Source organism: Jeotgalibacillus campisalis (assembly GCF_000829515.1).
GTDB classification, from domain to species: Bacteria; Bacillota; Bacilli; order Bacillales; family Jeotgalibacillaceae; genus Jeotgalibacillus; species Jeotgalibacillus campisalis.
Map to the genome: position 1 here is coordinate 230685 of NZ_JXRR01000022.1, position 177446 is coordinate 408130.

The 177446-nt window shown below is 39.8% G+C and carries 188 protein-coding genes, 3 pseudogenes and 1 other annotated feature (1 of these 192 only partly in view); of the genes and pseudogenes, 39 read left to right on the forward strand and 152 right to left on the reverse strand.

The genetic code is table 11. The features are described from left to right. Window positions 1–417: the 5' portion of a 2OG-Fe(II) oxygenase gene (locus KR50_RS16945; protein ID WP_041061837.1), read on the reverse strand. Its footprint begins 258 nt before the window's first position; only the first 417 of its 675 coding nucleotides appear in the window; the start codon lies at window positions 415–417; the stop codon falls past the left edge of the window. A 909-nt stretch (window positions 418–1326) separates the two neighbouring features. Between KR50_RS16945 and KR50_RS16950 the strand changes: the two genes are divergently transcribed. The 3 genes from KR50_RS16950 to KR50_RS16960 are packed head-to-tail and all read left to right on the forward strand — an operon-like array spanning window position 1327 to window position 4297. Then, window positions 1327–2088 (forward strand): hypothetical protein, encoded by a 762-nt coding sequence (locus KR50_RS16950; protein ID WP_041061422.1) that lies wholly within the window; start codon window positions 1327–1329, stop codon window positions 2086–2088. Next, a complete protein-coding gene (locus tag KR50_RS16955; protein ID WP_041061423.1) occupies window positions 2085–3323 on the forward strand; it encodes a glycosyltransferase in 1239 nt (412 codons plus the stop codon). Before KR50_RS16950 ends, KR50_RS16955 begins: the two co-directional genes overlap by 4 nt. Before the next feature lie 59 nt (window positions 3324–3382). After that, window positions 3383–4297, forward strand: a complete 915-nt coding sequence (locus KR50_RS16960) for a hypothetical protein (RefSeq protein WP_041061425.1) — start codon at window positions 3383–3385, stop codon at window positions 4295–4297. A gap of 407 nt (window positions 4298–4704) precedes the next feature. On the opposite strand, the gene KR50_RS16965 is transcribed toward KR50_RS16960, so the two are convergent. After that, a complete protein-coding gene (locus tag KR50_RS16965) occupies window positions 4705–5319 on the reverse strand; it encodes a TetR/AcrR family transcriptional regulator (RefSeq protein ID WP_041061427.1) in 615 nt (204 codons plus the stop codon). Between the two features lie 177 nt (window positions 5320–5496). On the opposite strand from KR50_RS16965, the gene KR50_RS16970 reads away from it, so the two are divergent. Together KR50_RS16970 and KR50_RS16975 are read left to right on the forward strand one after the other, a co-directional pair. Then, window positions 5497–6228: an ABC transporter ATP-binding protein gene (locus KR50_RS16970; RefSeq protein ID WP_041061430.1), complete on the forward strand. Its 732-nt coding sequence runs from the start codon at window positions 5497–5499 to the stop codon at window positions 6226–6228. Continuing rightward, complete coding sequence (locus KR50_RS16975) at window positions 6225–7253, forward strand: ABC transporter permease (protein WP_041061432.1); 1029 nt, start codon at window positions 6225–6227, stop codon at window positions 7251–7253. Before KR50_RS16970 ends, KR50_RS16975 begins: the two co-directional genes overlap by 4 nt. A 50-nt stretch (window positions 7254–7303) precedes the next feature. On the opposite strand, the gene KR50_RS16980 is transcribed toward KR50_RS16975, so the two are convergent. From KR50_RS16980 to KR50_RS16995, 4 genes are read right to left on the reverse strand one after another with little or no spacing between them, the layout of a single operon-like run. Then, window positions 7304–10045, reverse strand: coding sequence for a dynamin family protein (locus KR50_RS16980; RefSeq protein WP_041061435.1), 2742 nt, complete (start codon window positions 10043–10045; stop codon window positions 7304–7306). Window positions 10046–10048: 3 nt separating this feature from the next. Next, window positions 10049–10306, reverse strand: a complete 258-nt coding sequence (locus tag KR50_RS16985) for a hypothetical protein (protein WP_041061437.1) — start codon at window positions 10304–10306, stop codon at window positions 10049–10051. A gap of 22 nt (window positions 10307–10328) precedes the next feature. Then, complete coding sequence (locus KR50_RS16990) at window positions 10329–12074, reverse strand: dynamin family protein (RefSeq protein WP_041061441.1); 1746 nt, start codon at window positions 12072–12074, stop codon at window positions 10329–10331. Then, on the reverse strand, window positions 12055–13950 hold the full coding sequence (locus KR50_RS16995) for a dynamin family protein (protein ID WP_041061444.1): 1896 nt from the start codon (window positions 13948–13950) through the stop codon (window positions 12055–12057). Before KR50_RS16995 ends, KR50_RS16990 begins: the two co-directional genes overlap by 20 nt. A gap of 417 nt (window positions 13951–14367) precedes the next feature. On the opposite strand from KR50_RS16995, the gene KR50_RS17000 reads away from it, so the two are divergent. Beyond that, window positions 14368–16008, forward strand: a complete 1641-nt coding sequence (locus tag KR50_RS17000; RefSeq protein ID WP_041061839.1) for an L-lactate permease — start codon at window positions 14368–14370, stop codon at window positions 16006–16008. Window positions 16009–16207: 199 nt separating this feature from the next. After that, on the forward strand, window positions 16208–17749 hold the full coding sequence (locus KR50_RS17005) for a hypothetical protein (protein WP_041061446.1): 1542 nt from the start codon (window positions 16208–16210) through the stop codon (window positions 17747–17749). Between the two features lie 116 nt (window positions 17750–17865). Here the strand turns inward: KR50_RS17005 and KR50_RS17010 are convergent, their stop codons facing one another. Genes KR50_RS17010 through KR50_RS17030 form a run of 5 tightly spaced genes read right to left on the reverse strand, consistent with a single transcriptional unit; the run spans window position 17866 to window position 22884 of the window. Next, entirely contained in the window at window positions 17866–18918 is a 1053-nt protein-coding gene (locus KR50_RS17010; RefSeq protein WP_041061448.1) for a BtaManbiosPhlase, read from the reverse strand. Then, window positions 18915–19862, reverse strand: a complete 948-nt coding sequence (locus KR50_RS17015) for an MTP-1 family protein (protein WP_041061450.1) — start codon at window positions 19860–19862, stop codon at window positions 18915–18917. Before KR50_RS17015 ends, KR50_RS17010 begins: the two co-directional genes overlap by 4 nt. A 22-nt stretch (window positions 19863–19884) precedes the next feature. Further along, window positions 19885–20712 carry a carbohydrate ABC transporter permease gene (locus tag KR50_RS17020; RefSeq protein ID WP_041061453.1) on the reverse strand — a complete coding sequence of 276 codons (828 nt, stop codon included), beginning with the start codon at window positions 20710–20712 and terminating at the stop codon, window positions 19885–19887. Next, on the reverse strand, window positions 20699–21577 hold the full coding sequence (locus KR50_RS17025) for a carbohydrate ABC transporter permease (protein ID WP_041061841.1): 879 nt from the start codon (window positions 21575–21577) through the stop codon (window positions 20699–20701). Before KR50_RS17025 ends, KR50_RS17020 begins: the two co-directional genes overlap by 14 nt. After that, window positions 21577–22884, reverse strand: coding sequence for an ABC transporter substrate-binding protein (locus tag KR50_RS17030; RefSeq protein ID WP_041061843.1), 1308 nt, complete (start codon window positions 22882–22884; stop codon window positions 21577–21579). Before KR50_RS17030 ends, KR50_RS17025 begins: the two co-directional genes overlap by 1 nt. Window positions 22885–23232: 348 nt before the next feature. Between KR50_RS17030 and KR50_RS17035 the strand changes: the two genes are divergently transcribed. Beyond that, window positions 23233–24255 (forward strand): LacI family DNA-binding transcriptional regulator, encoded by a 1023-nt coding sequence (locus KR50_RS17035; protein WP_041061457.1) that lies wholly within the window; start codon window positions 23233–23235, stop codon window positions 24253–24255. A 121-nt stretch (window positions 24256–24376) separates the two neighbouring features. Here the strand turns inward: KR50_RS17035 and KR50_RS17040 are convergent, their stop codons facing one another. Together KR50_RS17040 and KR50_RS18835 are read right to left on the reverse strand one after the other, a co-directional pair. Then, on the reverse strand, window positions 24377–24985 hold the full coding sequence (locus tag KR50_RS17040; RefSeq protein ID WP_041061458.1) for an REP-associated tyrosine transposase: 609 nt from the start codon (window positions 24983–24985) through the stop codon (window positions 24377–24379). Then, window positions 24985–25116: a hypothetical protein gene (locus KR50_RS18835; protein ID WP_269746108.1), complete on the reverse strand. Its 132-nt coding sequence runs from the start codon at window positions 25114–25116 to the stop codon at window positions 24985–24987. Before KR50_RS18835 ends, KR50_RS17040 begins: the two co-directional genes overlap by 1 nt. A gap of 312 nt (window positions 25117–25428) precedes the next feature. Here KR50_RS18835 and KR50_RS17045 point away from each other — a divergent pair, with 312 nt between their 5' ends. The 5 genes from KR50_RS17045 to KR50_RS17065 all read left to right on the forward strand — a co-directional run bounded on the left by KR50_RS17045 (window position 25429) and on the right by KR50_RS17065 (window position 30056). Continuing rightward, on the forward strand, window positions 25429–26067 hold the full coding sequence (locus KR50_RS17045; protein ID WP_041061460.1) for a GntR family transcriptional regulator: 639 nt from the start codon (window positions 25429–25431) through the stop codon (window positions 26065–26067). 360 nt (window positions 26068–26427) lie between these two features. Continuing rightward, complete coding sequence (locus KR50_RS17050; RefSeq protein ID WP_041061462.1) at window positions 26428–27438, forward strand: TRAP transporter substrate-binding protein; 1011 nt, start codon at window positions 26428–26430, stop codon at window positions 27436–27438. 65 nt (window positions 27439–27503) lie between these two features. Then, window positions 27504–27977, forward strand: coding sequence for a TRAP transporter small permease (locus tag KR50_RS17055; protein ID WP_041061464.1), 474 nt, complete (start codon window positions 27504–27506; stop codon window positions 27975–27977). Beyond that, window positions 27974–29254, forward strand: a complete 1281-nt coding sequence (locus KR50_RS17060; protein ID WP_041061466.1) for a TRAP transporter large permease — start codon at window positions 27974–27976, stop codon at window positions 29252–29254. Before KR50_RS17055 ends, KR50_RS17060 begins: the two co-directional genes overlap by 4 nt. A 40-nt stretch (window positions 29255–29294) precedes the next feature. Beyond that, window positions 29295–30056: an SDR family oxidoreductase gene (locus KR50_RS17065; protein WP_041061467.1), complete on the forward strand. Its 762-nt coding sequence runs from the start codon at window positions 29295–29297 to the stop codon at window positions 30054–30056. Window positions 30057–30357: 301 nt separating this feature from the next. On the opposite strand, the gene rfbB is transcribed toward KR50_RS17065, so the two are convergent. The 15 genes from rfbB to KR50_RS17135 form a co-directional block, all read right to left on the reverse strand. Continuing rightward, on the reverse strand, window positions 30358–31389 hold the full coding sequence (gene rfbB, locus KR50_RS17070) for a dTDP-glucose 4,6-dehydratase (protein WP_041061468.1): 1032 nt from the start codon (window positions 31387–31389) through the stop codon (window positions 30358–30360). Between the two features lies 1 nt (window position 31390). Continuing rightward, window positions 31391–32245, reverse strand: coding sequence for a dTDP-4-dehydrorhamnose reductase (gene rfbD / locus KR50_RS17075; protein WP_041061469.1), 855 nt, complete (start codon window positions 32243–32245; stop codon window positions 31391–31393). 7 nt (window positions 32246–32252) lie between these two features. Continuing rightward, window positions 32253–32813: a dTDP-4-dehydrorhamnose 3,5-epimerase gene (gene rfbC, locus KR50_RS17080; protein WP_041061471.1), complete on the reverse strand. Its 561-nt coding sequence runs from the start codon at window positions 32811–32813 to the stop codon at window positions 32253–32255. A 16-nt stretch (window positions 32814–32829) separates the two neighbouring features. After that, entirely contained in the window at window positions 32830–33708 is an 879-nt protein-coding gene (rfbA, locus tag KR50_RS17085) for a glucose-1-phosphate thymidylyltransferase RfbA (RefSeq protein WP_041061473.1), read from the reverse strand. Between the two features lie 301 nt (window positions 33709–34009). Then, window positions 34010–35284, reverse strand: coding sequence for a nucleotide sugar dehydrogenase (locus KR50_RS17090; protein WP_041061475.1), 1275 nt, complete (start codon window positions 35282–35284; stop codon window positions 34010–34012). A gap of 62 nt (window positions 35285–35346) precedes the next feature. Then, window positions 35347–36504, reverse strand: a complete 1158-nt coding sequence (gene cps2T / locus KR50_RS17095; RefSeq protein ID WP_041061477.1) for a beta 1-4 rhamnosyltransferase Cps2T — start codon at window positions 36502–36504, stop codon at window positions 35347–35349. A gap of 10 nt (window positions 36505–36514) precedes the next feature. Further along, window positions 36515–37714 carry a glycosyltransferase gene (locus tag KR50_RS17100; protein ID WP_041061478.1) on the reverse strand — a complete coding sequence of 400 codons (1200 nt, stop codon included), beginning with the start codon at window positions 37712–37714 and terminating at the stop codon, window positions 36515–36517. After that, entirely contained in the window at window positions 37671–39023 is a 1353-nt protein-coding gene (locus tag KR50_RS17105; RefSeq protein ID WP_041061481.1) for an O-antigen ligase family protein, read from the reverse strand. The genes KR50_RS17100 and KR50_RS17105 overlap by 44 nt, the downstream gene beginning before the upstream one ends. A 7-nt stretch (window positions 39024–39030) precedes the next feature. Further along, window positions 39031–40203 carry a glycosyltransferase gene (locus tag KR50_RS17110; RefSeq protein ID WP_041061484.1) on the reverse strand — a complete coding sequence of 391 codons (1173 nt, stop codon included), beginning with the start codon at window positions 40201–40203 and terminating at the stop codon, window positions 39031–39033. Further along, window positions 40203–42167, reverse strand: coding sequence for a heparinase II/III family protein (locus tag KR50_RS17115; RefSeq protein WP_041061487.1), 1965 nt, complete (start codon window positions 42165–42167; stop codon window positions 40203–40205). Before KR50_RS17115 ends, KR50_RS17110 begins: the two co-directional genes overlap by 1 nt. Continuing rightward, on the reverse strand, window positions 42164–43387 hold the full coding sequence (locus KR50_RS17120) for a lipopolysaccharide biosynthesis protein (protein WP_156969555.1): 1224 nt from the start codon (window positions 43385–43387) through the stop codon (window positions 42164–42166). The genes KR50_RS17115 and KR50_RS17120 overlap by 4 nt, the downstream gene beginning before the upstream one ends. An 84-nt stretch (window positions 43388–43471) precedes the next feature. Next, window positions 43472–44146, reverse strand: a complete 675-nt coding sequence (locus tag KR50_RS17125) for a sugar transferase (protein WP_052477190.1) — start codon at window positions 44144–44146, stop codon at window positions 43472–43474. 15 nt (window positions 44147–44161) lie between these two features. Then, window positions 44162–45046: a UTP--glucose-1-phosphate uridylyltransferase GalU gene (galU, locus tag KR50_RS17130; protein WP_041061492.1), complete on the reverse strand. Its 885-nt coding sequence runs from the start codon at window positions 45044–45046 to the stop codon at window positions 44162–44164. Between the two features lie 498 nt (window positions 45047–45544). Next, window positions 45545–45685 (reverse strand): hypothetical protein, encoded by a 141-nt coding sequence (locus KR50_RS18590; protein ID WP_156969556.1) that lies wholly within the window; start codon window positions 45683–45685, stop codon window positions 45545–45547. Between the two features lie 138 nt (window positions 45686–45823). Beyond that, complete coding sequence (locus tag KR50_RS17135; RefSeq protein WP_052477191.1) at window positions 45824–46672, reverse strand: STAS domain-containing protein; 849 nt, start codon at window positions 46670–46672, stop codon at window positions 45824–45826. A gap of 322 nt (window positions 46673–46994) precedes the next feature. On the opposite strand from KR50_RS17135, the gene KR50_RS18595 reads away from it, so the two are divergent. Both KR50_RS18595 and KR50_RS17140 read left to right on the forward strand, forming a co-directional pair. Beyond that, window positions 46995–47141 carry a hypothetical protein gene (locus KR50_RS18595; RefSeq protein ID WP_156969557.1) on the forward strand — a complete coding sequence of 49 codons (147 nt, stop codon included), beginning with the start codon at window positions 46995–46997 and terminating at the stop codon, window positions 47139–47141. Between the two features lie 58 nt (window positions 47142–47199). Then, window positions 47200–47400, forward strand: a complete 201-nt coding sequence (locus KR50_RS17140) for a hypothetical protein (RefSeq protein WP_041061493.1) — start codon at window positions 47200–47202, stop codon at window positions 47398–47400. A 53-nt stretch (window positions 47401–47453) separates the two neighbouring features. Here the strand turns inward: KR50_RS17140 and KR50_RS17145 are convergent, their stop codons facing one another. Together KR50_RS17145 and KR50_RS17150 are read right to left on the reverse strand one after the other, a co-directional pair. Then, entirely contained in the window at window positions 47454–47960 is a 507-nt protein-coding gene (locus KR50_RS17145; protein ID WP_041061495.1) for a hypothetical protein, read from the reverse strand. An 81-nt stretch (window positions 47961–48041) separates the two neighbouring features. After that, complete coding sequence (locus tag KR50_RS17150) at window positions 48042–48278, reverse strand: hypothetical protein (protein WP_041061498.1); 237 nt, start codon at window positions 48276–48278, stop codon at window positions 48042–48044. 230 nt (window positions 48279–48508) lie between these two features. Here KR50_RS17150 and KR50_RS17155 point away from each other — a divergent pair, with 230 nt between their 5' ends. Beyond that, window positions 48509–49411, forward strand: coding sequence for a hypothetical protein (locus tag KR50_RS17155; protein WP_041061500.1), 903 nt, complete (start codon window positions 48509–48511; stop codon window positions 49409–49411). Window positions 49412–49448: 37 nt separating this feature from the next. Here the strand turns inward: KR50_RS17155 and KR50_RS17160 are convergent, their stop codons facing one another. The 3 genes from KR50_RS17160 to KR50_RS17165 all read right to left on the reverse strand — a co-directional run bounded on the left by KR50_RS17160 (window position 49449) and on the right by KR50_RS17165 (window position 52704). Next, the gene (locus KR50_RS17160) at window positions 49449–51857 is read right to left on the reverse strand and encodes a penicillin acylase family protein (protein WP_052477192.1); all 2409 of its coding nucleotides are present in this window, start codon (window positions 51855–51857) and stop codon (window positions 49449–49451) included. 108 nt (window positions 51858–51965) lie between these two features. Continuing rightward, a complete protein-coding gene (locus KR50_RS18600; protein ID WP_156969558.1) occupies window positions 51966–52109 on the reverse strand; it encodes a hypothetical protein in 144 nt (47 codons plus the stop codon). Between the two features lie 409 nt (window positions 52110–52518). Beyond that, on the reverse strand, window positions 52519–52704 hold the full coding sequence (locus tag KR50_RS17165) for a hypothetical protein (protein ID WP_041061501.1): 186 nt from the start codon (window positions 52702–52704) through the stop codon (window positions 52519–52521). Between the two features lie 536 nt (window positions 52705–53240). Here KR50_RS17165 and KR50_RS17170 point away from each other — a divergent pair. From KR50_RS17170 to KR50_RS17180, 3 genes are all read left to right on the forward strand, one after another. Further along, entirely contained in the window at window positions 53241–53906 is a 666-nt protein-coding gene (locus KR50_RS17170; RefSeq protein ID WP_041061502.1) for a hypothetical protein, read from the forward strand. A gap of 14 nt (window positions 53907–53920) precedes the next feature. Beyond that, window positions 53921–55207 (forward strand): efflux RND transporter periplasmic adaptor subunit, encoded by a 1287-nt coding sequence (locus tag KR50_RS17175; protein WP_041061503.1) that lies wholly within the window; start codon window positions 53921–53923, stop codon window positions 55205–55207. A 93-nt stretch (window positions 55208–55300) separates the two neighbouring features. After that, entirely contained in the window at window positions 55301–55750 is a 450-nt protein-coding gene (locus KR50_RS17180) for an NUDIX domain-containing protein (protein WP_041061504.1), read from the forward strand. A 51-nt stretch (window positions 55751–55801) separates the two neighbouring features. Here KR50_RS17180 and KR50_RS17185 read toward each other — a convergent pair whose 3' ends face one another. The 3 genes from KR50_RS17185 to KR50_RS17195 are packed head-to-tail and all read right to left on the reverse strand — an operon-like array spanning window position 55802 to window position 57310. Further along, the gene (locus KR50_RS17185) at window positions 55802–56536 is read right to left on the reverse strand and encodes a class I SAM-dependent methyltransferase (protein WP_041061506.1); all 735 of its coding nucleotides are present in this window, start codon (window positions 56534–56536) and stop codon (window positions 55802–55804) included. 22 nt (window positions 56537–56558) lie between these two features. Further along, on the reverse strand, window positions 56559–56906 hold the full coding sequence (locus KR50_RS17190; RefSeq protein WP_041061508.1) for a DUF3147 family protein: 348 nt from the start codon (window positions 56904–56906) through the stop codon (window positions 56559–56561). Next, on the reverse strand, window positions 56891–57310 hold the full coding sequence (locus KR50_RS17195) for a MarR family winged helix-turn-helix transcriptional regulator (protein ID WP_041061511.1): 420 nt from the start codon (window positions 57308–57310) through the stop codon (window positions 56891–56893). Before KR50_RS17195 ends, KR50_RS17190 begins: the two co-directional genes overlap by 16 nt. 635 nt (window positions 57311–57945) lie before the next feature. Between KR50_RS17195 and KR50_RS17205 the strand changes: the two genes are divergently transcribed. Both KR50_RS17205 and KR50_RS17210 read left to right on the forward strand, forming a co-directional pair. Next, on the forward strand, window positions 57946–58794 hold the full coding sequence (locus KR50_RS17205) for an alpha/beta fold hydrolase (protein ID WP_041061518.1): 849 nt from the start codon (window positions 57946–57948) through the stop codon (window positions 58792–58794). 59 nt (window positions 58795–58853) lie between these two features. Further along, window positions 58854–59429 (forward strand): DUF6434 domain-containing protein, encoded by a 576-nt coding sequence (locus KR50_RS17210; protein ID WP_041061521.1) that lies wholly within the window; start codon window positions 58854–58856, stop codon window positions 59427–59429. 203 nt (window positions 59430–59632) lie between these two features. On the opposite strand, the gene KR50_RS17215 is transcribed toward KR50_RS17210, so the two are convergent. Continuing rightward, window positions 59633–59962: a DUF3889 domain-containing protein gene (locus tag KR50_RS17215; RefSeq protein WP_041061853.1), complete on the reverse strand. Its 330-nt coding sequence runs from the start codon at window positions 59960–59962 to the stop codon at window positions 59633–59635. Between the two features lie 254 nt (window positions 59963–60216). Here KR50_RS17215 and KR50_RS17220 point away from each other — a divergent pair, with 254 nt between their 5' ends. Continuing rightward, window positions 60217–60720, forward strand: a complete 504-nt coding sequence (locus tag KR50_RS17220) for a hypothetical protein (RefSeq protein WP_041061524.1) — start codon at window positions 60217–60219, stop codon at window positions 60718–60720. Between the two features lie 190 nt (window positions 60721–60910). On the opposite strand, the gene KR50_RS17225 is transcribed toward KR50_RS17220, so the two are convergent. From KR50_RS17225 to KR50_RS17255, 7 genes are all read right to left on the reverse strand, one after another. Further along, window positions 60911–61564, reverse strand: coding sequence for an SDR family oxidoreductase (locus KR50_RS17225; protein ID WP_041061527.1), 654 nt, complete (start codon window positions 61562–61564; stop codon window positions 60911–60913). A gap of 159 nt (window positions 61565–61723) precedes the next feature. Then, a complete protein-coding gene (locus KR50_RS17230) occupies window positions 61724–61930 on the reverse strand; it encodes a hypothetical protein (RefSeq protein WP_041061530.1) in 207 nt (68 codons plus the stop codon). 135 nt (window positions 61931–62065) lie between these two features. Next, window positions 62066–62467, reverse strand: coding sequence for a type VII toxin-antitoxin system HepT family RNase toxin (hepT, locus tag KR50_RS17235; protein ID WP_041061533.1), 402 nt, complete (start codon window positions 62465–62467; stop codon window positions 62066–62068). Between the two features lie 63 nt (window positions 62468–62530). Beyond that, the gene (locus KR50_RS17240) at window positions 62531–63232 is read right to left on the reverse strand and encodes a class I SAM-dependent methyltransferase (protein ID WP_041061537.1); all 702 of its coding nucleotides are present in this window, start codon (window positions 63230–63232) and stop codon (window positions 62531–62533) included. Window positions 63233–63489: 257 nt separating this feature from the next. Then, window positions 63490–63714, reverse strand: coding sequence for a hypothetical protein (locus tag KR50_RS17245; RefSeq protein ID WP_041061539.1), 225 nt, complete (start codon window positions 63712–63714; stop codon window positions 63490–63492). Between the two features lie 213 nt (window positions 63715–63927). Continuing rightward, window positions 63928–64710 carry an SMI1/KNR4 family protein gene (locus tag KR50_RS18360; RefSeq protein WP_084215655.1) on the reverse strand — a complete coding sequence of 261 codons (783 nt, stop codon included), beginning with the start codon at window positions 64708–64710 and terminating at the stop codon, window positions 63928–63930. A 290-nt stretch (window positions 64711–65000) separates the two neighbouring features. Further along, the gene (locus KR50_RS17255) at window positions 65001–65306 is read right to left on the reverse strand and encodes a hypothetical protein (RefSeq protein WP_041061541.1); all 306 of its coding nucleotides are present in this window, start codon (window positions 65304–65306) and stop codon (window positions 65001–65003) included. 230 nt (window positions 65307–65536) lie between these two features. On the opposite strand from KR50_RS17255, the gene KR50_RS17260 reads away from it, so the two are divergent. Both KR50_RS17260 and KR50_RS17265 read left to right on the forward strand, forming a co-directional pair. Continuing rightward, entirely contained in the window at window positions 65537–66073 is a 537-nt protein-coding gene (locus tag KR50_RS17260) for a TetR/AcrR family transcriptional regulator (protein WP_041061542.1), read from the forward strand. Between the two features lie 76 nt (window positions 66074–66149). Beyond that, a complete protein-coding gene (locus KR50_RS17265) occupies window positions 66150–67301 on the forward strand; it encodes an MFS transporter (RefSeq protein ID WP_052477193.1) in 1152 nt (383 codons plus the stop codon). A 73-nt stretch (window positions 67302–67374) separates the two neighbouring features. Here KR50_RS17265 and KR50_RS17270 read toward each other — a convergent pair whose 3' ends face one another. The 6 genes and pseudogenes from KR50_RS17270 to KR50_RS17295 all read right to left on the reverse strand — a co-directional run bounded on the left by KR50_RS17270 (window position 67375) and on the right by KR50_RS17295 (window position 71875). Continuing rightward, complete coding sequence (locus KR50_RS17270; protein WP_041061544.1) at window positions 67375–68070, reverse strand: phosphatase PAP2 family protein; 696 nt, start codon at window positions 68068–68070, stop codon at window positions 67375–67377. Between the two features lie 376 nt (window positions 68071–68446). Next, entirely contained in the window at window positions 68447–69694 is a 1248-nt protein-coding gene (locus tag KR50_RS17275; protein ID WP_041061546.1) for a DUF4153 domain-containing protein, read from the reverse strand. A gap of 38 nt (window positions 69695–69732) precedes the next feature. After that, window positions 69733–69948: a helix-turn-helix domain-containing protein gene (locus KR50_RS17280; RefSeq protein WP_041061549.1), complete on the reverse strand. Its 216-nt coding sequence runs from the start codon at window positions 69946–69948 to the stop codon at window positions 69733–69735. Between the two features lie 11 nt (window positions 69949–69959). Continuing rightward, window positions 69960–70442 (reverse strand): DUF2975 domain-containing protein, encoded by a 483-nt coding sequence (locus KR50_RS17285; protein ID WP_041061552.1) that lies wholly within the window; start codon window positions 70440–70442, stop codon window positions 69960–69962. Window positions 70443–70940: 498 nt separating this feature from the next. After that, on the reverse strand, window positions 70941–71237 hold the full coding sequence (locus tag KR50_RS17290; protein WP_041061554.1) for a hypothetical protein: 297 nt from the start codon (window positions 71235–71237) through the stop codon (window positions 70941–70943). A 200-nt stretch (window positions 71238–71437) separates the two neighbouring features. After that, window positions 71438–71875, reverse strand: a pseudogene (locus tag KR50_RS17295) (NUDIX hydrolase). 1120 nt (window positions 71876–72995) lie between these two features. On the opposite strand from KR50_RS17295, the gene KR50_RS17305 reads away from it, so the two are divergent. Genes KR50_RS17305 through KR50_RS17315 form a run of 3 tightly spaced genes read left to right on the forward strand, consistent with a single transcriptional unit; the run spans window position 72996 to window position 75312 of the window. After that, window positions 72996–73436 carry a hypothetical protein gene (locus KR50_RS17305; protein WP_041061558.1) on the forward strand — a complete coding sequence of 147 codons (441 nt, stop codon included), beginning with the start codon at window positions 72996–72998 and terminating at the stop codon, window positions 73434–73436. Then, complete coding sequence (locus KR50_RS17310) at window positions 73433–74653, forward strand: ABC transporter permease family protein (protein ID WP_041061560.1); 1221 nt, start codon at window positions 73433–73435, stop codon at window positions 74651–74653. Before KR50_RS17305 ends, KR50_RS17310 begins: the two co-directional genes overlap by 4 nt. Then, on the forward strand, window positions 74650–75312 hold the full coding sequence (locus KR50_RS17315) for an ABC transporter ATP-binding protein (protein ID WP_041061563.1): 663 nt from the start codon (window positions 74650–74652) through the stop codon (window positions 75310–75312). The genes KR50_RS17310 and KR50_RS17315 overlap by 4 nt, the downstream gene beginning before the upstream one ends. 476 nt (window positions 75313–75788) lie before the next feature. On the opposite strand, the gene KR50_RS17320 is transcribed toward KR50_RS17315, so the two are convergent. The 24 genes from KR50_RS17320 to KR50_RS17425 form a co-directional block, all read right to left on the reverse strand. Continuing rightward, window positions 75789–76250 (reverse strand): GNAT family N-acetyltransferase, encoded by a 462-nt coding sequence (locus KR50_RS17320; RefSeq protein ID WP_041061566.1) that lies wholly within the window; start codon window positions 76248–76250, stop codon window positions 75789–75791. A 73-nt stretch (window positions 76251–76323) separates the two neighbouring features. Further along, the gene (locus KR50_RS17325) at window positions 76324–76818 is read right to left on the reverse strand and encodes a GNAT family N-acetyltransferase (protein WP_041061569.1); all 495 of its coding nucleotides are present in this window, start codon (window positions 76816–76818) and stop codon (window positions 76324–76326) included. A gap of 30 nt (window positions 76819–76848) precedes the next feature. After that, window positions 76849–77304, reverse strand: a complete 456-nt coding sequence (locus KR50_RS17330; RefSeq protein ID WP_041061572.1) for an NUDIX hydrolase — start codon at window positions 77302–77304, stop codon at window positions 76849–76851. Window positions 77305–77432: 128 nt separating this feature from the next. Next, the gene (locus KR50_RS17335; RefSeq protein WP_041061574.1) at window positions 77433–77861 is read right to left on the reverse strand and encodes a hypothetical protein; all 429 of its coding nucleotides are present in this window, start codon (window positions 77859–77861) and stop codon (window positions 77433–77435) included. A gap of 45 nt (window positions 77862–77906) precedes the next feature. Beyond that, window positions 77907–78050: a hypothetical protein gene (locus KR50_RS18605; RefSeq protein ID WP_156969559.1), complete on the reverse strand. Its 144-nt coding sequence runs from the start codon at window positions 78048–78050 to the stop codon at window positions 77907–77909. Between the two features lie 250 nt (window positions 78051–78300). Further along, window positions 78301–79119 carry an alpha/beta fold hydrolase gene (locus tag KR50_RS17340; protein WP_232304305.1) on the reverse strand — a complete coding sequence of 273 codons (819 nt, stop codon included), beginning with the start codon at window positions 79117–79119 and terminating at the stop codon, window positions 78301–78303. A gap of 236 nt (window positions 79120–79355) precedes the next feature. Then, the gene (locus tag KR50_RS18840) at window positions 79356–79487 is read right to left on the reverse strand and encodes a hypothetical protein (RefSeq protein WP_269746111.1); all 132 of its coding nucleotides are present in this window, start codon (window positions 79485–79487) and stop codon (window positions 79356–79358) included. 149 nt (window positions 79488–79636) lie between these two features. Further along, the gene (locus tag KR50_RS17345; RefSeq protein ID WP_041061579.1) at window positions 79637–80014 is read right to left on the reverse strand and encodes a VOC family protein; all 378 of its coding nucleotides are present in this window, start codon (window positions 80012–80014) and stop codon (window positions 79637–79639) included. Between the two features lie 133 nt (window positions 80015–80147). Next, complete coding sequence (locus tag KR50_RS17350; protein ID WP_041061581.1) at window positions 80148–81155, reverse strand: LacI family DNA-binding transcriptional regulator; 1008 nt, start codon at window positions 81153–81155, stop codon at window positions 80148–80150. A gap of 41 nt (window positions 81156–81196) precedes the next feature. Beyond that, window positions 81197–83131 carry a beta-galactosidase gene (locus KR50_RS17355; protein WP_041061859.1) on the reverse strand — a complete coding sequence of 645 codons (1935 nt, stop codon included), beginning with the start codon at window positions 83129–83131 and terminating at the stop codon, window positions 81197–81199. A gap of 142 nt (window positions 83132–83273) precedes the next feature. After that, the gene (locus tag KR50_RS17360; RefSeq protein ID WP_041061583.1) at window positions 83274–85520 is read right to left on the reverse strand and encodes an alpha-galactosidase; all 2247 of its coding nucleotides are present in this window, start codon (window positions 85518–85520) and stop codon (window positions 83274–83276) included. Between the two features lie 12 nt (window positions 85521–85532). After that, window positions 85533–86357: a carbohydrate ABC transporter permease gene (locus KR50_RS17365; RefSeq protein ID WP_232304306.1), complete on the reverse strand. Its 825-nt coding sequence runs from the start codon at window positions 86355–86357 to the stop codon at window positions 85533–85535. Next, window positions 86354–87208, reverse strand: coding sequence for a carbohydrate ABC transporter permease (locus tag KR50_RS17370; RefSeq protein WP_041061585.1), 855 nt, complete (start codon window positions 87206–87208; stop codon window positions 86354–86356). Before KR50_RS17370 ends, KR50_RS17365 begins: the two co-directional genes overlap by 4 nt. Window positions 87209–87418: 210 nt before the next feature. Beyond that, window positions 87419–88717, reverse strand: coding sequence for an ABC transporter substrate-binding protein (locus KR50_RS17375; RefSeq protein WP_041061587.1), 1299 nt, complete (start codon window positions 88715–88717; stop codon window positions 87419–87421). Between the two features lie 454 nt (window positions 88718–89171). Then, entirely contained in the window at window positions 89172–90680 is a 1509-nt protein-coding gene (locus tag KR50_RS17380; protein ID WP_041061589.1) for a cryptochrome/deoxyribodipyrimidine photo-lyase family protein, read from the reverse strand. A gap of 166 nt (window positions 90681–90846) precedes the next feature. Further along, window positions 90847–91413 carry a DUF2812 domain-containing protein gene (locus KR50_RS17385; protein WP_041061592.1) on the reverse strand — a complete coding sequence of 189 codons (567 nt, stop codon included), beginning with the start codon at window positions 91411–91413 and terminating at the stop codon, window positions 90847–90849. A 1-nt stretch (window position 91414) separates the two neighbouring features. After that, window positions 91415–91717 (reverse strand): PadR family transcriptional regulator, encoded by a 303-nt coding sequence (locus tag KR50_RS17390; protein WP_041061595.1) that lies wholly within the window; start codon window positions 91715–91717, stop codon window positions 91415–91417. 299 nt (window positions 91718–92016) lie between these two features. After that, on the reverse strand, window positions 92017–92553 hold the full coding sequence (locus tag KR50_RS17395; RefSeq protein WP_041061598.1) for a hypothetical protein: 537 nt from the start codon (window positions 92551–92553) through the stop codon (window positions 92017–92019). A gap of 406 nt (window positions 92554–92959) precedes the next feature. Continuing rightward, the gene (locus KR50_RS17400) at window positions 92960–93160 is read right to left on the reverse strand and encodes a hypothetical protein (RefSeq protein WP_041061601.1); all 201 of its coding nucleotides are present in this window, start codon (window positions 93158–93160) and stop codon (window positions 92960–92962) included. 248 nt (window positions 93161–93408) lie between these two features. Next, a complete protein-coding gene (locus tag KR50_RS17405) occupies window positions 93409–93819 on the reverse strand; it encodes a hypothetical protein (protein ID WP_041061603.1) in 411 nt (136 codons plus the stop codon). A 90-nt stretch (window positions 93820–93909) separates the two neighbouring features. Then, window positions 93910–94416, reverse strand: coding sequence for a hypothetical protein (locus KR50_RS17410; RefSeq protein ID WP_052477194.1), 507 nt, complete (start codon window positions 94414–94416; stop codon window positions 93910–93912). A 346-nt stretch (window positions 94417–94762) separates the two neighbouring features. After that, the gene (locus KR50_RS17415; RefSeq protein WP_041061606.1) at window positions 94763–95536 is read right to left on the reverse strand and encodes a Cof-type HAD-IIB family hydrolase; all 774 of its coding nucleotides are present in this window, start codon (window positions 95534–95536) and stop codon (window positions 94763–94765) included. A gap of 316 nt (window positions 95537–95852) precedes the next feature. Beyond that, on the reverse strand, window positions 95853–96305 hold the full coding sequence (locus KR50_RS17420) for a hypothetical protein (protein WP_041061609.1): 453 nt from the start codon (window positions 96303–96305) through the stop codon (window positions 95853–95855). A gap of 261 nt (window positions 96306–96566) precedes the next feature. After that, window positions 96567–97790, reverse strand: a complete 1224-nt coding sequence (locus tag KR50_RS17425) for a dicarboxylate/amino acid:cation symporter (RefSeq protein WP_041061612.1) — start codon at window positions 97788–97790, stop codon at window positions 96567–96569. Window positions 97791–98028: 238 nt separating this feature from the next. Here KR50_RS17425 and cls point away from each other — a divergent pair, with 238 nt between their 5' ends. The 3 genes and pseudogenes from cls (at window position 98029) to KR50_RS17435 (ending at window position 100349) form a co-directional block, all read left to right on the forward strand. Beyond that, window positions 98029–99486 carry a cardiolipin synthase gene (cls, locus tag KR50_RS17430; protein ID WP_052477195.1) on the forward strand — a complete coding sequence of 486 codons (1458 nt, stop codon included), beginning with the start codon at window positions 98029–98031 and terminating at the stop codon, window positions 99484–99486. Between the two features lie 45 nt (window positions 99487–99531). Next, window positions 99532–99603, forward strand: a pseudogene (locus KR50_RS18915) (DUF1272 domain-containing protein); the annotation flags it as partial. A gap of 188 nt (window positions 99604–99791) precedes the next feature. Beyond that, window positions 99792–100349, forward strand: coding sequence for an isochorismatase family protein (locus KR50_RS17435; RefSeq protein ID WP_041061866.1), 558 nt, complete (start codon window positions 99792–99794; stop codon window positions 100347–100349). A gap of 94 nt (window positions 100350–100443) precedes the next feature. Here KR50_RS17435 and KR50_RS17440 read toward each other — a convergent pair whose 3' ends face one another. The 8 genes from KR50_RS17440 to KR50_RS17475 form a co-directional block, all read right to left on the reverse strand. Next, window positions 100444–100992 (reverse strand): DUF7010 family protein, encoded by a 549-nt coding sequence (locus KR50_RS17440; protein WP_041061615.1) that lies wholly within the window; start codon window positions 100990–100992, stop codon window positions 100444–100446. 392 nt (window positions 100993–101384) lie between these two features. Further along, window positions 101385–101627, reverse strand: a complete 243-nt coding sequence (locus KR50_RS17445; protein ID WP_041061617.1) for a hypothetical protein — start codon at window positions 101625–101627, stop codon at window positions 101385–101387. 63 nt (window positions 101628–101690) lie between these two features. After that, a complete protein-coding gene (locus KR50_RS17450) occupies window positions 101691–102503 on the reverse strand; it encodes a lipid II flippase Amj family protein (protein ID WP_041061619.1) in 813 nt (270 codons plus the stop codon). A gap of 143 nt (window positions 102504–102646) precedes the next feature. Further along, on the reverse strand, window positions 102647–103069 hold the full coding sequence (locus tag KR50_RS17455; protein WP_041061622.1) for a GNAT family N-acetyltransferase: 423 nt from the start codon (window positions 103067–103069) through the stop codon (window positions 102647–102649). Between the two features lie 70 nt (window positions 103070–103139). Further along, window positions 103140–103394 carry a hypothetical protein gene (locus KR50_RS18105; protein ID WP_052477196.1) on the reverse strand — a complete coding sequence of 85 codons (255 nt, stop codon included), beginning with the start codon at window positions 103392–103394 and terminating at the stop codon, window positions 103140–103142. A 29-nt stretch (window positions 103395–103423) separates the two neighbouring features. Next, window positions 103424–103723, reverse strand: coding sequence for a hypothetical protein (locus tag KR50_RS17465; protein ID WP_041061625.1), 300 nt, complete (start codon window positions 103721–103723; stop codon window positions 103424–103426). 76 nt (window positions 103724–103799) lie between these two features. Further along, entirely contained in the window at window positions 103800–104105 is a 306-nt protein-coding gene (locus KR50_RS17470) for a hypothetical protein (protein ID WP_041061628.1), read from the reverse strand. Between the two features lie 136 nt (window positions 104106–104241). Continuing rightward, the gene (locus KR50_RS17475) at window positions 104242–104997 is read right to left on the reverse strand and encodes a class I SAM-dependent methyltransferase (protein WP_041061631.1); all 756 of its coding nucleotides are present in this window, start codon (window positions 104995–104997) and stop codon (window positions 104242–104244) included. Between the two features lie 261 nt (window positions 104998–105258). Between KR50_RS17475 and KR50_RS17480 the strand changes: the two genes are divergently transcribed. Beyond that, window positions 105259–106107, forward strand: a complete 849-nt coding sequence (locus tag KR50_RS17480) for an MBL fold metallo-hydrolase (RefSeq protein WP_041061634.1) — start codon at window positions 105259–105261, stop codon at window positions 106105–106107. 326 nt (window positions 106108–106433) lie between these two features. Here KR50_RS17480 and KR50_RS17485 read toward each other — a convergent pair whose 3' ends face one another. The 8 genes and pseudogenes from KR50_RS17485 to KR50_RS17520 all read right to left on the reverse strand — a co-directional run bounded on the left by KR50_RS17485 (window position 106434) and on the right by KR50_RS17520 (window position 111277). After that, the gene (locus KR50_RS17485) at window positions 106434–107099 is read right to left on the reverse strand and encodes a DNA alkylation repair protein (protein WP_041061636.1); all 666 of its coding nucleotides are present in this window, start codon (window positions 107097–107099) and stop codon (window positions 106434–106436) included. A 211-nt stretch (window positions 107100–107310) separates the two neighbouring features. Further along, window positions 107311–107631 (reverse strand): annotated as a pseudogene (locus KR50_RS17490) (SAM-dependent methyltransferase); the annotation flags it as partial. 346 nt (window positions 107632–107977) lie between these two features. Continuing rightward, window positions 107978–108541, reverse strand: a complete 564-nt coding sequence (locus KR50_RS17495; protein ID WP_041061639.1) for a GNAT family N-acetyltransferase — start codon at window positions 108539–108541, stop codon at window positions 107978–107980. A 154-nt stretch (window positions 108542–108695) separates the two neighbouring features. Then, window positions 108696–109154 (reverse strand): VOC family protein, encoded by a 459-nt coding sequence (locus KR50_RS17500; RefSeq protein WP_041061641.1) that lies wholly within the window; start codon window positions 109152–109154, stop codon window positions 108696–108698. Between the two features lie 220 nt (window positions 109155–109374). Then, window positions 109375–110001 carry a hypothetical protein gene (locus KR50_RS17505; RefSeq protein ID WP_232304307.1) on the reverse strand — a complete coding sequence of 209 codons (627 nt, stop codon included), beginning with the start codon at window positions 109999–110001 and terminating at the stop codon, window positions 109375–109377. A 61-nt stretch (window positions 110002–110062) separates the two neighbouring features. After that, the gene (locus KR50_RS17510) at window positions 110063–110302 is read right to left on the reverse strand and encodes a hypothetical protein (RefSeq protein WP_041061645.1); all 240 of its coding nucleotides are present in this window, start codon (window positions 110300–110302) and stop codon (window positions 110063–110065) included. 137 nt (window positions 110303–110439) lie between these two features. Further along, window positions 110440–110625: a hypothetical protein gene (locus KR50_RS17515; RefSeq protein ID WP_041061647.1), complete on the reverse strand. Its 186-nt coding sequence runs from the start codon at window positions 110623–110625 to the stop codon at window positions 110440–110442. 184 nt (window positions 110626–110809) lie between these two features. Then, on the reverse strand, window positions 110810–111277 hold the full coding sequence (locus KR50_RS17520) for a hypothetical protein (protein WP_041061649.1): 468 nt from the start codon (window positions 111275–111277) through the stop codon (window positions 110810–110812). Between the two features lie 514 nt (window positions 111278–111791). Between KR50_RS17520 and KR50_RS17530 the strand changes: the two genes are divergently transcribed. Further along, window positions 111792–112058 carry a TetR-like C-terminal domain-containing protein gene (locus KR50_RS17530; RefSeq protein WP_269746119.1) on the forward strand — a complete coding sequence of 89 codons (267 nt, stop codon included), beginning with the start codon at window positions 111792–111794 and terminating at the stop codon, window positions 112056–112058. A gap of 60 nt (window positions 112059–112118) precedes the next feature. Here the strand turns inward: KR50_RS17530 and KR50_RS17535 are convergent, their stop codons facing one another. The 7 genes from KR50_RS17535 to KR50_RS18845 all read right to left on the reverse strand — a co-directional run bounded on the left by KR50_RS17535 (window position 112119) and on the right by KR50_RS18845 (window position 120109). After that, window positions 112119–112349 carry a hypothetical protein gene (locus KR50_RS17535; RefSeq protein ID WP_041061653.1) on the reverse strand — a complete coding sequence of 77 codons (231 nt, stop codon included), beginning with the start codon at window positions 112347–112349 and terminating at the stop codon, window positions 112119–112121. A 260-nt stretch (window positions 112350–112609) separates the two neighbouring features. Further along, window positions 112610–113143, reverse strand: coding sequence for a putative glycolipid-binding domain-containing protein (locus tag KR50_RS17540; RefSeq protein WP_041061655.1), 534 nt, complete (start codon window positions 113141–113143; stop codon window positions 112610–112612). A 14-nt stretch (window positions 113144–113157) separates the two neighbouring features. After that, the gene (locus tag KR50_RS17545; protein ID WP_041061658.1) at window positions 113158–113625 is read right to left on the reverse strand and encodes an NUDIX hydrolase; all 468 of its coding nucleotides are present in this window, start codon (window positions 113623–113625) and stop codon (window positions 113158–113160) included. 444 nt (window positions 113626–114069) lie between these two features. After that, the gene (gene ileS, locus KR50_RS17550) at window positions 114070–117159 is read right to left on the reverse strand and encodes an isoleucine--tRNA ligase (RefSeq protein ID WP_041061660.1); all 3090 of its coding nucleotides are present in this window, start codon (window positions 117157–117159) and stop codon (window positions 114070–114072) included. An 85-nt stretch (window positions 117160–117244) separates the two neighbouring features. Then, window positions 117245–117468, reverse strand: a binding site (T-box leader). Between the two features lie 96 nt (window positions 117469–117564). Then, on the reverse strand, window positions 117565–118521 hold the full coding sequence (locus KR50_RS17555) for a GGDEF domain-containing protein (protein ID WP_041061662.1): 957 nt from the start codon (window positions 118519–118521) through the stop codon (window positions 117565–117567). Between the two features lie 38 nt (window positions 118522–118559). Continuing rightward, window positions 118560–119435 carry an EAL domain-containing protein gene (locus KR50_RS17560; RefSeq protein WP_041061663.1) on the reverse strand — a complete coding sequence of 292 codons (876 nt, stop codon included), beginning with the start codon at window positions 119433–119435 and terminating at the stop codon, window positions 118560–118562. A gap of 551 nt (window positions 119436–119986) precedes the next feature. Then, the gene (locus KR50_RS18845; protein ID WP_269746114.1) at window positions 119987–120109 is read right to left on the reverse strand and encodes a hypothetical protein; all 123 of its coding nucleotides are present in this window, start codon (window positions 120107–120109) and stop codon (window positions 119987–119989) included. Window positions 120110–120351: 242 nt separating this feature from the next. Here KR50_RS18845 and KR50_RS17565 point away from each other — a divergent pair, with 242 nt between their 5' ends. Continuing rightward, the gene (locus KR50_RS17565; RefSeq protein ID WP_041061664.1) at window positions 120352–120843 is read left to right on the forward strand and encodes a hypothetical protein; all 492 of its coding nucleotides are present in this window, start codon (window positions 120352–120354) and stop codon (window positions 120841–120843) included. A gap of 139 nt (window positions 120844–120982) precedes the next feature. Here KR50_RS17565 and KR50_RS17570 read toward each other — a convergent pair whose 3' ends face one another. The 8 genes from KR50_RS17570 to KR50_RS17605 all read right to left on the reverse strand — a co-directional run bounded on the left by KR50_RS17570 (window position 120983) and on the right by KR50_RS17605 (window position 127662). After that, on the reverse strand, window positions 120983–121564 hold the full coding sequence (locus KR50_RS17570) for a histidine phosphatase family protein (RefSeq protein ID WP_041061666.1): 582 nt from the start codon (window positions 121562–121564) through the stop codon (window positions 120983–120985). 135 nt (window positions 121565–121699) lie between these two features. Further along, on the reverse strand, window positions 121700–122791 hold the full coding sequence (locus KR50_RS17575; protein ID WP_041061667.1) for a hypothetical protein: 1092 nt from the start codon (window positions 122789–122791) through the stop codon (window positions 121700–121702). Between the two features lie 231 nt (window positions 122792–123022). After that, a complete protein-coding gene (locus tag KR50_RS17580) occupies window positions 123023–123667 on the reverse strand; it encodes a hypothetical protein (protein WP_052477198.1) in 645 nt (214 codons plus the stop codon). A 93-nt stretch (window positions 123668–123760) separates the two neighbouring features. Further along, window positions 123761–124291 carry a GrpB family protein gene (locus tag KR50_RS17585; protein WP_041061668.1) on the reverse strand — a complete coding sequence of 177 codons (531 nt, stop codon included), beginning with the start codon at window positions 124289–124291 and terminating at the stop codon, window positions 123761–123763. 133 nt (window positions 124292–124424) lie between these two features. Continuing rightward, the gene (locus KR50_RS17590) at window positions 124425–124952 is read right to left on the reverse strand and encodes a PepSY domain-containing protein (RefSeq protein WP_041061669.1); all 528 of its coding nucleotides are present in this window, start codon (window positions 124950–124952) and stop codon (window positions 124425–124427) included. Window positions 124953–125047: 95 nt separating this feature from the next. Continuing rightward, window positions 125048–125587, reverse strand: a complete 540-nt coding sequence (locus KR50_RS18110) for a PepSY domain-containing protein (RefSeq protein ID WP_052477199.1) — start codon at window positions 125585–125587, stop codon at window positions 125048–125050. Window positions 125588–125617: 30 nt separating this feature from the next. Next, window positions 125618–126970, reverse strand: a complete 1353-nt coding sequence (locus KR50_RS17600; RefSeq protein ID WP_041061670.1) for a sensor histidine kinase — start codon at window positions 126968–126970, stop codon at window positions 125618–125620. Beyond that, window positions 126967–127662 carry a response regulator transcription factor gene (locus KR50_RS17605; protein ID WP_041061881.1) on the reverse strand — a complete coding sequence of 232 codons (696 nt, stop codon included), beginning with the start codon at window positions 127660–127662 and terminating at the stop codon, window positions 126967–126969. Before KR50_RS17605 ends, KR50_RS17600 begins: the two co-directional genes overlap by 4 nt. Window positions 127663–128021: 359 nt before the next feature. Here KR50_RS17605 and KR50_RS17610 point away from each other — a divergent pair, with 359 nt between their 5' ends. Together KR50_RS17610 and KR50_RS17615 are read left to right on the forward strand one after the other, a co-directional pair. Further along, the gene (locus KR50_RS17610; protein ID WP_041061671.1) at window positions 128022–128339 is read left to right on the forward strand and encodes a hypothetical protein; all 318 of its coding nucleotides are present in this window, start codon (window positions 128022–128024) and stop codon (window positions 128337–128339) included. A gap of 63 nt (window positions 128340–128402) precedes the next feature. Further along, complete coding sequence (locus tag KR50_RS17615) at window positions 128403–128714, forward strand: TIGR04104 family putative zinc finger protein (protein ID WP_041061672.1); 312 nt, start codon at window positions 128403–128405, stop codon at window positions 128712–128714. Between the two features lie 56 nt (window positions 128715–128770). Here the strand turns inward: KR50_RS17615 and nadD are convergent, their stop codons facing one another. The 5 genes from nadD to KR50_RS17640 form a co-directional block, all read right to left on the reverse strand. Next, window positions 128771–129388, reverse strand: a complete 618-nt coding sequence (nadD, locus tag KR50_RS17620; RefSeq protein WP_041061673.1) for a nicotinate (nicotinamide) nucleotide adenylyltransferase — start codon at window positions 129386–129388, stop codon at window positions 128771–128773. 3 nt (window positions 129389–129391) lie between these two features. Then, the gene (locus tag KR50_RS17625) at window positions 129392–130510 is read right to left on the reverse strand and encodes a nicotinate phosphoribosyltransferase (RefSeq protein ID WP_041061674.1); all 1119 of its coding nucleotides are present in this window, start codon (window positions 130508–130510) and stop codon (window positions 129392–129394) included. A gap of 98 nt (window positions 130511–130608) precedes the next feature. Continuing rightward, complete coding sequence (locus KR50_RS17630) at window positions 130609–131166, reverse strand: cysteine hydrolase family protein (protein WP_041061676.1); 558 nt, start codon at window positions 131164–131166, stop codon at window positions 130609–130611. A 62-nt stretch (window positions 131167–131228) separates the two neighbouring features. Continuing rightward, window positions 131229–132020, reverse strand: coding sequence for an NUDIX domain-containing protein (locus KR50_RS17635; protein ID WP_041061678.1), 792 nt, complete (start codon window positions 132018–132020; stop codon window positions 131229–131231). Window positions 132021–132296: 276 nt separating this feature from the next. Then, the gene (locus KR50_RS17640; protein WP_041061679.1) at window positions 132297–132824 is read right to left on the reverse strand and encodes a GNAT family N-acetyltransferase; all 528 of its coding nucleotides are present in this window, start codon (window positions 132822–132824) and stop codon (window positions 132297–132299) included. A gap of 450 nt (window positions 132825–133274) precedes the next feature. Here KR50_RS17640 and KR50_RS17645 point away from each other — a divergent pair, with 450 nt between their 5' ends. Together KR50_RS17645 and KR50_RS17650 are read left to right on the forward strand one after the other, a co-directional pair. After that, the gene (locus KR50_RS17645) at window positions 133275–134840 is read left to right on the forward strand and encodes an SWIM zinc finger family protein (protein ID WP_041061681.1); all 1566 of its coding nucleotides are present in this window, start codon (window positions 133275–133277) and stop codon (window positions 134838–134840) included. Continuing rightward, window positions 134827–137658 (forward strand): DEAD/DEAH box helicase, encoded by a 2832-nt coding sequence (locus KR50_RS17650; RefSeq protein WP_041061683.1) that lies wholly within the window; start codon window positions 134827–134829, stop codon window positions 137656–137658. Before KR50_RS17645 ends, KR50_RS17650 begins: the two co-directional genes overlap by 14 nt. A 150-nt stretch (window positions 137659–137808) precedes the next feature. On the opposite strand, the gene KR50_RS17655 is transcribed toward KR50_RS17650, so the two are convergent. Then, complete coding sequence (locus KR50_RS17655) at window positions 137809–138204, reverse strand: single-stranded DNA-binding protein (RefSeq protein ID WP_052477200.1); 396 nt, start codon at window positions 138202–138204, stop codon at window positions 137809–137811. Window positions 138205–138442: 238 nt separating this feature from the next. Between KR50_RS17655 and KR50_RS17660 the strand changes: the two genes are divergently transcribed. Next, the gene (locus tag KR50_RS17660; RefSeq protein WP_041061686.1) at window positions 138443–138871 is read left to right on the forward strand and encodes a YwpF family protein; all 429 of its coding nucleotides are present in this window, start codon (window positions 138443–138445) and stop codon (window positions 138869–138871) included. Window positions 138872–138957: 86 nt separating this feature from the next. On the opposite strand, the gene KR50_RS17665 is transcribed toward KR50_RS17660, so the two are convergent. The 8 genes from KR50_RS17665 to KR50_RS17700 all read right to left on the reverse strand — a co-directional run bounded on the left by KR50_RS17665 (window position 138958) and on the right by KR50_RS17700 (window position 144515). Continuing rightward, window positions 138958–139269 carry a hypothetical protein gene (locus KR50_RS17665; RefSeq protein ID WP_041061688.1) on the reverse strand — a complete coding sequence of 104 codons (312 nt, stop codon included), beginning with the start codon at window positions 139267–139269 and terminating at the stop codon, window positions 138958–138960. 142 nt (window positions 139270–139411) lie between these two features. After that, window positions 139412–139834: a 3-hydroxyacyl-ACP dehydratase FabZ gene (gene fabZ, locus KR50_RS17670; RefSeq protein WP_041061690.1), complete on the reverse strand. Its 423-nt coding sequence runs from the start codon at window positions 139832–139834 to the stop codon at window positions 139412–139414. A 33-nt stretch (window positions 139835–139867) separates the two neighbouring features. Continuing rightward, window positions 139868–140140 carry a DNA-directed RNA polymerase subunit beta gene (locus KR50_RS17675; protein ID WP_041061692.1) on the reverse strand — a complete coding sequence of 91 codons (273 nt, stop codon included), beginning with the start codon at window positions 140138–140140 and terminating at the stop codon, window positions 139868–139870. A gap of 13 nt (window positions 140141–140153) precedes the next feature. Beyond that, complete coding sequence (locus KR50_RS17680) at window positions 140154–140990, reverse strand: flagellar hook-basal body protein (protein ID WP_041061694.1); 837 nt, start codon at window positions 140988–140990, stop codon at window positions 140154–140156. A gap of 23 nt (window positions 140991–141013) precedes the next feature. Beyond that, the gene (locus tag KR50_RS17685; RefSeq protein ID WP_041061696.1) at window positions 141014–141853 is read right to left on the reverse strand and encodes a flagellar hook-basal body protein; all 840 of its coding nucleotides are present in this window, start codon (window positions 141851–141853) and stop codon (window positions 141014–141016) included. 299 nt (window positions 141854–142152) lie between these two features. Then, window positions 142153–143154 (reverse strand): rod shape-determining protein, encoded by a 1002-nt coding sequence (gene mreB / locus KR50_RS17690; protein ID WP_041061699.1) that lies wholly within the window; start codon window positions 143152–143154, stop codon window positions 142153–142155. Window positions 143155–143362: 208 nt separating this feature from the next. After that, window positions 143363–143608 carry a sporulation transcriptional regulator SpoIIID gene (gene spoIIID, locus KR50_RS17695; protein WP_041061701.1) on the reverse strand — a complete coding sequence of 82 codons (246 nt, stop codon included), beginning with the start codon at window positions 143606–143608 and terminating at the stop codon, window positions 143363–143365. 226 nt (window positions 143609–143834) lie between these two features. Continuing rightward, window positions 143835–144515: a M23 family metallopeptidase gene (locus KR50_RS17700; protein ID WP_052477201.1), complete on the reverse strand. Its 681-nt coding sequence runs from the start codon at window positions 144513–144515 to the stop codon at window positions 143835–143837. 129 nt (window positions 144516–144644) lie between these two features. On the opposite strand from KR50_RS17700, the gene KR50_RS17705 reads away from it, so the two are divergent. Next, complete coding sequence (locus KR50_RS17705; RefSeq protein ID WP_041061704.1) at window positions 144645–145097, forward strand: VanZ family protein; 453 nt, start codon at window positions 144645–144647, stop codon at window positions 145095–145097. A gap of 18 nt (window positions 145098–145115) precedes the next feature. On the opposite strand, the gene spoIID is transcribed toward KR50_RS17705, so the two are convergent. The 33 genes from spoIID to KR50_RS17870 all read right to left on the reverse strand — a co-directional run bounded on the left by spoIID (window position 145116) and on the right by KR50_RS17870 (window position 177004). Continuing rightward, window positions 145116–146132: a stage II sporulation protein D gene (gene spoIID / locus KR50_RS17710; RefSeq protein WP_041061706.1), complete on the reverse strand. Its 1017-nt coding sequence runs from the start codon at window positions 146130–146132 to the stop codon at window positions 145116–145118. 240 nt (window positions 146133–146372) lie between these two features. Then, on the reverse strand, window positions 146373–147674 hold the full coding sequence (gene murA, locus KR50_RS17715) for a UDP-N-acetylglucosamine 1-carboxyvinyltransferase (RefSeq protein WP_041061708.1): 1302 nt from the start codon (window positions 147672–147674) through the stop codon (window positions 146373–146375). A gap of 499 nt (window positions 147675–148173) precedes the next feature. Beyond that, window positions 148174–148404, reverse strand: coding sequence for a DUF1146 family protein (locus tag KR50_RS17720; protein WP_041061710.1), 231 nt, complete (start codon window positions 148402–148404; stop codon window positions 148174–148176). A 232-nt stretch (window positions 148405–148636) separates the two neighbouring features. Next, window positions 148637–149041: a F0F1 ATP synthase subunit epsilon gene (locus KR50_RS17725; RefSeq protein ID WP_041061712.1), complete on the reverse strand. Its 405-nt coding sequence runs from the start codon at window positions 149039–149041 to the stop codon at window positions 148637–148639. 22 nt (window positions 149042–149063) lie between these two features. Then, window positions 149064–150473 carry a F0F1 ATP synthase subunit beta gene (gene atpD / locus KR50_RS17730; RefSeq protein ID WP_041061714.1) on the reverse strand — a complete coding sequence of 470 codons (1410 nt, stop codon included), beginning with the start codon at window positions 150471–150473 and terminating at the stop codon, window positions 149064–149066. 287 nt (window positions 150474–150760) lie between these two features. Beyond that, the gene (gene atpG / locus KR50_RS17735; protein WP_041061716.1) at window positions 150761–151621 is read right to left on the reverse strand and encodes an ATP synthase F1 subunit gamma; all 861 of its coding nucleotides are present in this window, start codon (window positions 151619–151621) and stop codon (window positions 150761–150763) included. A gap of 91 nt (window positions 151622–151712) precedes the next feature. Further along, complete coding sequence (gene atpA / locus KR50_RS17740) at window positions 151713–153221, reverse strand: F0F1 ATP synthase subunit alpha (protein WP_041061717.1); 1509 nt, start codon at window positions 153219–153221, stop codon at window positions 151713–151715. Between the two features lie 26 nt (window positions 153222–153247). Then, on the reverse strand, window positions 153248–153784 hold the full coding sequence (locus KR50_RS17745) for a F0F1 ATP synthase subunit delta (RefSeq protein WP_041061719.1): 537 nt from the start codon (window positions 153782–153784) through the stop codon (window positions 153248–153250). Continuing rightward, window positions 153781–154302 (reverse strand): F0F1 ATP synthase subunit B, encoded by a 522-nt coding sequence (gene atpF, locus KR50_RS17750; RefSeq protein ID WP_041061721.1) that lies wholly within the window; start codon window positions 154300–154302, stop codon window positions 153781–153783. Before atpF ends, KR50_RS17745 begins: the two co-directional genes overlap by 4 nt. 220 nt (window positions 154303–154522) lie before the next feature. Next, window positions 154523–154735, reverse strand: a complete 213-nt coding sequence (gene atpE, locus KR50_RS17755) for a F0F1 ATP synthase subunit C (protein WP_041061890.1) — start codon at window positions 154733–154735, stop codon at window positions 154523–154525. A gap of 90 nt (window positions 154736–154825) precedes the next feature. Next, the gene (gene atpB, locus KR50_RS17760; protein WP_041061724.1) at window positions 154826–155539 is read right to left on the reverse strand and encodes a F0F1 ATP synthase subunit A; all 714 of its coding nucleotides are present in this window, start codon (window positions 155537–155539) and stop codon (window positions 154826–154828) included. 5 nt (window positions 155540–155544) lie between these two features. Continuing rightward, complete coding sequence (locus KR50_RS17765) at window positions 155545–155934, reverse strand: ATP synthase subunit I (RefSeq protein WP_041061727.1); 390 nt, start codon at window positions 155932–155934, stop codon at window positions 155545–155547. A 4-nt stretch (window positions 155935–155938) separates the two neighbouring features. Then, entirely contained in the window at window positions 155939–156157 is a 219-nt protein-coding gene (locus KR50_RS17770) for an AtpZ/AtpI family protein (protein WP_041061730.1), read from the reverse strand. Window positions 156158–156564: 407 nt separating this feature from the next. Next, window positions 156565–157716 carry a non-hydrolyzing UDP-N-acetylglucosamine 2-epimerase gene (wecB, locus tag KR50_RS17775; protein WP_041061732.1) on the reverse strand — a complete coding sequence of 384 codons (1152 nt, stop codon included), beginning with the start codon at window positions 157714–157716 and terminating at the stop codon, window positions 156565–156567. Window positions 157717–157787: 71 nt separating this feature from the next. Beyond that, window positions 157788–158417, reverse strand: a complete 630-nt coding sequence (upp, locus tag KR50_RS17780) for a uracil phosphoribosyltransferase (RefSeq protein ID WP_041061735.1) — start codon at window positions 158415–158417, stop codon at window positions 157788–157790. Between the two features lie 204 nt (window positions 158418–158621). Beyond that, window positions 158622–159857, reverse strand: a complete 1236-nt coding sequence (glyA, locus tag KR50_RS17785; RefSeq protein WP_041061737.1) for a serine hydroxymethyltransferase — start codon at window positions 159855–159857, stop codon at window positions 158622–158624. A gap of 228 nt (window positions 159858–160085) precedes the next feature. Continuing rightward, window positions 160086–160613, reverse strand: coding sequence for a TIGR01440 family protein (locus tag KR50_RS17790; protein WP_041061739.1), 528 nt, complete (start codon window positions 160611–160613; stop codon window positions 160086–160088). An 18-nt stretch (window positions 160614–160631) separates the two neighbouring features. After that, on the reverse strand, window positions 160632–161075 hold the full coding sequence (gene rpiB / locus KR50_RS17795; protein WP_041061742.1) for a ribose 5-phosphate isomerase B: 444 nt from the start codon (window positions 161073–161075) through the stop codon (window positions 160632–160634). Window positions 161076–161094: 19 nt separating this feature from the next. Beyond that, complete coding sequence (locus KR50_RS17800; protein ID WP_041061745.1) at window positions 161095–161544, reverse strand: low molecular weight protein arginine phosphatase; 450 nt, start codon at window positions 161542–161544, stop codon at window positions 161095–161097. A gap of 231 nt (window positions 161545–161775) precedes the next feature. Further along, complete coding sequence (locus KR50_RS17805; RefSeq protein ID WP_156969562.1) at window positions 161776–162087, reverse strand: hypothetical protein; 312 nt, start codon at window positions 162085–162087, stop codon at window positions 161776–161778. A 29-nt stretch (window positions 162088–162116) separates the two neighbouring features. Next, window positions 162117–163142: a LacI family DNA-binding transcriptional regulator gene (locus KR50_RS17810; RefSeq protein ID WP_041061748.1), complete on the reverse strand. Its 1026-nt coding sequence runs from the start codon at window positions 163140–163142 to the stop codon at window positions 162117–162119. A 567-nt stretch (window positions 163143–163709) separates the two neighbouring features. Beyond that, window positions 163710–164237, reverse strand: coding sequence for a GNAT family N-acetyltransferase (locus KR50_RS17815; protein ID WP_041061750.1), 528 nt, complete (start codon window positions 164235–164237; stop codon window positions 163710–163712). Window positions 164238–164298: 61 nt separating this feature from the next. Continuing rightward, window positions 164299–165813, reverse strand: a complete 1515-nt coding sequence (gene galT / locus KR50_RS17820; protein ID WP_041061753.1) for a UDP-glucose--hexose-1-phosphate uridylyltransferase — start codon at window positions 165811–165813, stop codon at window positions 164299–164301. A gap of 21 nt (window positions 165814–165834) precedes the next feature. Further along, window positions 165835–166833, reverse strand: coding sequence for a UDP-glucose 4-epimerase GalE (gene galE, locus KR50_RS17825; RefSeq protein ID WP_041061755.1), 999 nt, complete (start codon window positions 166831–166833; stop codon window positions 165835–165837). Between the two features lie 54 nt (window positions 166834–166887). Then, window positions 166888–167928, reverse strand: coding sequence for an aldose epimerase family protein (locus KR50_RS17830; protein ID WP_052477203.1), 1041 nt, complete (start codon window positions 167926–167928; stop codon window positions 166888–166890). A 31-nt stretch (window positions 167929–167959) separates the two neighbouring features. After that, window positions 167960–169147, reverse strand: coding sequence for a galactokinase (locus KR50_RS17835; protein WP_041061758.1), 1188 nt, complete (start codon window positions 169145–169147; stop codon window positions 167960–167962). A 517-nt stretch (window positions 169148–169664) separates the two neighbouring features. Next, on the reverse strand, window positions 169665–170045 hold the full coding sequence (locus tag KR50_RS17840; RefSeq protein WP_041061761.1) for a nuclear transport factor 2 family protein: 381 nt from the start codon (window positions 170043–170045) through the stop codon (window positions 169665–169667). 152 nt (window positions 170046–170197) lie between these two features. Next, a complete protein-coding gene (locus KR50_RS17845; RefSeq protein ID WP_041061764.1) occupies window positions 170198–170716 on the reverse strand; it encodes a manganese efflux pump MntP in 519 nt (172 codons plus the stop codon). A 165-nt stretch (window positions 170717–170881) separates the two neighbouring features. After that, the gene (locus KR50_RS17850) at window positions 170882–171946 is read right to left on the reverse strand and encodes an L-threonylcarbamoyladenylate synthase (RefSeq protein ID WP_041061766.1); all 1065 of its coding nucleotides are present in this window, start codon (window positions 171944–171946) and stop codon (window positions 170882–170884) included. A 212-nt stretch (window positions 171947–172158) separates the two neighbouring features. Then, on the reverse strand, window positions 172159–172767 hold the full coding sequence (locus tag KR50_RS17855) for a stage II sporulation protein R (protein WP_041061769.1): 609 nt from the start codon (window positions 172765–172767) through the stop codon (window positions 172159–172161). Between the two features lie 54 nt (window positions 172768–172821). Then, window positions 172822–173694, reverse strand: a complete 873-nt coding sequence (prmC, locus tag KR50_RS17860) for a peptide chain release factor N(5)-glutamine methyltransferase (RefSeq protein WP_041061771.1) — start codon at window positions 173692–173694, stop codon at window positions 172822–172824. After that, window positions 173678–174760, reverse strand: a complete 1083-nt coding sequence (prfA, locus tag KR50_RS17865) for a peptide chain release factor 1 (protein ID WP_041061773.1) — start codon at window positions 174758–174760, stop codon at window positions 173678–173680. The genes prmC and prfA overlap by 17 nt, the downstream gene beginning before the upstream one ends. Window positions 174761–174931: 171 nt before the next feature. Continuing rightward, on the reverse strand, window positions 174932–177004 hold the full coding sequence (locus KR50_RS17870) for a beta-galactosidase (protein ID WP_041061776.1): 2073 nt from the start codon (window positions 177002–177004) through the stop codon (window positions 174932–174934). Between the last annotated feature and the right edge of the window lie 442 nt (window positions 177005–177446).

Below are 177446 nucleotides of genomic sequence, written 5' to 3' on the forward strand. Positions count from 1 at the left end.
AAAGAAGTCATGGTGCGCTTTGTACTCTTGTCCAGGCGTATAGTTTAATATTTGCAATCCCTCTGCGTGCTCGACAGGGATATTCATAATCTTGCTAAAACGCTTTTCAAGCGTACCTATCACATCATTTTCTGACTCCTCAAAGAACATGCCACTGCTCGTTCTCATTTGATTGACCACACGCTCGCTGCTAATCTTCGAACGTTTCAATCGCTCACCCGATAACCGAATCAACTGATTGCATTCCTCATGGCTCAGCACATTTTCCACCAGTACAACTAAAGGCCACATATGCAGCTTCGTAAACGGGATGGTTGTATCCCCAACAGTAATAACAGACCCAACGGAATCAAAAAGATGCTGTTCTGAAGCTTTTTCAGGTTCGGTACGACTTCCATTTGATGCGATTTCTGACATGTGTTTATCTTCATTTTCTTTTACCAGTGTTCCAACATATTTACAACGCTGCTCTTCCGTTTTGGTTGAGTAATGGCTAAACGTTCTTTTCATATACTTTCCCCGTTCTTTTCTAATTTTTAGAATATTACCTTTATTCTACCATTCATTTTAAAAAGAAATAGAACGAATGCTCAAAAAGTAGAAATAAAAAGGGGGAAAATTCAAAAGCAGAATTCAAGCATTTTTTGTCTTTAGCAAGTAATGCCCACAAAAAAGAGTTCTGCAAAAACATCCCTTTGCAGAACCCTATTCTATATTTTATTAGGCTTTAATTATTATCTTTTTCACATGATCCCATCCAAGTTCAAGTTGAATATAATTCAGTAGTTTGGATGAGTTTATCTCAAGCCAAAGCGGATTGTTTCCACTATAGAGATGAATAGTCCAGGTTTCGTAATTCTTTCCATTTCTTCGTTCACTATATTCAACTTTGCATAATGCTTTACAGTGGTAAATATGATTGATAATCCTAGATAAAACAGTTTCAATATAATCACTTCCAACACATTCAAAAAGCAGCATATTCTTAGGTGAGTTCAATGGTGATACAATTGTACGATAATCAACTTCATTAATTCCTTTTATACTATTACATTGCTGATGATCTCGTTGATAGATGAAAGATCAATTAATTGTGAGGCCATAATATCTAAATCGTACATATTGCGCACGTTAAAATTAACAAAATCAGGTTTTCCTTAGTACTTTAGCCTCGATTTTTTGGTACTAACATTTAAAATTTGAATCTTATTCATAACCTGCTAAAATTAGTTCAATGTGAGGTGAAAAAGTTGATTTAAATACTCTGATATAGTTAATATGATATAGTTCGTTGTTGTTTAAAAATATTTAATTAGGAGAAATTTTATGAAAAAGAACCTAGTCATGTGTATTTTAATATTATTGATTTTCGTCAATGGCTATGCCATTGTATTCTTGGATTTACCATTTTCTTTATTACTTCTTATAATTACAGGGGTTTCAATGCTTGTAATGACTGTACTTCATGATCGATTTATATTTCTATATGCAATCATCCTTATTCTATTATATGGTGCTTTTTTAACCGCCTATGCCTTTATTAATAGTCTCCCCTCCGAAACTCAATTACTCCTTATTTACAATCATCTATTGTTTACAAGCTTTACTTTAGCTTTTTGGATTTTGTTAAATTTCATTAAAACCATTGGCTATGAGAATGATCAATTAAACCATCAAATTCAGTTACTGCAAAAATACAATGGTCAAACAAATATTCTCACGGTTAGTGAATTTACTGATCAGGCAACTTGGGCGCTTAAATCAAGTGAACGTCATAATGAAGAGGCGTGGCTGATAGAAATTAAAATTAGTTATGAAAACAAACGAGCACAGAAAAATTTGCAAGAATCCTTTGAAAAAATCGCATTGGAAACCATTCGAGAAAAATTCGACTTGGTGACTAGTATCGATCGATCCATTTATTTTCTACTAAAAGAAACCAATGAAAAGGGCGTAGATGTTGTTCTCGAACGATATCAACAAAATTTAAAAGGTGAATTGAATTTTGTCAATCCAATTTTTAAAGTAAGAAAGGAAAAAGTGGAAGATATGAGTCACCTGTCTAAATTGATGGAGGCAACTACATGACTTGGGTTATTATGATTATCATGGCATTTTTCTGGATTTTATTAATCTTTTATTCTGTTGTTACGATTGCAGGAGTTTGGTATCGAATCAAGTACAAAGAGCCTAAAAAATTAGCGGTTTATCCTAGCGTAGCTGTCTTAATACCTGCTCACAACGAAGGAATTGTTATCGAAGAAACTTTAAGGGCTATGGCCAGGTTAACCTATAAAGGGAAATTAGATATCTATTTATTGGATGATAATTCGAAAGATGAAACGGCTAATATTGCGAAAGAATTCGCCAAGGTGTTTTCACGTATCCACTACATTTCTGTACCAAAAGGTACACCCACAGGGAAATCACGAGTATTAAACTATGGACTAAGTATTTCACAGTCAGATTACTTTATTGTCTACGATGCAGACAATGAGCCAGAACCAAATGCTTTGGAAAAGTTAGTTGAAGTAGCTGAAGGCACAAAAAATGCTGCTGGTGCTGTAGGGTACGTAAAAACAAAAAATGCAGATGCGAATTCCCTAACACGTATGATTGGCCTTGAATTTCAAGTATTTCAGCTGCTAATGCAATGCGGCCGATGGGCACTGTTTAAGCTCGGATCTCTTGCAGGAACAAATATGTTATTGAAAAGATCCGTATTAGAGGAACTTGGAGGCTATGATGTGTATGCCCTGGCAGAAGATGCGGAGTTGACTGTTAGACTCACTGCTGCAGGCTATCTATTGCCAGTTGTCCCTAGCTCTTGGACGTGGGAACAAGAGCCTGAAAAAGTTGGAACCTTTATTAAACAAAGAACGCGCTGGTTAACTGGAAATATTTATTTACTGGAGAAATCTATATTTGATCTATCACATTGGAGGGGAAGGACCTTTGTATTAAGTCTTCAACATGTGCTTACTTACTTAGTCTTTGTATTACTCCTATTGTTTTCAGATGTCTTTTTTATTATGAGTATAGCTGGATATGAATTACCAAATACAGAAGCGCCATTACTAATATTATGGTTTATGAGTTATATAGTTTATACAGGACAGTTATTAAGCGCACTTGTTATAGATCGAAATGTTACTTTAAAGAATGTAATTTTTATTTTTATTATGTATTTCACTTATGCCCAACTATTTATTATTCTACTAATTCGCAGCTCTTCTGTTTATGTATGGAGCCGTTTGCGAGGAAAAACAATTGCTTGGGATAAAACGCGAAGATTCAAAGTCCAGAAGGAAGAACTACCTTGATGAGAAACTTTACGCTTATTTTACTAGTGATAAGTTTGTTAACCTTAGGAGGGTGTATGTTGTTTTCTACAGATCCGACACTACAAGTGGTAAAAGAACAATATACAAATCAAGAAGGATTAATTCATGCGTATCCACTCCAACAAGATTCTGAGTATTTGTCGGAAAGCATTGGATTGTATATGGAATATTTGGTGTTAGTGAAAGATGAAGAAAGATTTTCTGAACAGTATGAAATTCTAATGAACAATTATCAGATTCAGCAAGGGGACTTGATCTTTATACAGTGGGTATTAAAAATGAATACCAAAGCAAATGCGCTAATTGACGATGTACGAATTATTTCTGCATTGCACGATGCAAGTACATTATTTGAAGAGCCAAAATATGCTGAATCGGCAAATCAGCTAACTTTAGCAATTACTAGTAACCAGAAGTCAAACGGTTATACTGTTGATTTCTATGATTGGTCACTCAACATGCCTGCGAAAAGGATTACTTTAAGCTATCTAACAAATGAATTTTTTCAGTCAACGACTGATACCGACAACATGAAAGATTTATTAAAAAACCTAGATGATACGACTGTTTTTTTCCCGGAATACTTCGACGTGACAAAAAGAAAGTATAGAGAAAGTGAAGAAGTTCATATGATTGATCAACTTTTGATTGCAATTAATAGAGAAAACATTGGTTATCCTTCGGAAATTTTCAAAACGTGGTGCTTGAATGAATGGAAACATGAGGGCAAAATCTATGGAAGGTATGATAGACAAACAAAAACTGCTTCAGTTACTTATGAATCATTGGCTGTCTACTACTATCTAAACACCTATTTTCAGAAAATAAACGAACCAGATTTAGCAAAAGAAGTCTTAGAGCATGCTGAGTTATTAGCTTCAGAAAGCACGATAGGAGAGGCACATTTTTTTGATTATATTCATTTTCAATTGATGAAGAAGAACATGGAATAAAGTTAAAGCTTAACCTAATGTTTTACGAGATAATTTTTATCTTGTCGGCTCATTGCTAGTGAAAAAGGCTATACGGGAAAATTTCAGTACTTTCAATAATAGGTACATCTGACTTTAATTATCTAAGTAATTCTTCGCTCTCTATAAGTAAGAACAATTAATGTAAGAAAGAAGTCTGAAGATGCAATTACATCTTCAGGCTTTTATTGATGCAACTTTTCATGGCAAATCACCGTCTACCGAAATTAAGGTTTTAGGGCTTTGTATTTTGAGTTTCTTCTATATCCATGACAGAATCTGCAAAACCACGTCCGCAATAAATGTTGAACTGCCTTTTTGTCTCTTGAATTGTTGCGCATCCTTGAACATTCGACAAATTTCGGGTGGTGACAGGCACCTACCTATACCTACCTCCTCACCCCCGCCGCAAAAAAAGGACCATTCGCGGTCATGGTAAAGATAATACGCGCGATTTCTTCCGGTGATTCCGCTCGATCGTTTTTCAGCCATTCTTGCAGCACGCCTATATGGGCGGATGCGATGTAGGTGACGAGGTAGTCTACCGGCACTAGCAGGTTCTCTTGTTTGAAGATGGTTTCGTTGCTTTTAAATAAGGCGTCTCCCATGAATGTTTTTAGCTTTGTTTGAAACGATAGATCGCCTTTTGGTCCGAGTAAGGCTTTCATTAGGCTTCTGTTCCGCTGGATAAATTCGAAAAATGGAACAAGGATCGCTAAAGGCATGACATCGGGTTTGTTCTTTTCTAAATCTGCCAGGATGGATGGCAGTTTTTTAATGATTTTTTCCTTCATTTCTTTCATCAGTTCTTCCTCACATTTGGTCATTAAATCGTATTTGTCCTGATAATGACTGTAAAACGTTCCACGGTTGATGTTGGCGCTCGTTGTGATGTCTTTTACAGTTATGGCCTCAAAGCCTTTTTCTTCGATTAATGCGATCAATGCATGTTTAATGGATTCTCTTGTCCGAACGACACGAAGATCCGAATGTGAATCAGTCATAACAGTCCCCTCCCGAAATTTTACTCAACACATGTAGCCATCGTGTTGGTTAAACGACACTTCCTGCTCTTTTGATGATTGTACTGCCCTTTACCTCATCATATAGTGTAAGTAAGCAATAAAACAACACGTTGTTGATTATACTAACGCATAAACGAAATTTTAGGAGGTACTGCGATGGATATTCATGTGTCCAATATCAATAAAAGCTTTGATCAGCATCCCGTCATAAAAGATGTAACATTCACGATTCCATCAGGAGAGATCTGCTGTTTGCTTGGTCCTTCGGGTTCTGGGAAAACAACGCTTATTCGTCTGATGATCGGCGCTATTACGGCTGAAGAAGGTACGATTCATTATGGGGATGTTCAAATTCCAAATCTAAGTGTGTTAAAAAATGTAGGGCTCATGCCGCAGAATGAAGCCTTGTATGACGATCTTTCCGGGGAAGCGAATTTGTACTTTTTTGGTGGACTTTATGACATTGGCAAACGCGATCTTAAGGAGCGTATTGAAGAAGTGCTTGCGATCGTGGATTTAACAGAGCATCGAAAAAAATTGGTGAAGAACTTTTCCGGCGGGATGAAAAAGAGACTTTCTCTCGCAGCGGCCATTTTACACTCGCCGAAAATCCTGTTTCTTGATGAACCAACCGTGGGAATTGATCCTGTGCTGCGCCGAAGCATTTGGGAACAATTTCGTATGATCAAAAATTCCGGGACGACGATTATTGTATCAACACATGTGATGGACGAAGTAACCGAGTGTGATCAGGCAGCTCTGATTTATAATGGCCGCTTGATTGACTATAATACCGTGCCCCATTTACTCGAAAAAACAGAAAATGGACGAGTTGAGGAGTTATTTTTGATGGCGTCAACCCAAGCAAAAGGCGGTGAAGATTCATGATGCATCTAGCCAAGCGTGTGATTCGGCAGACGATTAATGACAAACGAAGCCTGATGATGATCTTAGTGGCTCCACTCCTGATCCTTACGCTCGTATATCTTTTACTAGGTGACTCAGATTATGTGCCAACCGTTGGAATTGAAAAAGAAGCACTTCCTGATCCACTTATAACGGCTCTGGAAGAACAGGATGTAAAGCTCAAAAACCTCACAAGTGACGAAGTTAAAGAGGCAAAAAGCTATTTAAACGATCATGAAAATGTCGACGCGATCTTGAGTTTCTCACAAGATGAAAAGATGGAAATCACCTTGTATGAACCCTCCACTAAAGGAGCAAATGCAGCAAGTGAAATCCAGGAAGCCATGACTTCCTTAAATCCTTCTGCAGGTATTGAAATGGCTTATGTCTACGGAGACCAGGATCAATCCACTTTTGACTCACTCGGCTATGTATTTCTTGCCCTCTTCTCGTTCTTTTTAGTCTTCATCATTTCAGGAATGGCACTGGTGAGAGAACGAAGCGGAGGAACATTGGAACGACTGTTGATGACACCGATTAAACGCTCGGAGGTTATCCTTGGTTATACGATCGGCTATGGCGTGTTTGCGATCGTTCAAGCTATACTCATCGTTCTTTATTCCATTTACGTTCTTCAATTAAGTTCTGCAGGGAATATTGGATGGATTCTGCTCACCATGGTGCTGCTCGCAGGAACCGCAGTCCTGTTCGGCGCCACGATTTCCGTCTTTGCCAGCTCAGAATTGCAGGTCGTCCAGATGATTCCCTTTACCATCATCCCGCAAGTCTTTTTCTCTGGGCTCATTCCCTTAGACCTGATTCCCTATGGTCTCGGCAATCTGAGTTACATTATGCCGATTTATTATGGGGCAGCTGCGATTAAAGGAGTGATGGTGTATGGAGATGGTTTTCTGGAAATATGGCCGTATATACTTGGACTATTCATTTTTGCTTTTGTTTTGTTCTTGATTAATACACAGGCACTAAAGAAATTCAGGAAGCTATAGGTTAAATGAAAGCCAGCACTCTTTTATATGAGGGCTGGCTGTTTAAATAATTACTTCTTCATCTTACTATTCAAAAGTGCACCTTCTCTAAATACCTCGAACATTTTAATTTTTTCTTCAATATCTTTTTTTTCTTTTTGAAAATGCTTGAGTTCGAGTGCTTTACTATTTTTTTGGTTTTTGAGAGATAATAAATGATTTGTGATTTTTTGATCACCTATATCAAACACTGTGTATTTTAATTCTTGGGTGAAATCTATTTCTGCTTCATGATAAGCTGAAAAAAATTGCGATTGAAGATTTGTCAAAATGTTAGGTGTAGCGGAATCATCAATTTCTTTAATCATGCGGTTGTAATGAAATTTATTTCGATGATCTTTCAGAAGATCAGGTAAGTGTAGATTCAAAAATTCCGTCAACTGAGATTTAAGATAGATAGACTCCTCATAGGATTGACCTTGGATTCTTAAACATTCACTGTGAATTTCTGAAAATAAGGATGCTGTATCAATGTGAACTGTGATAACTTCACCTATTATTCGGGTTAAATCTTTATTTAATTTTCCACTTTTTCGTTCAATTCTTTTAAGAAGCGCATGCGTTTCAGCGGTAATTGAAGAAGTGGACTGAAAGATTAATGATTTCAACGCTCCGTTAGAATACACTGTGATTGCTTGGTTTATTTCACGGTTAAATATTTCATAATTATTATTTAGACTGTTTTCCGGCATCAAAGTCTTTTTACACTCTTCAATCATCTGAGGTACATCTTTCCACATAAGTGTAGTAAGAGAATTTATCCCGTCCTTTATAGATTCTTGAAAATCTAAAGTAATCTCATTTTGAAAATCCAACCACTCATCTTGAACTTGTTTAACTTCATTTTCTTTTTTTATTATTGCACGAAGATCATTAACAATACCCTGCTCATATTGAGGTAAGCTTTGGTTTTTTAAAGATGCAATAGTCTCTTCAAATACTTGTATGACTGAATTCATACGCGTTTGAACAAACTTTTTATCCTTCTTTAGGGTAGGTAAAACTTTTTCGAATCCCTTTCTAAATTCCATAGAGTTTTCCTTAGATGAAAATGGAATCATTATTGCCTTTGGAAATACCTTATTTATTTTTCTTTTTACATCCTCCATAACATCTTCTCGTTCTTCCTCATCATCGACTGCATCAATTTTATTTAAAACAAAGTGAATAGGCACGTGAGGAGCAGCTTCGGAGATTTGAAGTAATTTATCTCGTTCCGTTCTTGTAAATGGATGTCTAGTGCTAAGAACAAATACTAGACTATCTGCTAAATGAAGATAGTTAAGGACAGGATTTTCCTTGTCTTCCTTATCATTGAATCCTGGAGAATCAATTAAAGTTACTTTATGTTTTTCAAGAAATTCATTTTCCATTTTAAGATGAAAAAGAGCGTTGGAGTGTTTTCCATCCTTTTCATTTTCGATCGTGGTTGCTTTTTTAAACGAGCTTAATGAAGAATATTCATTCATTTTATTTTTCTCATAGGAACGTATGAATGATTCATAACCATTTTGAATGACAATCGCCCCTGAAGTTGTAGGTAAAACATCTACTGATAGAATCTCATCTTTTAAAACTGTATTAATAAAAGAGGACTTCCCATTGTTAAATGATCCCGCTACAAGCAGATGCATCTGCTCCAAATTAGCGGAAAATGCATGCTTGAAACGAAGGATTTCGGGAAAATTGAATTTACTATCGTTAATCCAAGCGAAAAAACCATCGATAATCCTTTTTGAGAAAAGGTGGTCATGGATTTCCTTATTAGTGGGCTGTGCTTTCAGATCGAACGAATGTTCAAATCGATTTTCCCAAGCTTTAAGATAGTTATACAAGACGGAGCGATCTTCTTCTATAGATTTATACCAACATGTAAGAATATAACGAATAGAGTTCTTAGTCTTTGTAATATCTTGGTCGTGTTCGAGCAAATAGTTTAATGCATTGCTTAACCACATGCGTCGATTCTTCCAAAAAGTCATATCAAATTTCATTAATGCCTGTCCTAAAACAAGAGTCCATTCAAAGTAACCATTTGTTTTCCGATACGCCCCCTCTATAAGGGTTACGAGTTCATCAAATTCTTCCCACTTTATACTAATTAAATATTTGAGTAGTGTATTTAACTTTTGGGGTGAGAAGCCCTTGAGTTGACCTTTATTTATTGCTGCCGAAAGTCGATTTAACCATATAATTCGGCTATCATGAGTGTCTGAAGAACAAATGCTATCGATGATCAACTGAATTATTAGACCAGGAGTCTGTAATGCTTCATTATTAAAAAAAGTAAAAGCTTGTTCTTTAATATTTTTGTAATGAGGATTTATTGATAAAGCACGCTGCATACTCCATAATGCTTTAAGTTTATCTTGTTTTTTTTGATAATGGTAAAAGTTTGTTATGTTGGTTTCCAATAAAAGCGTTTGATCCTTAACGGTTAACAAGATATCTTGAAGAAGAGCTTCTGCTTCTTGTTGCTGATTTAATAGTAAGTGTGCATCTGCACAGTTTTTCTTTGCCCATTCACCTAAAGAATTACCCTGAACCTGCTTCCATTTAAAAAGAGAAGTCTCATAGTCTCCTTGAGAAAAATAATACTCTCCTTGCATATATCGATATGTGTTTAATTCAGACTCATTAGTAGCATTTAGGAGCAACTTGCTTAGCCCTGATACTGTAGCTTCTTTCGCCAAAGAAGTACACGAAAAATAGTTTTTTTCCGCAAGTTTTTCTGGTTGAATTTTGTATACCATTTCTTACCCCAATATTAACGGATCCATTTTATATTCGTGGACATGTCTTAAAGGATCATCATGATGAATTATACTTTGAAGCCCGGTTGGCCCCTGATAAGACAAATTGTTTTCTACTATTCCATCTGGAGCTGTACGGGTATGAGATTGCACATCAACTACTTCAAGATTTGGTACTAATTTGTCTGGTCCTTCATAGGACAGATTGTTTTGTTCTATACCATCTGGGGCTGATCTAAAGTGTTGACCTACTTCTACCAAATGATTTCCTCCTGTATAAAGATCACTCATTATTATCGTTCCTTCCATTTATAAGATTTAACACTGGTATTGGATCTGGCAAGGTATGTAATACTTCTCTATCGGCATCAAAGTGAGTTTTCTTTTTAGAATAATAATCACTTGCCGTTCTTTTCATAGTTAATATTTGCTCGCTAGCAATTTGCTCAGATGTAGTTTCCACATATATTTTTAATCCTTCATCGATTTTCATTATCAGATCATGGATAGACTTTTCAACTTCAGGAGTCAATTTTAATTTTGCAGCTTGTAATTTCCGTTTGCCAATCAAGTCGTTTATAAACGGTAGCCCCGCAAGAGACAATACAGGTAACAGTAAAAACATACCAGATGCTAGAAATAGTGCTGCTGCCCCGCCAGCAAGCAAACCAGATTCAAAATATGCTTTTGAATTAACTTTGCTCTTAGCTAAATCATTCATAGCACCTTGATATTGAAACACAGTAAAGCGTGTTGACAAATCTGTTGATATATTTGAAAACTTATGTCGAATGGATTTTGTTACTTGATCATCAAGTTGCTTTAATAGAGTGGATACATTGGCAGAATTAGCATTCACCCAAGCATTTATTTTTCTTTTGATTTGGAGCGGAAGAGTTTTCTCTATATATCCTGCAAAATCCCCTTGATGAAAAGAATCAATATCTTCCAGTGTTTCTTCGATTAACCGATCTTGAAAATGAAACAGAGACTTTCTCGTTATCATCAATATTTCATCTTGTTTTTTAGTGACGTAACGCTTAATTTCATTACTATTTCCCTCTATACCATCAAGAAATTTCTCCATTGTTTTTTTCTCTTGTTCTATTTTTTCATTAGAAAGTAATTTAAGGCGGTCTAGTTCTTTTGCTTCAACCAGAATACCTTCTTTCAGTTGTTGAAGTTGATTTTGATAGAACTTAAGCTTGCTCTTAGCAAGTGTCCCTTTTGATGACCTCTCATCAAGAATATGCATTAAATATTTAAATGAAGGTTCACTAGGATCCTCTTTTGCTTCTAATGAGGATACGAAAAAGACGTTAAGTTGTTTATCAGTTAGAACATTTTTGAGTTTTCTTCTTACATCTGACTCAATGTCTTCTAATTCTTCTTCATCTACTCGATCACGAAAGTTTAATACAAAAATAATTTCACCATTTTTTAATTTTAATACGACATCTTTTAAAAATTGCATTTCTGATTTACTTAAGGCAGCCGAGGCATTAATTACAAACAAAATTATATCTGACATTGGAATGTAGTGATGTGTAATATCAAGTTCATGATCGTTCAAATCCCCTACGCCTGGCGTATCCACTAGAGTGACCATTTTATTATTAAATGGGAGTTCCGTTTCAAGTGTGATTTTAGCTACTTCTTGGTTATAATTTTCTCCTGAAAAAGTGTAACTTCTTAACTCTTCAATGGGGATTGTTCCAACCGATTGGTCTATAGCGTCAAACAGGAAAGCTTCACTTCCAGTACCATTACGAATTTCGTTAACTGCAGCTGTTGATGGTAAAACATCTTCTGGCAAGATTGATCTTTGTAAAATCGCATTAATCAGTGTAGATTTTCCTCTTTTAAACTCTCCTAGAACAGAGATAATAACTTCATTACTATCTAGATTATTTCGGATGTCTATTAAAGGCTTTAAATAAGAAGAATTCGGCATAGTGGTCTCTAATGCATCAATTAATTTATTGCAATAACTATTCAATTCGTTTAAGTCAGTTGCTTTCTGAAACATAAGCTAAACTCCTTCCTCTTGATTGCAAAAAATCTTTTTCAATTTTAGCAAAGCTTTTTTGTACGTTTTCTATGCGTTTCTTTTTATTTAGAAATTCTGTTTTCTTTTCGAGAATCTTTTCTCTATCAAGTTCTTTAATTTTCTTAATACTAGCTAATTCCTCTTTTAATAGTAGTGTTTTTGCATTAGCTTCTTTTTCATACACTGATACAGTTTCCTCTACAAACGTGGTCCATTGATTAATAAAATCCAATTTTGCTTTTTCTCTTGTACTTCTAAAGTTAGCTTTAAATTGCTGATTGATTTTTTCTAGTTTTCTTCTTTTTATGCCTTCTGAGATACTTTCAATAATAGAAAAACTAAAAAAACTAGCTATTGCAAGCGGAACTAGGAGAAATGGAACAAGTACAATACCGATTCCTGCTGTAAACGCGACACCAGTGGATAAGGCAATCAGTTCAAAAGAATCATCAAAATCCTTACGTATATCGGATAACGACAGAGTTATGTTAAATTTTTTATTAATTTCATTATTAATTTCTTGAGATTCTTTTTCCAATCGTTGATAAGCATTCATCAAATGTTTAGTAGCAATTTCATGCTGCTTAACTTCCATTTTTTCTTCGAAATTTTTCCCCAATTTAATCATTTGTCCTGACAGCATCTTCTGTATCTTATCTTCATTAATTTCGCCTGCATAATGCAAAATTTTCTCAGATAACATTTCTTCTAAATCAAATAAGTTTTTTGAAAATGCTTGCGTTAATTCAGTTTGTTCTCCTAACAACTCAGATCTTAATCCATCTCTTGCATGATTTATTGACTTAATAAACAGATCAACTTTTGGCATTAATTCGTCAATTGATTTTTGAATATCAGCTGTATTCATTTCACACGCTGCCACTTTGATTCCCAAAGTATGAATTAGTTCCTTCGCGATCTTCTGCCCCCGTTTAACAGGCTTTAATAATTTTGCGAAGCCTCGATCATTTTCTAGAAATTCTCCAATGCTCTCTTCAAGCTTTGTAAGTCCTGTAGAATTTATAATGTGTTGATTTTCATTATTTTTCCTTGCTTGCAAAGCTTCTTTACTCGAAATCATAAAAACTTTTGGATTTTTTATAAGATCGGCCAGATTCGTTTCAATGTGTTGTCTTACTCTCTGGACGTCATGTTCACCGTCTAATACATCCTTAAAATTAACAGCTATAAAAACTTTTGAAATATCTTTATTTAATACTTTATATTTTAAAAAGGTTTTCTCAGACTCCGACAATGGCATTTCTGCTGATAAGAGCAACACCACTGCATCAGATCTAGGAATAAAATGATATGTCAAATCTTCCCGGCTCTTATCTAAATCGTTAACCCCTGGAGTATCATAAATTTCTACCCCAGCTTTAAATAAAGAATTTGGATAGCCAATTTCAGCATGCTTGATCCTATTAATTTCATTCATCTTTTGTTGATGTTCCTGAACAGAATCGGCATCACTTTCATCTGGTTCTCTTGGAACATTTAATTCTTTCAGCTGTAATACTGAAATCTGACGAGGGGATTCTCCATCATGAAAGACTAACTTTACATTTGGCTCCTCATTATATGTAATTTTATTCAAAATAGCGGTAGTTGGACGGACAAGTGATGGCAACACTTTCTCTCCCAACAAAGCATTGATAAATGTTGATTTTCCTCTAGAAAACTCACCAACCACTGTAATTAAAAAAGAATTATCAGCTAATTCTTCCTTAACATCTAAAGACCTTTTCTTTAAAGAATCCTGATTTATCTCCTCAGCTATCATGGAAAAAACATCAAGACCGCCATAAACCTCTTCACGCAACCGATCAAATTCATTAAACCTAATTAAAGACATTAAATCCTCACTCCATCTATGACTTTTAGATCAATATAATTTACATATTATTAGTTAATTGTAGTATTAAAGTAATATAAATGGAAGAGTAATCAATATTTAATTAAGAATCTAATAAGCATTTAATTACATAAATGTATTTTTCGGAAAGTGTTTTAAAACTAAAAGCTACTCCTATCATTTGAAGGTCCTATCCATTCAGAGAGGCAGACCTACCTTATGTTCTAATTTTTTATTAGGAAATTATTTAATAAAAGTAGATTATTATTCCTTGTAACATATACATTATGTGAAATATTTCACAAATAACTCTCCCTTTCTTCTCATCTACCTGCTATACTAAAAGAAAACGAACAAAATATTCCATTTTCATCTGCAATCATGCTTTTCATTCCAAGTAGTCAGGATGATGTGACGATGACAGCCTTGCAATTTATCACGGCGTTGACACCGATTTTGTCTGTGTTCATTTTTCTTGTGATTTTGCGTTTACCTGCGACAAAAGCCATGCCAATCAGTTTGCTTGTGACGGCTTTGCTTGCTTATTTTGTCTGGGAGATGCCTTCTGTTCAGATTTTTGCGGCTTCCATTGAGGGGATAATCATTGCTGTTTCGATTCTATGGATTGTGTTTGGTGCGGTGCTTTTGCTTAATACGCTTTCGAAAAGTGGTGCGCTTGATGCGATTCGTGAGGGATTTACGGTGATCTCAGCGGATCGAAGAGTTCAGTTGATTATTATTGCCTGGCTGTTTGGATCGTTTATAGAAGGGGCTGCAGGCTTTGGAACGCCTGCTGCGATTGCAGCTCCGCTTTTAGTGGCGCTTGGCTTCCCTCCTCTCGCGGCTGTGTCCCTTGCATTGATTGCAGACAGTTCGGCGGTTTCATTTGGCGCGGTTGGGACGCCCGTGATTGTCGGGGTTCAGCAGGGATTAAATGAAGGAAGCGCGCTTGCTCCTGGTGTCGAAAGTGAATTAGGAGACTTGTCGATCACACAGTACCTCCAGGAAATCGCCAGTACAGCCGTTTTTATGGACTTATTTATCGGGACGTTTATTCCGGTGTTATTAGTGTGCATGCTGACACGCTTTTTCGGTGAAAACCGTTCATGGAAAGAAGGTCTCAACATTTTCCCGTTTGCCCTTTTTGCGGGATTAAGTTTTACCCTCCCAGCTTTTGTTGTTGCGACCTTTTTAGGACCTGAATTTTCTTCGATTATTGGCGGACTTGTTGGACTTATGATTGTCGTCCCCGCTGCTAAAAAGGGATTTCTGTTGCCCACTAATGCATGGGATTTCGGCACGAATTCGGCTGAACCGATTGTAAAAGAAAAGATCTCAACCAACGTGATGCCCCTTTGGCTCGCATGGATCCCCTACTTGCTCGTCGCCGTCTTCCTCGTCCTAACGAGAATTGACGTACTTCCTTTAAAAGACTGGCTGCGTTCAGTTCGAGTTGGTTGGGGATCAATTTTAGGAACGGAAATCAGTACCTTTTTTGAACCGTTTTACTTACCCGGGACCATCTTCTTCGTGGTGATCGTCATCACCATTTTTCTTCATAAAATGAGTGGCAGCCGTGTGAAAGAAACGTTTATGGTTTCAGCTAAAACAATGGCAGGAAGCATCATCGCCCTCGGAGCAGCGGTGCCTATGGTTCGAATCTTTATAAATTCCGGCGTTAATCAAGCAGAGCTGCTCAGCATGCCAATGGAGCTAGCCGTTACAGTGTCCGCTACAGTCGGTGAACAATGGCCGCTCGTCGCGCCGGTCATTGGAGCACTCGGCTCCTTTATTTCAGGCAGCGCCACCTTCAGCAATATGATGTTCTCCCTCTTTCAATTCAGCATCGCCGATCAAATTGGAGCGGATCCAAAAGTCATTCTCGCGCTGCAAGTTCTTGGAGCTAACGCCGGCAACATGATCTGTGTTCTAAACGTCGTCGCTGCCGCTTCTGTTGTGAACCTTGTTGGGAAAGAAGGCACCATCATTCGAATGACACTGGTGCCGATGTTCCTTTATGTGGTGATGGCGGGGGTGATTGGGTTTTTGTTTTTGTGAAAATGCATTTATGCAATTTAAAAAAGAGTGGTGGCTCCACTCTTTTTTTGATTAACTTACCTATCTGAAGACGAAACAATCGACAAATTTCGGGTGGTGACAGGCACCTGCCTTCATCTTGACATGAATCATATTTTAAATTCACCACATAAATGATATGATAAAAAACATGACGATATTCGGAGGTATTTGTAATTTAATGAAAAATATATCTACAATACTACTAGTTATTCTCGTGTTAATCACTGCTTCTTACATTATTTTCACTAACATAGAATCATCTCAGCAAACAGATTCTTCTTTCCCTGAGTTAGCTTTGGATAGTGGAGAGATTAAACAAATAGATACAAAGACAGATACTAGGTACGGAATTGAGGACGTTACGTACCTTTACGACTTAACAAAAAATAATGAGGTAATCGGTGAACTGACGCTGGTTCAAAGAATTTTCTCAACAGGGGATAAAATGTATTTTGCTGAGATAAATTCTAACGCTGAAGTCTCGCTCAATATAAGTCTTACGGAAGACCCGGAAGAATTGACGTATGAGACGTTAGATAAAACGGTAGAGGAAGTATACCCCTTCAGAAAAGATAGAACGTTAACTGACCCCCTAACGAACAAACTTACCTATCTTGAAACTCGGGACCATTCCTTTTTGCTTGGCAGTCAAATCAGTTTTCAGGATATAAGTGAGGTAGAGCCGTCAGATGGTTCAATGAGTCATGTTTTAGAATTGCTGACGGCAGATCATTCCATTGCGACTGATGATGAACTATCCATCAAGTTAAAAACCGATGAAAAAGCCCATACATGGTGGATGGTAAGTGAAGATGAATTATTTAAGAATCCGGACGATTTTGAAGAGGCCTATAACATTGGGATAGATGAATTCCGCTGGATCACCAAAGATATGCTTTACTCACACGGGTTGAATTCAATCTTCCCATCAAGTGAGGACGCATTTGTCAATTCTCTGGTCAGACAAAGCGGAAGAGCCTCTTCCATAAAACTCATGAATGAACCTGATCACAGGTTTTGGATCAATATTAACGAACATCAGTTTAAGTCCCTTGAACTAAGACGTCATGAGGATGGGATGTGGCATACAAACTACACTAGTACATGGTTAAACAGAGCGTACGATTTCGGAGCAGATTATATTGATTCAAGACATAATGATAATGTTTTCCGAAGCCAGTTAAGAAGAGCAAAATACTTAGGGTATAAAGAGTACGCTGACAATTGGAACGTTTACGCAGATTTCTTAGTAAAACGTGCTGATGATGGAAGCATTTTGAATACCTCTACTGGATATTTTTTAATTGATTACTATGAAGATGACGTTGATCAATTGACGCATGTCTCTTTAAACCATGCATTAAGTTTAATGAATTATTTAATAGCAAGTTATCAGGCAACTGGAAACGAGGAGCTTTTACCGACCATCAAAGCTCATCAGAATGCATTGGAAGAAACTGCAGACGAATGGATAAACGACGAGGGGTATTTAAATTATCAATTAAATTTGGATGGATCTTACAGCGGGGTTGATTATAATCTCGTTACCTATTACGACCTTTTATATTCAGTCGAGTTAATTGAAGAAATATTCCCTGAGGATCAAACCGAACACCTTGAACAATTAATCAGTGCGAAAGAAGAGCAACTGATTGAGAACGATTTATTTAAATACACGGATCCTTCTAAAATCGAAAATTATATGGGTCTGATTGAATAAAAATACCCCAGATCTTTCGGATCTGGGGTATTTTTGTGTTATATAAGTATCAGAATATGGTTTGTCAGGTATCTTCCTTATGCTTTCGACAAATTTCGGGTGGTGACAGGCACCTATCACACAAGCGAAGCAAGAATCTCTTTAAGACTCAACTCCGCACATGCCATCGAGGTGTCCGCCACGCCATAGTACATTTTGATAACATCTCCCTCGACCACAGTACCGCATGAGAAGACGACGTTGCCAAAGAATCCTTCTACTTCATAGGACGCTTCCGGTTCTAGAATCGGGGTTTTTGAGCGCGCAATCACTTGTGAAGGATCCTGTAAATCAAGCAGCACAGCACCCATGCAGTAACGGTTTTCCTTTGATGCACCGTGATAAAGCTCAAGCCAGCCATGATCGGTTTTGATGGGAACAGCCCCGCCGCCAATCCGGCCATCATCCCACATGCCGTCGCGCAATCCGATTAAATGCTTATGGTTGCCCCAGTATAGCAGATTATCTGATTCCGCAATCCAGATTTCCGGATCTCCCTTGCTTTTTGGAACGGGACGGTGAAGAGCATAATATTTCCCGTTTATTTTTTCAGGAAAAATCAACACATCCTTGTTTTCCGGACAGAAAATCATGCCGTGATGTTCATACGATTCAAAATCAGTAGTCGATACCAGCACCTCTCCAACTCCTGAAGGGGAGATTGCACTAAAATAGATATAATATGTTTCCCCCATTTGAGTAATACGGGGATCTTCAATGCCGTAAGTTTCAAGATTCGTAGATGGATAGATAAACGGATCATCGTCAATCGTAAAGTGGCGTCCGTCTTTACTTCTTGCAATGCGCAAGTAAGAGAGCGATGTTAAATAGCTGAACTGATCCTTCCCCTGCTCCACAATGATACGCGGATCGGAGAAATCATAGGCTGGATCACTTAGTTCAAACTCATGTATCTTCAGCTGCTTCGTTTCAGGATCAAAAACGGGTGACTTGACCTTTTCAGAATTTGTTGAAATCGGACGCTCAGCCACCCTCAACAGCATAATGACCTCATCTTTATACGTGGCAATGCCCGCATTAAATGTACCGATTACTTCAAAATCCTCCCTGTGGGGTTTAACATCTGATGGTGTGACGAGCGGGTTTTCTTCATAGCGATAGACGTTCATATAATCCTATCCTTTCTCTCATATGGTAGAAACGGGTCAGGAATCAAAATCTGTTGGGCTTCAGCATCACTCGTACCAACGAATAGCTGAGCGGAGCCGTTAGTTAAACGAACAAGACCTCCGCTAAATACTACATCCACCAAATCAGGACGTTTTGCAGCTCCTTCTAAAAAGTTGCTTCGAGCAGCGATCAGTTCAATTTCAGTTGTTTGGTTCGTTTGCGGATCCAGACAGAAAATCATGGGATAATAGTGCCTGTTCCCCTCTTCATCAAAGCTTGCAATATGACCAAGGACGCCTAATAATCCATTAGACAGAACATGAACCTCGTTGGCTCCGCCCCACTCGCCTTCAGCAAACTGTCCTTCTAACAGAGGGGCTTCTTCGATCACTTTATGCGTTAATTCATCAAGAGAAGAAATCACGGTAAAACCGATTTTCCCTCTTCCCCCTTTGTCTCCCTGCGGTCTCGTCAGTACGCCAATTGCGCCTTCCTTCAACTCAACCAGTCTCAGGTCCTTCATGCCGTCTGGTCCGCTGGCAAATGCCTTCAGCTCATCAACAGACGTTCCTTTATAAAAAACAGTCCGCCAGCCAAGAGCATTTTCAAGCGTTGGATGCGGAAACGTTTCAACACCGCCAAGCACGAGCTCACCTGCTATTCTTGTCCAAAAAGGATCCTGCAACTTTAATACAGATGCGTTCTTTCGCGGGACCCATTCACCATCGCGCTCCACAAAAAAATAGACCTCTGATTCTTCACTGTCACGCGCTTCCACCCTGCCGGCAATAACGGATTCCCCCGCGTCTTCAAACGGTGCAGCAATATTATACAAATCCCTATTTTCAACTCCGCTGAACAGGAGTTTTTTCGGATGGGTGGGCTGCTCTTTTTTCCTGAATTCCTCTAAAAGAACAGCACATGTTTTAACGGTTGTACTCATTGACTTTCCCTCCAAACTCTCATTATTTTAAGGTAAACTGCATGCCTTCTTTAAACTGCTTTGCAAAGCATAAGAACAAGATGATGATCGGCACAGTTAAAATGACAGATGCAGCGTACAAAGGACCCGGATAACCGCCATAAGGGCCAAACATTTGAGACAGAAGCACATTAAGTGTCAGCATATGATCACTTCGCACAACAATCATATCCCACAGTAATTCCGTCCACCGCTCCATAAATAGGAACAGGAAAATGACCGTAGTAATGGATTTGGACATCGGCAGCACAATTTTGAGCAGGATTTGCAAATTATTCGCTCCGTCCAGCCGTGCAGACTCAATAAATGTATCCGGAATCGCTCTGAAAAAGTTCGTATACATAAACACTGCCCAAAGGCTCAACGCTTTTGGCAAAATCATCGCAAGGTATGAATCATACATTCCGACATTTTGAACAATTAAAAAAGTCGGTATTAATAAAATGATCGCTGGGAAGAACATTTGAAATAACACTGCATTATTGATAAAATCGCGGCCTTTAAACTTCATTTTAGCCAGCGCAAAGGCCACCATGGCTCCGGATACCATCATTAATGCCGTTGAAGCACTTGAAACGATCACACTATTAAAGAAAGACCGGATCCAGGGCCGTGACATCCCCCCTTCTCCTCCTGTAAACAGCCACTCATAAGATCTGAATGAAAAACTGCTCGGGATGATGCTTTTATCCACCTGATCCCAGGAAGCGAATGAATTTAACACCATATATAAATACGGGAACACCATGACGCTGAGCAAGGCGAATGCGATAATGTAGCGAAATACCAGCCCTTTACTAGACCCAACCATTTCGTTTCCCCCAAGCCTCAAGTATTTTTCGAATCATTATAATTGCAACAAAGGTGACAATAGATGCAATGATCGCAACAGCTGAAGCATAGCCTGCATTCAAGTTCGTAAATGCCTGATTAAAAATCTCCATCTGCCACGTATTCGTTGCATAGTTAGGACCTCCGCCAGTTAATTGATACACCTCGGTGAAAATCCCAAAGGATACGCCAATGGAAAGGATCAAGGTGGTAAATAAAGCAGGATATAAAAGAGGCAGCGTGATTCGGAAGAACCGCTGTGCGGCAGACACTCCATCAATGGCTGCAGCCTCGTAAATTTCTTTATTAATACCTTCAAATCCGGCAGTCAAGATTAACGCATAGTAGCCCGTGAATTTCCAGGCAATAATGGCTGCAACCACGAGTAAGGCTGACAGCGGCGAGTTTAACCAGTCAATATCCAGTCCGAAGCTTTCACGCAAAACGACATTGATCGAGCTGTTGTAAGAAAGCAGACCCTTTACAATAAGAGACGATACAACCCCAGAAGCTAAATAGGGCAAGAAAAAACCAATTAAAAATAACCCTTTAAATCTTGGCAGTCCATGAACGACAAGCGCTACAATCAATGAAGAAACGATAACCATTGGAACAAAGGCACCCATAAATTTAAACGTAACAAAGAAGGCAGCCTGCACACCCGGGTTTTGAACGGCTTCTATAAAGTTATCAAATGCAATAAACTCGTAAACTGGGGCAATAAGATTCCAGTCTGTCAGCGCTAAATAAAAGGACCAGATAAGCGGAATAATGAAAAAGATGACCCCGTAAAAAAGGTATGGACTGGCAAATAGCCAGCCCGTCCCATTAAACCTTTTTTTCATCATTTATTCAGCTCCTCTTCTATGGCGCGTTTCATTTCTTCCCAGCCATCTTCCGGAGAAGTAGTCCCTTCTACAACAGGATTTACAGCCATACTGCCAATATGAGTTTGAAGCTCATTGTATTTCGCATTATCAATAGAAGGAATTGCATTTGGAATGGCGTCTGCGTATGGTTTTAATTCTGGGTTTTCCTCAAAGAACGCTGTAAATGCTTCATTGCTTGATAAATCATCACGAGCCGGCGGCAGCTTGGTTGTTTCAAGCCACGTTAAGTCATTTTCAGGGTCCGAGTAAACAAAGTTCATAAATTCCATCGCTGCTGCTCGCTCTTCTTCAGTTGCTGAAGCATAGACAACAATTCCTTTTGTATCTGCAAATGTATTCACATTTTCCGTGCTCACATCATCCGGAACTGGAGGCAGTGCAAGATCAAAGGTTTCTCCGTAAACCATTTCAGGAAATTTCTCTTCCCAGTAGCTGAACGTCCAAGGACCAATATCAGTGAAAACCCCAAGCCCGCTTTCAAAAGGATCCGTGGCCTGCTTTGTTAACAAGACATCTCTTTCCCGAAGATCAGCCAATAATTGAAGCACTCCAACTCCCGCTGCATCATCAGCTACAAATTGATCTCCTTCAATAAAGTTGTTGCCGCCAGATGCTGCATCATAGAGCATGAAGAAATCAAACCATCTTTTCCAGGCTGTTGGATCAGCAAGATCTGGTTTAGCCCAGATGTATTTATCAGGGAATTTTACTTTTAATTTATCCGCTGCCTCAAGCATCTCACTGTACGTTTTCGGCACTTCTTCCACACCAGCCTCTTTCAGTACATCAATTCTCCAGCCAAACAGCATAGGATTTGAATAAATCGGCATGACGTATTGATTATCATCTGCGAACTTCCAGGTTTTAATGGTCTCTTCCATGCTTCGATTTTGCAGAAGCTCCTCAAAACCCTCGATTTCGTTTAAAGGGACTAATGCTTTACTTTCAGCTAATTGAGCGGCAAACCCTCGATTTATATTTTCTGACATGGTTGGAGCACTTTTTCCGGCAATGGCTGTCTGGATTCCAGCTTCAGAGGTTGGACTTTCTTTCATTGGACTCACTTCAACCTTGATATCTTCATTTTCTTTTTCAAATGCTTCCGCCATTTCCTCCCAGTACACTTGCTGAGTAGGATTTGGAGCTGCCCAAAATTCAATTGTTGTCGTACCATCTTCGGAACCAGAATCTCCTCCCGTTGAACAACCTGCTAAAGCAGCGGCAAGTATTGATGTTGATAGAAACAGAGATGATTTTTTCATTTTCAATTTCGTATCCCCCTTATGTTTTTTTGCATAACCCCATATGACAGCGCTATCATTTTTACCCTTTAAAAACTCATGTCCTATACTTTCCTATCAAACTAGGATACTTGCTGAAAGATGAACATTACAAACATTACTTTTTATATCTGTAACGTTATTAATTAGATTACAAATGAATTATCACATTACTATTAAATAAAGTCAATCAAATTTTCTGAAATTTTATTAGGGATTGATTTACTATTTTAAACTTATCGGCTATATTTATATTTGTAACGTTACAAAATTATTTGTCCTTATACTTAGACAATCCGAACACCACGTGGAAAGGTTGATCAATAACTAATGTCCAAAAAAATTACGATGCAGGATATAGCCAATCATTTAAATATATCCAAAAACTCTGTTTCACAGGCACTCTCCGGCAAGGCAGGTGTGAGCGAGCCCACCCGCCAGCTGGTTCATAAAGCCGCTGAAGAGCTAGGCTATCAATATAAAACGACTAAAAACACACCTGGTAATCTAAAGAACATCGGTCTTATTGCCTCTGATTTTGCCTTTTCTCAAAAACGATTTTTTGGAGAAATTTATTTAAGCACGGAAAAAGAAGCAATTAACCGAGGGATGAACCTATTTATTCATTCCATCAGTGCACATGCAAGAGAAAATCTCATTCTGCCTCCATTTATTCAAAAGAACGAGGTAGAGGGCGTACTGATTCTTTCTCATATCAGTAATGAGTATATTAATAAAATTATTGCCACTGGGATTCCAACCGTTATGATCGACCATCACCATCCACTCATTCAGGCAGATGCGATCCTGACCAATAATCGATTTGGCGCCTACAAGGCGGTCAAGCACCTGATTGATCTTGGTCATCAGTCCATCGCCTTTGTCGGAAATATTGAGATCTCTCCAAGCTATCAGGAACGGTGGGAAGGATATCTACTGGCTTTAAGAGAAAACGGCCTTGAGGCAGATCCTGAGGTAATGTTTCTTCATGCGAAGGAAGAGGAGGAAGATATTAATCAGCTCATCAGCCAGTCCAATAAACAGCCCACCGCCTGGTTTTGTGTGAATGACGGCTTAGGCTTCTTAGTTCTTTCCAAGCTGCAAAAGGACGGCTTAAAAATACCCGAACAAGCCTCCATCAGCAGCTTCGATAACGGCCAGCTGTCCCAAATTTCAACTCCAAAAATCACCACGATGGGCATCGATCTTGCACTCTACGGAAAAAAAGCCGTTGAGCAGCTAGTCTGGCGAATCGATCATCCTGATGAGCCCCTATTTGAGCTTTTACTTCCTACCGTTTTGATTGAGCGAGAGTCTACAGCGAAACCAATAAAAGAGCAGATGCTCAAATAGTAAGAGCCATGATCTGTTATTGTGAAATACTTAATGCTGTTCTTCATACAATCTAAATTAGAGCCTCAGGGTTTCTCCAGAGGCTCTAATTTATTCTCTGGCAACATTCTGTATCTACCATTTAATCTACCGTAAAGAAAATTCCCTCCTCTTTTTCTGCACTATTTATTTCCCTCCCCTTCTCCTCCACCGACAAACAATACAACGCGCGCCTTTCCCTGTCCGTTCCTGCATAGTAGTTTAAGAGAAGATCTGTATTCATAAAATCCGGTTTAGGCATGGTTGAGTATTTATAATAGGAGTAGCTGCTCCACGGGTAGTGCTCACATTTTTTGACCATGTTTGCTGCGACGGGATTTAGATGTATGTAGCGGCTAACTTTAAGCATGCCTACATTGCCTTCAACTAACTGATCATAAAAGCGTTTTTCGAAGACATGACCCGTTAATCGATAGCGGGTGTTGTAGTAGTTGGCATATCGTTTGTTTACCAGTGACATGATTTTTGAAATGGAACAGTCAGGATCCAGCGATCGAAGGAGAAGGTGGAAATGGTTGGTCATAAGACAGTAGGAGGCGATTTCAAAGGGGTACTTTTGATGAAGTTGGGTTAAGATGTGGAAAAAAGCTTCAAAGTCCTGCGGGTTAAGAAACAGTGGATCCCGCCGATTACCTCTACTAACAATATGGTAGTAGCAATGCGGCAGCCACGTTCGTTTTTTTCGCGCCATTAGTTTTTACCGACCAATTGCTGCAGGGTCACCATGCATTTATATGAATCTTCTATGATAGGTACTACCTCATTCTGCAGAATGTAGTCTTCCAAACTACTTAATTCACTTCCTAAAATTTTGATCGTCAAAAGCAATACCTCCTATTCAATTAGGGTAAGATGAAATGAAGAAATACAGAGAAGAAAATACAACCGGAGTGACTAGTGAGAGGGATTCACTAAGCCTATTGTACTACATTTTCCAAGTGAAATCTTTTACTATAATAGAATTGGTGGCGGGTGGCATCTTTCGATGCTTTATGCATTCGACAAAATTCGGGTGGTGACAGGCACCCTTGCAAATTCGGGTGGTGACAGGCACCCTTGCAACTCTAGATTATATACAATACAATTCATTATATATATCCCAAAAAATTCAATTGTCATAAAGGACTGTATGATATGTCAAAAACGAAAAAAGTAAATACGCTTGTTTCTCTCAAGGAAGATGTGAAGGAGAAGCTTCGAGAGGATATTATTATGTCTAAGCTTAAGCCTGGCGACCGGATTGTGGAAACAGAGGTGGCGAAAAGACTGGGCATCTCCCAGGTGCCGGTAAGAGAGGCACTTAGAGGCCTGGAGGAAGAAGGGCTTATTACAACGATTAAGTATAGAGGCGCTTTTGTTACTGAAATCAATGATGTGGAAATGTATCATATGTTTTCATTACGAGCGAAGATTGAGACAGATGCCATTGAATTGATTCTTCCTCAGCTGACCAAAAGACATTTTGGTGAGTTATACGATATTGTGGACAAAATGAAAGTCGCCGAAAAAGATTATGCGGTTCAATCGCAGCTGGATATGGAGTTTCATCGGACCATTCTTGAGTGGGCGAATATTGACGTGTTTTTACGCATTTGGGGAATGTTAACGAATCATATTCGAAGATATATCACCCTATTGAATCCTGAAGTTCATATCCTTCCAGAGGAAGTGCATCAATACCATATGACCCTTGTGGAAACGCTGGAGGAAAAAGATGTAGAGAAAGCGAAAGTCGTTTTCGAAGAACATATTATGAAAATGGTTGCTAAATAAATGAGAAACAAGAAGCCTGGGACAAATTTGTCTCAGGTTTTTTTGACCGCTTCAATGCCCGAACGGATGCTGGAACCGCCCTCTTCCCTCCCCTCACCCCTTACGGATGAAAGATTTATCCTAATGAATAAATTTTTTGTTATCTTTTAACCTCTTGACGCGCCCTGATAGATTATATATAATTATCAATATTATATATAATATAGTTTCAAAGTAATTGTTGAGCAACGGGTTTTGTGCAGGGAAGAAATTTTTTTAGATTCAATTGTTAGCGTTTACATTTTGATCAGCTTCACTTCTGTGTGAAGGAGCATTGTCTTGCTGCTTCGCTCAGGTATATGAACAAAGGGGGATTTTTAGATGAAAAAGAGGTTCAATGTTTTTAGCTTGGTTACTGCAGCTGTCTTATCGGTTAGTTTAGCAGGGTGTGGGAGTAGTGATGGCGGATCTGCTTCGGAAACGACGACGTTAAAGATGGGTCATAATCAGCCTACGTCTTCACCATTTCATGCCGGGGCCGAGAATTTTGCAGAGTTAGTAGAAGAGAAATCAGATGGGAAAGTGAAAGTGGATGTGTATCATGACAGTCAATTAGGGGATGAAGGAGAACTTGCTGCAGGGACGAAAATGGGGACAGTGGATATCTCGCTTGTTGCCACGGGAAGCGTGACACAGTATTATTCCCGCTATTCAATGTTTGATTTACCTTTTCTCTTCAGGGATTACGATCATGTCGATAAGGTATTGCAGGGAGAAATAGGACAACAGCTTGCAAAAGAAGCGGAAGAAGAAGGCGGCTTTAAAGTGATGAACTACTGGGAGTCGGGTTTTAGACACTATGTCAACAGCAGCCGTCCATTGAAGACACCGGAAGATCTCGAAGGACTGAAAATCAGAACGCCTGAATGGCCGGTACTGACTTCTGCCACAGAGACGCTTGGAGCAAGTGCTGTACCGATGCCTTTTTCCGAGCTTTATATGGCAGCACAGCATGGGGTTGTAGATGGTCAGGAAGGACCGATCTTTGCGATCAGAAGCTCGAAGATGTATGAAGTGCAGGATTATATGGTTTTAGACGGCCATACGTATACAGCAATGCTCCTGATTATGAACCCGGACAAATTCAATGGGCTGCCAAAGGATGTGCAAGATGTCCTAATGGAAGCATCAAAAGAAGCTGGAGATTATGAGCGAAAGCTAATTCGTGATAATGAAAAAGAAGATATTAAGTATCTGAAAGAAGAAGGCGATTTAGAAATAGAAGAAAATCCGGATAAAGAAGTATGGCGAAATGCCGTTCAACCAGTCTATGACAAGTACAGCGAAGAATTCGGTAAAGATCTTATTCAGCAGATCATGGATACAAAGTAGATGAATAGGGGGCAATTTCTGCCCCTTTTGATAAATGATCATTGAAGAATTAGGAGGTTAGACGTGTGAGAACACTAAAAGGTATTGGGCAGGGATTAGAAAAGCTCGTCATCTACGCAGTTCTACTCCTTACAACCGTTTTGGTTTCCCTTGTCTTCATTCAAGTGGTCCTTCGCTATGCCTTTTCAAATGGGCTGGTCTGGGCAGAAGAGCTTGATCGATACATTTTTGTTTGGTTAATGTTTTTAGGAATCGCAATGGGTGTTTATCGACAAAAACATATCGCGATTACCGCTGTGGCCGATCGACTGAAACGATTCTCAAAAGGCTTACAGATCCTCGTACATATCATTACAGGAACATTTTTTGCCTTGTTGGGCTGGCAGGGGCTTCTATTTGTCCAGATGAATCTTTCTGGTACGGCCGCTGTTCTACCTATTAATCTCGGAATTATTTATTCTATTATACCTGTGTCCGGTTTCATTGCGATGATCTTTGTAGTCGTATTAATGACGACATCCAAGGAGGAGAAAACATGATTCTGTTACTATTTTTAGCCTTTTTTGTTCTATTAATTCTCGGGGTGCCGGTTGGGATTGCTTTAGGCGTCTCCTCGATCATCGTCATTTTATGGGAAGGAATGGTTCCGCTCGTCTTATTCCCTCAAAAAATGTTCGTTTCCATGAATAGCTTTACGCTACTCGCCATCCCTTTCTTTATGCTGACGGGTGTGATCATGGATAAAAGCGGTTTAACGCAAAGACTCGTTAACTTTGCTGACTCGATCATTGGCTGGACAAAAGGCGGCATGAGCTATGTGAGTGTCACTTCCGGAATGATGATGGGCGGAATTTCCGGATCCGCCCCTGCTGATACAGCCGCTCTAAGCAGTGTTATGACGCCAAGTATGGTTAAATTGGGATATCCGGCCAGATTCGCTGCAGCATTACAAGCAGCATCAGGTTCTATAGGGATTATTATTCCTCCGAGTATTCCGATGGTCGTCTTAGGCGGGATTGCCGGAATTTCTGTTGGGAAGCTATTTTTAGGCGGCATTATTCCTGGCATTCTCATTGGTGTTTTGTTTATGGTGGCATCAAGGATCATTTGCAGTCGGAATAACTATGGGGAAACGAAATCCAATTCGTTTTCCGGAAGCTATTTCATCGACAGCTTGAAAAAAGCGATCCTCCCTTTATTTGCTCCAATCATTATCGTGGGCGGGATTTTAACAGGCGTCTTTACACCTACAGAATCGAGCGTCATTGCGGTTGTGTATACGTTGGTTTTAGGAATCTTCATTTATAAAAGCATCAAATTACGAGACTTGCCATCGATTTTTATGGAAGCCATCATTAGTTCGGGGAATGTCATGTTAATCATTGCTGCCTCTTCCCTGTTCAGCTGGATTCTTGTGAGTCATAATTTCCCGCAGACCTTGAGCAGTCTCATTACCAGCGTATCAGACAGCCCATTCTTTATTATTCTCGTGATTAACCTGATCTTTATCGTGGGCGGAATGTTCATTGAAGGGCTTGCATTGTTAATTATGTTTGTCCCGATCCTCTTACCGATCGCCCTGGCTGCCGGAATGGATCCTGTTGTATTCGGAGTTATGATCGTCATTAACATTGCGATTGGCACACTGACTCCTCCTGTAGGTGTCTGCCTGTTTGTTGCATGCTCCGCCGCCGGTGTTAAGCTCGATCATGCGATGAAGAGTGCCATTCCATTTGTTCTAGTGCTTTGTTTTGCACTTATTTTAATCGTGGTATTTCCATCAATCGTTACCGTAATTCCAAATTTAATAGAGTGAGAGATTGATCAATAAAGTAGTTGCAGAAGGAGAGATACATATGGGAAAGAATTTATTTGGCTTAAGCGGAAAAGTAGCAGCCATTACGGGGGCCACCCGGGGGATTGGACGGTCCATGGCAGTCGCTCTTGCAGAAGCCGGAGCAGATATTGCCCTGCTTCAAAGAAATCCTGAGCAGACTGAAGTAAAGGAACAGATTGAACAGCTCGGCAGAAAATGCGCCATTATTCCATGCGATCTTGAAAAGCTGGATGAAGTAAAATCAGCCATCCCCGCTGTCATTTCTACATTTGGAAAAATGGACATCTTAGTCAACAATGCAGGCATTCAGCGCCGGTCGCCTTCTGTTGATTTCCCTGAATCGGATTGGGATGATGTTCTGTCTATTAATCTAAAAGTCGTCTGGCTCTTATGTCAGGAAGCAGGACGTCATATGGTGGCAAGAGGAGAAGGCAAAATCATCAACACCGCTTCCCTTCTTTCCTACCAGGGAGGATTGACCGTACCAGCTTATGCAGCAGCAAAAGGCGGTGTGGCCCAACTCACAAAAGCCCTCTCCAACGAATGGGCAAAAGAAGGAGTTAATGTAAATGCGATCGTCCCAGGCTATATTGCAACAGACATGAATACCGCCTTAATCGACGATCCCATAAGAGGCAAACAAATTCTGGATCGAATACCAGCAGACAGATGGGGAAATCCGGATGATTTCAAAGGAACCGTTGTCTATTTAGCTTCAGAAGCTTCCAATTATGTACATGGTCATTTAGCGGCTGTTGATGGGGGATGGCTGGGGAGGTAGTACCAACATTAAAAATCATTTCCCTTTCATTTCGAAATTATAAATATTTTTGAATGTATATACCAAACAAAAGCGAGTGATAACTGATTGTTGTCACTCGCTTAACAAGTATCTTCTTTAATGATAACGCTATTGTTATGTAATTATTAATCATGCTCCTACCCTTTTGGTGGACTCCATTTAACGCTTACTTAGTGATTTACTGTCTTCTTTTATTTTTAATAGGTCCATCAATAGACCTTAAAGAAGTTCTCTATAATATACACATTGACTGTCTGGTTTTTTATAGGAACATATGTGTTTAGATTTGGTTATTTAATAAGTATTGTTTATCAAAGTAATCTCTATATTCCCCACTAATAATTTGCTCCCACCATTCTTTATTATCAAGATACCATTGTACGGTTTGCGTTATACCTGTTTCAAAATTATATTTTGGTTTCCACCCTAATTCTTCTAGTTTGGATGGATCTATCGCATAGCGTTTATCATGACCTAATCGATCTGTTACGAACTCAATTAGATCCTCTGATTTTTCTAGAGTTTTAATAATTTTTTTTACTACCTCTAAGTTTGTTTGTTCATTATGGCCACCTACGTTATATATTTCTCCACTTGGACCCTTATGTAACACTAAATCTATTGCAGAACAGTGATCAACCACATGTAGCCAATCACGGATGTTCTTGCCATCTCCATATATAGGAACTTTCTCATCATTTAGCACCCTTGAAATTGTTAAAGGAATCAACTTCTCTGGAAAATGATAAGGACCATAGTTATTTGAGCAACGTGTTATATTTATTGGTAATCCGTATGTTTCATGGTAAGCTCGAACTAGAAAATCTGAAGATGCCTTACTTGCACTATAAGGACTGTTAGGCTGCAACGGTGTTTCTTCTGTAAAAAAAGTACTTGGATCAAAATCTAATTCTCCATACACCTCATCTGTGGAAACATGAACAAATTTAGTTACATCAATAGCTTTTGCTGCATCTAGTAACACTTGGGTCCCTAAAACATTCGTACGAATAAAAATTTCAGGTTCTGAAATGGAACGATCTACGTGACTTTCCGCTGCAAAATGGATAACGTAATCAAATTTTTCTTTTTCAAATAAAGGCTGAATGGTTTCTCGATCCGTAATATCTGCTTTAATAAAATGATAATTACATCTTGGTTCGATATCTTGATGTTTTAGTAAGTCTCCCGCATAGGTTAATTCATCTAGATTATAAATTTCATAATCCGGATACTTATCAACCATATATTTTACAAAATTACCACCGATGAATCCAGCTCCACCTGTAACTAATACTTTTATTTTTGACATGTTATAACACCTCTTTTTCTAACTGTTGTAAGTAGTGTTTTAATGCATTGTTCCAATTGGGTAACCGGTTAAATCCTTGTTGTTCTAATTTATCTTTAGACATACGTGAGTTTTTTGGACGTTCAGCTCTCGTAGGGTATTCTTTAGTACTAATAGCATTTACTTTGACCTGCTTATTTGTTAATTTGAAAATCTCTTTAGCAAATTCAGCCCAAGAGCAGAAACCTTCATTTGATGCATGATAAACTCCATATTTTTCAGTCTTTGCCATATCAATTAGTAACTTTGCTAAATCAAATGTATATGTAGGTGACCCATATTGATCACCAACTATATTTAGTTCGCTTCGAGTATGGGAGAGTCTCAACATTGTTTTAATAAAATTATTCCCATTGATACCAAATACCCAAGATATACGAACGATAAAAGATTTTTGTACTAAATCTACTACTACCTTTTCACCTTCGTACTTTGTTAAGCCATAATAGCCAACTGGGTTTACCAAATCACTTTCTTTAAAGGGTGTCTCTCCACTACCTTCAAATACATAATCAGTACTGATATATATAAACTTCGCCCCAACTTCTTTAGCTACACTTGCTAGATACCTAGTCCCGTTTACGTTCACATCCCAACATAACTCTTTATCATCTTCAGCTCTATCAACAGCAGTATACGCTGCACAATGAATTATCGTGTCAGGATTTAATTCTTTCACATAATCATAAACGTCCTGTTCATTTGTAATATCTAGTTGCTCTCTACCTACACCATGCATTCCATAACCGTTTTTCAAACCTTCATGATATACATCGAACCCGAGTTGCCCAGTAAAACCAGTAACTAATATTTTCATAGATGTATTACCTCTCAAAAACAAAATTGTTTTCTGCATCATTTAACAATGGAGCAATTTTATCCTTTTCAGACAGCACAGGTTCTGTATTAATTGGCCATTCTATACTAATAGTTGGATCATTCCATGCAATCCCTCTATCGCACTCAGGTGCATAAATCTCATCTACCTTATATTGCACTTCAGTATCTATTGTCAAAGTCATAAATGCATGAGCAAAACCTTTAGGCACTAACAATTGTTTTTTGTTTTCGGCAGATAATTCTACTCCATACCATTGTCCATAAGTAGGACTTTCTTTTCTAATATCAACCGCCACATCGAAAATTGATCCTCGAGTACAACGCACAAGCTTAGTCTGTGCTTTTGGGTTTAATTGATAATGCAACCCACGTAAAGTACCTTTTGTAGCTGAGAACGACTGGTTGTCCTGTTGAAAATATAAATCTATACCCGCTTTTTTATATTTTTCTAAGCTGTATGTTTCCATAAACCAGCCACGCTGATCTCCAATAACACTCGGTTCTATAATTTTAAGGCCTGGGAGATATGTTTCTGAAACATTCATTTAAACACCTCATCATCTAATATTTTATTTCACCACTTGCAACTTTAAATAGATATTGACCATATCCAGTTTTTGAATATAATTCCCCAGATTCAATTAAGTTTTCTTTACTTATCCACCCATTTAAATAAGCAATTTCTTCTGGAACAGATATTTTAATTCCTTGATGATCTTCTATGGTTTTTACAAAGTTAGTAGCTGATACTAAACTTTCGTGGGTACCCGTATCTAGCCATGTATATCCTCGTCCTAAAAGTTCTACATTTAATTCTTCTGACTTTAGATATTCTTCATTTACTGAAGTAATTTCTAGCTCTCCACGGGCAGAAGGTCTTACGTTCTTCGCTATATCAACCACTCTATTATCGTAAAAGTATAAGCCTGTTACCGCATAATTTGATTTTGGGTATTTTGGTTTTTCTTCTAAACTCAATACTCTAGCATTTTCATCGAATTCTACCACACCAAATCTTTCTGGATCTGGAACATGATAGCCAAAAACGGTAGCTCCACGTTCCTGCTCTGCAGCACGTTTAAGTCTTTTTCTTAAACCATTGCCATAATAAACATTATCTCCAAGGACCATTGCTACAGAGTCATTACCGATAAATTCTTCACCAATAATGAATGCTTGAGCTAAACCATCGGCATTTTTTTGAATTTTATATTCAAGATTGATACCGAATTGGGAACCGTCACCAATCAAAGATTTAAAACGAGGAGTATCTTCTGGAGTAGATATAATTAGAATATCTTTAATACCTGCCAACATTAAGGTTGATAACGGGTAATATATCATAGGTTTATCGTATATTGGCAATAATTGTTTGCTAGTCACCATAGTTAACGGATATAGCCTAGTACCGCTTCCTCCTGCTAAAATTATCCCTTTCATTTAGCCCAGCCTTTCTTTTTTATATTAAGTAAAATTTTCTATACTCTATTAAATTAAAAATGATTATTTTTTTTAAGATAATAAATTTAATAGAATATTCTCGATACTATAATATTGTATACTTTCACTGACTTTTATAAAGCTCATAAAAAAAGATAGATTGTATTAATTCAATTAAAAAGTTTAATATCATAATAAATTTAAAGACGATCAATATAAAACGAAACCCGTTGAATTTAGATAATACAACGAGCCAATTTTTGTAATTATGTTTGCTGAAATTTAGTTGAAAGATATATTATTAAACATTTTGTTTCTGCTTAATCATTTCATATAAGTTACCAAAATTAATGTATTTAACATCTTTTTTTATTCCACTAACAAGATTTTTTGTATCAAAGACCAATGGTTGATTCATTATACCTGTAGGATAATCAGAGAGATCCTTAAATTCATTATGATCAGTTAAAATCAATATGATATCGGATCCTTCTAACGCAGCATTAATGTCTTTTTCTACAAATGGTTTATCAACATGAGGATCAAAGCAACGGATTTCATAATCAGTTTCAGCTTCTAATAAGTACTTCACTTCCATTGCAGGGCTTTCTCGTATATCATCTACATTTCCTTTATAAGTTAAACCAAAAATAGTAACTACTTTTCCCTTGTCTCCATCAGTTAACAGTTTTGTTTTCTCGACTACAAACTTCGGCATTGAATTATTGGTTTCTCGAGCCATATTAATAATTTTAGCTTTTGAAGGGGAAGCAGCTACTATAAAATAAGGATCTACTGCTAAACAATGCCCCCCCACTCCAGGCCCTGGATAATGCAGATTTACTCTTGGGTGCTTATTAGCCATATTTATTACATCAAGTGCATTAATTTTTAAATCAGTACAAACTTGTACAAGCTCGTTAGCAAGTGCAATATTGACATCTCGAAAAGTATTTTCCATAAGTTTTGACATTTCAGCAGTTTTTGCATCAGTTAAAATAATTTCACCTTTCACGAACGTTTTATAAACTTTCTCACCTGCTTTAGCACATTCAGGTGTAACCCCTCCTACAATTCTATTATTATAAACTAGTTCATGTAGAATCTGTCCTGGTAAAACTCGTTCTGGACAATGCACTAAGAAAATATCCACTCCTACTTTAAACCCAGCTTGTTCAATTAGAGGAGCAATTTTGTCATCCATACTTCTTGGCCCGATAGTTGATTCTACTATCAAGGTGTTACCCCTTTCAAGTAAAGGAATAATAGATTTAATTCCATTAATAACATGCGTCAAGTCACAAGACTTAAATTCGTCGTCTTTATTAGGCGTAGGAACCGCAATAATATAAACATCTGATTTTTCTGGTGTTAGCCTTGCCTTAAACGTATTTGTCTGTATAACCTTATCGAATGCTTCTTGTAATCCAGGTTCTTCAATATGAATTAAACCTGAGTTCAGACTCGCAACTGTCTTCGTAGAAATATCAATCCCTGTAACATTTACTCCAAATTTCGCAAACATTATTGATGTGGGTAATCCAATATATCCAAGTCCTACTACCGTTAATTTCATAATTATTATATCTCCATTCCTACTCAATATAAATGAGTTATTGGTTCAAAATTAATATCAATCTAATTATTTAAAAATAAAAACTCATATTCATTTACAATTTTTTCCCAAGAGTAAGCTTCTGCAATTCTTTCTTTTGCTTTATTTGAAAGGGAATTTATTTCGTTCTCATTAAAATTATCTACTTTATCAATTAGTTGAACGAGATTTCCTCTTTCCTTTGTAAAGTACAATGCTCCATTGTCTCCAACTTCTCTATTAAATACTACATCTAATAGCAAGTTTAAGTCTGTAGAAGCAAGTGATTCTAATAAGGAAGGATTAGTACCACCAACTTCATGTCCGTGTAAGTATCCGTAAGCATTTTCCCTTATTTTTTTTAATAATTCTTGATTATAAACTGTACCAACAAATTTTATACGCATGTCTTTACTAAAATTAGTACTCTTCAACAACTCATTGTAAAAAACATTTTCTTGAACATTAGATATAATTACCAAATCTTTAGAACTGTCTGATTTAATAAATTCTTTAATCATTAAATCATAATTGTTTTCTGGAACAAACCTTCCTACAATCAAATAATATTCTTTACTATTTACTTTATGTGATTCATACCAATTTAAAAGTAACTGATCATCATTTTTTAATTCTGATTGTTTTAAATCAGCACCGTATGCAATAAATTTTGTATTAGGACTATATTTTCTATAGTCTTTTTTAATATACGCTTCAATCCCCTTAGAATCACAAATTAGTAGATCAGAGTTTTTGATCATTAATCTCTCAGAATATCTCCAATATTTCCTGATAAAAAAATTCCATTTGCTTCTTTTCCATTCATGACCATCTGGATTTATGAAAATCTTAACTTTCAATTTTTTTAGATCTTTATTGAAATAAGACATAAACGGTCCAATACGACATGCTAATATATATATGATACAATCATCTAAATTATTTTTTCTTATATAATTAATACATTCTTTAATGCTTAATAAATCATATAAAACTGCTCTAGAACTACCTAAACTTGGAACCTTAACATTAAAACAGCGTGTATTATTATAGTTAAACTCACTATTCTCATTGCTTAGACATGAAACATGGTATTGTATGTCATTACTTATTTTTTTTTCAGTTAAATATTCGACAAAAGTTTCGAAACCACCATAATTAGCTGGAATTCCTTTGGAACCTATGATAAAAACATTTTTCATATAATTCTCCTTAAACCTGTTTTATAACTTTTATATAATTTTCTACTTTACTATCCCATACAAAAGGCTTTAGGTACTCATTATCTATCTTAGTGGTATTACTTTTTAGTTTTAGTAAATCATTAATGGTACTCGAAAAATTTTCATTACTAGATACACATACTTTATTACTAATTATTTCAGAATGTCCCCCAATAGCAGTGGTTACTACAGGGAGCCCTCTTGAAATATACTCATAAATTTTTATTGAATTACCCCCTGATTCAAAGTGAGAAACGTGATGAGGAACAATTGCAACGTCAAATAGATCAAAGTATTGCGGAAGCTCCTCATTATATTTTTTCCCTATAAAATATATATTCTTTTTTTCTTTCAATCTTTTTATCCAATTTTCGTCGTATATTTCTCCTATAAAAACAAAATTGGTATCAGGTAATTCTTCAGCTATTTGATTTATTAAATTCACATCTAATCTTTTACCTATTCTACCGCTATATCCTACAATCGAATTGGCACTAAATGCTAAAGTTTCTTTATTACTTAGTTGCACCTTATCAATTTCAGCATCTTGTAAGAAGTAAGATGGAAAGCCATTCTTAATTAAATCAACATTACTGTTATATTTAACCAAATCATAATCTTCTGATACTTTAATGATGTAGTTAGCTTTTTTAACTTGCAATAAAAATCCCTGAGCAGCTATTTCTTTCTCTTTCTTTGAAAAACGAGGATGTTGAGAAAAGTCATCAAAAACATCATAGATGAATCTTTCTGGTTTAAGCAACTCCAATACTTTTGATGCAAATGGATTAAATGATATATATATTGGATTTTTAGTATACTCAGCAATGATCTTTTCATATAAATTCTTGATATTTTGATTTACGAGCACATTTGCCCACCAAGCTCTTTTACTTAAAATAGGACCAATAAAATCATTAACATAAAAGTCAACTACATATAGTTTGTTATTTATTATTGAAATCTGATAATTTTTTTCCTTCTTTACAACTATTCCTCTTGGATAGTTTGGAAATTTTTTTTCCTTTTTAAATATTTTTTCAGATAAACTCATTGGTCTGTTAAATATTAATACGCGGTCTATCTGATCTGAATTTAAAAAACCTTTTATCAGGTGAGTATCTCTTCCTCTAGCACCCTCAGTATTAACTTTTTTCCAATCGTGATATGGAAAGATTATTAGTTCCAAAATTGTGCCCTCCTTTAATTTGCTCACTTAATATACTCACCGTAATGCAAAACAAGCTTCCTAATATAAAATTATCCAGTGTTCCCATATAAGTAGCTGACGTGAGCCAATAAAATAGAGCGAGTGATACAAAACTATTATTTAAATCTTTACGAGTTACTATTTTAAACAAAAGAAATGCCATGATCATTATAAATAGTACAAAAACAAATAATCCATTTTCAGCTAATAATTGTAGATATACATTATGTGGATTACTATTAGACCAACCGTTAGTAATAGCGTATTGATACTCTCCAAACTTATTAGTACCTATTCCTATAAATGGATGTAATGCGAAAAGGGATATCGCAATGCCCCATTTTTCAAATCTAGAATTATTGCTTCCAGTTGCACTATCAGAAATAAATACAGTTTCTATATACTGAACCAGATAGCTTAAATTCATTAACAATAGTAATAACATAATGGAACTTGTTATTAATAAAAATATAAGCATTGAATTTTTAATTTTTATACTTTTGTATTTTAAAATTAGTGTTACTATTATAATAATTAAAACTGCTAGAATTCCTCCCCTAGACCCAGATAAGAACTGTCCCAGCAACATAATAGTGCACCCAATAAACACATACACTTTCTGTTTCCTAGTTTTAAACTCGTTATCAAATAACTTATACAACAAGATCAATAAACCTAGTCCAATGAACATTGAATTGACAGTAACAACTCCCATTAAACTTACTGGTCTGATATATCTAAAACTTTCAAAAAATGAAAAAGATGAATAGGTCAAAGTAAATTCTATATAAAATTGATATACAATAAATATAGAATTAACAATCGAAGTAATTACAATTATGTTTACAAACATACTATACATTTCAGTTAATTTAATTAAATTATTATTTATTGCTAATATCACTATTAAAAATAATAGTATATACATTGTATATAATAAAACAGTTCCTAACTCACCTCTTAAAACATCTTGATAATTCACTATTAAATCGTTTAATAGCCTGTAAATTAGAAACATTAAAAAGAAAATTTGTAAATACGATAGTTTTATGCTAACAAGGTTTTTAAGTGAAAAGACCATGAAATAAGGTATTAATAAGCACATAATTAAATAGTTGTTAAAATATACATTATAATTACCAATTTCTCTAAATTCAAAAAGAGGAGAAAAATTTTCGAGAAAGTCAAAAATACTAAGGAGTGGATCTGTTTTTATAAAACCAATAGCCCCGTTAAAAAGAAGTAATAATATAACAAAAAGTATTTTAATATCTATAGATTTTGGCATCACTAATTCAATTCTTTCTTTCTACGAACTTATCATATACTTCTTGGTATTTATCTGTTATTACTCCCCAATCATGATTCTCCGCATATTTTAAACCATTTACTTCTAGATAGTTTTTTAATTTGTTATCTTCATACAATTCTTTTATTTTGTCTGCTAGGTCTATAGGTGAATCTGCTTTAAAAAGCAAGGCATTTTCTTGATCAGTAAATATTTCTTTTAACCCACCTACATCACTAGATATTATAGCTTTTTTGTATGCTAAGGCTTCATAAGGTTTAAGGGGAGTAACAATATGATTAACTCTTTTACTTATTCTAGGTATAACAAAAATATCTATCACATTATAATAATATGATATATCCTCATGTTTAACCTTACCCGTGAATTCAACATTATCCTGGATCCCTAAACTCCTTGTAAGTGATTTCAAATTATTGAGATATTCTCCATCCCCCACTATTAGAATCTTTATATTTGAGTATTTGCTTACTATCTTTTCTGCTGCTTCTAATAAAATTTGAATCCCTTCCAATTCTCTAATAGAACTAATATATCCAATAACAAAATCATCAGTAATATTCGATGTTTTTGCTTTTAATTTAGTTTTAATTTCTGCAATGTCAACACCATTTGGGATATGTTGAAATTCTTTATTATGTCCTATTCTAGAATTTAAATCTTTAATAATATTCTTAGAAATCGCTACTCTCGCATCCGCATTAGATACACAAAAGCTTTCTATTTTTTTTATTATTTTATATTTAATAGAATTTTCCTTCATTTTCCCTGTTGAAACGTTGGTATCCTCCCAGAATCCTCTTATTTCATAAATTGAAGAAACTCTATTTAATTTACAAAATATAATTGCAGGTAGGGCTACTAGCCATGGAGAATGAATATGGACAACATTAATGTTTTCTTTTTTATGTATGCTTTTGATTGAGGAATATAAATATACCATGTTCATAAAAATAGAATTGCTAATTTTCTTTGTCCTATAATAATGTAAATCCTCTTTATTATTAATATTGGAATTTAAATTTTGATAGGACGAAGTTAAAGCTATATGTTCTATATTATTTTTCTTTTTAATTAGGTTTTTTAGTACGTATTTCGTCCTTAAACTGTAACCAGTGGATATTGGTTCTGAATGAAACAATATGTGAAGTATTTTCATTAAAATTTCTCCTTAAACTTTATAGTGATTCTATTTGAAATTACATCACTCTTGATATTTTTTGTATATTTGATTTTTGAAGTGTTTAATATCGAGCCGTAGTAAGGTGAATACGAATATTTTTCAATATTCTTTACCCATCCATATTCAGAACTCACAAAAATATTATTATCTAATAAACATGAATTATTTTTATCATCAAAATCATTGATTTTAATCTTAGGTGATAATATGAAATTCACATTAATATAATCGAAATTTTGTGCTAATTTATCCCCACTAATTTCATCATAGATAAACATAGTATAATCTATTTTATCTATTTTAATTTCTCTTTTATGTTTGTACTCTTTATCAAAATACTTTACCTTGTTAGTTGATTCTACACTAATGTAATTTACATCATCCTTGATAATAATTTCTGAGGGGTCTGAGTTAATAATTGTTTTGAAAGGATTATTAGGGATTTTGTTGTATTCATAATTATCTAATGTAACAGAATTATGGCTAATTGCAGATCTAAAATATTTTCTTTCATTTATTGAACGAGTATAGGAACCAGTACCAGGATCAACAAAAATTTCTTTGCCCTTGTAACTTAAATAAAATGATAATCTATCGTTATGGGAGTGGCCCCCGTTACCTGATTGTCCAACTTCACCATAGTAAAAATTAAAGTAAATTTTTGGATCCTTATAAATAAATACTCCAAAGTTCGGATAATTGACTGCTATACTTGAAGAATTATTTAAGCCATGAAATTTCATATTATTGCTTATAGAACTTTTAGGAAATATCAAACATAATTGATTGCATATGAGATCACTTGAAGATATATTTTCTAATACAAGATCTTCACTCAAGCCTGCTGCTTTAGATAAATAAATTAGATGTTTATGGTATAGTAGGTTGTTATACCAACTAGGGCATATTGGTAAGAAAATACCTGAGTCATTATCGCCATACTGCGGTGTGGTACCGTCCTCTTTTATTATAGAATTAGAGAATAAAGACATCTTACTAATCAAATTGCCAATTTGGTCTATATTATTGATCTTATTTTTCTTTAATAAAATGTAAGTATATAAACACATTTCTAATACTAATCTGTGGTAATAGTATGATTTCTCAAAGTTTGATCCATCATCTAAAGTTTGTTTATACATTTCTCTTTCTAACTCTTTGACTGCAAGTTTAATGTATTTTTTATACTTTTTGTGTTTACCATAAACTGACCCAAATATAAAACCACATAAATTACTTATGTAATGGTTGCCATTTCCTAAAGGGTTCCACTCTAAATTATTATCAATATAATCTAAGTGTTCATTAATTGATATTTCGACTAATTTTACAAAATTAGTATTCTTATTTGATAAATCATTTTTAATTAAATCAAATGAAACACATAGATTTGTTAACCTAATGCTTACTTCCATTGCATTCATCCAATTAGGACCTATCTTAATAGGATTTTGAGAATACCACTTCTCAAAAACTTTTATATATAAATTAATGTATTTTTCATCTAATGTTAATTTGTAAGCTTGAGATAGACGTAGTAAAAATTGAAGCCTGTTTAATTCCCAAACATTCTTTATATCAGATTTTTTATTGTCTCCTAAAGTTATTTTTGAATAAATTTGATTTTTCCACTCAATATTATTTTTATAATCTTTTTTGAAATTCACATCGTTTAATTCTATTTTTATATCTCTCAAAAAAATAAAATTTAAATTCCCTTTAATTATTTCATTAGCATCTTTTATAAATTCACCCTTATTTTTTAAATCTAATAAATGCTCGTTTTCTATCAATGGAACAAATTTTTTTGTCTTTGTGTTTAAAGGGCTTCTCTTATATGGAGTATTTATAAAGACCCTTTTCTTAAGAAAACGAACAACTTTTAACGGCGTAAGATGTGGTTTTTTTATTAATACTTTGATAGGTTTGATATGTATCACTCTTTCGTCTTTATGAGGTAAAAGGTAGCACCCATATTAATAATTGATTGAGCTATTATTGTAGTAAGAGCTGCTGAGATAATACCATACGAAGGTACTAATATTATATTGGATATAAAATTCACAAAAAAAGCTATACCACCTAGAAAAGCCATTAATTTAAAGTTATTTCTTGAAACCACTAATGTTACGATAGGAGAAAAAATGTAACTTAGTCCGACACCTACTAATAGTATATTAAATACTCCAACTGATTCTTCATATCTCCCATTATTTAGAAGTGGTAAATACCATTTTGAAGTAGTGATTAAAAGAATAATCATTATTGCTCCGTAACCGGTTGTCCTTTTAATCCATGAGTAAATGAACTTTTTTTGTTTTTCAACATCTTCACTAATATCTGTTTGTGCCATTCTAACTCTTAGCACTGCCAAAATGGAGGGCAATAATGTTAATAGTAAACTATAATATTTAAAAGCTACTCCATAAGTAGCAAGCTCGTAGTTTGATAAATAAAATTTAATTACTAGGATATCCACTTGGTTCATCATTCCTAAAAAGAATGAGTATATAATCATCCAAACTGATGCTAGAAAATAACCACGTAATTCTACGACATTTGGCAAACTTCTGCTTTTTAAATGTTTATAAACACTTACTAAAGTTAGAATAGCTACGATAATTGCAGAACTTATATGTATTAAAATTATAATATTAATTGATAAAATCTCTGTGTAGAATAAAGTTACTAAGAGCAATACTAGTAAAATAATATTATTAATATTTGGTATAAAGCCTGCTTTTTTAAATAAATTCTGGGATTGAAAAAATGCTTGATTTAATCTTAAAGTTCCTAAAAAAAATGCGTATACAACTCCAAGTAACAAAAGTAGAACCGTTTCGCCTCTGTATACAAAATAAATTGTTCCAACAACTAAAGTTAATAGGATTATTACAACTAAAAATAATATATAATTAAATTTAAAAAATGTAATATTCTCCCTATCTGTCAATTGAACACTTTCATAACGAACGAGAGAAATATTTAACCCCGTGACAATTGTTGAGACTACTAAAATTGAAATACTTTGAAAAAAAATATATTCGGAATACGTCTCAGTAGGCAAAAATCTAATAAGTAGAATTATTACAATTCCTATTGATAGTTTTGCAGTCAAATCAAAAAAAGCTGCTGTAATAAAATTCTTTTTTAAGTTCATTTGAATTCCTTCCGTTATAAAAGTGGCAAACAAGTAAACCTCTAACCTTGTTTATAGGTAACTAACAGTTAGAGGTTTTTGAGTTTAATAAGAGTTCTCAGGTATCACCATACATTTTACGGTTTTAAATATAATTTTTGTGTCCATTAAGATTGATCTATTTGATATATAATTCAGATCTAACTTCACCATATCATCGAACCCCAATTTATTTCTACCACTCACCTGCCATAAACCAGTGCACCCTGGCATAACTAGAAGTCTCTGCTTTTGGTGGGGTGTGTATACTAGTACTTCTTTAGATAGTGGTGGCCTCGGTCCGACTAGACTCATATCCCCTTTTAAAACATTAAAAAGTTGCGGTAACTCATCTATTGAAGTTTTCCGTATAAACCTACCTATTTTTGTAATTCTAGGATCATTTTTCATTTTAAACATTGCTCCACTTACATCGTTGTACTTAAGCAAATGTTCTAGCTGAGCCTCTGCATCATGTACCATGGAACGGAATTTATACATCTTAAATTCTCGTCCATCCTTACCTACTCTAGTTTGTGAAAAAAAGATATTCCCTTTAGGATCTTCGAGTTTTATGATTAAAGCTATTACAGCAAAAATTGCTATCAGAATAATAATACCCAATGTCGCTCCAACAACATCAAAAAATCTTTTCAACTTTTCATAAGATTGTTGCGAATCAAGTTCTTTTTGAATTGATGGCTGAACAAAGGGAATGGTGTGTTGTTCAACATTTCTCATAGAATAGCACCTCTCTTAAACTTCTTGTTTGTGATGTAATATTATGTGTTCTAAGAAACGAAGCGTCTCATCCCTCAACTCAGGATCTTTTAAAGCAAACTCGATATTTGTTTTAATAAAACCTTGCTTTTCTCCAACATCATAACGCTTACCCTCAAAATCATAAGCATATACAGCTTGCAGTTGATTCAGCTTTTCAATCGCATCCGTTAACTGAATTTCTCCTCCGGCTCCTGCTTCCTGATTTTCAAGAAACTCAAAAATCTCTGGAGTTAATACATAGCGACCCATAATTGCTAGATTAGAAGGCTCTGTTCCCTGCTTAGGTTTTTCAACGAATTGCTCTACTTTATGCAGCCTTCCGTTTTGTTCAGCCGGTTTTATAATTCCATAACGATGTGTATCCTGATCAGGAACTGTTTGCACCCCAATGACGGATGATCCAGTTTCTTCATATTGATTCATTAACTGGCGAAGACAAGGTGTTTCACTTTCTACTATGTCATCACCTAAAAGGATCGCAAATGGCTCGTTCCCTATAAATTGCTTAGCACATAATACCGCATGACCAAGTCCATTCGGATTTTTTTGACGAATATAATGAATATTTCCGAGATTTCCGGATACCTGCACTTTTTCAAGCAGCTCATACTTTCCTTTATCTAGCAGATTCTTTTCCAATTCAGGAGCGTTATCGAAATGGTCTTCTATGGCACGCTTCCCTTTTCCCGTCACAATAATAATATCTTCAATTCCAGATGCAATGGCTTCTTCTACTATGTATTGAATAGTAGGTGTATCGACGATCGGCAGCATTTCCTTAGGCATTGCTTTTGTTGCCGGTAAGAATCTCGTTCCTAATCCTGCTGCTGGTATAATCGCTTTTTTTATTTTTTTCAATTAATTATTCCTCCTAAAAGTTAACTTTTCCCAAAAATAAATATCTAATGAAAACACACAAAATGTATGCCCTTTCATTAGATATTTAGTAGTCGAATTATTGATATAATACAATGGGCATTGAACCCACCCTCACACCGTACCCGTGACAATACATGTCTAAGGTTGTTACCCACAGTACAGCCGAGTGCCTCCATTGATAGTGGAACTGGAGACATTACCAGATGTTAAAGAATTTCTAATGACGTAATTGATACTTAGGTAGAATATCATATATAATCGATTAAAGTGGGAAGTAATTATAAAGAATTTGTAAATTTACTCTTTTTATCCAAGCTGAATAATTATTGGAAGTCAATCCAGTATTCACTTAAATTTCATACTTATAGAGTTTAACATGAAAATGACATGAAAAGGTCATTTATCTGCAATATTCCTTCGTCACGAATCGACAAAATCATCCCAAAGGAACTACTAAGGGATGAGCAAACAAGAAGTTTAATTACTAACTTTCAGCTGATTGGTCAGCCATTCCATCATGTCCTTGAAGGTGATTGATTCGTCCATTCCTTTGTTCCGGGCTTCGTTTAACAGTTCGGTTAAAATGTCCATCTTCATCGGTGCTTCTTTCACTTGCATGTACAACATCTCCGTTTATCAGAATACTCGTATTATAACGTGATAAATTGGAAAATGATAGACACTTTTGTTTATTTTTCTTGTAAATCTAGTGAAAATGACCCCGTCCTGTTTAATGGACGGGGTCATTTTTTATTTTTATCGTCTTACCAGCTGCCGCTCAAACCCAATTTCCCTCAACGCTGATTTTAATGTGGCGTAGGAAGGAATGTCTTTAAAGTCCAGTCCAAGCTGTACAATTGTTTGGGCCATTTCAGGTGAGATGCCGCTGATTTTTGGTTTAACGCCGATTAATTTTAGTGAGTCCATGACCTGGAAGAGCTTTTGGGCGACGAAGGTGTCGACCATGGCAACGCCTGAGAGGTCAATGACGAATTCTTCGATGTTAAGCTCGAGGCATTGGGTGAGTGATTCTTCAATGACGAGCTTGGCTCTGTGTGTGTCGATCGTTCCGACTAGCGGAAGGACTGCAACGCCGTTGTCTACCGGGACAACGGGCACGGACATTTCAAGCATTTGATCTTGTGAAGCTTTCAGATTGTTGTGCTGCACTTCCACAAATGGCAGGCAGAAGTAGTAGACGATGTCGTTGACAGCCTGATCGAGAATCGAGAGCACCTGGTAGAGTTTTTCAATGGAGAAGTCATGTTTGATGGCTTCTTCTTTAATGAGTTCTCCTATGGCATTGCGGTAGTGCGGAACTTCTCTCAGCATGGAGTCAAGCGTGGTTCCAAGCTCTGCGCATTTCTTCCCTGCTTCAAGTCCCCATTTTTCGATGCGGTTCTGGCGGTCGATAGGGTCTAGTGAAAGTGATTCTGCGTAGATCGTCACAAGCTCAACGCGCAGAGGAGTCAGCGTGTCGGTCAGGTTTTTCAGGTTTTGATATGTATGATTTTGTCTTTCTGTGATGTCAGCAGCAAGATTTTCTTTTTCCGCGAGAACCCGGTCAGTCAGGTAGCGGAGGGTTTCTTCTGTTTGTGTAGCCATGAGTTACATCCTTTCCTTGCATGAAAGATTGATTCCGAGTCTAGTAAACTAATACATTGTTCCCTGTTCAAAACAACTTTAAACTCTTTTATTGAAAATAATATCGAAAAAATGCGGAATTTGAAACAAAAATGTAAAAGTAATTCTTGGAAAAGTGATTTTTCCCTTCTAAATGGCTTGGGTACAAACGATTCATTCGTATTTTTCTGATTACCATAAATCTCTTTATATGTTTTTTCTATGACAGTTCGATTAAAATCCGATGATTCTATTGAACAGGGATTCACACGGGCGTACGATAGAGTCAAAGGAGGCAGATACCATGCGTAAAGAAGTATGCATCCGCCGAATGGTGAGTGAAGAGTTTTATTTAATTGCCATCCGATTGCAATCGAAGATTCACTCATCGAATTCTCCATTTCTCCCCATTGGTCCATCAAGTTCCCGGTATACAAAAAGACAATCCTAAGCTGTGAACGTCAGCCGCGGTTTTTTATAAATTTCGTTTAAAAGGAGGTGCATCAGCAGTGAAGCTGTTGAATGGACTGTGCATTGTCGCAACAGGTATTTTTGTGCTGTATGTATCACTCAAATTATTCACACCAAGTTTTCCTCCCGCACTTAACGAAAGCTTTCTGATTGAACTGTCATTCAGTTTCCTTCTGATTGGGCTGCATACTTTCCGCAACTGGAAGGTTGAAGCAGAGGCTGAAGAAAGATACAGATAAAAAAACACCGCCTCGACTCTCCGAACAAATCGGATCCTCGAGCGGTGCTTTTTTTATTCCGTGACGGGCAGCTGCTGCAGTTTTGTCGGCAGCAGGACGATCGGAATTTCCTTTATCTGTTCACCATAGATTTCTTCCATCTTGTTGCCAAGCTTCGTGAACAATTGATTCAGCCAAAATTGCACGTCATCATCGGCAAATGGCTTGTTGATAAAAAATTGAATTTCGTTTGCGTTGTTTTTTGTTTGAAATTCTTCCATCTCTCCAATGACGCGATCGAGTTCAAGTGCTTTTAAGCGTTTGGTGTAAAAGGTCAGTGTAATTCCTTCTGTGTCATTGTTTTTAAATTGGTCTATTGTTCCTTCATATTTGAGTGTCGCTACTTTTTTCGTAAGCTCCGGATTTTCCATGCGCTCCGTAAGCTGCTTTGGTAATACATAATCTGCTTCTGTGATGGTTTCTTCTTTATGAAAGTTCTGGTCATCGACCGTCCATTTTAAGTCTCTCATGCGCTTGCTGAGTTCCATAAAGACGACTTGCCCTACTGGTTCGAGTAACATCCAGCATCCTCCTTTGCCTTGCTTTCTTCTATATATATGTCCTTTCCGGGAGAAAATCAAACCTAAAGGAACAGTTTGCGGTTATGCAATGAGGCTTGTGTGGGTGTTATTCCCAGGGGTGATGATGGTGACTTTATGAACACATAGTGCGACGGGCTGGCGGTTTAGAGCGTTAAGATTTTTTTCATTTGCAGGCCATCCTGCCGTCACAAGCCTGTTTACGTTCCACGTGAAACGCGTCACAGCAAGCCGGCAAAAATCACCGCAAAATGATTTATAGCTTTCTTTTGCAATGAAAAAGCTGCGTCCTCTTGTCATCCCCTGATCCGTCCTTTTATAGACTTTTTAGCAGAAAGATTTGGAAATGATCCCATCGCTTGTATAAAGAATAGTTATTTTAAACAGACTATAAATGAAAGAGTCAGGATTTTGTAAAATAGTTCTTTATAAAGAACCTTTTTCATTGTGTAAACGGAATAAAAGAACTATACTAAGGGTACATAATGGTTTTAAAAACTGAGTATTTTCTATATTAGGAGGTTTAAAAAATGTCTGAGCAAGAGTATCACTTTCGTGTTCGTTATAAAGACTTTGAATATTCCGTTACCGGCGATGAAGCGTTCGTGGCGCATCATGAGGAAGTTGCCTCCGGGTATTTATCGAAGCTGATGGAGGAAAAAACGTACGCACCTGAGCGTCCGGCCCTTCCTGCTTCTGTTGGGGCAGAAGAAAGGCCGGTGCCTGTAGGGGACCCTCGCAGCAAGGCCGAGATTAAAGCGTTTTTGGAAGGACTTCCCCTGTACTCTGAATGGCAGTACACACTTGCGATGGCGTACTTTTTGTTTCATCATAAGCAGCAGACGAGCTTTTCAGCAAAGTCTGTGCGCAAGCAGTTCCGCGAAGCGCGTCATACGGTGCCTAACAATATTCATTTAAGCATCCATACATGTGTGAAAAAAGGCTATTTGAAGGAATCCGGTCTTGAGGATCTGCAGAAAAACTATGAAATCACAGAAACAGGCATGCAGTATATTACGGGGCTGACCAATGGTGAAGTGCCTGACAGCAGTCTTTCTCGAGGCGGTTCTTCGACAGAAGTAGAGCCAAACCGTCAGGAGAAGCTGCTGAATTTCACGCTTGAAGAGCTTCAGCTGGATCATAATCCAAACCCGCAGCTGCTCGAACGGTTAGAGGATCAGGCGCTTAGCATTTTGTACATTTACAAAAAAGAGCTAGATTTCACGCATCTTTCCGCTCTTGATGTTCACACTGTGCTGACCGAGCTGTTTTCATTCAGCTATTCGCCAAAGGCGGTTCAAATCGCACTCAGCCGCTCTCGCCCTCGTGTAGAAAAAATTAAGTACGACGGCCAGATGCATTATCAGCTGACACAAGGCGGCGTGGAGTATATGGAGAATTTAATGCAAAAGCAGTTATTTAGTGAAGATTAAAAAGAAGGTACTCAGGGTTACTGGGTACCTTCTTTTTTTATGGCGTAAGTTCGAGCACTTGTCCTTCGACTTTTTCGGGATCGGTGACCGTTTCCCGGTAATTGCCGTCAATCCAGTCTTCAATCTGGTCGTGGTACCAGTCGGACTTCACGTGGCCGGATTGCCCGGGTCCGACAAGATGATAGGTGCTTGATAGATCACTTACATCCGCCACAAAACGCCAGGCCCCGCCGTGATCTGCAACGCCGTCTGCTCCGTAGCCCTGTGCCTGGACTGTAATCTGGCTGCCGCTTGTTTCAATCGGTCCTTCCCGGTTTAAAAGCCAGGCAAGAACAGGTAATGCTGATGACAGCGGATGTTCAAAATACACCTGATGATAATCCCCCCAGCGCCAGTCGGTTGAATCCTCTCCGAACTCTTCGCTAAGATCATCCACGACTCGGCTCAGTGCATCCCCAAGCCACACTTCCACGCCGCCGTATTCCTCAACCCAGACCGATTCTTTGCCGCTGAAGCTGTCACGCATCATTTGATCGGTAATATGATTCGTTCCGCGGAATAATTCCATCGCGTCTTTTGGGATCTCTTCTTCAAACAGCACAAGTGGCAGTTCCTTCATCCACCGGTGGAAAAGAAGCGGCCCTGCACTGTCTTTATGATCCATCCGGTCCCATTCATCTAGAATGGTCAGTTCTTCTTCGAACTGATCGGCTTGTTGAGATGAGCGGATCGCTTGAAGCATGTCATCAAGAAATTCTTCTGCATATAGATTTTTAATGTCCATTTGCAGTGCCATCATGTCGTCCACTGTCATCTGTTCATTTTCCGCGAGCACTTCTTTGATTCGCTGGTAGCGGTAGGGTTGTGCCCAAAAGTCCGTTATGTGATAGGGATAGGATTCATCGACGACGGCATTGTTGGCGGTGGCAATAAAGCCCTCATCCGGATTGACGAGTGTCGGCAGCTCGTCATAGGGCACGTATCCCGTCCATTCGTAATCTGACGAATCCCCCGGAACCGGCAACTGTCCGTCGCCTGTTTTGCGGATCGGAATTCTGCCGTTTGCTTTATACGCAATCGTGCCGTCTTTTGCGGCAAACACAAAATTTTGTGCAGGCGAGTGAAAATCCTCAAGTGCCCCTTCAAACTCCTCCCAGTTCTCTGCTTTATTCATATTCAGCACCGCCTGCAGCTCAAGCGTCGGTTCAAGTGCTGTCCACTGCATGGAAAACAGCGTGTTGGAATCCGGACCGTCCATGACGGGTGAGATGATCGGGCCGTGGCGCGTCGTTACTACGCGATACTCGACTGTTTCTCCGTCTTTTACGTTAATCGGCTCATTCCGGACGTCGGCTTCTTCCCACTGTCCGTCAAACCAAAACTGCCGTTTATTGTCCGGGTTTTGCTTTTCAATATATAAATCCTGCACATCCGGGCCAACATTGGTCACGCCCCATGCGATTTCGTCATTGTGACCGAGAATGATTCCCGGGACGCCGGCAAAAATAACACCGCTTACATTTTGCTCCGGCGAAGTTAAGTGCATTTGATACCAGATGGAAGGGGTGCTTAAGCCAAGATGCGGATCGTCCGCAAGCAAGGGCTCTCCGCTTTCGGTTCGGTCGCCTGACACGACCCAGTTATTGCTGCCGTTATGTTCAGGGGGCAGGGGCACGTCGCCAAATGCTATATTTACGGGGTTGTCCCGGTTTGCTTCAATAACAGCCGGTGCATTTTCAGGATAGGTGATAAAGAGTTCTCTTGCTTTTTCTTCCGGCAATGCCCCGACTGCCCAGTGTCTGAAAGCGAGCGTCGACCAGTTGCCGCTTAAGTCATAGGCCATGTATTTACCGATCGTGAGGGAATCCACTTCGCTCCAGGCTTCCGGCTCATAGCCTAAAATGGTGAATTCAAAGGGCAGCGTGCCTTCTTCTTTCGCAGACTCTATAAAGGCATTCACGCCTTCTGCGTACCAGGCGAGCACCTGCTTGGCTTCCTCTCCGTAGCCGTCATAGGAAAGCTCTGCCGCGTGGCGCAAACTGAAGGTGCGGAAAAAGCGGTCAGTGCTAACTGCCGCATCTCCTACTACTTCTGAAAGCCTTCCGCTTGCCTGCCGTCTTGCCAAATCCATTTGAAACAGCCGGTCCTGCGCCTGCACGAAGCCTTGCGCCCGGTACAGGTCCGCGTCACTTCCTGCGTCAATATGCGGCACGCCGCTGTCGTCTCTTGTAACCGTGACGCCTGAATCCAGCACTGTTACGGAAAGTTCGCCTTCTGTGACGGCTTCTGATTTCCCCATGAATCCATTCAGCACAAATGCACCGATCAAGATCACAAGGCCGATAAACAGCACGACGCCGATTACCCACCATTGCCATTTCCGGATTTTCTTATCGTGCTTGTGCTCCACAATTTTCTGTTCTTCTACCTTTTTAACCACAGCCATCCCCCCTGCTGTCTACCATTCTACAAAAAAGCAGGATTTTCCTTTTTAAGTTAGGAAAAATGAACATAAAAAAACTGCAGAACGAAAGCTGCAGAGAGTGTCTATTCTTTATTTTCTTAATTCCTCCGCAAGCCAGCGGACAAGATTTCGGGTCGTAGTGCCTTCTTCTGATCCTTTTTTGTAGGCTTGAGTCATTAGTGAAGTCAATCGCTCCCTTTCGATCTTGCGGGGCAGTGCCTGTTCCATTTCCATTTTTGCATCGCTCCTGTTCGTTTTAGTGTGCTGCTGATACTATACCTGTTTCCTGCTTCATTCAAACAAGCCGGAAGAACTGTTTTTTTGCACGCAAAACTCTCCTGCAAAAGTCTTTGTGCAGGAGAGTTTTCTTGTCGATTCTATATGGGATGACCCTTTTTCGTCCCGGAAGTGCTTTTTCGGTCACAAGTGGATTGGTGAGGTGATCTTGATTTTGCTGAAAGGAGAACGCTTGAGGATCGCGCAGATACAGGATTCTCCGCAAGTAGTCATCTGAATTTTTAGTGAATTCAAAACAGATCTATCCCTTTATTAAGCTGCGGTCACTGTAAAAGACATGCAGACAATGAAACTAAAACCTGTTTTCGCATGTCTTTTGTCATTGCGCCGGGTAAGGCTGACATGATTAAACAAATGAAACAGTTGTCATTTTTTGAAATAATGTGAAGGCATCAACCATCTTCGCTTGTTGATCGGATCGTTTACTGGCCAACCAGTGTAAAAAATCGATTTCTTTTTGCTCTAAGCTTCGGTTCAGGTTTTCCTCAAATTCCTTTTTAAGCTGTTCGAAAGTTGTCATCGATTCTGCCATCCAAAATCCCCCCTTGATATTGGCTGTTCCAACGAAAAATGAATGCTATTTACCTTTCTCCCTTCTACATTAAAGCATATTGTACAAATATGATCGTTTAGTCTTACAGCTATTTTATATTACTTCTATTCATTTGTCATAGTGTTTTTTACTACAAATATGCAAAAAGGGTATTTTTTCCTATTGAAATTTCATTATATGAAAGCACCCGGAATCTCTTTATCTCCCCCCTCCATTCAATGATGTCGGGTTTCTTTCGTGTTTATCATTGATCACGTCCTCCTTCATATAGAGAAAAATAGATTTTTAAAGACTTCTTCTTTTTCTCTTGTGTTCTTCCATCCTATGAGGAAGATGCAGGGATATGACAAAATATATTTTTTTCCATTTACTTTGTCTAAAATATATACAAAAATCCTTATTTATCAAGGCTTCACCGCATGTTTTAACAGGTTTCTTGTAAATGTTTCTAGAAGTGACAACTTTCGCTTTTTTCATTACAATAAGAGTAGTTAGTAGATTGGGAGGTTCAATGTATGCACTTTAGCTTGTTGAGAGGGTTCAAAAGGCCTTCTGTCTTCTTGGAAACTTGGAATGCGACGGATTCATTTATACATACGAGACGATATTTTATTGGCTTTTACATAGTTAGCATTCTGCTTTTCGGTTTGTCAGCCTGGATTGGCATGGGTACGCAGAGCTGGTCCGGACAATTTATGACCTCCCTCGGCTTAACGCACGAACTGGAGCGATTTTACTTTTTGCTTGGCCGTCTTGCACTTGGCATTCTTTATGTGACGATCCTGATTCTTGTTCCGGCTCTTCTTTACAAGCTCATTTCTAAGGGGAACCCTTTTCGAAAAATCCTCGTCCTCACGCTTTTTCCGCTGGCGATTTTGCTGCTTGAACAGGCAAGTTATGTGGGACTCATGCTGTGGCAGGGAATCAACTGGTATTCCTCTCCTTTTTCCTGGGGCGTAATTGGGCAGTTGTTTATTGAGCACCGCTGGACGATTTATTTTCTCGGTTGTATTTCCCTGTTTAAAATCTGGGTGATTTACTGGCAGTTTTTAACGTTGCGAGCCATTTCCTCTTTAAAATGGTGGGCGGTCATTTTGATTATTTTAACGCTTAATCTTATCTTCTGGGCAATCACCGCAACGTTTGCCACACTTAATTTCTATCATCTATTGTTTCGCTAAAGGAGGCAGACAACATGGATCACTCAAAAAAATGGATCACCGCAGGCATCTTGGGGTTGTTGTTTGTCGGGATCAACCTTTACTTCATTAAACAGGACCTGCTTTTGATCGACCGCACCTCCATCGTGCATGATCAAACGACCGCGCAAACGGAGGATCTGCAGGAAATCCTCGTGAAAGACGGCGTCATTCACACAGCAACTGAGCAGCATGTGTACTTTTCAGAGCAGCTTGGCATGTTCACCCGCTTTTTAGTGGAAGAAGGACAGGTCATCACGTCCGGCACGCCGCTGTATGAATACGATGTCGTGGATTTAGAGGAGCAGCGTCTGCTGTTTGACTCAGAAGCTGAACAAATCCGCAGTGAAATCAATGCGGTTGAGTCCTACATTTCAGAGCTTGAAACGCTGGAGCGTCAATTAAGCGACGCCACGATCTCATCCTCTTCAGCAGACGCCAACCCAACGTCTTCTCTTGACGATCAGGAACTGCTTTTGAATATTGAACTGGAAGTAGGCATCGATATTTCAGACGCCACGATTGACCAGACCCGCTCCCTGCTGAATCAGCAAATCGGTGAGCAGGAAGCGTCAGTCGGACGATTGGAAGCGCAGGAAGCTAAGTTCAAAAGTTTGAGCGAAGGACTTGAAGAAAGCCCAACGGTTCAAGTGGAAAGTGATTTTAACGGAAAAATCGCCCATCTTTCTGAAGGCGTGGAAAACCCGCTTATTACGATCTACTCTGACAATCTCGCCTCTCAAATCCTTTTAACAGACGAAGAAGCGCTTACTGTTCTTGCTGGGATGAAAACAAGTGTTACGTCACCTGTTGCGAAAAGCACAGTGAACGGTGCGGTCGTTGCCAACCCGCAGCTGCCTGAACAGGAACCAACGACGGAAGAAAAAAGCCTCTACTCGGTTGATGTAGATCTGCAGGAACCAGGCCCTGAATGGTTTATCGGCCAGCACGTTGTGAATGAAATTGTGACAGATGAAGCACTTGGCGCGACAACGGTCCCTTCCATCAGTTTAGATGAAAAGCGCCTTTACACGTTGACGCCGACCGGTATGATTCAGCCTCGCATCGTTGACCTTGGACTTCGTGTGGAGGATCGCCAGGAAGTTTACTCAAACATCGAACCAGCAGAGTGGCTCGTCATCGACCCGCTTCAGGTCGAGCGTTTCAATTCTGCCTATATCACACCCATGACAGTTGACCGCCTGACCACCGATAACCTCGGTACACTCGGTAAGCGGTCGAGCTGGAAGCATGTTTTGCTTGGGGTATTACCGAAGTATTAGAAGAAGTGAGAAAAGCCCGGTTCCAAGACCGGGCTTATTTATATGGTGATGAGGGTGGCAGAGCGATTCATTTGAAATGGAGGTTGACCTCATTTGAATTATACGAAGAACAACGGGTATGCGTTTCTTGATTTTCTGGTTGTACATGAAGATGAAATGAACGACTATCCTCCCCTTGCCGGCTCCTTTGCTGTGTTAATCTGTTCAGGCAAATACCTGATCTGCTACAACATCTGGCGTGAACAATGGGAATTGCCAGCAGGACAAAGGGAGGAACATGAAACGCCTAAGCAATGTGCGATCAGAGAGCTTTATGAAGAAACAGGGCAAACAATAAACGATCTGGCGTTTAGAGGCTTACTTAAGGTGAAAAATATATCGAGCGGTTTAGTTAAGTTCAACCCTGTTTACGCTGCACACATTGAAAAACTACAGCCTTTTCGGAAGAACGATGAAACGTCAGGTATAAAGCTTTGGGATTTATACGAGACGATTGGATGGATTGATGAAATTGATTGTAAACTATTGAACTATGTAAAATAGGATGCTTTAGACTTTAGAATATTGCTTTCAGACATCATAGTTATATAGAACTTATTTTTTCACACAGGAAAATGCCAATACGACGGGAATTCGAAGCCTCCTTTGATATTCATTTTCGTCTGTGAAGTTTTCACGTGCAGGTTTGCCTTCTCGTAAGTCCGTTACTACAAATCCGGAGCGGACAAGGGCGCTGAAATAGCTTTCGATTGTGTGATGATATTTCACGACGATTTGATCAATCCAGGGTTCTTTTCTTTCCCCTTCAAGAAAATAGTCATCGACTACCCAATTTTCACGTTTGTCTCCACTTTTTTTACTTGTAAAAGATGCGGTAGTGAGAGGGTGTTGCACGCTGAACACGAACCTTCCCCCTTCTTTTAGAGATCGATGAATGTTTTGAAAAAGCCCGTCTAACTCTTCTACATAATGGATGGCAAATCGTGACGTTACGATATCGTACTTTTCTAGTGGGTAATCATAGGTTTCCATTGTATGATGATGAACTTCTCCATTCATCCCCTTTAGATTCTCCCTTGCTGCTTTGACCATTTGTTCAGAGCCTTCTATTCCCGTATAACCTGCTGCACCCCGCTCAATTAATTCACTGCCAAAGGAAGCATCGCCGCAGCCTAAATCTAGTATCGTTTTATGCTGAACGTCATTTAACAGCTCATAGATGATTGGCGTTTCAATGGCATGATTCGGGCTATCCTTCCGCCCTCTTCTTTTCATATAGTTTGAGAAAAAAGCTTCCTGGTCATATGCACTTGGTCCCTTGTACTCCATGTCATTCTCCTTGTGAACGTATTTATGCAGCACTTCTAATATAATCGATCACCGCATTTTGAACAGTTAAAAATAAGAGCCATCCACCTAGGCCTAACCCAATCGAAACAAATAGATGAACGGAATGCTGTAAAGCAAAATACACAATGAGCAGCAAAACCGCTGTTGCTGGGAACCCCCAAAGCACCCCTAAGGCAAACTTGCTCAGGACGGCTGCTTGCTCTCCTTGAACATAGAGCCAAATGATACTCAATAAACTGACGAGGGGAAGAGCTGCGATCACCCCTCCGTATGATGGAAACCTTCTTGAAATCTCCGTCACTGCCCCAATGACAATCGCTGAAGCCACGATTTTCATGACAATGAACATGATTTTGCCCGCTCACTTAAAAGTTGGAATGCCTTTTCTACGAGTTCTTTCTCACTGTCTTCTAAACCATCAATGACGTGTTGCAGCTTCTCTTCATCGAGGCTTGTATTCCGATGTAACACGTCTCTCCCTAAATCGGTCAGACGAAGCACCACTTTTCTTTCATCAAGCGAATCTCTCTCTTTAGTTAGTAACTTCTTTTCAATAATGCGCTTCACATGCTCAGAGGCTGTATTCTGAGACACTTGAATATGAGAAGCAATGTCATTCACCCCGACTCCATCTATTTTATCAACAAGCTGCAGAATCCGGACCACCTGATGAGAAATTTTTTCCTTGTGCGGGTAGTGTAAATGAAAGTAAATATCTGTCCAGTATTGATTTAATTGATTTGTAGTCCCCATCGTAAAAGCACTCCTTTATATCTTTTTAAGCGATTATATCGTAAAGTAAGATATAAATAAAGAATACGATCGAAATTTTATAAGAAGTTTAGCAGGACATATAAAATGATTATGGCAAGGACAATATAAACTACATACTTCCCAATATTCTTTTTTCTATCTTTTTCATAAATAAGAGCCTCTCCAAAGATAGCTGTAATCATTAAATAAAATACAAAGTCATGTCTTATAAAAGCATAAACTAGTATCCCAATAGTCACTGTAATTCCGATAAGGGAACCATAATTTATAACTTTTGAAATCTTTTGAATGGTATATCCTCCTTTTACGCAAATCCATAATTTCTTTTACCGTAATCGCTCTTGTATGCTCAAGCATTGCCGCAAGCTCACCCATTTTTTCTGAAAACTCTCTGTTGTTTCGAATTCGATATTCTATCATCCTATTCCCCATTCCTTATTAGTAAGATTACCAATAAAAAAGGAGAAATATAGTCTGATATTAAAAGGAAATTATTGATATAATTGGATTAGGTATTCGTTTGGAGGAAGTAGGAAAATAGAAAATTGAGAAGGCCACATCGCTTATGATTTGGTCTTTTGGTTAGTTGTACACTTAATGGCGGAGGGATATTGATGTGGGAGAAAAGGCAAATAGAGACGGCAAGAGGCGAGTTTGAGGTTTTCACAGCAGGCAGCGGAGAGCCGCTATGTGTGACGCATTTATACAGTGAGTTTGACGAACGAGGCTATTATTTCGCTGATCCATTTGTAGACTTTTTCACCGTTTATCTTGTCAATTTGAAGGAAGCGGGAAACTCTTCACGAGTGGTTCATGAAGAGGAGTTGAGCATGCGTGAAACGGCAATGGATTTAGAAGCGATTCGGATGTCGCTTGGCTTTGATACGTGGAATTTTGCAGGTCATTCTACAGGCGGCATGCTGGGGTTGGTTTATGCAGTGGACCACCCTCATTCTTTAAAGCGTTTAATGGTGGGTGGAGCATCCTCTTCAAACGACTATATGAATTACAAGGACAGTATTTACAGTCAAAAGAATCCAAAAAATAAAAGGCTCAAAGACATCTTCTCGATTCTGAATTCACCTCATGCAGCAACAGATGAAAGAAGGCTGGCTGGGAGAGAATGGACGGAAATGTCTTTGCATGAGCCAAGCCGTTTTGAAGAGTACTTTTCCAAACCAAGCAGCGGGAAGGTCGTACCAAAACGGTTAGATTATTATTCCTATAAAGAGCTCCCCACGTATGATATTCGAGATGATATTACGCAAATCAAGACACCAACTCTCGTTTACTGCGGCACCTACGACGCTCAATGCCCCATCCATTTTTCAGAGGAAATCCGCAAGCTTGTTCTTGGGTCTGCATTCTACGAATTTGAAGCAAGCAATCACCTTCCTTATTTAGAGGAAAAGGATAAGTTTATTGAGATGATCAAAGATTTTATTGGTTTAGGATCAAGATAGTTTACCAAAAAGGGAACAAATGTTCTATAATAAAAATAAGTATATACGGGGGTGTATGAATGAAACCTATATTGACAAAAGAGACATGTGCAGAACAATTTCAAGACTATTATTGGTTAAAGGAAGAGTTACAGCTATTTTGCAGAGAACATGGACTGAGCGCTTCAGGTTCTAAGCAGGAGATTTCCGATCGAATTGAAACTTTTCTGCGGACAGGTGAGATTAAGAAACCTGTGAGAAGGTCAAAAATACAAACGAAAAAGGAGTCTCAGCTGGAATTACATCTTGATACGGTGATTACGGAAAACCATCGCTGTAGTCAACATGTCAGAGCCTTTTTTAAGTCCATAATCCCGAACTTTCATTTTTCTACCTACATCCAACACTATTTTAAAACGAATGCAGGTAAAATCTATCGTGATGCAGTAGACGCCTGGTATGAGGAAGAAGAGCGAAAGAAAAATCCCCTGTTCAAGAAAAGCATCGCACCTCAGTTTGAATATAATCAATTCATTCGCGACTTTTTTGCCGATCTGAATAATAAAGGGAAGAGCCGTGAAGAAGCGATTCAAGAATGGAATGAAATAAAGAAGCTTCCTGGAAGCAATACATATATCTCTCAAAACAATAATTAATTTTTTGGAATGATCATGTCAGTTTCCCCCGCGTCCACTACAGCAACCAAAATAGATAAGATTGAATGAATCCACTGTATACCAAACGTACTGTGATAAATGTAATTCTTCCAGGCGTTGTGGACGAAAAAAGTTCCGGAAGAGCAGCAATACCCCTGAATTGCTGAATCTGAAAAGGGATAAAGTACACTTAATTAAATGATTTACCTAGTTGTTTCTTGAAAGTCAATTTTAACTACTTTTTCAGTTTCGGTATTGTACTCAATATTTACGAATACACCGAACTCATTGCCACCCTCTTTTAGCCATAATTTAAATTTTTCAATTGTCGTATCATTTTTCGATTCTTTACCTACATGCAAGTAGTCAATAATTTCAGCATTAGGGTATTTTGATTGTGTTTCTTTCACAGCAAGACTTCCCCACTTCGCGTAAGTTGGAGCTTGATGTTGTGCCAAAGTTGTAGTTGATGCAGGTGTTAAAGCTGAAATCGCTATGGTACAAATTCCAATTGCAATAATGGTTTTTCGCATACTCATTCCCATCTCCTTTTGATTAGGTTGAGCAACTTTCATAAAATCATACTCGATATCGTGTCATCAAACATCATCTGTTAGAAACCTCAAATCAGACCTTCGTATTAATAAAGCTAACATGCTGAATCGTTTTAAATCAGCGTTTTTATCTAGATGCTCTTTTTAAAGTAAAATAAATGTATTCAATTATTTCATGAGTTCTTTCTTCAAAGAAGTAAATACTACATTAAAAAATAGAGGAGGGACAGTTGTTGAAATTGATCCCAGTAGTATTTTTACTTTTCTTTGGCTTAGCGATTTCTTCTTATTTAACGACAAATGCAAATTCAGATGACCCAGAGAAGTCATTTCGCGATGCCCTAAAAAACGATGGTTTTGTAACGCTTGAAAAGGCTGTGGAACAATTTGAGAAAAAGGTAGAGGAAAATATTATTTTACCTGACATTCCGTTTGATGCGAATATAAAAGTAGGAAAAATAACAACTGAGGGATCATTAAATTTAAAATGGATTTCTACAAATGAAATTGATACTAGAACACTTTGGATGGACGTTGTTCCAATAAAAAAAGAACTTAAATTAAATCCTGAAAAGTGGGAAATACTAGAATTACCTAATGGGGTTAAAGCTTACTACGATGATAATCATTACTATGAATTAGTCCTGCAAAAGGGCAGCTTTCATTACTTTATTAACCACGATAAAGAAAATATAACTAAAGAAGATTTCATTAAAATGGTAAAACGATACCAATAACTTTAGTATTCAAATAGTATAAATCACAATCAATACATGAATGACTTCTCATAGCACATACGTTCACTGTATCAATAGATCCATAACTATTTAATGTCAGGTGAATTCTTTTCATTTGATAGATTCAACCATCAACCGTAAAAGAACCCCAGGATCTTGACCCTGAGGTTCTTACCTAATTCATTCTATTTTAAAGCGATGTTACTGCTTCTTGAACTGGCTTCACTCCGCCTACTACCTGAAATTCTTTTCCGATTGTTGAGTCGTTTTCAAGGACGGAAACAATGACGCTTGCTACGTCTTCTCTTGGAATTTCGCCCCGCTCCACTGTTTCTCCTGCCGTTACGGTTCCAGTTGCAGGGTCATTCGTAAGTGCACCCGGATGAACAATCGTGTAATCCAGGTCAGTGTCTCTCAACCAACCATCTGCATAATGCTTCGCTGCCACATATGGTGCAAATGATGAAGGAGCAGATTGAATTGCTTCACGAGTTGTGTCAAATGAGCTGATCATCACAAATCGCTTTACGCCTGCTTTTTTCGTGGCTTCAATGGTTTTCACTGCGCCATCAAGGTCAATCAGCATTGTCTTATCAGGACCCGTTTTAGGACCGGAACCAGCAGCAAAGACTACTGCATCCACACCTTCAGCTGCTTCTGAGATCGCATCTATATCATCCTTCTCAAGATCTTTCAGGACCGTTTCAGCGCCAAGATCTTCAAAATAAGAAGCCTGCTCCTGCTTTCGGATCATCGCTCTCGCTTCCAGCCCTTCCTTTTCCTGAATCATGGATACGGCATGCTTCCCAACTTGTCCATTTGCTCCAACTACTAATATCTTCATTTCCTTCACCCTTTCAACTTTTTCTATTTGTATAGGATAACGTTTTGGTTTGGGGTGTGTCTAAGGATCTGTTTGAGGAAGCGGCTTTGCTGAAAGCAGTAATGTTTGCTATATAATAAAAAAGATCAGGGTGACTCCGCCTGACCTTTTAGCTATATTTCATTTGTATTTAAAAACATCTTCGAAAGAATGAAATTCTCCGCTATTCGCTTCCTCAATATCCATCTTCTGATCATCAGTTGGTTCAACTTTATCAAATTCTTCTTCATATTTACTCAGTGTCTCCAGAATTTCTTTTACCTTTTCTAAATTCTCTTCTGAAATATTATCAATTAATTTATATAAATCCTGTCTTCTTACAGCCATAAAAGCACCTCCCATAAGAATACTTCTTTAATTTATAGAATTAAATAGCTCAGCGTTTTTGAAGCTGAATATTAATTTTCTTCTAACTAGCATAAATACTCGTAAAAAAAGGTAAGTTTCATTTTTCATTAACAATTAATAAGCCAAAATCGCTTTCGTGTACTCCATAAAGTCAACAAGACGATCCTCAAGGACATGCTGCAGAATAACAACATTTACTTCGTAGTCATGAACGGCTGTCTTTTGGAAGGCGATCATTGCTTTCATTTTTTGACTAAGCGGGGAGGAGATGACCTCTTCCTTTTCAAGAAAAGTAAATGCATCCCGACGATTTTGAGGTAAGCCAAGCTTCTTCTCAGCTACAATATGCATTGCGATGTCAATGCTTGCTTCACAAGCTCTTTGAAAATTTAAAATGATGGAATCTTGCTTTGTGAAGTCATTTAAACTTGCCGGCTGATCATCGTATACTTCTCGAATCCGGTGAAGGCAGCGCTCGATGATACTGATCTTGTTTAAAATAATGTCATTCTTCATTAAATACCGACCCACCTTCCTCGATGTCATCTTGATCGTATTAACCCTATTTGGAAGAAGAAATTAATTTCTAAGCTGCATCAAACTAACCCATAAAAAGTTTTCACCAAATAATCCATCCATATGATTAATCTTTTTCATTTCCCTAAAATTAAGGATATTGAAATCATTCACAAACACTTCTTTCAATCGTTCTTCTGTGTAACCTATTCCTCCATGTAAGCTGCCTTTTTCGTATACTTCCCAATCCGGTGTACCTAAGGCACCTTCAGTATTGAAGCAAACAATCCCGAAGTATCCATCTTTTTTCAGTGCTTTTTTCAGTATTTCAAGATAGGTTAATCTGCGATGTGGTGCTAAATGGTGAAACAACCCACAGTCATAAATAAAGTCATAAGTGTGGGCCTCAAACTTGAAGTCAAATAGGGAAATACAATGAAATTCTATATTAACCTCCTCTTCTTTCGCTCTTTCTTTTGCCCATTCAATCGCATTAGAGGAAACATCCAAGGCATCTACCTGACAGCCTTTCTTAGCCATATAAACAGCATTCCTGCTTGGTCCGCATCCTATTTCCAATACTCGCTCAGGTGCTAGCCCGTTAGTAAAATACTCTACAAGATTCTCATCAGGGCCCTTATTTTTGAAAAACGGAATTTCTTTCGTTCTATCCTTATAAAAATGATCCCAAAATTCCTTCGGCTCTCTTAGGAATCCATCCAGCATTTCATTCAGATCTTCGTAATTCAGGATTGCCTTTTTCAACTAAATCGCCCCTTAGTAAAAGTGATCTCTCTTACTATTTTACTAAATTTTCCATTCTTGATGTAACATAGTCATTATTTTCACATATATTCATATGCAAACATAAATCAGAAAAGCCTCCAAACAAACTTTGGAAGGCTTTTACGAAACACTGATCCTATTTATCGTACAAATAGACTTGAAATAACGTTTCGATGATAAACATCTTATACATACTAGCTTTTTCTAACTTTTAATGCCCATTCATTTATCTAAGATTACTCCTCTTCCACCATAATTTCACTGGCAATTCTATTATTAATCTCATTATTTCCCTCTTTATCAATCACCCATAAATGTACGATAGGGTCTTGTGCATCGCTTATATATTCGTCCAAATCCTCAAATTTTTCAACTTCTCCACTAAATGTAGTGTCTGTCATCATCAAGTAGAACTTCGAATGTTGGATATGATGCTTCAGGATCGATATCGTCTTCTCCAACGATAATGCTGTTTTCCTTTACTTCAAGGATTGTCCCCTGGAAGTCAGCATTGTGCTTATTATCACCTTCACGCCCGCATCATAATATTAAAAGAATCAACAGTGACAGTAGACTAGTTAGCCATTTCTTTCTCATACTGGCCCCCTTGCTACCTTTTGCTTCATCCTGGATTTACATTTCAAGTTTCATAAGGGATGAAGTATTCAGTTTTCCTATTTCTTTTCAGAAAAATACATATCCGCATAATACTCGATCTCTTTATCCTTTCTTATAACAGACACTATTTTTTCAACAGTTACATGAGACAAGAGACCTGTTTCATTAAAACCGTCTGCAACATTAGCAGCTAGTTGTTTAAATTCCAATTGTGGACTTTTAAGAAGTTTAAGCAGCTGCTGTTCAATAAAATCTTCATTCCCTTTTGAGTTTTCATATAAATAGTCTATTGCAGGTATCAGTTCCTGTTCGTCATTACTTGCTAAAGCTGCTTCCACTTCTTCAAGAGTATACTCTGTTTTCTCGACTTCAATGACCGTGTCCTCCAGCTCTTCCATCACGAACAACCCCGTTAAAAACTCGCTAAAATTAGGAGCTAACTCTATGATCTGTTCCCTCTCTGTGTCTATGTAGATAATCGGAGGCTCTTCTTTTGTCTTTCGATAATCAAATGCAATCCATGAGTGTCCGTCGCCCGAAAATAGGACTATCTCTTTAGGCAATCCCCATTCCTCGATTAAATATTCGCTCTGCATTATGCCGTCTTTTTCTGCCAGGCCTAAGATATGTTCAATATGAATAAAATCCTCACCCCAAGAAGTTTGCTCATTTACAGGGAAGGCATTATAGATGATCATCCCGCCATTTTGCTGCTTCAGCAGCTCAATATAAGCTGCAGGCAGTTTTACTTTCAGCTCCTTTTCTTCTTTTTCTATTGCCTTGGTTGTTAAAGGTTCTAATTTGTAGTATTCATTTTCATCCTGCCAGATTTTCTTCATCATGATAACTCCTCTATAATTTGTTTTATGAGCTACTTTTAATACTTTATTTTAATTGAAGTTTCTTATTGTGTTTTCATTTTGTTGATTATGTTTACCCACGTTCATTAGGCTTCAATAGCCAAAAGATCCCTGTCCCAAACAAGGCGAAAAAAAGCTGATCCAGCCAGTTCCAGTTCTCGAAATCCAGGAAAAAAGTGAGGCCAAAAAACAACAGAAAAATCAGGACATAGCGGATGAGCATGGATTAAGACTCCTTACTTTTATTTTGGATGGATTAATTTTAGGATCTAGCCCCACCACATCGCCGTTACAAAAATTGACCAAATAGATGCACCAGGCGCCACAATAAAGAAAACCAACAAAAATAAATCACGATAGTGTGAAACCGAATCTTGTTTTTTGAATAAGAGAAATAGCAAGAAACCTGACACTAGGTATAATAAAATCCCTATAATTGTTGATCCAGTCAAGTAAAATACAGGGGCGGTTGGAATGAAGTATTCACTCAAAAAGTAAGCTAGCCCTTGACCAAATATGCATAACACGGTAGCTAGTAAGAACATGCCAATCCAAACCCTATTAAAATTTTTCATTAAAGGGACCCTCTTCCTTTTAGTTATCCATTCTTCTAACAATGGATGGAATTTAACTGGATATAAATTACGTTTAGTCCGCCAAAATAAATGTTGCTCTTATTCTATTAAATACCATTTTATGAAAAGAATCCATTTTATTTTCTAATTAAAATTGGCCTCTCTCGTTTGCAACCAGCAGTCGAGTATGTTAATTTTAGAGTGATCATTCTATCTAAGGTGGTAAGCTGATGAGTAAAAAGAGACAGGATTTAGTCGAGCGTGCTGACGTGCTGTTTTATGAAAATGGTTTTCATGCGATTGGCCTTAAGCGGATTGTAGGAGAAGCAGGCGTTGCTTTGATGACGCTGTATAATCATTTTGATTCGAAGGAAGATCTGATTTTAGAGGTGCTGAATCAGCGGGGGGAAAGATATTTTGCCTATCTGGAAGAAGCTGTTTCAGAGGGGAATGCTAAGGATCTAGCTTCTATTTCCCGGTTATTAGCCGACTCACATGTTCGCTGGCTGCGCTCTGAAGGCAGTAACGGCTGTATGTTTTTACGAGCAAAGGAAGAGTATTCTTTTGAAAATCAACAAATTGTGAAACAGGTTGTTGCTCATAAAGAGTCGTTGCGCTCATTTTTCCTCACACATGGCATGACGGAAAAGCAGGCTTTGCAGCTGGCCATGCTGTTTGAAGGAGCGACTGCTTTAGCTGAAGTACATGATCTGGAGGATGTGGCAAATGAATTTAGCGATTTGGTTCACATGCTTTTTAAAGAGTAAGCTGTCGGAATGGCTTATTCTTTTTTTTGAAGATAAAGTAGAGTGACCGTTCTATATATTAAAGGAGGTACTATTTATGTGGAAATTTGTATTGCCGGGCATTGCGATGATTGGTGTCACGTTTGCATTTGCCCGTTTTAGCTTTGGTTTATTTCTTCCGCCCATCTCCCAAACGTTGAATCTAACAGAAAGCAATGCCGGCTTAGTCGGCTCGACTGCTTATGCAGCTTATTGTTTAGCGCTGTTGACTTCCTCTTATTTTATTCAGAGATGGGGTCAATTCCGGGTCGTTCAATTCGCCGGCTTAAGCGCGATTTTAGGATTGTTGGGGATTGCCTTTTCGCCTAATTTTTATATATTGGCAGGCAGCACGTTTATCGCGGGGCTTGGGAGCGGCTGGGCGTCGCCTGCCTATGCTCAAGTAGCAACAGAATCGTTTAAGAAAAGAGATCAGGACAGAGGCAACACCTGGATGAACAGCGGAACCAGCTTTGGTCTTGTCGTTACCTCGCCGATCGCGCTCCTTTTTACCGACCAATGGCGGCTAGCCTTTATTCTTTTTGCTGTTATCGCTCTAGTTGTAACGGTTTGGAATATGCGGGTTCTTCCATCGAAGAGGCCTGATTCTGTTCCCACGGAAAAGCCCAAGTCGTTTGCTTTTGTTAAACAGGCAAAGTTTCTTCTGGCAGCTTCTTTTGTGATGGGTGTCAGTTCATCTATTTTTTGGACGTTTTCAAGAAGCTACTTAACTTCCGTGCATGAAATGAGTGCAGGTGAAAGTGTCCTCTTTTGGGTCGTTATGGGCTTGACAGGGATCATTGGCGGAGCAGCGGGAGGCTTGATCCAAAAGATCGGCTTAGCTTCTTCATATCGTTCGACGTTATTGATGATGATGCTTGCCATTGCTGGGATTACCATCCCGAATTCGGTAATCATCTACTCTTCTGCCGCTTTGTTTGGCGCTGCTTATATCCTGATGACGGGCATTTTCATTGTATGGGCATCTCGGCTCTTTCCAACTCTCCCATCCATGGGGGTTAGTTTATCCTTTTTATTCTTAGGACTCGGGCAATCCCTTGGCTCATCCGTTGCAGGCGGTACCATCCAGGCTGTTTCGTATCCTTTTAGCTTTTTATTATTTGCTTTTATTGGACTTGTTGGATTGTTTGTACGCGTGAAGAGTGAGAATTCAAAAGGAGAGGAGCAGACAAAGAGCGCCATTGTGTAGGTGAATGTCTCCCTTTCCTCTTTGCTGCATAGAAAAAAGCATCCCTAAATGGAGGGATGCTCACGTTAGACAATTAGCTTATTTTACTTTTTCCCGCTTTTCTTCCAGTATGCCATAACGTAATTTCAAGAATTGCGATACAGCTGACCAGCCATGTCAGACCAAGTGACAGCCCGCCGATTACGTCTGTAAAGTAATGAACGCCAAGTGGAAGGCGGCTGAAGGCAATTAATAAAATTAAGATGCCAAGGAAGATATTGATCAGCCATTTTGCTAAAGCATTCAGTTTACTTCTCATGACCAAATAGATAATAAATCCGTAAAAAACGATCGGCGCGGTTGAATGTCCGCTGGGAAAACTGTAGCCTGTTCCATCATATGCATCTATTATATTCGGGCGATCTCTGGAAAATGCCGCTTTAAGTCCGGCAATCAAGAGTGTAACTCCACCCATTGCAATAACAAAATAAACAATTCTCCACTTTTTCCGCTGATAAAAAACCCATAGCACCACAAGCATGATGATCGATCCTAAAGTCAGTGCCCAGACTGATCCGAGCTCTGTTATCCATGCGAAAAAGGTTGTAACACCTGGTGTTGCAAGGCTTTCAGCAAAATCTGCAGCATATCGGTCAATCATGAACATTTCATTTTCCAGCACTTCTTCACCAAGCTCTGAAAATATGTAAAAACCTCCACCTATTATTAAAAGTGCAGTAACAATTAAAATATACGTTCTGGCAGGTATTTCTTTTATTGTATTTAGCATCCTGGTTTACTCCTTACTTTAGTCATGATAATACGCATTCCCTGTTTTGATGCTTGAGAAACGTATAAACTGTAATGAGCCTACATCGATCCTTTGAACAATAAAATTTATTGTTGATAATGACAAATGAGCCTGTGACAAATGTTTGTCTCAGACCCTTTGACCGGTTCACTTCGCTTCAAGTGGACGCTTTCCGCAGGGACGACGCTGAACCTCCTCCGGGCTTTGCCCTGCGTAGTTTCAGCTAGCCGTCATATCCTGCTGGAGTCGCCACCTTCCGCTCCGCTCACCTCATACGAATGATCGTTACTTCCTTTATTTAAACTTTTTAAGTTTTGTCTCAAACTTGTATTGGCTTTTCGTTATATTAAACATTCTACTTAAAGATTAGAGGAAAGGTAAATAGAACGAAAGCTGCCCAAAGTCCGTAGACCGGCAAATATTTTGTAACGGCATCTTGGATCGTTGAAGGGCCGGATTTGTTTCGCAGAAATTGCATATAGGAGAGCATAATCCACAGTAGATTTGCCCAGATCAGGATGTTTACGCCTAGAACAGCAAGTCTATTTGGCGTAATTCCATAAGAAGAAAGTCTGAACACGATGGCTGATAAAGCCACAGTGTCAATGATCAGCGCAAGAGAAATTAAGGCAACATTTATATAATCTGAAATGCTCTTTTTCTCGTCTGAGTCGCTCTCGATAATGGAAAAGATGGTAACGGCCAATACACCAAGGAGTATTCCGTTGAAGGCGATCAGGAAATCGCGGTCCATGAATGGATTTTTTCCGAGCCATATAACCATTATAAGGTAGACAACCAATGTGACTAGAACGAGGGGACTGAAAATTTTAGCTAAATACGGTGTGATATTTTTAGCCAGTGTAAGGTTCAGTGATGCCAGGTAGGCAGCCACAATCGCGAGGGCGGCGGCACCAAATAAAACGACATTGCTAAAATAGAAATTTTCAATATTCAAGCCAATAAAGCTGAATAACTCCAGGGTTAACACCGCCAGTACCATTCCGCTAACGGCCATGCTGGCGTAGAGAATACCAACTTCCACAGTAAATTTAATATAAGCTAATCTTGTACGGTCATTTAAAAATTCATTTCCTGTAAATGCAAGCCCCGAAAGTACCCATAAGAAGATGGGAAAGTGTAAATAAACAAGTATGTTACTGTCTGAGTAATTCAATGGCAGCATAGTAAGATAAATCCCTGAAGCTAAGAACAACGCTGCAAGCGAAAAAATAATACTGTTTTTCGGAGGATTCTTGTAAACAAAAAAGGCAGCGATAAAGGGAATTACACCAAATGCCAGATTAACCGGAGCAATTGCTTCTTGTTCAACAAAATGGAACAGGATCCTAGTACTAATACCAGCCATAATAGCTAAAAGGCCCATGAATAAGAACTCTTTTTGAAGCAAGGAAGATCTTTCTGCACTTGCCGTCTCCTTGAAATGCAATCTTTCATGCCAAACATCAAGAACTTCAGAATCAGGATTGTGTTCCCAGGCGTATGATAATGACTTTTTAAAAGCTTTCGGGTCTTTTCGATACATTCTCTCCAGCTCATGAGGATTAGCAATATTTTCTAGTATTAACTTGTTAAGCTCCATCGTCGTACCTCCCCTATAGATACTTTTCTCCACAATGACTAACGGTCTTCGTCACTTTTGTATTCTAAAATATCTCCTGGCTGACAGTCTAAAGCCTTGCAAATGGCCTCTAATGTCGAGAATCGAACCGCTTTTGCCTTTCCATTTTTCAATATAGAAAGGTTCGCCATTGTTATGCCAACCTTCTCCGAAAGTTCGGTTACGCTCATTTTCCTTTTTGCTAACATCACATCAATATTAATGATAATGGTCATTGTCATTCACCTCAGACGGTTAAATCATTTTCTGATTTGATCGTAATTGCTTCTTGTAAAAGTTTTTGGAGAACTGCCGCAAAGACTGCGATGACCAACGAAGCAAAAGGAACCACCAACCCGATAAAGATAACGCCCGGTGCATCATCTGCTTCCGCAAACAGATAAAAAAGCGGCCAAACGAGCACATGCAACATACTGATTGAGATGGCGCAGTATTTAATTTTCTTTAAAGCCTTTACAGATAAATCGGAGAAAGCTTCATTTTTGTCAATGTAGCGCAGCAGTTTGAAAGCCTGATACAACGCAAAGTAAAAAGGGATCGCCGATGCATCAAATGCGATGTACACGAAATATTTTACAAAGGAAAACTCAGGAAGCAACGTTGCTGCAAGATCTGCCAGCTCAGGCACCAAAAAGATGCACAAAGCAAGAACCGGGACCCCTAAAAGAATAACGGCGATTTTTAAAAACAACGTAGTTACTTTTTCCATAAAAGCACACCTCACTTCTTTATTCTGATTTTGATTTTACTCTAGTATATATTGTTTTACAATAAATATTTATTCCTTATCAAAATTTATTTATTGTGTAATTTATTTTAGACAAATATAGAAGAGCCTAAGACAAATGTGTCTCAAGCTCTTTGACCGGTTCGGTTCGCTTCGCTTCAGGTGGACGCTTTCCGCAGGGACGGCGCTGAGCCTCTCCAGGCTTTGCCTTGCGGAGTCTCAGCTTGCCGTCTTATCCTGCTGGAGTCGCCACCTTCCGCGCCGCTCACCTCATACATACGATTTAAAAAACATTCAAACTGATATACTATCAGATCAGACCATCGAAGAAACTTACACTGAAATGGATGAGATTGACCCTTAAGATTCCCCAAGAGTTTATTGATAATATTAAGGAGGCTTTTTAATACTCGAGTTGCGAGTATCACAGCATTAAAATAGTTTTGCGCAACCCGTTAAATTAAACATTTATTACCTTGTTCATTCTAAAAATAAATTTAAAACGAAAGGGTATATGTATTGATAAGTGAGAATAAAAAAAGCAATCAAGCCTATTACGGATAGTAAAAACACCCTACCCTTTTTTATCCTTAACTGTACAAAAGCAGATCCCAACACAAGAAGCATAAAAATTACAATCATTGAACCCCAAACCCAATTATAAATTTGGTCTCGTCCTTGGTCTGGTGCAGCAATGCTAAGCACTGGGCTTAAACCGACAAGAGCTACCAAGATGAATAGCAATCCGTGTACCAAATATACTGCTGTCTTAAACAAGTAAACCACCTACTCTCTCTAGTCTCGAAAGCTTGTTTAACAATCCTTACTCCCTTAAAAGGTTTGTTTGTTGAACAAAAACTAAACAATTTTCTGCTTGTATTTTACAATAAGAATACTTTATCCTTTTTGCACTAAACTGCGCCCCACCCGATTACGAATATCATAGTACTCATTTGCTCAACTAAAACCCACAGAACTTAAAATTCCACATAAAATGGTTGTTTGCTGTTATCAAGAGAGTACTCTATTCTTTGTTTAAAATTTTCAATGGTGATCATTTTCAATGCCTCCTCGATAGGGAAAAAACCAACTTCTAGACTTTCTGGGGAAGTTGTTAATTTGCCTCCCGTTGGCTTAGCTAAAAAAAGAGTATTACAAATTGACTTATTCACATTTTAAAATATCCCACAGAATTTAAGAACTTCAATATCAATCCCTGACTCTTCTTTCGTTTCCCTTATTGCAGCGTCTTTTAGAGACTCACCCTCTTCAACGATACCACCTGGCATTTCCCACCCTCTCTTAGGTCCTTTAATTAGCAAAATTTCCTTTTGGTCATTGAGTACAATCGTTGCAGCTGAAACAAAGTGTTTAGAAGGTGTGTGAATATGTGATGGCTTCTGTCCCAAAGTCATTGCCCCCTTTTGTAAAATAAAGCTTACCTACTCTCTATCTAATGGCCAATTTTTAAACATTAGTTAAACATCACTCTTCAACAACTAATCTGTTATTTTATTTTAACATTAATTGCCTTTTATTTGGCAAAAAAAAGAAGCGTTCCCTGTTAAAGAAACGCTGCCATTAATATTAAGTTCACCTATTAACAAACTAGAACCTGCCCTAATTACGTTTTTAGACTTATGCTATACTACTATAAATAGATAGAATATTATGACAAGGAGTGGTACTTTGAAAGTTTTGGTTTATACTTTAATCGCTCTTTTTTCAGGAATTTTTCTTTTTAGTTTTTTCTATAACTTTTTACCTATTCCAGCAGTATTCTACTTACTACCTGCCTTGTTTCTAATTACCACACTACAAATGTTCAAAAAGGGTAAGAACATTGAAGGTTATATATTTATAGGGGTATCTGTCTTTTCTATCATAATTGCTTCAATCAGCTTTCTGTAAAAGCATAGCAGCTTTATTTCATCTATTTCAGTAAACTGCGGCATTTTTGAAAGAAGCAATCGCTCACCTTTACCCTAAGTCCAATAGGCCACATAGATTTTACAAAATGAAAAACATTATCACGTTTATAAACACGATCGTTGTAATTAAACCCAATACAATTTTTTTAAAAGTAAACTTCATGCTTCCGTTCTTCATTCCTCTAAATACTAAAAGTGCTATGAGTATTATGAGTAATAGAATTGGAGTTGGTGTTGGCACTATTTCACCTCTATTCTCTATGCAACCTTGAATTATTTCTTTAGTTTAACATTAATTCCCTTTTGTTTGACGTAAAAAAAGAGTATAAGTGTTGATTGAATCAGAGCTTATTTCAACTCCGCATTTTTTACCTCCCTATTGCTTCAGGTTATAACTCTCCAATCATATTTAATAACCACAGTTCTACACGAAAGAACATAACATTATTAAAGATCCTAAAATTACTTATGAATATAATTTTATTTATATTTAATAAATATTTATTGTTTTTAATAAAACTGGTGATATTATCTAGTTATAAAAAATGTTGGGAGGGTAACCATTAGCTCGTGATTTATAGATACCGTCTTTAAGGAGTAGTGTATGAAATATTCTTTATTTAGATTTATCGACATTTTTGAGGCGATTGCTATCTACCTGATCTGTTTTGCTTCAAACTTACTATTTATTTATGTACTTACGTTGGATTTAGAAGCTTCTTTTATTTTAGAGTCTTTTATTGAAAGTATTACAGATTATCAACTTGTTATCATTATTCTTCTTACATTTATGATCATCGTTTTTCACTATCAATTTTTAAACCGAAGAAAAACTGAAATATCCTGCCGAATACTTGTAGGAGATACAATGGTAAAGATTATCATCCGGTATATTTTGAATAGTCTTGCTATATTAGGGTTTAGTTTTTTTCTATCCCTATCATTAAACTTTTATTTAGAGCTGAATGGTACCAGCAATCTCTACTTAGTTTTTATTTTTATTTTATACATATTAATTAGTGCAGGTCAGGTGAAAAAAGAATGAGAATTTTACGGTTTTTTATAACTAGAATATTTTTAAAAAGATGGATCCTTGTTTTGGGTATGATATTATTACTTTTTTTAGCTAATTATCTTTCTTTTACTACTGCTCGTTCCGTTATTTCAACTTTTCAAGGTTATCAGGAAATAGAAACCCTGAATCAAGAAGGAACATTTATTGCTAATCTAGATCCAGATAGTAAAACTGAAAATGAGACCATTAATATAGATAAAACAAGAAAATTATATGAGTATTTAGACAACCATTATACTTATGCTCTGCAAGTTGATGGTTTTGTCACTTCATTAGAGAATGAACATGAAATGGAAGTTACTTTTTCCTATATCAATGAAGAGGCTTATAAGATCAATCAATTTAGTTTATCTCAAGGAAACCACTTAACCTTTAATTATCAATTTAATCAAGAAACAATACCTGTTTTAGTAGGTGCAGGTCTGGCCACAACCTATCCTGTAGGGTCAACGATTGAGATTACAGATCCTGTCACTCAGCAATTGGTCAATTTAAACGTTCGAGGAGTCTTGAAGGAGAATACTCATCGTTCTAATTTTTATGCTCCTAATATAAAGAATTATTTCAATTTTTCAATTTTTCTTCCTGTTAATGAAGAATTTATTCAACGTGCGGGTCTTGACCTCCACGTTAATGGTTTGACGGACATCGCGCTTCTTGATTCAACAGAAGATGAGGCAATGAATTTAAAAGAGCATATCCAGAAAAATCTAGGCTTGGAACTTAATTTTTTTAATCAACAGGAAAACTTTGATTACTTTGAGGAATATTATGTTTATTCACTAAAAATCATTTGTACGATCATGTTTATTTTACTCATAATCATTGTCTGTCTGGCTACCTGGAATAATTTTACTAGTATTCGATTAATGAAAAAAGATTTTACAATCAATTTAGTAGTCGGATTAAGTTATTCGAAACTAAGAGCCATTTTTTATAGCTATTTTGGACTGTTGTTTTCAATTAATTTAACCCTATTAATTGCGATAACCGCTTTCAATAGATACGGCTTTTGGCTAAGAAAAGAGTCCCTTTATGCTACTTACGGAATATTTGGCTTACTAAGTATGGATTGGATTGCTTTACTGATTGTTCTTTTTATCGATTTAATTATTGGGGTTACGATTGTTGAACTTACGCTAACAAAAATTAAAAGGATACCGATCTCCGTGGGGGTGTTAAATTGACTAGTATACTTAAACTGGAAATCCAGAAAAAAACATTCAAGAAGAAATGTTTTTCTATCTTACATGATTTTGAGTTGGAAGTTGAAGCTGGGGAAAGACTTTCTATTATAGGGGAGTCTGGCGTTGGAAAAACTTCTTTGCTAAATATCATGGGTCTGCTTGATCCACACTATCATGGGAGCTATAAGCTGTTTGATTCATCTGTTAAGGATTTATCACAAAATAAACTGGCTGAGTGGCGAAATCGAAAAATTGGTTTTGTTCTTCAGGAGTCCGCATTAATTCATTCTTTGACCATAGAGGATAATATTAAATTGCCCCTTCTGTATGCTCACCTTGAAAAAGACCCGGCTGCCCAAGATCACTTTAAACGAATTATTACTAAAATTGGAATTGAACCCATTTTGAAAAAAAAACCGCTTGAGTGTTCTGGCGGCCAACGTTCTAGAGCTGTTTTTGCCAGAGCTGTCATGATGAATCCCCAAATCATTTTATCGGATGAACCAACTGCGTCTTTAGATTCAAAAAACAAAGAAAACATTATCAATCTACTTTTTGATATGAATAAAGAATTTAATACTACTCTTATAACAGTGACTCATGATTTAGATGTAGCCAATCGACATGAACGAATCATTACTCTTGAAAGGAATGAATAAAGTGGGATTCTATATAATGATCACGTCATTCCTGCTTGGCATATTCTTTACTATTCTTGGTGTTTCTCGTAGGAAACGTAACTTTTTATACAAGTTTTTTATCGTGCTGGGGATCATCCTCATTCTTTTTGCTGTTTATCTAGCAAGGCCTCATTAAGAATCATAGAATTCCTAAATGTGACATTAACCCCCCCTGTCCCTGAAAAAAATGTTGAACATCAGGATTTATCAAGCATTTTTTAAGGAAGCGTTTAATTTATAAAGTTGAAAAGAAGCAAGGATATTCCTTATAAAAAAGACCTAACAGTCAACTCTCTAGTAACAATTGAAATAGGTATGATGTGGTTGATGCCTTCTATTACCGTGGTAGCAGCTGATGTTGTAAAAGGTAAATGAAAAAGAAAAAGCACTCCTTATTAGAGGAATGCAGCTTTTACTTGAACAAAGGGAGGCTCTTACTCAACAAATGCAAGCGTTCAAGAAGGGAAGTATTCCATTGGCTCAGTACAATAAACATAACCATTTTTCTTGTAATAATTAATTGCTTCATCACTTGGCCATACAATTACAAATTCAAATTTATTCTCTTTTATCCAATCGTTTATTGTATTTAGCACTTTACTTCCAACGCCTCCATTTCGATATTCTGGTATTGTGTATACGTTGGTCATATATGCAAATGGATGAGTAACCCTGCCAGGCCTTGGCACTTTTTGTACTAATTCTATGTAGATATGAGAAGTAATTCTTCCCTTATCCTCAGCAACCCAAATAAACCACTGACTACTCTCTATTGCATTTTCTAAGAATGTTTGACATTCTCTTTCAAACCCCTCATAGGACTCATCTTTTTTGCTCTCATCAAACTCAATGGTGTTATCCCATCTCATTTTAATTAATTGATTAATGTCTTTTTCTTCAGCAAGTCTAATGTTCATATAATCGCCCCCCTTATATTTTTCTTTTTAAATGTATTTCTAGATATAGTCGTTTAAAACACTATAAGAACAATCAATATTGTATCAATTGGTTGTTTGTTCCAAAGTACTCATCATAACCAATCCTGCTGACTTCTTTAAATCTTAATTTCTCAAGCATTTTTCTTGATCGAAAATTCTTTTCGTGTGTTTCTGCTTCAAACCTTGTAATTCCCAATTCCTTTAAACCATAATCAATCATACAACGAGCAGCATTATTGCCTAGTCCTTTACCCCAGAGTGTACTCTCACCAATAGCAATGCCTAATTCAGCAGTATTATCTTTACTAATGGCTAAGTCTGCGTAACCAATTAACTTCTCATTAAACTCTATTCCTAATCGGAAAAAATCTTCAGATATATTATTCACATAATGTAACCACCACTTATATAATTCTTCCTCAATTCTATTCTTTCCCCACCCATTCGCCAAACAAAAATTATCATCCTTACTCCAATTCAATGTATTATTAAAATCATTCATGGTGATGGGTCTAATTTTTATGGATTGTAAATTGCTACTTTCCATGCCTTGCCCCCTGTATCGTCTTGTTATTAATTATTGTGAAAATGGCACGGAATACTTTTTAATGAGGTTTTTTATTAAAGGATTTAGTCCTTCTGGTAACTGATTAGCTTTAAAAAACTTTACTTCCGTAGTTTCTCGACCATCTGCTTTTAGAACTCCACCTTTTATTTCTTTTGAACTATATGCAATTGTAACAGGATAGAATTCATCCCCGTTTGGCAGTTTGACAAAATGCTGTTTTCCTGAGAATACTCCCACTAACTCAAGTTTACCCACTTCAATGCCAGTTTCCTCAAATACTTCTCTTCTTCCTGCTTCTTCCGTAGATTCACCTAATTCCATAAATCCACCTGGAACGCCCCAAATGCCATCACTGCGTTTTTGTAATAAGAATTCACCTTTTTCATTTATTACAGCTACTGCAACTCCGACTAACATTAATGGTTGGTTTCCAATTACTTTGCGTAAATCTTCTATATACCCCATGTTATCCCCCTGAAAAAATGCTTTTTTTCAAAAAAACATATTGTGTCAACCCTAAACGATTTCCCTCCTCTTCCCACTAACCTGCACTGTTAGGGAAAAGGCGACTGATCTTATTGAACAATCACAAGTTAGCTTAATATGAAACTTTTCCATAGTGTTTCATCAACCACAAAAAAACCTTCGTGAGAACATCCGGCTAGTATACATTTATCATTTTGATAGAAAATTAAGTCTTCAGGTAGTTCTGGGCTAATCCAGTCGAAAAGAGAATGACTATGTTCTTTTAAAAATTGCCTTGTAGCATTATTCAACTGAAAATAAAAGACGTATGCCGTATTCCCACGAAGTTTTGTGGTTTCCCATTCCCGCTGAGTTTTCCTTTCAATTAAATGTACTTCAATATTTGATATTAAATTATCAATATAGGCAAGACGATCCTCTTCAATCTCCATCATTTGTCTATTCTCAACAAAAGCAAACCGGTTACAATGTTTTGATAAAAAATCAATTAATTCTTTATAGCGTTTGCCTTTTACATTTTCATATATCGTTAGCATACTAATTTCCCTCTCATCACTACAATTTCTTCTGTTAAATGTATTCTATACTGAAAACAGAAATCGATCCTGCTTTGCTCTTACAACCGTTTCCTCAATTGCTGTTCCTATCTCGATTGATGAATGAAGAAGCTGAACGAATAGCCACCTGATTTTTGATAATCCCGTAGAGATACTTTCTCGCTGCAAATAAACTGTACTTCCGCTTGAGAAAGCAATAATAATCCTTTTGATTCAGCAGAAGGAGTTGGCAAAGATAGTGTAGTAGAAAGGTACATGACCGAAGCTTCTATATTACCTTTAATGAGGATTGGCGAAATGGGTTCGTTACTATTAACTTTAGTTCTTCGCCCCACTCATTCAGATAATATGTAGTACTTGGGTTAAAAGGATTGATCTCTACATTAGCTTCTTCAAACACTTCCCGTTTAAGTCAATATTACTTAAAAAAGTCTATGAATAATGGCAGTAGTTTTTTTGCATTAGCCATGTGGTCTTGACCCGCAAGTTGTACAAACTTTGCGTTTGGAATTGCCTTTGTTAGTTGGCGCCCGACAACATGTATTGAGTCCCGGCTTTTTTCGCCAACTATTATTTGCGTTGGTATGGAAATTTGAGCAGCTCGTTCAACAGGTGGCAAGTCCTGAGTTAGAGCTATATCATAAGCAAGGGTTGGAGCTAGTGCTTTCATAGTTCGCCATCCAGGAACTAACGGCAATAATAAAATAAATACTTTGGGCATCCCTATACCTTTCAAAAATGTAATCATTGCTTTTGAATTTTTTCCGTTATCGAGAAGTTTGTTTATACTTCGGCTAAATTGATTATATTCGACCCTTTCTTCCTCGCTATGTACATAGGGCGCATCATACATAATTACTTTCTGCACTTTGTTGCCAAGTAGAAGTACTGCCTCAAGTGCTAGCACCGCACCGGAAGAATGGCCATACAAATACGCCTTGCCGCCTGCAGCATCAATTATGGCTTCGATATCTTCAATTTCCCGTTCTATTGTATAAGGCAGTGTATTGCCACTATCACCACGTCCACGGCGGTCGTAATTGTAAACAGTGAACTCAGTGGCAAATATTTTGGCATCTTTCACAATCGGTTTAAATGAGCGGTGGCAGCTAGCTCCAGTTATGTAAATAAGGGCCGGACCATTACCATAGACATCATACGATAAAATTGTACCGTCTTTTGACTGCGTAGTTTTCATACCTATCTCCTTTTTTCTTAAAATATGAATAGATTTCACTCCATTACATCCACCAAACTTTCCTCTGTTAAATCGGTCCGAAGTTGCTTTGTTAACAATTCCACTAAATTACTAGAACCTAAGGTAATACTTATATTTTTGGACAACTGAACTGTCACTTTAGTTCAATTAAGGATTTAATTATAAGCAACTCTTGTTCATTTATAACGTAATCAGGGATATCCTGTTTTACTACTATCCGCATACACTTATTCACAAGGTAATCTCACTTCTGTTTATGCGTTACCTTTTTTCTTTTTCATGTTTTTAAATAGGTAGATTCCTCCTATTATAAGAATTAGAATGATCACTACGGTAATAGCTCCAAATTGTAAAAAAGCCTTGGCTATCGCTGATAAGAAACTCATATTATCCTCCCTTAAGAAAAGTATTGTATGAAAAATTTAAGAGCAAAAAAGGAACTAAAATATAAAGAGATAAAGAGAAACTTTTCAGTTATGTGATCCATTTAAATAACTTTTTTTATTTTATTCCTTTAACTTTCAATCAGTAATGTTTACTGGCAAACGCCTAAAGGATTGTTATCTGGATCGTAAAACGTAAAGAATTTAGTCTTCCCATCTCCACCCATTGGATTTATTTTCACTTCTTTTTCCAATAAACGTTTATGGGTTTCTTCTATGTCGTTAGGAATGAAATTATAGTATTTCCCGACCCCAAAATTATTTTCTGGAAACTTCATGGGGTGATGATTTAGGGTTTTAACTAAACATACTACTGTTTGGGATTGCTCTGCCACCCGCATCACAGCTGCTTCTTCTTCTATGTAAATTAGTGAGAATCCAAGTATTTCTTCATACCACTTTGCAGACAATTCAGGATCAGTCACTGGAATAAATACGCCTTCCATTCCTTTAAAGAGTGCAGTTGTCATCATTCCATCTCCTTGTAAAATATGTATTATATCTAGCATTCAACAAGTTTGATATGTAATCCTTCTTGTTTTTAGCATTAATTTCCTTTTAGTAGACAACAAAAAAGCAGACCCGGACGAATCCGGATCTGCGCTATTTTAATGCCCCGCTGCTTTCTCTTATTAGGAGAGTGGTTGGCAGCACGACTTTTTTGGCAATTTTGCGTTTGGATGAAAGCTGATCAAGCAGGAGATCGACGGCTGATTCACCCATGTATTCGGTGTGTACCTGAATCGTTGTCAGGGAGGGCTGCAGGTAGCGTGACATCTCAATGTCATTGAAGCCGACAATGGAAACCTGCCCGGGGACACGAATTTCTTTTTCATGCAGGGCACGCATGGCGCCGACTGCCATGGAGTCACTTCCCATAATGTAAGCGGTCGGCCCGTTCTCAAGCTTCAAGGCTTCTTTCATCAATGAGTAGCCATCTGCCGCTGTAAACTTTCCGGTCCAGATGAATTCAGGATAAAATGTATGATACAAAGACAAATATTCGATGAATGTCGTCTCCCGCTCATCTTTGATCATTACATTATCCTGCACATATTCATGACCGCCGATGTACCCGATCCGCTTATGACCGAGGTCAATGAGATGCTTTAGGACCTTGATCATGGCGGAGCGGAAGTCTACTTCTATTGAGTCCACATTATCGGAAGGGGTGAAATCCACCAATACTAAATGCTGTGCCCATTCATTAAATGTTTCAAGGTCTTTATCGCTGAATTTACCCACTGCAATAATGCCATCCAGCGCTGCATCATTTCTGACACGATACGTATTTTCATTTTTATAAAGCTTCACCAGATTGACTCCGCGATCAATGCAGGTACGTTCCACCCCAAGCCGGACTGAAAGGTAGTAAGGATCCTCAAGCTCCTGTTCCTCTGAATACCAGTAAACCAATCCAACGCGCAGCGTCTTTTGCTTCTTCGCACTTGTTTTCCTTTTCATACTTTGATAATTAAATTCTTTGGCAATGGACAGGATTTTCTCCCGCGTTTCAGCTGTGACCGATAACGTTGCATCATCATTAATTACTCTTGAAACTGTCGCCATGGATACTCCTGCTTTTACAGCTATGTCTTTTAACGTCGCCATTTACGAACCACCCGCCTGTATCAAATCAGTTGCGATCAATCCTATTCTTTAAACTTAATTACTTTTGACCCAAATGGTGCCAACTCTTCCCCGCAAACCTTTTGACTTGAACCGGTGTGATTCATAAGGAAGAGGTGTTCATTTCTCTTTACAGCCTCTGTTCCTTCCGGCGTTTCGATATGCCAGATGCCATGATGTTCGATTATGTCTAAAGCTAATGGCTCAAGCACAGACCCGTTCAAACCGGTTGCCAGATAATACACACGGCCCTCACCTGTTTGATTTACCGTAAGTGCTGCTTTCTCATCATAAAATTCATCACTATATTGCCAAAGCACTTCTGCTCCTTTAGGCGTAACGAGGTCTCTCCACACATTGCCGCTGCTTGTATGGCCGGACTGGTCTTTGACAGGAACAGATTGATGAGCTGCCAGTGCTTCTGTTTCATAAATTTCAATGCCAGCGAGTTCTGCTACAGGCCCTGGCAGTGTTTGTTGAAAATGAATATTATTATCTCGATCCTTTAGTCCTGCCCGGAATGAAAAGAGTATCGTGCCCCCGGCTTGTGCAAAGCTATGAAGCTTTTTGGAGAGTTCCTCATCAATGATCTGCATGACTGGAACGAGCAGTACTTTATATGATTCAAATGACCGGTCAGCCGGAATAACATCAATGGATGCGTTATGGCTGTAAAATGGTGCATACAATCGGAGCAATTCAGCATTAAAGTCAAAGCTCGCACTCTGCACCTGTGCCTTCCATGACCAGATATTGTCGTAGTCATACAAAACAGCAATATCAGATTCTATTTTTTCATTTAACACGTTTTCATACGGCTGAATTTCGCTGAAGAGGGATTGTACTTCCTTAAACTTCCGGCCATATCGATTATCCTGATCAACTACACCGAAGCAAAATTGCTCTGCCCCTTTTGTCATCCCTCTCCATCTGAAATAAAGCATATTGGTGCAGCCGTGAGCAAATGCCTGATAAGACCACATCTTCGCCTGATCAGGTCTTGGCAGGTAGCCGATGACATTATGTCCCTGTGCGCCCATAAGTTCTTCTACGATCCAGTAATTCTGATCTTTTAACCCTCTGTTAAAGTCATGCGTCATCGCAATTCCCGCAGGAGCAATCGGTTCTGTCAGGCCGCCCCAGACGGGATAATTATCATAGGAGACGAAATCCATTGGCCGGACATTTTCAGCATGGTCGAATGCTTTGTCAAAAAATCCACCGGAGACATTGGTGGTGATTGGCTGATGCTGTCCCGCATATTTACGCGCAATGTCCGTCATGTCATGCGTAAAACGATTGACTGATTCGGAACGGAATCTTGTGTAATCAAGCTTTAAAGAAGGATTGTGAGTAGTAACAGTGGGAACAGGCATCGGAATTTCTGAGAAATGGTTGTAGGTCTGGCCCCAAAAGATCGTCCCCCACCGTTCATTCAGTGCATGGGTTGTCTTATACTTTTCCTCAAGAAACTGATGGAAGCCACTGTGGCATTTCTCACAGAAGCACCAGTCACTGCCTTCATGGCCAAATTCATTGTCAATTTGCCAGACAACGACTGCGGGCTCATCTGCATAATGTTTGACTACTTCTTCCGTAATCTTAGAAGCGTACTTGTTATAGTCGGACGAGTTAAAACAGTATTGTCTTCTTCCACCAAACGCGCGCACATGTCCGTATTCATCTTTAGACAAAATCGACGGATGCTTTGCCGCAAGCCAGGCGGGGAAGGTGGCGGTTGGTGTTCCGAACATAACAGACAACTCTCTTTTTTTTGCTTCTTCGATCACTTTATCGAAAAATGAGAAATTGAATTGGCCCTCTTTTGGCTCCATTAAGTGCCAGGCAAATTCACCAATTCTAATCATGTTAGCACCAAGCTCTTTGATCCCGTCCAGATCTTTTTCAAGCATCTCTTCAGGCCAGTGTTCCGGATAATAATCGACTCCTACGTACACACCAATTCCTCCATCCTTTTCTATCTGAAATGCCAACGTTTCTAACTTTGTTCATTCTCTTGCGCCTCCCCCTGCTTTACCTGTTTAAATTACAGCTTCCAGGGAGATAAGGCGGCTGCAGTTACAATTGAGTTTTAAAAAATCATTCTTTCGTACTCTCTTTAAACTTCCAGACAGCCGATTGGAAATCACCATAAAAATGCGTGTCTTCTGTTTTTACTGTGCCGGTGAAAAACGGCGGAATTTGCCAGCCGATATTCATTAGTTCATCTCCGCCATATTGTCGGTGCCTGCGATTGCTCCCTTCCTGCCATTCAACCTCATACGTTTTATCTGCGTCTAATCCGGTTAGTTTAATTCGTTTTAACCCTGCATTGGGCTGGGAAAGGACACGGTAAAACGCAAGAAACGCTTCTGACCGATCGCGGGATACAGTCATCCAGGCGGTATCGTTTCCTTCAAATGGACTAACAAGCCTGTAAAAATCACCAAACTGGAGTAAGGCTCTTTCTTTTTTAACTAACGCGATTTGTTCAACAACCACCTTCCGGGTATGGCCGTCCATCTCTTGTGGATCAAGCTCGTAGCCGAACGCTCCAAACATTGCCGCATGAAAGCGGAAGTCGATCGGCGTGACCCGTCCTGTCTGATGATTAGGAGAAGCAGATACGTGTGCTCCAATGGAAGAAATCGGATAAACGAGCGAAGTGCCATATTGAATTTTTAATCGCTCTACCGCATCTGTATTATCACTCGTCCAAGTTTGCGGCATGTAATAAAGCATGCCTGGATCAAATCTGTTGCCTCCGCTTGCACATGACTCAAATAGTACGGACGGGAAGCTTGATGTGATCTTTTCAAGCACCCGGTAAAGACCTACTATGTATCGATGCATGACCTCTCCCTGTCGACTGGCAGGCAGTGCATCCGAGTAGACTTCGGTTACGGTGCGGTTCATATCCCATTTCACATAGGAGGCTTGGGATTCTCTCAGCACGCTCGAAATGGCTTCAATGATATAGTCCTGTACTTCCGTTTTTCCAAGGTCCAGCACCATTTGATTTCTTCCCCGAGTATGTGGACGGTGCGGTGCTTTCAGTACCCAGTCAGGATGCTGCTGATATAAGCTGCTTTTTTGGGAGATCATTTCCGGTTCTACCCAGATCCCAAATGAAATGTTGCGGGTTCTGACATCATCCGCAAGGACCTTTAAGCCTTCAGGCAGCTTTTTCTTATCTGCAGTCCAGTCCCCAAGAGAAGTTGTGTCATCATTTCTGCCTTCGAACCATCCATCGTCCAGCACAAACAATTCAACTCCCAGTTCACTTGCAGAGGAGGCAAGATCCGAGATTTTTTTATGGTCAAAATTAAAATAAGTTGCTTCCCAGTTATTCAATAACACCGGACGTTCTTTATGCTTCCACTGCCCTCTGATTAAATGATCATTATATAAGGAATGAAAGCTTTGACTCATGTTGTTCAGCCCATTCGCACTGTAAACAAGTACCGCTTCAGGTGTGGAAAAGCTGTCGTCTGGCACAAGCTCCCATTTGAAACCTGCGGGATTCAGTCCCATCATTATCCTTGTCGTGTCATACGTGTCGACTTCCACACTCCCGCGGAAATTCCCGCTGTAGATCAGGTTCAGTCCTATGACCTCTCCCTCGTTTTCTGAAGTGATCGGTCTGGCCAGGGCTAAAAATGGATTATGCCAGGAACTGCTGACACCCTTTTTACTGTCAATCACATGAAGGCCCGGCTTAAGTTTTGAACGATGCAGATGGCGTTCTCTGATCCAGGCTCCGTCAAGCTGAATTGATTCATAATCGTGATCCGGCAAATCGATGGAAGCACTCATCAGCCGATTGATCGAAAATGAATCAGCTCCGGTATTTTTCAATTCACTACGTCTTACGATCACATTTCGCAGATGAAAAACCGTATAAAACAACGTTAACTCAGCCGAAAGAACTGCATCTTTTAATGTAATTTGTAACGTCTCACATTCGTCCGCTCCCCCGTAAATACCAGGCATTCCCTCAAGCTCAGGCTTCCCCTTTATGACTTGATGATCAGTGTAGACAAAATGAGAAAGTCTTGAACCTTGTTTTTCTTCCAGTTCAATCGCGGGTTCTCTAAAGTCCGATGTCCCGTAAGAAGGATACTCCTGCCTCGCCCATTCCAATGTGAATCCGCTGTTTTTCAACGGGAAATTTGCATTGCCAAGCGGTTCGTTCGGCATCGGCGCCAACCCTGAGAAGTCGGCGCGATCTGTTACCTTTTTTCCGAAATACGTTTGTTCCAGCTGGCCATTTTCAAGGATTCTGATGATGTAGCTTACATCCTGTCCCTGTAAATGAAATTGTCTGTCATGCGTGTAGATGGGCATGCCGAACACTCCTTATTTCACTGCACTTCCAAGCATTCCAGAGATAAACTGGCGCTGAAGGAGCAGGAAGAAAATAATGATTGGAATTGTCGCGATGGTCACCCCTGCCATTACCTGGCCGTAATCGATTCGGGATAGACCGAATAAGGTGGATAGCGCAACCGGGAACGTGTACATATCTGTTGTTGATAGTGCGACCAATGGCCATAGGAAACTATTCCACTGGTAAAGGAATAAAAAGATCGCTGTTGCTGCAAGTGCCGGTTTCATAGATGGAAGCACAATTCGGAAGAAGATTTTCCACTCACCCGCTCCGTCGATCCGGGCAGCTTCGATCAGCGACGTTGGAAATGCCAACAGGTTCTGTCTCATTAGAAAGATGGCAAATGGATACGCGAGATTCGGTAGAATAATCGCTTGATACGTGTTGAGCCAATTAAGCGCTGCCATCATTTTAAATAGAGGAATAATCGTTGCATGATAAGGGACCATCATCGAAAGCAGAAAGATCGTAAAGATCGTATTTCTGCCTTTGAAATTGAATTTGGCGAACGCATAAGCGGCCATCGTACAAATAAATAACGCTAAAACTGTGTAAACAGTTGCTGTAAATAAAGAATTAAACATCACACGCCCGATGCCTATTGATTCATTAAGGTTACGGATATTTTCCATCAGCATGCTGCCTGGCAACAACGTAGGCGGCTGGGTAAACATGCTTCCACTTGTGTTCGTTGCACCGATTGCGGCCCAGTAAAATGGAAACAGAGAAACGAGCGTTCCAATGACTAAAGCAACGTAGAGCATTATCTTTTTCATCGTCTTGTTTTTCTTCATTCCTGATCACCCGTCACTTTGAATTGAATAAATGTCATAACCGCAATCAAAATCACTATTACGTATGCAATGGTTGATGCGTATCCGAAATCATAGAAGCGGAAGCCGGTTTGATAAAGGTACATTCCGATTGTCAGCGTCGCATCACTCGGACCCCCATTCGTCAGAACAAACGGCTCATCGAAAAGCTGCAATGTTCCAATGGTAGAAAGGATCGTTGTGAATAAAATAACCGGCTTCAGACTTGGAATGGTGATATGGAAAAATTGTTTGATCCTGCTTGCACCATCCATGCTTGCTGCTTCATATAATTCCTCTGGAATATTTTGAAGTCCTGCAAGGAAAATAACCATATTATAGCCCACCCATCTCCATGTCATGGCAATTACAAGGGAGGCTTTGGCCCAGAAAGGATCCGACAGCCAGGGAATTCTGTCCAGTCCAACTGCTGAAATCACCTGATTGATTACCCCGTCGTTCATCAGCATGATGGAGAAAATAATCGAGTACGCGACAAGCGATGTAACAGCAGGAAGGAAAAACGATACTCTAAATAATCCTTTGAATTTTAATAGTGCAGAGTTTAGCAGACTTGCAATAATCAGTGCCAGGAAAATCATAATAGGCACTTGAACAATTAATAGAATAAACGTATTTTTTAATGCTGTGATGAAAATCGCATCGCTCATCAGCCGCTGGAAGTTGTCAAAACCCGTAAATTCAAGGTTGCTTCCCTGGCCTGACTGAAAGCTCAGAATCAATGAATAAATGATTGGATAGGCCATGAAAATAGAAAATAGTATAACTGCCGGTCCGACAAACATGTAAGGTATCAATGCTTTTTGTTTCATACTCTACCTTCTTTCATTCTTTCATTTAGGATCTGCGATAAAAGTTTATGTAACGCCTGAAGCAACCCATCATATGAGTGCTCTGCAAAAATACTTTTGATTCAAGTGGAGCGCTGGTCTTTCCTACTTCAGCAGGGAGTCTGTGCCCTATTAATAGAATAAGAGATTTAGCAAGACGTCCTGCTAAACCTCTTTTCTTGTCAATTGCCGTTAGTTATTGATTTCACGATCTGTTCTTTCAGCAAGTCTTTCTGCTGCTGCTTTTAATGCTTCAGCAGGATCCGTTCCATTAAACGAGTCTGCTTGTGCTTTAATCGCTTCATCAAGGCCAAGTGCATAGTCTTCTGTGTAGTAAGGTGTTTCGACATCAGCCATTTCATCTGCAAACAGTTCCCAGATTTTCTGACCGCCGAAGAACTCATCTTCACTTGTAAAGACTTCTTCTTCATACGCTGCATTCAGAGATGGGAAAAGACCGTAGTCTTCCATTGCAATGACCTGTGCTTCAGGGCTTGTAGAGAAGAATTCAAGGAAATCATAAGCTGCATCCTCATTGTCTCCACCGGAAGGAATCATCCAGCTCGAGCCGCCAAGGTTAGACGCGCGGTTGCCGCCTTCCTCGAAAGCAGGAAGTAAGAATACTCCCCAGTCCCCGGATGTATCTTTTGCCTGGTCAATGATCGTTCCGTAGTACCAAGCACCAAATGGGATGGTTGCAACGGACCCATCAATTGTTGCAGAAACCGTTCCATTCCAGCCGTCTACTTCTTTAATCAGGTCAGCTTCTTCAAACGCCATTTGCTTTTCCATTGCCATCACTGCTTCAGGGCTGGTAAGGTCAATGTTTCCGTTCTCATCAAAGTAATACGTACCCAATTGATTTAACATCATACGGAAAGTTGGGTCATCATTAAACTTATCAAGCGGCATGGCTGCTACACCCGTTGCTTCTTTAATTTTCTTACCTGCTTCTAAAAAGTCATCCCATGTTTCGATGTCTTCCGGATTTACACTCGCTTCTTCAAAAATGCTTCTGCGGTAGAACATTCCACCCGGCCCTGCATCAAACGGCATAGCGTAAAATGAATCATTTACTGTTGCAAGGTCCTGTTTAAAGGATGGGAACTGATCGGCATTATCTTCAAATCCCTTTTCTGAGAGATTTAAAAAACCATCAGGAAATGCCTGTGCATAGCCGCCAATCCGGTCATCTTCCACCAGAACGATGTCAGGCAGACCCACGCCACCTGCTGCAAGTCCAGTAGAAAGCTTGTCATACACATCCAACCGCCCAATATCTTCCACTTCAATTTTCACGTCCGGATTCTCTTCCTGGTATAAAGCCATCGCGTCTTCCAAGGCGCCAACGTTTACATTCCAGGCCCATGCAGTCAATGTCGTTTCTCCATCTTCCCCTCCTGAACCGCTGCCCCCATCTGTACCTGAGCACCCTGCAAGCATCATTGCACCTGCAGCTGCCAATCCTGTTGCCTTCCACCAATTCTTCATTTTCTTTCCCCCTTGTTTTAAAATGAATACCTGATGCGAGCGATTTTTTCTCCTTGAAACGCATACCAGTTAAGAAACCGCTTACATTTACTCTTACTTTAGTAAACTAAGGGGATTAAGTCAATGTTTTTTTAGTAAAGTGCTTGATTAATCGTTATTTCGATTTTAACTAGACTTCTCATCCATGCCAAAAAAAAGAATCCATTTTGAGCAATGATTGCTTTAAAATGAGTTCTTTTTGCGATATAGAGTCTAAAGTTAATAAAAATAGGAATTTAGTAATACCAGTTTTATTTTTACCACCCTTACTTCAATTACCTTATTCTTCAATATAAATCGGCCATCATTTTTAAATAAAACATCCCTTTATTTCAGTAAATCCTCTACTATTCATTCATTTTTTAAAAATTTCCTACAAATTTCCACTTAAATGTTTTTTGGGTCTTCACCTATTTCAATCAAACAAATCCAACGAAAGCTGTTCAGCGCCTGGTGACTTTTTTGCTTTTTTCTTTCCTGGAAATTGTCTGCTTCCATGCTTTTTTAGTTTGTTCTCAGCAATTTCTTTTGCATCCTTGGTTTGTTTGACCGACCAAAGTATGCTTCGTGCATGCTGGTTTGCCCGCTGGATATCCACCATTGGTTCAGGGTAGCCATTCAGCTCCTGCCCGCTTTCCCAGGGAGTGTGGATGAACTCATTTGAGATTCCCCGAAGTTCAGGAATGTACTTTCTGATAAAAGCACCGGTTGGATCATGATCGATTCCCTGCTTGATTGGGTTATAGATTCTAATCGTGTTGAACCCTGTTGTTGCGGCCTGCATTTGAACCTGACTATAGTGGATGCCAGGCTCATAATCTAAAAATAGTCCTGCTAGAGCGTCTGCCGGTTTACGCCAGTCCAGAAGCATGGTGTTACAGATAAAGGAGATCACCATTGCACGAGAGCGAAAATTAATCCAGCCGATTTCATGCAGTGCCCGCATAGAAGCATCAATCATGGGGATGCCTGTCTGTCCTTGATACCAACGATCAAAAACTTCTTCATCCCATTTTTCACGAACCTCATCAAATGCTTTATTGATGGTGACATTTGTGATTTCCGGATCGTCTTCGATTCGTTGAATAAAGTGACAGTGCCAGTGAATACGCGACATAAACATATTCAGGTGATTTTTATGCTGATCATCCTCCAGCTTCGCCATTGTGGATTGTGTTTTCTGGACAATAAACCGAACCGATAAATTCCCCCATGCGATATAAGGGGAAAGCCTGCTGCAGGAAATAGATGAGCGCAGCGGTTTTGAAATGTGGAACTGATATTTCTTTGAGCGTTCGCGCAAAAAACTCTTAAATACTTCCATGGATTCTCTTTCTCCGCCAACTTGTCCCGACATAAGAAGCGGCCCGCTGACTTCAAGCTGATTCAGCACGTCTATATTGTTTGAAAGCACTGCGGGTAACGCCGCTGGATCAACGGTCGTTAAAGCATCTGGGCTGGGCAGTACTTTTTCCTTCATAAAGGCTATCCATTTATCATGAAAATCATCTCTCGACTTTAACCGCCTGACCACACCATAATGCTGATATTCATTAAAGATGAGTTCGCGTTCTTTCATCCACTTATGTACACGCAGATCTCGTTTAAATGTCAGAGGGGTTCCGTTTTCTTCGTGGGCGTGAAGGACAAAATCTCCGTATTCGGTATGGATGGCATCTAGAATCTCTTCCATTTCGCCAATGGCAAAGGTTAAAGATCCTCCTCTTTGTTTAGCCTGATTTTGGAGATCGTGCAGACTCTCTTTTACAAACTGAAAATGCCGGGCAGAAAGCTCTGACTCCAGCCAGATAGATGGCTCAGCTACATAAATCACGAGTATGGGCTGCCCTGACTTTAACGCTTCTGTCAAGGGCTTATGATCATGTAATCGCAGATCCCGTTTTAACCATACCACCTCTAGCATCAGCCTTCACCTCCGCACTTTTATTCTATCTTTACCCAGAGACGAGTTATGTAAACGAACGTGCGTTCTTTCAGTGTTCTCCATCTTGCAATTTTATTTCTCCATGCAAAAAGGCGCCTTTTTATATAAGCGCCCCAATGTGGTAATTCGTTATTACCCTTTCGCATTATTGTTCTTTTAGCATTGAATACTTTTGATACGCTTTGTAGTAACTTCTTCCAAACATAACAACCAAGAATACGGGAAGCAGCTTCAAAAGAACAAATGGAGATTCAAAGATAAAAGCTTTCCAAAATAATGAACCGTTCATACTCCAAAGTCCTTCATGGTACAAGCTTGAGTCGCTGTAAAGCATGAAGGAATAAGCCAAGCAAAGCGCGCCGAGCATAAAGGAATAAGCCATTAATCGTCTATAATAGTTCCCCTTCGATTGGCGATCCGAAAAGATTTCATTTTGCTCATTGTCTACTTTTTGCCAATACCTTATACCGCTAAGCCCGGACCCTTTTACATAGGTCCAGCCGAAATCTTCATACATTGCTTTATATTCCTCAAGCTTGTTTTTCGGTAAATTATCCTGAAAATCAAGCCGCAAAACATATTTTTTGTTCGTTTTTTCGAAGGTGTATACGCCCAAGCTGCTGATATTTTTGCAGCGATAGCCTTTTTGTAATTGCTCATTCAGCCATTTTTCTTCTTTTTCAATGTTAAAAAACACTTTAACTTTTTTCATTTCAGTCACTTCCTTCATACAAGGATATGATGTGCAATAACCTTTCCTGCTCCATTTTTAAAACGGCTTCTCCATCTGTCGTGATCTTATAAATTTTTCTCCTGCCCGAGTTTCCCACCGATTCAATCCAACCATGTTTATTCAGGTTTTCAATCGCACCATATAATGTACCAGCCGCCAATATAACGGTGCCTTTACTGATTTCTTCTATCTTCTGCATGGCGGCATAGCCATGGTGCGGTTCACGCAGAGCTAATAAAATATAATGCATGGTTTCAGACAACGGTAATAATTTGTGCTTCATACTCTCAACCTCTATTCAGTCCAACTATATAGTACAACTTAATAATACGTTATTACAGTTCAACTGAATAGTCAACATATTTCCAGAAAAAATTTTTTTCAATCTAAAAAAGCCGATTTCCTTTACGTTGGGAAATCAACTTTTTGAGTAGTCCTTTTCAATTAAAATCCCCAGTTGTTAAACATTAATATCCTTTTTGTTTACTTTAAAAAGGGATATCTTTTCATCAAGAAACGTACCCTCGTTTACTGAATATAGTTAAGGCAGAATAACTACAGCCACATTTTTTTCCCCAATGGTTACTCGTTTTCGATTAAATTCCCATCTATATCGTAATATTTATGCTCAATCGCAATCTCTTTCTCTTTAGGCAGCTCTGTCCAAGTTGCAGAATTTCTATTTAAGTCAAACGCTTCAACGAATACGTATTCATTAGCCCCTAACTCCATTTTCGAAATTTCGTTATCTTGCGTTGTAATTGTTAGGTAAATTAAATTGGGATATCCATCACCCATATCTTGACTTAATGTGATTAAAAAGTGAGCAAGAGTCCCTTCTTTTTTTTCAGCAGACTTCCAATCATAATTACCGTATTTATCTTTTTCAAAGTGAGAATAGGCAGGAGTGTTATTGCTTAAAAATGCAACTACTCTTTCTTCACCTACATCTTTAATATCTATAATCTCTATTGAAGAATTCTCAAATAAATCTAATGATTGGATTGTTTTTACAATCGATTCCTCATTGTTTCCATTTTGGTAAAATGAACTATTTAAGTAAATGAATATGAAAACTCCCATCGCCGTGATAACTAAAACTGAATATAACTTTTTCATGCTCTCTCTTCTCCTTGGCTAAAGGTTACACTCGTTTGTTGATGATAGATAACGTTTAATCTTCGTGTAACTATTTGAGTATGTTAGGAAAATGTTCTATCCATGATTTTTCGTTCAGAACAGTCTCTTCAATTTTTCAAATTGATCATTTATTAAGCGCTTTCTATTGCATTTTTAAAGGAGATATATGAGTTTAGGTAATCACCTGGACTAAATGCAGCTGTCTGTTCTTTAGTGCCTGCATTAAAAACTTTTATCATCCGTTAAGTGGATTTCGGAGGAAAAGTGCCCTATGTCTTTTTGGTTTAACCAACACGCATTAGAATGAAAATGCGATGTATACTCTATCAATTTAGGGTACTAAGCGATGACATGGGATATATTAGGGGACTTGATTTGATGATACTTAAATTTCAGATTTATTTTCACTATTGATACTTTCTTCTTTTTTTTCATAGCGTCTTGAAAAGAAAAGAGTAAGGACAACCCCTAATAAAACCATACTTATACAAATATAAAGCGGAAAATCCAAACGTATATAAGCTGCTGTTGATACTCCTAAAATTGTAATCCATTCAAATACTAAAAATGGCTTTATGTATTTCATTCTTTTCCCCCTAAATTCTTGTAAAGTAGTTCGCATTATTTTATTACCTTCTATTTTTTGTTCCCCATCCAGCCTTTTTATTCTCAGTTCTGGTGGGATACGCTAATGTTTGGATCGTCGTTACAAGTAATAAAATTACTAACATTGAAATTACTTTACTTATTACTAGTTCCATATAGGTTCTATAAATAACCTGGAATTATTTCTATTATAATTTAAGTTAACCTATTCTGTTATTTGTACATAGTTTAATGCTTTGCCTTTCTTTGAAGTGCTTTCAGCTTTTTATAATTCTTATCATAATTTTGTCTTTGAAGCAGATTGTCCAGCCAATATTGTGCCTTCTGCTGCTCTCCACTTTTGGTAAACGTTTGGATCATTTTTTTAAAATTACTACTGTATTTAAAATTTTCGTTTTTCATTAATTCAAATGCTTTATTATAACAATCCGATGCCTTTTGATATTCTTTTGAAGAGGAATATAACCGTCCTAGATAAATTAGACCACTTGATATTTCTTCCTTGCTGAAATTCTGTTCCGTGGCAAGGCTCATCACTTTTATGGCTTTCCTTTTTAGAAACCAATTATCATATGTACCAGCTTTATATACATAATCCTCATATTTTTTAAGTGGTTTTATCAGAGAAAAGATTCCCATAACCAATCCTCCTAGGGGGAAGTTCTTTAAAGCTACCTGCCCATTTTATTTACATTAAATTCCTTTTATTTTTTAAAATGGATGTAATCCCTACTCTTTTAAGTAAACTTGTGTGGTTTCAACATAGGAAGAGTGGAAAATTACTTTCTCGTCCTCTATCCATTCAGCCTCATCTACTCCCAACACATCCAAGTCGTCAGCGATAATTCGCCTAGTTTGAATACTATGTTCTTTTATTTTTTTCATTAGACCAGGAATAGATGTGTAAAGATAGAAATTGTAAAAGTGATTAGTTTCTCCTAAGGTGGCGTTTCTATGTCCTATCATTACCTTTACGTTACCTGTTGGGGAGCCAATGGTATGATAGGAGTTATTAGTTACCGAAAACCATCCTAAAAATAGGATCGCTGTAATCGTAACGATTATAATCAATACTCGGTCTATCTTGTGAGCATAAGCAAAAATATAAAATGCAACTAAAGTAAGCAGGATGGGCAACTTATTATTAGTGGATTTTACAAAGGAGAAATAATAATTATTAATCGACATTATAATAACAACCAAATCAAAAACTAAAACGGAAATTAAAAATACCATCGTTCCATCTAAGTTGGGTAATCTCTTGGTTTTATTCGTTGTCGTTCACCTCTTTTTCTTCCTCTATATCAATGTATATATATGTGATTTTTTCTTTTTTTAACACAAACACACCAATGCATAGTAGAATAAGCAGGTATCAGCTCAGTTTTTTCAACAGTTATTCTTCAACTAATCTGAGCCTTTAGCTTAATATTATTATCAACGCTTCTCTCTCCCAATGATCTCCCAAAACAAATACAGTATACTTTTAACTTTTACAGGCTCCGTAGTTGTTGCAAAATACTCTTTCCAAGATGCATCGTCGCCTCTAATGTTTAATCCTGGTTGCTGTTAAAGATAGCAATTAAATAATCCCGTATTTTTTCAATGCAAACGCTATACCATCTTTGCTGGATTTTTTTGTTACAAAATCTGCAGCCAATTTTAACTTTTCACTCCCGTTTCCCATTGCAATACCTAACCCTGCTAATTCCAGCATATCTACATCGTTTTCTCCGTCACCGAACGCAATAGCTTCACTTTGATGTATTTTAAAATACTCGAGAGTTTTCATTACGGCTAATGATTTAGATACGTCTTCCTTCAGAACATTTAATATGAAAGGGTGCCATCTTCTAAATGAAAGGTGAGGAAACTTATGAATATAGGTATCAACCATTTCATCATTCGCAAACAGACAAAGTAGAAATACTTCGTGATTAAATTCACCTTGATTGATCTCTGGATAATCACTCAATGATAACGTTTCCTTTAATGCTCTTAATATATTGTCGTCTCTCACTCCGTTCATAGAAAGACCATCCGTATAAAATGACAGTCCGTGGTTTTGCGCTGCAGCAAATTCCACCACATCTTGCAGTATATTTTTGTCCATTGGAACTTTATGAATAACTTCTTCATCATTCACTACATAAGCACCATTTGCGGTGATGAATGTATCAATCCCTAACTTCTTGATTTCATTACACATTGATAAAGGGCGCCCTGTTGCAGCCACAACCTTTAATCCCTTCTTCTTTAACGCTTTTATCGCTTCTATCGTATTAGTTGAAATACTGCCATCTTCGTCGCTTGTAATCGTTCCATCAATATCTAAAAATACAATCTTGTATTCCATAAGAGACTCCTGCGATAGCATACAGGTAAATTAAACCATTTAAGTAAGTTTATCATAATCGGTATGTAAGATAATATAGGAATAGAGTTTTCTAATTTCAGAGGAGAGACAAAACATTGATTTTGATCTTCATATTTACCCGCCTTTGTTCGTGTACTGAACCACCAAATGGTCCAGCTAGAACGATATTTCCTTTATCATATTCAGTTTGAACAAACACAGCGTTTTCGGGCATAAACGGTTGATTATGTAAAACTACGTCCTTTCTTCAATTATAGATGGAGTTAATAGGATCAGTTCTCCTTTGTCTGCGCTTTTATAATCTTTTTATTCTAATAATTTGACTTATATTTAAACCTATCCAAGTACCAACAAAAGCGTAGGCGATGCTATTAGAATCAAATCTTGTAGAATCAACATTTAAACTAAATAATACAACGGCCATAACAACGCCTGAAACGCCCACGGCGACTATTTCATTTATTTTCTGCCGCTTCCAACGTTTCTCTCCTATGCGGTCTCTGTCGAATGCCTGTTCCTTTCTGCTCGCTTTTGTCCCAAAAGATTTTCCTGTCAATCTTATGTATAGTAGGATTGCCACTACAATCAATGAAAATACACAAAATAACCCTATAAGGAAGGACAGCTTTACATTCTCAGCAAAATAACTATACAGTAAAAATATTAGAAGAAATGCGATGTTGTATTGGACCAGCAGTTTCTTTTTCACCTTCTTAATTTCCCGTAAGTCCCATTTTTTTTCAGCCAATTTTATCCTCCTTTTCAATATCGCGTTTACTTCTCCTAGTCTTTTGGTAAGCGCCTCTTTCCTCTTTAAATAAATCATTTTTCATATTCATTCTTTCTTCTGGACTCTCTTCTTCTCTCTTCTTATTAACCAAATTTTCTTACCTGATTTTTCCTCTTCTTTTATCTTAACATTAATTTCCTTTTTGCAGGCAAAGAAAACGCACTTCTACTTAAAGCTTTCATACAAAAAAGCTGCCCCATTACAGGACAGCTTCACCTATTAAGCAGCTTTATTCTTTTCTTCTGTCTTGTTAATCACATTCGAACCTACAAGATCTCCTGTGACATTTAGCATGGTTGCGCCCATCCCAACGAGTATATCAATAGCAGCAAGCAGTGCGACAGCTTCCATTGGCAAACCGAGCTGGGCAAATACGGTTGCGATCATGACGATCCCAGCGCCCGGCACACCTGCAGTTCCGATGGATGCAAGCGTTCCGACAAGTACCACCATTAGCATTTCAGAAAAACTTAGCGGCTGACCGACTACATTGGCTGCAAATACAGCTGATACCGCAATTCGAATCGCTGCACCATCCATGTTGATCGTGGCGCCAAGCGGAAGGCTGAAGCCGTATAGACTTTTGGATAGACCCAAATTTTTTGCTGCATTTAGCGTGACTGGCAGTGTACCTGAACTGCTTTGCGTGACAAACGCCGTCAGCATGGGGGTTCTGGCTTGTTTGAAAAATACTGCTGGATTAATTTTGAACAGGATTAGCACGAGTGTATACAGGACAAGCTGAACTGCAATGCCCACGTACAGCACCATGACCACATTCCATAATTCAAGCAGAATTCCGCTGCCCTGCGTCCCTACCGTGTTGGCGACAATGGCGAATACGCCAATTGGCACATATTGAAGGACCCCTTTTACAATGAAGAGCGTTGCTTCATTCAGCCCATTTGCCACGCCATATACCTGCTCCCCAATTTCATGTGTCTCTTCTTTTGAACGCAGATAAGAAATGGCAATGCCAAAAATAATAGCAGTAAAAATGATCCCAAGCAGATTAAACTCTGAGAAGGCTGTCACAATATTTGAAGGCACAATGCTAAGCAGTACACTCACTACGCCCGGATTCTCCGGTGCTTCAAATGTTTCGCTCGTATCAAGCGTCATTCCTGTACCGGGTGAAAAAAGTGAAGCGACGGTCAACCCGACCATAATCGCAACTGCAGACGTAGCAGCGTAATAAAGAAATACTTTTCCGCCCATCCGACCAAGCGAATTCAGCTTTGTCTGATTCACCCCCACAATCAGTGTAAACAAAATAAGCGGCAGAATTAAGAAATTCAATAGATTCATCAGCAGATCGCCAAGTGGTGTCAGCACAGATGCCTGCTCACCGAAAATAAACCCGACGGCTACACCAAGTGCAAGGGCAATCGTAATCTTTAAAATGAGTGAAGTGTTCAGATAACCCTTCCAGATCTTCTTCAATCCAATCCCTCCTAAAATGGTTTTTCTCATTAAATCCTTTAAATTCATATTAATTAGGTCGGAATTAAAGGTAATCTATATAGAGGACTATTGTCAAAGAAGTTGCTCATACATAAAAAAATAGCTTCTGCTTTTTTTCATAGATAAATCGCATACCGTTATTATCATAAAGGTTAGGGTATTGAATACGTAACAGTCCCTTAAGAGTAACTAGATTAAACCGATCTAAGGAGGATTTATGATATCTTTTGAATGGTTAAATATCCTAAGTAACATCTTCATTTTTTTAAACGTAATTCTAGCTTTTTTTATATTATTTTATGAACGGAAGAAAGCTTCTTCGGCTTGGGCATGGATACTGATTCTCTTTTTTGTACCAATCCTCGGTTTTTTTCTTTATCTATTATTTGGAAGACCCTTGAAACAGAAGCGTCTCAATCAATCGACTGCTTATGAAAATCCGGATTACCACGAAAATATGGATCGACAACTGAAGGAAATAAAATCGGGCAGCTTCAGTAATTCTTCTCCGGTTGAAAAAGAAATGATGGACCTTATCCAAATGAATTTAACAAGAACTGAAGCGCCCTTATCAAAAGCCACAGACGTAAAGATATTCAATGATGGCAAAATGAAATTTAACAAACTGTTTGAAGATATACGACATGCAAAAGACCACATTCATTTACAGTATTTTATCCTAAATGATGATGATTTAGGCCGCCGTCTGATGAGCTTACTGACTGAAAAAGCACGTGAAGGTGTGAACGTACAGTTCCTATATGACGGTTTGGGTTCAAAGAGTCTATCAAAAAGCTTCTTTAATGAATTTTTAGCAGCTGGCGGAAAAACTACTGCGTTCCTGCCAGTAATGCTATCGAGTATAAACCCTCGGCTGAATCACAGAAATCACAGGAAAATTGTGGTGGTGGATGGTTTGATCGGCTACATTGGAGGCTTTAACGTTGGTGACGAATACCTCGGTAAGAAAAAGGAATTCGGTTATTGGCGTGATACACATTTAAGAATTGAAGGGGAAGCCGTGCATTCTCTTCAAAACCGTTTCTTTATTGACTGGAATCAGGCATCTAAAAAACATCCGATGAACTATGCTGAAAATTATTTTCCGCCTATCGGGAATCCAACAGGAACTCCTATGCAGATTGTTGCAAGCGGTCCTTTGGATATTCAAGAAGACATTAAAAATGGATACTTGAAAATGATTCATCATGCGCGTGAATCTATTTATCTTCAAACGCCTTATTTTATACCGGATCAGTCTATAATGGATGCTTTGCGAACCGCGTCACTCGGGGGTGTTGACGTACAAATTATGATTCCCCATCTGGCAGATCATCTATTTGTTCATTCCGCTACCTTGGCATTTGCTCGGGAACTTTTGCAGGACGGTGTCAAAGTCTATCGTTACAAAAATGGATTCCTGCATTCAAAGGTACTGATTGTGGACGGAAAAGCCTATTCGGTGGGATCGGCCAATATGGATATACGCAGTTTCGCTCTAAATTTTGAGTTGAATGCCTTTGTCTACGATTCGCAGTCAGCGTTGAAAATGGCAGATCTATTTGTCCAAGATAAAAAACTATCCACTAAACTGACGCAAGAAATATATGAAAATCAATCATGGAAAGATAATGTGAAACAGAACATTGCCAAGCTGGTTTCACCCATTTTATAAGCTTACATTGGGAATTAGTAAGCTCGTACGTTTTGAAAAGAATGCACGATGAAAAATTCAGAGGTGTGTCCGAATTGTACCGGAGAACTCGTTAGGAGACCAAAGAATGTCCCATAGCCTGACAGATTATTTCAACAAAATATGTTACGATAAAATTGTCTGAAAATGTAAATACTCCGTTAGAGGACAATCTTACTGCAGGAGGTAGATCGTATGGAAATGACAAGATGTATCGAAGTACAAAACATTCAGGGGAACACATCAAATTAAATAAGCGTTCCCCACATTTGAAAGGGGAAATATTATTGAAACAAGTAGTATTAATCATTGATGCTCAACAGGAGTTAATTGAAGGGAATCAAGAACAGAGCGGTGTTTTCAAGAAAGAACAACTGATTACAACGATCAATGCAGTGATTGAAAAAGCAAAAAACGTTCATGTTCCGATGATCTTTGTAAGGGACTTAGAGGTTGCTGATGGCAGCGGCAAAAGATTTGAAATTCATGAAAAAATCAATGTGCCTGAGGAGGCAATGATTTTTGACAAGACTGCAACGAATTCGTTTCATGGAACAGGGCTGCTTCATCACTTGAAAACTCAAGAGATTGAACATGTCGTGGTCATGGGGTGTGCAACCCAGCATTGCATAGATAGTGCTGTCAGAACAGCCACTATTAATGGGATGGATGTTACATTAGTTGGTGATGGACACTCCACAACTGATGGCGGTGTTTTACATGCAGAGCAAATTATACAGCATCATAACGAAACGCTTCATGGACATTATAATGTTGAAAATTTTTCAATTGTAAGAAAGGCAGAAGAAGAGATATTTGAACCAACTCATCACTCGTATAGATAAGAATGAATGAAATAGAGCCTGGGACAGAAAATTGTCTCAGGCTTTTTGACTGGTTCCCTGCGCTCTAGGAGGACCGTTGCTTTTCTCATTTCTCTTAATTTAAATGAGTAAAACTCAAATAAACAGCATTCAAAAGTAGGGTAATTCCAGTCACTAAGCAAACTTTGGATGCACCGGAAGCAGATAAACCTTTCTTATCACTATGTAAAAAGTATATAACCGAGATTGCAGTCACAATGATAACCGGCATTACAATGTAGGATATTGTTTGGTAGAGCCAGGTGTACATGACGAAATGAACCGCTCCTACAGTGCTAAAAACATATGGAATAAGAGAATAGTGCTGCTTGCGAAACATCACGATTAAGAGTGGCAGGCTTAATAACTGACTCATCGCAATAATGATTACCAAACTGTCAAGTTCACCTGTATCCGGTCTGTTCGCAAAAGCACCCATCAAATACATGATGAATAGTGCTACCGGTAAAGCAACCATTCCTTGAAATAATGTAGCAATCGCAGCAACAGAAGCACGTGATTTCACCCATACTACCCCGCAGATTATCCACGTGATCCCATAAGCAAAGAGAAAGGGTGCCCCTGATAAATTTGTTCTTGCCAACTCCTTTAGTAAATCCTCCATACTCTTCTCCTCCTAAAACATGTATTATATGAGGATGACTAAAACGAGGCTCATTATTGTCTTTTTATGAAGCGGATGATCCCAAAAACTATAAGAATTAATGAAATAGGCATGGTATAAAAATCACTTATTGGAGTTTACAAGCCCACGAAAAATATATGATGCCTAAAATGATCAAGCTGATATTCATCAACATATCCCCTTTATTATGCGCCGCAAACACCAGGAAGGAGTTTTGGTGGTATAGAAACTCTGTTCTGTTCAACGTAACTCCCTGTTGAGCTACATTAGGAAAGCTTTTTTATGTATAACTTCGTCCTTATCATAAAACCTGCCCTTATCGTTTAGTTGCCAAATAAAAAAGCATCTCTAATTGAATAGATAAAAAACGACTATGTATTCTGTTCGTTGACCTTTTTTTTCTTAATGAATACTCCCCACCCAGCAACCATTCCTGCTAAAGCGCCTAGTACACTGTAGCGAAGAATAGACATAATATATTCAAAAACAGGCACATACTCTGTAGTATAACCACCGTTAAAACCTGTAGTTATTTTGTAATCCACCAATAAAATGCCCAGGGCTAAAGAAATTAAGAATCCATATATACTTCCTTTTCTAATGCTTTTCTCCATTTGATCATCCCTCATTCGATCTATATTTCATGATATACCGTCTTAATATTTTTCCACTAGATCCTAGTAGAATTCTGTAAACCAAGCAATATACCTTGCTCCCCAAATAAACAAAATTTGAGCCAGCAACGTACCTAGCAAGCGTGAAGTGACCATCATTATAGAAATGCTTTTTAGCTTTTCGTAGCTTCCTCTTTGATTCACAACATCATCTGCCAAGACAGAAATTTTCGGGTCAATGATGATAACCAAAAGGATCGTTGCTATTCCATTTATTAAACCGGAAGCCATAATAGCCGTACCAGCTCTGTCAGGTACTAATAAAGCAGCATATAGTGCAGCTAATACACCTATAGTATAAATTGCTGTAATAACCATATTTGCTACAAATAGACTGATTGGAATATCCTTAATCCTGGTATTCTGCAAGTAAGAAAACTTTGGCAGACTAAAATGCGTGATGCCTCGTTTTATGTACTGTATAGATACTATTCTTTTCATTAAAGAAGGAACAGACCCTTTTTCCTCTGATAAATGAATGATCGCCCTAGAAAATAAAGCTATAAAAGTTGGCAGCAGTATCATTCCAAATACCGTTCCAGCAGTGGATGCACCAATAAGAATTCGAAATTGTGTTTCCACAAACTCCAACGTATTTTCCTTAGGAGCAGTATCAATTAGATTTCCTGTAAAAGGTTGCTGCATCATATTTGCTAACCTTGAGACGATCACCATAATGTTAAAAAGGGATAAAGCTGACGCGATCATTTTAACCCTTGCCCCTGATAATCTCACAGCATAAGCTAATGTCTCTACCGAATGGATGATAAAAATGAATAAAGCGATCAGAATTAATTTTTCACTTAAGAATTCCATTCAGGTACCTTCTTTTCCAATTGAATTAGATGTCCTTATTTTGCCATAATACCCTTTTATTGAACTTATCTGCTTAAGTTTATTGTGTAAGTCTACATAAGAAACCTTATGACCTTCCACTAAGCTTCTCATTAGTAAATTAATTACTCTTTAGATTTAAAATATATAATCTCCGGGTCGCCTTCATCTAGATTTTCGACGATCCCGCTTTCAATGAAACCATTCGAATCAAATGCTTTCTGCATACTAAGGTTAGAGCGATTAGTAGAAGAAAAGACTTTTGGAGTGGGAGATTGACTCATCATATAATCTAATAACAGACTTGCAAATCCCTTTCGTCTGTAAGACGGTGAAATGACCACGAGTGATATAAAAGCACAATCAAAGAAATTTGTTTCATAGATTAAGAAGCCTGCTATCTCTTTGTCACATTTTGCGATTATACAATTTCTAAGGTCAATAGATGTCTTAAAATAACTTAACCTGCTTGTATTGCCACTAACCTCTTTATCTATGTGAGCTATTCTGTCTAGATCCTCAACTTTAGCAATATGAACGGTCTTCATTATTCTTTCTCCTTAAATATTTATTGTGTTCGAAGCTAGACCTGTTGGTTATTATTCTTTTTTTCATTATCTAGAAAGCTTTTGTTGAACAATTAGCCCGCTCATAACAAACAAACTTTAATCTGTTTCCATTCATCATGAATTCCTCATTACTAGTAGATACTTGCTTAAATGGGTTCTCGTGCCTTAAATTAAAGGTATTAAAACTGTAATAGTCTTCTCCGCGACCAGGTACCATTTTCTCAATATAGTCTCTGTTCTCGATCTCAAATTCATAGAGAAATTTAGAATCACCCGGCTGCAATTTTTCCAATTTAATCTCCATTATCTTTTCCCTTAGATGGTATTTTACTGTTAATTATTTGCCCACTCAAAACTTCTCATTATGAATTCTTGTTTTTTCGCATATTGATTGACCGCATTAATCAGTTTGCTTTTAGAAACGGAAAAAGAAGTATGAATTTCTCTCTTGTTATCAATTAAATATTCATCAAAAACAATAAAGTTAAATAAATCCATTTTTTTCACGACAAATTCATTACATTCATATTCTCCACATCTAATGTTACCGGAAAGTATAAAGCGAATAATTCCATCATAATATTCTTGATGAGTAATCTCCGTTTCCAGAAATTTCTTTAGTGATTCCCGCAATCAAACACATCCTCGACATTCATTCTTAGTTTATAAATCTAAATTTTCCCGACTTAGCGGACTTTATATAGCATATTCATATGCCACTTACTTTCTTTGCTCTCTTATCTTTTCGTTCTAAAAATATAGGTATAATATTCAACAGGATAGAAGCAATGGTCAAAAACCATAATGCCTTCTCCACGGTAGGCACTACATCCAATAAGGCGCCCATATCTTCCACCTCTACCCAATTCGATACAAGACTGTATTCTGCGCAGAGTGTTAGGGCTGTAAATGATAAGCCCAGCGCCATCGCAAGCTTATACTCTTTTCCTCTTGAGAACAAAAAGATATTAGTTAATGTTGCTATAATTGCAATGATTCCGAAAATTATCCACATAATTAGACTCCCCCTTTATTTTTTGTAATAATTTTCAATTCACCAATTCATTTTAACACTTATTTCCTCTTAATTGGCAAGTAAAAAAAGCATCCCTTGGTTGAAGGAATGCACTGTGTTATTCAATAAGAAGGAGTTAACTTTTAACCGATTTAATAATCATCGTAGTCGGGAATCTCCTTGCCTTGTATAAAGAATAATATTGATCAGAAATCTCTTCACTTACTCCGTCTAAATTAGCTGAAACATCACTTTCAATGACGGACTCAATGGTAAATCCCGCTCGAATCAATTCATTAATATAAGTAGCCATCTTTCTTTTTGGAATGACCACTGGAGCCTCTTCTCCCTTAAAGTTGGGATACTTGATTACCCCTTCATCCTGATAGGCACCTTCTAGATAGATTTGGCCGTTGTGACTTTTCAAATGAGCGTAGAGAGGATGATCCCAACTAAATATAAAGGAACCGCCTGGCTTCAAATAGGAATGGATAAGTTTAAACGCAGCTGAAAGATTTGTCGTCCAGCCGATAGCATAAATCGAGTAAACTACATCAAAATAATGCTTAGGCATTCCACAATCCTCTTCCATCGGTGAACAGACCAAATGAGCTTCTAATCCCTCAAGCGTTTCTTTTGCTGTTTGTATTTGAGCCTCAGATAAGTCAATCCCCCATAGTTCGCTGGCACCCTGATCCGCCATGTATTTCAATGAATGACCGCTCCCGCAGCCAATATCAAGAACTTTTTTAGCTACAATTTCATCAAATAGTCGTAACTCATCTTCTGTTTGTGCAAAAGGACCATAGCTCGGCAATGCATCCTTCCCATTAAAATGATGCGCTACTTTATCCCAACTTTTTTTGTTTTGTTTTAGAACGTCATTGGACAATTTAGTTCCCCCATCTATTTTCTTTTAATATTTATCTATTGTTCTATATGTACTTTGTAAAACTACTAATATAAAAAATATTCCGAACTTTCTTAATGTATATAGAGGACGAAGTGGTATACTTTCTTTAGTATAACAAGGAGGTACCAGTCCAATGGTAAACGAATAATTGAGAAAATCTTAAATTATTTTAATAACTTTAGAATAAACATGTAGATTTTCTCCTTCATAAAATGAATTTATAGAAAAGAGGAAAATAACATGTTAAATAAATTAAGTGATTCCATCTATTATTTATCTAATCAAGATGATAGAGAACGGCCAACATTAGGGCTGGTATGCGGTGACAGATATAGTTTGATAATCGATTCGGGTAATTCTCCACAGCATGCTAAGGAGTTTTTATTGGAAATTGAAAAGATAAATGTACCGCCAGTTAAATATGTGGTAATTACCCATGCACATTGGGATCATTTTTTAGGATTGAATGAAATTGACGCAACTATAATCGTTAATAGTCAAACAAGTAAAATGTTAAAAGAATGGCAACGTTTGTCCTATGACGATCGTTCACTACAAAAGTATGGCTCTACCAATAAGCTGAGTGCTATGTGTATAAAGATTATACAAACTGAGATATCAAATAGGGAAGGTTTCACATTGAAATCTCCAGATGTCATCTTTGAAAATACACTAACTGTTGATTTAGGTAATAAAGTTTGCATTCTCGAAAAGATTAAAAGTACCCATACAGATGACTCAACAATCGTTTTTGTTCCTGACGAAAACGTACTTTTTTTGGGTGATTCAGCTTATGGTACAACCACAAATGATCTATTTCATTACAAGCAATCTTTATTATTGCCTATGATTAAAGACATCCAAAAATACAATGCAGAAATGTTCCTGCTTGGTCATGAATCGATCTGTGATTCAAATGAAATGAATATTTATTGGGAAGAGGTAACAGTAGCAAGTCAAGTAGTAAAGTCCCCTTCATTAGAAGAGGCGATGGTGTCCTTTAAAGCAGAGTATAAAAGGGATCCTAATGATAATGAAGTGTTTTTTATTAAAGCGTTTGTGAATGATCATATACTACATTCACAATAACCTTTACATTTATTAAAGTATTCTGCAGTCATCTCATTCAATAGTTGAGTGAGATGGCTTTTATTTATACGTGCTTCTCTAGTTCCACTGTCTACACTGCCTCACTTAAAACAATACATCCGTTACTTAAGTGCTAAAAAACAAGTTCATTTTCGGAATATTTTTCTTCAGTAAATTTATTTGCAGCTTCAATTCCTGATAACCTCAAGAATATACCTCCTGAAAAGTGATAACTTCATGTTAGTTAATGCTATTTACTTGATAAACATGTCTCTTTTAAATAAGTTTTTGTTCCATTACACTCTTATGAATCTTTCAGAAGTGACCTAGTTATTAAGTCTTTTGTTAACTTCAATCGTAATAAACTCCGGCAAATAGTTGGGAGTACATCCTTTTGATACTTTTTCATCTTTGTAAAGCCCCGTTTTCTCACCTATTTTAATACAGCGTGCGCGATTATTTTCATCATAAACGCCTATCCAGCCCGCGGTGAAATTCATGGCCCATTGAACTTCCGGTTCTTCCTGCCCAATAGTCGCTTCTAATGCAGATAGCAGGTTTTCGGTGTTGTCAGGCGGTGTTTGCCCTGTCCATCTCAACCGCGCTTGATAATACCAGAAAGCCCGCCTTTGAAGAGTAGAAGAACTATCTTCCCATGACTGCATCAATGCAATGGTTTTCTTGTCTTTGGTAAGCTGATTAGCCATTAACCAATCCATTAAGTTATTTCGCTCATCAAAAGTATGAGTCTGCATATCCTTATCAAGCTTATCTATCACATCTTGTGAGAGAAGTTTTTTGTCCATTATTAAAATGGCTAATAATCTGGGCAAAAAATCTCCGGTTAACCAAAGTTCCATCGCCAGCTCGTGATCTTTTTTGATGTCTTTTGCGATTTTTCTTAAGTCACCCAGCTTAGTTTTACTATTGATCTGAAGGAGGATATCTTCTGCTTTTGAAGAGCGTTTTGTTTCGGTATTTTTTCCCTTCATTTTACATAACTCCTTTCTTAAGCGTTTCATAATATAGTCTTGATAGGATATCTCGTATAAGTAAAACACCCAGCTTTAGTTATAATAATAACATTTACTTCCTTTTAAGAAGATACGAAAAAAGCATTTCTTTTTTCAAGAAATGCCCTCCTGTTTACTATTTTGGTCAACATTTTGAAATAGGAACCAATCGTTATTCAAGATTAGCCCCCAAAGACAGCCCATCCCTTTCTGCAACTTTATGATCTTGTTCTAGCTGTTTCTTAGAGATATCAGTTACCGTATCATCTGCTCCTGCTGCTGACAGTACTGGGGCCTGCTGTCCTCCTCCGGAAGCTAAACAAAGAATTTTCAAACCTTTCAACGTATTAGGAAACCATTCTCTAGGGACATGTTTTTCAGTAGTTACAGTAATTCCCCAATCACCATTTTTAGCACTTTCAATAACTTCAGTGCTTACAGACTTAGTATCTCTAGACCCCTCTTTTACTTTCTGGTCCCAAGCAGTACTGTTTTGTTGCGTTGTATCCATATTTAATCCTCCTTACAAAATTATGTATACATATTACACTTTTTAAGAGAATTCTTAGTAATTCTAAAGCGTATTTTTACCATTAGAGAAACTCAATATAAGACCTATAACAAAAACAACTGCAATTAATACGACTGTCACAGTAGGTGGACCCCCACCATTTTGCATAGCATTTTGTAAAACGATAGATCCCGCTAGTAATGACAAACTAATGATCAAAATACCGAATAACCTACTCATATATTCTCCCCTAACCTGATCCGTTAGTTTAACATTAATTTCCTTTTCGTTATTATAGAAAAGGCATTCCCTGTCGAAGGGATGCTCATCTTTAGTTTTAGTTGAATTAACATCTTACCCTTTTATTTTCCGTGACCTTTTCCCAGTCACTTTTGATTATGCTATAAACAATTAAATTATGTAAGTTGCCGTTTAAATAATAATGATCACGTAATATGCCTTCTTTTAAATAGCCAAGTTTTTCTGGTAACGCCCTGCTTTTTACATTTTCTTCTGCACAGCTTATTTCAAGTCTATTTAGATTTAGCTTCCTAAAAGCATAGCTTGTTAACTCCTTGATACATCTCACTACGATGCCTTTCCCTTCGAAATCAGGTGATAACCAATATCCGAAGCTTGTCTTCATTGCCTTCCAATCTATTTCAGGAAAAGCCACCATTCCTACAAGTTCACCTCTAAAGAAAATCCCAGCATTTATTGCAGTATTAGATCTATATTTATATCCCCATCTTTCGATTGAGGTTTGAATGTCTTCAACAGTCTTTTTACTATCCACCCATGGCAGCCACTCTCTTAAAAAATCACGATTCTTTTCAACAATATTAAATAGATCAGCAGCGTTTTCTTTGGTCAATATTCTTAGTGTGATTTCTTCATCAACAGTAAGCAAAACATGATTTCCTCCTATCCTTCATTATTATAGCAATCTCAATTAATACACGTTCCTGCTTCATTTGTTTAATAAAGACTACAACTAAAAAGGCGGTTAATTTTTCTTGAATCAAGGCACCCCGGTAGCTGAAGTATTTTATTTAACATACAAATTACATTTCATTTAATTGTTCCCATTCACTTAAATACATACGCTGCCTAATTTTTTGCGGGTTTTCTAATTTACAAATTAATTCTAAACTGTTACCGTCTGGGTCATTAAAATGAATTTTAGCGTGTGCATGTTCTTCTAGAGACATTACAAAAGGCTCAATAGGATCGAAACCAAAAGCCTCTCTTGGCTGACAACCTTTACTTTTTAGCCAAACAACTGAGTTTTTTAAGTCTTCTACTGTTACGTGAAATGCAATATGTCTTATTGATGGATGATACTCAACTTCTACCTTATTTGTTTCCCATAACCCCAACCAACTTTTATCTTTTTCAATCCATAGAAAAGCCAATTTGTCTTCAACCTTGTGATCAAATAGCAAACCAAGTCCTTCATAAAATTCAATTGAACGATTTAAATTACTTACAGGCAAATGTGCTTCGTATAAACCTTTTATCATTGATGTAACTCCTTTTACTTTAGTCTCTTTTTCTTTCATTTCATAATCAACTTGTCTGACCGTAAGTGAAAAAGCAACTGCTCTTGTTGTACAATCGCACCATATAATTTTAGTGGATTACTATTCAAATTTGGGTTATGTAGCAGAAACGAAAGTCTTTTTAAAAAGGGTATTCTATCTTGATTAATCTACCATTTATCATAATATTTAATTATGCCACTCATTCTTCTGGCGGCAGTTTATATAGGACATTTCCTTCCCCGTCAAGGAATTCCATTCTTGGAGTATCATATTGATCCACTACCATACGAATTCTCGGTTCCCCTTTACTATCAGAGAGTTGTACTATTACATCCCCGTCCCCATTTTTACCCATAAAAGCACGGCGAACGTTTCCTTCCCACAATTTATTCAATTCCTGGATTTTTTCATTTTCGGATTTTTTTGAATCTCGGATTTCTTTATCTTTTATAATATCTTCTCTTAGATTGGTATTTGGTCTGTCATAGATAGAAAAACCATAGTTTTTTTTACCGTTTTCCTCGTTATGTTCCATCTGTACAACTTGGTCTTGTTTATATTGATCAAAAGTCAAACTACCGCTAGTTGTATAATTTCCGTCCTCATCCTTTTTACTTCCATAAATTAAACCGCCAGTCTCATCACCTTCTGTATTATAAAACATCATTCCGGCAATAGGATCACTTTGACGATGACCAGGGAGAATATCTTCTCCGTCTATAATTGCAGGAGGAATGTTTTGGTTGTTAAATAATTTGAGTCTAACCGTTCCATTTTCATCAACAATATTAAGTTGCTCAACATCAATTTTTTTAAATTTATCCAAAATGTCAGCTCCTAAATTTCACTTATTTATATTTCTATAAAAACCTTTCAGCGAAAGAAACTTACACTCCCCTTTTTTTGTTAACAGCAAGAGCACCCGCGATTAGAACGGAAACACTCATCCCCAATAAAAAAGTATACAGATTAAAATAGAGAGAATTTAAATGAATGCTTTCCCACCAGCTCCACCAGCTGCCCATCGGATAGTAAAGCTCTTTTTCTATTCTTGAAATAAACTCTACTTGAAAAAGCAGACAAACAAAACTGATCATCGAACTCATCACCATGATGAATAGAATCATCCATCCATTCCTCCGACTTAAGGTATTCGCCATTTTTCTTGTAAACACAACACACAATGAGAGAAACAGGAGGAATGAAACAAAGATATACGGGATATTCGGATTGCCGTTGCCAGAAATATATTTTGGTGAAGGAGTCAGTAAATCATAGTGATATAGAAATTAAAGGCATGAAATAATATAGCTATAAGGAGGATTACCGACTTAATCGTCTTTTTTTGTTCCTTTGCCAGCCTGATTGTTATGATTATGCCTGTCAGGAGAAGTGCAAATAAACCTAATAGAATGGCCTCAGTCGGCAGGTCCCCTATTAAATAATTCATATCATCTCCCCCCCTTATATTTTTGTTAAAACTCTAGCTCTTCTCTAACGTTTAATGATACATCTAGACGGTGATTCAACTACAATATCAAACAGGCCAGATTCACATTTCATAATATTCAAACTATTATTTCGTTAACAAAACCAAAGTTATAAATTATTCCTTAGTTTAGAAACGTTTGTATTCATTTTTCAGGCACTCTAATTTTATTTATCTGTAAAATCATCCCTATATTAACACCTATCCAAGCTCCAATAAACGGACCCGGACTAATAGGAGAGTCATATCTTTCATGGTTAAAATCTGTACTGAAGAAAAAAACGGATATAATTACACCTAGTACACTGAAGATGAGAATCTGCGCTAATCTATTTCGCTTCCAACGTTTCTTTCCCCAGTGTCTTTTGTCAAATTCCACTAAACGTTTACTTGTTTTTGTCCCGAAAACCCTTCCTGTCACCAGGGTGTATATTGAAATGGCTACGTATATCACCATCAAACCAAAAATTATTACAGTAATAAACGGCGAAAATACGTTTATGTCAAAATAACCGACCAGCACAACAATCAGCAGCATAGCAAGATTGTACTGTACTAGTCGTTTCTTTTTTAACTTCTTAATTTCTCGTAACTCCCTTTGTGATTCTTCCATTATTTGCACCCTTTCACAAGTTGATCTTACACTTCCCTGTTAATCAATCGTTGGCAGTTATTCATAAAAATTCCCAATCGAAATTCGAACGAAGAACATCACCCTTTCAGATCCTATTATTAGAAAATTTACTGCGTCTCGTTCACGTTTTCTCTCGTACGTATTACGCATTTAGTACGATCCTGTTAAACTCATCCTACCATATAGAACTAGATTTGGTACAAGATACCTATTATTTCATACAGCTTTCCTTTTCATCTATTACTTAGGTTAGAAACACATCAGTTTTATAACGGGAGATCCTTCCGCCTAAAGACCATTACCCCCATGAGATAAAGCGTTGCGGCTATTCCTCCCAGCATGAATAATTGAACACCATAGTTTCCCTCTTGAATCATTGCCTCCGAATCAAAGAGCGTGATGATCGTTGCATGTTCAAGGATTGAAAGACTGTCACTCCTGCTTGAAAGCATATTCGCTACAAAGGACACACTCATGATAATCCCGATATAGGATAAAATTAGATCACGGCGATCCCACATTTCAACGGAGAATCAAAGCCAGCATGAAGCCCATGGTGAAAGAAGTTCTTATTGCACAGGGAGCAAAAGACGGCTTTGAGCTCGATTACACATTGGAATATGCCTTGTCTTCGATGATTGGGATTTTGAGCTATTGGTATAACCAGGAAAACCCACCTTCACTTGAAGAGTTAACAGCGCTGTTGGGAGAGCTTTCGAGTAGTGGAGTGACGGGGAAATTGATGGGGTTGAGAGATTAGTCTGCTAATCGTAACAGCACAAAAAAAGAGCTTGGGTATCCAGGCTCTTACAAAAACCTTTTAAATTCTGTAGAAAAAGATTCTCCATATTGCGTATGTAATTCCATAACAGGCTAAATGGATGAGGGCATAAGCTAACGTTTGATCTTCACGGAATTCACTAACCGTTTGATTAAAAATACGGAGCGCATTCATCGTTATCGCAGTCAGAACCAGTAGAATCCCTAATATCATTCTACTTTTTTTCGATGCGTTTCCAAAAACCCCTTGTTTCTTTTTAGTAGCTGCCACTTCGACATAATCCCTCCTACTTTATAAATTCTATATAACATTCGTCTTACAGCCTTTCCCCCGGCACCTTCTTCTTTGTAGGCGGACGAATTGAAGAACTAAATTCTAGCTTCCTGCACTATCAACCGAAATTTGATGTGGATGAAGAGGCGCTTGGAACAATTGGAAAGGTTTTTCTGCTTGCCTTAAAGGGTCAGGGTGTTATTGGTTAATCTGCGTATTCTTTCATTTCAGAGTGGCTGATACAGCTCTGGAATTTCTCAAATGCGTTTAAACGCTTCCGGATACTCCACAACCAGCCCATCTTGGTCAACAAAAATCGTTGTTTCATAGTCTCGGCATTGGTACAGGAAAGACCGTTTCCCTCCTTGTTCTCCTGTAAAGGTATACATCTGCTCCACTTTTTCACAGGTAAGTGCAGGCATCTCTATGTATAAAACCTCAAGCTTTCTTTTTTGCCCAGCCTCCCAGAAAAACCGGTTGATCGGGAGAGAGTTTGAAAACGGCGTTGCGGAAATATCTATGTCCACTGCTCCCTTCATGTCTTCCAGCGACTCCCCGTCTTTCAGCCAGCTTCCTCTTCCATTTGAGGAAAGAGTAAGCGTTTTTTCTCCATTGTTAATCTCAACCCTCTTGGTTTCCCAGTGTCGATCCAGTTGGAGATCATACGTGATAGGAGAAGAATCCTCTGATCCATACACAGTGCTTTTAAATCTAATAGCTGTGTCTGTCTGAGTCAGATACGCTTCCTCCCTGCATTTTGTCTCAAGATTTTTCCATATGATTTTTTTCATCCATGTCTCCTTTTTTATTTAATAACAGGCGTCTGAACTCCCGCTGCCCAATCTTCAATAAATGGCAATTGATGCGGATTAACCTCCTGTGGGATATTGTTCTTATGTCTGAAACTGAGTTCACTTCCTTCAGCGCTCGTCTGAAGAACCCCGTCGTATTGGGTTGTACGAAAAACGAGTTGAATACTGAACACCTTGTCTCCATTTTCATATTGAGCAAAGCCTTTTTCACCAGAATAGATTCCAAACAGGGAGACATTTCTGATCTCCAGCCCTGTCTCTTCCCGCACCTCACGGATTAACGCGTCTTCCACCTTCTCACCAATCTCCAACAAGCCGCCTGGAATCCCCCATTGTTCATGGTCTGTTCGTTTTTGGAATAAAGCACGCCCGTGTTCGTCTTCAATGATTGCCCCGCAACCCACCGTCAACAGCATTTCGTGGCCAATGACCTTTCTCATTGCTGCTATGTAGTCATTCACTTTCCCAACTCCTTCCTTTTCCAATCATTTCAAAAATATATTTGAAATGCAAGGAAGGAATTAAAAAAAGCTGTGAAAGGCTTAAGGCCACTGATTAATAACAGCCGCAGCACACAGGACCTTTGTTCTTTTTGAAGATAGAAGGCGAGAAACCGCTCATATTTAGCATCGGCAGGCGACTTTTCTTTGCTGTAATGCATTTTCGGTGATAGGTAATGCCTCTTTTTATTTCTTCTCTCTTCATTCTTACTACTTCGTGTTCCAACTGAACCACTCCTATCATCAATTATTTTTGATCTATCATTTAACTATCATTAAGTAATTTCGATCTAAATTCAGCGTACTGTTTTTGTAAATTTTAAGTCAATAAATAATAAACTTTTTTAATTTATTGTAGCCATTAAAAAACCTGAGCAGCTATTCTCCTGCTCAGGCCTCCTTCTTCTATTTCACTATAACCAACTTCCCTCGATGCTCCCCAATCTCAAAGTCCTTCATGTCTTCTGCCTTACCAATCGTCAGTGTTTTCACAAGAACGTTTTGGCGGATGAGTTCTTCATTTTGACGAATGGCTTTCGTCAGTTCTTCGTCTCCGCTCAGTGTGATGTGGACGCGAAGATCGATTGGGAGGTCCTGTGTTTTTCGTTCGTCCTGAATGGCGCGAATGAGTTCACGGGCAAGTCCTTCTAATCTCAGTTCCTCGGTGATCACGGTATCCAGCATGACATGGAAGTCTTTGCTTGCGCCCATCGAAAGTCCAGGGTCTGCGATGCGTTCTGGCTGAAGCAGGTCCATTGGGACATCAATATCTTCGCCTTCTATTGGGACGACAGCTTTCCCTTCTTCTATCACGTTGGCAGCCTCCGAATCGGTCAGGCTTTCAAGATAGGCTTTTACTTTGCTGACATTTTTTCCGAGAACCGGTCCTGCTGCGCGGAAGTTCAGCTTGATTTCCCAGCGGACGAGATCATCGGAGGATTGTTTTACTGTGAGCTGCTTGACGTTTAGCTCATCCTTGATAATGTCACTGTATTTTTCAAGCGCTTTGCCTTGCTCCGGATTGACCGGGATGACTGTCAGCTGCGACAAAGGCTGTTTTGTTTTAATCGCTTCTGCATTTCGCACACCGCGGGCGAGTTCAACGACTTGAAGCACCGCCGCCATGTCCTGTTCCAGCTCTTCATCACGGTCGCCTGGATTGCTTGCCGGGAACAGAGCCAGGTGGACACTTTCGCCAGTCAGGTTCACATGGATATCGTCTGCCACAAACGGCACAAATGGCGCGAGCAGCTGACTCCCTTTCACAAGCACTGTGTGAAGGGTGTGGTAGGCTGCTTTTTTCGATTCATTCATGCCTTCCTTCCAAAAACGGTCACGTGAACGGCGGATGTACCAGTTGCTGACTTCTTCAATATACGCTTCTAGTTCTTTTGCTGCTTTCGTGAAATCGTATTGATCGAGCGACTCTTTCACAACCACTGCTACAGCGTTCAGACGGGAAATTACCCAGCGGTCAAGCAGCGTTTTTTCACCTGTGTCTGCTTCATTAAACTGATAGCTGTCGATGTTGGCATAAAGCGTGTAGAAGCTGTGAGTGTTCACCAGGGTATCAATGACTTTCGATTTTGCTTCCATTACGACACGTTCTGAGAAGCGTTTATTGTTCCACGGCGCACTGTCAGCTAAAAGTGCCCAGCGAAACGCGTCTGCGCCAAATTGATTGACAAGGTCCATTGGATTCAAGGCATTGCCTTTACTTTTGGACATTTTACGGCCTTCTTCATCTAAAATATGACCGGTGGAAAGTACGCGTTTATATGGAACTTTGCCAGTGAAAAGTGTGGAAACGGCAAGCAGACTGTAAAACCAGCCGCGTGTCTGATCAATTCCTTCACAAATCACGTCTGCAGGAAACTGTTTTTCAAATTGCTCTTTGTTTTCAAATGGATAGTGCTGCTGGGCAAACGGCATCGAACCGCTGTCAAACCAGACATCAATCACTTCCGGAACACGGTTCATCGTGCCCGCACATTTTTCACATGTAAGCTGAACGCGGTCCACGTATGGCTTATGAAGCTCAACCTCTCCAATGTCGCCAATTGCTTTTTCCTGAAGATCAGCCTGGCTGTTTGGTGCATATTGATGGTCGCATGTATCACAGATCCAAATCGGAAGCGGCGTGCCCCAGTAGCGGTTCCGTCCGATGTTCCAGTCCACCATGTTTTCAAGGAAGTTTCCAAAGCGCCCGTCTTTAATATGAGCAGGATGCCATTCCACCTGTTGATTGTTTTCTAAAAACTGATCCTTCAGCTGTGTTGTTTTAATAAACCAGCTTTCGATTGCATAGTAAAGCAGCGGGGAATCGCAGCGCCAGCAATGCGGGTAGCTGTGTTCGTATTTTTCTTTATGAAACAGCAGCCCTTCATTTGCCAGATACTTGACGATATCTACGTCGCAGTCTTTAACAAAGCGTCCTGCAAATGGCGGAATGTCTTCTGTGTAGCGTCCTTGTGAATCGACTACATTAAAGAAGGAAAGATCGGCTTCTTTAACTAAATTGTAATCATCTTCCCCATAAGCCGGAGCGATATGAACGATTCCTGTTCCGCTATCTGCGTTCACGAAATCGGCGGTGACAACAAAATGTCCCTTTTCTGGTTTTACAAAAGGAAATGGCGCGTGATAGTCCAGCCCCTTTAACTCGCTTCCTTTATGAGAAGAAAGTATCTCGAATCCTTCACCAAGGTTTTTTTCGGCCAATGCTTCTGCAACGATGAAGATTTCTCCGTCTTTTTTCGCTTTCACATATGTCAGTTCCGGATGGACGGCTAATGTAACATTTGCCGGCAGCGTCCACGGAGTCGTCGTCCAGCCAAGGAAAAATTCATTGTCTGTCCCTTTGACTTTAAATTTGGCTGTGGCGGATAGATCCTTCACTGTTTCATAGCCTTGTGCTACTTCATGCGAGCTCAGTGTTGTCTGGCAGCTCGGGCAATAAGGTGAAACGCGGTGACCTTTTGTCAAAAGATCGCGGCCGTGCAGATTGCTTAAGATGTACCAGACACTTTCGATGTAGCGGTTTTGCAGAGTGACATATGGATCATCCATATCGAGCCAATAGCCGATCGCTTCTGTAAATTCACGCCATTGCTTTTCGTAATTAAAGACACTTTTCTTGCACTCTTCGATGAACTTTTCCACACCGAAGTTTTCAATTTCCTGCTTGCCGGAAATGCCAAGCTGCTTTTCCACTTCAAGTTCGACAGGCAGACCATGCGTATCCCAGCCGCCTTTTCGCAGCACCTGATAGCCCTGCATCGTTTTGTAGCGGGCAACAAAGTCCTTAATAACGCGGCCAAGAACATGTCCTGCGTGCGGAAGACCATTTGCGGTTGGCGGTCCTTCATAAAAAACAAAGGTTTCCTCGCCTTCCCGTTCATTCATCGAGCGATTGAAAATCTGATTTTGGTTCCAATAGTCTTTCACGCGGTTTTCCCGATCGACCGCTGATTCTTTTGTATTGACACTGCGCATTGCTTCCACCTCAACCATTCAATTTTGTCGTGCACTCAGCAGCAGAGACTTTTTTGCATAAAAAAATCCGTCCCTGCTTGGTTAAAACAGGGACGGATTGGATCCGCGGTACCACCCATATTCCATGTGAAAATCACATAGCACTCGGTTAAAATCGGATAACGGCCGTCAACCGGTTTTCCCTACTTCTTGTTTTCAGGAAAACGTCTCAGAGATGATTTTCAACTGATTCCTGCCATCGCTTCTCAGCTTTTCGCGACTCTCTTTGGGTCAGGGGGCACAGCTTACTCTTCTCGTCATCGAACTACTTCAATTATTTCCAATATTTTATAACGAAATACCTGGGTTGTCAAAGTCCGAAATTTATTAAGTATGGGGTATTTGCCGCAGGCTGTAAACGCTCTTTTACACAACCATATAAGGCTCTGTGTAAAAACAGCTTTCACTCCTTTTTTTGCAGATCTTTTTCAGGCGGGTGGCTTCGTTTACAAGTTCTTCTACACTGCCAAACAATCCGTTGTGTTGTGTTACAGCTGCGATCGAAATGGCTACCAGCGCCATTTCTTCAAGCTGTCCTGAGCGATTTTCTGTGTAAATGAAGCGCTGTTGAAAGTGTTCTTTTGTGTAGAAGGAACGAAGACAATCGTCAAATTGCTGAATGATGGCGCTGCAGGAAGATTCGTATTCCATACCGGGAATGATGACGATAAAATCATCGCCACCAATATGCCCAAGAAAGCTGTCTGAACGGTCGAAGCAGCTGCGAAGGATCGTGGCGGTTTCTCGAAGAAGGTCATCTCCTTTTTTAAATCCGTATGAATCGTTATATGCTTTAAAGCGATCTAAATCAATGTACAAAAGAGTGAAGGGTTTTTGCTGCTCAAAGGCGGACGTAAGATGTTCATCAATCATCGTATTACCAGGCAGCCGGGTGAGGGGATTTAAGTAGCTGGCAAGCTCTGTTTGAATATCCGCCACAGTTGTAAGGAGCTTTTTAATACTGACGGCTCCATAAACGTTTCCGTCTTTTTTCACGACGACATCGTCATACACTTCATCATCGGGCCGTTCCATCGCCCATTTGCTGACTTCAATGACAGATGCAAAAAAATCCACAATAAGCGGAGAGGAATTTGCCAGCAAACCGATTGGCCGATTCTCATAGAGATTGTAGCCGTAGCGTGTTCCCATTTTCTGATAAAACTTTGTCCGGGTTATTAAAGCAGGCGGTTTGTCTGGATCCATAATGACAATACCCTGTAAGCCAGGTTCCTGCTGAAAAAGATCATCTACTTCACTGCAGACCGTGCAGTCTTTCATACAGCTGATTCCTTTGGCAATTTCCCCGATATACGCCATCATCTATTTATCCCTCTTTCATAAGGAAATCATTTCGTTTTTTATCCAAGTGCCATTATCGGACTCTCTTGCAGCTTCGTCGGTAATGTCGGCAAAATCCCCGGTTTGAGGCTTTGCTCAGGCCTCCCCAGAGCATATCCCTGCCCGAGATGAACGCCGGATTTTTGTAAATAAAGGAGCTCCGGTAGAATTTCAATTCCTTCCGCGATCACTGCTGTATTGGATTGCTGGGCAAAATTCACTAACAGATCAACCAAGTTCTGTTGAGCCGGATTAATGTGTATGTTGCGGATTAATGCTTTATCGAGTTTTAAAAACTCCGGTTTTAAGTACAAAATCGTTTTTAAGCTATTGTAGCCGGTTCCCGCATCGTCTACTGCAATACGAAAGCCCTGCTGGCGATAATTTTCAATTGTCCGTACAAACTGCCCGTAATCGGCCACGGTCTCTTTTTCCGTCAGCTCAAGTACAATCTGATCGGGCGACAAATTATATTTATTGAGCAAATCAAGTGTATGACCGCTTCGATAAGAAGGATCCTCAAGAATTTGCGGCTGGATATTCAAAAAAATTAATCCTCCGTCATAAGCATCCGACTGCTTCAGTTCTGACTCATATCGCTCTAGTGATAGATTGCGAAGAAAGCTTTCAAAAGCAAAAACCTTTCTGCTTTTTCCTACATGATCGTAAAAGGAATCCGTTGTTGGAAAAATTTTTGTGCTATTAGGACGATTTAAAATTTCAAATCCAATGGTACCACATTCTGTGAGTGAAATGATCGGCTGAAAAAAAGTTGTCATCTTCTCTTTCTGCATAAGCTCACGAAGCTCTCCATCTTTTTTGCTTTCCTCAAAGAAGTGGCTTCTATTCTCTTTTAAATATTTTAAATAATGATAAAAATCCGCTAGCCCATTCATCAATTAAAACTCCCTTTACCCATACTGAGGATCTCATGCTGTCAGCCTAGTATACGGTACGAACGTTGTTTTACATGAGAGGATAGATTAAGATTTAGTAAATTTGGATTTTGGGCAAAAAAGGAAAGTGATTCTGTAAAATACCACTAGTTTTTGGTGAACTCATTTTAAGAACCTGTACGGGGATTTTTACAACTAAAAACCATATAGTTTTATAGCCTGCACGGAGAAATGTACGTGATCAAACCACCCTCCGGAAACTGGCCCCAACTGAATGTAAAAAAACCTACACGGTTTGCCGGATAGGGAAGAGATTTCTGTAGAAACTTATTAACTTTTTTGTCTTTATTGCGCCGTATCACATTCGTTTTATTAGAATAAAGTTTAAGACCGCTATAAGTACGAAGCCAAAAAACACGAGGAGGTTATGCTTTAATTCAAAGAGGCTCACCTCCGCCCCTCGGAAAGTGTCCGACTGAAGCGAAAATGAACCCGGTCTGCTTTTAATGATTTAATAAGGACCTAATTTCAGCAGCCCCTGTTATCCTCATCTATCTTACGTTTTTATTCGCTTTTCTTTTCGCCATTTCTTTTTTCACCATCGGCACAACTTTTTCTTTCACTGTTCTTTGTACCTTAGGGTCACTCATCAGCTTCTTAATTTTTTTAATCATTGGTTATCCTCCGTTCATTGAAAATTAACTTCCTACTTATTAAATACCACAATCACTGACTTTTAGTCCTAACCTGCCCTTCGTTTAAATCTATATCGCCAGAAGTCGAATACTTGCAGAATTTGTTGAACGATTTTTAGAGATTTGTTTTACGATTTTACAGGGATTCAGCAGGCTGTGTCGAATTGCTAGTATAAGAGAATTTGCATTTATTCTAAACCAGATAAAGTGAGGCGAGCGTGATGTTCAACTGGATGCCATATAAGGAACAAGGCATATGTGAGAAAAGACTAACGAAAGTAATGAAGCGCTTGAAGATTGATTATTTTAATTTCAACTGGGATCGTAACAGCTGCTTTATTGAATTCACATACCAGGAGGAGGCTTATAAGCTAAAACACTCGATTGAAAAGGCGAAAAAAAGAGGCGTCATTTTAAAAAACGGGATGGATTGTCTGGTGGATCTGACACAGTCGCTTGAAGACCTTTGCGGGATTATTGAACGAGGCACGTATAATTTTGATACCTGGATTGCCGGTATGAAGCAGCCTTCTGAGAAAGCGGTCATTCAGGAAAGAGTGCATATTAAATACAAATCATTTGGCCAGCAAGAGCCGCCTGACTTCATTCGGAACGAACGCCTGATTCCTTTCGCTTCCGGCTCCACTGTCAGAAACTTTGACACAACCGGACAAGGAAGGCAGTTTAAACTGATTAAAAAGAACAGCAACTGAGAAAGAAATCATTGGGTTTAAATCAAATCAGTGTGAAAAAGCTCAGGCCTTCATGTTCTGAGCTTTTCGTTATGCAGGTAAATCTCGTTAATCAGGGCGGCATAGATCTGATTTAAAAGACTTTTACTTTGCTCCCCTTTTAAACTAGATGCTTCGAACAGTTAAATAGGGAACAATCCCATTTTGTTTCATCGTGCTTTAATATGGTTAAGGAAGTATTTTCCAATAGCGTTTCGGTAAATTGTTCAGGAAGCAGATGCTTTAACGTCAAGCCGATCAGTCCGCCGTGGCTGACGATGAGAATCTTTTTTCCTTTGTGCTGGGTTAGAATTTCTTCTATAAAAGCGGCTCCGCGCTGCGCTACGGTATCCTTTGTTTCAATGCCAAGCTCCTGCTCCCGCCAATTGTCTCCCCATCTCGTTACCCGATCTTCAATTGTCAGTCCTTCAATTTCGCCAAGATGCATTTCTCTGATTCGGTCATCTTGAATAGGTTTTTGCAGCCCTAATTCTTTCGCAATGGCTTCAGCTGTTTGTCTAGCGCGTGATAGGTCACTTGAAATGATGAGGTCCCATGTTTCGTCTTCTGAGGCAATTCTTTCTGCAACTCGGCGTGCTTGTTCTATCCCTTCTTCACTCAGCGGAATATCGGTATGTCCCTGAGCCCTTCCTGATCTGTTCCATTCTGTTACTCCATGTCTGATTAGTCCGATCGTTGTCATGTATATCATCCTTTCAGTTTTCGTTTCTGTCCTTATTTTACCATATAGAGGATCTTTAAAACATATTTTATCAGCCGTAACCCTTGCTTTGAATGGAAAAAACGCCCGTCCCTCAAACAAGGAACAGGCGTATTTTTATTGATAATTTACGATCGCTGGACTTGGGTCGAGCTTTACAACTTCTTCCGGCGTGATGACAGGCTCGTCTTTATCATAGAAGATTTTAAAGCCGCCATACTGGAAAGGCTGATCGCGTACATATTTTTTATATAGTGCCATTTTATCGGTGGAATTTCCCCAGCCATCAAAGTTAAGCGCGACTTGGACATTGTCTGTTGGCTGAATGGTTTCTTTATTCGTCAGCACATGATCTGTGAACTGATGGACAAGTAAGAACTTATCGGGCAGGTTGTTTTCCTCAGTCAGTTGGGTAAGGTATTCAACAGCTTCCTGAATTTCTTGTCCATCGACCTGGCCGAGGTCTTCACCAGGTACTTCGCCTTCACCAACATGGAATTCGGTATCGATTGCCAGGTGGACGTTCGGGTGCTTGAGCCATTTCTCAATGCTCTTTACTTGGTTCATCACTGTATCTGTCCCAAGCTGAATATCAAGAAGAACAATTGCATCGTGCTTCTCTGCAAGCTTTACATACTCCTCGATTTTTTCATCGGGAAGCTTGCTGACATACGTTCCATCTGGGCCTGGATCGCGTTGGGCCATCGTTGTAATCAGTTCGATTGTTGGAATCGCCGGCCTGTCCGGATCTGCATCCGAGTATGCCTGTGCCTGTTCTTTCAGCTGCTTCATAAACTCCTCAGGCTCAAGTGTCCCGAGAATCCCCATATTTTCAGATTGAGGAGTGCCGTAATAAGCCACGAGCCGGTGATCCTTAAGCGGTCCGTCTGTCTGATCCTCTATATCCTTCGCCAGTGTTACACCAACAGGAACAGAACGGGCAGGGTCACCGCCGAGCGCCATCTGTTGATCCGGCATACTTTCGAGCTCCTCCTCAGTTAAACTCTCCTGTAACGGAACAGCGTCTTCAGAAGGGGCTAATGCCTTGTATGGAGGCTCTGGCTCTGGCTCTGGCTCCGGCTTCTTCTCCACTTCTTGCGTTTCTTCTTTTTCCGCAGCTTCTTCCTCCTTCTTGGAAGTCTGTTCAGAACAGGCTCCAAGAAGCAGAATAAAGAAAGCTGTAATCAGCAGCCATCTATTTTTTACCATGTTATTTTCCACGTCCTTCGCTATGAAAAGATTGGGTATAGTTGAACAATGTAGAAATAAGCCTACCATAATAATCAATAGAGGTGGTTACTGTCATCAGAATGAAATCGAATTATAATAACCTCTATTTTTATGGATTCAATTCACAAACTTATTATCACTATGTTCAACCCTCTCTTGCTTCACGTTAGTACAACCTTTAACAATCCTTGATAGTTGCAAAAATTGCTATTACAGCATTCCCCAGATCAAATTAGTTTGAGCTGTAAGAAAGTATAAGAGCAACCCTATGAAGACAACTTTGATTATTTGTTTTGGTGATTGATATAAAACAAAAATTGTCGCTATCCATAATAGAAATTCCAATATGTATCTGATGTCAAAATACCAAAATCCAACTACAAAAGCCTGTCTTGACATAAACAGAATTAGTAAGGATGAAATAAAAATAGCTAGAATCCCTTTCCCTTTCGCATACCAACATATAAATGCCAAAAACGGGGAGATAACAGTCATACTAATCCAAATCATCATGTAGGATTGAGGAAAGAAACCAGCAGCCAAAACAGTGTATAGATAATAACTACCTACCATCGCTGCAAAAAATAAGAAAACATTAAAAGCAGACCTGACAGGTGATTTGCTATACACACAAAGAAGCACTGCAAGAAAAATCCAAACTCCCATACGTGAAAAGAAGTTTCCTAAATCCAATACTTCAAGGATAAAAGGGAATGAGTTACTGGCCTTTTCATCAAGCATCTTTGAAACTATACCCATACTCATTCCTGCGACTATTAGTAAAGCGGAATAGATGATTCTTCTAGCTATCGATATTTTTATTGGTGATCGGACTTCATTTAAATAATCTTTCATTTCTTCCCTCACACAATTTAAATTCTTAAGGAGACTTTATGGTTACAATTGAACAATCGATAAAATCTTATTTTACCGTCATAGCAGCTACCGCTATGAGTACTTTCTATTAACTATTTTTTTAACAAATGCTTCTTTGTACTCCGTATACTCATTGATTCCGGTTGACCTGTTTTCCAGATAAGCGCATTTAATCTCAGCGTATTCCTTTCTTGCTTGTTCATTTGAATTTAAATAATCCCGAAAGAAGATCAGATTATTCCAAAGCTCTTGTTGAAAGTCGACTAAATGAATAAAATGCGTTTTTTCTTCGTATGTTTTATCAGTGAATTTCGCAAGTACGATTTCTTTTGGTCTGTCGACTTTCAGCCTCAGAAATCCCGCTTTCTTTAATCCATCGAAAACCGCATCTTCAACGTTCTCTATATCATCAACCCCTACAATTAGATCCAGTATGGGTTTGGCTGACATGCCTTTAATTGCCGTACTCCCAATATGTTCAATGCGACTTTTATCCATGTTTACGTTCTGCAAGATGTCATTTTTCACTCTACCAAACTCATCGTTCCATTCAGGCGTGTACTCCACTACTTTTACTTCATCCCTTTTTAATCCCAGCTTCACGAATTCAGCCCCTTTTAAACTGTCGTTCTTACCTATTTCATTATTTTAACATAAAATACCAAGTTTTCATTTCAAAAAAAAGGACCAAATCATTTAGCGATTTGGTCCTTTTGTTGATAGCTATGAAAGAGCATTATTCGTCGTCACGTTCCATTTCAAATTCCATTACTTCGCCTGTTTGGCCGTTGATGTCGATTTCGTATTCAACATCTCCGTCTCTCATTTCAATTTCATAGTGGCCGTTTTCGAGTTCAAACTTGACGATGTCGCCTTTGCCTTCTTCTTTAGCGATTTCCTCTGCTTTTTCTTTCGTGATCTCCACATTTTCGTTTACTTGATCATCCTGGCTGTCCGTAAGATCTCGACCGACTTTCAGGATTTCCCCGGAGTTTGCATCTACTTCAACATCCGCTTCTCTGCCATCCTCCGTTGAACCGTCTATCTCATAAACATAACGTCCGTCATCTTCATCTCTCTCAACTGTTGTGATCGTCAGTCCTTCCACTTCTTCTGTTGCGATCGTTTCTGCTTCTTCCTGAGTCAGCTCAGCATCGCTTTCATTCCAGTTATTGCTGCTGTCTGCGAAGGCATTCACGCCAAATGCTCCCCCGCCAAGTATGACTGCTCCTGCAATTCCGCCAATAAGTAATTTGTTTTTCATGATTAGTTCCTCCTCTTGTGTTTGTTGTTTCTAGTTATAGATTACACACGCAAGATGAGAAACCATGGAGAGGAAAATGAGAATTTGATGAGAATTTAATCATCCCAGCTGACGGACATGATTTCTCCTGTAATGGCATTGACTTGAACCGTGGCTTCTAGCTCATCGCTCCGTTCAATTTCTATAAGAAAATATGAACCTTCTTCATCGTTTTCATAATCCACATCATCGACCGTTCCTTCTACCTGCTTAAGGGCAATTTCGACTGCCTGGTCGCGCGTAATTGGTTGATTTGGCTCTTGTTCTTCCGATTCAGACTGCGGATCGTCAGAGGTGGCCGGCTCTTCTTCAGGTGCGCCTTTTGACAGGCGTTCCATTCGAATAACCGTGCCGTCTTCTTGCGCCACTTCAAGTTCATAAGAGCCTGTTTCAAGTGTCATGGAAACAAGATAGCGGTCACCTGCACGTTCAATCGCTGTGATTTCACCCTTATACTGCTGTTCAACTTTATCCTGAACCTCTTCAGCAGAAACCGTATTTTCATCCTGCCAAAGCCTTGCACCAAGCCAGATCATACTAAGCAGAAGAACGCCACACGCAATCGCAATGCTGACTTTCTTAATGGATGAGTACATCCCATTTCCCCCCTCCTTTCTCTTCGGACTTTAATTTGAAATAGGCAGAAGTATCGTGGCAGTTGTTCCTTTTCCCTGCTCGCTGCTCAAGCTTACGTCTGCATTAAGTACACGGGCTAATTCTTTTGCCAGGGAAAGGCCAAGTCCATAACCTCCTGATGTGCTCGTTCTGGCTTCATCAACCTGGTAAAAACGGTCAAACACTTTCTTCAAATGTTCATTTGAAATGCCAATGCCGGTATCTTTGATTCGAATTTCCGCCAGGCTGTCTGACTGCCCGACTTCAATTACGATTTCTTCTTCGCTGTACTTTCGTGCATTATCCATCAAAATATAAAGCAGCTGCTTGAGCTTTTGGGGATCTGTTGTTACAACGAGCTCTTGTTTAATATGCTGAATCACTTTCCGCTGATAGGCGCGTTCAAAGGAGGAAGCTGCAGCCTCAAGAATCGGTGACAGTGCATTCGCTGAAAGTGTCAGGTTTCCCTGTTCATCCTGCTTCGCTAAAAGCAGCAGCTGCTGGGTTAAATCCCGCATTCTCAAGGCTTCTGAATGAATCGCTTCCACTGATTCATCAAAAAGCGCCTCATCGTTTTTCCCGCGTCGTTTCAACAAACTGGCGTAGGATTCGATAATCGTCAGCGGTGTTTTTAACTCATGAGAAGCATTGGAAACAAATTGCTCCTGCTTTTCATAATTGGTTTCAAGCTGCTCAATCATCTGGTTGAATGTTTGCGTCATTTGGTCGAGTTCATCTTTCGACCTGGATGTTCGTTCAATTTGCTGAAAGCGCCCGCTGCCGCGTATGTCGTTCATAGTCCGGATCAGCGAATGAATCGGATTTGTGATCAGCTTGCTTAAAATACGGGCAGAAATAAATAATGGAACAACAGCAGCGATCGATACGACGAACAGAACAATTCTCAGCACACTCAAGTTTTCTGCCGTAGCTTCCAGCGATTCTGTCAGCTGAAGTGCCGCGACTTCCCCCTCTGTCCAGACGATGGGAAGGGAAATAAAGGCGTGGGGAATGTCATCGATGGAACGAACCTCTGCCCGCTCCTCTGTAAAAAACTCCGTTTCCTCCTCCACCAGACGCTGTTCGCTTCCACCTGTTACCGTGGCATCCCCCCGGCCATTCTGCAGCACAATTTTGATCATGCCGCTTGGCGGAACGTACGCACGCAGCAGTTCCTGAGGGGCTGCGGCACTTTGAACGGCACTGATCCCAGCCTGCACCTGCTCTGCCTGTGCTTTTGTTTGTTCGATTTCACTGTCATACATGATGCGGCTGAACGAAAAATAGATCGCTGCGTTTATAAAAACCAGAAGGACAATAAACAGGACTGTTGTAAACACATGTATTTTATTGGTCAGCTTCATCTTGGATCCTTCAGCACGTAACCTACGCCACGAACGGTATGAAGCAGCTGCGGGTCATAGCCTTTATCGACTTTATTTCGTACATAACGTACGTACACATCAACGATATTCGTGTCGCCGTAATAGTCATAGCCCCATACATGATCCAAAAGCTGCTCCCGGCTCAGCACCTGCCGCTGATTTTTCATAAAGTAAGCGAGCAGCGCAAATTCCTTTGCCGTCAGCCCAAGCGCATCTTTACCCCGGAAAACTTCATGCGTTGCTTCGTTCAATTTTAAATCTGCCAGCTGCATTCCCTCTTCTTCACGTTCCTCTACCGGCGCTTTAGAGGATCGCAATGCTACTCGGATTCTCGCCATTAATTCTTCAAATTGAAAAGGCTTCGTGACATAATCATTTGCTCCAAGGTCAAGTCCTGTTACCTTATCCTCAATTTCATCTTTAGCTGTAAGCATGATAATGGGCGTCTGATCCCCGCTGTGCCGGATTCTCTTCAGCAGATCGACCCCATTCATTCCTGGCAGCATAATATCAAGCAATATTAAATCCCATTTTTCTTCCCTGAATTTCTGAAGACCTTCCAGTCCGTCTCTTGCTTTAATTACGGTATAGCCTTCATATTCAAGTTCCAGCTCTAACACACGGGCAATTTTCTCTTCATCTTCCACAACCAGAATCCTCTTCTTGCTCATCGTCATCCCTCGTTTATCTGGGTTCTTTTCTCTTCCTTTTAGCATAGCCTAAACTTCATTCTTTCTGCTCATTCAACAAATTCAGACGAACATTTCCCAGGAAATTGTTCTTTCCCTTTCTTTCGACTTTAACCTAGTCGAAACGTGAGACCGACTTACTTATTTCAATTGTACAAGGTGAAAATGAGGATTTGATGAGAAAAAAGCTTATCAAGACAAAAAGTTCTTGCGATTGAGATATTTTTGTCCCAACCCTTTTTCTTTTGTAGAAAACGAGAATAGTGTCTTTGCAAATATATTTCCTCATGGATAATTTCTTATGATAAGCTGAAGATATCAAAATTTCCCATTTAAGGATGTTGAAAACGGATTATTCATTCTCAAGCATATTCTTTGGTTTTTTGTTGCCAATCCTGCTTATTACGGCTTCGGTTTTCTGGACTATAAAAACCGCTTATAAGAATCGATTTGTTCCCATTATCACGCTCTTTTTTCTATCTATTATTATTTTTTTGCTTCCCGCCGTTCTCGCTTATTTTGAAATCATTACAGGCTCTATGGGATTTGCTGTAGCCATTTTGAGTGTCTATTATTCTATTGCTCTATTAATTGGGATAGCATTGAATGTCATGGTTGATTATTACGATCAAAAGGAGAAAGTGATATTTTCTGTTTAAAGCGAGGTAGTAAATCGTTTATTTAGACAGGTCTGACACATTTAAAAGGAGGCTCTACCCTTTATGAAGGAATGTGAAAAATGCCAAACAGCATTTACGTGGATGGACATTTTTAAACTTCAGTGGAAGAAAAACAGTGAAATACTTCGCTGTACGAACTGCGGTACAGAACACGAACAAACAAGGTCCTCAAAAATTGCAGTTTCCCTGTTAATAGGTTTAGCTTCCGGGGTCATTGTATTTTTTACTGCTCCATTACACTTCCTGCTTAGTATATTAGTAATCATTCTATTTTTTATTGTTTTATCCGCTCTCTCGGTATTCATAATCGACTACCGCTCCAAGTATCATTCTAATTATAACAATGATTTTTAAGCCCAAGTAGTAACTACTCCTGCCACCTGAGCCACTATCATTTGTTTTTCGCTATTTCATTCATCCGCCTGTTCTGAATATAAATTATTCTCTAATGCATACTTCAATGATTGATCCGGGACCAGGTAGCGGACACTAAGGTCATTAAGAATCCTCGAGCGAATAAAAGAAGAGCTTGTTTCTACTGTTACCCCTTTGCTCAGGCAATCAAATTTATCTTCATTTTTTGTGAGAAGTGCGTCTCTGGCAATAATATCTGACATATCATATCCTTCTCTTCCTACAACCACAAACTTATTATTTTCGATTAATTCTTTGCCGTACTCCCAATTTGGTAATCCAGGCAAGTTGTCTGCCCCCATCACAAAATACAAATCGTCTTCAGGAAATTTTTCCTTCAATGCTTTCATTGTAAAATAAGTATATGAATGCCAGGCAGCAGCTTCCATTTCTGTAGCATCTGCCACAAATTTAGGATTATCCTCAATGGCTAATTCAACCATCTTCATGCGATGATGATTCGCAGTGAGCTGTCTCCCTTTATCTACTCTGGTATTTGATGAAGGAATTAATAATATCTTATCAAACCCTCTTCTGTCAGCGATCATTTCCATGGATACCATATGTCCTAACGTAATCGGGTCAAACGCTGAACCAAACACTCCTATTTTCATTGTTCATTTCCCCTCTCGAGTGTTTTTGACATGCAATGGAACTTCTTTCAATCTTGGATTTCCGCTGAATTTTCTTCCCGCTTTCGCTTCGTGCTTTCCATCTAATAATACATCATCTCCAGTAAATCCAATATTCACTTTCAATAAGCTGCCACCAACGCCATATACATCTACTGGAGCTCCTTCTTTTTCAAACCGTTCAATTTTATCTGAAGTAAATCCGCCGCTTACCACAATTTGTACATGTTGAAGTCCTTCGCTATCCAGCGCTTCCCGCAGAGCTTTTACTAAAGGAACATTGACACCGCTTGCATCAAAAGAACCTAAAATGTGCTGGTTCCGAATAAAATAGTTATCCATCATCGTTTTTGACGTATCAATTCGAACTCCTTTAAGTTTTCGTCCGAATTCTTTCCCCACTTTAAGAGAATCCGTGATGACATCATTATTATAATCTACCAATGCAATTAAATCGTCCTCTGGGAATGTCTCGAGGTAAGCTCTTGATGCTTCTACGATGTCACCATTAAATAATTGGATCATTGCATGAGGCATCGTGCCAAGACCTTTCTCACCCCACCATTCGTTCATGGCATGCGTTGCCTGAGCACTCATTCCCCCTATAAAGGCAGCATACCCATCTCCTGCCTGGTTGCTGAAATGGTCATCACGGTCTCCCATGAATATGACTTTTTTATCTCCGGCTGCTTTTACCACCCGGTACACATTTGTAGCTACGCTTGTTCTTCTTGCCAATATACCATCTATGACCCCTTCTAAATAGCCAAACTGGTGGTAATGACCCTTAATCGTCAGAACGGTTTCAAAGGGGCTGATACTGTCTCCATCTTGCAGAGCGTTAATTTCCAATGTTTCCGGCTCTTCTGCAAATGTGTGAATTAGGGCAATCACTTCGTCCATCCCGCATAAAACCGCTTCTTCTTTTTGAAAAAACTGCATGGTGACCTCTTTATCAGATTTGTATTTCTTCGCAATTTCTCTGGTTTTCAAGAAATATACGGCTGAATACCATCCTTCTCCTACCCGTTCATCAAATTTGAATGTTTCGTTAGTGAGTCTGTCGATTTTCCCCTGTACTTTTAATTCGATCTCTTTTTCCATCTTAACTCTCCTCCTATCAGTAATTTTTATTATTCTATGACTATGACAGGCAATAACCTTAACCGTTTAAATGGTCATTCGATTCGAAACGTCTTAGCTTAGTCAATAATTTCGGTGTGGAAGCATACCTTCATATGCTGAATCATCGTTTCACCAAGGTCTGTGAAAGTAGCCGCTCCTCTTTTGTGAATGGCTGTTTTAAACCCTTCTGCATCTGCACCCGCTACCGTTAGAAAATCACATATATCCGTGCAAACTCCAGTAACGTGTACCTTTTCAACCTCAAGCTGTTTTAATGTCTCAGCCAAGTCCGTTTTAAAAAATGCATTATAGTTCGTTTTTGGAACATAAAGGAGAGTTTCATTTTCAGCATTCGCTTGATACCAGTCAGACAACTCCCCATATAATTTCTGACCTTCTGTGCCCACAATATTATGCGGCGGCCATTGTTGAAAGTGTGGGTCATCCGGTTGGTGAGCGTCCATTGCCACCACCACCACATTCCCTTCTTCCAGAAACGCAGATGCTAAATCTTTAATGTAAGGAACAATTTCCTGAGCTGGTTTTCCGACGGTCAATGCTCCCTCATCTGCCACAAAATCATAACTCATATCAACAATTATTAAAGCCTCTCTTGATTTACCTGTTTCCGTCATCTTCATCTATCTCCTTTCTATTTTACTAATTAACTTAATGTTAATTAGTTGCAGCAAAAAAATTAGTAGAGGGATGGAAGCGGTACTTCCCTGTCCACAAATCTGAACAACGCAGATGGTCGATCTGAAAAGCGTTGAGTCGTTTTCGGCTGGCCTTCTTCAGTCAGCACCGGTTCAATAAAGCTTAGATTTTTAATTTTTCTGGACCAAGCTGATTTACCTTTAATAGATGATTTATCTGTAACCGTCAGTAAGACATTTTGCAGTTCAGAAGCGATAAATTCCTTTGGAAGGAATTCTTTTGCTAAAGGTGTTTGGATCATTTCTCTTTTAATAATGTCAAAAGCATCTTTAACAATTTTTTCATGATCAAACGCTAGATTCAAGGACTCAATTTCTTCCATGCTGAACAACTCAACCTCTTGGGCATCGTCATTTGCTTTCTTGCTGTCCAAGTACTGTTCTTTCACAATTGCGTAATGAGCATTTGAGAGTATCCATCCTCTAGGGTCCCTGCCCGGTTGATCGTACACTTGATAATGCTGTAGATGAATGTCCTTTACACTTGTTTCTTCCTCTAATTCCCTTACCGCTGCTTCATATGCTGTTTCATCAGGGTGTACAAATCCTCCAGGCAATGCCCACTTCCCGCCTTCTATGTTAGGATTTCCTTCATGATCTCTTGTGTGCCTTTTTATAAGCATGAGCTTCAGCACTTTTTTGGGTATTTTAGAGAGCGTGTTTTTTTCAGAGACAATTGTGAAAACAGCTATGTCAGAGGTATATCCGTCTGGCGTCACATACTTTCCAGAATCGTAAACTTTAAGAAATTCTTCTTCCGAGCTATTGTTCAACGCCCTCACCTATCCTTCCTTTTAAGAGGTTAGTCAGCTGCAGATTCTTTTACCATCTTACTAATTAACATTTTGTTAATTGGTTTTCTATATCATATCTTATTCATGTAATCACGTCAAGGAATTCATTATCATGTGAGGGGAATTTTGTTAAATTAGGTGTGACGAAAAGAGTTCTCAAGACCGAGCGCTCTTCGTTAGTTGAAGCGCAGATCCATTTCCCCTTCACTGTTTCTCTGACAGAATTCCACCGTTCTTGGCGTTCAATCCTGACCTTTATTCCTCTCTCCACTCATTCTCTAAAATACTCATTTCCCATAAACTCCAATATTCATTTCCCATTCTTCTTGAATCTCTCAGTAACCCCTCTTTTTTAAACCCTGCCTTTTCATAACAAGAAATAGCAGGGGCGTTAAAATCAAAAACGCCGAGACAGACTCTATGCAAAGCGAGTTCATCAAATGCTATGTGAAGGATTTTCATCATCATTTGCTGACACGTCCCTTTCCCTCTGACACTCTTATCTCCAATCAACACTTTCCCAACGCGAGCCGACCTATTTTCCCTGTCAATTTTCCCTAATGAGATATGCCCTATCGAGTTGCCCGTTTGCTGTTCAACCACAGTATAAATCAATGAAGTAGACTGATCCTGGTTTGCCTCTTTTAAATAATCTTCCAATTGCTGCTTATCCAAAGGGAAACGAAAATTTGGTCCTCCCCATTGCATTAGAAAACCTGGCGTTTCAATCCAGCTTATGAGCTGCTCAAAGTCGGGACATTCAAAAGATCTAAGTTCGATCATGATCTACCCCATCCCCTTTTCTAGATTTTTAGCACCATAAAACTTAAATCCCCATACTATTCATGAGTTAAAACATTAAAATCACACTGTCTAGTACAGGACCTGCTGAAATGAAAAGAACCACTCACTATAGACTGTGAAATTTTAGGTGTATTATTTTTTAATTGTAGCATCCTGTTATTTTTCAGACCCCGCTTTACCTTAAAAATACCTTCATTGCAGCAGAAATGAACCTGTCCCCCATCTAAATTTTTTAAAATTCTCCTAAATTAGATCAACAGACCTACAAGCATCACAATCTTTTTCAGCCATATTTATATAGGAACGGAAAATCCATCACTGCATTTTTGCCTCTTTTACTTATCTTGCATCTGCAGGTTCGTTTTTTGCTGGAAATAGAGTATAATAAAAGGTACGTTTTTTTTGATTACTAAAGGTGGTAGGTATGCGATGAGTTTTCAATCTCAATCATTTACAAGCGGCATTGAAAAGCTGGAACAAAAGCTTTTCCAACAATTTATGCCATCGAACCAGCAAGATGAACGCCTGATTCAGAAAGGGCTTTTCTTATATAGACAGGGCACTGTGTATGACGGCGGATATGATCCGTCGATGAATATGCTGCGTGCCAAAGTGCGGGATGTGTATCAGGTGAATGTCCGCATTTCTCTTGATCCCGCCAAATCAAGCTCATGCAGCTGTCCGGAGGAAGATTGGTGCCGGCACCGCATGGCTGTATTTTTTAAGTTTTATCAGCAAACCTCAAGCGTCAGTCAATGGATCACGAAATGGAGAAATCACAAGCCTGCCATGATTAAAATAGAGAAGTCTCCGCAGTCGTGGAAACGAATCGTGCAAGAGGCAATTGCTTCCATGAATTATTCTCAGCTTTTGGAGCAGCCGTTTTTGTTTGATCATTACATTAAAAACGCACAGCTGACGATTCAAAAGAAAACGCCAATGGAAAAAGAGTGGAAGCCTTTGTATGAGCTGCATACTTCCTTTTGGCTGTTTATTTATGTATCAAGAGAAATTCATTCACATGATCCTTCCGTATTATCAAATGAAAGTGTGATGGAGATACTGGGAATGATTTTGGAGGAAATGGAAGATGCGCTGTCAGATCTGGCCGTTTATGCGCGTCCTTTTGCCTTTGATCCGTTTATGGAGGATTTGCGTACTGGATCTCATGAGCTTCTTGAAGCGATTTCTTCTCCTGTTTCCTACTCTGTTTATTCATTGCTGTGGTTTCAGCTTTTTACCACTAAAGCGTGGAGAGAAAAAGAGCTCACCCGTATTTCTGAACTAGATGAAGAGAAAGATGAATTATATTTTGCACGAACGGGTCTTGCCCTTCTGCTGATGAAAAATGATGTATGGAAGGAACAATTCCGGCTATCCTCTCCCTCCGTTTTGCCGCATGCTGTGCGCTGGATGGAATGGATGATGTGGGATGACAGGATGGATGCAGCCGTTACGATTTTGCAGGAGCTGCCTAAGAAAATTCCTGCTCATGTGGAGAAATTTGATACGGAATCAGAAAAAAGATCTTTCGCACACTGGCTGATCCGAAAACTTGAGTCAGGAAAGCTTCGCCTCTATGCATCCGATTCGACGATCGCTGTTTATGAGTCGCTGCTTCCCTACAGTGCTAGACACCTGGGATCACTTATGCTTGATGCCGGCCGTTATAAGGAATGGGTCGAGCTTGTGGACTGGATTGGTTTTTCACCGGAAGAGCTGGAGCTCGCAGGCTTTAAACAGCTGATTACCAAACGTCCTGACTTCGCTGTCCCACTCCTTCATCAGTGGATCGAAGAGCTGATTGCAGGACGTCAGCGCGAGACGTACCGAAAAGCAGTGAGCTATTTGAAAAAGCTCAAGAAAATCTACACACAAAGCAATCAGACGCAAAAATGGGAGCACTATTTTGATGCCATCCTGCTTCAGCACAGGCGGCTTAGAGCTTTTCATGAGGAATGCAGAAGGGGGAAATTGATTCATGTGGATGAGTGAATATAAAATGATCGATGTTCAAAAACTTTCTAATGGTCATTTTTCCCTCCAGGTCATCAACCATGACGGTGAGCTGTTGAAGCCGGAATCCTGGCAGCGCCACCTTCTCTTATGGCATAAAGAAAGCTATCACGGGACGATGGTGAAAAAGCATGAAGATGCCTCTGATCACAGTGTTGTGCTTGACAGCTGGGCAGTTCTTACACTTTTTGCACAGCCAAGTTTTCATGGACGCATAAATTGGGATTTTTCTTCTTCCGCTCAGTTTTTTTATGATGCGGCTCCCCTTCTTTTTGAATGGATTACAGAAGGCAAGTGGCTGAATGAATGGCAGCATCGTGATGATAAAACAGACGAATCTTTTTCCATGACTCTTGGTGATGATTTCTGGGAAGAGTGGCTGGACATGAGTGGAGAAGATGCCGCTCCTATTCAAGAAGAAGCAAAACAGCAGGTAAATGACTGGTACCAGCAGGCCATTACGTACTTTTTTGAGCATCATCAAAGAAGTCAGGGACTTGCCAAGCGGATATTTAACGAAAATCATGCCCTGACGCCTGAGGATCTGTCTGTTTATTTTGATGAAGAAAAATGGTCAAATTGGGTTCAGGAGAAGGATCTCGTTTCGCCTTATCGGTTTGGCATCCGGTTTGAAGAACCTATGTCAGAGGATGGCCTTTGGACGATGCAGCCATTTTTACGCGATCAGCGGCGAGCTGACTGGACGTATGATTTAAATCTGACTCTGCCCCTTGAACGTTCGCTTCCGGACCGGTGGAAAAAAGAAACGAATCAGATTGAGAAAGAACTGTCGCGCTGGGTCCGCTTAATTCCGTATTTAAAGGATGAGGATGTCTGGCAGACGGAAATGTCTGAAGAACGTGCCTGGCTGTTTCTAACAGAAGGCAGCCAGAAGCTTTTAGCGCTGGATGTGGAGATTCTGCTGCCGTCCTGGTGGAAATCCATCCAGCAATCAAATGTAGCCCTTAAAGCGGCCGTAAAAGGCGATCACAGCTATCGTCCTTCCTTTGTCGGACTCAATTCGCTTGTTGAATACGACTGGAAGGTTTCCATTAACGGCAGTGATATGACCGATGATGAATTTAATGACCTCGTGAATGAAAAAAGACGCTTTATTCAAATTAACGGCAACTGGATTGCATTAGATCCTGCCTTAATTGAACGCATTCAACAAGCGATGGCTGCGGCAAAAAAACGCGGCATCCGAATGCGGGATCTGCTTGAACAGGAGCTCGATCAGGCGGCTGGACATGAAATGGAAACAGAAGAAGATGACCTTCGCATTCAATATCAGCTTAACCGCTCGATGAAGGCGATGCTTGATACATTAAATGACGTCGGGAAAGTTCCGCTTATCCCAACCCCTGAAGAATTATTGGGGACGCTGCGACCCTATCAGCAGCAAGGATATGCCTGGATGCATTTTCTTCGCACAAATCATTTTGGCGCCTGTTTAGCCGATGATATGGGACTTGGAAAAACCATTCAGCTGATCTCGTATATGCTGCATGTGAAAAAGACAGAAAAGCTTGAGACACCATTTTTAATTGTGTGCCCGACCTCTGTGTTAGGAAACTGGCAAAGAGAAATTGAGCGCTTTGCTCCTTCTTTATCACTGCACTTGCATTACGGGCCAAGCCGCGCTAAAGGAGAAGCGTTCAGCCCTGCGATCAGCTTGGCGGATGTTGTTTTAACTTCTTACGGGTTATGCCATGCAGACCAGGAAGAGCTTTCCTCCATTAACTGGTCTTCTGTTGCGCTCGATGAAGCACAAAACATTAAAAACCCGCATACAAAACAGTCGAGAGCGATTCGTCAGCTTCAGGGGCTGCACCATATTGCGCTTACCGGAACGCCGATGGAAAATCGCCTGTCCGAGCTTTGGGCCATTTTTGATTTTATAAATCACGGCTACCTTGGCACACTGGCGTCATTCCGTCATCATTATATCGTACCGATTGAGCGGGACAGCTCTGAAGCGCACACGAAGAAACTTCAGGGGAGAATCCGACCGTTTCTGCTGCGCCGGACAAAGAACGATCCGGCCGTTGGTTTAAATCTTCCGGCAAAAATCGAGCAAAAAGAATTTTGTCCGCTGACAACCGAGCAGGCTTCACTTTATGAACAGCTCGTAAAAGACACGCTTGAGAAGCTTCCTACCTTAAGCGGCATTGAACGCAAGGGCATTGTGCTGCAGATGCTGAACCGTTTGAAGCAGCTGTGCGATCATCCTGCTTTATTCCTGCGTGAAGCGGATCCTGAATATGTAACTGAGCGCTCTGAGAAAATGCTTAAGCTAATGGATCTTGTTGAGCAGATTATGGACGCAAAAGAAGGCACGATTATTTTCACTCAGTATATTTCAATGGGCAATATGATCAAACAGGTGCTTGAGAAAAAATATGGCGTTCATGTTCCATTTTTAAATGGCTCTACGCCTAAAAATCGCCGTGATGAGATGGTTGAACAATTCCAAAATGGCACGTTCCCGATTTTTATTCTGTCTCTGAAAGCAGGGGGAACCGGCTTAACGCTGACTGCAGCCAATCACGTCATTCACTATGACCGGTGGTGGAATCCTGCGGTTGAAAATCAGGCGACAGACCGTGCTTACCGAATCGGTCAAACCCGCTTTGTTCATGTTCATAAATTTATTTCTTCCGGAACAGTTGAAGAAAAAATTGATCTTATGCTGGAGAAAAAACAATCCTTGAATGAGGATATTATAAAAGGCGATCAGTGGATCACCGAGCTTTCAAATCAGGAGCTTGAGGACTTACTTGTATTGTCTCCATAACGAGAGGAGCCCCAGTGAACAGCAACTGGGGCTTTTTTTATACGGAGAGATTTTCTCGGCACTCTGGGGAGGAGCTGCCTTTTATAGGGTCTTGCGGGTGTGTTGCGCGGGATGATAAAGTCTGGGCTCTGTTGCGAGGGTTGGTATTTATTATTGAAAGGTTTCTACATGAAGTGTCTGACCGGGTGCGGGATAATGAGCAGGAGATTCAGCCGGTGAAAACGAGGAGCGTCTCGACTCTAGAAAACGGACGGATTCAGCAATTACCTCCGTGACATATTGTCTCGATCCTTCTTTTTCAAACGAACTGGTTTGAATTCTTCCTGTAACGCCGACAAGCGAGCCTTTTGAACAATATTTTGCAGTGGACTCTGCTGTGCGGTTCCAGATAGTGCACCGTACAAAATCCGCTTCCTGTTCGCCCTGGTTATTTTTAAAAGGACGGTTTACGGCAATCTGAACAGATAAAACGTACTTGCCATTCTGTGTGGCTCTCAGGTCCGGATCCTTCGTCAATCGTCCGACAAGCGTTACATGGTTGATCATTTTTTTCCTCCTTTCTTAAGGCTGAGATCATCATACTTCACCGTTTCGACGTTGTAAAATGAAGATTTAGTAGATTTTGATCATGGTGGACCAGTTAAAAATTCCTTTTTTTCTAACTATTTTAGTTCTTTATACCTTTATCCTGTTTATGAAAATGGAAAAGAATGCGTTTTAGCTTTTTTTTACCGATCGTCCTTATGCTATAATTAGGGATAGAAAATTAAAGGGAGGCTTTAGGATGAAGACGTTTAAGCTTGTAAATCTGAAGATTGCCGAGGAGGACTCGGTTCGCTCCTTTCATCTTTATGACGGCTTAATTATCAACAAAGAAGACGATAAACAAACGTGGATTCTCGAAGCTTTTTTACAAGATACCGAGCTGGATTATTTCCGGAATGTCCAGCAAAAGGGTCAAGACCTGGAGATCCTGGCTGTTATTTCAAGCGAAAAAAATGATCCTGCATCCTTTTATGCCTATGTCCACAATGTGCGCCACCTCGGTGACAAAATCAGTGTTCTCTTTACCGGAAACCTGCGCAATCAGCGAAATGAATACGCAGAGAACCTGCTTGATCAGCTGGTTTCTGAATCAGATTTAGCCGGAAAGGATCTGCTTCATGAGTTTCGCACCCAGATGAAGGAACGTCCGAGACTGAAAAAAAGTTAAATTAAGGAATACAACTTTCTCTCCTGAACGCGAACTGTCTTCATTTTAAGCAAAAAAATAAAGGGGGATTCCTCCCCCTTTATTCGTTACTCGTCGCGGTTGTCTCGATCTTCGCGGTCTTTCTTTTCTTCGATCATGTCTTCTCTGTTGCCCTCTTCGTCATCCACGATTCCATTGTCATTTTCTTCAATGTTTTCGTTTAACGAATTCTGGTCTTTGTCTTCCATCATATCCATGTCTTCTGTTTCGCGGTCAAGCACGTTGTTGGTTTCGTTTACGGCATCATCCATCATGGATTCATTGGTGTTGTCATCACGTGCATTATCGTCCATGTTACACCCAACCATCAATGCTGCTGCAATCAAAGAACCAGCTGTAATTTTAAGAAACTTATTCATATGCATCCCCTCTCCTTTCATATGTTATGACCATCTATCCGGTCTTCACGTAGTGTCTCCAGAGGGAGAGGGATTATGTATTTTAAACTGAACATATTAAAGACGAAAGTGCCATTCTTCACGGCTCTTTCGTCTGGTCAAATTATTTTATCGCGAAGGTAATTTCCGTTTCGCAGGCGATTTCACCGTCAACTGTAGCAGTTGCTTTTCCCTTGCCAATCGGTCCTTTAAAGCGGACGATCTCCACTTCAAGGCGGAGCTGATCTCCCGGTTTTACCTGGCGTTTAAACCGGCAGTTGTCAATGCCTGCAAAAAAAGCAAGCTTCCCTTTATACTCTTCCTGTTTCAGCATCGCAACTGCACCTGTCTGAGCAAGTGCTTCCACAATCAGAACACCCGGCATAACCGGATAGTCTGGAAAATGGCCATTGAAGAATTCTTCATTTGCTGTGACATTTTTAATCCCCACAGCCCGTTTCCCTTCGTCAATTTCGATAATCTTATCGATCAGTAAAAATGGATAGCGATGTGGAATAATTTCTTTAATTTGTTGTGTATTCAGCATGCCTTTTCCTCCTGAATTTGAGCAGATTAGGGGTTACTCTGTATCTTTCGTGACAATATCCATGATGTGCGTCCACGTTTCTTTTTTCAGCGCATCCTGCGGTTTACCGTCACCAATCACTCCGTAGCCGACCATAAGTCCAATAAGCAAGCATCCAGCAGCGAGGACCAGCACAAGGATCACACGGACAATTATCGGCATCATACGGACCTGCACCCATCTGGGCGTACTTCCGCTGCCGCTTTCCTTTTTCGCTTTCTCCTGCTTTGCTTTTTCTTCTTCGGTTAGCCTGGGGGTCTTTTTCATTTTAAAATCTCCTTTAACGCATTCCGTTTACAAGACCAGACATTTGGTCTGAAATCGAAATGGCTCTTGAATGAAACTGATAATTTCTTTGTACCTCTATTAAGTCGGTAAAGGATTGTGAAAGGTCAACATTGGATTGTTCAAGTGCTCCCTGTTCAAGACCAATGCCGCCCCGTAATGCTCCTTCAAGCTGGACCAATACTTCACCCGGATCAACACCAAGCTCGTCAAGATTGGCAGGTAACCCCAGATAAACACTTGATACACGGTCCATCAGCTGAGGGCGCTGAATATCCACAATTCCAAGCTCCACCTGCTGCTCTGTGCCGTTTGCATTCACGGCAAGCACGCCGTTATCTCTCAGCTGGATTTCATCTACAGGTCCATCCAACGTTATGATTTCATCGTTTTGGCTGAGTATGGCATTTCCCTGTCCATCCACAAGCATGACTTCGTCGTCATTAATCGGGGAAAAGAAAAAATCACCTTTACGGGTAAAATTTTGTTCTGTGTTTCCCTCTGCATCCTGAACCAGCACTTTAAAATACTGGTTTTCTGTGTTAAAAGCAAAGTCCAGCGGGCGATCGCTCCGCTGAAGACTTCCTTGCTGGCCAAGCAGCTGTGACTGGGCGATTCTTGCTCCATTGCCCATGCGAACTCCAAACGGCGTCTGACGCTCTGCTGTATCGCCCCGCTGATTTTGCACTTGCTGCGTAAGCAGAGAATTAAATGTGGCAGTTGTCTGCTTATAGCCGGTAGTAGAAGAGTTGGCAATATTATTGGAAATCATGTCGAGCTGCTTTTGCAGCTGTCCCATCGTATTTGTGGCTGTTACCATTGTGCGGATCATTTAGCGTCCCCCTTTGCGTCCATTTAGTTCACCCGTCCGACTTCATTCACCGTTTTTTCCATGCTGCGGTCATATGCTTGAAGGACCTTCTGGTTCGCTTCAAATGCCCGGTAGGAGGTCATCATATCCGTCATGGTGCGGGCGCTGTCAACGTTGGACCGTTCCAGGGCTCCCTGCGAGACAGAAAAGGACAGGTCTTGCTGGTTATAAGCATTTTCAAGCACAGTGCCATCAGGTGCTCTCAGCAGGCCGTTGCCTTCTTTAATTAAGGACATCGGATCATCTGAATAGGACACACCAATTCTCGCTACATCCTGACCATCCGCATTCAGCACACCATTTTCCTGTATTGTAAATCGATCATTTTCCAGTTCAATTCGGTTTCCTGCTTCGTCCAGTACATAATACCCTTCAGAAGATGTTAAAAACCCCTGTCCATCAAGGGTGAAATTGCCGTTTCTGGTTAAGCGGTCTGATCCGTCCTCATTTTCTAAAGTAAAAAAGATCGCTCCGGACCTTCCAGTCTCTTCATTAAGAGGCATGTTTCCCTGAACGAGGGCAGCATCTGTTGATAAACCGGTTTCCCTAACGTCTCCTTGAGTAAAATGGGGCATCGTTTCCTGCATATATACACCCGTGTTCAAAGCGCCGACGACAGGGCTGTTTGAACGAGTTAATCCATTCTCAGATGATCTCTTTGATTCGCCAAGGCTCGATAGCAGCATGTCGGGAAAAGCTCTCATGGAGGATTGATCCGCCTTGAAGCCGGGTGTATTGACATTGGACATATTATTCGTCAGCATTTCTGTTTTTCTTTGTTGGGCGATCATTCCGGTCGCAACTGTGTAAAATCCTTTAAACATTTTTTCACCTCTACTGTAGCTCACTTATTTTTTGGACTTGATTATTGGACTGAAGGGCTATGCCTTCATTGCAGATGAGCGCTTAACGCACACAAATCGCATCAGCAGCAAATCCTTTTAAAAGTGGCGGCACTTTATGTATCGGTCATTTTCCAGGTTTGTTTAGATTTGAGAACATGGATAAACCTCTTCACCTATTATACCTTGCTCCTGTTTAAATGTGGATGGCTATTCGGGATGGTTTTTGTTTCTCCGACATTTGATGGACAAACAAAAACCAGCCTTTTCGCTAATCGTCTTTATCCGATTCGGCGGTGAGGGATTTTATCAATATTTTCAAGCATCACACCTGTTCCGATTGCCACACAGTCCATAGGATTTTCAGCTACAAATACAGGCACCTTCAATTCTTCTGCAAGAAGCTGATCGATTCCGTGAAGAAGCGCTCCGCCTCCAGTGAGAATGACACCCCGGTCAATAATATCTGCAGAAAGCTCAGGCGGTGTTTTTTCCAGTACGTTCTTCGCAGCCTGAACAATGACGGATATGGACTCACGAAGTGCGCCTTCTACTTCACTTGATGTGATGGTAATGGTGCGCGGCAGTCCGCTGACCATATCACGTCCCCGAATATCAAGTTTCTCGTCACGGGAATCCGGAAAGACAGTCGCAATATTCACTTTGATATTTTCGGCTGTCCGTTCGCCGATCAACAGCTTGTACTCTTTTTTAACGTAGTTTAAAATATCTGCGTCAAATTGGTCTCCTGCCATTTTGATGGAGGAAGAGGTAACAATGTCTCCCATTGAAAGCACGGCTACGTCAGTCGTACCGCCGCCGATGTCAACGACCATATTGCCGCTTGGCTGAAAAATGTCCATACCGGCTCCAATGGCTGCGACTTTCGGTTCTTCTTCAAGAAACACTTTTTTGCCCCCGCTTTTTTCGGCTGCTTCACGGATCGCTTTTTGCTCAACACTTGTGATATTGGTCGGGCAGCAGATTAAGATGCGCGGCTTTGATAAGAATCCTTTTACATTCAGTTTATTAATAAAATGCTTAAGCATCGCTTCTGTCACATCAAAATCAGCGATTACACCATCTTTCAGCGGCCTGATGGCGACGATGTTTCCAGGTGTTCTTCCCACCATGTTGCGTGCTTCTTCGCCTACAGCAAGCACACGGTTGGTGTTTTTATCAATCGCGACAACGGAAGGTTCATTTAATACAATTCCTTTTCCTTTTACATGAATCAGCAGATTGGCTGTCCCAAGGTCAATACCAATATCTTTAGCAAACATTTCTTGTCTTTTCTCCCTTCTACTCTACCCTGCACAGTACTCGTTCTATTTTCCTAACTGGAATGGATTCCGATCAGCTTGTTTATGTATGAAATGCGAGACCAGATAGGACTCACGCATTTTGCCTGTAAGAATAGTCCAATAAGTATATATTACCACAAGAAAGACAAGAGGTCATGAACCAAACAAAAGTTTGATTCATAACCTCTTATCCTTTGTACTTTTGTTTTGTAGCTTGCCCGCCCCTAAGATGCCTTATCGATTTATGGTAGTTGAGAATAATTTTTACTTCGTTGGCAAGTGCCGGATTTAGCTCAGGCAGTCGCTCGGTCAGATCCTTGTGCACGGTGCTTTTAGATACACCAAAGGTTTTGGCAGTGACGCGTACGGTTTGTCTCGTCTCCACTATATGCTTGCCAACCAAGAGCGTTCTCTCCCTGATGTAGTCGTGCACTGCTCCGGCCTCCCACAGGGGATCAATCCAGGGGAGTGACCCCCTCCATTTGTCCCATTATATGCAAGGTGGGAGCATCGGTATGCTTAAATTTTTCAGGTTAATTTAATCGTTTTCAAGAACGGTCTGCACGCTGCTTAAAAAGAATTAAAAAGGAAGGATAAGGTTGTGTTTATGTTCAAAAAAAGACCGCATAATCCAAAAGGATTATGCGGCCTGAACCCGTTTATTCTGCAAATGAAACCGGATTGACTGCTACGCCATCTTTGTATACTTCAAAGTGAAGATGTGTACCAGCTTCCGTATTTAATTCGCTTACACCAGACTTAGCAATTGGCTGCGCTTGTTTAACTTTGTCGCCAACTTGTACAGCGATGTCTTTAATCGCGCTGTATTTTGTGACTAGACCGTCAGCGTGCTGAATTTCCACTAAATTGCCGACAAATGGATCTTCTTGTACTACTGTGACTTCTCCGCTTTGAGCGGCTGTGACTTCAAAGTCTTTTCCATCCTGGACAATGTCAATACCCTGGTTAGTTGAGTAGCTTTGATTCACGACAACAAGGGATTCCTGTTGTTCTTCGGCAGATGCATCCTGATCATAAAAAGAACGATGTATTGTGATTGCAGATGGATCTACGACCGGCATTGCCATTTTTTCCGTTGGCTGATTGACTTCAGTTACTTCTTCGTCCGAATCCTGAACCCAGTCGGTACGATTCTGGTTTGCTGTAAATTCTTCTGTGACGGTTGCAACTTCTTTATCACCAGGACTTTGCAGCACAAAAACGGTGGACACTACTACTGCCGCACATGCCAAATATAAGACAGGCAGCGACCAGCGCTTTTTCATAAAACCTTTCAAGTTTGATTTTAGGGTAGAATTATTTTTGTCTCCCTGACTCATTTTCATCACCTCAGCAACCATTTTGAACGATTAAAGGAAATTCTATACATTGTCACAAAATTTTTCTTAAAAAAGTGCTTCCACGTGATACAATCCACTAGAATAACTGCCATTGAGAGGATCTGCTGCATGAAAAAATGGATGAAAAGTTTTTTTACCGTTCTCCCTTTTCTATATATGATGCTGGTCTGGTTCCTGTCGAGCCGGCCTTCTGATACCGTTTATGCTCTACGGAATGAATCACTTGATCTTTTTATTAAAGAATCGCTCCATCTTGTGGAATTCGCGATTCTTCATTTTCTTTTTATATTGGCTTTGCTGGCCCACGGGAAATTGACCACTGCATCACATACTGCTGCAGCCGTTATTGCAGCATTTTACGGACTCCTGGATGAAATTCATCAGGCATTCGTACCCTCGCGCTCAGCAACGCTCATAGACGCAATTAAGGATCTAATTGGCGTTATGATTGTTTATATACTCATTCAGCGTGCTTATTTTGTCCGGAAGAATGGGTGGATGGCTAAGTGGCTTCAGGGGTTTGAATCGTGGTTTAGAGCAAATAAAAAAGATCAAGCATAGGCGCTTGATCTTTTTTCGTTACCTCTGTGCAAGTAAAGAGGGAAGGATCGTTTCTACAGACGCTATTTCTACCCCTTTAAAATAATGAGCGACAATTTCTCCGTACGTTTTACCTTCTTTAGCCATGCCGTTTGCTCCGTACTGGCTCATTCCAACGCCATGTCCGTAGCCTTTGGTTTGAATCAAGATGGAATCTCCCTGCTGTGTCCAGTGAAAATCAGTGGATCTTAGTCCGAGGTTTTCCCGGATCTCTCTGCCGGTAAAAGTCTTTCCTGCTATATCCACCGTTTTTACACGGTGGCCCGGCGTGCGTTCCATGACCGTGCCAATTTCTCCTTTACTTAATGTAATCCCAAGCTTTTCTTCAAATTCACTTACCGGAATCGTGACTTCGTGTAAAAATCCTGGCGCTACCGATTCATCCCAGCTGCTTTCGACTGATTGCAAATAGGGAATGTCTTCTGTCCAATAGTCTTTGGCGTTTTCAGTCCACCCGTTGCTCGTAGAGAAAAAAGATGCAGTAATAGGTTTGCCATCATAGGTCAGCACTTCTCCTTTTGTTGCTGAGACGGCTTCTACAATCTTTTCTTTTTTCCATTCAAACTCATCTGACCAAAGAGTCTTTAGCTCTTTATCATTTTTAAATACTTGATGAGCAGTCGTATCTGTTATATCTGCTTTTTCTGGCAATCCTTCTGCACCGCCTGCTGCTATTAGGCGGGTTACATACGTTCTTGCAGCAAGCGCCTGTGCTTTCAGTGCCTCTTCTTCAAAGGATGCAGGCATTTCACTTGCCACTACCCCGGCTACATACGTTTCAAGCTCGAGCTCTTCTACTGTTTCTGACTGATCTCTAAAAACAGAAACAGTCAGTTCAGCGTTTTCTTGAGTCTTTTCTTTCACTTGAGTATCCTCCGTTTGTTCACTTGTTTTTTGATCCTTAGAAGAAAATGGTAGAAGGATTACGGCTGGGATGAGTAGCAAGATGATCATATACATTATCGGTATGATCCAGAGCGGCTTCTGTTTCTTCAAATAATTCCCTCCTTGATATTTCTTACTCATGAAACTTTATGCGTATGGGAAGATTATAGAACACGAGACAAGCAGTCAGTCAGATTGTTAAAAACAATGCCTTTTTGGAACTGAAAGAAGAAAAAAATAAAAGAGATAGATAAACTAAAAAGCAGTATATACACGATGATCGGTGTATATACTGCTTATAAGATTACGAGTATGATTGAGCATATCGTTTAGTATAAATGAAATAAGTTCTTATGCCCGAACTGCTTCTTCTTCTCTCACTTGTACCTCTTCGTTAATGCGTTCCACATTTGCTCCAAGGGATACAAGTTTCTCATGGAAATTAACATATCCACGATCCAAATGCTTCAGTTCTGTTACTTGCGTATAACCGTCAGAAACAAGACCAGCCAGGATAAGCGCAGCGCCCGCACGTAAATCTGTCGCAGCTACTTCAGCTCCCTGTAAATTACTTGGTCCTTTCATAATGACAGAACGTCCTTCTATTTTCACATTCGCATTCATACGGCGGAATTCTTCCACATGCATAAAGCGATTTTCAAAAACTGTTTCAGTAATCATGCCTGTTCCTTGTGCACAAAGCATAAGTGCCATCATCTGTGATTGCATATCTGTCGGGAAGCCCGGATGAGGCATCGTCTTGATATCCACTGATCTTAAATTGGGCTGTCCAATTACACGAAGGCCTTCTTCTTCTTCCTCAACCGTTACACCCATTTCTTTGAGCTTTGCTGTAACTGATGCAAGATGTTCCGGCACGGCATTTTCAATAAATACATTGCCGTTTGTAATTGCGGCTGCAATCATAAATGTTCCTGCTTCAATCCGGTCAGGGATGATATTGTGCACGGCTCCTGTAAGGTGATCTACACCTTCGATACGGATTGTATCTGTACCTGCGCCTTTAATTTTCGCGCCCATTTTATTCATATAATTAGCCATGTCAACAATTTCTGGTTCTTTCGCACAATTTTCAATAATTGTTGTGCCTTCAGCCAGTGTCGCTGCAGCCATAATGTTTTCTGTAGCGCCTACACTAGGAAAATCAAGATAAATCTTTGCTCCCTGCAGACGTCCGTCTATTTTTGCTTCAATGAATCCGTTTCCGACTGTAACCTGTGCACCCATTGCTTCAAAGCCTTTTAAATGCAAGTCAATCGGACGAGAACCGATCGCACAGCCGCCCGGCAGAGCTACACGTGCATGACCGTTTCTTGCTAAAAGCGGTCCCATTACCTGAACCGATGCACGCATTTTACGAACATATTCGAACGGCGCCTCTACTTCGAGCTGATTCTGAGCATCCACGATTACCTTATTCTCTTCTGCTGTATACTCTACATCTGCATTCAGAAAACGAAGCACTTCATTAATCGTATTGACATCCGACAAAGCCGGTACATCTAAAAGTGTACTCTTTCCTTCGCTTGCTAGTAAAGATGCTGCGAGTATAGGAAGGACTGCGTTCTTCGCTCCTTCTACTTTAACTGTTCCATGTAGCGCATTTCCGCCACGTACGATAATTTTATCCAATTGAGTTCCCCTCCGCGTCTTAATTCTGTACTACTATTCATATTCAACATTAGCGGCTAAAGTGAAAATTCGTTATCTTTTCCTTGTAGCCCGTCATTTTCTATTGGCAAGGTTGCTGGCAAACAATTGATTTCATATACAAGTTATCTTGTAGTTTATTAAACTAAAACATCACACATCATATCACTTTAAAACTCTTTAACACAAGAGAAAAAAGTCACGACCTGCCTAAATAAGTCGAAAATGACTGTCGAATTTACACCGGCTTCTTTCTTCCGCTCCGGTTTTAAACCCCCTATATTAAAGCAGTGCATGAAATCTCTTATATATAGAGAGCTTCAATTTCTGATGAATTTTGCAATGACCCAATGGTTGAGTATTCCACTCTTAGATAAAAATAAACCATTTAAACATAAATTCATAGTGCAAAACAACACTTTTTACTAAATATACATGATTCATTAAAATGAAAGAGCTTTCATTGTTCACAATTTAAACCTCACCACATGTAAGGAAGCTGCTGGGCCCAAGTAGAATAAGAAAGAAAAAACTCCGCAACACTTGATCCGATTGCCACACTAAGAAGAATAAGTAAAACCCGTGCCTGCATCACTTTATTGACCCTCAACGCCTTGTCGATCCGAAGAGCCTGAAGCGACCAAAAAGCTAAAGCGATAAAAACCAAATGAATAATCATACTTACTAAAGCCTGCTGTCCAAACGCATCCATTAGATCGTTCCTCCTGTCACAAATTAAAATGGTAAGAAGATGCCTTCTCCTTCTTTTGACTGGTTTCAATGAGGGTGGCAAATGTCCCTTTTTTTAAAAAAAATAAAAATACCGGCTCTATCCGGATGGCCCATTGGCAGAATCCGGAATAAAGAGCCGGTATTGAAATTGTTGATCTAGATAAAATGGAAGTGGTTCTAATTATTGGGTAGAACCGGGTTCCTATTTCGTTTTATCGATTGTACTGATTTACTTCAATACGGTTCATTGCACGTCGCAGTGCTAATTCAGCTCGTTTGAAGTCAATGTTATCCTGCTTTGCTTGAAGGTTTTCCTCAGCACGCTGCTTCGCTTCCTTCGCGCGTTCAATGTCAATTTGGTCTGCCGGCTCTGCAGCTTGCGCAAGAATGGTTACTTGCTCAGGGCGTACTTCTAAAAATCCGCCCGTTACAGCTACATAGTCAGTGTGTCCTTCTTTTTTAAGTCGGACAGCACCAATTTCAAGCGGAGCCACCATTGGGATGTGCCCTGGTAAAATGCCAAGTTCACCGCTTTGAGCTTTTGTGCTTACCATTTCCACATCAGACTCGTACACAGGGCCATCGGGAGTGACAATACTGACTTTAACGGTCTTCATTTTTTCCCCTCCTGGTCCCTAATTATACCTCTACGCCCATTTTCTTCGCAGCTTCGATAACCTCTTCAATGCGTCCCACTAGGCGGAATGCATCTTCAGGGAGGTGATCGTATTTGCCGTCAAGAATGGCTCTAAATCCAGAGATTGTTTCAGCAACTGGAACATAAGAACCTTTTTGACCTGTAAATTGCTCAGCTACGTGGAAGTTTTGAGACAAGAAGAATTGAATCCGGCGTGCACGAGACACGATCTGTTTGTCTTCATCTTGAAGCTCATCCATTCCAAGGATCGCAATGATATCCTGAAGCTCTTTGTAACGCTGAAGTGTCTGCTGCACTTCACGCGCAATTGAATAATGTTCTTCTCCAACGATTTCAGGTGACAATGCACGTGAAGTCGAAGCAAGAGGATCCACCGCCGGGTAAATACCCATTTCTGAAAGCTTACGCTCAAGGTTCGTCGTGGCATCCAAGTGGGCAAACGTTGTTGCCGGAGCTGGATCCGTATAATCATCGGCTGGTACATAAATCGCTTGGATCGATGTAACAGAACCAACGTTTGTTGAAGTAATACGCTCTTGCAGCTGACCCATCTCTGTCGCAAGTGTCGGCTGATAACCAACGGCTGACGGCATACGGCCAAGAAGTGCCGATACCTCAGAACCTGCCTGAGTGAAACGGAAGATATTATCAATGAAAAGAAGAACGTCCTGTCCTTGTTCATCACGGAAATACTCAGCCATTGTCAGACCGGAAAGGGCAACACGCATACGTGCACCAGGCGGCTCATTCATCTGGCCAAATACCATGGCAGTCTTTTTAATAACACCTGAATCTGTCATCTCGTGGAAAAGGTCATTTCCTTCACGAGTACGCTCTCCAACACCTGCGAAAACAGAAATGCCGCCGTGCTCTTGTGCGATATTGTTGATTAGTTCCTGGATCAATACCGTTTTTCCAACTCCAGCTCCTCCGAAAAGGCCGATCTTCCCACCCTTGATATAAGGAGCCAAAAGGTCTACAACCTTGATTCCTGTTTCAAGAATTTCAGTATCAGTTGAAAGCTGTTCAAATGTTGGTGCCAAACGGTGAATCGGGTCACGGCGAGTGGTCGGTGCCAATTCGTCCGCTAAGTCGATTGCTTCTCCAAGAACGTTGAATACACGTCCAAGTGTTACATCTCCTACCGGTACAGAGATCGGAGAACCAAGGTCAGTTACCTCAGCTCCACGCGTAACTCCATCTGTGGAGGACATCGCAATCGTACGAACTGCGTCATCGCCAAGGTGAAGCGCAACTTCTAACGTAAGTGTCACATCGCCTTTGACGCCGACAGGCACCGTTAAAGCGTTAAAAATATCAGGCAGCTGGCCGTTATCGAATTTTACATCGATAACTGGACCCATTACCTTTTGAACGCGTCCTTTATTCATGTCTTTTCCCTCCTAGCTTGCTTTTCAAAAACGTATGTTGAAACGTTGACGGCTGGCCCCTCGAGGTCGTAAGTCATGTCGTCCTTGTGGACAAATGGCGTCCACATGGCCGCCCTGCCTTACGCTTGTCGGGGCTGATCGAGCCGCCTTCGCTTTTCTTTTTGTCCAGCTCAGGCGGCTAGCCCCTCGAGGTCGTAAGTCATGTCGTCCTTGTGGACAAATAGCGTCCACATGGCCGCCCTGCCTTACGCTTGTCGGGGCTGATCGAGCCACCTTCGCTTTTCTTTTTACTCTAGTGCTGCTACTCCGCCGACGATTTCTGTGATTTCCTGTGTTATCGCGGCTTGACGTGCACGGTTATAGGATAGAGATAACGAGTCGATTAGCTCTTTCGCATTATCAGTTGCACTTCTCATTGCTGTCATACGTGCAGCGTGCTCACTTGCTTTCCCGTCAAGCAGTGCCCCGTAAATCAGGCTTTCTGCATATTGAGGTAAAAGCACTTCAAGAATAGCTTCAGCTGAAGGTTCAAACTCGTAGGATGTCAGCTTGTTGGAAACAGAGGCTACGTCCGTTAGAGGCAGAACTTTTTTTTCTGTTACTTCTTGAGAGATCGCACTGACAAAGTGATTGTAATACATATAAAGCTCGTCAAACGCTCCATCTGCATACAACCCTACTGCCTTGCTTGTAATTTCTTTAATGTCAGCAAAGATTGGCTGATCTGGTAATCCAAGGATGCTATCGATAATGTTAACCTCTTTTTTCGCAAAAAAGTCTCGGCCTACGCGGCCCACTGTCATCACTACATACTCGTCTGTACTATTATGTCGGCTTTGAATTGCATTGTAAGCAGCACGCAAAACGTTTGAATTGTATGCTCCAGCAAGTCCCCGGTCCGATGTAATAACCAGATAAGCTGTCTTTTTAACAGGGCGGGATACAAGCATTGGATGCGTTGCATCTTTCGCTCCTACAGCGATGGAAGCGACTACCTCTTCTACTTTATCCATGTAAGGGACGAATGCTTTTGCGTTCGATTCTGCACGGCTCAGTTTAGAAGCAGATACCATCTCCATTGCCTTTGTGATCTGACTGGTCTTTTTAGTCGATGTGATCCGGTTTTTTATATCGCGTAACGATGCCATTGGTTCTCACCACCCTTTTGGTTAAAAATGCGGATCCAGTGAGTTCTCACCGATCAACATGGTTTCTTTTATTGCCGTTTAGCGAGTATGCTTACTCACTTTTCGCAAACGTCTTTTTGAATCCATTGATTGCCGCTACCATTGCCTCGTCTTCTGGAAGGCCATGTGTAGTGCGGATTTGATCCAACAAGTCAGTGTGGTTTGAATCCAACCAGCTAAGGAACTCGTTTTCAAAACGGCGAATATCTTTTACTGGAATATCATCCAGGTGTCCTCGCGTTAATGAGTAAAGAATCATAACCTGCTTTTCAACCTTAAGCGGCTTATTCAGGTCCTGCTTCAATACTTCAACTGTACGGGCTCCACGGTTAAGTTTTCCTTGTGTTGCTTTATCAAGGTCTGAACCAAACTGAGCAAATGCTTCGAGCTCACGGTAAGCTGCAAGGTCAAGACGCAGTGTACCGGATACTTTTTTCATTGCTTTGATTTGTGCAGATCCACCAACACGGGATACGGATAGACCGGCATTGATCGCTGGACGTACACCCGAGAAGAATAAATCAGACTGCAGGAAGATCTGCCCATCTGTGATTGAGATAACGTTTGTTGGGATATATGCTGAGATATCTCCCGCCTGTGTCTCAACGAATGGAAGAGCTGTAATCGATCCTGATCCAAGTGTTTCATTTAATTTCGCTGCACGCTCAAGTAAACGGCTGTGCAGGTAGAAAACGTCACCAGGGTATGCTTCACGACCTGGAGGACGGCGAAGAAGAAGTGAAAGCTCACGGTAAGCAGCTGCCTGTTTTGAAAGATCATCATAAACAACCAATACGTGCTTGCCATCAAGCATGAAATCTTCCGCCATTGTAATTCCTGTATATGGAGCAAGGAAAAGCAATGGAGAAGGCTGAGATGCAGATGCTGTTACAACGATCGAGTAGTCAAGCGCTCCATGCTTACGGAGCGTTTCAACTGTACCGCGGACCGTTGATTCTTTTTGACCGATGGCTACGTAAATACATACCATATCCTGGTCTTTTTGGTTAAGGATTGTATCGATTGCCACAGATGTTTTACCTGTTTGACGGTCACCGATGATAAGCTCACGCTGTCCACGGCCGATTGGCACTAGGGCATCAATTGCCTTAATTCCTGTTTGAAGCGGTTCGTGAACAGACTTACGAGCCATAACACCAGGTGCCGGGCTTTCGATTGGACGAGCTTTCGCAGTTGGAATTGGTCCCAAGCCATCTACCGGCTGTCCAAGTGGATTTACTACACGTCCGATTAGCTCTGGGCCTACCGGAACTTCCATAATACGGCCTGTACGACGAACTTCATCGCCTTCTTTGATGTCACGGTATGGCCCTAGAATAATAATACCTACATTATTTTCTTCCAGGTTTTGCGCCATTCCCATAATACCATTGGAGAATTCAACTAGCTCTCCGGCCATGACGTTATCAAGGCCATGAGCACGGGCAATACCATCACCGATTTCGATTACGGTACCAACCTCTGTTACTTGAATGTCCGATTGATAATTCTCAATCTGCTGTTTGATCAGCGCACTGATTTCTTCAGCTTTGATGCTCATGAATGTCACCCCTCATTTTGTGGATCTTATCGCTTTAATTCACGCTCTAAACGGTTCAGCTTGCTGCGCAGGGTTCCGTCAAAAATACGGTTTCCAATGCGAACTCGCATGCCGCCAAGCAGCGTTGAATCAACAATATTATGAATTTGCAAGCTTTGTTTGCCTACTCTTGCTGCAAATGCCTGTGAGATGGACGCTTTGTCCGCTTCACTAAGCTTTGTGGCAGAGTGTACATAGGCTACAGCTGTTCCTCGGTTTGCCAGGGAAAGTTCAATAAACGCATCCGCCATAGGTGCAATTTCTGTTTCACGGCGGCGGTCAATTAAAATTGACATGGTGTTAATAACGTTATGGGAAAGTCCGCTGAACGATTGTTTAACAAGCTGTTTTTTTTGATCTTTTGTTAACTTTGGAGATTGAAGGAGCAGGATGTAGTCAGGGTTGTCTTTTAAAACCTGCTGTACTGTACGCAGTTCAGACTCTACTGTTTCTACTTGTCCATGCTGTTTCGCAAGCTCAAAAAGAGCCTGGGCATAACGGTTTGCGACTGTTGATTTGCTCATCGCAGATCGCCTGCCTTCGCAATTGTCTCATTGATCAGCTGCTGCTGTTCTTCGAGTGTCAATTCTTTCTCAATCACTTTCGATGCAATCAAGACAGATAAAGTAGCCACTTGCTCGCGAAGTGCGGCAACTGCCTGATCTTTTTCGGTCCCGATTTCACGAAGCGCCGTTTCTTTCAAACGCTCAGATTCTGCACGAGCTGCAGTAATAATCTCTTCACGCTGAAGGTCCCCTTGCTTGCGTGCATTTTCAATCAATTCCTGTGCGTCCTGACGCGCTTCTTTTAAAAGCTGACGCTGTTCTTCAAGCTGCTGTTTTGCTTCAACACGGCTTTTTTCAGCCGCTTCGATTTCGCCTGCAATGTGATCTTCACGCTGCTTCATGATGCCCATTAATGGACCCCATGCGAATTTCTTTAGAAGAGCCATTAAGATGATGAACATTAACAATTGGAAAGCTATATCTCCGCCGTTAAATCCTTCACCTGCTCCCAGAATAAATGCATCAAGTGTGAACACGCCCGTTTCACTCCCTTCAAGAGTCAATCAATATACGATGTATGATCTATCTTTCTTTCTATGTAAGAAAGATTATAGTCTGACTAAAATGTGGATTTTGCAGAAAGGAGCGAGCCTTTTCCGCTGATCTCATGATGAAGGCGAAGAAGAGTTCTTCGCCTTTTGGTACTGATCGTCTTACGTCTGTCGGAGCTAAACGCCCGCTTACGCTTTTATTTAATTATTGTCCTTGTACGATAAACGCGATTACTACAGCGATGATCGGAACGGCCTCAACTAGTGCTACCCCGATAAACATTGTTGTTTGAAGCATACCGCGAGCTTCTGGCTGGCGTGCGATGCCTTCTACTGTTTTTGATACGATCATTCCGTTACCGATACCTGCACCTAGTGCTGCTAAACCTACTGCGATTGCTGCTGCTAAAAGACCAATTGAACCTGTCATTTGGGTAAATCCTCCTTGTATTGGATAATAGTTTTTTAAAAAATCATGTTTGTTCAGCGTACTGAACAGGTATTATATTTAATGGTCGTGACTCACCTTGTGGGCCATGTAAACCATCGTTAACATAACAAAGATAAATGCCTGGATTCCTCCGATAAAAACTGAGAATGCAAGCCAAGCAAGCGTTGGAACAGAAGCTGCTATCCAGCCGACGGCTCCTGTAGCTGCTAAGCTTCCTGCAAGAAGTCCAAGAAGTATCTCACCTGCATAAATGTTACCGTAAAGACGCAAACCAAGTGTTAATGTGTTTGCAAATTCTTCAATGATCTTTAGCGGGAAAAGGAAACTCATTGGGCGGAAAAAATCTTTTCCATATTCCTTGAAACCCTTCATTCTAATGCCGTAATAGTGCGTAAGCGCGATAACCATTACAGCAAGAGTCAATGTGATGACCGGATCAGCTGTAGGCGACTTCCACCATAATTCATGGTTGTACGTGATGGCAAATGGCAGCCCTAAAAAGTTGGAAATGGCCACATACATCAATAATGTAATCCCAAGAATATGAAAGCTTCCTCCAGTTTTCCAATCCATATTGCTCTTGATAATGTTTCGAACAAAATCCATGACCCATTCCATGAAATTCTGCATTCCAGTTGGCTTCATTGCGAGTGCTCTTGTTGAAAGAACTGCGATAAGGAACACGATTGCACTTGCAACTGTCACCATTAGAATATTGGAGAGATTAAAGGTCAGCCCCAAAAAATTAACCAATGGCGCTTCATGATTCATTTATTTCACCTCTCTTCCCGCTTCTTATGTAGGATAATTTGCTGAAAAAAATAATCTATCATAATGACGAAATAAACCATCATTAATCCAAAGACAGTGGAAATCAAGTGAATGAATTCCGGAAATTCCAGTGCGACTAAAACCGCGATTCCTGCTGAGGCCATACGTGAAAACGTCCCAAGTGAACCTGCTTTTTTTCCTTCGTCGATGGCACGGTCAAACCGCTCCATTCGTTTTCTGATCAGCCAAAGATTAAAAAGACTGAGAGATGTTCCCAATATAAGACCGAGAAATACTGAGGGATACGGCGTAAAGCCCCATCCGAGAACGAAGATGGATAGCAAGTAAAATATGTACTTGGTATACCGTTGGAAATGCTGTTTAAGGTCAGGCATTCGGCTACTCTCCTGAATAGAAATGATTCACTGTGCGAAGCATGGCATAGATTCCAGTGGAAAGTCCAAGGAGCAGGCCAATAATCAAAAACAGCGGTTCTGTGTTCCATTTCTGATCCAACCACCTTCCGGCGAAAAGACCGACCAGCATGGAACCAGCTAGTTGTGACAGAATGGCAGAGTACAATGCCATCGCTTGGTACGGACGTCTTTGATGACGCATAGGCGCATCCTCACAATCTGAGAATGGAATCGGGGTGCGGGTAAATTACGAGCTTAAAAAGAAACGTTTTTCGGTTTCTCTAAAAGACTATGAAAACCTTATCATTATACCCTTTAAAAGCATACAATAGGCACTATTGTATGTCAACGAGTACTCGACAAAAAGTACATAACATCACAAATGGAAGTTAGGGAGTTCACATTTTGGACAAAACGCTCATAAATTTACTAATAAGAGCAGGTTGCTTTAGCAGGTCAAAGCACTTCAAATCCTTGTCTAGTAAAGGTTTTAAAACGGCTCTCTCTTAATATAGCCTCAGGGTATCAGCGTATATTTCTCCTCGGTGGAGAATCAGTAAATGGAAAAAAACACCTCTTCCCGCAACGCGTTCAGAGGTGTTTTTCGGGCTACTTTTCGACAGTAAACGGGGCAGGACGCTCATGCAGCTGGTTGAAATGAAAACGGATGGCTTCTGCGATACGTTTTGAGGCTTGGCCATCTCCATACGGATTGGACGCTTTGGACATTTTTTCATGCGCAGCTCTGTCTGTTACCAGTTCTTTTGCCATACTGTAAATCTGTTCTTCTTCGATTCCTGCCAGTTTAAGCGTTCCGGCATCAATTCCTTCAGGACGTTCGGTTGTGTCACGCAGCACAAGTACCGGAACACCGAGTGATGGTGCTTCTTCCTGTACACCGCCTGAATCAGTCAGAATCAAGTATGCTTTTGAAGCGAAGTTATGAAAGTCAATTACATCAAGTGGTTCAATTAAGTGAATACGCTTGTCTCCACCTAGTATTTCCTGCGCGATTTCCCGCACAGCCGGATTCATATGAACTGGATAGACGACTTGTACATCCTCATGTTCTTCAACAATCCGTTTAATCGCTCTGAACATATTCTTCATCGGCTCGCCGAGATTTTCTCTGCGGTGGGCTGTTAGGAGAATCAGACGGTCATTGCCTAGGTTCGTCAGAATTTCGCTTGTGTAGTCTTCTCTTACTGTTGTGGAAAGGGCATCAATCGCTGTGTTCCCGGTAACAAAAATACTGGATTCCGGTTTATTTTCACGCATCAGGTTTTCAGCAGACTGATCAGTAGGTGAGAAATGCAGATCCGCCATCACGCCTGTCAGCTGACGGTTCATTTCTTCCGGAAACGGGGAGTATTTATTCCACGTACGAAGTCCGGCTTCCACATGACCAACCGCAATCTGGTTATAAAAAGCAGCCAGACTTGCCACAAAGGTGGTGGTGGTGTCGCCATGTACCAAAACCATATCCGGCTTGGTTTCTTTCATTACCCGGTCCAGCCCTTCAAGGCCTCTGGTCGTTACATCTATGAGTGTTTGGCGGTCCTTCATGATATTGAGATCATGGTCAGGTGTAATATTGAAAATATCCATTACCTGATCAAGCATTTGACGGTGCTGTGCAGTAACTGTCACGATTGGTTCAAAAAACTCGCTTTGCTTTTTTAATTCAAGAACAAGCGGCGCCATTTTGATCGCTTCCGGTCTTGTCCCAAAAATCGTCATCACTTTAATTCGCTTAGACATGAATGGTCCTCCTTCAGTAATTCAGTGCACAAAAGGGGCCAGACCCCTTCTGTGCGTTAATGTATGACAAATTACTTTGTGCCGAATAAGCGGTCGCCGGCATCGCCAAGACCAGGAACGATATAGCCTTTTTCGTTCAGTTTTTCATCGAGTGCAGCAATGTAGATATCCACATCAGCATGTTCTTTCTGAATTTCTTCAACGCCTTCTGGTGCCGCTACCAGACAAAGGAACTTAATGCTTTTTGCTCCACGTTTTTTTAAGGAATTGATCGCTTCTACCGCTGATCCGCCGGTTGCAAGCATCGGGTCGACCAGAATAAAATCGCGTTCTTCTACGTCTGAAGGGAGCTTCACATAGTATTCAATCGGTTTAAGCGTTTCAGGATCTCGATACAAACCAACATGACCAACTTTTGCAGCCGGGATCAGCTTAAGAATCCCGTCTACCATGCCAATGCCTGCGCGCAGAATCGGAACGATGGCTAACTTTTTGCCGGAAAGCACTTTTCCTTTGGCTTTACTTACAGGTGTATGGATATCCGTTTCTTCTAATGGAAGATCACGTGTAATTTCAAAAGCCATTAATGTCGCAACTTCATCGACCAGCTCACGAAACTCTTTTGTTCCTGTTTTTTCGTCCCGGATGTGCGTTAATTTATGTTGAATTAATGGATGTTCAAAAACATACACTTTTCCCACTGCTGCCACTCCTTTTATGTACTCTCTATTTTCACTTCTATCTAGTATAAAACAAATCCTTACGAAAGTTACCATACTTCTTGTAAATTGACAAGATTCTGCACAAAAAAGGAATGTCTCCACGAAGTCCGCTATCTAGTTCGTGAGACATCCCTTTTTAATTTTCCAAATTCTGCCTCGCCCTATTTCACACTGCTTTTTATCTTATTCATAAAGAGCGAAGCGGCTGGTGATGGCTTCAACACGCTGTGATGCTTCTTGCAGTTTTGCTTCATCTTCGTGGTTCTTCAAAGCAAATGCGATGATGGAGGCGATTTCTTCCATCTCCGGTTCTTTGAAGCCGCGAGACGTGACTGCAGGCGTTCCGATGCGGATTCCGCTTGTAACAAACGGGCTTTCGGGATCAAATGGAATGGTGTTTTTATTTACAGTAATGCCCACATCATCGAGAACTTTTTCTGCTGTTTTGCCTGTCAGATCCAGCGAACGCAGGTTCACAAGAACTAAGTGGTTGTCTGTGCCGTCTGACACAATGTCGATGCCTTCTTTTTTGAAGGCTTCCGCCATCGCCTGAGCATTTCGGATGATTTGCTGTGAGTACTCTTTAAAAGAAGGCTGCAGCACTTCTCCGAATGCCACTGCTTTTGCTGCGATTACATGCATAAGCGGTCCACCCTGAACTCCTGGGAAGATCGACTTATCAATTTTCTTCGCGAATTCTTCTTTACATAAAATCATTCCCCCGCGAGGTCCGCGAAGTGTTTTATGTGTGGTAGTTGTCACAAAGTGAGCATGCGGGATCGGGCTTGGGTGATGGCCTGTTGCGACAAGACCTGCTATATGAGCCATGTCAACCATAAGATAAGCGCCCACTTCATCTGCAATTTCACGGAATTTCGCGAAATCAAGCGTTCTGGAGTACGCACTTGCACCTGCCACAATCAGCTTCGGTTTGTTTTCAAGTGCTTTTTGGCGTACATCTTCATAGTCTACACGCTCGTCTTTTTCAGACACACCGTACTCAACGAAGTTATAAAGCTGTCCACTAAAGTTCACTGGACTTCCGTGCGTTAAATGACCTCCGTGGGATAAGTTCATCCCTAAAACGGTATCTCCCGGCTCAAGAATCGTAAAATAAACCGCCATATTCGCTTGTGCACCAGAATGCGGTTGAACATTTGCATGCTCTGCGCCAAAAATTTCTTTCGCGCGGTCTCTTGCCAAGTTTTCGGCAACATCTACGTGCTCACAGCCTCCGTAATAGCGGCGGCCTGGATAGCCTTCTGCGTATTTATTTGTTAAAACCGATCCTTGCGCTTCCATGACTGCTTCACTTACAAAATTTTCAGAAGCGATCAACTCGATTTTCGTGCGTTGACGCTTCAATTCATTTTGCATCGCTTCAAACAATGCTTGATCCTGCTGTTGAATCTTACTCATTGTATGTGTTCCCCCTCATGTCTTCGGGACGGTTCCCGTCATTGGTCAAAAATCTTCTTCATCTTATCATGTTTTTGGTAGAGGGGAAATAGATTTCGAGAAAGGCTGTGTGGGTTTGAATGATTGATAGGCACTTCTTTCTGCCAATAGTCTTACGGGGATTTATAGGGGCCATTCACGTTTTATAAATAAAAAAACTGTTACAGCATTCACTGTAACAGCGTTCATTTATTCATATACTGCCCGCACTCCGCCTACAAGCTTCGGCCGTGTCCTTGCGAGAGTCACATGCGCTTCACCGAGCGTTCGCTCCGACACACGAACAGGAACGGCTACATGCTTCAGATGCATGCCGATAAAGGTGTCTCCTATATCGATGCCGCCATGAGCCTGAACCCGTTCCACCATCACCGGATCATGCAGGGCTTGATAGGCGTAGGCTGTCATAGCCCCGCCTGCTTTCTTGACAGGGATAACTGTTACTTCGTCATAACCAAGAGCGTCCGCTGTTTTACGTTCCATAACAAGAGCACGGTTTATATGCTCACACCCCTGAAAAGCCAGCCCAATGCCGGTATCCTCAGCGAAGCGTGCGAATTCTTTATATAATAAGGAAGCAACTTCGTCAGTACCGGATGTGCCGATCTTTTTTCCAATGACTTCGGATGTGGAGCAGCCTATTACAAATAACTGCCCTGGCTTAAGCTGTGCCTGCTGCTGATATTCAAATAAAATCGTGTTCAATTGCTCTTGCAAAGGAACCCCTCATTTCAATTAATATGTTGATTCATAAGTGGAAATTTTGCCGATTCGATTTTCATGGCGTCCGCCTTCAAAATCCGTTGATAGCCAAATCTTTGCGATTTCTCTTGCCAACCCAGGTCCAATCACACGCTCACCCATTGACAGCATATTCGTATCGTTATGTTCGCGTGTTGCCTTTGCACTAAAGGTATCATGAACGAGTGCACAGCGAATTCCCTTCACCTTATTCGCCGCAATACTCATCCCAATGCCTGTTCCGCAAATAAGGATGCCTCGGTCAAATTCACCGGCCGCTACTTTCTTTGCCACCGGAAGTGCATAGTCGGGATAATCCACCGACCCTTCACAATCACAGCCAAAATCCTGATACTCCAATCCCAGTTCATTCAGCACTTCAGCGATTTCTTTTTTTAAATGGATGCCGCCGTGATCTGATGCCAGTGCAATCTTCATGTAAATGACCTCCTCTGCCTTAATAACCATGTGTTTGCTTTACTATCTTGTCTATCAATCCACTCAAAAGTCTGTTGAGTTCTTCATAGGTTGTTCTATACATTTCAAGAGTTCCGCCAAAAGGATCTGAAACATCCAGTCCTCTTCCTCCAGCAAATTCTTTCAGGGTGAAAATCCGATCCATCGCAAAAGGAAACTGATCGACAAGCATTCCTTTGTGGGCACTGGTCATCGCAAAAACATAGTCTGCCCAGTGAACATCCGCTTGCGACACAGTGTGTGATACATGGTTGTGAACAATGCCGTTTTCATCCAGCACATCCTGCGTCTGCTGAGAAACCTGTCCGCCCTCCATCGCAAATAATCCTGCTGAACGCACGTCAATGAAATCAAGCTTCTTATGTTTTAAAATTGCTTCAGCCATTGGGCTTCTGCATGTATTTCCAGTGCAAACAAATAAAATATTCATCGTTTATCCTCCCGCGCAATGCCTTGCAAAATAGCACTTGATTAAAATTAATTATATCATAAAACCGCTCTCAATTCGCTTATTTGAACTGTGTGGCGCACTTGCTTCATTCACCTTGAACCAGCGGCCTGATGACCTGTTAAAGGACGGGGTTTTTCACTAGCATTGCCAGACTGGAATTCGCTAATCAAAAAACAGCCAATCTCATCCGAAACGGCTGTTTGCAGCATTTTAAAAATAGAGGAACAGCATCAATACCAGACTTATCACGGTGTATAAAAGCAATCCGTAAAAGATTCCACCTAAATAGGCACTAAATTGATTATCATCCTGTACTTTTCCTATTGATGCACTTGCATTAAATGTAGCGATTCTGGAAAAAAACCCTCCGCTGCCACTAAAAAAGAAAAGAAAAATAGTCAGACCTAAACCGATAAAGAAACTCCACTCTCCATATGAAAAAGGAACGAATATACTCGCTGCCCAGACCGCCAGTGCAACACCAGCTGCTGTAATCAATGACCAAACAACCGTTTTTTTCACTGCCGGTCCCCCTCTAATTTCTTCCATCATTATGTCTGTCCTGCAATCACAGGGGCTTTCCCACTGCTTTCACGTATCAAAAACTTCGTTGGGATGACGATTTTTTTGGCGATCTGTCTCTTTGTTGAGAGTTGATCAAGAAGTAAATCCAGCGCCGATTCACCCATGAACTCGGTGTGGACCTGAACGGTTGTAAGCGAAGGCTGAAGATACTTGGACATTTCAATATCATTGAATCCGATAATCGAGGCCTGCTCGGGCACTCTGACGCCTTGTTCGTGAAGGGCTCTCATCGCCCCGATAGCCATCGAGTCGCTCCCGAGGATAAAGGCGGTTGGACCGTTTTCCAATTTCAGTGCTTCCTTTGTTAGTGTATAGCCATCTTCAGCGGTGAACTTCCCTGTCCAAATGAAATCAGGATTGAACTTACCACCAAGGGTCAAATATTCAATAAAGGTGGTTTCCCGCTCATCATGGATCGGTTTATTTCCCTGAAGGTATTCATGTCCGCCAATATAGCCAATCCGTTCATGACCAAATTGAATTAAATGTTCGAGTACGTGGATCATGGCTTTGCGAAAATCAACAACTACTGAGTCGAGTTCATCAGTAGGCGAAAAATCCACCGCTACGATTTTATCGGTCCATGTTTTAAAAATCTCAATATCTTCGGGACTAAATTTGCCGATGGCGATTACGCCGTCCAGTTCATCCTGCTTGCTCATACGAAAAGGCTGATCATTTTTATAGAGCTTTATCAGATCGACTCCCCGCTCAAATCCCGCTTTTTCAACACCAAGCCGAATCGACAGGTAATAAGGGTCTTCTCTTTCCTGCTCCTCTGAATACCAATATATTAAACCGATTTTCGCTTTTTTCCGCTTGCCCTGAACATTTTTTCTTTTTATCGTACGATAATTTAATTCCTGAGCGATCAAAATAATCCGTTCTCTTGTTTCGTTTGTGACTGAAAGACTTTGATCCTCACTCAACACACGTGAAACAGTTGCCAATGAAACGCCCGCTCTTAGTGCTATATCTTTTAATGTTGCCATTTTGCATACCCACCCGCCTGTTTTTTTGCTGGTGAACGTTCTCACCGGTTTTCATTCACCAACAACAGTCAGCGAACATCATGTGACTCATCGTTAGACTCTTTTAAAAGAGTCTTTTATTTAGGTAATCGCTTACATTATTCGTTATTTTAGTAAAATAGAATGTGTTCTTATTAGTATTTTACTAAAAGGCCAGCTGAATGTCCAAACGAATTCTATTTACGGGCTTTTTCCTGATCTATGCGGACCTGACGCTGGTTCAGCGCCTCTTTTAAAGTGAAAGCCAGAGCTGTGAAAATAAAGACAGATAAAACAAGCTTTCAGTATACTAGCTGGCTCTTCTAGGGAAATCAGGAGAGTGCTAACATGATTGTCATTGTTATGTCCGGGGATTAATTGCGGGTTTGGACAGATGGAATCGGGGAAATAACTGATAAATCCCCTCTGTGACCTAGGGTCTATTCCATCTAATCATCCGTTTGCTAACCGTTTCAATTTCGTTTTGAATCCTTCTAAACGGTTTTTTAATAAAGTGACCTTTTAGCGGATTGACTAATTTCATTTGTTCTATGTACCTGTCTCGTATTCCTCTCGAAGCATTCCCATCACGATCTCATCTGAGTATTCATTGTTTAAAAAGATGGATTGTCTTAAACGGCCCTCTATTTTAAATCCTGCTTTTTCATACGATTTAATAGCGCGGAGATTATGAGAGAAGACTTCAAGCTGAAGACGGTTTAAGTTGAGCTTGTCAAAGGCAAACTTCAAGGCTAGCGACAGAGCCTCTGTTCCATAACCTTTGTTGAAGAATTCAGTTTGGTGCAGCGCAATTCTAAAGCCTGCTTTTTTATTTTCTTCATCTATTTCCAAGATAGATAAATCGCCTATTAAAACATCTTTATCTTTGAGGCAAATGGAAAAGTCATGGCGCGTTTGATCTTGAACCGTATTATTGTAAAAAGCCTCCAGCATATCGATCGTGAAGTGAGTGGTTGTCCCGGTTAAGTAGCGTATTTCTTCGTTGCATGTTGCCATAAGAATGCTTGTGAGATCCTCTTTTTTAATCGGTCTTAAATAGACCGTTTTTCCATTCATATTCTTTCAGCTCCTATTCCAATCCAAAGAGAGAACAGACATCACCTGTTCTCTCAATCGTTTAATGGCTGTTTATACTTTCTATAAATCTCGTGAACGCAAGCTGTCCGTTTGCATCCCGTTTAAAAACGCCAGCATCCTCGAGAACTCTGGAGAATACGTTGCCGACGTGCTTTTGAAGAACCTCTTGAATAGTACCAGTCGAAAGATTTTTTTCTGTGGCTGCAATTTTTTTGGCCCAGTCAAGATGCTTTGCGGTACGCTCGTCTTCTCCGGCTTTGTCAAGACTGTCTTCTGTAAGGTAGTTTCCAAGGACGGTGAGCTCTTCTTTTAATCTCCCCGGCAGCACCGCAAGACCCATCACCTCGATTAGCCCGATGTTTTCTTTTTTAATGTGATGGACATCATTATGAGGATGAAAGATGCCAAATGGATGCTCTTCGCTCGTGCGGTTGTTTCTAAGCACAAGATCAAGCTCGAATTCCCCGTTTCTCATCCGGGCGATGGGGGTAATCGTATTGTGCGGCTGGCCATTTGATTCCGCGTAGACTCCCGCTTTTTCATCGCTGTATGACTTCCAGATGGTTAAGATGGTATCGGCTAATTCGAGTAAGCGGTCCTTGCTTTTTCCGCTAATACGAACAACGGACATCGGCCATTTCACTATACCCGCCCTCACGTCTTCAAACCCTTTAATTTCATAGACATTTTCAACAGGAGCAAGCGCCATAGGAAAATCATGCTGCCCCCCTTGAAAATGATCATGACTCAAAATCGAGCCGCCCACGATCGGCAAATCCGCATTGGATCCGACAAAATAATGAGGAAACTGCTCCACAAAGTCAAGCAGACGGTTAAATCCGCTTTTTGTGATGCTCATGGGACGGTGCTCTGAGGAAAACACGATCGCATGCTCGTTATAATACACGTATGGAGAATACTGCATGAACCAGCTTTCGCCTGTTAGTTCAACAGGGATAATGCGGTGGTTGTGGCGGGCAGGGTGATTCACCCGGCCTGCGTAGCCCACGTTTTCTTTACATAACAAACAGAGCGGGTAGCTGATGGCTTTTGCCTTTTTCTCTGCTGCAATGGTTGTCGGATCTTTTTCGGGCTTTGACAGGTTGATCGTAATCTCCAGTTTGCCGTATTCTGTCTCGCTGTACCAATGTTCATTTTTCGCAATGCGATCGGTCCGGATGTAATTGACCTGCTTGGACATTGCGTAAAAATAATCTGTTGCCTCAACAGGCGAGGACTGATACCGCTCTAAGAATATTTTTGTTACCTCAGAAGGACGGGGTAAAAAACAGTCCATTAAAGCTGCATCAAGCTGATCCTTTTGCGTAATGGTTGATACGTGAAGATCTGGCTGCTGTGATGCCCATTCTACGATGTTGTGAAGGATTTCCACCGGGTAGTCAAGTGTTTCATTCGGTACTTCCACCTGTTCTGCTGCTTCTAATTGCAAAAGATTCAACAGCCGGTTTCGAACGTAATCTGTGTCTAAAGGGTCAATTAATTTCGTTTGCAGGCCGAATTGGAGCAATCGCTCTAGTTGGATAAAGATAAACATAAGGTTCCCTCCTTATCGGTTTTAATTGCCGCCTTTATAGCCCTCCGGATGAGTCTGATGCCAATTCCATGCGCTTTGAATGATAGCCTGAAGCTCAGGTATTTTTGGTGACCATCCTAGCTCCCGGCCTGCTTTGGCTGAAGAAGCGACCAGCATGGCAGGATCTCCTGCTCTTCTCTTTTCAATCGAAGCAGGTATCGCGTGACCGGTTACCGCTCGCGCCGCCTCGATCACTTCCATTACACTGAAGCCTTTTCCGTTGCCAAGATTATAGACAGCCGCCTGCTCGGGCAGATCTTCTAATTTTTCGATCGCAAGCAAATGCGCATCCACCAAATCAGCCACATGAATATAATCTCGGATGCATGTTCCGTCGGGTGTCTGATAATCATTGCCGAATACACTGATTTTTTCTCTTTGACCAAGCGCAACCTGAAGCACGATTGGAATCAGATGCGTTTCCGGATCATGATCTTCCCCGCGTTCTCCTTCTGGATCTGCTCCGGCCACGTTAAAATAGCGAAGGGAAATGGAGTGAATGCCATAAGCACCGGCTGACCATTTCAGCATTTTTTCAATCGCAAGCTTTGTTTCTCCGTAGGGATTGGTTGGTACAGTCGGATCATTTTCCTCGATCACAGAGTTCTCCGGCTCGCCATATGTGGCTGCAGTTGAGGAGAATACGATCTTTTTCACTTCATGCCGGTTCATTGCCTGCAAAAGAGAAATCGCTCCTCCTACATTATTATCATAGTATTTTAGCGGGTCTGACACGCTTTCTCCTACTAAGGAATTAGCAGCAAAATGAATGACCGCATCAATTTTGTGAGCCGTAAAGACCTTGTCCAGAAAAGCACTGTCACGAAGATCCCCTTTGTAAAAGGGAACTTCAGGATCCACAGCACCTTCATGGCCTGTCTGAAGACTATCGAGTACGACTACCTTTTCTTGCCGGCGTTTCAGCGCGAGTACTGCATGGCTGCCGATATAACCTGCTCCGCCTGTAATGAGAATTGTCATGATTGGGTATCTCCTTATCAATTTTACTATCAATCTAACTAGCGTTTCATCTTGTCAATCTGCAGAAAGGATGTATCTTGTTTTAGCAGAGTAGGCTTGACCTGGCTGCAGTTCTATTGATGGAAAGGATGGTTCGTTAATGGCGTTAGGATAATTCTGTGTTTCGAGACAGATCGCCATATGATTCGACGCTTTGGTTTCTCTGATCGTTAAATTGTCATCCATTTTATTTGAAGAAAAAACTACCACACTTTTTTGATCCGTTTCGATTGTCAGTCTTCTTCCTGATGCAGGGTCGGTAAGACTAATTTCATAGTCAGAACCTTCATCCAATGCAAAAGGATGATCAAAGCCGCCGCCTGCTAGTTTAATTTGTTCGTCATCGGACTGAATTCCTTCGCCTACTCTTTTTGGTGTCCGAAAATCAAAAGCCGTATTACTGACATCGCGCAAGCTTCCAATCGGTATTAAGATATCGTCAAGAGGCAGGTAATGACTTGAATTAAGCTTTAGCTCATGGTCAAGGATTGAATCTTTAAAGCCTCCACTTAAATTAAAATAAGAATGGTTGGTCATATTGATAATGGTCGCATGATCCGTTACGCCGTGATATTCTACTTCAAGCGTGTCATCTTCAAGTAATCGATAGGTGACCGTTACATCTATATTCCCCGGAAAACCACCTTCTAAGTGCTTGCTTTTAAGCTTGAAAATCAGGTCATTCTCTTCACTAATCGTACCGTCCCATACTTTTTTATCAAAGCCGGCCCCTCCACCATGAAGTGAACTTTTCCCATCATTTGCTTCGACGTGATATGTATGATCATCTATGGAAAATGTTGCGTTACTGATTCTTCCAGCTACTCTTCCAATCACTGCACCAAAGTAATTGGGCTGAGAAAGATAGGGTTCAAATTGATCGAAACCAATAACAATATTTTCATATATTCCGTTTCGATCTTTTGCAGTCCACTTGGAGATCGTACATCCGTAGTTCAAGACCGTCAGTTCGCACCCATTATCGTTTTTCAGTTTATACTCCACGATTGGATCTCCATTGTGTTGTGCAATTTCACGAGATGTTATCGAAACCATCTAAACCACTCCTCTCAAACTCCTGCTAGTTTTAAATGATTAAAGATTCTTTATTGGTGATTTCACAAGCACCCTCACCAACATCGGCTGTATAAAAGGTTGCTTCTAATCCGCATTCTTTAGCATAATGTTCTCCTGCTTTTTCAATAAAGGCTGGAATTTCTTGAATTTTAACAATGGCAATGGCACAGCCGCCAAAGCCTGCTCCAGTCATCCGGGCACCAATCACACCATCTTGTTTCCAGGCGAATTCAACTAGAGTATCCAGCTCTTTACCGGTTACTTCATATTCTTCTTTAAGTGACCGGTGAGATTCATTCATCAATTCACCCACCGCTTTAAGATCGTCCGCTTTTAGGTACTGAAGCGCTTTTTTCGTGCGATCATTCTCCGAAATTACATGAGTGGCCCTCTTCAATAAAATCGGATCTTTTATTGCCTCTTTTATTGTTGAAAAGTCTTCCATAGAAACTTCCCCAAGTGATTGAACAGGAAGAACTTGCTGAATGTGTTTTAACGCCTGCTCACATTCTTCTCTTCTTTCATTGTATTTAGAAGAAGCTAATTCTCTTCGTTTGTTCGTATTCATGATTACAATTTTCTCATTCACTAATTCAAGCGGAGCGTATTCATAGTCAAGCGTATCACAGTTAAACCAAATGGCATGTCCTTCTTTCCCCATACCGATCGCAAATTGATCCATAATTCCACTGTTTACCCCTATAAAGTCATTTTCTACTTTCTGGCACAGCTTAATTAGTTCAATTCTTTCAATTTCCAGTTTAAACATACTTTGAATCATTACGCCTGTCGCCATCTCAATTGACGCAGATGACGAAAGACCCGCTCCATTGGGGATATTTCCATAATACAACACATCAAAGCCAGATTGAACGCTATGTCCGCTATCAATTAAAAATTTGGTTATTCCGATCGGATAATTTGTCCAATTATTCTCTGAATCAAATCGCAAAGAATCAAGAGAACATTCCAGTACTCCCATCTCTTCGAAATTCAGGGAAATCATTCGAATTAGACGATCTTCTCGTTTTCTTGCTAATACGTACGTTCCACAGGTAATGGCCAACGGAAACACATTTCCGCCATTATAGTCTGTATGCTCCCCAATTAAATTAATTCTTCCAGGAGCAAAAAAACGCTGCTCATGATTTTTGTTAAAATATTTTTCAAATGAATGCACTAATGTGTCCATTTTCATGAAGATCCTCCTTTCTCCTTGAATAAACTTGCTAGGTGAAATTGATTTCAACTTTCAATAGTTTTATTGATTGACATTTATTTAATAGAATCGCTTTTTTTAGTCCTCATCTTCGTTAATCAAAAAATTCTTCTATGGTTGTCAACCGTCTTAAAGAGTAGTGATTATACTCACCAGAGAGTTATAGCAGTATCGTCTGCAGCCACCTAACCCTATTTTCTGACCGTTTTCATCTTTAATAAATTTACTTGGATGTTTAGTTGAAATCGCACTGCACGAGTGACTGTTGTGATACCGAACATTACCTTGCGTTTCCATTTAACTTCTTTTTGAAAGCGTGTACATTAACAGGTTATTAGGTTTATCGTTTAGAGTCAATAAATATTTTACTAAAATTTGATTAATTTTTAAGTAAATTATATACCCTATCGTGCTTTCAGCGCTAAAGACTACATAGATTAATAAATATAGACGGTCAATTTTAATCAAAAATTTACTATTGTTTCTAAAGCAGAACTTAATTTTTTTTCCGAATCACATCCGTTATCTTTGAATTTGTTACAGTCCCCTGATGAAAGAACAACTGCCATCTGCCGTCTATTTTTTTCCATATGGAGCTGCGAAGCGTATTGCGCTTTCTTGTATGATTTGCAATGAGATATGTGGAGAGCACCAGACTTTCTGAAAGAGGATGGATTTCGTATTGATGGATGGACATTTCGGCTTGTGATACTCCGTCATCCAAGCACTCCTGCTTTGTAAACATCCTGCCGGAACTGCCGATCTCAAAAAAGTCATTCGCCAGAATTTTGTCCAGTTCTTCCTTGCTTTTCCGGACTTCTGTGTTGATATGCCATTCTTCGAGTTCTCTAAATTGATTCCTAAGTTGTTCGTTCATTTAAATTCCCCCTTGCTATCAGTTTCGCTATTTCTTCACATCAATCCTTTATTTCTCCTCAGTTGTTAACCTCCTATCGCAACCGGAGTTACCCGCTTTCCACAAGTCCAATCAAAAAAGCCGGATGGATTGTCCATCTGGCTTTTTACCCTTTAACTCACCATCATCCTGATCGCAATGCCGATTAAGATGCTCCCGCCGATCACTTCACTGTAGCGGCCGACTGTAGCTTTCAGTACTTGTCCTATTTGAAGACCAATCAAGGTCATAATGCTTGCAAAAAAACCAAATAAAATGACGGCAATCCAGGTCTCAGATTGATTTGTACCAAGAGTAATTCCTACAGATAAGCTATCTACACTGACGCCGAATGCAAAAACAATCCAGCGCACCCACGACATCATCATCACCGGAACGGTTCTGCCCACCATACCAGACCGAATCATCTGCAGGCCAACTGCAACCAAAAGTGCCACTCCGACCCAGCTGATGGTATGGGAAAGCGCACCGCCAATTAAAATTCCGATAATCGGCATAATAATATGAAACAGACCGACAAGCATACTGCCGCTCCACTTTTTCCTGTTGCTCACACCTTGAGAGCCGATCGCAATACTTGCTGAAAATGCATCCATCCCAAGACCAATCGCCAGCCAAATAATGAGGTCCACAAAATCCCCCTCTCCACAAACTCCCTAGATTGACTTTATGCTATTAGCAGGGAATGAAGAACCCGGAAATTGTATTTCATTACGTTGCTGACGGTAACTTGAACTCTTTCTCTATGCAGTTTCAACCTTGTGTTATAAGAGGGTAAAAAAAAAGCTTCCATACAATCAGAAGCTTGTTTTGTCATTATTTTCTATCAGCCATTTGTGTCCAGCTGCTTTAACGAGACGGTTCATAATGGCGACACCGATTCCCCGCATTTCCACGCTTTGCGCCAGTATGATATCCACAGCTTCGTTATCGAATGCGCGAATGCTTTCGTAAAGAGAATGAGCGGTTGTGGATAAATCGTCTTCTCTTCCGCAGGCAACCAAAAAATCTGCCTGCATATGACTGATCGTTTCAACTGGAGCAAGCAGACCGACTTTTTTGCCATCCTGTTGAAACGCCACAATCGTTTCCTGCAGCCATAAATCAGATCCTTTAGTTACATATAAAGGAGCCACGGGAGCGTAATGTGTATACTTCATCCCGGGGGATCGCGGCTGCCCTGCATGCTCCTCAAGGGATGGATCCACGTCAACAGGACCAATGCAGTCTGTAAGCTGTTCGTAGGATATGCCGCCGGGACGCAGAATCATCGGAGGTGTCACCGTACAGTCAAGAACAGTAGACTCTACTCCCACTCCTGTTTCCCCTCCGTCTACGATGCCTGCAATCCGCCCGTTTAAATCGTAATAAACATGCGCTGCAGAAGTAGGGCTTGGCTTGCCGCTTCGGTTGGCACTTGGTGCTGCAATCGGTTTTTGACAAGCTTCCATTAAAGCCAGTGCAACTGGATGATCAGGCATGCGGATGCCTACTGTATCCAGTCCGGCTGTAACTTTATCTGAAAAGACACCTTGTTTCTTGGTGAAAATCAGTGTAAGCGGTCCGGGCCAGAATTGTTCAATCAAAGCTTGGGAAGTGTTATCCACATATTGAACGAGTTCGGAGAGTTGGTTTGTGGAATATATATGAACAATCAGAGGATTATCAGAAGGTCTTCCTTTTGCTTTGAATATACCGCTGACAGCCTGGTCACTCGTAGCATCTGCGCCAAGTCCGTATACTGTCTCTGTAGGAAAGGCAATTGTATGACCATCGTGTAATAATTGTGCTGCTTTTTTGATCTGTGGATAATCCTTATTTTTATCCACATTCTTATCCACAATCCACATCGTGGTAATCATGTGAATCAACTCCTAAACTATTTTTTAATCTTACGCATTTTTTAACAGAATTACTGATATTCCTTAATATACCGTGGAGATCTCTCAAATTATTAGTATATTATATTGATTTTAATCAACAGGGCGGATCTAGTTGTCCACAAAGTGTGTATAACTTTCTTTAAATTGTGCACAACTTTGTGAATAAACCCTCATTATTCCGACTTATCCACTTAATTAGCCAGCCAGTCCCAGCTTTTCTGAAACCAGTTCACAATAAACGAGTCTACTACTATTGAATCGTCTCGCAAATCTTTCTTTGGGGATAAGTCTGTTTCACAGTCTTTTTCCTCTTCTACATCTGCTGCTTTTGCTTTTTTGATCAGAACTTGTCCACACAGATCAGGAAAAATCGAACACCACCAGTTGGTACCCTGCCCTTCTCCAAGTGTGACAATGACCGTATCAAAGATGCCTTCTGCATACACACCGTCTTCTGTGTGTTTTTCAGGAAAACGGTGCTTTTCAAATCGCACAGTAGCAGAGTAGGAAAAACCATTTGCTTTTAGTTCCTGTTGAACGAGATTCTCCCATTTTTCCACATGTCCTTCAAGTCTTTCACTAAGTTCTTCCCTTTCCCACAGTTTGTCCCCAGCCAGTGTTTGAAGAATTTGATCTTGAACAAGCAGATAAACCGATTCTTTAATCTCGAGATCCTGCGCTTCGTCACTGTTTGCAAGCACCCGAAATCGTATGTCCTGGTCTGCATTGGCTTCTGCTGTTTGAACTGGGATTAGTAATGAACTTGATAGAATCGTTGCGATCAGCCACTTTGTTTTCATCTTCGTTCCTCCACAAGGTTTGTTACACGTCATTGTGGACGAACTTATTCTATTTTAAACATGAGGCGAAAGTCGACAAAATACCATGCGATCTTTCCCATTAATATCGTAGACAACTTCAATTGGATCGTCTGGAAACGAGTCAGCGAGGAAAGCCGATACTACTTCCCCCTGGCCAGCACCTACTTCAAATCCGATTAGTCCTGGACGGTTTATCCGTTTTGGCAGCTGTTCACACATTTTCCGGTACAGCTCAAGTCCTTCCTCCTCAGCAAATAGAGCAAGATGAGGCTCGTGATCCACCACTACCTCAGACATGGACTGCCGGTCGCTGTGAGGGATGTACGGCGGATTGGAAAGCACCACATCAAACGTTTGGTCAGGTTTAAATGAAGAAAACAGATCACTTTGGACAAAATCTACCTCGGCGTTTAACTTGTCTGCATTCTCCTTAGCAACACGGAGTGCATCCTCAGAAAGATCGGCTCCTGTCACCTTCCAGGACGGCCGTTCAAGCTTCAGCGTCACAGCGATGATTCCACTGCCGGTTCCGATATCTGCTGCCGTTAGGTTCTGGCCATCTGCAAACAAGGAATCGCACCGGTCGAGCGCATAATAAATCAGTTCTTCTGTTTCGGGACGCGGAATTAATACATCACTGCTGACCAAAAATGTCCGCCCGTAAAATGATTCAGTGCCGATAATATGCTGCACAGGAATACCATCCGCATGTTTTTCTACAGCTATTTCAAATAAAGTAAAATCTTCCTCTTCTATGGATTCACGCAGTTTCATGTAGAGCTGCGTCCGGTCTATTTTAAGAACAAATCGTAACAAAAGCTCTGCTGCGAAAGGTTCACGGTTATGGTCTTCTAAATAAGAAGAAGCCCAATTAAGGGCCTCATAGAGTTTATAAGTTGTCGCCATTATTCATAGACTCCATTCTGGCTGACTGTTCTTCCATAATCAGCGCTTCAATTACTTCATCCATCTTGCCTTGCAAAATTTGATCAAGCTTTTGAATGGTCAGACCAATTCTGTGGTCGGTTACACGGTTTTGAGGAAAGTTATAGGTACGGATTCGTTCCGAACGATCTCCGGAACCAACAGCTGATTTACGTACTGCATCATATTCAGCTTGTGCTTCCCGCTGAAATTTGTCGTACACGCGGGCACGAAGTAATTTCATTGCTTTTTCTTTGTTTTTAATTTGAGATTTTTCATCTTGAATGGATGCAACAATCCCTGTAGGTACATGCGTTAGACGAACAGCAGACATTGTCGTATTAACAGACTGTCCTCCTGGTCCGCTTGAAGCAAATGTATCCACTCGGATGTCTTTTTCATGAATTTCGATCTCCACTTCCTCTGTTTCCGGAAGGCAGGCTACAGTGGCAGTTGACGTATGAATACGGCCGCCTGATTCGGTTTCCGGAACACGCTGTACGCGGTGGGCTCCATTTTCATACTTCATATGAGAATAGGCGCCATTCCCGTTAATAATAAAAATGATTTCTTTGTAGCCGCCAACACCCGTTGTGCTCGCTTCAATGACTTCAATTTTCCAGCCGCGCGATTCAGAATAACGGCTATACATACGATACAGGTCACCGGCAAATAAAGCAGCTTCATCTCCGCCGGCTGCTCCCCGGATCTCCATAATTACGTTTTTGTCGTCATTTGGATCTTTTGGAATCAGAAGAACATGAAGCTTCTCTTTAAGCTGTTCAATTTCTTTTGACAGCTCATTCACTTCTTCTTTAACCATTTCACGCATGTCAGAATCGAGTTTGTCATTCAGCATTTCTCTCGCTTCTTTGTGCTGTTGGTACACTTCTTTATATTGACGGTATGTTTCAACCGTTTCCGTCATATCTGATTGTTCCTTCGAGTATTCTCGCAGTTTATTTGTATTGTTTACAATCTCGGGATCACTCAGTAATTCATTTAATTTATCGTAGCGGTCTTCTACCGCCTGTAATCGATCGAACATTTCACTTCACCTCTTTAGATAGTATATCCGATGGCTGGTGGGTAGACAATGATTTTAGCGGAAATGGGCGGTTTGCCTTTGGGCTTTCGCTTAAGCACTTTCCCTCACCAACTGAAAAGAACTCTCTGAAAAAGAGAGCTTCTTCTCGTTGAAGTCTGGACCAACCATCCATTATCTTACTGCTCGTTTAAGTATTTTATACCCATAGGAAGGCAGCACGATAGATTCAGGTACCGGATTTTCATCCAGTAAGTCCATATAGGTTTCTTCTTCTATCTGAAGCGTCTGGGACTCGTTTGTAAAGTTCATCAAAAAAATAAATTCGTTTTGCCCATCTTCCCGCTTTTGAGCGGTCACCCCATAAGGTAGTACGGTTTCAATTGTTCTTTTAATGCCATGTTTGCGAACTATTGACAGCAAAAAATCGGAATAGAATGGTTCCTGATTACGGGACGCAGCATAATACGCGGTTCCGTCTCCAAATTGATTCTCAGTTAAAGCAGGGCGGCCTTTATAAAAATCGTCTTCGTAAAAAGCCAGAGCCTCTGCGCCTTCAAGATGAATTAATTCACATAATTCATGTGCTTCGTATATGCCTTCTAACTGAAGAGAATTGTCGCCTTTCATGTTGATGTGATTTTTTTCATGATCATGCAACCCATCCATTTCTTCTGACCAGATGCCGAGTGTTTTACGAAGCGGTCCAGGAAATCCGCCTAAAAAGCAAAGATCGTGTTCATTCACAATTCCTGACCAATAGGTGGTAACGAGAATCCCTCCTGCCTGGACAAACGCTTCAATCTTTTCACCTATCCCTGCCCTTACCATATAAAGCATAGGAGCAACGAGCATTTTATAGCGGGATAGATCACATTCCATGTCGATAATATCTACCGGAATTCCTTCGTCCCAAAATGGTTTGTAGTGACGTCTGATCTGCTCTTCATAGTGCATTCCGCTGTTGCGCGGTCCTTGTGAATCATTAATCGCCCATCTATTTTCCCAATCAAACAGGATGGCTACTTCCGGCTGAACCGACGTTCCCACAACCTCATCCATCTTCTGCAGCGTGCTTCCAAGCTCAGAAACTTCCCGAAACACTCTGGTGTTTTCTTTGCCATAATGATCGACAACCGCACCATGAAGCTTTTCACTTGAGCCTCTGCTTTTACGCCATTGAAAATACTGAACCGTATCTGAACCGTGAGCCACTGCCTGTATCGAGGATAACGCATGCATGCCCGGTTTCTTCAGCTTGCTCACATCCTGCCAATTCGTAGCGCTTGGTGTACTTTCCATTAGCATGAATGGTTTGCCGCCTTTAATTGAGCGCTTTACATCATGGAGAAGGGAAAACCATGCGGCGAGTTTACTGTCATCCCTTTCATGATGCCAGGTCGGATAGGCATCCCAGGAGACGACATCGATTGCCTCTTTAAATTTCCAGTAATTCAGCCCTTCGTATGCTTCCATGAAATTGGTGGTCACTGGCAGATCCCGGCTGAATTTTTTTAACGCATTCACTTCATGATTTAAGAAATCAACGGTTTGATCCGTCACAAAGCGTTTCCAATCCAGATTCATGCCATGGACAAAATTCTCTCCATGCGGAGCAGGCGATTCCACCTGAGACCAGTCAGAAATGGTATGGCTCCAAAAGGTTGTCCACCACGCCTGATTTAGCTCTTTTAAAGAAGAGTATTTCTTTTGCAGCCATTCCCGAAAGGCATCCTGGCAATAAGGGCAATGACAATCTCCCCCATATTCGTTTGATATATGCCAGCCGATGACAGCGGGATGACTGCCGTATCTCTCTGCCAGCTTGGTGTTGATCATCTCTATTTTTTCCCGGTAAACCGGTGACGTATAGCAGTGATTATGTCTGACACCATGTAAGTTGCGTACTCTGTTTTTTTCCACTCGCAGGACTTCCGGATATTTTTGAGACATCCAGGCAGGTCTTGCTCCGCTTGGTGTCGCAAGAAAAGCGAATAGTCCATTGTCTGCAAAGGTATCCAGCACGTGATCGAGCCAGTTAAAATCAAATGTTCCTTCTTCCGGTTCGAGCATTGCCCAGGAAAAAATTCCAACCGACATCACGTTGCAGTTTGCCAGTTTCATTAATCGGATATCTTCTTCAAATACCCCAGGATACTCCAGCCATTGCTCAGGATTATAATCTGCGCCGTGGAGCATCTTCGGGATCTTTGGACTAATCGGCGGATAGGTTGTCATTCCACTCATCCTTTCAAATTAAAGCGCTTACTTTAAGCTGCTTAAAGGTTTTTGATTGAAGAACAAAGTTAATATGTATTTTATATAGATCAATCAATGGTATAGATTCATTTTAGCACAATCATCCATTTTTGCTGGTTTGCAAGTTTGTTAAACGTTACCGGAATTACTTTGTTGGAAGGGAAAGTTTCTCTAAATAAGACCGGTTCATTTCCGTTTCAGGCGGAGGCTTTCCGCGGGGCGGGAGGTGAGCCCCTTTGATGCTTGAGCATCTGCTTGGTCTCACCCTTCCCGCTTTATTCCGCTGGAGTCCCCGCCTTCCACTGCAATGAACCTATTCTTTTTTACTTAGTTATAAACAAGAGGGCTTATCGCAAGGAGAACGTCTTTTCAGTCTTGTGAATTACTGTATGGAATGAATTGAAATAGCTTGTGAAATCATGATTTTCAA

Excerpts from the sequence above, each read along its gene's own strand:
- KR50_RS17205 (WP_041061518.1), top strand. The coding sequence starts at position 57,946 with ATGTGGGAGAAAAGGCAAATAGAGACGGCAAGAGGCGAGTTTGAGGTT.
- galT (WP_041061753.1), bottom strand. The coding sequence starts at position 165,813 with ATGTTTATCTTTATCCAACTAGAGCGATTGCTCCAATTCGGCCTGCAA.
- KR50_RS17225 (WP_041061527.1), bottom strand. The coding sequence starts at position 61,564 with ATGAAGATATTAGTAGTTGGAGCAAATGGACAAGTTGGGAAGCATGCC.
- KR50_RS17815 (WP_041061750.1), bottom strand. The coding sequence starts at position 164,237 with ATGAATGGAAAAACGGTCTATTTAAGACCGATTAAAAAAGAGGATCTC.
- KR50_RS17065 (WP_041061467.1), top strand. The coding sequence starts at position 29,295 with ATGGGAAAGAATTTATTTGGCTTAAGCGGAAAAGTAGCAGCCATTACG.
- KR50_RS17035 (WP_041061457.1), top strand. The coding sequence starts at position 23,233 with ATGTCCAAAAAAATTACGATGCAGGATATAGCCAATCATTTAAATATA.
- fabZ (WP_041061690.1), bottom strand. The coding sequence starts at position 139,834 with ATGCTGAATACACAACAAATTAAAGAAATTATTCCACATCGCTATCCA.
- KR50_RS17405 (WP_041061603.1), bottom strand. The coding sequence starts at position 93,819 with ATGGGAATCTTTTCTCTGATAAAACCACTTAAAAAATATGAGGATTAT.
- KR50_RS17280 (WP_041061549.1), bottom strand. The coding sequence starts at position 69,948 with ATGACCATTATCATTAATATTGATGTGATGTTAGCAAAAAGGAAAATG.
- KR50_RS17725 (WP_041061712.1), bottom strand. The coding sequence starts at position 149,041 with ATGAAGACCGTTAAAGTCAGTATTGTCACTCCCGATGGCCCTGTGTAC.
- KR50_RS18105 (WP_052477196.1), bottom strand. The coding sequence starts at position 103,394 with ATGGAGATTAAATTGGAAAAATTGCAGCCGGGTGATTCTAAATTTCTC.
- rpiB (WP_041061742.1), bottom strand. The coding sequence starts at position 161,075 with ATGAAGATTGCACTGGCATCAGATCACGGCGGCATCCATTTAAAAAAA.
- KR50_RS17375 (WP_041061587.1), bottom strand. The coding sequence starts at position 88,717 with ATGAAGAATTGGTGGAAGGCAACAGGATTGGCAGCTGCAGGTGCAATG.
- KR50_RS17215 (WP_041061853.1), bottom strand. The coding sequence starts at position 59,962 with ATGCGAAAAACCATTATTGCAATTGGAATTTGTACCATAGCGATTTCA.
- KR50_RS17455 (WP_041061622.1), bottom strand. The coding sequence starts at position 103,069 with ATGAAGACCGTTCATATTGCTAAAGTTGAGGATCTAGACAGAATAGCT.
- KR50_RS17305 (WP_041061558.1), top strand. The coding sequence starts at position 72,996 with ATGAAATATTCTTTATTTAGATTTATCGACATTTTTGAGGCGATTGCT.
- KR50_RS17020 (WP_041061453.1), bottom strand. The coding sequence starts at position 20,712 with ATGGTTGGGTCTAGTAAAGGGCTGGTATTTCGCTACATTATCGCATTC.
- KR50_RS17640 (WP_041061679.1), bottom strand. The coding sequence starts at position 132,824 with ATGATCGAACTTAGATCTTTTGAATGTCCCGACTTTGAGCAGCTCATA.
- KR50_RS17265 (WP_052477193.1), top strand. The coding sequence starts at position 66,150 with ATGTGGAAATTTGTATTGCCGGGCATTGCGATGATTGGTGTCACGTTT.
- KR50_RS17060 (WP_041061466.1), top strand. The coding sequence starts at position 27,974 with ATGATTCTGTTACTATTTTTAGCCTTTTTTGTTCTATTAATTCTCGGG.
- KR50_RS17770 (WP_041061730.1), bottom strand. The coding sequence starts at position 156,157 with ATGCGTCATCAAAGACGTCCGTACCAAGCGATGGCATTGTACTCTGCC.
- KR50_RS17160 (WP_052477192.1), bottom strand. The coding sequence starts at position 51,857 with ATGGCTGTGGTTAAAAAGGTAGAAGAACAGAAAATTGTGGAGCACAAG.
- KR50_RS17170 (WP_041061502.1), top strand. The coding sequence starts at position 53,241 with ATGCACTTTAGCTTGTTGAGAGGGTTCAAAAGGCCTTCTGTCTTCTTG.
- KR50_RS17565 (WP_041061664.1), top strand. The coding sequence starts at position 120,352 with ATGTTCAACTGGATGCCATATAAGGAACAAGGCATATGTGAGAAAAGA.
- KR50_RS17850 (WP_041061766.1), bottom strand. The coding sequence starts at position 171,946 with ATGATTACCACGATGTGGATTGTGGATAAGAATGTGGATAAAAATAAG.
- KR50_RS17515 (WP_041061647.1), bottom strand. The coding sequence starts at position 110,625 with ATGAATTATTTAATAGGGGACCTGCCGACTGAGGCCATTCTATTAGGT.
- KR50_RS17105 (WP_041061481.1), bottom strand. The coding sequence starts at position 39,023 with ATGCCAAAATCTATAGATATTAAAATACTTTTTGTTATATTATTACTT.
- KR50_RS17470 (WP_041061628.1), bottom strand. The coding sequence starts at position 104,105 with ATGTGGATAATTTTCGGAATCATTGCAATTATAGCAACATTAACTAAT.
- KR50_RS17700 (WP_052477201.1), bottom strand. The coding sequence starts at position 144,515 with ATGAGTCAGGGAGACAAAAATAATTCTACCCTAAAATCAAACTTGAAA.
- atpG (WP_041061716.1), bottom strand. The coding sequence starts at position 151,621 with ATGGCATCGTTACGCGATATAAAAAACCGGATCACATCGACTAAAAAG.
- KR50_RS16990 (WP_041061441.1), bottom strand. The coding sequence starts at position 12,074 with ATGTTTCAGAAAGCAACTGACTTAAACGAATTGAATAGTTATTGCAAT.
- atpA (WP_041061717.1), bottom strand. The coding sequence starts at position 153,221 with ATGAGCATCAAAGCTGAAGAAATCAGTGCGCTGATCAAACAGCAGATT.
- KR50_RS17665 (WP_041061688.1), bottom strand. The coding sequence starts at position 139,269 with ATGAATAAGTTTCTTAAAATTACAGCTGGTTCTTTGATTGCAGCAGCA.
- wecB (WP_041061732.1), bottom strand. The coding sequence starts at position 157,716 with ATGTCTAAGCGAATTAAAGTGATGACGATTTTTGGGACAAGACCGGAA.
- KR50_RS17325 (WP_041061569.1), bottom strand. The coding sequence starts at position 76,818 with ATGGAAAGTAGCAATTTACAATCCATAAAAATTAGACCCATCACCATG.
- KR50_RS17810 (WP_041061748.1), bottom strand. The coding sequence starts at position 163,142 with ATGGCAACATTAAAAGATATAGCACTAAGAGCGGGCGTTTCATTGGCA.
- atpB (WP_041061724.1), bottom strand. The coding sequence starts at position 155,539 with ATGAATCATGAAGCGCCATTGGTTAATTTTTTGGGGCTGACCTTTAAT.
- KR50_RS17655 (WP_052477200.1), bottom strand. The coding sequence starts at position 138,204 with ATGATCAACCATGTAACGCTTGTCGGACGATTGACGAAGGATCCGGAC.
- KR50_RS17625 (WP_041061674.1), bottom strand. The coding sequence starts at position 130,510 with ATGGAAAAAGAGATCGAATTAAAAGTACAGGGGAAAATCGACAGACTC.
- mreB (WP_041061699.1), bottom strand. The coding sequence starts at position 143,154 with ATGTTTGCTAAAGATATTGGTATTGACCTTGGGACAGCCAATCTGCTG.
- KR50_RS16995 (WP_041061444.1), bottom strand. The coding sequence starts at position 13,950 with ATGTCTTTAATTAGGTTTAATGAATTTGATCGGTTGCGTGAAGAGGTT.
- KR50_RS17285 (WP_041061552.1), bottom strand. The coding sequence starts at position 70,442 with ATGGAAAAAGTAACTACGTTGTTTTTAAAAATCGCCGTTATTCTTTTA.
- hepT (WP_041061533.1), bottom strand. The coding sequence starts at position 62,467 with ATGAAGAATGACATTATTTTAAACAAGATCAGTATCATCGAGCGCTGC.
- KR50_RS17855 (WP_041061769.1), bottom strand. The coding sequence starts at position 172,767 with ATGAAAACAAAGTGGCTGATCGCAACGATTCTATCAAGTTCATTACTA.
- KR50_RS17380 (WP_041061589.1), bottom strand. The coding sequence starts at position 90,680 with ATGCTAGAGGTGGTATGGTTAAAACGGGATCTGCGATTACATGATCAT.
- KR50_RS17745 (WP_041061719.1), bottom strand. The coding sequence starts at position 153,784 with ATGAGCAAATCAACAGTCGCAAACCGTTATGCCCAGGCTCTTTTTGAG.
- KR50_RS17310 (WP_041061560.1), top strand. The coding sequence starts at position 73,433 with ATGAGAATTTTACGGTTTTTTATAACTAGAATATTTTTAAAAAGATGG.
- cls (WP_052477195.1), top strand. The coding sequence starts at position 98,029 with ATGATATCTTTTGAATGGTTAAATATCCTAAGTAACATCTTCATTTTT.
- KR50_RS17650 (WP_041061683.1), top strand. The coding sequence starts at position 134,827 with ATGTGGATGAGTGAATATAAAATGATCGATGTTCAAAAACTTTCTAAT.
- KR50_RS17135 (WP_052477191.1), bottom strand. The coding sequence starts at position 46,672 with ATGGCTACACAAACAGAAGAAACCCTCCGCTACCTGACTGACCGGGTT.
- rfbC (WP_041061471.1), bottom strand. The coding sequence starts at position 32,813 with ATGAATGTTTCAGAAACATATCTCCCAGGCCTTAAAATTATAGAACCG.
- KR50_RS18595 (WP_156969557.1), top strand. The coding sequence starts at position 46,995 with ATGCGTAAAGAAGTATGCATCCGCCGAATGGTGAGTGAAGAGTTTTAT.
- KR50_RS16970 (WP_041061430.1), top strand. The coding sequence starts at position 5,497 with ATGGATATTCATGTGTCCAATATCAATAAAAGCTTTGATCAGCATCCC.
- KR50_RS17155 (WP_041061500.1), top strand. The coding sequence starts at position 48,509 with ATGTCTGAGCAAGAGTATCACTTTCGTGTTCGTTATAAAGACTTTGAA.
- KR50_RS17630 (WP_041061676.1), bottom strand. The coding sequence starts at position 131,166 with ATGACGGAAACAGGTAAATCAAGAGAGGCTTTAATAATTGTTGATATG.
- KR50_RS17720 (WP_041061710.1), bottom strand. The coding sequence starts at position 148,404 with ATGGATGCGTTTGGACAGCAGGCTTTAGTAAGTATGATTATTCATTTG.
- KR50_RS17175 (WP_041061503.1), top strand. The coding sequence starts at position 53,921 with ATGGATCACTCAAAAAAATGGATCACCGCAGGCATCTTGGGGTTGTTG.
- ileS (WP_041061660.1), bottom strand. The coding sequence starts at position 117,159 with ATGCGCAGTGTCAATACAAAAGAATCAGCGGTCGATCGGGAAAACCGC.
- KR50_RS17590 (WP_041061669.1), bottom strand. The coding sequence starts at position 124,952 with ATGAAAAACAAATTACTTATTGGCGGAATTGCAGGAGCAGTCATACTT.
- glyA (WP_041061737.1), bottom strand. The coding sequence starts at position 159,857 with ATGAGTAAGATTCAACAGCAGGATCAAGCATTGTTTGAAGCGATGCAA.
- KR50_RS17480 (WP_041061634.1), top strand. The coding sequence starts at position 105,259 with ATGTTAAATAAATTAAGTGATTCCATCTATTATTTATCTAATCAAGAT.
- KR50_RS17500 (WP_041061641.1), bottom strand. The coding sequence starts at position 109,154 with ATGATAAAAGGTTTATACGAAGCACATTTGCCTGTAAGTAATTTAAAT.
- KR50_RS17330 (WP_041061572.1), bottom strand. The coding sequence starts at position 77,304 with ATGGGGTATATAGAAGATTTACGCAAAGTAATTGGAAACCAACCATTA.
- KR50_RS17600 (WP_041061670.1), bottom strand. The coding sequence starts at position 126,970 with ATGAAGCTGACCAATAAAATACATGTGTTTACAACAGTCCTGTTTATT.
- KR50_RS17150 (WP_041061498.1), bottom strand. The coding sequence starts at position 48,278 with ATGACAAGAGGACGCAGCTTTTTCATTGCAAAAGAAAGCTATAAATCA.
- KR50_RS17570 (WP_041061666.1), bottom strand. The coding sequence starts at position 121,564 with ATGACAACGATCGGACTAATCAGACATGGAGTAACAGAATGGAACAGA.
- KR50_RS17485 (WP_041061636.1), bottom strand. The coding sequence starts at position 107,099 with ATGAAGGGAAAAAATACCGAAACAAAACGCTCTTCAAAAGCAGAAGAT.
- KR50_RS17190 (WP_041061508.1), bottom strand. The coding sequence starts at position 56,906 with ATGTTCATTGTCATGAAAATCGTGGCTTCAGCGATTGTCATTGGGGCA.
- KR50_RS17705 (WP_041061704.1), top strand. The coding sequence starts at position 144,645 with ATGAAAAAATGGATGAAAAGTTTTTTTACCGTTCTCCCTTTTCTATAT.
- KR50_RS16980 (WP_041061435.1), bottom strand. The coding sequence starts at position 10,045 with ATGGTATACAAAATTCAACCAGAAAAACTTGCGGAAAAAAACTATTTT.
- KR50_RS17230 (WP_041061530.1), bottom strand. The coding sequence starts at position 61,930 with ATGGCTGTAAGAAGACAGGATTTATATAAATTAATTGATAATATTTCA.
- KR50_RS17450 (WP_041061619.1), bottom strand. The coding sequence starts at position 102,503 with ATGGAATTCTTAAGTGAAAAATTAATTCTGATCGCTTTATTCATTTTT.
- KR50_RS17520 (WP_041061649.1), bottom strand. The coding sequence starts at position 111,277 with ATGGAAGAATCACAAAGGGAGTTACGAGAAATTAAGAAGTTAAAAAAG.
- KR50_RS17090 (WP_041061475.1), bottom strand. The coding sequence starts at position 35,284 with ATGAAATTAACGGTAGTAGGACTTGGATATATTGGATTACCCACATCA.
- KR50_RS18840 (WP_269746111.1), bottom strand. The coding sequence starts at position 79,487 with ATGAGTTTCTTATCAGCGATAGCCAAGGCTTTTTTACAATTTGGAGCT.
- KR50_RS17365 (WP_232304306.1), bottom strand. The coding sequence starts at position 86,357 with ATGAAGAAAAACAAGACGATGAAAAAGATAATGCTCTACGTTGCTTTA.
- KR50_RS18590 (WP_156969556.1), bottom strand. The coding sequence starts at position 45,685 with ATGCAAGTGAAAGAAGCACCGATGAAGATGGACATTTTAACCGAACTG.
- KR50_RS17510 (WP_041061645.1), bottom strand. The coding sequence starts at position 110,302 with ATGATTCTATTCATCATGGTGATGAGTTCGATGATCAGTTTTGTTTGT.
- KR50_RS17560 (WP_041061663.1), bottom strand. The coding sequence starts at position 119,435 with ATGAATGGGCTAGCGGATTTTTATCATTATTTAAAATATTTAAAAGAG.
- KR50_RS17045 (WP_041061460.1), top strand. The coding sequence starts at position 25,429 with ATGTCAAAAACGAAAAAAGTAAATACGCTTGTTTCTCTCAAGGAAGAT.
- KR50_RS17210 (WP_041061521.1), top strand. The coding sequence starts at position 58,854 with ATGAAACCTATATTGACAAAAGAGACATGTGCAGAACAATTTCAAGAC.
- KR50_RS17345 (WP_041061579.1), bottom strand. The coding sequence starts at position 80,014 with ATGACAACTGCACTCTTTAAAGGAATGGAAGGCGTATTTATTCCAGTG.
- prmC (WP_041061771.1), bottom strand. The coding sequence starts at position 173,694 with ATGGCGACAACTTATAAACTCTATGAGGCCCTTAATTGGGCTTCTTCT.
- KR50_RS17440 (WP_041061615.1), bottom strand. The coding sequence starts at position 100,992 with ATGGAGGATTTACTAAAGGAGTTGGCAAGAACAAATTTATCAGGGGCA.
- KR50_RS17010 (WP_041061448.1), bottom strand. The coding sequence starts at position 18,918 with ATGAACGTCTATCGCTATGAAGAAAACCCGCTCGTCACACCATCAGAT.
- KR50_RS17445 (WP_041061617.1), bottom strand. The coding sequence starts at position 101,627 with ATGGAGAAAAGCATTAGAAAAGGAAGTATATATGGATTCTTAATTTCT.
- KR50_RS17370 (WP_041061585.1), bottom strand. The coding sequence starts at position 87,208 with ATGAAACAAAAAGCATTGATACCTTACATGTTTGTCGGACCGGCAGTT.
- KR50_RS17870 (WP_041061776.1), bottom strand. The coding sequence starts at position 177,004 with ATGAGTGGAATGACAACCTATCCGCCGATTAGTCCAAAGATCCCGAAG.
- KR50_RS17400 (WP_041061601.1), bottom strand. The coding sequence starts at position 93,160 with ATGAAATACATAAAGCCATTTTTAGTATTTGAATGGATTACAATTTTA.
- KR50_RS16950 (WP_041061422.1), top strand. The coding sequence starts at position 1,327 with ATGAAAAAGAACCTAGTCATGTGTATTTTAATATTATTGATTTTCGTC.
- KR50_RS18845 (WP_269746114.1), bottom strand. The coding sequence starts at position 120,109 with ATGATTAAAAAAATTAAGAAGCTGATGAGTGACCCTAAGGTACAAAGA.
- rfbD (WP_041061469.1), bottom strand. The coding sequence starts at position 32,245 with ATGAAAATATTAGTTACTGGTTTTACTGGGCAACTCGGGTTCGATGTA.
- atpD (WP_041061714.1), bottom strand. The coding sequence starts at position 150,473 with ATGAATAAAGGACGCGTTCAAAAGGTAATGGGTCCAGTTATCGATGTA.
- KR50_RS17680 (WP_041061694.1), bottom strand. The coding sequence starts at position 140,990 with ATGATCCGCACAATGGTAACAGCCACAAATACGATGGGACAGCTGCAA.
- rfbB (WP_041061468.1), bottom strand. The coding sequence starts at position 31,389 with ATGTCAAAAATAAAAGTATTAGTTACAGGTGGAGCTGGATTCATCGGT.
- KR50_RS17645 (WP_041061681.1), top strand. The coding sequence starts at position 133,275 with ATGAGTTTTCAATCTCAATCATTTACAAGCGGCATTGAAAAGCTGGAA.
- KR50_RS17835 (WP_041061758.1), bottom strand. The coding sequence starts at position 169,147 with ATGAAAATGGACACATTAGTGCATTCATTTGAAAAATATTTTAACAAA.
- KR50_RS17025 (WP_041061841.1), bottom strand. The coding sequence starts at position 21,577 with ATGAAAAAAAGGTTTAATGGGACGGGCTGGCTATTTGCCAGTCCATAC.
- KR50_RS17675 (WP_041061692.1), bottom strand. The coding sequence starts at position 140,140 with ATGAAAAAGACCCCCAGGCTAACCGAAGAAGAAAAAGCAAAGCAGGAG.
- KR50_RS17765 (WP_041061727.1), bottom strand. The coding sequence starts at position 155,934 with ATGCCTGACCTTAAACAGCATTTCCAACGGTATACCAAGTACATATTT.
- KR50_RS17390 (WP_041061595.1), bottom strand. The coding sequence starts at position 91,717 with ATGAAGCACAAATTATTACCGTTGTCTGAAACCATGCATTATATTTTA.
- KR50_RS16955 (WP_041061423.1), top strand. The coding sequence starts at position 2,085 with ATGACTTGGGTTATTATGATTATCATGGCATTTTTCTGGATTTTATTA.
- KR50_RS17185 (WP_041061506.1), bottom strand. The coding sequence starts at position 56,536 with ATGGAGTACAAGGGACCAAGTGCATATGACCAGGAAGCTTTTTTCTCA.
- KR50_RS17320 (WP_041061566.1), bottom strand. The coding sequence starts at position 76,250 with ATGAACATTAGACTTGCTGAAGAAAAAGACATTAATCAATTAATTAAA.
- KR50_RS16965 (WP_041061427.1), bottom strand. The coding sequence starts at position 5,319 with ATGACTGATTCACATTCGGATCTTCGTGTCGTTCGGACAAGAGAATCC.
- KR50_RS17195 (WP_041061511.1), bottom strand. The coding sequence starts at position 57,310 with ATGGGGACTACAAATCAATTAAATCAATACTGGACAGATATTTACTTT.
- KR50_RS17165 (WP_041061501.1), bottom strand. The coding sequence starts at position 52,704 with ATGGCAGAATCGATGACAACTTTCGAACAGCTTAAAAAGGAATTTGAG.
- KR50_RS17335 (WP_041061574.1), bottom strand. The coding sequence starts at position 77,861 with ATGCTAACGATATATGAAAATGTAAAAGGCAAACGCTATAAAGAATTA.
- KR50_RS17000 (WP_041061839.1), top strand. The coding sequence starts at position 14,368 with ATGACAGCCTTGCAATTTATCACGGCGTTGACACCGATTTTGTCTGTG.
- KR50_RS17015 (WP_041061450.1), bottom strand. The coding sequence starts at position 19,862 with ATGAGTACAACCGTTAAAACATGTGCTGTTCTTTTAGAGGAATTCAGG.
- KR50_RS17360 (WP_041061583.1), bottom strand. The coding sequence starts at position 85,520 with ATGCCCATCTACACGCATGACAGACAATTTCATTTACAGGGACAGGAT.
- KR50_RS16975 (WP_041061432.1), top strand. The coding sequence starts at position 6,225 with ATGATGCATCTAGCCAAGCGTGTGATTCGGCAGACGATTAATGACAAA.
- KR50_RS17260 (WP_041061542.1), top strand. The coding sequence starts at position 65,537 with ATGAGTAAAAAGAGACAGGATTTAGTCGAGCGTGCTGACGTGCTGTTT.
- KR50_RS17415 (WP_041061606.1), bottom strand. The coding sequence starts at position 95,536 with ATGGAATACAAGATTGTATTTTTAGATATTGATGGAACGATTACAAGC.
- KR50_RS17660 (WP_041061686.1), top strand. The coding sequence starts at position 138,443 with ATGAAGACGTTTAAGCTTGTAAATCTGAAGATTGCCGAGGAGGACTCG.
- KR50_RS17110 (WP_041061484.1), bottom strand. The coding sequence starts at position 40,203 with ATGAAAATACTTCACATATTGTTTCATTCAGAACCAATATCCACTGGT.
- cps2T (WP_041061477.1), bottom strand. The coding sequence starts at position 36,504 with ATGAAAAATGTTTTTATCATAGGTTCCAAAGGAATTCCAGCTAATTAT.
- KR50_RS17145 (WP_041061495.1), bottom strand. The coding sequence starts at position 47,960 with ATGTTACTCGAACCAGTAGGGCAAGTCGTCTTTATGGAACTCAGCAAG.
- KR50_RS17255 (WP_041061541.1), bottom strand. The coding sequence starts at position 65,306 with ATGAAAAATTTTAATAGGGTTTGGATTGGCATGTTCTTACTAGCTACC.
- KR50_RS17385 (WP_041061592.1), bottom strand. The coding sequence starts at position 91,413 with ATGAAAAAAGTTAAAGTGTTTTTTAACATTGAAAAAGAAGAAAAATGG.
- KR50_RS17580 (WP_052477198.1), bottom strand. The coding sequence starts at position 123,667 with ATGAAAGATTATTTAAATGAAGTCCGATCACCAATAAAAATATCGATA.
- KR50_RS17410 (WP_052477194.1), bottom strand. The coding sequence starts at position 94,416 with ATGGTATTTTTAATTTCCGTTTTAGTTTTTGATTTGGTTGTTATTATA.
- KR50_RS18110 (WP_052477199.1), bottom strand. The coding sequence starts at position 125,587 with ATGTACTCATCCATTAAGAAAGTCAGCATTGCGATTGCGTGTGGCGTT.
- KR50_RS17050 (WP_041061462.1), top strand. The coding sequence starts at position 26,428 with ATGAAAAAGAGGTTCAATGTTTTTAGCTTGGTTACTGCAGCTGTCTTA.
- KR50_RS17685 (WP_041061696.1), bottom strand. The coding sequence starts at position 141,853 with ATGTTTAAAGGATTTTACACAGTTGCGACCGGAATGATCGCCCAACAA.
- KR50_RS17040 (WP_041061458.1), bottom strand. The coding sequence starts at position 24,985 with ATGGCGCGAAAAAAACGAACGTGGCTGCCGCATTGCTACTACCATATT.
- rfbA (WP_041061473.1), bottom strand. The coding sequence starts at position 33,708 with ATGAAAGGGATAATTTTAGCAGGAGGAAGCGGTACTAGGCTATATCCG.
- galE (WP_041061755.1), bottom strand. The coding sequence starts at position 166,833 with ATGACAATTCTCATTACAGGCGGAGCAGGTTATATCGGCAGCCATGCA.
- KR50_RS17275 (WP_041061546.1), bottom strand. The coding sequence starts at position 69,694 with ATGGAGCTTAACAAGTTAATACTAGAAAATATTGCTAATCCTCATGAG.
- KR50_RS17555 (WP_041061662.1), bottom strand. The coding sequence starts at position 118,521 with ATGATGGCGTATATCGGGGAAATTGCCAAAGGAATCAGCTGTATGAAA.
- nadD (WP_041061673.1), bottom strand. The coding sequence starts at position 129,388 with ATGAAAATAGGAGTGTTTGGTTCAGCGTTTGACCCGATTACGTTAGGA.
- KR50_RS17575 (WP_041061667.1), bottom strand. The coding sequence starts at position 122,791 with ATGGTAAAAAATAGATGGCTGCTGATTACAGCTTTCTTTATTCTGCTT.
- KR50_RS17540 (WP_041061655.1), bottom strand. The coding sequence starts at position 113,143 with ATGAAAAAAATCATATGGAAAAATCTTGAGACAAAATGCAGGGAGGAA.
- KR50_RS18360 (WP_084215655.1), bottom strand. The coding sequence starts at position 64,710 with ATGAAGAAAATCTGGCAGGATGAAAATGAATACTACAAATTAGAACCT.
- KR50_RS17270 (WP_041061544.1), bottom strand. The coding sequence starts at position 68,070 with ATGCTAAATACAATAAAAGAAATACCTGCCAGAACGTATATTTTAATT.
- KR50_RS17125 (WP_052477190.1), bottom strand. The coding sequence starts at position 44,146 with ATGAGAAATGTTGAACAACACACCATTCCCTTTGTTCAGCCATCAATT.
- KR50_RS17605 (WP_041061881.1), bottom strand. The coding sequence starts at position 127,662 with ATGAGCAAGAAGAGGATTCTGGTTGTGGAAGATGAAGAGAAAATTGCC.
- KR50_RS17030 (WP_041061843.1), bottom strand. The coding sequence starts at position 22,884 with ATGAAAAAATCATCTCTGTTTCTATCAACATCAATACTTGCCGCTGCT.
- KR50_RS17120 (WP_156969555.1), bottom strand. The coding sequence starts at position 43,387 with ATGAACTTAAAAAAGAATTTTATTACAGCAGCTTTTTTTGATTTGACT.
- KR50_RS18600 (WP_156969558.1), bottom strand. The coding sequence starts at position 52,109 with ATGGAAATGGAACAGGCACTGCCCCGCAAGATCGAAAGGGAGCGATTG.
- KR50_RS17840 (WP_041061761.1), bottom strand. The coding sequence starts at position 170,045 with ATGAACGAACAACTTAGGAATCAATTTAGAGAACTCGAAGAATGGCAT.
- KR50_RS17350 (WP_041061581.1), bottom strand. The coding sequence starts at position 81,155 with ATGGCGACGTTAAAAGACATAGCTGTAAAAGCAGGAGTATCCATGGCG.
- prfA (WP_041061773.1), bottom strand. The coding sequence starts at position 174,760 with ATGTTCGATCGATTACAGGCGGTAGAAGACCGCTACGATAAATTAAAT.
- KR50_RS17395 (WP_041061598.1), bottom strand. The coding sequence starts at position 92,553 with ATGAAAAAGTTATATTCAGTTTTAGTTATCACGGCGATGGGAGTTTTC.
- KR50_RS17005 (WP_041061446.1), top strand. The coding sequence starts at position 16,208 with ATGAAAAATATATCTACAATACTACTAGTTATTCTCGTGTTAATCACT.
- KR50_RS17800 (WP_041061745.1), bottom strand. The coding sequence starts at position 161,544 with ATGAATATTTTATTTGTTTGCACTGGAAATACATGCAGAAGCCCAATG.
- KR50_RS17615 (WP_041061672.1), top strand. The coding sequence starts at position 128,403 with ATGAAGGAATGTGAAAAATGCCAAACAGCATTTACGTGGATGGACATT.
- KR50_RS17830 (WP_052477203.1), bottom strand. The coding sequence starts at position 167,928 with ATGGTTTCGATAACATCTCGTGAAATTGCACAACACAATGGAGATCCA.